General features: G+C 59.8%; 219 protein-coding genes, 1 tRNA gene and 8 pseudogenes (2 of these 228 running past the window's edge). 101 read left to right on the forward strand and 127 right to left on the reverse strand.

Going from position 1 to position 223551, the window contains the following annotated elements:
• A protein-coding gene (locus OSC50_RS11945) for a membrane dipeptidase (RefSeq protein WP_349679107.1) crosses the window boundary here: on the forward strand, nt 1-463 show its 3' portion. 443 nt of this gene lie to the left of the window's left edge; the window shows 463 of its 906 coding nt (coding positions 444-906); its start codon lies beyond the left edge, outside the window; its stop codon occupies nt 461-463.
• A gap of 154 nt (nt 464-617) precedes the next feature.
• Nucleotides 618-1487 (forward strand): isocitrate lyase/PEP mutase family protein, encoded by an 870-nt coding sequence (locus OSC50_RS11950; RefSeq protein WP_253507630.1) that lies wholly within the window; start codon nt 618-620, stop codon nt 1485-1487.
• Nucleotides 1488-1547: 60 nt separating this feature from the next.
• Here OSC50_RS11950 and OSC50_RS11955 read toward each other — a convergent pair whose 3' ends face one another.
• Nucleotides 1548-2903 carry a methyl-accepting chemotaxis protein gene (locus OSC50_RS11955; protein ID WP_181079457.1) on the reverse strand — a complete coding sequence of 452 codons (1356 nt, stop codon included), beginning with the start codon at nt 2901-2903 and terminating at the stop codon, nt 1548-1550.
• A gap of 119 nt (nt 2904-3022) precedes the next feature.
• Entirely contained in the window at nt 3023-3535 is a 513-nt protein-coding gene (locus tag OSC50_RS11960; protein ID WP_266249358.1) for a winged helix-turn-helix transcriptional regulator, read from the reverse strand.
• A gap of 109 nt (nt 3536-3644) precedes the next feature.
• Here OSC50_RS11960 and fabF point away from each other — a divergent pair, with 109 nt between their 5' ends.
• From fabF to trxA, 5 genes are all read left to right on the forward strand, one after another.
• On the forward strand, nt 3645-4913 hold the full coding sequence (fabF, locus tag OSC50_RS11965) for a beta-ketoacyl-ACP synthase II (protein WP_266249357.1): 1269 nt from the start codon (nt 3645-3647) through the stop codon (nt 4911-4913).
• Nucleotides 4914-4985: 72 nt separating this feature from the next.
• Entirely contained in the window at nt 4986-5366 is a 381-nt protein-coding gene (locus OSC50_RS11970) for a RidA family protein (protein ID WP_034097850.1), read from the forward strand.
• Between the two features lie 70 nt (nt 5367-5436).
• Nucleotides 5437-7416: a peptidase U32 family protein gene (locus OSC50_RS11975; protein WP_266249351.1), complete on the forward strand. Its 1980-nt coding sequence runs from the start codon at nt 5437-5439 to the stop codon at nt 7414-7416.
• Between the two features lie 277 nt (nt 7417-7693).
• A complete protein-coding gene (locus OSC50_RS11980; protein ID WP_253507619.1) occupies nt 7694-7954 on the forward strand; it encodes a thioredoxin family protein in 261 nt (86 codons plus the stop codon).
• Nucleotides 7951-8274 (forward strand): thioredoxin, encoded by a 324-nt coding sequence (gene trxA, locus OSC50_RS11985; RefSeq protein ID WP_253507616.1) that lies wholly within the window; start codon nt 7951-7953, stop codon nt 8272-8274. The genes OSC50_RS11980 and trxA overlap by 4 nt, the downstream gene beginning before the upstream one ends.
• A 4-nt stretch (nt 8275-8278) precedes the next feature.
• On the opposite strand, the gene xylB is transcribed toward trxA, so the two are convergent.
• The 6 genes and pseudogenes from xylB to OSC50_RS12015 all read right to left on the reverse strand — a co-directional run bounded on the left by xylB (nt 8279) and on the right by OSC50_RS12015 (nt 15292).
• A complete protein-coding gene (gene xylB / locus OSC50_RS11990; RefSeq protein ID WP_266249348.1) occupies nt 8279-9739 on the reverse strand; it encodes a xylulokinase in 1461 nt (486 codons plus the stop codon).
• A gap of 16 nt (nt 9740-9755) precedes the next feature.
• Nucleotides 9756-10751, reverse strand: a pseudogene (locus OSC50_RS11995) (LacI family DNA-binding transcriptional regulator); the annotation flags it as partial.
• 18 nt (nt 10752-10769) lie between these two features.
• The gene (locus tag OSC50_RS12000) at nt 10770-11702 is read right to left on the reverse strand and encodes an ABC transporter substrate-binding protein (RefSeq protein ID WP_266249346.1); all 933 of its coding nucleotides are present in this window, start codon (nt 11700-11702) and stop codon (nt 10770-10772) included.
• 34 nt (nt 11703-11736) lie between these two features.
• The gene (locus OSC50_RS12005; protein ID WP_253511844.1) at nt 11737-12705 is read right to left on the reverse strand and encodes an ABC transporter permease subunit; all 969 of its coding nucleotides are present in this window, start codon (nt 12703-12705) and stop codon (nt 11737-11739) included.
• Nucleotides 12706-12718: 13 nt separating this feature from the next.
• The gene (locus OSC50_RS12010) at nt 12719-14251 is read right to left on the reverse strand and encodes a sugar ABC transporter ATP-binding protein (RefSeq protein ID WP_181079466.1); all 1533 of its coding nucleotides are present in this window, start codon (nt 14249-14251) and stop codon (nt 12719-12721) included.
• 240 nt (nt 14252-14491) lie between these two features.
• Nucleotides 14492-15292, reverse strand: a complete 801-nt coding sequence (locus OSC50_RS12015) for an alpha/beta fold hydrolase (protein WP_266249342.1) — start codon at nt 15290-15292, stop codon at nt 14492-14494.
• 142 nt (nt 15293-15434) lie between these two features.
• Here OSC50_RS12015 and OSC50_RS12020 point away from each other — a divergent pair, with 142 nt between their 5' ends.
• Together OSC50_RS12020 and OSC50_RS12025 are read left to right on the forward strand one after the other, a co-directional pair.
• Nucleotides 15435-16286 carry an AraC family transcriptional regulator gene (locus OSC50_RS12020; RefSeq protein ID WP_181079468.1) on the forward strand — a complete coding sequence of 284 codons (852 nt, stop codon included), beginning with the start codon at nt 15435-15437 and terminating at the stop codon, nt 16284-16286.
• Between the two features lie 85 nt (nt 16287-16371).
• On the forward strand, nt 16372-17718 hold the full coding sequence (locus OSC50_RS12025; protein WP_181079469.1) for a cation:proton antiporter: 1347 nt from the start codon (nt 16372-16374) through the stop codon (nt 17716-17718).
• Here the strand turns inward: OSC50_RS12025 and OSC50_RS12030 are convergent.
• The 3 genes from OSC50_RS12030 to OSC50_RS12040 form a co-directional block, all read right to left on the reverse strand.
• Entirely contained in the window at nt 17715-17858 is a 144-nt protein-coding gene (locus OSC50_RS12030; protein ID WP_181079470.1) for a hypothetical protein, read from the reverse strand. The genes OSC50_RS12025 and OSC50_RS12030 overlap by 4 nt on opposite strands.
• 11 nt (nt 17859-17869) lie before the next feature.
• Nucleotides 17870-18082, reverse strand: a complete 213-nt coding sequence (locus OSC50_RS12035; protein WP_181079471.1) for a hypothetical protein — start codon at nt 18080-18082, stop codon at nt 17870-17872.
• A gap of 82 nt (nt 18083-18164) precedes the next feature.
• The gene (locus OSC50_RS12040; protein WP_181079472.1) at nt 18165-18710 is read right to left on the reverse strand and encodes a hypothetical protein; all 546 of its coding nucleotides are present in this window, start codon (nt 18708-18710) and stop codon (nt 18165-18167) included.
• Between the two features lie 394 nt (nt 18711-19104).
• On the opposite strand from OSC50_RS12040, the gene OSC50_RS12045 reads away from it, so the two are divergent.
• Both OSC50_RS12045 and OSC50_RS12050 read left to right on the forward strand, forming a co-directional pair.
• A complete protein-coding gene (locus tag OSC50_RS12045; RefSeq protein ID WP_253507601.1) occupies nt 19105-20514 on the forward strand; it encodes a circularly permuted type 2 ATP-grasp protein in 1410 nt (469 codons plus the stop codon).
• Between the two features lie 3 nt (nt 20515-20517).
• Nucleotides 20518-21468, forward strand: a complete 951-nt coding sequence (locus OSC50_RS12050) for an alpha-E domain-containing protein (RefSeq protein ID WP_253507598.1) — start codon at nt 20518-20520, stop codon at nt 21466-21468.
• 82 nt (nt 21469-21550) lie between these two features.
• Here OSC50_RS12050 and OSC50_RS12055 read toward each other — a convergent pair whose 3' ends face one another.
• Both OSC50_RS12055 and OSC50_RS12060 read right to left on the reverse strand, forming a co-directional pair.
• Nucleotides 21551-23809 (reverse strand): ATP-dependent DNA helicase, encoded by a 2259-nt coding sequence (locus OSC50_RS12055; protein WP_266249338.1) that lies wholly within the window; start codon nt 23807-23809, stop codon nt 21551-21553.
• Nucleotides 23806-25455, reverse strand: coding sequence for a VRR-NUC domain-containing protein (locus tag OSC50_RS12060; protein WP_266249337.1), 1650 nt, complete (start codon nt 25453-25455; stop codon nt 23806-23808). Before OSC50_RS12060 ends, OSC50_RS12055 begins: the two co-directional genes overlap by 4 nt.
• Before the next feature lie 187 nt (nt 25456-25642).
• Between OSC50_RS12060 and OSC50_RS12065 the strand changes: the two genes are divergently transcribed.
• Nucleotides 25643-25867 carry a YgdI/YgdR family lipoprotein gene (locus tag OSC50_RS12065; protein WP_181079477.1) on the forward strand — a complete coding sequence of 75 codons (225 nt, stop codon included), beginning with the start codon at nt 25643-25645 and terminating at the stop codon, nt 25865-25867.
• A gap of 91 nt (nt 25868-25958) precedes the next feature.
• On the opposite strand, the gene OSC50_RS12070 is transcribed toward OSC50_RS12065, so the two are convergent.
• The 12 genes from OSC50_RS12070 to OSC50_RS12125 form a co-directional block, all read right to left on the reverse strand.
• Nucleotides 25959-27383, reverse strand: coding sequence for a polyurethane esterase (locus OSC50_RS12070; protein ID WP_181079478.1), 1425 nt, complete (start codon nt 27381-27383; stop codon nt 25959-25961).
• 102 nt (nt 27384-27485) lie between these two features.
• On the reverse strand, nt 27486-30530 hold the full coding sequence (locus OSC50_RS12075) for an autotransporter serine protease (protein ID WP_266249333.1): 3045 nt from the start codon (nt 30528-30530) through the stop codon (nt 27486-27488).
• Nucleotides 30531-30573: 43 nt separating this feature from the next.
• Nucleotides 30574-33531 carry an autotransporter serine peptidase EprS gene (gene eprS / locus OSC50_RS12080; protein ID WP_266249330.1) on the reverse strand — a complete coding sequence of 986 codons (2958 nt, stop codon included), beginning with the start codon at nt 33529-33531 and terminating at the stop codon, nt 30574-30576.
• Between the two features lie 18 nt (nt 33532-33549).
• Complete coding sequence (locus OSC50_RS12085) at nt 33550-34893, reverse strand: TolC family outer membrane protein (protein WP_181079480.1); 1344 nt, start codon at nt 34891-34893, stop codon at nt 33550-33552.
• Nucleotides 34894-34895: 2 nt separating this feature from the next.
• Complete coding sequence (locus OSC50_RS12090; RefSeq protein WP_181079481.1) at nt 34896-36197, reverse strand: HlyD family type I secretion periplasmic adaptor subunit; 1302 nt, start codon at nt 36195-36197, stop codon at nt 34896-34898.
• Nucleotides 36194-37945, reverse strand: coding sequence for a type I secretion system permease/ATPase (locus OSC50_RS12095; RefSeq protein WP_181079482.1), 1752 nt, complete (start codon nt 37943-37945; stop codon nt 36194-36196). Before OSC50_RS12095 ends, OSC50_RS12090 begins: the two co-directional genes overlap by 4 nt.
• A 104-nt stretch (nt 37946-38049) precedes the next feature.
• Nucleotides 38050-38418 (reverse strand): protease inhibitor Inh/omp19 family protein, encoded by a 369-nt coding sequence (locus OSC50_RS12100; protein WP_266249327.1) that lies wholly within the window; start codon nt 38416-38418, stop codon nt 38050-38052.
• Nucleotides 38419-38466: 48 nt separating this feature from the next.
• A complete protein-coding gene (locus OSC50_RS12105) occupies nt 38467-39900 on the reverse strand; it encodes a serralysin family metalloprotease (RefSeq protein ID WP_181079484.1) in 1434 nt (477 codons plus the stop codon).
• Between the two features lie 442 nt (nt 39901-40342).
• Complete coding sequence (locus OSC50_RS12110; protein ID WP_253507575.1) at nt 40343-41422, reverse strand: polyamine ABC transporter substrate-binding protein; 1080 nt, start codon at nt 41420-41422, stop codon at nt 40343-40345.
• 60 nt (nt 41423-41482) lie between these two features.
• Nucleotides 41483-41824: a cupin domain-containing protein gene (locus tag OSC50_RS12115; RefSeq protein WP_253507572.1), complete on the reverse strand. Its 342-nt coding sequence runs from the start codon at nt 41822-41824 to the stop codon at nt 41483-41485.
• A 25-nt stretch (nt 41825-41849) separates the two neighbouring features.
• Nucleotides 41850-43256 (reverse strand): NAD(P)/FAD-dependent oxidoreductase, encoded by a 1407-nt coding sequence (locus OSC50_RS12120; RefSeq protein WP_253507569.1) that lies wholly within the window; start codon nt 43254-43256, stop codon nt 41850-41852.
• Nucleotides 43257-43307: 51 nt separating this feature from the next.
• Nucleotides 43308-44117 (reverse strand): helix-turn-helix transcriptional regulator, encoded by an 810-nt coding sequence (locus OSC50_RS12125; RefSeq protein ID WP_266249321.1) that lies wholly within the window; start codon nt 44115-44117, stop codon nt 43308-43310.
• Between the two features lie 256 nt (nt 44118-44373).
• On the opposite strand from OSC50_RS12125, the gene OSC50_RS12130 reads away from it, so the two are divergent.
• Nucleotides 44374-44646 (forward strand): DUF1652 domain-containing protein, encoded by a 273-nt coding sequence (locus OSC50_RS12130; protein WP_181079489.1) that lies wholly within the window; start codon nt 44374-44376, stop codon nt 44644-44646.
• A gap of 37 nt (nt 44647-44683) precedes the next feature.
• Here OSC50_RS12130 and OSC50_RS12135 read toward each other — a convergent pair whose 3' ends face one another.
• Nucleotides 44684-47134 (reverse strand): UvrD-helicase domain-containing protein, encoded by a 2451-nt coding sequence (locus tag OSC50_RS12135; RefSeq protein ID WP_266249319.1) that lies wholly within the window; start codon nt 47132-47134, stop codon nt 44684-44686.
• Nucleotides 47135-47353: 219 nt separating this feature from the next.
• Between OSC50_RS12135 and OSC50_RS12140 the strand changes: the two genes are divergently transcribed.
• Entirely contained in the window at nt 47354-48049 is a 696-nt protein-coding gene (locus OSC50_RS12140) for a pirin family protein (protein ID WP_266249317.1), read from the forward strand.
• A 66-nt stretch (nt 48050-48115) separates the two neighbouring features.
• Here OSC50_RS12140 and pgm read toward each other — a convergent pair whose 3' ends face one another.
• From pgm to OSC50_RS12160, 4 genes are all read right to left on the reverse strand, one after another.
• Nucleotides 48116-49759, reverse strand: coding sequence for a phosphoglucomutase (alpha-D-glucose-1,6-bisphosphate-dependent) (gene pgm / locus OSC50_RS12145; protein WP_253507557.1), 1644 nt, complete (start codon nt 49757-49759; stop codon nt 48116-48118).
• A gap of 97 nt (nt 49760-49856) precedes the next feature.
• Nucleotides 49857-51263, reverse strand: coding sequence for an aminotransferase-like domain-containing protein (locus OSC50_RS12150; RefSeq protein ID WP_266249315.1), 1407 nt, complete (start codon nt 51261-51263; stop codon nt 49857-49859).
• Nucleotides 51260-52684, reverse strand: a complete 1425-nt coding sequence (locus OSC50_RS12155) for a hypothetical protein (RefSeq protein WP_181079494.1) — start codon at nt 52682-52684, stop codon at nt 51260-51262. The genes OSC50_RS12150 and OSC50_RS12155 overlap by 4 nt, the downstream gene beginning before the upstream one ends.
• 708 nt (nt 52685-53392) lie before the next feature.
• On the reverse strand, nt 53393-54415 hold the full coding sequence (locus tag OSC50_RS12160) for a zinc-dependent alcohol dehydrogenase family protein (protein WP_181079495.1): 1023 nt from the start codon (nt 54413-54415) through the stop codon (nt 53393-53395).
• A gap of 267 nt (nt 54416-54682) precedes the next feature.
• Between OSC50_RS12160 and OSC50_RS12165 the strand changes: the two genes are divergently transcribed.
• Nucleotides 54683-55597, forward strand: coding sequence for a LysR family transcriptional regulator (locus OSC50_RS12165; protein WP_266249312.1), 915 nt, complete (start codon nt 54683-54685; stop codon nt 55595-55597).
• 110 nt (nt 55598-55707) lie between these two features.
• Here the strand turns inward: OSC50_RS12165 and OSC50_RS12170 are convergent, their stop codons facing one another.
• Nucleotides 55708-56262 carry a DcrB/PsbP domain-containing protein gene (locus tag OSC50_RS12170; protein WP_266249310.1) on the reverse strand — a complete coding sequence of 185 codons (555 nt, stop codon included), beginning with the start codon at nt 56260-56262 and terminating at the stop codon, nt 55708-55710.
• Between the two features lie 119 nt (nt 56263-56381).
• Here OSC50_RS12170 and OSC50_RS12175 point away from each other — a divergent pair.
• Together OSC50_RS12175 and OSC50_RS12180 are read left to right on the forward strand one after the other, a co-directional pair.
• A pseudogene (locus OSC50_RS12175) lies at nt 56382-56600 on the forward strand (DUF2188 domain-containing protein); the annotation flags it as partial.
• 366 nt (nt 56601-56966) lie between these two features.
• Entirely contained in the window at nt 56967-57596 is a 630-nt protein-coding gene (locus tag OSC50_RS12180; protein WP_266249308.1) for a DUF1349 domain-containing protein, read from the forward strand.
• A 236-nt stretch (nt 57597-57832) separates the two neighbouring features.
• Here OSC50_RS12180 and OSC50_RS26190 read toward each other — a convergent pair.
• From OSC50_RS26190 to OSC50_RS12220, 9 genes and pseudogenes are all read right to left on the reverse strand, one after another.
• Nucleotides 57833-58354 (reverse strand): annotated as a pseudogene (locus OSC50_RS26190) (methyl-accepting chemotaxis protein); the annotation flags it as partial.
• Between the two features lie 609 nt (nt 58355-58963).
• A pseudogene (locus tag OSC50_RS26195) lies at nt 58964-59473 on the reverse strand (MCP four helix bundle domain-containing protein); the annotation flags it as partial.
• Nucleotides 59474-59743: 270 nt separating this feature from the next.
• Nucleotides 59744-60526 (reverse strand): phosphate/phosphite/phosphonate ABC transporter substrate-binding protein, encoded by a 783-nt coding sequence (locus tag OSC50_RS12190; RefSeq protein WP_266249304.1) that lies wholly within the window; start codon nt 60524-60526, stop codon nt 59744-59746.
• Nucleotides 60527-60560: 34 nt separating this feature from the next.
• A complete protein-coding gene (locus OSC50_RS12195) occupies nt 60561-61889 on the reverse strand; it encodes an LLM class flavin-dependent oxidoreductase (protein ID WP_266249302.1) in 1329 nt (442 codons plus the stop codon).
• A gap of 36 nt (nt 61890-61925) precedes the next feature.
• Nucleotides 61926-62903 (reverse strand): ABC transporter substrate-binding protein, encoded by a 978-nt coding sequence (locus OSC50_RS12200; RefSeq protein ID WP_253507488.1) that lies wholly within the window; start codon nt 62901-62903, stop codon nt 61926-61928.
• On the reverse strand, nt 62881-63564 hold the full coding sequence (locus OSC50_RS12205; RefSeq protein ID WP_266249299.1) for an ABC transporter permease: 684 nt from the start codon (nt 63562-63564) through the stop codon (nt 62881-62883). Before OSC50_RS12205 ends, OSC50_RS12200 begins: the two co-directional genes overlap by 23 nt.
• Nucleotides 63564-64193 carry an ABC transporter permease gene (locus OSC50_RS12210; RefSeq protein ID WP_266249297.1) on the reverse strand — a complete coding sequence of 210 codons (630 nt, stop codon included), beginning with the start codon at nt 64191-64193 and terminating at the stop codon, nt 63564-63566. The genes OSC50_RS12205 and OSC50_RS12210 overlap by 1 nt, the downstream gene beginning before the upstream one ends.
• Nucleotides 64186-65220, reverse strand: coding sequence for an ABC transporter ATP-binding protein (locus tag OSC50_RS12215; protein ID WP_266249295.1), 1035 nt, complete (start codon nt 65218-65220; stop codon nt 64186-64188). Before OSC50_RS12215 ends, OSC50_RS12210 begins: the two co-directional genes overlap by 8 nt.
• Nucleotides 65221-65250: 30 nt before the next feature.
• Nucleotides 65251-66195, reverse strand: a complete 945-nt coding sequence (locus OSC50_RS12220) for a fatty acid desaturase (protein ID WP_266249293.1) — start codon at nt 66193-66195, stop codon at nt 65251-65253.
• A 108-nt stretch (nt 66196-66303) separates the two neighbouring features.
• Between OSC50_RS12220 and OSC50_RS12225 the strand changes: the two genes are divergently transcribed.
• Nucleotides 66304-66522, forward strand: a complete 219-nt coding sequence (locus tag OSC50_RS12225) for a hypothetical protein (RefSeq protein ID WP_266249292.1) — start codon at nt 66304-66306, stop codon at nt 66520-66522.
• Between the two features lie 160 nt (nt 66523-66682).
• Here the strand turns inward: OSC50_RS12225 and OSC50_RS12230 are convergent, their stop codons facing one another.
• From OSC50_RS12230 to gcvA, 4 genes are all read right to left on the reverse strand, one after another.
• Nucleotides 66683-67276: a DedA family protein gene (locus OSC50_RS12230; RefSeq protein ID WP_266249290.1), complete on the reverse strand. Its 594-nt coding sequence runs from the start codon at nt 67274-67276 to the stop codon at nt 66683-66685.
• A 145-nt stretch (nt 67277-67421) separates the two neighbouring features.
• Complete coding sequence (locus OSC50_RS12235; RefSeq protein ID WP_181079517.1) at nt 67422-68183, reverse strand: SDR family oxidoreductase; 762 nt, start codon at nt 68181-68183, stop codon at nt 67422-67424.
• A 29-nt stretch (nt 68184-68212) separates the two neighbouring features.
• The gene (locus OSC50_RS12240) at nt 68213-69040 is read right to left on the reverse strand and encodes a DMT family transporter (protein ID WP_181079518.1); all 828 of its coding nucleotides are present in this window, start codon (nt 69038-69040) and stop codon (nt 68213-68215) included.
• 29 nt (nt 69041-69069) lie between these two features.
• The gene (gcvA, locus tag OSC50_RS12245; RefSeq protein ID WP_181079519.1) at nt 69070-70020 is read right to left on the reverse strand and encodes a transcriptional regulator GcvA; all 951 of its coding nucleotides are present in this window, start codon (nt 70018-70020) and stop codon (nt 69070-69072) included.
• Between the two features lie 569 nt (nt 70021-70589).
• Between gcvA and OSC50_RS12250 the strand changes: the two genes are divergently transcribed.
• The 10 genes from OSC50_RS12250 to OSC50_RS12295 all read left to right on the forward strand — a co-directional run bounded on the left by OSC50_RS12250 (nt 70590) and on the right by OSC50_RS12295 (nt 79865).
• Nucleotides 70590-71501 (forward strand): methyl-accepting chemotaxis protein, encoded by a 912-nt coding sequence (locus tag OSC50_RS12250; protein ID WP_375139334.1) that lies wholly within the window; start codon nt 70590-70592, stop codon nt 71499-71501.
• Between the two features lie 9 nt (nt 71502-71510).
• Complete coding sequence (locus tag OSC50_RS12255) at nt 71511-71879, forward strand: response regulator (protein WP_034097651.1); 369 nt, start codon at nt 71511-71513, stop codon at nt 71877-71879.
• 15 nt (nt 71880-71894) lie between these two features.
• Nucleotides 71895-72182: an STAS domain-containing protein gene (locus OSC50_RS12260; RefSeq protein WP_266249285.1), complete on the forward strand. Its 288-nt coding sequence runs from the start codon at nt 71895-71897 to the stop codon at nt 72180-72182.
• A gap of 39 nt (nt 72183-72221) precedes the next feature.
• Nucleotides 72222-74261: a chemotaxis protein CheA gene (locus OSC50_RS12265; RefSeq protein ID WP_266249284.1), complete on the forward strand. Its 2040-nt coding sequence runs from the start codon at nt 72222-72224 to the stop codon at nt 74259-74261.
• A 29-nt stretch (nt 74262-74290) separates the two neighbouring features.
• Nucleotides 74291-75946 (forward strand): methyl-accepting chemotaxis protein, encoded by a 1656-nt coding sequence (locus OSC50_RS12270; protein WP_266249282.1) that lies wholly within the window; start codon nt 74291-74293, stop codon nt 75944-75946.
• A 38-nt stretch (nt 75947-75984) separates the two neighbouring features.
• Nucleotides 75985-76524: a chemotaxis protein CheW gene (locus OSC50_RS12275; RefSeq protein ID WP_181079524.1), complete on the forward strand. Its 540-nt coding sequence runs from the start codon at nt 75985-75987 to the stop codon at nt 76522-76524.
• A 9-nt stretch (nt 76525-76533) separates the two neighbouring features.
• Complete coding sequence (locus OSC50_RS12280) at nt 76534-77343, forward strand: CheR family methyltransferase (RefSeq protein WP_181079525.1); 810 nt, start codon at nt 76534-76536, stop codon at nt 77341-77343.
• On the forward strand, nt 77340-77873 hold the full coding sequence (gene cheD / locus OSC50_RS12285; protein ID WP_181079526.1) for a chemoreceptor glutamine deamidase CheD: 534 nt from the start codon (nt 77340-77342) through the stop codon (nt 77871-77873). The genes OSC50_RS12280 and cheD overlap by 4 nt, the downstream gene beginning before the upstream one ends.
• Nucleotides 77836-78918 (forward strand): protein-glutamate methylesterase/protein-glutamine glutaminase, encoded by a 1083-nt coding sequence (locus tag OSC50_RS12290; RefSeq protein WP_181079527.1) that lies wholly within the window; start codon nt 77836-77838, stop codon nt 78916-78918. Before cheD ends, OSC50_RS12290 begins: the two co-directional genes overlap by 38 nt.
• A gap of 428 nt (nt 78919-79346) precedes the next feature.
• Nucleotides 79347-79865, forward strand: a complete 519-nt coding sequence (locus OSC50_RS12295) for an isochorismatase family protein (protein WP_266249279.1) — start codon at nt 79347-79349, stop codon at nt 79863-79865.
• A gap of 53 nt (nt 79866-79918) precedes the next feature.
• Here OSC50_RS12295 and OSC50_RS12300 read toward each other — a convergent pair whose 3' ends face one another.
• From OSC50_RS12300 to gabP, 3 genes are all read right to left on the reverse strand, one after another.
• Nucleotides 79919-80116, reverse strand: a complete 198-nt coding sequence (locus OSC50_RS12300) for a hypothetical protein (RefSeq protein ID WP_181079529.1) — start codon at nt 80114-80116, stop codon at nt 79919-79921.
• A 140-nt stretch (nt 80117-80256) separates the two neighbouring features.
• Entirely contained in the window at nt 80257-81330 is a 1074-nt protein-coding gene (gene gbdR / locus OSC50_RS12305; protein WP_181079530.1) for a choline metabolism transcriptional regulator GbdR, read from the reverse strand.
• Entirely contained in the window at nt 81327-82736 is a 1410-nt protein-coding gene (gene gabP, locus OSC50_RS12310) for a GABA permease (RefSeq protein WP_266249277.1), read from the reverse strand. Before gabP ends, gbdR begins: the two co-directional genes overlap by 4 nt.
• 296 nt (nt 82737-83032) lie before the next feature.
• Between gabP and OSC50_RS12315 the strand changes: the two genes are divergently transcribed.
• From OSC50_RS12315 to OSC50_RS12325, 3 genes are all read left to right on the forward strand, one after another.
• Nucleotides 83033-83284: a hypothetical protein gene (locus tag OSC50_RS12315; protein WP_266249275.1), complete on the forward strand. Its 252-nt coding sequence runs from the start codon at nt 83033-83035 to the stop codon at nt 83282-83284.
• Nucleotides 83285-83396: 112 nt separating this feature from the next.
• Complete coding sequence (locus tag OSC50_RS12320) at nt 83397-84089, forward strand: DUF421 domain-containing protein (RefSeq protein ID WP_253507459.1); 693 nt, start codon at nt 83397-83399, stop codon at nt 84087-84089.
• A 592-nt stretch (nt 84090-84681) separates the two neighbouring features.
• Nucleotides 84682-87282: a GAF domain-containing hybrid sensor histidine kinase/response regulator gene (locus OSC50_RS12325; protein ID WP_266249274.1), complete on the forward strand. Its 2601-nt coding sequence runs from the start codon at nt 84682-84684 to the stop codon at nt 87280-87282.
• Between the two features lie 49 nt (nt 87283-87331).
• Here OSC50_RS12325 and OSC50_RS12330 read toward each other — a convergent pair whose 3' ends face one another.
• From OSC50_RS12330 to OSC50_RS12340, 3 genes are all read right to left on the reverse strand, one after another.
• Nucleotides 87332-87604, reverse strand: coding sequence for a hypothetical protein (locus OSC50_RS12330; RefSeq protein WP_266249272.1), 273 nt, complete (start codon nt 87602-87604; stop codon nt 87332-87334).
• A gap of 146 nt (nt 87605-87750) precedes the next feature.
• Nucleotides 87751-87972 carry a hypothetical protein gene (locus OSC50_RS12335; protein WP_266249270.1) on the reverse strand — a complete coding sequence of 74 codons (222 nt, stop codon included), beginning with the start codon at nt 87970-87972 and terminating at the stop codon, nt 87751-87753.
• Between the two features lie 584 nt (nt 87973-88556).
• Nucleotides 88557-89186, reverse strand: coding sequence for a TetR/AcrR family transcriptional regulator (locus tag OSC50_RS12340; RefSeq protein ID WP_266249269.1), 630 nt, complete (start codon nt 89184-89186; stop codon nt 88557-88559).
• A 106-nt stretch (nt 89187-89292) separates the two neighbouring features.
• Between OSC50_RS12340 and OSC50_RS12345 the strand changes: the two genes are divergently transcribed.
• The 3 genes from OSC50_RS12345 to OSC50_RS12355 all read left to right on the forward strand — a co-directional run bounded on the left by OSC50_RS12345 (nt 89293) and on the right by OSC50_RS12355 (nt 91780).
• Nucleotides 89293-90186 carry an NAD(P)/FAD-dependent oxidoreductase gene (locus tag OSC50_RS12345; RefSeq protein ID WP_253507451.1) on the forward strand — a complete coding sequence of 298 codons (894 nt, stop codon included), beginning with the start codon at nt 89293-89295 and terminating at the stop codon, nt 90184-90186.
• A gap of 572 nt (nt 90187-90758) precedes the next feature.
• Nucleotides 90759-90968 carry a hypothetical protein gene (locus tag OSC50_RS12350; RefSeq protein ID WP_266249267.1) on the forward strand — a complete coding sequence of 70 codons (210 nt, stop codon included), beginning with the start codon at nt 90759-90761 and terminating at the stop codon, nt 90966-90968.
• An 86-nt stretch (nt 90969-91054) separates the two neighbouring features.
• Nucleotides 91055-91780: a hypothetical protein gene (locus OSC50_RS12355; RefSeq protein ID WP_266249265.1), complete on the forward strand. Its 726-nt coding sequence runs from the start codon at nt 91055-91057 to the stop codon at nt 91778-91780.
• On the opposite strand, the gene OSC50_RS12360 is transcribed toward OSC50_RS12355, so the two are convergent.
• Nucleotides 91759-91968: a hypothetical protein gene (locus tag OSC50_RS12360; protein ID WP_253511327.1), complete on the reverse strand. Its 210-nt coding sequence runs from the start codon at nt 91966-91968 to the stop codon at nt 91759-91761. The genes OSC50_RS12355 and OSC50_RS12360 overlap by 22 nt on opposite strands.
• An 83-nt stretch (nt 91969-92051) precedes the next feature.
• Between OSC50_RS12360 and OSC50_RS12365 the strand changes: the two genes are divergently transcribed.
• Nucleotides 92052-92732, forward strand: coding sequence for an SOS response-associated peptidase (locus tag OSC50_RS12365; protein WP_266249262.1), 681 nt, complete (start codon nt 92052-92054; stop codon nt 92730-92732).
• Here OSC50_RS12365 and OSC50_RS12370 read toward each other — a convergent pair.
• The 16 genes from OSC50_RS12370 to OSC50_RS12445 form a co-directional block, all read right to left on the reverse strand.
• Nucleotides 92729-93523 (reverse strand): DNA adenine methylase, encoded by a 795-nt coding sequence (locus OSC50_RS12370; RefSeq protein WP_266249260.1) that lies wholly within the window; start codon nt 93521-93523, stop codon nt 92729-92731. The genes OSC50_RS12365 and OSC50_RS12370 overlap by 4 nt on opposite strands.
• Nucleotides 93524-93590: 67 nt before the next feature.
• Nucleotides 93591-94109 carry a lysis system spanin subunit gene (locus OSC50_RS12375; protein ID WP_266249258.1) on the reverse strand — a complete coding sequence of 173 codons (519 nt, stop codon included), beginning with the start codon at nt 94107-94109 and terminating at the stop codon, nt 93591-93593.
• Nucleotides 94106-94531: a structural protein gene (locus OSC50_RS12380; RefSeq protein ID WP_266249256.1), complete on the reverse strand. Its 426-nt coding sequence runs from the start codon at nt 94529-94531 to the stop codon at nt 94106-94108. The genes OSC50_RS12375 and OSC50_RS12380 overlap by 4 nt, the downstream gene beginning before the upstream one ends.
• A gap of 42 nt (nt 94532-94573) precedes the next feature.
• Nucleotides 94574-95470, reverse strand: coding sequence for a phage tail fiber protein (locus tag OSC50_RS12385; RefSeq protein ID WP_266249254.1), 897 nt, complete (start codon nt 95468-95470; stop codon nt 94574-94576).
• A 32-nt stretch (nt 95471-95502) separates the two neighbouring features.
• Entirely contained in the window at nt 95503-96165 is a 663-nt protein-coding gene (locus OSC50_RS12390; protein ID WP_266249252.1) for a hypothetical protein, read from the reverse strand.
• A 322-nt stretch (nt 96166-96487) separates the two neighbouring features.
• Nucleotides 96488-100216, reverse strand: a complete 3729-nt coding sequence (locus OSC50_RS12395) for a TipJ family phage tail tip protein (protein WP_266249250.1) — start codon at nt 100214-100216, stop codon at nt 96488-96490.
• Between the two features lie 59 nt (nt 100217-100275).
• Nucleotides 100276-100869 (reverse strand): tail assembly protein, encoded by a 594-nt coding sequence (locus OSC50_RS12400; RefSeq protein ID WP_266249248.1) that lies wholly within the window; start codon nt 100867-100869, stop codon nt 100276-100278.
• A 55-nt stretch (nt 100870-100924) separates the two neighbouring features.
• Nucleotides 100925-101347 (reverse strand): hypothetical protein, encoded by a 423-nt coding sequence (locus OSC50_RS12405; protein WP_266249246.1) that lies wholly within the window; start codon nt 101345-101347, stop codon nt 100925-100927.
• A gap of 154 nt (nt 101348-101501) precedes the next feature.
• Nucleotides 101502-101927, reverse strand: a complete 426-nt coding sequence (locus tag OSC50_RS12410; protein ID WP_181079773.1) for a hypothetical protein — start codon at nt 101925-101927, stop codon at nt 101502-101504.
• Between the two features lie 185 nt (nt 101928-102112).
• Entirely contained in the window at nt 102113-102877 is a 765-nt protein-coding gene (locus tag OSC50_RS12415; RefSeq protein ID WP_266249243.1) for a C40 family peptidase, read from the reverse strand.
• 2 nt (nt 102878-102879) lie between these two features.
• Nucleotides 102880-103632 (reverse strand): phage minor tail protein L, encoded by a 753-nt coding sequence (locus OSC50_RS12420; protein ID WP_266249241.1) that lies wholly within the window; start codon nt 103630-103632, stop codon nt 102880-102882.
• Between the two features lie 11 nt (nt 103633-103643).
• The gene (locus OSC50_RS12425) at nt 103644-103982 is read right to left on the reverse strand and encodes a phage tail protein (protein ID WP_266249239.1); all 339 of its coding nucleotides are present in this window, start codon (nt 103980-103982) and stop codon (nt 103644-103646) included.
• The gene (locus OSC50_RS12430; RefSeq protein WP_266249237.1) at nt 103982-107332 is read right to left on the reverse strand and encodes a phage tail tape measure protein; all 3351 of its coding nucleotides are present in this window, start codon (nt 107330-107332) and stop codon (nt 103982-103984) included. The genes OSC50_RS12425 and OSC50_RS12430 overlap by 1 nt, the downstream gene beginning before the upstream one ends.
• Nucleotides 107329-107607 carry a DUF1799 domain-containing protein gene (locus OSC50_RS12435; RefSeq protein WP_181079785.1) on the reverse strand — a complete coding sequence of 93 codons (279 nt, stop codon included), beginning with the start codon at nt 107605-107607 and terminating at the stop codon, nt 107329-107331. The genes OSC50_RS12430 and OSC50_RS12435 overlap by 4 nt, the downstream gene beginning before the upstream one ends.
• Nucleotides 107608-107636: 29 nt before the next feature.
• Nucleotides 107637-108017, reverse strand: a complete 381-nt coding sequence (locus OSC50_RS12440; protein ID WP_181079769.1) for a phage tail assembly chaperone — start codon at nt 108015-108017, stop codon at nt 107637-107639.
• Between the two features lie 11 nt (nt 108018-108028).
• Nucleotides 108029-108676, reverse strand: a complete 648-nt coding sequence (locus OSC50_RS12445) for a phage tail protein (protein ID WP_169903614.1) — start codon at nt 108674-108676, stop codon at nt 108029-108031.
• A gap of 156 nt (nt 108677-108832) precedes the next feature.
• Between OSC50_RS12445 and OSC50_RS26055 the strand changes: the two genes are divergently transcribed.
• Entirely contained in the window at nt 108833-109183 is a 351-nt protein-coding gene (locus OSC50_RS26055) for a nuclear transport factor 2 family protein (protein ID WP_350355779.1), read from the forward strand.
• Here OSC50_RS26055 and OSC50_RS12450 read toward each other — a convergent pair.
• The 14 genes from OSC50_RS12450 to OSC50_RS12515 form a co-directional block, all read right to left on the reverse strand.
• On the reverse strand, nt 109180-109596 hold the full coding sequence (locus OSC50_RS12450) for a phage tail terminator-like protein (RefSeq protein WP_266249232.1): 417 nt from the start codon (nt 109594-109596) through the stop codon (nt 109180-109182). The genes OSC50_RS26055 and OSC50_RS12450 overlap by 4 nt on opposite strands.
• Nucleotides 109593-110249: a hypothetical protein gene (locus tag OSC50_RS12455; RefSeq protein ID WP_266249230.1), complete on the reverse strand. Its 657-nt coding sequence runs from the start codon at nt 110247-110249 to the stop codon at nt 109593-109595. Before OSC50_RS12455 ends, OSC50_RS12450 begins: the two co-directional genes overlap by 4 nt.
• A gap of 1 nt (nt 110250) precedes the next feature.
• A complete protein-coding gene (locus tag OSC50_RS12460) occupies nt 110251-110643 on the reverse strand; it encodes a hypothetical protein (RefSeq protein WP_266249228.1) in 393 nt (130 codons plus the stop codon).
• Between the two features lie 2 nt (nt 110644-110645).
• Nucleotides 110646-111023: a hypothetical protein gene (locus tag OSC50_RS12465; RefSeq protein WP_034097528.1), complete on the reverse strand. Its 378-nt coding sequence runs from the start codon at nt 111021-111023 to the stop codon at nt 110646-110648.
• A gap of 10 nt (nt 111024-111033) precedes the next feature.
• A complete protein-coding gene (locus OSC50_RS12470; protein WP_266249225.1) occupies nt 111034-111339 on the reverse strand; it encodes a HeH/LEM domain-containing protein in 306 nt (101 codons plus the stop codon).
• Nucleotides 111340-111395: 56 nt separating this feature from the next.
• On the reverse strand, nt 111396-112373 hold the full coding sequence (locus OSC50_RS12475; protein WP_012724055.1) for a major capsid protein: 978 nt from the start codon (nt 112371-112373) through the stop codon (nt 111396-111398).
• Between the two features lie 3 nt (nt 112374-112376).
• The gene (locus OSC50_RS12480; RefSeq protein ID WP_266249222.1) at nt 112377-113114 is read right to left on the reverse strand and encodes a hypothetical protein; all 738 of its coding nucleotides are present in this window, start codon (nt 113112-113114) and stop codon (nt 112377-112379) included.
• An 87-nt stretch (nt 113115-113201) separates the two neighbouring features.
• Complete coding sequence (locus OSC50_RS12485; RefSeq protein ID WP_266249220.1) at nt 113202-113945, reverse strand: hypothetical protein; 744 nt, start codon at nt 113943-113945, stop codon at nt 113202-113204.
• Nucleotides 113946-113998: 53 nt separating this feature from the next.
• Nucleotides 113999-114484 (reverse strand): DnaT-like ssDNA-binding protein, encoded by a 486-nt coding sequence (locus OSC50_RS12490; protein WP_266249218.1) that lies wholly within the window; start codon nt 114482-114484, stop codon nt 113999-114001.
• A gap of 8 nt (nt 114485-114492) precedes the next feature.
• Nucleotides 114493-115605 (reverse strand): minor capsid protein, encoded by a 1113-nt coding sequence (locus OSC50_RS12495; protein WP_266249216.1) that lies wholly within the window; start codon nt 115603-115605, stop codon nt 114493-114495.
• Nucleotides 115523-116983: a DUF4055 domain-containing protein gene (locus tag OSC50_RS12500; RefSeq protein ID WP_266249214.1), complete on the reverse strand. Its 1461-nt coding sequence runs from the start codon at nt 116981-116983 to the stop codon at nt 115523-115525. Before OSC50_RS12500 ends, OSC50_RS12495 begins: the two co-directional genes overlap by 83 nt.
• Nucleotides 116983-118302, reverse strand: coding sequence for a phage terminase large subunit family protein (locus OSC50_RS12505; protein ID WP_266249212.1), 1320 nt, complete (start codon nt 118300-118302; stop codon nt 116983-116985). The genes OSC50_RS12500 and OSC50_RS12505 overlap by 1 nt, the downstream gene beginning before the upstream one ends.
• On the reverse strand, nt 118277-118753 hold the full coding sequence (locus OSC50_RS12510; RefSeq protein WP_181079759.1) for a DUF2280 domain-containing protein: 477 nt from the start codon (nt 118751-118753) through the stop codon (nt 118277-118279). Before OSC50_RS12510 ends, OSC50_RS12505 begins: the two co-directional genes overlap by 26 nt.
• A 32-nt stretch (nt 118754-118785) precedes the next feature.
• Nucleotides 118786-119400 carry a putative metallopeptidase gene (locus OSC50_RS12515; protein WP_266249209.1) on the reverse strand — a complete coding sequence of 205 codons (615 nt, stop codon included), beginning with the start codon at nt 119398-119400 and terminating at the stop codon, nt 118786-118788.
• A 75-nt stretch (nt 119401-119475) separates the two neighbouring features.
• On the opposite strand from OSC50_RS12515, the gene OSC50_RS12520 reads away from it, so the two are divergent.
• Together OSC50_RS12520 and OSC50_RS12525 are read left to right on the forward strand one after the other, a co-directional pair.
• Complete coding sequence (locus OSC50_RS12520; protein ID WP_034097511.1) at nt 119476-119808, forward strand: hypothetical protein; 333 nt, start codon at nt 119476-119478, stop codon at nt 119806-119808.
• A gap of 115 nt (nt 119809-119923) precedes the next feature.
• A complete protein-coding gene (locus OSC50_RS12525) occupies nt 119924-120289 on the forward strand; it encodes a hypothetical protein (protein ID WP_040267822.1) in 366 nt (121 codons plus the stop codon).
• Between the two features lie 9 nt (nt 120290-120298).
• Here OSC50_RS12525 and OSC50_RS12530 read toward each other — a convergent pair whose 3' ends face one another.
• The 14 genes from OSC50_RS12530 to OSC50_RS12595 all read right to left on the reverse strand — a co-directional run bounded on the left by OSC50_RS12530 (nt 120299) and on the right by OSC50_RS12595 (nt 128515).
• A complete protein-coding gene (locus tag OSC50_RS12530) occupies nt 120299-120643 on the reverse strand; it encodes a hypothetical protein (RefSeq protein WP_253507345.1) in 345 nt (114 codons plus the stop codon).
• Entirely contained in the window at nt 120640-120978 is a 339-nt protein-coding gene (locus OSC50_RS12535; protein WP_010211438.1) for a hypothetical protein, read from the reverse strand. Before OSC50_RS12535 ends, OSC50_RS12530 begins: the two co-directional genes overlap by 4 nt.
• 217 nt (nt 120979-121195) lie before the next feature.
• Nucleotides 121196-121708 carry an acyloxyacyl hydrolase gene (locus OSC50_RS12540; protein ID WP_266249198.1) on the reverse strand — a complete coding sequence of 171 codons (513 nt, stop codon included), beginning with the start codon at nt 121706-121708 and terminating at the stop codon, nt 121196-121198.
• Nucleotides 121709-122106: 398 nt separating this feature from the next.
• A complete protein-coding gene (gene gvpU, locus OSC50_RS12545) occupies nt 122107-122595 on the reverse strand; it encodes a gas vesicle accessory protein GvpU (RefSeq protein ID WP_266249196.1) in 489 nt (162 codons plus the stop codon).
• A gap of 166 nt (nt 122596-122761) precedes the next feature.
• Nucleotides 122762-123307, reverse strand: a complete 546-nt coding sequence (locus OSC50_RS12550; protein WP_266249194.1) for a hypothetical protein — start codon at nt 123305-123307, stop codon at nt 122762-122764.
• On the reverse strand, nt 123304-123570 hold the full coding sequence (locus OSC50_RS12555; protein WP_266249192.1) for a hypothetical protein: 267 nt from the start codon (nt 123568-123570) through the stop codon (nt 123304-123306). Before OSC50_RS12555 ends, OSC50_RS12550 begins: the two co-directional genes overlap by 4 nt.
• Nucleotides 123567-124169, reverse strand: coding sequence for a recombination protein NinG (locus OSC50_RS12560; RefSeq protein ID WP_266249190.1), 603 nt, complete (start codon nt 124167-124169; stop codon nt 123567-123569). The genes OSC50_RS12555 and OSC50_RS12560 overlap by 4 nt, the downstream gene beginning before the upstream one ends.
• Complete coding sequence (locus OSC50_RS12565; RefSeq protein WP_266249188.1) at nt 124166-124480, reverse strand: hypothetical protein; 315 nt, start codon at nt 124478-124480, stop codon at nt 124166-124168. Before OSC50_RS12565 ends, OSC50_RS12560 begins: the two co-directional genes overlap by 4 nt.
• Nucleotides 124477-124992 carry a hypothetical protein gene (locus OSC50_RS12570; RefSeq protein WP_266249186.1) on the reverse strand — a complete coding sequence of 172 codons (516 nt, stop codon included), beginning with the start codon at nt 124990-124992 and terminating at the stop codon, nt 124477-124479. Before OSC50_RS12570 ends, OSC50_RS12565 begins: the two co-directional genes overlap by 4 nt.
• Nucleotides 124989-125786 carry a hypothetical protein gene (locus OSC50_RS12575; protein WP_266249185.1) on the reverse strand — a complete coding sequence of 266 codons (798 nt, stop codon included), beginning with the start codon at nt 125784-125786 and terminating at the stop codon, nt 124989-124991. Before OSC50_RS12575 ends, OSC50_RS12570 begins: the two co-directional genes overlap by 4 nt.
• Nucleotides 125773-126687, reverse strand: a complete 915-nt coding sequence (locus OSC50_RS12580; protein WP_266249183.1) for a helix-turn-helix domain-containing protein — start codon at nt 126685-126687, stop codon at nt 125773-125775. Before OSC50_RS12580 ends, OSC50_RS12575 begins: the two co-directional genes overlap by 14 nt.
• Nucleotide 126688: 1 nt before the next feature.
• On the reverse strand, nt 126689-127537 hold the full coding sequence (locus OSC50_RS12585; protein ID WP_266249181.1) for a BRO-N domain-containing protein: 849 nt from the start codon (nt 127535-127537) through the stop codon (nt 126689-126691).
• Nucleotides 127538-127667: 130 nt separating this feature from the next.
• Nucleotides 127668-128285 carry a DUF8585 domain-containing protein gene (locus tag OSC50_RS12590; protein WP_266249179.1) on the reverse strand — a complete coding sequence of 206 codons (618 nt, stop codon included), beginning with the start codon at nt 128283-128285 and terminating at the stop codon, nt 127668-127670.
• Nucleotides 128286-128335: 50 nt separating this feature from the next.
• The gene (locus tag OSC50_RS12595; protein WP_058415369.1) at nt 128336-128515 is read right to left on the reverse strand and encodes a Cro/CI family transcriptional regulator; all 180 of its coding nucleotides are present in this window, start codon (nt 128513-128515) and stop codon (nt 128336-128338) included.
• Nucleotides 128516-128624: 109 nt separating this feature from the next.
• On the opposite strand from OSC50_RS12595, the gene OSC50_RS12600 reads away from it, so the two are divergent.
• The 8 genes from OSC50_RS12600 to OSC50_RS12635 all read left to right on the forward strand — a co-directional run bounded on the left by OSC50_RS12600 (nt 128625) and on the right by OSC50_RS12635 (nt 132890).
• Nucleotides 128625-129281 (forward strand): LexA family protein, encoded by a 657-nt coding sequence (locus OSC50_RS12600; protein WP_173603477.1) that lies wholly within the window; start codon nt 128625-128627, stop codon nt 129279-129281.
• Between the two features lie 90 nt (nt 129282-129371).
• On the forward strand, nt 129372-129680 hold the full coding sequence (locus tag OSC50_RS12605; RefSeq protein WP_266249175.1) for a hypothetical protein: 309 nt from the start codon (nt 129372-129374) through the stop codon (nt 129678-129680).
• Nucleotides 129681-129702: 22 nt separating this feature from the next.
• A complete protein-coding gene (locus OSC50_RS12610; RefSeq protein WP_266249174.1) occupies nt 129703-129921 on the forward strand; it encodes a hypothetical protein in 219 nt (72 codons plus the stop codon).
• A 148-nt stretch (nt 129922-130069) separates the two neighbouring features.
• The gene (locus OSC50_RS12615) at nt 130070-130396 is read left to right on the forward strand and encodes a DUF2388 domain-containing protein (protein WP_266249727.1); all 327 of its coding nucleotides are present in this window, start codon (nt 130070-130072) and stop codon (nt 130394-130396) included.
• Between the two features lie 345 nt (nt 130397-130741).
• Nucleotides 130742-131371 (forward strand): hypothetical protein, encoded by a 630-nt coding sequence (locus OSC50_RS12620; protein WP_266249172.1) that lies wholly within the window; start codon nt 130742-130744, stop codon nt 131369-131371.
• A gap of 168 nt (nt 131372-131539) precedes the next feature.
• The gene (locus OSC50_RS12625; protein ID WP_266249171.1) at nt 131540-131791 is read left to right on the forward strand and encodes a DUF1654 domain-containing protein; all 252 of its coding nucleotides are present in this window, start codon (nt 131540-131542) and stop codon (nt 131789-131791) included.
• A 702-nt stretch (nt 131792-132493) separates the two neighbouring features.
• Nucleotides 132494-132625 carry a hypothetical protein gene (locus tag OSC50_RS12630; protein WP_266249169.1) on the forward strand — a complete coding sequence of 44 codons (132 nt, stop codon included), beginning with the start codon at nt 132494-132496 and terminating at the stop codon, nt 132623-132625.
• A 67-nt stretch (nt 132626-132692) separates the two neighbouring features.
• The gene (locus OSC50_RS12635) at nt 132693-132890 is read left to right on the forward strand and encodes a hypothetical protein (RefSeq protein ID WP_181079741.1); all 198 of its coding nucleotides are present in this window, start codon (nt 132693-132695) and stop codon (nt 132888-132890) included.
• Here the strand turns inward: OSC50_RS12635 and OSC50_RS12640 are convergent.
• Nucleotides 132873-133148 (reverse strand): annotated as a pseudogene (locus OSC50_RS12640) (energy transducer TonB family protein); the annotation flags it as partial. The gene OSC50_RS12635 and the pseudogene OSC50_RS12640 overlap by 18 nt on opposite strands.
• A 329-nt stretch (nt 133149-133477) precedes the next feature.
• Between OSC50_RS12640 and OSC50_RS12645 the strand changes: the two are divergent.
• From OSC50_RS12645 to OSC50_RS12685, 9 genes are all read left to right on the forward strand, one after another.
• Complete coding sequence (locus OSC50_RS12645) at nt 133478-133915, forward strand: hypothetical protein (RefSeq protein ID WP_181079739.1); 438 nt, start codon at nt 133478-133480, stop codon at nt 133913-133915.
• The gene (locus OSC50_RS12650) at nt 133912-134103 is read left to right on the forward strand and encodes a hypothetical protein (RefSeq protein ID WP_181079738.1); all 192 of its coding nucleotides are present in this window, start codon (nt 133912-133914) and stop codon (nt 134101-134103) included. Before OSC50_RS12645 ends, OSC50_RS12650 begins: the two co-directional genes overlap by 4 nt.
• Nucleotides 134100-134294 (forward strand): hypothetical protein, encoded by a 195-nt coding sequence (locus OSC50_RS12655; RefSeq protein WP_012724020.1) that lies wholly within the window; start codon nt 134100-134102, stop codon nt 134292-134294. Before OSC50_RS12650 ends, OSC50_RS12655 begins: the two co-directional genes overlap by 4 nt.
• A 158-nt stretch (nt 134295-134452) precedes the next feature.
• Entirely contained in the window at nt 134453-135547 is a 1095-nt protein-coding gene (locus tag OSC50_RS12660) for a hypothetical protein (protein ID WP_266249166.1), read from the forward strand.
• Nucleotides 135547-136290 (forward strand): hypothetical protein, encoded by a 744-nt coding sequence (locus tag OSC50_RS12665; protein WP_266249165.1) that lies wholly within the window; start codon nt 135547-135549, stop codon nt 136288-136290. The genes OSC50_RS12660 and OSC50_RS12665 overlap by 1 nt, the downstream gene beginning before the upstream one ends.
• Entirely contained in the window at nt 136287-136850 is a 564-nt protein-coding gene (locus OSC50_RS12670; RefSeq protein WP_266249163.1) for a siphovirus Gp157 family protein, read from the forward strand. The genes OSC50_RS12665 and OSC50_RS12670 overlap by 4 nt, the downstream gene beginning before the upstream one ends.
• A 7-nt stretch (nt 136851-136857) precedes the next feature.
• Complete coding sequence (locus tag OSC50_RS12675) at nt 136858-137103, forward strand: hypothetical protein (RefSeq protein WP_266249162.1); 246 nt, start codon at nt 136858-136860, stop codon at nt 137101-137103.
• A complete protein-coding gene (locus OSC50_RS12680; protein ID WP_266249160.1) occupies nt 137100-137570 on the forward strand; it encodes a hypothetical protein in 471 nt (156 codons plus the stop codon). The genes OSC50_RS12675 and OSC50_RS12680 overlap by 4 nt, the downstream gene beginning before the upstream one ends.
• A gap of 69 nt (nt 137571-137639) precedes the next feature.
• Entirely contained in the window at nt 137640-137918 is a 279-nt protein-coding gene (locus OSC50_RS12685; RefSeq protein ID WP_266249158.1) for a hypothetical protein, read from the forward strand.
• A 215-nt stretch (nt 137919-138133) separates the two neighbouring features.
• On the opposite strand, the gene OSC50_RS12690 is transcribed toward OSC50_RS12685, so the two are convergent.
• Nucleotides 138134-138988 carry a hypothetical protein gene (locus OSC50_RS12690; protein WP_266249157.1) on the reverse strand — a complete coding sequence of 285 codons (855 nt, stop codon included), beginning with the start codon at nt 138986-138988 and terminating at the stop codon, nt 138134-138136.
• Between the two features lie 136 nt (nt 138989-139124).
• Here OSC50_RS12690 and OSC50_RS12695 point away from each other — a divergent pair, with 136 nt between their 5' ends.
• Both OSC50_RS12695 and OSC50_RS12700 read left to right on the forward strand, forming a co-directional pair.
• A complete protein-coding gene (locus tag OSC50_RS12695) occupies nt 139125-139472 on the forward strand; it encodes a YfdP family phage-associated protein (RefSeq protein WP_266249155.1) in 348 nt (115 codons plus the stop codon).
• 49 nt (nt 139473-139521) lie between these two features.
• Nucleotides 139522-140337 (forward strand): YfdQ family protein, encoded by an 816-nt coding sequence (locus OSC50_RS12700; protein WP_266249154.1) that lies wholly within the window; start codon nt 139522-139524, stop codon nt 140335-140337.
• Between the two features lie 110 nt (nt 140338-140447).
• On the opposite strand, the gene OSC50_RS12705 is transcribed toward OSC50_RS12700, so the two are convergent.
• Nucleotides 140448-141200 carry a DUF8608 domain-containing protein gene (locus OSC50_RS12705; protein ID WP_266249153.1) on the reverse strand — a complete coding sequence of 251 codons (753 nt, stop codon included), beginning with the start codon at nt 141198-141200 and terminating at the stop codon, nt 140448-140450.
• A gap of 340 nt (nt 141201-141540) precedes the next feature.
• Here OSC50_RS12705 and OSC50_RS12710 point away from each other — a divergent pair, with 340 nt between their 5' ends.
• Nucleotides 141541-142491: a phosphoadenosine phosphosulfate reductase family protein gene (locus tag OSC50_RS12710; RefSeq protein ID WP_266249151.1), complete on the forward strand. Its 951-nt coding sequence runs from the start codon at nt 141541-141543 to the stop codon at nt 142489-142491.
• On the opposite strand, the gene OSC50_RS12715 is transcribed toward OSC50_RS12710, so the two are convergent.
• On the reverse strand, nt 142473-143297 hold the full coding sequence (locus OSC50_RS12715) for a hypothetical protein (RefSeq protein WP_266249149.1): 825 nt from the start codon (nt 143295-143297) through the stop codon (nt 142473-142475). The genes OSC50_RS12710 and OSC50_RS12715 overlap by 19 nt on opposite strands.
• A 50-nt stretch (nt 143298-143347) precedes the next feature.
• Here OSC50_RS12715 and OSC50_RS12720 point away from each other — a divergent pair, with 50 nt between their 5' ends.
• The gene (locus tag OSC50_RS12720; protein ID WP_266249147.1) at nt 143348-145396 is read left to right on the forward strand and encodes a DNA cytosine methyltransferase; all 2049 of its coding nucleotides are present in this window, start codon (nt 143348-143350) and stop codon (nt 145394-145396) included.
• A 335-nt stretch (nt 145397-145731) separates the two neighbouring features.
• On the forward strand, nt 145732-146871 hold the full coding sequence (locus tag OSC50_RS12725; RefSeq protein WP_266249145.1) for a DNA-methyltransferase: 1140 nt from the start codon (nt 145732-145734) through the stop codon (nt 146869-146871).
• Between the two features lie 34 nt (nt 146872-146905).
• Here the strand turns inward: OSC50_RS12725 and OSC50_RS12730 are convergent, their stop codons facing one another.
• Complete coding sequence (locus OSC50_RS12730) at nt 146906-147097, reverse strand: hypothetical protein (protein ID WP_266249143.1); 192 nt, start codon at nt 147095-147097, stop codon at nt 146906-146908.
• Between the two features lie 175 nt (nt 147098-147272).
• Between OSC50_RS12730 and OSC50_RS12735 the strand changes: the two genes are divergently transcribed.
• The 3 genes from OSC50_RS12735 to OSC50_RS12745 are packed head-to-tail and all read left to right on the forward strand — an operon-like array spanning nt 147273 to nt 148739.
• Nucleotides 147273-147500 carry a hypothetical protein gene (locus OSC50_RS12735; protein ID WP_266249141.1) on the forward strand — a complete coding sequence of 76 codons (228 nt, stop codon included), beginning with the start codon at nt 147273-147275 and terminating at the stop codon, nt 147498-147500.
• Nucleotides 147497-147706, forward strand: coding sequence for a DUF4224 domain-containing protein (locus tag OSC50_RS12740; RefSeq protein ID WP_181079718.1), 210 nt, complete (start codon nt 147497-147499; stop codon nt 147704-147706). Before OSC50_RS12735 ends, OSC50_RS12740 begins: the two co-directional genes overlap by 4 nt.
• A gap of 1 nt (nt 147707) precedes the next feature.
• Nucleotides 147708-148739, forward strand: coding sequence for a site-specific integrase (locus tag OSC50_RS12745; protein WP_266249138.1), 1032 nt, complete (start codon nt 147708-147710; stop codon nt 148737-148739).
• Nucleotides 148740-148821: 82 nt separating this feature from the next.
• On the opposite strand, the gene OSC50_RS12750 is transcribed toward OSC50_RS12745, so the two are convergent.
• Nucleotides 148822-148908, reverse strand: a tRNA-Leu gene (locus tag OSC50_RS12750).
• Between the two features lie 356 nt (nt 148909-149264).
• On the opposite strand from OSC50_RS12750, the gene OSC50_RS12755 reads away from it, so the two are divergent.
• Nucleotides 149265-149786, forward strand: coding sequence for a sterol desaturase family protein (locus tag OSC50_RS12755; RefSeq protein WP_266249136.1), 522 nt, complete (start codon nt 149265-149267; stop codon nt 149784-149786).
• On the opposite strand, the gene OSC50_RS12760 is transcribed toward OSC50_RS12755, so the two are convergent.
• Complete coding sequence (locus tag OSC50_RS12760) at nt 149783-150319, reverse strand: ester cyclase (RefSeq protein ID WP_266249135.1); 537 nt, start codon at nt 150317-150319, stop codon at nt 149783-149785. The two genes, OSC50_RS12755 and OSC50_RS12760, sit on opposite strands and share 4 nt — an antisense overlap.
• Before the next feature lie 33 nt (nt 150320-150352).
• Complete coding sequence (locus OSC50_RS12765; protein ID WP_266249134.1) at nt 150353-151363, reverse strand: polysaccharide deacetylase family protein; 1011 nt, start codon at nt 151361-151363, stop codon at nt 150353-150355.
• A 101-nt stretch (nt 151364-151464) separates the two neighbouring features.
• On the opposite strand from OSC50_RS12765, the gene OSC50_RS12770 reads away from it, so the two are divergent.
• From OSC50_RS12770 to OSC50_RS12795, 6 genes are all read left to right on the forward strand, one after another.
• Entirely contained in the window at nt 151465-152361 is an 897-nt protein-coding gene (locus tag OSC50_RS12770; protein ID WP_266249133.1) for a LysR family transcriptional regulator, read from the forward strand.
• A 200-nt stretch (nt 152362-152561) separates the two neighbouring features.
• On the forward strand, nt 152562-153803 hold the full coding sequence (mexE, locus tag OSC50_RS12775) for a multidrug efflux RND transporter periplasmic adaptor subunit MexE (RefSeq protein ID WP_266249132.1): 1242 nt from the start codon (nt 152562-152564) through the stop codon (nt 153801-153803).
• A 15-nt stretch (nt 153804-153818) separates the two neighbouring features.
• The gene (locus OSC50_RS12780; RefSeq protein WP_253507232.1) at nt 153819-156998 is read left to right on the forward strand and encodes an efflux RND transporter permease subunit; all 3180 of its coding nucleotides are present in this window, start codon (nt 153819-153821) and stop codon (nt 156996-156998) included.
• Nucleotides 156995-158410 carry an efflux transporter outer membrane subunit gene (locus OSC50_RS12785; protein WP_253507228.1) on the forward strand — a complete coding sequence of 472 codons (1416 nt, stop codon included), beginning with the start codon at nt 156995-156997 and terminating at the stop codon, nt 158408-158410. The genes OSC50_RS12780 and OSC50_RS12785 overlap by 4 nt, the downstream gene beginning before the upstream one ends.
• 212 nt (nt 158411-158622) lie before the next feature.
• Entirely contained in the window at nt 158623-159147 is a 525-nt protein-coding gene (locus tag OSC50_RS12790; RefSeq protein WP_253507224.1) for a hypothetical protein, read from the forward strand.
• A gap of 940 nt (nt 159148-160087) precedes the next feature.
• On the forward strand, nt 160088-161350 hold the full coding sequence (locus OSC50_RS12795) for an MFS transporter (RefSeq protein WP_266249131.1): 1263 nt from the start codon (nt 160088-160090) through the stop codon (nt 161348-161350).
• Between the two features lie 53 nt (nt 161351-161403).
• On the opposite strand, the gene OSC50_RS12800 is transcribed toward OSC50_RS12795, so the two are convergent.
• Nucleotides 161404-161928 carry a hypothetical protein gene (locus tag OSC50_RS12800; protein WP_034138185.1) on the reverse strand — a complete coding sequence of 175 codons (525 nt, stop codon included), beginning with the start codon at nt 161926-161928 and terminating at the stop codon, nt 161404-161406.
• Nucleotides 161929-161954: 26 nt separating this feature from the next.
• Nucleotides 161955-162971, reverse strand: a complete 1017-nt coding sequence (locus OSC50_RS12805; RefSeq protein WP_266249129.1) for an AraC family transcriptional regulator — start codon at nt 162969-162971, stop codon at nt 161955-161957.
• Between the two features lie 167 nt (nt 162972-163138).
• Here OSC50_RS12805 and efeU point away from each other — a divergent pair, with 167 nt between their 5' ends.
• Genes efeU through efeO (OSC50_RS12825) form a run of 4 tightly spaced genes read left to right on the forward strand, consistent with a single transcriptional unit; the run spans nt 163139 to nt 167359 of the window.
• On the forward strand, nt 163139-163984 hold the full coding sequence (efeU, locus tag OSC50_RS12810) for an iron uptake transporter permease EfeU (protein ID WP_253507217.1): 846 nt from the start codon (nt 163139-163141) through the stop codon (nt 163982-163984).
• A 10-nt stretch (nt 163985-163994) separates the two neighbouring features.
• Nucleotides 163995-165197, forward strand: coding sequence for an iron uptake system protein EfeO (efeO, locus tag OSC50_RS12815; protein WP_181079706.1), 1203 nt, complete (start codon nt 163995-163997; stop codon nt 165195-165197).
• A 14-nt stretch (nt 165198-165211) separates the two neighbouring features.
• Nucleotides 165212-166516, forward strand: coding sequence for an iron uptake transporter deferrochelatase/peroxidase subunit (gene efeB, locus OSC50_RS12820; RefSeq protein WP_266249125.1), 1305 nt, complete (start codon nt 165212-165214; stop codon nt 166514-166516).
• A gap of 24 nt (nt 166517-166540) precedes the next feature.
• On the forward strand, nt 166541-167359 hold the full coding sequence (gene efeO, locus OSC50_RS12825; protein ID WP_266249123.1) for an iron uptake system protein EfeO: 819 nt from the start codon (nt 166541-166543) through the stop codon (nt 167357-167359).
• Between the two features lie 5 nt (nt 167360-167364).
• Here the strand turns inward: efeO (OSC50_RS12825) and OSC50_RS12830 are convergent, their stop codons facing one another.
• Together OSC50_RS12830 and pssA are read right to left on the reverse strand one after the other, a co-directional pair.
• Nucleotides 167365-170529: a hypothetical protein gene (locus OSC50_RS12830; RefSeq protein WP_266249121.1), complete on the reverse strand. Its 3165-nt coding sequence runs from the start codon at nt 170527-170529 to the stop codon at nt 167365-167367.
• A gap of 147 nt (nt 170530-170676) precedes the next feature.
• Complete coding sequence (gene pssA / locus OSC50_RS12835) at nt 170677-172020, reverse strand: CDP-diacylglycerol--serine O-phosphatidyltransferase (RefSeq protein WP_253507205.1); 1344 nt, start codon at nt 172018-172020, stop codon at nt 170677-170679.
• A 124-nt stretch (nt 172021-172144) separates the two neighbouring features.
• Between pssA and OSC50_RS12840 the strand changes: the two genes are divergently transcribed.
• Nucleotides 172145-172708 carry a TetR/AcrR family transcriptional regulator gene (locus tag OSC50_RS12840; RefSeq protein ID WP_181079778.1) on the forward strand — a complete coding sequence of 188 codons (564 nt, stop codon included), beginning with the start codon at nt 172145-172147 and terminating at the stop codon, nt 172706-172708.
• A gap of 51 nt (nt 172709-172759) precedes the next feature.
• Nucleotides 172760-173239: a nuclear transport factor 2 family protein gene (locus OSC50_RS12845; RefSeq protein ID WP_181079701.1), complete on the forward strand. Its 480-nt coding sequence runs from the start codon at nt 172760-172762 to the stop codon at nt 173237-173239.
• A gap of 66 nt (nt 173240-173305) precedes the next feature.
• Here OSC50_RS12845 and OSC50_RS12850 read toward each other — a convergent pair whose 3' ends face one another.
• Both OSC50_RS12850 and OSC50_RS12855 read right to left on the reverse strand, forming a co-directional pair.
• Nucleotides 173306-174463, reverse strand: a complete 1158-nt coding sequence (locus tag OSC50_RS12850) for a PQQ-dependent sugar dehydrogenase (protein WP_266249119.1) — start codon at nt 174461-174463, stop codon at nt 173306-173308.
• An 11-nt stretch (nt 174464-174474) separates the two neighbouring features.
• Nucleotides 174475-174789: a hypothetical protein gene (locus tag OSC50_RS12855; RefSeq protein ID WP_181079699.1), complete on the reverse strand. Its 315-nt coding sequence runs from the start codon at nt 174787-174789 to the stop codon at nt 174475-174477.
• Nucleotides 174790-174973: 184 nt separating this feature from the next.
• Between OSC50_RS12855 and ku the strand changes: the two genes are divergently transcribed.
• Together ku and ligD are read left to right on the forward strand one after the other, a co-directional pair.
• Complete coding sequence (gene ku / locus OSC50_RS12860; protein ID WP_181079698.1) at nt 174974-175813, forward strand: non-homologous end joining protein Ku; 840 nt, start codon at nt 174974-174976, stop codon at nt 175811-175813.
• Between the two features lie 24 nt (nt 175814-175837).
• Nucleotides 175838-178342: a DNA ligase D gene (gene ligD / locus OSC50_RS12865; protein ID WP_266249118.1), complete on the forward strand. Its 2505-nt coding sequence runs from the start codon at nt 175838-175840 to the stop codon at nt 178340-178342.
• 18 nt (nt 178343-178360) lie between these two features.
• On the opposite strand, the gene lpxO is transcribed toward ligD, so the two are convergent.
• Entirely contained in the window at nt 178361-179260 is a 900-nt protein-coding gene (lpxO, locus tag OSC50_RS12870) for a lipid A hydroxylase LpxO (protein ID WP_181079696.1), read from the reverse strand.
• A 253-nt stretch (nt 179261-179513) separates the two neighbouring features.
• Nucleotides 179514-180857, reverse strand: coding sequence for a Wzz/FepE/Etk N-terminal domain-containing protein (locus OSC50_RS12875; RefSeq protein WP_181079695.1), 1344 nt, complete (start codon nt 180855-180857; stop codon nt 179514-179516).
• Nucleotides 180858-181238: 381 nt separating this feature from the next.
• Between OSC50_RS12875 and OSC50_RS12880 the strand changes: the two genes are divergently transcribed.
• The 4 genes from OSC50_RS12880 to OSC50_RS12895 all read left to right on the forward strand — a co-directional run bounded on the left by OSC50_RS12880 (nt 181239) and on the right by OSC50_RS12895 (nt 186022).
• Nucleotides 181239-181625, forward strand: a complete 387-nt coding sequence (locus OSC50_RS12880; RefSeq protein WP_181079694.1) for a TIGR03067 domain-containing protein — start codon at nt 181239-181241, stop codon at nt 181623-181625.
• A 90-nt stretch (nt 181626-181715) separates the two neighbouring features.
• Complete coding sequence (locus OSC50_RS12885; RefSeq protein WP_181079693.1) at nt 181716-182954, forward strand: MFS transporter; 1239 nt, start codon at nt 181716-181718, stop codon at nt 182952-182954.
• 142 nt (nt 182955-183096) lie between these two features.
• The gene (locus tag OSC50_RS12890) at nt 183097-184683 is read left to right on the forward strand and encodes an ABC-F family ATPase (RefSeq protein ID WP_181079692.1); all 1587 of its coding nucleotides are present in this window, start codon (nt 183097-183099) and stop codon (nt 184681-184683) included.
• Between the two features lie 163 nt (nt 184684-184846).
• Nucleotides 184847-186022, forward strand: coding sequence for an MFS transporter (locus tag OSC50_RS12895; RefSeq protein WP_266249114.1), 1176 nt, complete (start codon nt 184847-184849; stop codon nt 186020-186022).
• Here OSC50_RS12895 and OSC50_RS12900 read toward each other — a convergent pair.
• Nucleotides 186016-187053, reverse strand: coding sequence for an alpha/beta hydrolase family protein (locus tag OSC50_RS12900; RefSeq protein ID WP_266249112.1), 1038 nt, complete (start codon nt 187051-187053; stop codon nt 186016-186018). The two genes, OSC50_RS12895 and OSC50_RS12900, sit on opposite strands and share 7 nt — an antisense overlap.
• A 208-nt stretch (nt 187054-187261) precedes the next feature.
• Nucleotides 187262-187873 carry an FMN-dependent NADH-azoreductase gene (locus OSC50_RS12905; RefSeq protein WP_266249110.1) on the reverse strand — a complete coding sequence of 204 codons (612 nt, stop codon included), beginning with the start codon at nt 187871-187873 and terminating at the stop codon, nt 187262-187264.
• 124 nt (nt 187874-187997) lie between these two features.
• Here OSC50_RS12905 and OSC50_RS12910 point away from each other — a divergent pair, with 124 nt between their 5' ends.
• Both OSC50_RS12910 and OSC50_RS12915 read left to right on the forward strand, forming a co-directional pair.
• The gene (locus tag OSC50_RS12910) at nt 187998-188906 is read left to right on the forward strand and encodes a LysR substrate-binding domain-containing protein (protein ID WP_181079688.1); all 909 of its coding nucleotides are present in this window, start codon (nt 187998-188000) and stop codon (nt 188904-188906) included.
• Nucleotides 188903-189259, forward strand: coding sequence for an MmcQ/YjbR family DNA-binding protein (locus tag OSC50_RS12915; protein ID WP_181079687.1), 357 nt, complete (start codon nt 188903-188905; stop codon nt 189257-189259). Before OSC50_RS12910 ends, OSC50_RS12915 begins: the two co-directional genes overlap by 4 nt.
• On the opposite strand, the gene OSC50_RS12920 is transcribed toward OSC50_RS12915, so the two are convergent.
• Both OSC50_RS12920 and OSC50_RS12925 read right to left on the reverse strand, forming a co-directional pair.
• Complete coding sequence (locus OSC50_RS12920) at nt 189248-189631, reverse strand: DUF1294 domain-containing protein (RefSeq protein WP_253507185.1); 384 nt, start codon at nt 189629-189631, stop codon at nt 189248-189250. The two genes, OSC50_RS12915 and OSC50_RS12920, sit on opposite strands and share 12 nt — an antisense overlap.
• Nucleotides 189628-190458 (reverse strand): undecaprenyl-diphosphate phosphatase, encoded by an 831-nt coding sequence (locus tag OSC50_RS12925; RefSeq protein WP_181079685.1) that lies wholly within the window; start codon nt 190456-190458, stop codon nt 189628-189630. The genes OSC50_RS12920 and OSC50_RS12925 overlap by 4 nt, the downstream gene beginning before the upstream one ends.
• A gap of 319 nt (nt 190459-190777) precedes the next feature.
• Here OSC50_RS12925 and OSC50_RS26200 point away from each other — a divergent pair.
• The 4 genes and pseudogenes from OSC50_RS26200 to OSC50_RS12940 all read left to right on the forward strand — a co-directional run.
• Nucleotides 190778-191467 (forward strand): annotated as a pseudogene (locus tag OSC50_RS26200) (cache domain-containing protein); the annotation flags it as partial.
• 267 nt (nt 191468-191734) lie between these two features.
• A pseudogene (locus tag OSC50_RS26205) lies at nt 191735-192322 on the forward strand (methyl-accepting chemotaxis protein); the annotation flags it as partial.
• Nucleotides 192323-192434: 112 nt separating this feature from the next.
• Nucleotides 192435-192998: a nicotinamide riboside transporter PnuC gene (gene pnuC / locus OSC50_RS12935; RefSeq protein WP_181079683.1), complete on the forward strand. Its 564-nt coding sequence runs from the start codon at nt 192435-192437 to the stop codon at nt 192996-192998.
• A complete protein-coding gene (locus OSC50_RS12940) occupies nt 192995-193525 on the forward strand; it encodes an AAA family ATPase (protein WP_181079682.1) in 531 nt (176 codons plus the stop codon). Before pnuC ends, OSC50_RS12940 begins: the two co-directional genes overlap by 4 nt.
• A 32-nt stretch (nt 193526-193557) precedes the next feature.
• Here the strand turns inward: OSC50_RS12940 and ggt are convergent, their stop codons facing one another.
• Nucleotides 193558-195282 (reverse strand): gamma-glutamyltransferase, encoded by a 1725-nt coding sequence (gene ggt / locus OSC50_RS12945; protein ID WP_266249105.1) that lies wholly within the window; start codon nt 195280-195282, stop codon nt 193558-193560.
• 205 nt (nt 195283-195487) lie between these two features.
• Between ggt and OSC50_RS12950 the strand changes: the two genes are divergently transcribed.
• Nucleotides 195488-196633 (forward strand): MalY/PatB family protein, encoded by a 1146-nt coding sequence (locus OSC50_RS12950; RefSeq protein WP_266249103.1) that lies wholly within the window; start codon nt 195488-195490, stop codon nt 196631-196633.
• A 40-nt stretch (nt 196634-196673) separates the two neighbouring features.
• On the opposite strand, the gene OSC50_RS12955 is transcribed toward OSC50_RS12950, so the two are convergent.
• From OSC50_RS12955 to OSC50_RS12980, 6 genes are all read right to left on the reverse strand, one after another.
• Complete coding sequence (locus tag OSC50_RS12955) at nt 196674-196889, reverse strand: TOBE domain-containing protein (RefSeq protein WP_003173733.1); 216 nt, start codon at nt 196887-196889, stop codon at nt 196674-196676.
• A 139-nt stretch (nt 196890-197028) separates the two neighbouring features.
• On the reverse strand, nt 197029-197955 hold the full coding sequence (locus OSC50_RS12960; protein WP_266249100.1) for a FecR domain-containing protein: 927 nt from the start codon (nt 197953-197955) through the stop codon (nt 197029-197031).
• Nucleotides 197952-198470 (reverse strand): sigma-70 family RNA polymerase sigma factor, encoded by a 519-nt coding sequence (locus OSC50_RS12965; protein ID WP_253507164.1) that lies wholly within the window; start codon nt 198468-198470, stop codon nt 197952-197954. Before OSC50_RS12965 ends, OSC50_RS12960 begins: the two co-directional genes overlap by 4 nt.
• A gap of 171 nt (nt 198471-198641) precedes the next feature.
• Nucleotides 198642-200087, reverse strand: coding sequence for a mechanosensitive ion channel family protein (locus tag OSC50_RS12970; RefSeq protein ID WP_181079677.1), 1446 nt, complete (start codon nt 200085-200087; stop codon nt 198642-198644).
• Between the two features lie 165 nt (nt 200088-200252).
• Nucleotides 200253-201113 (reverse strand): pirin family protein, encoded by an 861-nt coding sequence (locus OSC50_RS12975; RefSeq protein ID WP_266249097.1) that lies wholly within the window; start codon nt 201111-201113, stop codon nt 200253-200255.
• Nucleotides 201114-201189: 76 nt separating this feature from the next.
• On the reverse strand, nt 201190-202395 hold the full coding sequence (locus tag OSC50_RS12980) for a multidrug effflux MFS transporter (RefSeq protein WP_266249096.1): 1206 nt from the start codon (nt 202393-202395) through the stop codon (nt 201190-201192).
• Between the two features lie 99 nt (nt 202396-202494).
• Here OSC50_RS12980 and OSC50_RS12985 point away from each other — a divergent pair, with 99 nt between their 5' ends.
• The 6 genes and pseudogenes from OSC50_RS12985 (at nt 202495) to OSC50_RS13010 (ending at nt 213118) form a co-directional block, all read left to right on the forward strand.
• Nucleotides 202495-203598: an efflux RND transporter periplasmic adaptor subunit gene (locus tag OSC50_RS12985; RefSeq protein ID WP_266249095.1), complete on the forward strand. Its 1104-nt coding sequence runs from the start codon at nt 202495-202497 to the stop codon at nt 203596-203598.
• A gap of 2 nt (nt 203599-203600) precedes the next feature.
• A complete protein-coding gene (locus OSC50_RS12990; RefSeq protein ID WP_253507155.1) occupies nt 203601-206684 on the forward strand; it encodes an efflux RND transporter permease subunit in 3084 nt (1027 codons plus the stop codon).
• A 110-nt stretch (nt 206685-206794) separates the two neighbouring features.
• The gene (locus OSC50_RS12995) at nt 206795-211627 is read left to right on the forward strand and encodes an RHS repeat-associated core domain-containing protein (protein ID WP_266249094.1); all 4833 of its coding nucleotides are present in this window, start codon (nt 206795-206797) and stop codon (nt 211625-211627) included.
• Nucleotides 211624-211983, forward strand: a complete 360-nt coding sequence (locus OSC50_RS13000) for a hypothetical protein (protein ID WP_253507149.1) — start codon at nt 211624-211626, stop codon at nt 211981-211983. The genes OSC50_RS12995 and OSC50_RS13000 overlap by 4 nt, the downstream gene beginning before the upstream one ends.
• A 90-nt stretch (nt 211984-212073) precedes the next feature.
• Nucleotides 212074-212358: pseudogene (locus OSC50_RS26210) on the forward strand (RHS repeat-associated core domain-containing protein); the annotation flags it as partial.
• A 376-nt stretch (nt 212359-212734) separates the two neighbouring features.
• Nucleotides 212735-213118, forward strand: coding sequence for a hypothetical protein (locus tag OSC50_RS13010; RefSeq protein ID WP_181079670.1), 384 nt, complete (start codon nt 212735-212737; stop codon nt 213116-213118).
• A 152-nt stretch (nt 213119-213270) separates the two neighbouring features.
• Here OSC50_RS13010 and OSC50_RS13015 read toward each other — a convergent pair whose 3' ends face one another.
• From OSC50_RS13015 to OSC50_RS13035, 5 genes are all read right to left on the reverse strand, one after another.
• The gene (locus tag OSC50_RS13015; RefSeq protein WP_266249093.1) at nt 213271-214500 is read right to left on the reverse strand and encodes a M20/M25/M40 family metallo-hydrolase; all 1230 of its coding nucleotides are present in this window, start codon (nt 214498-214500) and stop codon (nt 213271-213273) included.
• Nucleotides 214501-214549: 49 nt separating this feature from the next.
• Nucleotides 214550-215608 carry a diguanylate cyclase gene (locus OSC50_RS13020; RefSeq protein ID WP_181079668.1) on the reverse strand — a complete coding sequence of 353 codons (1059 nt, stop codon included), beginning with the start codon at nt 215606-215608 and terminating at the stop codon, nt 214550-214552.
• A 79-nt stretch (nt 215609-215687) separates the two neighbouring features.
• Nucleotides 215688-216320 carry a LysE family translocator gene (locus tag OSC50_RS13025; protein ID WP_253507142.1) on the reverse strand — a complete coding sequence of 211 codons (633 nt, stop codon included), beginning with the start codon at nt 216318-216320 and terminating at the stop codon, nt 215688-215690.
• Between the two features lie 70 nt (nt 216321-216390).
• Nucleotides 216391-217260 (reverse strand): sugar phosphate isomerase/epimerase family protein, encoded by an 870-nt coding sequence (locus OSC50_RS13030; RefSeq protein WP_266249084.1) that lies wholly within the window; start codon nt 217258-217260, stop codon nt 216391-216393.
• A gap of 27 nt (nt 217261-217287) precedes the next feature.
• On the reverse strand, nt 217288-217464 hold the full coding sequence (locus OSC50_RS13035; protein WP_181079665.1) for a rubredoxin: 177 nt from the start codon (nt 217462-217464) through the stop codon (nt 217288-217290).
• Between the two features lie 159 nt (nt 217465-217623).
• Between OSC50_RS13035 and OSC50_RS13040 the strand changes: the two genes are divergently transcribed.
• The 6 genes from OSC50_RS13040 to OSC50_RS13065 form a co-directional block, all read left to right on the forward strand.
• Nucleotides 217624-219042 (forward strand): aminotransferase-like domain-containing protein, encoded by a 1419-nt coding sequence (locus tag OSC50_RS13040; protein WP_266249082.1) that lies wholly within the window; start codon nt 217624-217626, stop codon nt 219040-219042.
• 132 nt (nt 219043-219174) lie between these two features.
• Entirely contained in the window at nt 219175-219915 is a 741-nt protein-coding gene (locus OSC50_RS13045) for a response regulator (protein ID WP_266249080.1), read from the forward strand.
• Nucleotides 219912-221231, forward strand: a complete 1320-nt coding sequence (locus tag OSC50_RS13050) for an ATP-binding protein (RefSeq protein ID WP_266249078.1) — start codon at nt 219912-219914, stop codon at nt 221229-221231. Before OSC50_RS13045 ends, OSC50_RS13050 begins: the two co-directional genes overlap by 4 nt.
• Nucleotides 221232-221429: 198 nt before the next feature.
• The gene (locus OSC50_RS13055; protein WP_253507129.1) at nt 221430-222680 is read left to right on the forward strand and encodes a ribonucleotide-diphosphate reductase subunit beta; all 1251 of its coding nucleotides are present in this window, start codon (nt 221430-221432) and stop codon (nt 222678-222680) included.
• Nucleotides 222681-222729: 49 nt separating this feature from the next.
• Nucleotides 222730-223218: a DUF1289 domain-containing protein gene (locus OSC50_RS13060; RefSeq protein WP_266249076.1), complete on the forward strand. Its 489-nt coding sequence runs from the start codon at nt 222730-222732 to the stop codon at nt 223216-223218.
• A 93-nt stretch (nt 223219-223311) separates the two neighbouring features.
• Nucleotides 223312-223551: the beginning of a class I SAM-dependent methyltransferase gene (locus tag OSC50_RS13065; protein ID WP_253507126.1), read on the forward strand. It continues 687 nt past the right edge of the window; 240 of the gene's 927 nt are visible here — the first part of the coding sequence; its start codon is at nt 223312-223314; the stop codon falls past the right edge of the window.

Raw genomic sequence — 223551 nt, forward strand, 5'->3', positions numbered from 1 at the left:
CGAGTGTTCGAGTCGCCCCGTGGTCTTCTCCCACACCAACGTCAAGGCACTCTTCGACCATCCTCGCACCATTGACGACGAACAAATCCTCGCCTGCGCCGGCTCGGGTGGCGTCATCGGCCTGACGGGGCTGGGGCTGTTCCTGGGCGATCCACGGGCCTCGGCGCGCTCTTTCGTGCGTCAGATCGACTACCTGGCGGCGTTGGTGGGAACCGCGCATATCGGCCTGGGCCTGGATACCGAGCTTGTCCGAGGTGCCATTGACCTGCCAGTGGGCGTCAGCGAGGAGACGTGGTGGCCAGATGCTTTTTACGGCAGGATCAGTGGTCAGGATCAATTACAGCCCGAAGCGCTGCCGGATATCGCGCGTGAGCTTGAGCGCCTTGGCTACAAGAATGCGGAAATCAACGCCATATTCGGCGAGAACTTCGTGCGCGTCGCCGAGGCCACATGGCTGCCGTGACGCAACGCCACTCCGCTCGTGTCACCGCACTTATGTGCGGCGCGCATACCCCATTCTCAAACGTCATAATCCTCCGTTTTCCTACATGGTAATCTCACACATCTACCAATAGGCATTGATCGTATGTCGACAATGGCCCCAACCAGGAAAGATCATGCCAAAAAAGTCTCACTCAGCCCTGCGCCGTCATTTCCGTGAATTGCTGGCGACGCCCGCGTGCGTTGAAACCGCCTCCGTGTTTGATCCAATGTCGGCAAGGATCGCCGCCGACCTGGGCTTTGAGGTCGGCATTCTGGGGGGTTCGGTGGCCTCATTGCAGGTGTTGGCGGCTCCCGATTTTGCCTTGATTACGCTGAGTGAGTTCGTTGAGCAGGCCACCCGCATCGGCCGCGTCGCGCAGTTGCCTTTTATCGCCGATGCCGACCACGGCTACGGCAACGCGCTCAATGTGATGCGTACCGTCGAAGAGCTGGAACGCGCCGGCGTCGCTGCGCTGACCATCGAAGACACGTTGCTGCCGGCGCAATTCGGGCGCAAGTCCACGGACTTGATTTCGATTGACGAAGGCATCGGTAAAGTCCGCGCGGCGCTGGAAGCGCGGGTTGACCCGGAACTGTCGATCATTGCTCGCACCAACGCCGGCGTATTGCCAACCGATGCGGTGATCGAACGCACCCGCGCCTACCAGAAGGCCGGTGCCGATGGCATCTGCATGGTCGGCGTCAGCGATTTCGAGCACCTGGAAAAGATCGCGGAAAATCTCACCATACCGTTGATGCTGGTGACGTACGGCAACCCTAAGCTCAACGACGCGCAGCGTCTGGCGGACCTCGGCGTACGCGTGATAGTGGCTGGTCATGGGGCTTACTTCGCGGCGATCAAAGCCACGTACGACAGCCTGCGCGCCCAACGCCAGCTGACCCACAGCACCTCCAACCTGAGCGCCACCGAGTTGACCCACACCTACACGCTGCCTGAAAGCTACGTGGCCTGGGCCAAAGAATTCATGGACGTAAAAGAGTAATCATCGCGTGGATCGAGGGGGCAGCCGCCGCCCCCTCCTACAACATCAACCTGTCGCGGGTTATCCGACCCAGCCCACCGCTGTTTTCGGAATGACCTCGGACTCATCCAGCTTCGACGCAAACATACTCACCGCCTGCACCGCATCGCTGGTGCTGGTGCGTATCTGCAGGATCACCGAGCCTGCCTGATCCGCCAGGTTGACGCCACGCTGCGCGCCTTCCTGAGTGGCATTCATGCTGCTCACTGCGTCACGGGTTTCCGACAGGATCATGCCGATCATCTCGGCGATTTCCGCCGTGGAGCGGCTGGTGCGGCCGGCCAATTGGCGAACCTCGTCGGCCACGACCGCAAAGCCGCGGCCCTGGTCACCGGCGCGGGCCGCTTCGATGGCAGCGTTGAGTGCCAGCAGGTTGGTCTGGTCGGCTATGCCGCGGATGGTGTTGACGATGGCGGTAATCTGCTCCGACCGATCGCCCAGTTGCCCCACCAGCCGCGCGGACGCCCCGATGTTTTCAGCAATCCGGCGCATTTCCGTGGCGGTGTCGTGGATAACCTGGGTGCCGTGCTCGGCGAAACGTTCGGTTTCCGATGAGATATGGTAGGCACGCGAGGCACCACGGGAGTCCTCTTCGAATTTCTCCACGCGTTCGGTGATGTCACTCGCAAATTTGACGATTTTGAGCAGCGTGCCATCAACGTCATACACCGGGTTGTAGCTGGCTTCCAACCACACCGGACGACCATGTTTGCCGATGCGCTTGAATTGCCCGGTGAAGAATTCGCCGTTGTTCAAGCGACGCCAGAAGTCGGCGTACTCGCTACTGTTGACCAGGCTCGGTTCGCAGAACATGCGGTGATGCTTGCCCTTGAGTTCGGCCAGCGAGTAGCCCATGACATTCAGGAAATTGGGGTTGGCATCGAGTACGTGGCCGCCCAGATCGAATTCGATCACCGCCATGGCGCGGTCCAGTGCCGACAGTTTGCTCCGGGTCGCAGCCTCCTGCTCGACTTTGCTGGTGACGTCCAAGGCGTACTTGACCACTTTGACCGGCTGACCACGCTCGTCCAGCACCGGGTTGTAGCTGGCCTCCAGCCAGACAGTCTTGCCGCTGGCATTCACCCGTTTGAAGGTGCCGGAGACGAACTTGCCGGCGCGCAGGTCCGCCCAGAACTCGCTGTAGGCCGGGCTGCTGGTCAGTGAAGGTAAACAGAAGTCGCGATGAGATTTGCTGGCCAACTGATCGGCGCTGTAGCCCATGGTTTTCAGGAAGTTATCGTTGGCCCGCAGCACCTTGCCGTTCAGGTCGAATTCGACCACCGCCATGGAGCGCTCCAACGCTGCGTTCAGCCCTTTGTATGCGGTGACTTCGGCCTTCCTGGCCGCCAGTTCTGTTTTTAATGCGTTATTGAACATGACGAACCCTCTGCCGTGCGGAGAACCTGCTTGTAAAGTAGCTATCGGCGGCGCGATTTGCGACTTTACGCGGCTTTAATTTTTATTTTCTGGCGTCAAAAAAACGCGAAAAGTCGGGCTTAACTACCCTCGGCACCCGACGTGTCGGGATGCACCATCGCCCCCATGCGCTGGCGCATACCGGGGCTGGCCGCCGGGCCGGCCTGCAAGGTGCAGGCGTCCCAGGGCACCACCCGGCCGTCGACGGCATCGACCATCATCGGCACCAATGGCCGCGCCGTGTCGCGCTCCACAATCTCCACGCTGGCGCCCTCCTGGGCGTAATGCCGGTTGCCCCAAGCCACCAAGGACAGCAGCACCACGCGAAAGTCCTCGCCCTTGGCCGTGGGTACGTATTCATAACGCGGCGGGTGTTCGCTGTAAGGCCTGCGCTCAAGCATGCCCGCCTCCACCAGTGCATTGAGACGACGGGTCAACATGTTCGGCGCGATGCCCAGGCTGCGCGAAAATTCGTCGAAGCGCCGCAGACCGTGCAAGGCGTCGCGCATGATCAAGATGCTCCACCACTCCCCGACCTGGTCGAGGCTACGGGCTATCGGGCATTCATCGCTGGTAAGAGACGTGCGTTGCATGGGTTTTCCTGTAAGAGCGGTGCAAAGTTGCAGGATGCCATGTTACTTTCATGATGATAGTAACGTCCACAGGGTCTGCATTCCCCAACACACCTGGAGTCGATTAAGCATGAATAAACGTATCGTTGTGACCGGCATGGGCGCGCTGACGCCGCTGGCCTGTGGCGTCGAGCCGACCTGGCGGCGCCTGCTGGCCGGACAATCCGGCATCCGTCATCTACCGCAGGCATTGATCGGTGACCTGGCGATCAGTATCGGCGGCCAGGTACAAACCCTGGCGCAGGATCCGCAGGCCGGTTTCGACCCTGATCGTCTGCTGGCGGCCAAGGAACAGCGCAAAATGGACCGTTTCATCCTGTTCGCCCTCGCCGCCGCCGATGAAGCGTTGCAGCAGGCCGGCTGGGCCCCCGCCAACGCCGAACAACAGGAACGCACCGCCACCATCATCGCCTCGGGCGTCGGCGGTTTTCCGGCGATCGCCGACGCGGTACGCACCACCGACAGCAAGGGGCCGCGGCGATTGTCACCGTTTACCATCCCGTCATTCCTGAGCAACATGGCCGCCGGGCACGTCTCGATCAACTATGGCTTGAAAGGCCCACTGGGGGCGCCGGTGACTGCCTGCGCGGCGGGCGTGCAAGCGATTGGCGACGCCGCGCGGATGATCCGCGCCGGTGAAGTCGACGTGGCCGTGTGTGGTGGGGCCGAAGCCGCCATCCATCGCGTCAGCCTGGCCGGGTTCGCGGCGGCGCGGGCCTTGTCCAGCGCTTTCAACGACAACCCGGCGCTCGCCTCGCGGCCCTTCGATCAGGCCCGCGATGGCTTCGTGATGGGCGAAGGCGCGGGCATCCTGGTGATCGAAGAGCTGCAGCATGCTCTGGCGCGAGGTGCGCAACCGATTGCCGAATTGGTCGGTTATGGCACCAGTGCCGACGCCTATCACATGACCGCAGGCCCGGAAGACGGCGACGGCGCGCGCCGTGCCATGACCCAGGCACTGCGTCAGGCCGGGGTCGATGCCTCCCAGGTGCAGTACCTGAACGCCCACGCCACCTCGACGCCGGTGGGCGACAAAGGCGAATTGGCCGCGATCAGACGTGTGTTCGGCGCCGATAGCAATCTGGCCATCAGCTCGACCAAATCCGCCACCGGCCACTTGCTCGGCGCTGCCGGAGGCATCGAAGCGATTTTCACAGTGCTCGCCCTGCGCGACCAGATCGCTCCGGTCACCCTTAACCTGGACACCCCGGACGAACTGGCCGAGGGCATGCACTTGCTGCGCGGCGAGGCCCGGCCCATGCCGATCGAGTACGCGTTGTCCAATGGCTTCGGTTTTGGCGGCGTGAATGCCAGCGTGCTGTTCCACCGCTGGCACTGAGCCTGGGTTTGCCCCAGGGGTGGATTTCGAGGACCATGGCGCCTTTGTGTTTTTTGCCAACGAGAGGCGCCCATGGCCAACCACGATCTGTCCTACACCCCCGACCCGGACGCCGAGTCCATTTCTTCCGATGTTGTCGGCTTCAACGGCATCCTGGTATCGACCCAGATCCCGACCCGCGCCGACGGCAGCCTGGAACTGGGGGATATCACCCTGCAAAGCGAGTGCACGCTGCAAGCGCTGAAAGTCGCTCTGGAAAAGGCCGGCAGTTCCATGGATCGCGTGATGCACCTGACCATTTATCTGACGGACATGGCCGATCGCGCAGCCTTCAACGAAGTGTACAAACGCTTCTTCGCCAAGCCATGGCCCGTGCGCGCGGCGGTTGGCGTGGCCGCGCTGGCGGTGGAAGGCATGCGCGTGGAAGTCACCGCAATGGCAGCCAAGGCGTGAAGTGATGCCGGGCAGGCATTTCACGGCTACAATGCGCGCCTCAACCGTGACAAGCCTGACTAAAAAAACTATGTCCTTGCCCAAGCACCACCTGGAATTGCTCAGCCCTGCCCGCGATGTCGCCATTGCGCGCGAGGCTATCCTGCACGGCGCCGACGCCATTTATATTGGCGGCCCAAGCTTCGGCGCCCGCCATAACGCGTGCAACGACGTCAGCGATATCGCTCAACTGGTCGAGTTCGCCCGTCGTTACCACGCCCGCGTGTTCACCACCATCAACACAATCCTGCATGACAACGAGCTGGAACCGGCGCGCAAGCTGATCCACCAGCTCTACGATGCCGGCGTCGATGCGTTGATCGTGCAGGACCTGGGCGTGATGGAGCTGGATATCCCGCCCATCGAGCTGCACGCCAGCACCCAGACCGATATCCGCACGCTGGCCCGCGCCAAGTTCCTCGACCAGGCCGGATTCTCCCAGTTGGTATTGGCGCGCGAACTGAACCTGCAGGAAATCCGCACCATCGCCGACGAGACCGAGGCCGCCGTCGAGTTCTTTATCCATGGCGCGTTGTGCGTGGCATTTTCCGGGCAGTGCAATATTTCCCATGCGCAGAACGGCCGCAGCGCCAACCGTGGTGATTGCTCCCAGGCCTGCCGTCTGCCGTATACCTTGAAAGACGACCAGGGCCGGGTGGTTGCCTTTGAAAAGCACCTGCTGTCGATGAAAGACAACAACCAGAGCGCCAACCTGCGCGCGCTGGTCGAAGCCGGTGTGCGTTCGTTCAAGATCGAGGGCCGCTACAAAGACATGGGCTATGTGAAGAACATCACCGCCTATTACCGCCAGCGCCTGGACGAGATTCTCGAAGATCGCCCGGACCTGGCTCGCGCCTCCAGCGGTCGCACCGCGCATTTCTTCGTGCCGGACCCGGAAAAAACCTTCCACCGTGGCAGCACCGACTATTTCGTCAGCGACCGCAAGATCGATATCGGCGCCTTCGACACCCCGACCTTCACCGGCCTGCCGGTGGGTGTGGTGGAAAAGGCCGGTAAGCGCGACCTGCAAGTGGTCACCCATGAGCCGCTGTCCAACGGCGATGGCCTGAACGTGCTGGTCAAGCGAGAGGTCGTGGGGTTTCGCGCCAACATCGCCGAGCCCAAGGGCGAATTCGAGGAAGACGGCCAGAAGCGCTACCGCTATCGCGTCGAGCCGAATGAAATGCCGGCCGGCCTGCACCAGCTGCGCCCGAACCATCCACTGAACCGCAACCTCGACCATAACTGGCAACAGGCTTTGCTCAAGACCTCGGCCGAGCGCCGTATCGGCCTGTCGTGGGTCGCGCGCCTGCGTGAAGAGCAGTTGGTAGTCACCGCAATCAGCGAAGAAGGCATCAGTGCCAGCGTTACCCTGCCCGGCCCGTTCGGCGTGGCCAACAAGCCGGAACAGGCGCTGGATACCTTGCGCGATCTGCTCGGCCAATTGGGCACCACCGAATATCACGCTACCGCCATCGAGCTGGATGCGCCGCAGGCATTCTTCATCCCCAACTCACAGCTCAAGGCCCTGCGCCGCGAAGTGATCGAAGCGCTGACCGCTGCCCGTGTCGCGGCTCATCCGCGTGGCGGGCGCAAGGCTGAAACCACGCCGCCGCCGGTCTATCCGGAAGCGCACCTGTCGTTCCTGGCCAACGTCTACAACCAGAAAGCCCGCGACTTTTACCATCGTCACGGGGTGAAGTTGATCGATGCGGCCTTTGAGGCCCACGAAGAAACCGGCGAAGTGCCGGTGATGATCACCAAGCACTGCCTGCGTTTCTCGTTCAACCTGTGCCCGAAACAGGCCAAGGGTGTCACGGGCGTGAAGACCAAGGTGGCGCCGATGCAGTTGATCCACGGCGACGAAGTACTGACCCTGAAATTCGACTGCAAGCCTTGTGAAATGCATGTGGTGGGCAAGATCAAGGGCCACATCCTGGGCTTGCCGCAACCGGGCAGCGTGGTCGAACACTTCAACCCGGACAAACTTATCTATCAGGGCACGCACTGATGCTGTTGCACTTCGTCAACGGCTAATACTGTTTTGTGGTGAGCGGGCTTGCCCCGCGCCGGGCTGCACAAGCAGCCCTGGAACCGGCTGTCCCCATTCGGTCTGACACTGCGCCGCAGTTTGATCGCGGGCCGCCTCGCGGCCCAGTGCGGCGCAAGCCCGCTCATACAGGCACCGCCTTGGGCTATCGCCAATCGATCTAACACCCTGTCATTTTTCACAGGTGTCTTCAGCGCCTCGTTGCGTTAGCGTCGGTGCTGTGGTCGGAGGGTTGCCCATGACGCGCTCACTTATCAAAGAAGTCAGCGATGCCAATTTTGATCGGCAGGTGTTGCAGGCCCTAGGCCCGGTGTTGGTGTATTACTGGAACAATAGCTGTGGCCATCTGTCCTACCTCGAACAAATGGCTGAGGATTACCTGGGCCGCTTGACCATTGTGACGCTGAATGTCGACGACCATTGCGTCACACCGGCCCGGTACGGGGTGCACGAGGTGCCCACGCTGATGCTGTTCAAAGACCACAGGAGGCATTTATGAGTCAGATCAAAGCCATCACTGACGATTCGTTCGAGGACGACGTTATCCACAGCACCAAACCTGTACTGGTCGACTTCTGGGCCGAATGGTGCGGCCCGTGCAAAATGCTTGCGGTGTCTATCGAACAGATCGCCGAGGAATACGCAGATCGGTTGCAGGTTGCCACACTCAATGTCGACGAGAATCCAGCCACGCCGCAAACATATGGCATAGATAGCATGCCTACGCTGATGCTGTTCAGTGGCGGTCATGTAGTAGGCACGAAAATCGGCGCTATCACAAAGTCGGGACTGATCAGCTTTCTGGACGGCAAGCTCTGATTGCTCAGGCCCGCAAGCCTTTCGCCGCCTCCAAGAGTCCCTGAAACTGCCGATAGCGCGCCTGCAGCACAGCGCGCTGCGTCGCATCCGGCAAGTAATGCGCCTTGATCGGCATGCCTGCCGCCAGCAAGTCCGCGCCCTCGCCCACCGCCATAAACCCCAGTTTCGCTGCGCCGATGCAGGCGCTCAGTTCGCTGCCGTGCAACGTGTAGATCTCCCGTTGCAGGATATTGGCCAGCAACTGCGCCCAATACTCGCTGCGCGCGCCGCCGCCTACCAACGCGCAAGCGCCGACCTGGGCGCCGGCCGATTGCACGGCATGCAACGCATCCAGCAGGCCGAAGCCGACGCCTTCCATCACCGCATAACCGAGCATCGCCGGCGTGCAGTCATGGCCCAGGCCCATAAAGCCGCCGCGTAACAGGGGGTCGTTGTGGGGCGTGCGTTCACCGGCCAGGTACGGCAGGAATAACGGCGTGCACAGCGGCACCACCTGGCCCATCGGCAAGTGTGCCTGCACCTGATCCAGCAAGGCCTGCTCGTCGGGCATGCCCAGCAGCCGCGTAACCCAGCGCAGGCAACTGGCGCCGGCGAGCATGGCGCCCATGGTGTACCAGCGATCCGGCAGCGCATGGCAGAAGCTATGCACCGCACTGGCCGGGTTGCCGGCGGCGTGATCGGTGATCGCGACGATGGCCGCGCTGGTGCCCAGGGTAATGAACCCGTCACCGGCGTGAATGGCACCGATGCCCACCGCCGCCACCGGGTTATCGCCGCCACCGCCGGCAATCACCACGTCGGGCGACAGCCCCAGGTCCATCGCAGTCAACCGTGCACTCGCCGCCCCGCCCTCTACCAGGCGGGGCATCTGCCACGGCGCCAGGCCTGTAGCGCGCAGCATTGGCGTGAACCACTCGCGCCGGGCGACATCCAGCCACAGTGTGCCGGCGGCATCGGACATCTCGCTGATGCGTTCGCCGGTCAGGCGCAAGCGCAGGTAGTCCTTGGGCGACAACACACAATCAATGGCCTTGAACACCTCGGGCTCGTGCTCTTGCAGCCACACTAACTTCGGCGCGGTAAGCCCGGCCATCGGCAGGCTGCCGGTGACATCGGCAAACTCGGCGCCCAGGCGTTCTGCCTCGGCCACGGCACGGGAGTCATCCCACAGGATTGCCGGATACAGCACCTGGTCGTCCGCACCCAACAGCACCGCGCCATGCATCTGCCCGGACAGGCCGATACAGGTCACCTGGGCATACGCCGGATGGCCGCGCAGTTGGGTCAGCGCCTGCACGCAGGCCTGCCACCAATCCTGCGGGGCCTGCTCGGACCAGCCGCTCTGCCGGCGCGACACGCTCAAACGCACACCGGCATGGGCCAGTACGTTGCCGTCGAGGTCCATCAGGATGGCCTTGAGTTCAGAAGTGCCCAGATCGATGCCGAGGGAAACCGGACTGTTCATATGTATGTGATTCCAATCAGTGACAGCCACAGGAATTGCGCAGTCGCAGGGTCGGTGCCAGACGCGCGCACTGAGTGGGCGCGGCGGGCGACGCCATGCGTTGCAGCAGCAGGTTGACCGCCTGGGCGCCCAATGCCTGCACGGGCTGGGCGATCAGGGTTAATCGCGGCACGAAAAAGTCCGCCCAGTCAAAATCATCAAACCCCACCAATGCCATCTGCGCCGGGACCTCCAGGTGCGCATCACGCAGAGCGTGCATGGCGCCCAGGGTCATCAAGTTATTACCGGCCATGATCGCCGTCGGTGGCGACGCCAGGCCCAACAGTTGCACCGTGGCCTGACGAGCAGGTTCCGTACTGGAGCCGCCGTTGACCAACAACTGCGGATCAAAGGCCAACCCCGCCGCCTGCAACGCCGCCATGTACCCGGCCACCCGCTCATCCGTGGTACTGAACCCCGCGCGCCCGGCGATAAAGCCGATACGGCGGTGACCGTGGCTTATCAGGTGTTCGATCAGGGTTTGCGTGGACCGCGCGTTTTCCACCCCGATCTGGTCGAACTGCGCGCTCATCATCCGATCCACCAGCACCGCCGGAATCTCGTTGGCACGCAGGTATTCCAGGGCCAGGGACCCATTCGACGGCGCCAGCACAATACCGTCGACCCGCCGATGATGCAGCGCGGTCACGACCCGCAACTCTTGTTCCGGGTCATCGTGGGTGTCGACAAACAGCATCATGTAGCCGTGCTTGGCGCACTCGGCTTCAATCGCGTGCACGGTTTCGCTGAAGTAGTGATTGGACAGCGCCGAAATCGCCACGCCAATGGTGCTGGTGCTGGAGCGGGCCAGCGAGCGCGCCAGGGTGTTGGGGATATAACCCAGATCCTGGATCGCGCGCTGCACCGCCAGCACCGTCGCCTCGCTGACTTTACGGGTGCCGTTCACCACATGGGACACGGTTGAAGTCGACACCCCGGCGCGGCTTGCCACATCGTCCATGGTGACCATGGCACGCTTCCTCCGGCGAACTCAGTGTTTGCTCGACCAGCCGCTGTAGGTGCCGACATTGTCACGGGTGATCAGTTTCGGCGTGAGCAACGTCACCGCGTCGGCCGGTGCGTTGTCATTGAGAATGGCGTTACCTACGTCCACGGCGGTCTGGGCCATGGCCCACGGGTCCTGGCTGGCGGAGGCCTGGATCTGGGTGTCGGTCTTCAACGCGTTTTCGATATCCGGCGCGCCGTCGACGGAGGTGATGATGATGCCGCTGCGCTTGAGCTGCCTGGTCGCCAGGTCGCTGCCGATGGCTTGCGGATCGTTGATCGCAAACAGGCCGTCGATTTTCGGGAAGCGGGTGAGGTAACCCTGCATCACATTCAGGCCGCCTTCGCGCGAACCTTTGCCGTCCTGATCGTCGGACAGCACCTTGATGTCCGGCGCTGCCGCCAGCGCAGTCTTGCAGCCCTTGACGCGGTCGGTCACGGCGGTGACCTGCGGGCCGTTCTGGATAATCACATTGCCTTTGCCCGAGAGCTTGTCCACCAGGTATTGGCAGGCCAGCTTGCCGGCTTCGACGTTGTCGGTCTGCACGGTGGCGTTCACGCCTTTGGCGTCCACATCCACGGCGACTACGACGATACCGGCGTCACGGGCTTTCTTGATGGCCGAGGCCATGGCCGATGGGTCGACGGCGTTGAGCAGGATGAGGTCGACCTTGGACGAAATGAAGTTGTCGATCTGGGAAAACTGTTTGCTCAAGTCGTAGTCGGCGGACACCGAGGTGACCTTGACGTTGGGATTCAACGCCTTGGCCCTCGCGGTGGCACCGTCGGCCAGGGTCACGAAATACGGATTGCCCAGCGAGCCCATGCTGATGCCCACCGCTTTGAGTTCACGGGCCTGTACGGCCTGGGACATCAGGGCAGCCAGGGCGATGACGGGAACGATACGTTTAAAGTTCATGCGCTTCTCTCTTGTGATTGTTGTAGAAGGTCATTCAGGTCCGTGCGCCGGACTGGCGATAACGGTCCAGCGCCACCGCGCCAATGATCACGATGCCTTTGATGATGTATTGCCAGATATCCGACACCCCCAGCAGCACCAGGCCGTTGGTGAGCACGGCGATGATCAGCGCGCCGATCAACGTGCCACCGATGGTGCCGACGCCGCCGGTAAAGCTGGTGCCGCCGAGGATCACCGCGGCAATCGCATCCAGCTCGTAGGACTGCCCGAGTTGCAGGCCATTGGCGGCAAACAGGCGTGAAGCGCTCATCACCGCGCCCAGCCCGGCCAACGCGCCGGACATGGCATAGACGAACAGCAACACCTTCCACACCTTGATCCCCGACAGCCGCGCCGCTTCCGGGTTACCGCCCACCGAATAGATCTGCACGCCCATCACCGTGCGCCGCAGGATGAACCACGACAGGGCCACCACGGCCACCGCAATCACCACCAGCCACGGCACACCGAGTATCGAGTCGTTGCCGATAAACGCAAACGGCAGGTCAGGATTGAACACGGTCTTGTCGTCCGCCAATAGCCGCGCCAGGCCGCGCATGGCAGTGAGCGCACCGAGGGTGACGATAAACGGCGGCAGGCGCATGAAGGCGATCAGGCCGCCATTGACCAGACCGAGCAACAGGCCGAAGCCGATACCGGCGGCGATCCCGAACATACCGAACTGCGGCGACATCGATGCCTGCAGCGCCACCACCGCCGACGCCGCCAGGATCGCGCCCACCGACAGGTCGATACCGGCGGTGAGAATCACAAAGGTCATGCCCGCCGCCAGCACCACGTTTACCGAGGCCTGCTGCGTGATGATCGACAGGTTCTGCATCGTCAGGAAGTTTTCACTGGCCAGGGCGAAGCCCACCAGCAGCAGGACCAGCACGGGCAACATGCCGACCGTGCGCATCAGCTCGCGGGCCCGTTCGGCCCTGCCCGGCGTGGGGAGTGTCATTGTGTTGTTTGAGTCAGCCATGGGCAGCCACCTGATCGCCACCGGTGGCGAGGTCGATAATACGTTCCTGGGAAATAGCGTGGCCGGAAGCCCCGCCGACTTCGGCCACCAATTGGCCTTCGCGCATGATCAGCACGCGGTCGCAGGTGCCGATGATTTCCGGCAGCTCGCTGGAAATCACCACAATGCCCACTCCGGCCAGCGCCAACTGATTGATGATGCGGTAGATCTCGGACTTGGAACCGATATCCACGCCGCGCGTGGGTTCGTCGAGGATCAGCACATGAGGCTTGACCTCCAGCAGGCGCGCCAGCAATACCTTCTGCTGATTGCCTCCGGACAACGCGCCGACATTGACCTTGCCCGACGCCACGCGGATCGACAGCGACTTGATCGCGTCATTCGAGCGTTGCGCGGCGTGCGCCCGGTCAAGAACGCCCCCGGCACGGGCATCCGGTACACACGCGCAGACGTTAATGTTGTCGGCCACGCTCATGTCCAGGAACAGGCCCTGGGCCTTGCGGTCTTCGGTGAGGTACACCACGCCGGCGCGGATCGCATCGGCCGGGGTGCGCAATGCTGTGACGGTCTTGCCCACCACTTCCAGGGTGCCACTGGTGCGCGGATCAGCGGCGAAGATCAGCCGCGCCAGCTCAGTGCGCCCTGCCCCCACCAGCCCGGCGATGCCCAGCACTTCACCGGCGTGCAGGTCGAAACTGCACCTTCGCACGCGTTTGCCGTCGGCCATGTCGCGCACGCGCATGACCACGGCGCCGGGGTCGTACGCGGCGTGGTCCTTTTTGTAGAAGCCCGACAGGTCGCGCCCCACCATCATTTTCACCAGCACCTCGGCCGACAGCCCCTCGCGAGTCAATTCGCCGATGTACTGGCCGTCGCGCAGCACCGATACGCGGTCCGACAGCTCGTAGATCTCGGCCATGCGGTGGCTGATGTAGATAATCGCCAGGCCCTGGCCGCGCAAGTGTTTGATCAGCGCGAACAGGCGATCAGTCTCGCGGGACGACAGCGGCGTGGTGGGTTCGTCCATCACCAGGATCTTGGCGTGGGCATGCAAGGCGCGGGCGATTTCCACTAGTTGGCGCTCGGCGATCGACAGGCTGCTGACCCGTGTGGCCGGAGTGAACTCGGCGCCCAGGCGTTGCAGCACCTCGACGCAGCCGTCCTGCATGCCTTTGCGATCGATGGTCCAGCCACGCCGCAGTTCGCGGCCCAGGTAAATATTCTCGGCCACGCTCAGGTTCGGGCACAGGCTCAGTTCCTGGTAGATCACGGCGATGCCGAGGGCTTTGGCGGTAGCGGGTGTAAAGGTCGCGACGGGCTGGCCGCCAATGCGGATTTCTCCGCCGGGGTCGGCCTGGTAAGCGCCGGAGAGGATTTTCATCAGGGTGGATTTGCCGGCGCCGTTTTCCCCCATCAACGCGTGGATTTCGCCGGGGTAAACCTTCAGGCCGACATTCTTGAGCACGCGCAGACCATTGAAGGTCTTGCTGATGCCCTGCATCTCAAGCAAGGGTTCGAGGCTCATGGCTGAGCTCCTGGTTTTATTATTTTTGTCGTTCAGCCCTTTTGAATCGGAGCCGATTGCCACCGACTCTAATCAGATACATTTGCTTACGCAAGCGCTTGCGTCGTCCATTTATCGCTGGGTGAAACGTTTCTTCACCGCAACAATCACTTAGATCTCGAATTTATTCAACGCCGAGCGCGGTGAGCGTGGCCAGGTAACTCGCTCGCTGGCCACTTGCAGATTGCTCACCTTGCGCGGTTACTGAGCGTTCGCCTTCGCCGCATCGTTGATGATCGCCACCACTCGCGCCGGGTTGGAGACCATCACCACGTGGGAGGCGCCCTTGATCTCGACGGTTTCCTTCGAGCCCGCGCGGTTGGCCATGAAAGTGAGCGCAGCCTCGGGAATGTTTTTGTCCGCCGAGCCGTAGATGAAATAGGACGGCACGGTCTTCCAGGCCGGGTCACCCGACGGTTCTTTCAGCGCAGCCTCGGTGATCGGACGTTGCCCGGTCGCCATCAGCTGAGCTTCGCGCGGCGACACATCGGCGGCGAACTGGCTGTTGAATTTGTCTTGCTGAATATACAGGTCGGTCACGCCGTCCTTGGATACCACCGGCTTGTCCAGGGTCGGGCCGAGGGTGCCGCCTGGGTAACGGCCGGACAGTTCAAAGGCTGTCTCGCCCTTCTCCGGGGCGAAGGCGGCGACGTATACCAGGGCCTTGACCTTGTTGCTGCCGTGCACGGCATTGGAGATTACCGAACCGCCATAGGAGTGCCCCACCAGGATGACCGGCCCTTGAGTATGTTCAACGATATCGGCGACATAGTCCGAATCGGTCTTCACACTGCGCAGTGGGTTGGCCACGGCGATGACCGGATAGCCTTCGGCCTTGAGCCCGGCGATCACGCCATTCCAGCTGGAGGCGTCGGCGAAAGCGCCGTGCACCAGGACCACGGTGGCTTTCTGCGGGGCGGCGAAGCCTGCAGTGGCTACACCCAATGTCAGTGCGCCAGAGAACAGGGCGGCGGCAACGCGGGAGAACGTGAAGAGTTTCATGGCTATTTGCTCCTTTAGGGATGGCGCTCAAGGCGTTGAACGTGAGGCCATGATGCCCGAAGGAATTTTACAAACGGAGGCTAATAGTCGACGATATCGTGCAGATCGTCTAAAGGCATTCTTCCACTTCGTCAGGTGACCCATGGATCGTTTATCCACCTTGCTCGTTCACTTCGGCATCGGCGCCGATACCTTTCATAGCGGGCCACTGCTTGATGCCTTGGAAGGCACGCAGGCACACCAACGCGGACGGGTTTACCTGCTCAAGGAAGGCCGGGCCTGCCTGGAAATGCCCGCCGGTGTACAGCGTGTGGACGAGCCAAGCCTGATCCTGATACCACGGGCCCTGCCCCATCGGCTGGTGGCTACCAAAGCGGACCGCGCCGAGGTGGTGGCCGCTTCGCTGCGTTTCGATGGTGGGCTGGACAACCCGTTGTCGGTTGCGCTGACCGATTCGATCAGCATGCCCCTCAAGGACATCCCGATGATTGCCGGCACACTCGACTGGCTGTTCAGCGAAGCCTTCGCCGAACACTGCGGACGCGAGGCCGTAATGAACCGCCTGTTCGAGCTGATGGTGATCCAGTTCCTGCGCCACATGATGGCCTATCACAGCATGACCACCGGAATGATGTCGGGGCTGGCCGACCTGCGCCTGGCACGGGCGATGACGCTGCTGCACAACCACCCGGAACGTGCATGGACCGTGCAGGAAATGGCGGTGCAATCGAATATGTCACGCGCCAGTTTCGCTGCGCATTTTCATAAAGTGGTGGGCCAGACGCCTGCCGATTATGTGCTGAGCTGGCGTGTGAGCCTGGCCCAGAAGCGCCTGCGCGAGGGGCGCCCCATTGCGCTGATCGCCGATGAAGTCGGCTATGAAAGCCCCTCGGCGTTGGCCCGTGCGTTCCGGCGCAAGATCGGCACCAGCCCGCGCGAATGGCAACAGCAGCACCTGCAGGGTCCGGAGCAGCCCGCCGTAACGCCCGGATAACGTATCGGGGCCTGGGCCAACCAGTTTGAACCAGTACCGAGCCAGGGTCCTCCAACCTGGATAGACCACGGCCCGGTACACACTGATGACGTTTATTTTATGGATGGCCGTATTGGGTGCAGTGTTACTGACCCTTGCCCTCACCTCTTCCTACCTGCGCTGGATGCCGGTCACGACTTCGGCGGTATGCCTGTTGCTGGGGATCGCCATCGGCCCATTGGGCATCGACCTGCTGGACCTGGATATCAAAGGCTCTGCGCGCTGGATGGAGCACCTGACCGAAGTCGCGGTGCTGTTCTCTCTGTTCGTCAGCGGCCTGAAGCTGCGCCTGCCGCTCAAGCATCGCACCTGGCGCGTTGCCTTTGGCATGGCGGGTCCGGTGATGCTGCTGACTATCCTCGGCGTGTGCCTGGGGCTGCATTATCTGTTCGATCTGTCCTGGGGCGTGTCGCTGCTGGTGGGCGCTATTCTTGCGCCGACCGATCCGGTATTGGCGGGGCTGGTCCAGGTGAACGATGCACAGGACTATGACGCGCTGCGCTTTGGCCTGTCCGGCGAGGCGGGTTTGAACGATGGCACGGCGTTTCCGTTTGTGATCTTCGCGCTGCTGTTCATGCAGCACGGCGGGTTTGAAGGCGACTGGCTCGGCGGCTGGCTGATGAAGAATTTGCTGTGGGCCGTGCCGAGCGGGTTGCTGATCGGCTATTGGATGGGCCGGGGCATCGGCCGCGTGACCCTGTGGCTGCGTATCACCCATTCAGACAGCACACTTTCACCCAACGACTACCTGACGCTGGCGCTGATTGCCTTGGCGTACGTGGCGGCCGAGGCCGTCGGTGGCTACGGTTTCCTGTCGGTATTCGCGGCGGGGCTGGGCCTGCGCCAGGCTGAATTCAGGTCCACGGGCAATTCATCGACGCCCTCGGAACACCTGGCTCTGCCGGTGGTGGGCCATCTGGAAGTGGAGCCTGAGCGGGCCCTGCAGGGCGACGTCACGGAGCTTGAGGAAACGCAGATCGCCGCCGGGGTGATGATGGGCGACATGCTGTCCTTCGGAAGCCTGGTGGAACGTTCGATGGAAGTCTTTCTGGTGACCTTGCTCGGGATCGTGCTGATCAGTCACTGGGATTGGCGCGCACTGCCGGTGGCGGCGCTGCTGTTCTGTGTGGTGCGGCCACTGAGCGTACTGGCGATGCCGTGGGGCCGGCTGATCGATGTGCGCCAGCGAGGCCTGATGGGCTGGTTCGGGATCCGCGGGATCGGCAGTATTTACTACCTGTTCTATGCGCTCAACCATGGGTTGGTGGGTACGAGCAGCGCGGTGGCGGTAAACCTGACAGTCTCGGTCATTGCATTGAGCATCGTGGTTCATGGGCTGAGTACCCAGCCCATGCTGGCCTGGTATGAACGAAAAAACCCTGCGCGGGCTTAAGGCGCAGGGTCCGTCAGTTCGGTGTTGCCGACGTCGGCGGCATCGTCCAGATCGTTCAAAGGCACCTCGGCATCGTCCATCAGTGAGCCGGGATCTTCATTGCCTGGATCGTTGAGTTCTTCTTCCAGTTCTTTTGACATGACTGTCTCCTTTAGCCGCCCTGAGTATCGATATCGGCGTCGGTGTCGGGCTTGTGCTCAGGTTCCGGCTTGAAGTCGGGGCTGAAGTCGTTGTCCCTGGCCTTCGGATCGGTGGGAGCATCGGTGTCTTTGGGCGCGTCGGCACCCGTGGCCGGGGCGGGTTCGCCACCGTCGATGGCGGGATCGTTACGGCCGCTGACTTGGGGATCGTTGCTGTCACTCATGGCTCACCTCTTCGCAGTTATCAGGAAAATCACGTGCTGTGTAAAGCTAAGGTTCCGTGAGCGGCGTTGAAGTTCAAATTGCTTACGAGCCAGGGTTATCCACTTGGATGTAGAACGCATAGGCCCCCAGCAGAATCCAGAACACCATGAAAATCCACGGTGTCCGCACGGAAAACAGCAGGGATTTGCGATAGCCCTTATGGGAAGACTCGCGCTCGGAAAACAGCGGCGACTCGTCATAGGCCAGGCCCATTACCGGCTCGCTGTGCAGCAATTGGCTCTGCTTGAAGTGCCAGTGATCGATGATGTCGTACGCGGCGCGAATGCCTGGCCAGGCATTGAGCGAGCTGAGGATGCCCAGCAGTGCCAGGAACAGCGGCACGATCAGGGTGAACAGCTTGCCCCACTCGGGGTTGAGATTGCCCATGCCGGACACGAAGGCGATGACCAGGAACGATTGGGCGGTGAGGTAGGCGTCGGTACGGTTGGCCAGGATGGACGTTTCGTACTGGATCTCGCGACGGTAGAAGTCCAGGCGGTCTTTGGGCGAGCCGAAGATCTTGGCGTTGTGTTCGCTGTGGTCGGTCAACGCCGTTTCCGGGGTATCGGGGGAGATAATTCTGGGCACGGGGGTGGTCCACGGGGTGTATAGGCCTAGTTAGACGAAAGGGGTGGGTAGGGAGTTCAAGTTTGTTGTGCACTGGAGTGGTGCGCGTTTTTTTCGGGTGAGTCGGCTTGCACCGAGTTGGGGTGTGGGTGGGTGGATGGGGGGCTTCGACGCGATCAAGCTCGCTCACTACGGGGCGGGCGGCAGGCGGACAGAGAGGTTTCGGCACAGGCATTGCTTTATGGATTCATCTGTTTGCAAACAGGAGCATTGGTAACTACCCCACCCAGAGCCTACATCCTCGGAAAGTAAGGTCCAGGCCCGCTGCCGCTGTACGCCACGGGCTCATAAAAACATGCGTTTTTTAAAACGGCAGTGCCGCTTGCTTAGCCACGGGCACTGACAAGGTACTGGAATGGCTCGATCTTTCTTTGATGAAATGAATGATGCAAACGGCGTGTGCCGTGCGCACTATCAGGATTTCTCCCGCTGGCTGGCCAATACGCCGCCGGAACTGCTGGCCCAGCGTCGTCGCGAAGCCGATCTGCTGTTTCACCGCGCCGGGATCACGTTCACTCTGTACGGCGATGAGCAGGACACCGAGCGCCTGATCCCCTTCGACATCATCCCCCGCAGCATTCCCGCGGTTGAGTGGAGCATGATCGAACGCGGGTGTATCCAGCGCGTCAACGCGCTGAACCTGTTTCTCGCCGATATCTACCACGATCAGCGCATCATCAAGGCCGGTATTATTCCGGCGGATCAGGTACTGGGCAACGAGGGTTACCAGAAGGCGATGGTCGGCCTGGACCTGCACCGCGATATCTACTCGCACATCTCCGGTGTCGACCTGGTTCGCGATGGCGATGGCACTTATTACGTGCTGGAAGACAACCTGCGCACGCCCAGCGGCGTGAGCTACATGCTCGAAGACCGCAAGATGATGATGCGGTTGTTCCCGGAAGTGTTCGCCAGGCAACGTATCGCCCCGGTGGATCATTACCCCAACCTTTTGCTCAAGACCCTCAAGAGTTCCAGCCGCCTGGACAACCCCAACGTGGTGGTGCTCACCCCTGGCCGCTTCAACAGCGCGTTTTTCGAACATGCCTTTCTCGCGCGGGAAATGGGGGTTGAGCTGGTAGAAGGCGCCGACTTGTTCGTGCATGGCCTCAAGGTGTTCATGCGCACCACCGACGGGCCCAAGGCTGTCGACGTGATCTACCGACGCATCGACGATGCGTTCCTCGACCCGCAGGCGTTCAACCCCGAATCAATGCTCGGCGTACCTGGCCTGGTTGCGGCCTATTGCGCCGGTAATGTGGTGCTCGCCAATGCTATCGGTACCGGCGTTGCCGATGACAAGTCTATCTACCCGTATGTGCCCGACATGATCCGTTTTTACCTGGAAGAAGAACCGGTGCTGCAGAACGTGCCGACCTTTCAGTGCCGCAAACCGGCGGAGCTGTCCCACGTGCTGGCCAACCTTGAGCAACTGGTGGTCAAGGAGACCCAGGGCTCCGGCGGCTACGGCATGCTGGTCGGCCCGGCGTCCACCGCTGCTGAGATCGAGGATTTCCGCCAGCGCATCAAGGCTCGCCCGCATGCTTACATCGCCCAACCGACCCTGAGCCTGTCGACCTGCCCGACCTTTGTCGAAAATGGCATCGCTCCCAGGCATATCGACCTGCGGCCGTTCGTGCTGTCCGGCAAGGAGACTCGCCTGGTGCCGGGCGGGCTTACCCGCGTCGCCCTCAAGGAAGGTTCGTTGATCGTCAACTCGTCGCAAGGCGGCGGAACCAAGGACACCTGGGTGGTGGAGGGCTGAATCATGTTAAGTAGAACCGCCGCAGACCTGTACTGGATGTCGCGCTACCTGGAGCGCGCCGAGAACCTGGCGCGCATGCTCGAAGTCAGTTATTCGCTGTCATTGATGCCCCAGGCCGGGCGCAGCGACGGCCTGGACGAACTGGCCATGTCGTTGCTCAGCAGCGGCACGCTGGACAGCTATCTGGAACGCCACACTCAACTGGATGCCGAACGCATGCTGCACTTCTTCGCGCTCGACGAGGAAAACCCGGCCAGCATCTACAACTGCCTGCGGGCCGCGCGCGGCAATGCCCATGCGGTACGCGGGCGTATCACTGCCGACATGTGGGAAAACCTCAACGCCACCTGGCTGGAAATGCGCAGCATCGCCGCCGGCGGCCTGGCCCGACACGGCATCAGCCATTTCTGTGACTGGGTCAAGCAGCGTTCGCACCTGTTTCGCGGCGCAACCTCAGGCACCATCATGCGCAACGACGCCTATCGTTTCATTCGCCTGGGCACCTTTGTCGAGCGCGCAGACAACACGTTGCGCCTGCTGGATGCGCGCTATGAGATGTTTGGCGAAGAGTCCGAAGAGGTCAGCGATCTGTCGGCGCGCGGGTACTACCAGTGGAGCGCCCTGCTCCGTGCGTTGTCGTCTTTTGAGGCGTACACGCAGCTGTACCCCAATGCGCTGAATGCCCGCTCGGTCTCGGAGTTGCTGTTGTTACGCAGCGACGTACCGCGTTCGTTGCACGCCTGCATCGAGGAACTGAGCCAGATCCTGGCGGACCTGCCAGGCAGCTACGGGCGCACGGCGCAACGGCTGGCGGCGGAGTTTGAGGCGCGGCTGCGCTACACCGGGATCGACGAAATTCTTGAGGACGGCCTGCACAGCAGGTTGACGGATTTCATCGAAACCGTGCGCGAATTGGCGCGGGCAATCCACCGTTCGTACCTTGAAGTGGTGTGATCACGCAGGGGTTCGCTCGCGATAATGGCGAGGTGATCAGTGCATCAGGTGCTTGAACGCGGCGCTGTCGTTGGAGGTGTTCTTATGACGATATCGCCCACCAGCTCGGCAGCAATGACCGCACACGCGCCTCGCCGAAACGGTCGTCGATCAACATCACCACACCTTCGTCCTGCTGGCTGCGGATAACCCTGCCGGCCGCCTGCACGACCTTCTGCAGGCCTGGATACAAGTAGGTGTAGTCGTAACCCGCGCCGAAAATCGCACTCATGCGCCGCTTCATCTCTTCGTTGATCGGGTTCAATTGCGGCAAGCCCAGGGTGGCGATAAACGCGCCGATCAACCGCGCGCCAGGCAAGTCAATGCCCTCGCCAAAGGCGCCGCCGAGCACGGCGAAGCCAACCCCTTGGCTGTGTTCGGTGAACTGGTCGAGAAAGCCCTGGCGCTCGGCCTCGGACATGCCGCGTGACTGCTGCCACAGCGTGATGTACGGGTGCCGCTCGAGCAGACACTGCGCCACTTGTTGCAGGTAATCGAAGCTGGAAAAAAACGCCAGGTAATTGCCGGGTGCGCGCGCGAATTGCCGGGCGATCAACTCGACGATGGGTTCAAGTGAAGCCTCGCGGTGCGCAAATCGGGTCGAGATTTCATCGACAATGCGAACCTGCAGTTGCTCTGCCTTGAACGGTGACGCCACGTCGATCCACGCCGTATCCGCAGGCAAGCCCAACAAGTCGGCGTAGTAATGACGTGGGCTCAAGGTCGCGGAAAACAGCACGCTGCTGCGGGCAGCGGTCAACCGTGGGCGGATGAACTCGGCCGGTACTACATTGCGCAGGCACAGGGTCGAGCTGCTGCGTTTGCCGCCCAAGGACCGTTTAGTGATGTCGAAAATAAAGTGCTCGTTGAACAGCTCGGCCACTTTGGCAAATTGCAGCACGTCAAAGTAAAAGGCTTGCAGATCGCCCGCCAGGGCCTCGGGATGCTCATTGAAATGATCGCCCATGGCGCTGACGCACAGGCTCAGGGCGTTCAACAGCTTGTCGGGCCTGGCGTCATACGCCTGATACGGCGCCACTTGCGCCTTATGCAGCGCGTTCCACTCGCGGTTCAGGCGCTGCAAGGGTTTTTTCAGGGCCTCGGGTGCGCAGTCGCGCAAAGTCTTGAGGCGGTACTGATCAAGGCTGGCGCTGTACATTCCACGCGCGCGCTCCACCAGGTTATGGGCTTCATCCACCAGCACCGCGGCGCGCCATTGGTTGAGCTGGGCCAGCCCGAACAACATGGCGCCGACGTCAAAATAATAGTTGTAGTCCGCTACCACCACGTCAGCCCAACGCGCCATTTCCTGGCTCAGGTAATACGGGCAGACGTCGTGAGCCAGGGCCACCTCGCGCACACCGCGCTGGTCGAGCAGGCGTCGGCGGGACGCAGCCAGACGGGCGGCGGGCAAGCGGTCGTAAAACCCTCTGGCCAAGGGGCAGGACTCGCCGTGGCAGGCTTTATCCAGGTGTTCACAGGCCTTGTCCCGCGCCACCAGTTCCAGCACGCGTAATTGCAGGTCGGGGCTATGGGTAAACAGCACCTGGGTCGCATCCAGGGCCAGTTTGCGGCCAGGGGTCTTGGCGGTCAGAAAGAACACCTTGTCCAGTTGCTGCGGAGCCAGAGCCTTGAGCAGCGGAAAAATCGTGCCGATGGTCTTGCCGATGCCCGTCGGTGCCTGGGCCATCAGGCAACGGCCGGTACTGACCGCCTTGTAGACCGATTCGGCCAATGCGCGCTGGCCCGGGCGAAAGTCGACGTGGGGGAACGCCAGGGTCTGCGCGGTGCGGTTACGCGCTTCGCGGTGCTGCATTTCCTGCTGTGCCCAATGGAGGAAGCGTGCACATTGCGCGTTGAAGAACAGGTGCAGCGCTTCGGCCTCGAAGCGCTGACTGAGCAGCGTCTCGCCCTCGCCGACGATATCGAAGTAGACCAGCGCCAGATCAATCTGCGTCAGGCCCAGCTTCTGGCACATCAGCCAGCCATACACTTTGACCTGAGCCCAGTGCAGCTGGCGGTGGTTGGCCGGTTGGGCCTCAAGGTCGCCTCGGTAGGTTTTGACTTCTTCCAGGCGATTGCGGTCCGGGTCGTAGCCGTCCGCCCTGCCCCGCACCTTGAGTTGCTGGTACTCGCCTTCCAGGGCCACTTCGTTCTGGTAGTGCGGACTACGGCGCGACGCAACGGTGCGGTGGCCGGCGATGCCTTCCTGAGCGCTGGGCGATGGCGTAAAACGCAGGTCCAGGTCGCCGACCTTGGCGGTGAACTCACACAGGGCGCGTACCGCCACGCTGTAACTCAAGCGGTTTGCTCCGCCCAGCGCACGTAGCAGACCGTGACGGGCATCTGGTATTGAGCACAGAATTCCAGCCAGCGCAGTTGGTTGTCTTGGAGGCGATCGCCGGGGCCCTTGACCTCGATCATGCGGTAGGTCTTTTGCGCGGGCCAGAACTGGATCAGGTCGGGCATGCCCGTGCGATTGGCTCGGATGTCCAGCAACAGCCGTTCGAACCAGCGGCACAGGTGGGTGGCAGGCAGGCATTCGAGGGCCTGTTCCAACAGCTCTTCGTTGAGCAGGTTCCAGAACACGAACGGTGACTGGATACCCCATTTATCGCGGTAACGCTGGCGGATGGTGGTCTTGTAGCGCTCATCCTGCAGCTGCTCGAAACACGCGGCGAACAGCGGCGCGCGGCGTTGGTGGAAATCTTCGCTGTGCAGGTCCACCGGCCCGCGCTGGAACGGATGGAAAAACGCCCCCGGTAACGGCGCGAAAATGACTTCCCAGCACAGCAGGCCGAACAGCGAATTGATCAGGCCGTTTTCCACGTAATGCACCGGCGCGTCCGGCGCGCTGAGATGGGCCTGCACGCAATATTCCACCGACATCAGCGCGTCGGGCAATGCCAGGTCCAGATCCAGGCGTGTAACGGGGCGAGCCCTGGGTTTGGGCAGCGCCGGCTCACCGAGTTTGCGTCGCAGGCGCGGCACTACGCGCAGCAGGTGCTGCTGCTCGGCAGCGCTTTCGGGCGCCTGTTGCGCGACGCTGGCCAGGGCCAACGCCTGGGCGTAATCCTCCTGACGCTCCAGCACGCGGATCAAACGCGCGCGCGCGCCGGGGTAGGTACACGCGCGATAGATCTGCTGCGCCAGCTCCAATTCGGCGCTGCGCTCGCAATATTGGCCTATCTGAAACAACAGCTTGGCCCGACGTTTTTCCAGCCATGGGTTGTCGGTGCCCAGGCTGGCGACACGGGCCAATATCGCATCCAGTGCCTCGCCGCTTTCAAACGCTTGCTGGCACTGGTGCAGGAACAGAAAGCCATGCACGTCGTCACGGCTGCGCAGGCCACGGGATTCGGCGCAGAACTCAACTTTTTCATAGGTGTAGATGCCCAGATCCGCCAGCACGAATTCGGACCAGTCCTGGTGCAGGTTGCCAAAAAACATCAAGCGCAGGCGGTCACATAGCTCCATCACGGTGAGGCTGTACAGCGCATCGCCAAGCTCAGGGCACCAGTGCGCGAAGCTGCGCGGCTGGGTAAACCGAGCGGCCAACCCCTCCAGCCAGTCGGCTTTTTTGCCTTTGGGTTGCTCGATCCAGGGTTTGAACGTCGCCAGCAACTCACTCTTTTGCAGCAAAGCGAACAGCGCTTCGAAGGCCAATAGACTGTGCGCGTCAACCCAACCCAACGCCAACAACGGCCTGGCGGCCGCGTGCGGGCAGCCAATCTCTACGTAGTTGAGCTTGCCCGCGCGAAAGTGCACGCCTTTGCGCATGACCATGCGCACCAGCAAGGCCTGGGACGCCTGGGGCAACCTGTCGAATTGCTGAATGAAATGCTGTTCGTCCGCATCGAGCAGGTCGGCATAGCGCTGCCCCAGCCAGTGCAGGACCTGACGGAAGTTATGCAGGTAATAAAGGGGGTCGTCGAGAGGGCTGGGCATGGCGCGCAAGGATCAAATACTGGTTATGCATACAGAGTGACGCCGTCAAAGCCGTGTTGCAATCAGTAATAGATAAATGGCGCACGCAACTTTTTGTATAAAAGTGATCAGATGGGAAAGCCAATGGCGTAACATTTATGCCCCGCTGCCTGTGACGCGGGGTTTTTCAAGGTGAAAGGTAAGGGTTATGAACATGAAGAATTTGGGTCTACCGCTGGTTGCACTCACTTTTCTGGTATTGGCCGGCTGCTCCACACAAACCGTTGTGACGCTGCAAAACGGCACGCAGTATTTGACCAAGGATTCGCCGAAAACCAAGACCGCCGACGGGTTCTACGAATTCACCGACATCGCCGGCAAGCGCATCCGCGTCAAGGCCGATGAAGTCGCCACCGTCCGCAAAGAAGACTGAACCACCGCCAAAAAACCTGCGGGAGGGGCGGTGCGACGGTTCGGCTTGCCTGCGATAGCGGCCAACCGACAACATCCCCCTCCCTGCCCCTTTACCCGATCACAACCCCCTCCCCCAACATCCCGCTAACCCCCACCAACGTCACCGAGTCCCCACCAAAGCTGATCACCGTATCGGCACCTACCACCTTGGCGTGATCACGGTAATCCCCACTGCTCGCCACGTTCTGGAACACCAGCTTGTCCGTGGCCTGATAACCGATAATCCGATCCTGGCCAAACTGCCCGCTGAACAAAAAGGTGTTATGCCCGCTGCTGTCGCGGATCGTGTCATTGCCCTTGCCGCCTTCGATAAAGTCCGCGCCTTTGCCACCCTGGATCAGGTCATCGCCATGGCTGCCGATGATGAAGGTATCGCCCTTATGCGGTTCGGCGTTGCGGTTCAGGTCCTGCACCCATGTGGTCGCCCGTGCCGGGTCGGACAGGTTGGCGACGATAATCGTCGAGTCCCGATTCATCTGCGCATAGAACCCGGACTCAAGAATGCGCCCCATGCCATCGCCGTAGCCGGTGGGTAAGTGGGAGACCCAGGTCGGCAGATTGGCGATTGAAAACGGCAGCACATTCCATAAGGTCGAGGCGTAGTGGTCGTTGAAGCTGACGATGTTATCGGTGGTCGACTCGTGGGGCTTATCGTGCACGCCGAGTGTCGACAGGGTGGCGGACGAGCCGTCCAGAGCGCGGAACACCGGGTCGTTTTCGTAGCCGACATTGAGTACTTTATCGCCGGCGCTCTGGGTGGGTGAGGCGTAGGCCAGGTAGTTGGCATCCTTGTAGAACCCGGACCACTTCGCATCGCTCAAATCGGCCATGCTGTTGACTGCCAGGCCACCGAGGCTATGGCCGCTGACCACCACGTCCTTGCCGCTCAGGCCGTGGGCCGCCGCGTACTCGGCGACGTTCTTGAGCAGGCCACCGAATGCCTCTCCCGCGTAGTTCTTCGCGTAGTCCCTGGGGCCCAGCGCCGCGAGCAGGTCGTGGACCAAGTCGCCGATAGAGTCGGTGACCAGCTTCTCCCTTGGGCCGGACGTGCCGCGAAAGCCGATGCCGATTTCCTGCAACTGCCCCGCGCCATCGTACTTACCCAGGACCTCGACCTGCGCCGTGGTGTAGCCGGCCTTTTCGCCGAAGAACGTTCCCCGCGCGTCGACTTTGCCGGCATACCCAAGGGTGCTGGCGCTGATGGGCGTCCAGCCGGCTTTCTGTACCGCTTCGAGCGCGGCCTTCTCTGAATCCGGGTTCCAGGGAATGCCTGGAATCACGCCCTGGGAATCGGTACTGCCGAGCACTGCGCCGACCAGCGTTGCCGGCAAGCCGACGCCCAGGCCGTTGTGCTGGTAGCCGACGGCAAAGCCGTTATCCAGGTTGTGGTAGGTGTACAACGTGATCGCCATGGCATCGGCAAACAACGCTTTGGAGCCCTCGGCTCCAAGGTTCTTATAATCAAACACACCCATGATATTGCCTCTCTTGTTGTTAAATTTATCGAGAACGTCCATCACCCTCTAAACGCTTGCCCCGGTAGTGAGCGGGCTTGCCACAGCAAACCCGCTCTCGGCTCAGAACGCCCAGTCGAGGCTCAAGCCCACGCCATGCACTTTGTCCTTGCTCGCCAGCAGACCGTTGTAGTCAAAATTCACCCGCGCCTCCTTGCTCAACGCCAGGCTCACGCGAGCGCCCACCAACGCCGCATCACGCGCCATCGGCGCACTTTCCACGGCGAACGACGGGCCGCCCGAGGCAAAGGCCAGGTGCTGTTCGGCATCCACGCTGCTCAGGTTGTGCTGCCAGCCCAAGGTGCCGGATACCTCAAGTGTCTGGTGGTCATTGACGTTGAAGGTTTTCAGGGCGCGCATGCCCAGGGTGCTGAGCACCACGTCACGGCGGTCGTCGCGGGTTTTCAGCGCGGCGGCGTCGCCTTTTTCGGTGACGCCATCGGTGTCCAGGTGCACATAGGCCAGGTTGGCGAAGGGCTCCAGCGCCAGGGGTTGCAGGTTGACGCGGTAAGCCGCTTCGCCGAACACCTGGGTGCTGCGCGCATCGACTTTGGCTTTCTGCTTGCCGGCCACTTCACCGTATTGCAGGTCGCGTTTCACATCGGCGCGATGCCAGCTGTAGGTGGCCCCGCCGCTCAGGCGCCAGGCACCTATTTCATGCCCGGCGTACGCACCGAAGTGGTAGCTGTCGACCGCAGCCCGCGAGTGGGTGCCGCTGCCCATATTGAGCGAGGTGTCGCTGTAGCCGGCGACCAAACCCACGCGAGTGTCGTCATCCAGCGCGCCGTCGACGCCGGCGAGCATGCCGCCGATGGAGGTGGTGTAGCCCGCGGTGTCGCTGCGGCTGTCGGTCTTGCCCCACGCCCCCAATGCCTTGACCCACACATTGCCCCGGCTGTCGACAGTCTGGCTGGCGGTGCCCATCTCACCGTTCTGCAGGCGCTCGCCCACGGCTTCGCGCAGGTAGCGGCTGTCATTGAGCAATGCCGTCTGCAACGCCGGGTAGATTTCACCGGACAACTGTTGGAACGCGTCCTGCGCCGAAGCGGCATTCGGCGCGGTCAGCAGGCTTTCATACACCGCATTGCCCGCTCCCAGTCGCTCGGCGGCGGAAGCCACGGCGCGCTGGTTATCGGTGGCGGCGGCACTGGCGAAGCTGTTGGCGTTGCGCACCACGTCCAGTTGCACGCCCGAGGCCGCATAGTCCAGGGTGCCGCCGATAAACAGGTAGTCGGGCAGTACCGCAGCAAAACTGCCATTGATACCGCCGGCGGCCTGCAGGATGTTGTATTGGCGACCGATCAGGCTTTGCGCCTGCGCCGCGCTGAGCAAGGTCGGGCTGTTTTCCAGGGCCAGGGTCACAGTGCCGCCGTTGAGGGTGGCGGTACCGCCGGCCACGATGCGGTCGCTGCTGGTAGGTGACAGTTCCACCGCATAGGTCGAGCCGGGCTCAAAGGTCACGTCCCCGGCCACATTCAGCGTACCGATGGAATTGCCAGGCGCCACCGTGCCGCCGCGAGTCGCCAGCAGCGAACCGACGCGACCGGAGCCGCCGAGCACACCGCTCTGGCCAACGGTCACAGCCGATGTCACTGAACCGTTGATCGCCAGCAGCCCCTGATTCACCAGGGTCGGGCCGCTGTACGTGTTGGTGCCGGTCAGCACCAGGGCACCGATACCCTGCTTGGTCAGGCCACCATGCCCGGCAATGTCGTTGCTCCACACATCCAGCCCGCAGTGCACGTCGGTGCATACGCGCTGGGTCGGTTTGCCGGGGTCCACCACCGCGCCGATCCCCGGCAGGTCCGCAACAAATTGACCGCTGCCATACGCCCCGTCGATACGGAATTCGGCAGGAATATCCTCGGCGGTAACGAACATCCCCGGCCCGTTCACCGCCTTGCCCAGGTTGATCATGCCCCAGCCATACAGCGAGTCGATGCCCGGCGCGCCCAGATCAGTGGCGGTGGTTTTCAACAGCGTGGAGATCTGGTCGCCGCTCATGTACGGGAAGCGTTCCATCAACACCGCCGCGCTGCCGGCCACGTGGGGCGCGGCCATGGAGGTGCCGTTGAAATTGGCGTAGTCGGTGGTGAGGTTCTCCAAGCTGGTGCCATTGATCACCGAACTGTAGATTTTGGTACCCGGTGCCGACACGCAGAAACTCGCCGCATAACCGCAGCGCGACGAAAACGTGCTGATCACATACGGGTTGGCGCTGCTGGTATCCGGGTTCTGCTGCAGCGCGGCCACGGACAACCAGTTGGGCGCGATGTCCGGCACAAAGTACGCCAGCCCCGAGATCGCGTCCGGATTGTTGCGGTTGTAATCGTTGCCGGCAGCGAAGATGGTCAGCACCCCGCTGCGCGCGGCATTGATCGCACCGTCATAGGCACCGCCGCCCAGGGTGCCGAGGATCGGCCGGATGGTGTCGAACTGCGCCCGCGCTTCGTTGACGGTGAAGTTGGGGAACGCCGGATCGCGACCGCCCTTGGCGTATTGGTCGCCGATGCCGATACCCCAACTGTTGTTGATAATGCGCGCGCCGCTGGCCACCAGGGCGTCCCAGCCGGCCTTGTAGACCGCGCCGTCGTTGCCCAGGATGATCCCGTCCTCCGGCCCCGGGTCGCCGTTTTCGGCACTGATGATCTGCGCATTGAACGCCACGCCGTGCATCGGCCCGCCGTCACGGTTGCCGGCGGCAATTCCGCCGACGTGGGTGCCGTGGTTGCCCAGTTTGCCGTTGGAGCCCAGGGATGGGGTGCCGTCATAGCGAAACGCATCGCCGGCTTTAACCGGGATATAAGGGTCGGTGTATTGGCGAATGCCCTCGGTGACAATCGTCACGACTTTGCCGGGGCTGGCGAACTCCGGGTGCTGGGCGTACACCGGCTGGTCGAAGATGCCCAGTTTGACGCCTTTGCCCGTGTAACCGGCGGCATAGGCGGTGTCGGCATGTACCGCGCCCAAGCCCCAGTCGGCCTTGAACTCGTTGCTGCGCCAACTGGCGGCGTCGCCCAGCTTGCCGGTCTCCACGTAGGGCGCGGCCTGGGCCGTTCCCAGGCTGGCCAGTACGGCGGTGATGACCCCTGATTTGCGTATGTTCACGGTGACCTTCCTTAGTTTTTTTATTTCACGTGTGTAAATCGCTTCAGAACTGCCAGTTCAAACTCAGGCCCACGCCCTGGGTGTTCTCACGCCCGGCCAACTGGCCGTGGTAATCCAGGTTGACCCGCGTCGATGCACTCAGCGCGAGGCTGGCCTGCACGGCCACCAGCGCGGCATCGCGTAACAGCGGCGAACTGCGCACGGCGAACGAAGGTCCGCCCGCATCAAACGCCAGGTGCTCTTCGGATTCGACGGCGGTAAGGCTGTGTTGCCAGCCCAGCGAACCGGAGAGTTCCAGCTGCTGATGGTCATTGAGCGCAACGGTTTTCAACACGCGCGCGCCCAGGGTGCCGAGCACGGCGTCACGTTGGTCGCTGCCGCGTTGCAGGGCGGCGGCATCGCCTTTTTCGTGCACGCCATCGCTGTCCAGGTGCACATAGGCCAGATTGGCGAACGGTTCCAGCGCCAGCGGTTGCAACTCAATGCGATACGCCGCTTCGGTGAACAGCTGGGCCGTGCGCGCTTGCAGCTTGGCCTTCTGCCTGCCGCTGACGTCGCCGTATTGCAGGTCACGCTTCACATCGCCGCGATGCCAGCTGTAGGCGCCGCCGCCCGTTACTCGCCAGTTGCCCCACTCTCGCCCGATATAGGCGCCGAAGTGGTAGCTGTCGATGGCGGCCGATGAATGCGTGCCGCTGCCCAGGCTCAGGGAACTGTCGCTGTAGCCGGCGACCAGGCCGACACGGGTCTGCTCGTCCAGCGCGCCGTCCACACCGGCCAGCAACCCGCCAAGGGAGGTAGTCGCGCCCGCCGTTTCGCTGCGCGCGTCGCTTTTGCCCCAGGCGCCCAGCGCCTTGAACCACAAGTTGCGCTCGCCGTTGGTCGGTACATGGCGCAGGCGTTCGCCCACGGCATCGCGCAACTGCAGCGTGTCGTTGATCAGCATCGCGCCGATTGCCGGGTAGACCTCGCCCGACAGCTGCTGCAGCCCCTGTTGCGCAGCCGTCAGGGACTCGGCACGCACAAGGCTTTCGTACACCGCGTTACCCGCGCCCAATTGCTCGGCGGCGCTGGCCGCACTGCGCTGGTTGCGCGTTGCGCCGACGCTGGCAAACGTGGCGTCGTTACGCACCACCGCCAGTTGCACACCGCCGGTGGCGTAATCGAGGCTGCCGCCCAAAAACAGATAATTGGGCAGCACCTGGCCGAACTGGCCTTCGACACCGCCGGCGGCCTGCAGGATGGTGTACTGGCGACCGATCAAGCTCTGCGCCTGCGCACCGCTGAGCAGCGTCGGGCTGTTCTCCAGCGCCAGCGTCACCGTGCCGCCGTCGAGCCGTGCCTTGCCGCCGGCCACGATGCGGTCGCTGCCGCCGGGCGTCAGCTCCACGGCATAGGTGGAGCCGGCACCCAGCGTGACGTCGCCGGCCACCTGCAGGGTGCCTACGGAATTACCCGGCGCTACACGGCCACCGCGATTGACCGTCAGCGCGCCAATACGCCCCGAGCCGCCGAGAGTGCCGCTGTCGTTCACGCTGACGGCCGAGGCCAGTGCGCCGTTTACCGCCAGCAGGCCACCGTTGACGGTGGTCGCGCCGCGATAGGTGCTGTCGCCGCTGAGCACCAGGCTGCCGGCGCCGGATTTGATCAGGCTGCCCTGATAGATACGCGTCGCGGCGGCCTGATCACGGGCGTTGCCGACCGCGTAGTCGGTCTGGTCCTGCTGGCTGGCGCCGGCACTCACGCCGTTCTGCCAGCCTTTATCGATCAGTGTCTGCTGCCAGGCGGCGTGTTCGGCGCGGTCTTCGGCCTGGCGCTGGATCAGCGCCTGGTCGCTGATACCTTTACTCCACACATCGGCCTGCCCGGCCGCCAGGTTGACGTCCATCACCCCGAGCAATTGCCCCGGTCCGTGCATCGCCCGGCCGAGATCCGGCACGCCCCAACCGACCGTGGTGTTGGGCGCCTGGGTGATCGAACCGTCGAGCTGGGTGGCGGTGGTCAACAGCACCTGCAACGCCTGTTCATTGGTCATATAGGGGTAGCGTTGCATCACCAGCGCCAGGGCGCCGGTGGCATGGGGCGCCGACATCGATGTGCCGGATTTGACCCCGTAGCCACCGTCGGGAATGGTGCTGTTGATCAGCGCGCCCGGCGTGGAAATACACCAGTACTTGGCGATTCCGCACTTGTTGTATTTCTGGTTATTGGCTTTATCCAGCCCCGAGACGGCCAACCAGTGCCCTTCCAGCTCCGGCTGAAAATACGGCAGCGCCGAGCGCACGCTGGCGTTCGCGTAACCGCTGTTGCCGGCGCTGAACACATTGATCACGCCGGCCTTGGCGACGTCCGCGGCTGCATCCAGCCAAGTGCTGCGGTTGTAGTGCTGGGCGTAGGCGGCGTGCAGGTCGCCGAGGGTCTGGTAGCTGACATCCTTGGGTTGGCTGCCCCAGCTGTTATTGATCGCGCGCACGCCGGAATCCACCAAGGCGCTGTACACCGCCTTGAAGTACTTGGGGTCGGGCGTCGGGCCGAACAGGAAGCTGTCATTGGCGTTGGTGTTGCCCACATAGACCTGGGCGTTGTACGCCACGCCGTGCATGCCCACGCCATCGCGCGCCGCGCCCAAGGTGCCGGTGACATGGGTGCCGTGGGAATCGTTGTTGGGATTCAGCGCGCCGGTGGTGCTGAACGGGCTGCCATCGACGTAATTGCCCGTGGCGGTGACCGGATGGAATCGCGCTTTGTCGGCTTCCGGGTGGCTGGCATCGAAGCCCGAGTCCAGCGCGCCGATCCGCACCCCAGTGCCATCGATGCCGGCGGCGTAGGCTTCGTTGGCGCGCATGCGGTCCAGGCCCCAGTCGCTCAGGTACTCGGCCGAGCGCCAACTGGCCGGGTTGCCGGGCTGGCCGGCCTCCAGGTACTGCGCCTGGGCAGTCATGGACAGCAGTAGCAGCGAACCGGCGGTGAAGGGTTTGAAACGCAAGGAATCGGTGCTCATCAAACGGTGTCCTTATTGTTATGGGCGTGGGTTCACAGGGCCGAAGGCCTCGTCGACTTTGGCCAGGTCGGTGTCACGCAAGTTGCCCGCGTAGTAGTGCAATTTGGTCCAGGCCATCAGGTAGTCGTAGCGCGCCTGGGCCAGGTCGCGGCGCGTGCTGTAGAGCTGCTGCTCGGCGTTCAGCGCGTCGAGGTTGACCCGTTCGCCACCGAGGATGCTTTGCTTGGTCGACACCACCAGGGCCTCGGCCGACGCCAAGGCCTTCTGGTAGGCGCGCAGCTTGCTCACGCCCGACAGGCACGCGCTGAACTGACGACGCAGTTCGATCAGGGTTTCGCGGGTCTTGCCTTCCAGCTCGTATTCAGCCTGTTCCATTGCGCGACTGGCCTGGCGCGTCGACGCCGAAACGGCGCCACCGGCATACAACGGCACGCTGACCTCCACACCGATGGTGTTGGTGTCGTAGCGTTGGTTGTAGGTGTTGCCGCTGTCGGACTCCTGCTGGCGCGAACTGGCATAGGCCGTGATCTTGGGCAGGTGCCCGGCGCGGTTGCGTTCCACCTCGTAACGCGCCACTTCCAGCGCCTGGCGCTGGGACGCCAGCAACGGGTTATTGCTGATCGCCAGTTCATGCCAGGTGTCGTAATTGGCCGGCGTCAGGGTGAAGGCCGCGAACCCTTGGTTCAGCGGCGCCAGATCGTGAATGTTGACGCTCTGTACACCGATCAGCGCGCCCAGCTCGCGCAGTGAGGCGTCCTGCTCGTCCAGTGCCTGGATCTCCTCGGCTGTGGCCAGCTCATAGCGCGATTCGGCTTCCAGGATGTCGGTACGGGTGCCTTCGCCTTGCTGGAACAGGTGCTGGTTCTGCTGGAACTGCTGTTCGAAGGCCTTCTTCTTGGCTCGCGCGATGTCGATCTGGTCCTGAGCGAACAGCGCCTGGGTGTAGTAGGTCAGCACTCGCACCAGCAAAGCCTGGCTTTTGTCGCGGAAATTTTCATCGGCGAACAGCGCTTGGGCCACGCCCTTGCGGTAGTTGGCGTAGGCCTCGTAGTCGAACAGCGGCTGTTGCAGGCTGAAGGTCGAGCCGTAGCTGTTGTAGTTGCGGTCGTCGTGATAATTGCCGCCGCGCCCGTCGGGCAACGTGGCCTGGGAGTTGTTGCGCCCCTTGTTGTAGTTATAAGACAGGCGCGGCAGCAGCCCGGCGCGGCCGATGGTGCGGTTCTCCAGGCCGGCGTCACGCTCCTTGATTGCACCCAGGAAGACCGGGTCGTTGCGCAGAGCCTGCTCGTAGACATCGAATGGACCCATGGCCGCCTGGGCGTTGGCGCAGGTCAAGAGCAGAGCGATCAACACCGTTCGCATGCTCATTCCTCGGTCAACGCCGAGCCCGCACGATCGAGCAATGGCTTGAACAGGTAGTTGAGCAGCGAGCGCTCGCCGGTGCGCACGAACATCTCGGCGGGCATGCCGGGCTTGATCACCAGGCCGTTGAGTTTTTCCAGGGCCGCATCGCTTACGCTGGTGCGCAGCACGTAATAGGGGGCGCCGGTTTTTTCATCGAGCATCTGGTCGGCCGAGATCAGGCTGACCTCCCCCGGCACCCGCGGGGTGCGGCTCTGGTTGAAAGCGGTGAACAGGATGTCCACCGGCAAGTGCGCGCCGACTTTGTCCACCAGGTGCACGGGCAAGTGCCCTTCCACCTCCAGGCGCGTGCCCTGGGGCACGATTTCCAGCAGCGTTTCGCCGGCACGCACCACGGCGCCTTCGGTGTGTACGCCAAGATTCACCGCGATGCCATCGGCCGGCGCGATGATTTCACTGTGTTGCAGGTCAAAACCGGCGGACGTCAGTTGCTGCTCCAGGGTGAGGCTGCGCAATTGCGCGTCGGCCAGCTGGCTGCGCACTTCCTTCTGATATTCCTCGCGGTGCTGTTGCAGCTTGAGGCGCGACTCAACAATGCCCTGCTCCACCCGGCCGCTTTCGCCGCTGTTCTGCGCCAGGTCCTGTTGCACCTGGGACAACTGTCGTTGGTACTCCATCAAGCGGTTACGCGGGATGTAGCCGTTATCGGCCAGGGGTTGCAGGTTGCTCAATTGATCGCGCAGGGACTGTGCCTGGGCGGTCAGGTCGCTGCGCGCGCGGCGCATGCCGCCCAGTTGCGCCACGGCTCCGTCGATATTGGCGCGAATGCCGGCCTGCTCGCGGGCAAACGCTTCGCGGCGGCTGCTGAACAGTTGACGCTGACCTTCCAGCACCAGCGCCAGGGCCGGGTCGGGGTTGGCGCTCAGCTCGGGCGGGAATGTTATACCAGGCAGGTTATCGCGCTCGCTCTGCCAGCGCGCCACACTGGCCCAGGCCATTCGGTACTGGGCCTGCAACGACTGCACGTCAGCCTGGCTCTGGGTCTGGTCAAGGCGAAACAGCGGCTGGCCTTGTTTGACGGTCTCGCCCTCGCGCACCAGGATCCGGCTGACCACACCGGGGCTGAGGGTTTGCACGGCCTTGCGTTTACCGGATACCACCACCGTTCCCTGCACCGGAATGCCCTGGTCCAGTGGCGCCAGGCTGGCCCACAGGAAAAAACCACCGGCGCCGACAACCGTCAGCAACCAGCCCATGCGCACAAAGAAACGTGCGTCGCGTTGTTCTAGAGTGATGCCGCTCATGCGCCTGGATTCCTTCCGGCCTGGTATTGACGACTGAAACTGACGCCGGGTTTTTCCTTCGGCGCTTCCTGTTGCCCGGACAACGCGCGCAGCACGTCCTGGCTCGGGCCGAACGCCTGCAGGCGCCCTTCGTTGAGCACCAGCAACTTGTCGGCCTGGGCCAACGCCGACGAGCGATGGGTGACCAGCACCACGCTGCTGCCCTGTGCCTTCATTTGCATGATGGCGCTGGCCAGCGCCGCTTCGCCGACGGTGTCGAGGTTGGAATTGGGTTCGTCCAGCACGATCAGCCGGGGTCCGCCGTACAAGGCACGCGCCAGGGCCACGCGCTGTTTTTGCCCGCCGGACAGGCCTCCGCCGTTGTCGCCCAGCACGGTGTCGTAGCCCTGGGGCAAGCGCAGGATCAGCTCGTGCACACCGGCCTGTTGTGCGGCACGCACCACCTGCTCGGGGTCGGCCTCGCGAAAGCGCGCGATGTTGTCGGCGATGCTGCCGCTGAACAACTCGATATCCTGGGGCAAGTAGCCGATATACGGGCCAAGGTCGTCACGGTCCCAGCGATGGATATCCGCACCGTCCAGGCGCACCGTACCGGCCAGGGTCGGCCACACGCCCACCAGCACGCGGGCCAGGGTCGATTTGCCGGAACCCGACGCACCGAGCACGCCCAGCACCTCCCCGGCACCGAGGGTGAAACTGACGTGATGCAGGATCGGATTGCGTTTGCCCGGCGGGCCGGCGCTGACCTGCTCGAAACTCACCTGCCCCTTGGGCGCCGGCAAGGCCATCTGCTCGACCTCAGGCGGAAATTCGCGCAGCAACTCGTCCAGGCGCTGATACGCCAGCTTGGCCGAACTCCATTGCTTCCATACCGCAATCAACTGGTCGATGGGGCTGAGCACCCGGCCCATCAGAATGGAACCGGCGATCATCATGCCGGCGGTCATGTCGCCTCGAATCACCAACAGCGCGCCCAGGCCCAGCACCAGCGATTGCAGGCACAGGCGCAGGGATTTGCTCAGGGAAGTGATCACCGAACCGGTATCGCTGGCACTGTTCTGCAGGCCCAGGAATTGCGCGTGCACGGCGAACCAACGGTGACGCAGCGCGCCCAGCATGCCCATGGCCTGGATAGTTTCGGCGTTGTGCAAATGGCTGGTAGCCAGTTGGGTCGATTGCTGAGAGAAGCCGCTGGCCTCGCCCAAGGGTTTTTTGGTCAAGTATTCGTTCAGGCAGGCCAGGCCGATCAACAGCAGCGCACCGGCGCTGGCCAGCACCCCCAGCCACACGTTGAACAGGAAAATCACGAACAGGTAAATGGGAAACCATGGCGCATCGAAAAACGCGAACAGCGCGGGTCCGGTGATGAATTGGCGGATATGGGTCAAATCCGCCAGGGATTGCCCGGCATGTCCCTGGCCGCGTTGCAGGTTGCGTTCGAACGCTGCTTTATATACGCGCAAGTTGAACCGTCGCTCTAATTGGCTGCCGATACGGATCACGATAAAACTGCGGATCACTTCCAGGGTGCCGATAAACGCGAAGAAGCCGACGACCATCAGCGTCAACATCACCAGAGTGGTTTCATTCTGGGAGGACAGTACGCGGTCATACACTTGCAGCATATAAATCGACGGCACCAGCATCAGCAGGTTAATCAACGCGGTAAAACAGCCGATGCTGATCAGGATGCTCTTATATTCACCCAGCGCTTTGAATAACGGCGCCACGGCATGGGGCTTTGCCATATCTTCTGATCTTCCTTGAATCAAACTGCATGCACGAGTTGACCCGCTCCCTGCGCAGGCGTACGGCCAACTAATAAGTTCCGGTTATAGCGTTATAACTGCAACTAAGGTTTACGTTGCAATATCACCACTGAGCCGTTTGGCGTTTTACCTTCGTAACGGTCTTTTGCCTGGCGGTTCAAATGGGTAATTCCGGTGCCTTCGGCATTCATCAGCCAGATGCCGTCCGGTGTCGGCGACCAACTCAGGGGCTTGTCCCCCAGCCACTGCGTCACACAGGCCACATCGCCGCCAAGGGCGCCGGCCTGTTCCAACAGGTCCAAGGCGCATATCCGGTCCTGCTGGCGCAATTGCCAATGGCCGGCCAACTGGGCATGCGTGGGTAAAACAAGACTGCTCGCCATTGCGTGGGCTCCTGCCGACACGAACATCACCTGCACAGCGCAGGCGATCAAAGTAACAAAACGCTGCATCGTTACGCTTCCTCCGGAGGCGCGGCGCCGAAACGCCGCGCTCGTGCATCACGCCACGATGTCGCTGGCCGCTGCCTGGCCGACGGTGGTGACGAGGAAATCCGCCACGCCGTGCCCGGAGAAGTCGACCGCCAGGGTACCCAGGTTGGTGCCCGCCGCGTAGCTCAGCACCGCGTCGCCGGCATGCCCGGTGAACGCATTGACAAAGGTCAGGCCCGCGCCTTTGGTGATGCCGCTGAGGTCGATCTTGTCCGAGCCGGAGGCGAAGTCAAAGATCTTGTCCGCAGCGCCAGGCCTGGAATCGGAACTGGCACCGAACACAAAGGTGTCGCTGCCTGCGCCGCCCCACAGCTGGTCCGCGCCGCCACCACCGTAGATCAGGTCGTTGCCGGCCCCACCTTTGATGAGATTGGCCGCGTTGTTGCCGATGATCAGGTCGTTGCCCGAGCCACCGAACGCATTCTCGACAGTCACGCCCTTGGCGATGGACACGTTGCCCACCAGGCCGCCAACGTCGGAGAACGAGGTCTCATTGAGGTTGATCTTCTGGTTTTGGGTAAAACCGGAGAAGTCCAGGGTGTCGTTACCGCCACCGTCCCATACCGAGAACACCAGTTTGTCGGCGTTGGAACTGGCGCTGAGGAAATCACGCCCGGTGTTGGAGTTGAAGCCGTAGGTGGTATCGCCGGCACGGGTGCTGTAGTTGGCGCCATAGAGCTTCTGGATCGCGGCAATGTCGTCGATCAGCGGGCCGGAGGCATAGGCTTCTACCCCGCCTTTGCTGAAGTTCTGGTTGGTGTTGCTTTCGCTCCAGTAACTCATGACGCTGTAGCCGCGCGTGTCCTGTCCGTAGGACGCGTCGTTGTAGCTCGGGTTGCCGTTCCCGGCGTTGTAGTCGCCAGGGTGGGCCAGGCCCAGGGTGTGGCCGATTTCGTGGGTCAGGGTCTGCCGGCCATAGTTGTTCAGGTCCGGGGTTTTGTTCGGCGTGTAGCTGCTGTTGGTCAAGTACCACGAGGTGCCGTCGTAGCCTGCGCCGGTGCCGGGCAGGTAGGCGAAGGCCGCCGCGCCGTCTTGGCCACCGCTGTAGTTGCCGAAGGTCATGTGGGCGTCACCACCGCTGGCTTTCTCGGTGAAATTGACGTTGGCCACGTCTGCCCACGATTGCATGGCCAGTACGGCCTGTGCTTTCTGCTGGGTGTTGAACTGGCTGAACCCCGAGATGCCATGTTTGTTCATGGTGCTGGAGGAGGCCGAGGTGAGGAAGGTGTAGGTCAGATCGATCTTGCCGTTACCATCGAAGTCGCGGTACGCGGCACCGTCGCGCAGCAGCTGGTTGGCTGCCTGGTCAACGGAGTAGGACGGTTTGCCGTTGACCGTGAGGTTGCCGCCACGGTCATACAGATGGCTGAAGCTATCGATTTGCGAGTAAGCGGTGCTGGCTTGCGCCGCTGACACGATAGCCTTGTCTTTTACTTTTGACATAAACGTACTTCCTTGTTTGCAAGTGCATCAGTCTTTGATCGATAGGAACCCCGCTGGCGAGATCGTCCTATCACTCGCCTCTTTTGAAGGCGTAAGAAAACTGACACAACTTGAAATCTTCCGTCTACATCTATTTGCCGGGTGAATAAGTGCCTGTCAAACAATCGGCGCAAGTCGAAGGCCGTGTTTGCTGGCCGCATTGGATTTTGTCGGACAAAAAGCAGCACAGCGTTATTTAAATATTAAATAGTGTTAACTCCACCCAAGTAGCGTCATGCACTCAGAGGGCGAGGGAATATATTGTCATGGTGTCATTGGCGACATTAAACAGCCACTACTTAGATAAATAATTTCATATGTCCCCCTTTACCGGGACAGGGATCTAACTGGTTTAACCAGCAGGCCTGCTCACCACAACAAGCCCGCTCGCCACAGCACGTCCTTAACGTCCCGTACGAACCGTATTCCAGACCCGTGTGCGCACGCGGTCGATGTTCAGGGGCATCGCTTCAAGCGCAAACAGCTTGCCCATCATTTCCGCGCTCGGATAAACCTTGGTGTCGGCCTTGATCGCCGGGTCGACCAGGCTGTCAGCCGCCTGGTTGCCGTTGGCGTAGTGAACGTAGTTGGTGATGCTGGCCATCACGTCAGGGCGCAACAGGTAGTTCATGAACGCGTAGCCGGCTTTTTCGTTGGGGGCGTCGGCGGGCATGGCGACCATGTCGAACCAGATCGCGGCGCCTTCCTTGGGGATGTTGTAGCCGATGTTCACGCCGTTCCTGGCTTCCTTGGCGCGGCTTTCGGCCTGCAGGATGTCGCCGGAGAAGCCGACGGCCACGCAGATATCGCCATTGGCCAGGTCGGCGGTGTACTTCGAGGAATGGAAGTAAGCCACATACGGTCGCACTTTCATCAACAGGGCCTCTGCCTGTTTGTAGTCCTCGGGCTTTTTGCTGTGGTGCGGCAAGCCCAGGTAATTCAACGCCGCCGGCAGCAGTTCCGGGCCGTTGTCGAGGATCGCCACCCCGCACTTCTGCAGCTTGGCCATATTTTCGGGCTTGAAGATCAGGTCCCAGGAATCCACGGGAGCGCCCTCTCCGAGCACGGCCTTGACCTTATCGATGTTGTAACCGATACCGGTACTGCCCCATAGGTAGGGAAACCCGTGGGCATTGCCCGGATCGTTGTTTTCCAGGGCCTTGAGCAGCACCGGGTTGAGGTTTTTCCAGTTGGGCAACTGGCTCTTGTCGAGTTTTTTCAGCGCCCCACCCTGGATCTGCCGGGCCATGAAGTGGTTGGACGGGAACACCACGTCATAGCCGGATTTACCGGTCATCAGCTTACCGTCCAGGGTTTCGTTGCTGTCGTAGACGTCGTAGGTAAAACCGATGCCGGTCTCTTTCTGGAAGTCTTTGGTGGTGTTCGGTGCGATGTAGTCCGACCAGTTGTAGATTTTCACCGTTTCGGCGGCGTGGCTGGCGCAGGCCACCCACAGCAATGGCAACAGGGCGATGGCTTTCATGGTTCGATTTCCTGGCGGTTTTAGGGCTGTTGTTATGGCAGGCGATCAAGGATCAAAGCGTTACAGCATCAAGACGTAGGTCTTGCGCACCGTCTCCTGGATATCCCAGATACCGGTGCTGTTGGCCGGCAACATCAGTGCATCGCCGGCTTGGATGTGCAAGGTTTCACCGTCGTCGGGGGTGAAGGTGCAGCGCCCCTGGATGAAGTGGCAAAACTCCTGTGCGGTGATCTGGCGCCGCCAGCGGCCCGGGGTGCATTGCCAGATGCCCGTCTCGACGCCGTCGTTACGCTCGACGCTCAAGGTGGACGCCACCGCGATCGGCTCGCCCAGGGGCGCAGCGACCGGGGACGAGTCCGGCAAGTGCGCATTCAGCGTGTCTTTGAACTGAGTGATGCTCATGGGAGCTCCCGTATGTGTGAACGACTTAGTGCATGAAACCTTCCATGAACCCCGCCAACCCCGTGGCGAGCTTGCGACGCCAGGGTGCGGTATTGGGGTTAGCCAATACTTGGTCTTCATGGACAAAACTACGAATGATCGCGTTGTAACCCAGCCAACGGCACGGCTCGGGCTCCCAGGCCTTGAGCGCGTCCAAGCCCCCCTCGCGGATCACCCAGGGTTGGTGGATCAGCGGGGTATCACGATCCAGGATCAGGTCGGCCAAGGTGCGCCCGCCCAGGTTGGTCGCACCGACGCCCTCCCCGCCGTAACCGCCGGACACCGCGATGCCGGCGCGCCGATCGCACAGCATGTGCGGTCGGAACTGGCGCGACATCCCCAGGTTGCCGCCCCAGGAATGGGTGATCCGTACGTCCTTGAGCTGTGGGAAGAGTTCGCCGAACAAGTAGCGACGCAGTTGCACTTCGCTGTCGGTCAAATCGAAGTCATGGCGCAGCCTACCGGCGAACTGGTAACCACCCCGTGCACCGAATACCAGCCGGTTGTCGGCGGAGCGCTGGCCGTAGGTGACTTGGCGGCTGCTTTCGCCGAACGCCTGACCCTCGCTGAGACCGATCTGCTCCCAGGTGCTGGCCGGCAGTGGTTCGGTCGCGACGATCAAACTTTGCACCGGCAGTTGGTAGCGCCCCAGCGGGGGCAAGGTAGTAGCGTAGCCTTCCACCGCCGGCACCACCCACGTCGCCCGTACGCAGGCTTTATCGGTGCGCACGCTGCCGGACTGCCAATGTGTGACTGGGCTGTTTTCATAGAGCGTTACCCCCATGCCTTCAACCACGCGCGCCAGGCCGCGCACCAGTTTGGCGGGTTGGATGGTTGCCACATGGGGGGCGTAGATCGCGCCGTAGGGTTTGGCGATACGCAGTTGCTCGGCCAGTCGTTCCGGGCTCAGCCAACGATAATCGGCTTCGCTAAGGCCCTGGGCGTAGAGTTTGTTCAGATAGCGGCGCAGGCTGATTTCCTGCTCGGGGTAGCGCGCGGCGCAATACAGCGCGCCGCCCTTGCGATAGTCGCAATCGATGCCCTCTCGGGCCAGTACCTGAGCCACTTCGTCCGGAATGCCATGCAGTAAATCAAATGAAGCACGGCGCTGTTCGGCAGACAGCCCGGCGAGCAGGCGGTCTTCGCCCAACAGGTTGCCCATCAACCAGCCGCCGTTGCGGCCCGAAGCACCGAAGCCGGCGGTTTGCGCTTCGATAAGGGCGATGTTCAGTTGCGGCGCCTGACGTTTAAGGTAATAAGCGGTCCACAACCCGGTATAGCCGGCGCCAATGATGGCCACATCCACGTCCAGGTCGTGCTCCAGGCAGGGCCGCGCGATCAGCGGGTCGTCCAACTGATCCATCCACAAGCTGATGTTGCGCCATGCCGCCATGCCAGGTTTCCCTCTACCGCGTTTCGATAGACGGGATCCTAGAGCGCCGTATCAGGGGTTGTCTTGCGCGCGTGCACGCAGAGAAATTTGTTTGACGTAGGCCTTGGGCGACTGCCCCGTGTGCTGGCGAAATGCACTATAGAACGCCGACAACGAATTGAAACCGGCGGCGAATGCCAGTTCGTCGACCTTGATCGGCGCTGCCGCGGTATTCAGTGCGGCCAGCAGGTGCCGGAGCCGGGCCTGGTTGACGTAGCGGTAGAAGCTTTGCCCCAGCACCTGGTTGAGCAGGTAGGAAATCTGATTGCGGCTGTAGCCGCACTCCTTGGCAACGCGCTGCAGGTCCAGTTCCGGGTCCAGGTACGGTTGCCGGCTTTCGAAATACTGCTGCAGATCGTTGGCCATATGCCCCAATTGCTGAGGCGAAAGCCCCAGGCGGCTCACCGTGGGGCGCAGGGTTTGCGCGGGTTGTTCGTGCACCAGTGAGGCGTACTCATTGACGCGCCAGATCAACCCGTCACGCACGGTGATGGCCTCGCTGGTGCGGAACGACACCAACCCATGACCACCGCGCAAAGTAATACGGTATTGGATAAACGCAGTGTCGCCGTCAGCACGAATGCGATCGGTGTGTTCAATCGCCTCATCCGCCGCGCGTGGCATGCTCGCGCGCAGATACTCACGCAGCTCGGCATGCCGGATGACACGGTTCTGAAAGAAATCGTGGTACTGGATGTCCGGATGGTAGTAGGCCATAACCCCGTCCAGGTCGCGATGGCGCCAACATAGGTGGTGGCGCAGCACCAGCTCGCCAGTGGCGTGCGTGAGCTGGCTGGCGGGGTCGGGAGCAATGTCGGGCATGGGCGGCTCTGGCGGATAAAGCCTGGAGATTGACGAAATTCGCCACGCTGTTCAATGCGCGCAATCACTTCGGTCGCGCAATGGCACTATGCCAACTCCCCGACAGGAGATGACCCAGGTCAATCGAATCGAAAACAACCGCCGAACGGGCGGAAAAAAGTCACGTTGCGGTTGCGAACGAATGCTATTTTTAAGCTCTACACGCCTCGACCAGTGACGGTCCCGGCACCCTGCCGCGAGCTAAAGGAAGCGCTCAATGAACCAGGTGGGCAACATGAACAAAGTGACATTCCCCAACGCGTGCCAATTGATGCGCTGGCACTTTCACCCGATGGGTTTTGAAGGCAGCATGGATGCTCCCGGCAGTATGGTCGCCCGCCTGTTCGACCGTGCCAGCGGCGAGACTCTGATTGCCATTGCCGGCATTCCCTGCGCCACCGTGATGAACGCCGCCGATGTGGAGCGCATGATCGAGGCGGTGGAAATCGAACTGGCATCCTTTGTGCCGCCCTTATCGTTGCGGGCTTGACGTTGCTCGACATCGCTGAAGGCCGATCGGTCGGCCATCAGTGACGTTGATCGTCGAAAAACGCCTTCCTGCCATCCACCCGCCCCGACGCCCTGGGCATATTTACCGCCTGGCCCTCGGGCTTTTCCACGTACCAGTAGCAATGACTGACCGCGCGGGTGATCCCTACGTAGGCCAGGCGCAATACTTCCTCCTTCTGCGCGGTGTCATAGGGCTCGCTGTCGCCGTCCTGGCCCAGGCCGGCCATGCGGTACACCTGGTTCTTGTAGGGCGAGCTGGTGACGTGCTGGCAATCGCCCAGCAGGAACACCGCGTCGGCTTGCAAGCCCTTGGCACTGTGATAGGTCAGTTGCTTGAGCCTGCGCGTAGCGGGAGGCAAGCTCGAATCCGCATTAACTGCAGATTGAATATGCTCTTGAATCAATAACTTATCGCTACCTTTTCGATACAGCATTAACACCGAATCGCCTTTCTGGTAATGCTCGACCAACTGCCGCCCCAGCGCGGCGTCGTCACGCTCCATCACCTTGACTGGCACCAATGCCTTTGGCGCACCGCTGGCCTTGGCCTTTTTGCCGGCGATTGCCGGCGCGGCGCGCACGATGTGTTCGGCGGCGTCGATGATGTGTTGATGGCTGCGGTAGTTTTCCCCGAGCATCACCCGCGTGGTTGCCGGTGATGGGAACTCTTTGTCGAAGGCCATGAAGTATTTCGGTGAACTGCCGCGCCAGCCATAAATCGACTGCCAGTCATCGCCCACGCACAGCAGCGAAGAATGCTGCGCGCCGCGCCCCACATGCATGGCCGGGCCACGGCTGCGGATCTCGCGCAGGCTGGCGCGGAGCCACGAGACGATCTGCGGCGAAACATCCTGGAACTCATCGATCATCAGGTGCGACATCGGCCGCAGCAACGGGTCGCTGAGCAGCTTGAGGTTTTCCGGGGTATTTTCGCCGAACAGCGAGAACATGCGGTTATAGGTCATGATCGGCGGCTTCTGGTCGAGCAAATGGTCTTCCAGGGCTTTCCAGAAAATGCTCAGGGCTTCGAAGAACAGGCGATCCGGATCATCCTTGGCGAAACTCATGCGGCCCACGGCGTCGGGAACGTCCAGCCCCAGGTTTTCGATGAAGCCGGCAGCCGTGACAAAACAATCGAGCAGCGGTGCCGATCCCAGCTCTCCTTTGACCTTGTACTCAAACCCAGGGCCGGCGCTGGCGTCGCCGGCCAGGCTACTGAGCAGGCGCTTTGAATCCTGGTAATTATCAAGCCAAATCAGCGGCTTACGGCAGAAAGCTTGAAACAGGGTTCGCTTAACCGCGCATTCGGCGCGCACCGACAGCTTCGCATTCGGCCGGCTGAGCCGCGGGTTTTCGCTTGAATCAAAACCCAATACCACCCACGCATCCAGCTCGGGAATATAGCCGTGGCAATGAAAGTGCGCGCCGTTGATCTGCACCGTGCGGCGATCGGGCTCGACGCCCTTGATCGGCCAGGCGCCGGCGCGAAACCACAAATCCTCGATCAGGTCACACAGCTCTTCGTCGCGCTGGGCCGCCAGCTCCGTCACCGCCACGCGCTTTTGCACGTCAGGGTGATCGCGCTCCAGCTCCTTGAGCTGCAACCCATGGCGCATCAACGGGGCGATCAGCTCGCGAAAACGTGGATGCTGGCCATACAGCCGGTGATAGCAGGCGTTGAGTTGCCGACGCTGGGCCTCGTTGATGCGCAGGTCGAAGGGGTTAGTGTCGGCCTCATCGTCCAAGCCCGTATGCAGGTTCTCGAACGCTTGCAGGCGCTCGAAGCCCGGCAGGCTGCGGACCATCGGCAGGATGCGCGAGTGGAAGGTGCGCACCACCGCCTGGGCCGCTTTGATATCAAGCGGTTGGCCCCACAGACTCATGATTTCCACGAGCTTGTGGATGAAGTCCTTGCGCGATTCACGGGTAAACGTCACCACGGTGATGGAGCTGAGTTCAAAGCCCAGGTAATGGGTGAGCAGCAGAATGCGCAGCACCAGCGACGTGGATTTGCCCGCACCGGCACCGGCGATCACTGAGGTGGAAGGCGTATCGCTGAAGATCATCTTCCACTGTGCCGCGCTGGGCTGGGCATGCGCCGGCAGCAGGCGGGCCACTTCGGCCTTGATGCGTTTTTTCAGGTCAGCGGTCAACGGCAGGCGCCAGTCATCGAAGAGGTTGTCGTCAATGCCCGGAGCGCGGTGAGCATCGGTGCGAAAGTCGCGAATCAACAGGACCTGGCGCCCTTCCTCAAGTCCATCGGCCTTGCCTTCGCGATAACCGTACTCGACGCCCGCTTCATGCCCGCTGCGAAACCCGTCGGCTTGCCCATGCAACCACGAGAACCGGTGCTGGGCGCGCAGACGGGTCAGGCCATGGCCAAACAGACGCGCCGCCAGGCGTTTCAGCCAGGGCATTTGGGCCAGGGGCAGCAGTTCAGGGGGCAGATCAGGCTGTTGTTGCGACACGCGGACTCCTGCGGTGGGCTGGGTTTTGAGCAGTGCACCATGGTCGCCGGAATCGCCGCACAGTTCCAGCCAATTGCTGTGCCGTCAGGCAGTTAGGCGATGAAATGAACGTTGCGTCGCAGCAGTTCAATCGACTAAACCGATAGGAATAAGGCACTTTTTACGCTTTTTATCGATCATCCATATTGGGATCATGGGCCGCATCCACAGGAGACGATCATGCTTGAACTCAGACCTTTCAATGCCCTGGGTGGCGCCCACCACGGCTGGCTCGACGCTCATCACCATTTCTCATTTGCCGAATACCACGACCCCAAGCGCATGCATTGGGGCAACCTGCGGGTGTGGAACGACGACATCATCGCGCCCGGTACCGGATTCCCGCAGCACGCGCACCGCGACATGGAAATCATCACCTACGTGCGCGAGGGTGCCATCAGCCATGCCGACAACCTGGGCAATAAAGGCCGCACCGAGGCCGGCGATGTGCAGGTAATGAGCGCGGGCACCGGGATCGCCCACAGCGAATACAACCTGGAAGCTACCCCGACCAAGATTTTCCAGATCTGGATCATCCCGAATGAAGCCGGGCTGCCGCCTTCCTGGGGCGCCAAGCCGTTTCCCAAAGGGGAGCGTGAGGGTTTCGTGACCTTGGCCAGCGGTAAGGCTGGCGATAACCAAAGCCTGCGCATTCGTGCCGACGCCCGCCTGGTAGCGGCGAACCTGAAAGCCGGAGAAACCGCCGAGTACCGCCTGGAGCACGGGCGCCGTGCCTACCTGGTGCCGGCCACCGGGGTGATTGAGGTCAATGGTGTGCGTGCACACGCCCGTGACGGGGTGGCGATCGAGGATGAACAGGTGCTGCGGGTTACGGCGGTCGAGGACAGCGAAATCGTACTGGTCGATCTGGCTTGAGAACCGAGCCTCCGGTAACCATAGGGGCTTGCCACAGCAAGCCCCCTCCACAAGGGACGCGCACTGTTATTCGGCGATGGCGCCGTCTACCAGCACCTGGGCTTCTTCGACCAGTTGCTTGAGATGGTCTTCACCCACAAAGCTTTCGGCGTAGATCTTGTAGATATCCTCCGTGCCCGATGGCCGTGCGGCAAACCAGCCGTTTTCGGTCATCACCTTCAAACCGCCGATCGCCTGGTTGTTGCCCGGCGCGTGGCTGAGGATTTGCTGGATGCGCTCCCCGGCCAGTTCGGTGGAGGTCACCTGTTCCGGCGACAGCTTACCCAGCAGCGCTTTCTGCGCTGGAGTGGCCCTGGCATCGACACGAATCGCGAACGGTTCGCCCAAGGCGTCGGTCAGGCCACGGTAGATCTGGCTCGGGTCCTGGCCTTTGCGCGAGGTCATTTCCGCCGCGAGCAATGCCGGGATCAAGCCGTCTTTGTCGGTGCTCCAGACCGTGCCGTCCTTGCGCAGGAACGACGCCCCGGCGCTTTCTTCCCCGCCAAAGCCCAGGGAGCCTTCGAACAGGCCGTCGGCAAACCATTTGAAGCCCACCGGCACTTCGTACAGGCGGCGACCGATACGCGCGGCCACGCGGTCGATCAGGCCACTGCTGACCACGGTCTTGCCTACGGCCGCATCGGCGCGCCAGCCGGGTCGGTTCTGGAACAGATAATCGATGGACACGGCCAGGTAGTTATTCGGCGCCAACAGGCCGCCGGACGGGGTGACGATGCCGTGGCGATCGTGGTCCGGGTCGCAGGCGAAGGCCACGTCGAAGCGTTCCTTGAGGCCGATCAAGCCTTGCATGGCGTAGCTGGAGGACGGGTCCATGCGAATCTGGCCGTCCCAGTCGACGCTCATGAAACGGAAGGTGGCGTCGACTTCGGTGTTCACCACCTCCAGATTCAAGCGGTAATGCTCGGCGATCGCCGACCAATAGCGCACCCCTGCTCCGCCCAGCGGATCGACGCCCAGACGCAGATCGGCGCTGCGAATGGCATCCATATCGATCACATTGACCAGGTCGGCCACGTAGCTGTTGAGGTAGTCATGGCGATGGGTGGTGTCAGCCTTGAGCGCCTGGGCGTGGCTGATGCGCTTGACGCCGGCGAGCCCGTTGGCCAACAGCTCGTTGGCCTTGGCCTCGATCCACTTGGTGACGTGGGTGTCCGCCGGGCCACCGTTGGGCGGGTTGTATTTGTAGCCGCCACTCTGCGGCGGGTTGTGGGACGGCGTGATCACGATGCCGTCAGCCAGGCCGCTGGTGCGACCGCGGTTGTAGCAGATGATGGCGTGGGAAATCGCCGGGGTCGGCGTGTATTCATCGCCTTCGGCCAGCATGACGTGCACGCCGTTGGCGGCCAGGACTTCCAGGGCACTCGCGCCGGCGGGAGTGGACAGCGCGTGGGTATCCAGGCCGACGAACAGCGGGCCATTGATACCCTGGGCTTCGCGGTACAGGCAGATGGCCTGGCTGATCGCAAGCACGTGCCACTCGTTGAAGCTCAGTTCAAACGAGTTACCACGGTGCCCGGAGGTGCCGAACGCGACGCGCTGGGTGGAGATTGCTGCATCAGGCTGGCCGGTGTAATAGGCCGTGACCAGTCGCGGGATATCCACCAGCAACTGCGCCGGCGCCGGTTTGCCCGCAAAAGGACTGATTGTCATGCATAAACCTCGGATAGAAGAATTCGGAAAAAATGCCAGTTTACTGAGAGTTGGACTACTGCGCGACGGGATCGATCCTACAGCAGCAATAGAAATTTCAACCAGTCTTCGCTTGGCGCAGGGCTTCGCTCAGCGCTATCAACGCGATGTCCAGGTTGGGCTGACCGGGGAAGGTATGGCTTAAGCGCAGATGCTGGTGATGCAACCCGCTGACGCTGAACAGTTCGCCGGGGGCAATGACGACCTGTCGCACCAGCATTTGCTGGAATACTTTGCGCATGTCCACCGCTCGCGTGGACGCCAGCCAGAACGTGGCGCCGGCCCTGGGCATTTGATATGTCACCTGCCCGCCCAAGTGCTGCGTCAGGCGTTGGCTCATCTGCAGGGCTTGTGCGCGCAGGTGTTCGCGCAGGGCCACCAGGTGCTGGTCGATACGGCCGCTGTGGTACAGCCGCGCAATGGCGCGCTGGCGGATCGACGATAAGCGGAACGAACGCAGCAGGAACTGGCGCTGCAATTCGCGACCCATGCGCCGGCTCAACAGATAGCCATAGGGGGCTTCCGAGCCGAGGGTTTTCTCGAACGAGGAAAATACGATCAGCCGCTCCGGGTTGACCAGATCGCGCAACGGAGCAGGCGCTGCATCGAGACTTAGCTCGCCCAGGCTGTCGTTCTCCAGCAGCCAGCAGCCGTATTGGTTCAGTCGCTGCGCAACATCCAGGCGATCTTCCACCTGCATCGCCACGCCCGAAGGCAGGCTGACCGTGGACGACAGCATTACCAGGTGCACCGGCTCTTCGCGCAACAGTCGCTCAAGCGCCGCGCTGTCAAGGCGCCCTTGCGCGGTCCAGGGCAGCTCGATGACACGCACCCCCGCGCCTTGCAGCAGGCGCAGGATCAGCCAATCACACGGCGATTCGACCACCACGGCGGTGCCTCTGAGGCCCAGCACTTCGATCAGGATATCCAGCACCCCGCGCACATCGGCGCCGATATAGACATCATCGGCGTGCCAGCAATGGGTGGGCGATGAGGTGTAGCGTGCCGCCAGCGCCGCGCGCAGTTCCCAGACACCGCAAGGCTGCGACCAGGGCTGCAGATGACCAGGGTACTGGCGCACCAGTTCGCGCTCCAGACGCAGCAAGGTGGCATCCAGAGCACCCAGCAAAGCCGGCTCATCGCCGCTCAGCACCAGCATGTCCGGACGCCGGGCGGCGGCGTACAGCCGGTCGAGCAGGTCGCCACCCATCCAGGCCATGGGATTGGCCGACATCGGCCAGGCGTAATAGCCGGATTTGGCTACGGAGTAGACGCGTCCTTCCTTCTCCAGCAACGAGTAGGCGTACTGGATGGTCGAGATCGATACGTTCAGGCGCGCCGCCAGCTGCCGCAGCGACGGCAGTTTGACCCGCGTGTCGGTGCTGACTTCGTTAATCAGGTTGATCATGTAGCGATAGACCGCCTGGTACGCGAAGTCGGCCTGGCGCTCGCTGCGCAGGGTCATCGCCCGGACAGTTGAAAGGCCGGTATCGCGCCTTGCGCCATGGCTCGCGCGTTGCGCTGTCGGCCGTGGGCGTCGGTCAACGGCCGCTTACGGTACAGGTGCTGCAGCAAGGGCAGCGGTAAACCACTGGTGTCGCTGACCCATTGTTGCAGCATCTCGGCGCAGGGCTTGCCCTGCAGCGCCTTGTGCAGCTCGGGCAGTGCGACCAGCATGCCTGGATGGCATTGGCGCAGATACCCTTCCAACCGTTGTCCGTGATGGATAAACGGCGAAAATAACAGGCAGATCAGCTGGGTTTCATCCAGCCCGAAGAATTGCTGGGCAAAGGTGCTCGACAGCACGCGCCCTTCGCTGGAGCCGGCCTCGGCGAGCAATTGCTCGGGCATGTGCAGACGCTGCATGTACTGTGTGGCCTGCTGGATAAACCCGTCGACGCCGTCTTCATAACGCAGGTCGCGCAGGCACTCGGCCTGCAGGCCGCGCAAATGTGCCATCAGCAGCGGGTTGGAATAGCTGGGATGACTGAAATGAAAACCCAGCGGATCGGGGGTGTAGGCCATGAATTCAGTCAGCAGCGTGGTCGACTCCAGGTCGACATCCTTGAGCAGGTCGGCGATACCGATATAGGCCAGGTGCCTGTGCCCCGGCGGGTTGGGGTTCTCGTGCGCCACATAGTGATCGCCGTACACGTCGCGATAATAGCCGGCGCTCCACTCGTCCATGCGCGCGAACAACTCGTTGAGCGAGCGCGCGCGGGCTTTGGGCATGGCCACCCCTGCCCCTTCTGCGGTTTTTTTCAGCCAGGCGAGAAACTGGCTTTGCTTGCGCGGAGAGTCGCCGCTGACCACCGCGTGCACGCCGCCGCCCCACGTGGTAGCGCGCAGGTAAAAATCACCCAGGGCCAGATAGGTGTCATTGCACAAGGTTGCGCGGCAATCGCCGGAGCTCAAGTGCCCCACCATCAACATGTTGCGCTGGCTGACCGCACGGCCCAGGGCTGACGCCGGGCGCAGGTGATTAAAGGGCTGGACTTCCTGGCTTTCCACCATCAGCAATTCGACACGCGGGTCGTCGTGGAGAAACAGACGGCTGTAGCCCTGATTGAGGGTTTCCAGCTGGCCCTCGGTCATTCCAGCATGGCGCAACGTCGCGACCCGCAACTGAAAGGTGCGCGGCGCGCGGCCGGCAATGGTCAGCTGGGCGGCACGTAACAGTGCCAGGGTGTAACTGCTGACTTCACCCCCTCCATGGGCCACCAGCACTTTGTAGTCACCGACCTGCTCCATGCCTCCGGCGGCCACGACAATGCGCTGGACCAATAACTGAAGTGCCGTCCTGCCCGAGCGCGTAAAGTGCCCGATCAATCGTTGCAGAACTTGCTGATAAACATGATTCATAGCCTGTTCGTGAATAGTGCTCATAGTTCTACTACCTGAGTTGAAATATCAGTTTCAAGCAACTGCCGACAGTGTGTGCTTGACCCTCTGCGCGTGTAGGAAATTCGCACTTCGCGCCGTACGCCGATGAATAGACACTAGCACCGCGCGACAAAATGACAGGACTCACCCAGCGCAATTAACGCTGTTCCACACGCTTGCAAGCTTATGAAATCAGTGGAAAAACCACCTGGCCGCGCTCGTCTTAGGAAGACTCTGACAATGTCCTACGCATGTTTAACCGAACATTTAAAGAAGCGTCCGACAAACAAGTCAAAGCAACTTGATCCCGCAGCGGCCTGAGACTTTTGATCAAAACTCGCGTATGCAAAAGTCACGTCCAATAACACGCACCTAGTTTCTGCCACCCTCGTTTGTCGCTTCATGAATTCAATCATTGCTCAATCCTTGAGATGCATTTGAAGTCGCAATTATCAGTGCTTGAACAATGATTAATAGATACAGAAGCTGGGCGAAAACCAGTGCAGATAGCCTACAAACAGCGAGTCGACCGCGCAGATACGACAACGCCGCGCTGGAAATCAGCGCGGCGTCGGGGGGCAAGGGCAGGAATCAGGGGCTGAAGCGCTATTGCGGTCACTTCAGGAGAGGCACGGGTTAAGCCCTCACAAATGGCACATTTGCCCCATGCGCCGTTGGCCAGTGCCAGCCGTTTACGAATCTTCCTACGCGCTAAACAGCTTCAACCTGCAGCGCCACACGTTCACGGCACGGGCATTCGTCCATATAGCGGTGCGCTTCCACAAATTGATCGAACGCGAACACCGTGGTTTTCAGCGGTACCAGCACGCGGTCGGCGGTCAACTGATTGATATCACGCAGGGCACGCTGCAGGGCAATGTGGTCCTGGGTAATCCCGAGTTCCGGCTTACCGGTGAAATTACCGATGCAGTGCACAAAGAACTGAATGTTCTTCTGAAACGCCGCACAGGCCGGGAACGGCGTCTGATTGCCGCCCTGCAGGCCATACAGAACCAGGCTGCCGCGCGGTGCCAGCACATCGCCGAGCAACGACATCTGCGGACCACCCAGGCCATCGAACACTACGTCTACGCCGCGATTGTCGGTGAACTTGTTGATCTGCATGAGCAAATCCTGCTCTTCGGTGACGATCACCTTCTCCGCGCCAAGGGACAGCAGGTACTCGCGTTCCGCGCTGTCCTTGGTCGCGGCGATTACCCGCACACCCAGCGCCTTGCCCAGTTGTACGAAGGACGGTCCGGCACAGTGGCTGGCATCGGTCACCAAGGCGAATTGGCCAGGCTTGACCCGTGCCAGATCCACGTAGGCAAAGTAGGCAATCAACAGCGGCGTGTAGTGCACGCTGGCCTGGACCGGGTTCAAGACGTCCGGATAGCGGGTCAAGGCCGAACGGGGCAGGACGATCATTTCGCCATACACCGGATAATCGTTGGGGCTCTCGGCCGGAAAACTGGCAACCTTGTCGCCCACCGCCAAGTCATCCACGCCTTCGCCGACGGCGACAACCACCCCCGCCATCTCGTGACCAAGGCCGGAGGGCAAGCGTGCGTGGGAAGACGCCAGGTTCTGGCGCCACAAAATGTCATACCAACTGATCCCGATCGCTTCGACACGCACCTGCACTTCGCCCGGTGCGGGCAGCGCGGCCGCATGCTCTTCGCATTTGAGCACCTCGGCCGGACCAAACTTGTGAAAACGAATCGTGCGGGACATCGCAAACCTCGCCAAATTAACCTCTAATGCCATGAACTCTATCTGGGCTTTCCAGGCAAGGCCATTGGTCACCATTAATAGTCGACATGCCTGTCATTGATTCCGCGTCTGATGAATAGACCTTAAGTATCGTAGGAAAACTCAATTAGCCGGTGCAGAGTACCAGCCTTTCCCCGTAAGATTCATGCCGGTCATGCTTCCAGACGCAACCCAAGGGCTTGCCTATGACTGATCTCGTCAAGTTTGCTGACTCTGCCAGGACACAAGATGAACCGTAACGACCTGCGTCGTGTCGACCTGAACCTCTTGATCGTATTCGAAACCTTGATGCATGAGCGCAGTGTGACCCGCGCCGCCGAGAAATTGTTCCTCGGCCAGCCGGCCATCAGCGCGGCATTGTCGCGCCTGCGCAGTTTGTTCGACGACCCGCTGTTCGTGCGCACCGGGCGCAGCATGGAACCGTCCGCCCGCGCGGTGGAAATCTTCGCCCTGCTTTCCCCGGCCCTGGACTCTATTTCCACCGCGGTCAGCCGCGCCGCCGAGTTCGACCCGGCCACCAGCACTGCGGTGTTCCGTATCGGCCTGTCCGACGACGTCGAATTCGCCCTGCTGCCGCAACTGCTCAAACGCCTGCGCGCCGAAGCTCCCGGGATCGTACTGGTGGTGCGCCGCGTCAACTACATCCTGATGCCCGGCCTGCTGGCCTCCGGCGAAATCTCCATCGGCGTGAGCTACACCGCTGACCTGCCGGCCAACGCCAAGCGCAAAGTGCTGCGCCGCAGCCTGCCCAAACTGTTGCGCGCCGACAGTGTGCCCGGCTCCCTGAGCCTCGACGACTTCTGCGCCCGCCCCCACGCGCTAGTATCCTTCGCCGGCGACCTGAGCGGCTTTATCGATGAAGAGCTGGAAAAACTCGGTCGCAAGCGTCACGTCGTACTCGCCGTGCCGCAATTCAACGGCCTGGGCACCTTGCTCGCCGGCACCGACATCCTCGCCACCGTGCCGGACTACGCGGCCGAGGCGCTGACCTCTGCCGGTGGGCTGCGCGCGGAAGACCCGCCGTTGCCGGTGCGCAGTTTTGAACTGCACATGGCGTGGCGCGGTTCGCAGGATAACGATCCGGGTGAACGGTGGTTGCGGTCGCGGATACAGATGTTTTTCGGGGACCCCGATAGCTTGTAATAGAGCTCCTCGTAAATTCCGTAACCTGTTTTATAACAAGAATTTATGGTTAATTTCGGCCCACTGCAGCTGTTTAGATCCAGTGGATTCCACGACCCATGGCGGCATGATTACTTACCCAGAATGTTCTTCAACGCAGCGGCATGGCCAGCCGGGTCGTTTACGCTGGACATCACTTCGATGACGGTGATCTTTTGATCGTTTATTGTCATCAACGAGGCCATCAGTAATTTCAGGCCGTTGAAATCGTCGGTGCCGTCCAGGCGGTACATCTTCAAGGCGTTCACCTGAATGGTCTCCTCGCTGGTCATGCGAAAGTTGGGTGACGCGGCCTGCTGCTTTTCTTTCAGGGTATCCACGGCGAGGCGAAACGCAGTGTCCGAAGTGGTGCCCGCAATCGGCACCGGGCCTTCGGTAACGATGATGGCCCGCTCGCTTTTCGGTTCGAAGTACATCGTGCCGCCGTTCTCGCTGTTCAAGGAACGGGCCTCGACGCCTTCCAGCACGAACTTCAGCTTGCCGCCTGCCAGGGATACCGATTGCGTGTCCGGTGCCGCCGTAGCGGTTTTTTCAGGCGGGGCAGCCACTGCCATGGTGGCCGCGCAGCTCAAGGCAGCAAGCATGCACAAGGAACGGGTCCAGCCCAACAGCAAATGCTTCGACATTGATAACGCCTTTGTTTTCAGGCCATCGAATACCGACGGCTTGTCGTGCGAACAGCGTATCTTACTTGCCTGCTCACCTGCCCAGGATGTTGTTCACGCGCCGCGACGTGTCGCTCGTATTGGATAACTACCACATCACCCCAACAGACAGCGGTTGGGCCTTAAAGAAGGAAGGTGCAGAACGAGCGACGAAAACGGCAACCACGAAGGCCGAAATCATAAAGCTAGCCGGTGAGTTTCTCGAAGGAAAAACAGCATCGCTGAAAATCCATAAGGAAGACGGCTCGATACAGGAGGACCGCACTTATCCTCGAAGTGCCGACCCCAAAAAACAAAAGGTTAAACGCAGAGTATGTTCGCCCCTCGCGCTACGATATCAACAGTGCCGAAGTACAGCGCCGGCCCCGCAAAATCACGAATGAAAACGACCATGGATCAGCTTATGTCACTTTTAAAACAAGCGAATTCAATGCCAGCTCGAAAGGGGGCATCAACTTAGGTTCTTTACTTGTTGAAGGCCAAAGATTGGAAATCCCGCAACTCAAACTATGCTATCACCCTGTCAGGAAATGGATCGGTATTGAGCCGCTGATGCGCCCATGAAACCATAGGCCTCTACCGGTTAGATTTGTCTCGATAGCCATAGATCATCAGCAGAAGGAACTGAATGCAATCTAGACTCAGCTGATGGCGTAGGAGGTAACATGACGGATAAAAACCTCATAGCTGAGGTCGGTCAGGACTTTGAAGCATCGATTTGGCGAACTGCTGAATGGTTGAATAAGCCAGGTAATTGCCAAACATTTACTGACGGTTCCTTGGACGTGATTACCGACTTAAAAACTGATTTTTGGCGTGAAACCCATTACGGATTCATACGCGATAGCGGACACTTCTTGGGGTTCGCAGCCTCAGGAGACTTTACTGCTCAGATCAGAATCAAAGCCGACTTCCGCGACTTGTACGATCAGGCAGGAATCATGCTCAGGCTTGATCAGGAGACTTGGCTAAAGGCAGGCATAGAAATTAATGACGGCAGGCCAATGATCAGTAGCGTGTTAACCCTAGGCCTTTCGGACTGGGCGCCTAGCTGCTTCCTCGGCAACCCGAACGATTTTTGGCTTCGTCTAACCGTTTCCAAGGGGTCGCTGCGTTTACAGTATTCAACGGATGGCGCGATTTGGCCATTGCTCAGGCTTGCACCATTTCCTACGGCGGAACGTTATAGAGTTGGCCCTATGTGCTGCACACCGCAGCGACAGGGGTTGAAGGTGAATTTCTCCGGATGGTCTTTGAGCGAGCCCCTCGGGCGAGGCCTGCACGATTTGAGCTAGGCGATGAAGAAGAGTTCTCGGACTTAATCAGTGTGCATGCAGCCGCTGGTTGGGTGCTGCGGCCTGTGATGAGCCAAAGACCCACGACGAATGTGGATCAGTTCTGGCCGGATAAGGCTGGATAGCAGTCATATGAATCCAGCACTTCTATAAATGCCAAGCGGCGCCGCCGAAACGCCGCCTGACTTTCAACGGGTGCTGGTTACCCTTTACTGTGTTCGACCGGACAACCCCCTCTAAGCAGCAGAGAAGAACGCCACTTTAGCGGTAAGACGCTCCGCCAAATCTGATAACTCAATACTAGCGGTCGACACTTGGTGCGCCGCCGTGGCCGACGCAACAGTCGAGCCATGAATTCGATTGATATTTTCAGCGACTTCATCAGTGACGCTACTCTGCTGCAACGAGGCGCTCGCGATCTGGGTGTTCATATGACTGATTGCGGCAACCTGCTCGCTGATCCTTGCCAAGGCATTCTGCGCACTGCGGGTTTGCGTAACCGTTCGGCTCGCCAGCTCACAACTATCGCGCATCGTTTGAGAGGCTGTTTCGGTACCCAATTGCAGCGTACTGATCATCGCTCGAATTTCTTCGGTCGATTGCTGTGTCCGGTTGGCCAAAGAGCGTACTTCGTCAGCGACCACCGCAAATCCACGCCCGTGCTCTCCAGCTCTGGCAGCCTCGATAGCAGCGTTCAAAGCTAGCAAATTGGTTTGCGAGGCGATGGCGTTGATCACGTCGATCACCGACGCAATATTTTCACTATGCTCGGACACTTGGTTCACGGTAGCAGTGGTTTGCTCGAGGGTTAATGCCAGTTGTTCGATAGCAACCGTGGTGCTTGCAACCAATATGTTCCCGCTTCCTACTTCAGTATCAGCCAACCGTGAGGCATCAGCTGCCTGCGCGGCATATCCAGATACTTCATTAACCGTCGCCGCCATTTGCATCATGGATGCGGCTACCTGCTCGGCTTCGCGAGTTTGCAAGCGGGTCTGCTCATTATTAGCCGATGATGCGCCGGACAACTGGGTGGCCGACTCATTGACTTCCTGGGCTGCCTTTCGCACCTGGCGAATAGTTTCTGCGAGATGCCCCTGCGTGTCTTTAAGGACGCCCATAACACTGCCGGGATAATCTGTTGAAATCGTTTGATTCAGATCACCAGCCGCCAGCCGCTCGATGGCCAATGCAACGTCTGTGGGCTCCGCACCCAGCGTGGACTTAACGAAGCGAATAATGACAGCCGACAATGTGATGCTCAGCAGCAACGCAATACCTGTCGCGATAATCATCAGCGTACTGAAATGGCTGGCGGTTGCCTGAACTTCACCAAGCTTCGCCCTGATCGACGCTTCTTCGTAGTCGATCAGCGCATTCACGCGTTTCAACCACTCACTGTAGTCCTGGGAAGTTTGACGCATCAGCAGTGCCTGAGCGCCCGGTATATCACCCGCTTTACGCAAGGAGATTACCGCTTGGGTGGAGCTAAGGGTTTGTTGCTCGATCTCCTTGATCGCTTTCAGTAGTCGAACTTCCTCGCTCGTTACGCTTGCGCTCTTGAACAGCTGATCCATTGGGGCGGCAGAATCGGAGTAGGCCTTTTCCAAGGCTGTAACCTCCGATAAATGTGTTGCCAAATCCGTATCAGTCTTGACCAGCACAGCATCCCGAATGGCAATGGCTCGGTTATGCACGCTGCCTCGGAAATTGATCGCGTAGCGCTGCACCTTAGCGGCATTTTCGCTAACGTCGCCCAAGGTGGAGTCAATGAACGCAACGCGGTGAATGCCAATGGCAGTTATCAATACAAGCAGCGCCAGGATGGCTGCAAAACTAAGCCCTATGCGCGTGGCCAACGAAAGCGTTTTCTGCATGGCGAACTCGGAAATATGACCTTTACAGGTCTCTGTTGATTTGGAAGACGCGAACGCTATTACCAGCCCATCACGTGTGATGTCTTGACGATACGTCGACCCAGAACAGTCATCCAGTTAGCAATACACACCGCGTTGATAGCGCATCGCTATCACGCATCCTTACACGCTCGCTATGGTCGTTCAGCCCCGCCGTTTTTAATGCATGAAGAATGTTGGGGCGATTCAGTCCTACTCGTTTAAGGAAACTATCCACGAACGGCCCGCCGCTCAGCATGCTAAAAACGAAAAGCCGCGGCTGGCCGCACTGCGTTCGTATTCCAGCAGACACTCATAGTCGGCTTCACTGGCCGGCAGGACCTCCTTGATCGCGAGGTCGCGGGAAACTTCAGGAAGCTGGTTCAAGGCTTCGTTCATTGCGTTCCTGATTGAAGCGGCATCCGCCGCCGTTTGCCCTATCGAGGTTATGTAAGGCAGGCAGGGGCTGCGCGCACTGCGCAGCAGGATTCTGAGGCCTTCGATCTCGGCGCTGTTATCTCTCGCAAGATAGTCGTAGGTAACGCTGTCGATGGAAGCCAAATCGCCCGCGCCTTCTTTAAGCCGTCGCATGCTCTCCCGGTGGGATCCGGTGAAGGTGAGTGTCGAAAAAAAACCACGTGCGCTGACCCCGGCCAGCGTGTGGCGCAATAAATTCATTCCTGAGTTGGAATCCGGGGCGTTGATCAGGCCATGGCTGCCCTGGTAACCTGCCAGCTCAGTCACGTCCGAATCGGCCCTGCAGAGCAGCAAACTGCAATGGCTGCCTGCCGAGCTATGGGTAAGCTCATAGCTCGGGCGCCCTATCAGCCGGACTTTTCCCCGCAGTGACGTGACAAATGGATAGCCGCAGGTCTGAGATAACAACAGATCGGCGGAAAGCCAGTGCGACGCGAGATCAACGACGGGTTTTTGCTCTCGGCGCTCGCCGAGAATCGCCAGGATGCGCTCAAGCCAGGCGTCCTGTGCCTGTGAAACCCTGGCGGGGGCCAGGTACATGGAGAGATCGCTGGTCATATCAGATCCATTCAGAAGGTGCGATCAGCGCCGATCACAGCAGGAAACGGTTGGCAGGCGTCTTCAACCCCATGCGATCCCTTAGTGTCCCCGGTTCATATTCCCGGCGAAACACCCCTCGGGCTTGCAGCAGAGGCACCACGCCACGGGTGAATGTTTCAAAGTCAGTGGGTAGAAACGGAAACATGAGGTTGTAGCCATCGACGGCATTCGACTCGTATAACGCCGACAGCTTGTCCGCAATATGCTCCGCTGTTCCGATCAGCAGCCAGGTACTGGAGCTTTTGACCAACCGGCGCCCTATTTCGCGAATGGACAAGGAAGCGTCGTACTGTTTGAGCAGGGCCAGCTCGGTTCGAATACCATCAAACTCAGCCTCATCCGGCAACGCGGGCAATGGGCCGTCCGGCGACAGGCCCGTCAAGTCCAGGCGGGTGTAGCTGGAGACCAGGTCAATCGCCACCGCATCGATAATCAGGCTGTCCTCCAGTTGCCGACGCCGCGCCTCCTCGGTCTCATCCTCGAGCACCACCGGAAGCACGCCGGTGATGATTTTCAGATCACTGGCGTGCCTGCCCTTCAACGCGAGTCGACGATTCAAATCGGCCCTGTACGCCAGTCCCTCTTCGACCGAATTGATAAAGCAGAAATGTACGTCCGCATGGGTGGCGGCCAGGTTCTTGCCGGCTTCGGAAGACCCCGCCTGGGCGAGGACCGGGTGGCCCTGGGGTGGACGCGGCACGTTAAGCGGCCCACGCACGCTGAAATGTGCGCCCTTGTGATGGATCGGGTGAATTTTGGATGGGTCGGCAAAGTCGCCGGTGCCCTTGTCAAATTCAAGCGCGCCCTCTTCCCAGGAGTCCCAAAGCTGCTTGACGACCTGAATGAATTCTTCGGCCCGCAGATAACGATCGCCGTGTTTCGTCACGCCTGACAATCCGAAATTCGAAGCCTCCTCTTCCAGCCAGGACGTCACGATATTCCAGCTGGCGCGCCCTGCGCTGAGGTAGTCCAGCGAAGCAAAATAGCGTGCGAGGTTGAAAGGCTCGTTATAGGAAGTCGAAGCCGTGCCCATCAGGCCGATGTGCTCGGTAACCGCAGCCAGCGCGGACAACAGCGTAATCGGTTCAAGGCGGGCGTTGGCATAGTGCCGCAAGCCACTTGCCACTGAATCCCAGACCGCGACGTGATCCGCGACGAAAACCGCATCGAACTTCGCCGCTTCGGCCGCCTGTACCAGTTTTACGTAGTAACCCAGCGTCAATATTTCCCTGGTCGGTGACAGCGGGTGGCGCCAGGAAAAACGATGATCGCCCTGGGGGTTAAAAAAGAACAAATTCAAAATCATGCTGTTATTCGACATAACGCCTCCGCGACCTGACCCGCGTCGCTTTCATTTTCACTGGGCCGTCTTGACCGTATGTTCGGCGACCCACTGCGCCGCGACTTTTGCTGGGTCCTTGTGATCAATATCAACCAGGCGATTGAGTTGCTTAAGGTCGTCATCGGTCAGTTTTGCCGAGACCTGGTTGAGCGCCTTGGCGACCTCCGGGGTCAGCAAGGCCTTGCGCCCCAGTGGCGTGATGTTTTGCGGGGGTTGCTGGTGCTTGTCGTCCTCGAGGACCACCCAAGGTTCTTTCGCCAGGATGCCCTGCGTGGAGACCACCGTCGCCACGTCGATAGCGCCGGAGTTCAACGCCAGCCGTGACAAGGGCCCGCCCATGTCCAGCGACTTGATGCTCTTGAAGTTGATGCCGTACACCGCCTTCAACCCCGGCAGGCCTAACGCAGCGGTGGCGACTTCCGGAGGCCCGCCCAGGGTGAAATCACCCGAGACGGGCGCCAGGTCGGACAGGGTGCGCAAGTTGTACTTTTCTGCGGTCTTTTGGGTGACGGCCCAGGCGGTAATGGAGCCTGCGGACGAGGGCTCCAGCAGTTGGAGGTCTGTCGGCAACTTCTGTTGCAACGCGCTGAGGATGTCCTGTTGGGTGGTCAGAGCGCTCTTGTCGTCATAGAAACTCAACAGTGACCCCAGGTATTCGGGGACGACGTCTATATCGCCATTTTCCAGGGCCTGGGCGATGACCTGGCGGTTGCCCAGGTTGAGTCGGGTCTTGACGTCTATCCCCTCATTTTTCAAAGCTGACGCATAAATGTTGGCGAGAATCGTCTGCTCAGAAAAGTTGGCTCCTCCAATGGTGATGGACTGAGCACTGACAAACGTGCTGCCAACCAGCAAGCCTAACCCGAGCAATAATGAAACCACCTGCGCTGAGCGCACCTTCGAACGTTGTTGGTTTTTCATGTAGGTTTGCACCTCTGCAAAGTTAATACGCACTTTAAAAAGCTCAGGGTCATGCAGCGCTTGGTTCAGCATTGCCTGCCTGCCACTTTCGAACCATGAGTGTTTCCATCATTGAACAAAGCCACTCACTGACAATCGCCAGTGCCGATACCAACAGGGCGCCACCAACGATCTGCGGCGTATCATTTCGGCCCAATCCATCTATCAGAAACCTGCCCAGACCGCCGAAGCCGGCATAAGCAGCGATGGTGGCCGTGGCGATGAGTTGCACCAGCGCGGACCGGAATCCAGAGAAGATCAGCGGAAAAGCCAGCGGCAACTCAAGCTGGAAAAACATCTGCAATCTGCGCATGCCCATTGATCTGGCCGCTTGTTTCAGAGATGAATCCACCTGATCGATGCCAACATAAGTATTGGTTAATATTGGCGGAATGCTCATGGTTACCAACGCAATAATTACCGTGCTGGTTTCATAGCCAATAAGCATAATTGCAAGTATTACGACACCCAGAGAAGGCAGTGCTCGCCCGATATTGAACAAGCCTATCGCCACCTGTGCGCCTTTGCGGTAATTAGCCAGAAGTACGCCAAGCGGCAACGCTATTGCACAGGCAATAATCAGGCTCAGAGACACATAATAAATATGTTCCGTGAGCCGAGTCAGTATTCCGTTATCACCCAACCAATTATCAGGAAGAGAAAACCAAAGGCAAACACCTGCGATCATGTTCATCAGCGCACCCAGGGGACCAGCCATTGATTGATTGAATAAAACAGCAAATCAAAACATAACGCCAATATCACCGTCAGAACCAGGCTGACCGCCACTGGCGTAGTGAAACTTTGCGCCAGCCCGGTGATAAACAACTGGCCTAATCCGCCCTGGCCAATCAAGGCGGTTACCGTCACCAGCCCCACCAACGTAACCGAGGTTGTTCGCAGGCCCGCCAATAACGCAGGCAGCGCCAGTGGAAGTTCAACCCCGAGGAATCGCTGCATGCGCGTATACCCGAGCGCCCGCGCTTCCTCCAAAACGTCCACAGGGTTGCTCGCCAGCCCCGCCAGGGTGTTCTGCAGCACAATAAGCAAGGAATACAGACTTAAACCAATGACCGCCGTGGTTTTGGATAAGCCGGTAAAAGGCATAATTAAAATAAACAGTGCCAGGGACGGAATGGTAAAGAGTATGCCGCAGACGTAAATCATCGGCCGCGCCAATCCTGGCTGCCATAACGTCAAGAGCACCATTGCGCCTGCTAACAGCATCCCTGTACATAGGCCCAGGGTCACCAGTTGAATATGATCAACTAACAATTGACCGATCTGCTGCCAGTTTTCAACGATCCAGGACCAGTCAATCATGGTGCACTTCCAAAACGGGCTTATTAAGTGCGCTGTGAAGGCTGGCAATCGAGAGGCAACCGTCGTAAGCGCCCGCCTCGTCCACGCGCACAACCACACCGATAGGAACCGTTAGAATTTTAACCAGCGCGTGATGCAACGAGTCGTTACTCGACACCGTCGTCAGTTGCGGAACAGGCACGTCCGACTCACTGACCCACTTCAACGGATTGGACTTATCATCCAGTAGAAGTTTGAATTCACAACTGACTTCATCCACCGGAAGATCAGCAACCTTCATCAGCGAAAGCCTTTTTAACAGCGGATCTTTGCCGATAAAGTCCCTCACAAACGCGCTGGCGGGATGGGCAAGAACATTGTGAGGTGTATCGAACTGAACAAGTTTGCCTTCGCCCTCGAAGATAGCAATCCGATCACCGATCTTGATCGCCTCCTCCATATCATGGGTCACTAGGATAATGGTTTTATGCAAACGTCTCTGAAGCGCAACCAGTTCGTCCTGCAGTCGCTCGCGTATCACCGGATCAAGCGCGGCAAAGGGTTCGTCCATCAATACAACCGGTGGATCCGAGGCCAATGCCCGCGCCAGGGCGACGCGACTTTGCTGCCCGCCCGAGAGCTGATTAGGGTAGCGCTGAAGAAATTCCGGCTGGAGCCCAACCAGGGAAATGAGCTCGCTCACGCGCTGGCGGATTTTCTGTTTGCTCCAGCCCAGCAGCCGCGGGACTGCGCCAATATTTTCTGCAACCGTCTGGTGGGGAAATAAGGCAGCGCTCTGCATCATGAAGCCAATGCCGCGGCGCAGCGTCACCACGTCGAGCTGATCGGTCGCCACGCCGTTGACAAAGATGCCGCCACTGTCCTGGATATCCAGCCTGTTGATCATGCGCAAAATGGTGGTCTTGCCGCACCCGCTGGGCCCGACAAATACACAGATCTCACCCTCACGGACGTGAAGCGTCAGATCGCTCACGGCCGTACGCGGGCTGCCTTTATGGGTTTTGTTGACCGCTTCAAAACGTATCATTTTCCGACGCCCAGATTAGCTTGCATAGTGTTAGTGCTCGGCAGGATGGCGGGGACAATCCACGGGACTGATCAGATACTTCTGCAATAACCGGAAGTACCCGTGAATGACATAACCATTGTTTCGTGCAATCCATTGTTCACGCCTGGCTCTATACACCCGGGGTAAGTAAAACCAGGGCAAACCGGGGAGATCGTGATGAACCAAGTGAAGATTGAGATTAAGGAACAGCCAACTCAACAACCCTGTCGATTCGTTGATCGCCGTGCGGTGTTCCGCAAGCGTTGACGGACGATGTTCGTAAAAGGACCTGATCATCGCGATCGATAAGGCCGGCAGCGACACCAGGAATAGGTACTGGATGGCACTGATCGCGCTGTACTCTTCGACCACGGCCAGTATTAGGCCAACACTCAATATATGCGCGGCCCACATCCGCCAAGCCATTCGCCCGGAGTGAAACAATTGTGCTGTCTGACTGCCCACCAAACTTACTACCGCCAACGGCGCGCCCATCAGCAAACGACCGCCCAGGGTCTTGTTTGCCCATAACAACATTCTGATATACCGAGGCGAGCGCAACCAAACAGCAGCGGTGACATAACGACTTTCCGGATCCAGGCCTGGCAATGTAAGAACGTCGTCGTTGTGATGCGCCAAGTGTGTGTCCCTATAAATGTCGTAGGGGTACCACACGGCAAACGGTAGAAATCCCAAGGCCTTATTAATGGCAGGCCAGCGCGTGGGATGACCGTGAATAAGCTCATGTTGAATCGACATCCAAAGCACAACCAATGGAACCAGCAAGACTAGGGTGAAACCCTCGCCAAGGACTTCGCCAGAAAAAATAATCGCCGCCCAGGCTATATAGAACCCAGCTAACAAAAGCCAGGTAGGCCATTCAGTTTTACTGGTTACAGTCGTGCTGAGTTTAACGATTTCAGCTCGATGAGCTTCATCCAGATAGTTAGGCATAGTGGTTAGTCGTGAAAGATCTTGTTCGGAACAGGCGACCAACCATTAAGCCTTCAAGGCTCACCCCAAAGCGGGTGTTATCTGAAGAGAATGGGTTGGACTATCGGTATGCAAGTGCCTGATAACGACAATTCACATGGCGTGGAGAAGAAATGCCAAGCCTTCGCCGATTGCACTGCACGCTTCGCTGTTGGCCTGACAAGGGAGAGGTTTGCCGGTTACAAGTGGAACGGCAAAGCAAGAGATATGATTGAAGCGGATAGTGCCGGCGTGAAAAATCGCTGCTCGGGCTGCGTCATGCGACAAAGCCTCAAGGCTATTTTGTAAGGTTCGCGCGCCGGACATAGTCGTACCATAAGAATAGGATTGAACTCATCCGGCGGTCCGGTGAAAGCAAGGTAGCATGATCACTAATACGAACAAGGAATAAATTTTTTTATGCTTAGTCATAAAAAGAATAAGCAACAGCCAGTCCCAGGGCAGCGAGTCAACCCTGACTGGAATGTCTGCCCTTGGATCGGTAACGGCGTATAAGAGCCACAGCCACCACCACGCCGACCACGCCCAGTGCAATCGGCAGGCGATAAGGTTTCAGATCGCCCAAGGCACGTTGCAAAAACTCGCCTGCCCAATAGCCTGCGCCGGCAAACAGCGTGGCCCAAACCAGTGCGCCCACCGCATTGATGCAGGCGAATTTGAGCGGTGCAATCTTGCTCGCGCCAATGACCATGGGCCCCAGCAAACGCATGCCGTAGAGAAAGCGCACAGAAAAGATCGACGCCGTGGGGTGCCGATGGATCAAGGCGGTGACCTTGTCGATGGCGGCCTGTTTTTTATGCAGGCGCGGCAGTAAGCGGTCGCCGAAATAGCGTCCGGCCCAGAACAGCAATTGATCCCCCAGCATGCCGGCCAGACTGGCGTAGCCGATCACGGGCAGCAGCTTGAGCACCTGCTGATGCGCGGCCACGCCGCCCAGGATGAGGATCGTTTCGCCTTCTAGCAGACAACCGATAAAAATCGCCCAGTAACCATAGGTGGCCAGCAGGTGGTTGAGGTCGAGGTGTTCAAAATATGCGCTCATTTGCTCCATGACGGCCAGGTAGCTCGGGGCATCAGTACTGATCCGTGGCTACAGCAAATGGACACAGACGTCAGCAAGACGGTTCCTTTGAAAGGTGTTGGGCAACCGACTACTGGCCAGGTCCGCCAGCGCGGTGGCTGGCGACTTATTTCCCGCCCGTCACATCGAGAAAGGTGCCGGTAACGAATGAAGCCTCCGCGCCTGCCAGCCATAGAATGGCCTGCGCCACCTCTTCCGGCTGACCGCCCCGCCCCATGGGGATCGAATCCTTGACGCGGTCCACGCGCCCGGGCTCACCGCCGCTGGCGTGCATGTCGGTATAGATATGCCCGGGGCGAATGCAGTTAACACGGATGCCTTCACGGGCCACCTCCTTTGCAAACCCGATGGTAAAGGTTTCCAGGGCGCCCTTTGACGCCGCGTAGTCCACGTATTCATTAGGACTGCCAAGGCGGGCCGATGCCGAGGAAACGTTGATCACTACACCGCCCGGGCCGTTATGACGGTAGGCCATGCGTTTCACCGCTTGCTGGGCACACAGTATCGGCCCGATGGCATTGACTGCGAAGATGCGCTGCATGCGTGCGAAGTCGAGGTCTTCCAGGCGTGACTGAAGCGCCAGTACCCCGGCGTTGTTGACCAGTACGTCGATGCGCCCGAACCGGCGATCAATGGCCGTGAACAGATCGGCAACCTGTTGCGGGTCTGCACTGTCGGCGCGTATAGCCAGCGCTTTGCGTCCCGCTGCTTCGACATCCGCGACCACCGCCAGCGCCGCAGCCTCGTTGCTGACGTAGCTGATCGCGACGTCATACCCTCTTTTGGCCGCCAGCCGAGCGGTGGCGGCGCCCACTCCACGACTGCCGCCGGTGATCAGAATCAGCGGTGCCTGCGAATCAGTGATCATGGTGTATCTCCCTGTGAGTGTTGGCCTTGTCAGCCGATGATGATGGCGCCGCTGGCGATCACGACGCACGCCAGAATCCGGCGCGCGGTGAGCGGCTCGCCGAGGAACCCATAGCCGATCAGCGCCGCGAACAGCACGCTGGTTTCGCGCAATGCGGACACCGCGCCCAAAGGCGCTTCGTTCATGGCGTAGATAACCATTGCGTAGGCAAGCAAAGAGACCAGGCCGCCGACCAACGCGGTGACTGTTCCGGGCCGCACGCAGAATAAGCTGCGAGCGTCGCGCAGACCGATGTAGACCAGCGGCATCAGTACGCCCCACAAAGCGCTCATCCACACTGTATAGGCAAGCGGCGCGCCCGAGAGCCTGGCGCCGATGCCATCGACAACGCTGTAGGCCGCAATAAAGCAGCCCGTGCCCAGCGCATAGGGCAGGCTGGGCACCGAGAGACTGCGCCCTCTGAAGGCCAGCGAAATAATCCCACCCGACACCAGCGCGATACCGAGCAGTTGGCCAGGCGCGATACTTTCTCCGGCAAAGAAGGCGGCCCCCAGGGTGATCAATACCGGCGACGAACCACGCGAAATCGGATAGACCTGCCCCAGGTCACCGACCCGATAACTGCGCACCAGAAACAGGTTGTAACCCACATGCAGCAACCCCGACAGCAGCGCGTAGCCCCAACTTTCAACCGCAGGCGGCAGCATGAACGCCGCGGCGACGGTGCAGGTGATGGCAATGGCCATGCACATCACCGTCATCGACCACAGCCGATCGGCACCGCTGCGCAGGAGTGCGTTCCAACTGGCATGCAGGAGCGCGGCGAAAAGGACGAGGCAGACCAGATGAATAGGCATGCCCCATTCTAGGTACGTCGGCGGCGGGACTACAGAGAAGTCTCCTCATCGCGGTATGAATGAACACTCATCATTGGCTCCTCTACCTCTCGCACTTTCAGCGCCTCACTGAGCAACCAGCGGCGAAAGCTGACGATATGCGGCAGCGTTTCGACGCCCTTGGGGCAAACAAAGTAATAAGCCAGCGGCGATGGAAAATGCACATCGAACAGCCGCACCAGACGGCCATCGCTGATTTCCTTCTCGACATGCCCGCTACGCACCAAGGCCACACCCTGGCCGAGCAATGCCGCCTCGACCGTCATGTTGGTATCGCCGAACCTGACGCTTTCCCTGAGCGGCAGATACACCAGCCCCAGGGCCTCGAACCACACCTCCCATTTGGGCGCCAACTCTGCACCATCCCGCGCCAGCAGCGGGAAATGCAACAACTCGGCGGGGCTTTGCGGTGTTCCGATGCGCCTCAGCAAGTCGGGACTGGCCACGGGAAATACCTGCTCCCCGAACAGGAACTCCGAATGCAGGCCGGGGTAACTGCCCTTGCCCAGTCTGATCGCGACATCGGCCTGGGCGTTGGAGAAGTGAATGATGGTGTCCGTGGTGTCCAACGACACCAGCAGCTCGGGGTGCTGGCGAGCGAGGTTCGGCAAGCGTGGCAGCAGCCACTTCAGGGCAAACGAATAGGTGGTGCTCACGCTGAGTCGGACCCGGCCCTTCTGCTCGCGCAGGTCGCACAACGTCGCCTCCAGGCTGATGAAAAACTCGCGCACGATAGGCGCCAGCGTAGCCCCTGCGGCCGTGAGGCGTAATGCCTTGCCCCGCTCGAACAACTGCAACCCCCACAGCGCCTCAAGGTGCCTGAGCTGGTGACTGACCGCGCTCTGGGTCACATGGAGTTCCTGCGCGGCGGCCGTAAAGGTCGGGTGGCGGGTGGCGACTTCAAAAGCGCGGAGTGTTGCGGTGGGTGGCAGGTCTTTCATCGGGGCAGTATCCATCCAGCCATTAAAAGGGCATTGCATGAACGTAAGCTCATCATAAAGCCAAGCCGATTGAAAACCTCGCCATTCAATTGGCGCAAGCGTGTTTGCTTCGACTAGAGTGCGATAGTGGCCTTTTGACACGTCGCTTCGTCACCTGCTGGTAATAAACCAGACGGAAGGCATGCTGCAGCGTCTAAAGTTGCGGCACATAGGGCAGATAACCCCTATGTTGATTACATCCGCAGTACTGTTCAAGGATCGAACTCATGACCCCGCGCCAATCCAGTCGTACCTCTCTTCCCGGTCATCCGCGTTTTCGTTGGTTCGCTTTCATTCCGGTGGTCCCCGCCGTGATCTGGATACTTTTCCAGTCAACCTCCCCCGCCAACCTGGCTGCTTGTGCGGCGCTGTTGCTGATCGGCCTCGGCGCGTGCGCCTGGAGCGCGAAAGCCCAGCGCGATGCGCTGTTGCGGTTGACTGCCGACGCACTGGCCGAGCAGGCCGAGGCCGAGGCGGCACACGCCGGCAAGGCGTCGCGGGCGCAGCTCGACGAGGTGTTGCTGGGCGCCATGCCGATCTGGGCCAAGCAGGTAGAAAGTTCACGCCAGCAAACCGAAGAAGCCATTGTGAGCCTGGCCAATCGTTTCACCGGGATCGCCGCACGCTTGCAGGAAACCGTCCAGGCTTCGCAGCACGCCGCCGGTGAACTGGATGGGCAGGCCGCCGACGGCGCCCTTAAGGTACTGGCGCGCAGCGACAGCGAACTGAGCCAGGTGATCGACTCGCTCAAGGCCACTCAATCAAGCCGCGACCAGACCCTGGCGCAAGTGCGCAGCCTCACCGCCTACACCGGCGAATTGCGCACCATGGCCGCCGACGTTGCCGCCATTGCCGCGCAGACCAATCTATTGGCCTTGAACGCCGCAATCGAAGCGGCACGTGCCGGTGAAGCCGGGCGCGGCTTTGCGGTGGTGGCCGATGCGGTGCGTAGCCTGTCGAGCAAATCCAGCGAGACAGGCCAGCAGATGTCCGCCAAGGTCGACATCATCAACAACGCCATTACCCAACTCGTGCAGGCCGCCTCCACCAGCGCTGACCAGGACAGCCATTCGGTGGGCGCGTCCGAGCAAAGCATCCAGCTGGTGCTTGAACGGTTCCAGAACATCACCGGGCGCCTGGCCCAATCCGCCGACCTGCTCAAACAGGAAAGCTACGGCATCCGCGACGAGATGACCGACGTGCTGGTCAACCTGCAGTTCCAGGACCGGGTCAGCCAGATCCTCAGCCACGTGCGCGACAACATGAACGCGTTGCACGACCACTTGCACCAGGCCAAACAGGCACCGGACCAGGCGGTGAGCATCGACGCCCGACAGTGGCTGGCAAGCATGGAGGCCACCTACGCCACCGACGAGCAGCGGCGCACGCACCACGGCAACGCCGCCGCGCAGCAGAATTCCCAAGACATCACTTTCTTTTAGGAGCCCATCATGGCGAAAAGTGTATTAGTGGTCGACGACTCCAGCAGCGTGCGGCAAGTGGTCGGTATCGCCCTGAAAAGCGCGGGTTACGACGTGATCGAGGCCAGCGACGGCAAGGACGCCCTGGGCAAACTCAACGGGCAGAAGGTGCACCTGATCATCAGCGACGTGAACATGCCCAATATGGACGGCATCACCTTCGTCAAAGAAGTGAAGAAGCTGGCCAACTACAAGTTCACGCCGATCATCATGCTGACCACCGAGTCCCAGGAATCGAAAAAGGCCGAGGGCCAGGCCGCAGGCGCCAAAGCGTGGGTGGTCAAGCCGTTCCAGCCCGCGCAGATGCTGGCGGCGGTGTCAAAGCTGATTCTGCCGTGATCCGGGGAGGCTGGCATGTCCATCACCCACGAAACCACTGACGACACGGCTCGCGTGGGCATTGAAGGCGAGCTGACGATCTATACCGTCGCCGAGCTGGCCGCCGCCCTGCTGCCGCAGGTTGGCACCGCCGCCCGCCTTGAGCTAGACCTTTCGCAGGTCACCGAGATGGATGGCGCCGGCCTGCAACTGCTCGCGGTGATCGAGCGTGAAGCCGGCCTCAACGGCATCGCGCTGAGCCTGACCGGTCAGAGCCAGGCCGTCACGCACACACTGCAACTCTGTCGCGGCGCCGCGTCGTAGGCGGCCCCACCGTTTTATTGATCGACAAGGAAAGTCCAGGTGAGCATCAATCTCGATCAGGCACAGCAGACCTTCATCGTGGAGGCCCGTGAACTGTTGCAGGCCATGGAGCAATCCCTGCTGCAACTGGAGAACGAGCCCGACGATCAGGACGCCATCGGCGCAATATTCCGCGCCGCGCACACTATCAAAGGCTCCGCCGGGCTGTTCGGCCTGGCGCCGATCGTGGGGTTCACGCATATCGTCGAAGACGTACTCGACCGCCTGCGCGACGGCGATATTGCGGTGGACGCCGCCTTGATCGCCCTGCTGCTCAAGTGCGGCGACCACATGCTCGAACTGATCGACGTGGTTGCCAGTCGCGGTGAGGCACTGACACCCGACGCATTGGAGCGCGGCGAGGCATTGCGCGAGGCGCTTGGGGTCTACCACCCGCTGCACGCCGCCACGGCCGACGACGCATCCGCTGAAGTGGACGACGCCACGACGGCCGACGTGCTCTGGCATATTTCTCTGCGCTTCGGCGTGGACGTGTTCCGCAACGGCATGGACCCGCTGTCGTTCCTGCGCTACCTCGAAACGCTGGGGCAAATCGTGCAGGTCACCACCCTCACCGACCGCATCCCCGCGCTGGAAAACTGGGACCCGGAAAGCTGCTACCTGGACTTTGAGATCGACCTGCGCTCGACTGCCGGCCACGCTACCCTCAACGAAGTGTTCGACTTTGTACGGGACGAGTGTGAAGTCGTCATCACAGCCGTCGATGAAGGCCTTGACGCCACAGCGAGCAGCAGCACTGAACTGGTCACCCAGCCCGAACAAGGCACCATGAGCGCGCCGCCCCAGCGCGTGGCGACGACCAGCGACGCCAAACCCCGGGATGGCAACTATGTGCGGGTCAACGCCGACAAACTTGATGAGTTGATCAATCTGGTGGGCGAACTGGTGATCGCCAGCGCCGGCGCGAGTCTGTTGGCGCGCTCCTGCAACAACGACCCCCTGCACGAGGCCACATCGACGGTGTCGGGGCTGGTGGAAGAAATCCTCGATGGCGCCCTGCACCTGCGCATGATCCCCATCGGCGACACCTTCAACCGCTTCCGCCGCGTGGTGCGCGACGTCAGCCAGGAACTGGGCAAGGACATCGACCTGCTGATCAGCGGCGCGGACACCGAGCTGGACAAGACAGTGGTGGAGAAGATCGGTGACCCGTTGATGCACCTGCTGCGCAACGCCATGGATCACGGTATCGAAAGCGCCGAAGCACGGCGGGCGGCGGGCAAGTCGAGCAAGGGCCACCTGAGCCTCAATGCCTATCACGATTCCGGCAGCATCGTCATCGAAATCGCCGACGACGGTGCCGGGCTCAACCGCGAACGCATCCTGGAAAAAGCCCAGGAGCGCGGGCTGGTGGCCAGCGGCGCGGTGCTTTCCGATCAGGAGATCTACAACCTGATCTTCGAAGCGGGCTTCTCCACCGCCGAAGCCGTGACCAATCTGTCCGGGCGTGGCGTCGGCATGGACGTGGTCAAGCGCAACATCACCCTGCTGCGAGGCACCGTCGACCTGGACAGCCGCCCAGGTCAGGGCACGGTAGTGCGGATTCGCCTGCCGCTGACCCTGGCGATCATCAATGGCTTCCTGGTGGGCATCGACCACGCCACCTATGTGATTCCCCTGGACATGGTCCAGGAATGCATCGAACTGGATGAGCACCAGCGCCAGTCCAGCCGCGACCAGGGTTATCTGGACCTGCGTGGCGAGGTGCTGCCGCTGGTGCATCTGCGTGATCACTTCAACCACGAAGGCCCGGTCGCCCGGCGCCAGAACGTGGTGGTGGTGCGCTATGCCGAGCACAAGGCCGGGCTGGTGGTAGATGACCTGCTCGGCGAGTTCCAGACCGTGATCAAACCTTTGGGCAAGCTGTTCGGCGCACTGCGCGGCATCAGCGGCTCGACCATCCTGGGCAGCGGGGCCGTGGCCCTGATCCTGGATGTACCGGCTCTGCTCAACCAACTCGTACAAATGGAAGCCCGCACAGCCCAGGCACCACAGTCGCCACTGGTCGTCGCTCGCTGACGTATTTGCAATTCCATGGAGGTTCCGCAATGAAATGGTTTTACGATCTTAAGATTTCCACCAAGCTGATCAGCTCATTCCTGGTGGTCCTGGCGCTCACTGCGGCCATGGGCGCCTTCGCCATCATCCAGCTTGGAGCGGTCAACCAGGCTGCCCAGGACATCCGCGGCAACTGGATGCCGTCGATGCGCGCGGCGGCGGGTATGCGCTTTTTTGCAGCCAACTACCGGTTGAAGGAAAACCGCCACCTCGGCACCGAGGTTCCGGAGGAAAAAGCCCTGGCCGAGCGCGAAGCCGCCGAGGCGCGCCAGCAGTTCGAAACCCGCATGGGTACCTACGAGCAACTGCTGTCCAACGATGAAGACCGCCGGTTGCTGGACAGCGTGAAAACCGGCTGGGCCGCCTACCTGGCCACCAGCAAGCAGGTGCTTGAATTGTCCCGGGCCAATCAGGAAACCCAGGCGCGCGGGTTGCTGCGGGGCGAGTCCAAAGCGCACTTCGATGAAGTGACAACACGCCTGCAGACGATGGTCGAGCTCAACGATGCCGGCGCCACCGCTGCCGGTGACAAGGGCTCTGCGCTGTACGAGAGCTCGCGTCTGTCGATCATCGTGGCGCTGATCGTTGCGCTGTTGATCGGCCTGGGCCTGGCACTGTTTATCGCGCGGATTATTTCCCGCCCGTTACGGCAGGCCGCCAGCGCCGCCGAACAATTGGCCGAAGGCAACCTCAATGCCCAGATCGAACCGGGCGCCAAGGACGAGACCGGCATGGTGCTCAACGCCATGCGCAATATGGTCGGCAAGCTGGCGCATATCATCGGCGAAGTGCGTAACGCCGCCGACAACCTGGCCAGCGCCTCCGAGCAAGTCAGCGCCACCGCGCAATCGATGAGCCAGGCCACCAGCGAACAGGCTGCCAGCGTCGAGGAAACCAGCGCGTCGATCGAACAGATGAGCGCCAGCATCAACCAGAACACCGAGAACGCCAAAGTCACCGACGGCATGGCCAGCAAGGCCGCCAAGGAAGCCACGGACGGCGGCGAATCGGTGCAGCAGACCGTAGTGGCGATGAAGAAAATCGCCCAGCGCATCAGCATCATCGATGACATTGCCTACCAGACCAATCTGCTCGCGCTCAACGCCGCGATCGAGGCCGCGCGGGCCGGCGAGCACGGCAAAGGCTTCGCCGTGGTCGCCGCTGAAGTGCGCAAGCTGGCCGAACGCAGTCAGGTGGCGGCCCAGGAAATCGGCGAACTGTCCTCCAGCAGCGTGGACATGGCCGAGAAAGCCGGCAAGTTGCTCGACGAGATGGTGCCGTCCATCAACAAAACCTCCGACCTGGTACAGGAAATCAGTGCGGCGTCAGAGGAACAGGCCGCCGGTGTGGCGCAGATCAACACGGCCATGACCCAGCTCAACCAGGTGACCCAGCAGAACGCTTCCAGCAGCGAGGAGCTGGCCGCCACCGCCGAGGAAATGAGCAGCCAGGCCGAGCAATTGCAACAGGCCATGAGTTTCTTCGTGCTCGACGCCGCGACCAAAGCCACCCCACACAGCAGCACCGACACCACCGGCGGCAAGCCGACTCGCCAGCCGCCACGCCCGGCGCAACCGGCGGCACGCAAGGCCTTCGCCTACAACATGGCCAGCGCCCCGGACGAATCGGAATTCACCCGTTTCTGATTGCAGATCATGGATCCGGGCTCACAGGGAGTAATGAGATGGGCGCAGTGATGACTACCCGCCAGGCCGCCGTCGCGGTCGACGAGGATGCGCAATACCTGACTTTTATGCTCGGTGGCGAGATGTTCGCCATCGGCATTCTGGGGATCAAGGAAATAATCGAGTACGGCAGCCTGACCGTGGTGCCAATGATGCCGACCTTCGTGCGCGGCGTGATCAACCTGCGCGGCGCGGTGGTGCCGGTGGTGGACCTGTCGGCACGCTTTGGCCGCCCCAACTCTGAGATCACCCGCCGCTCGTGCGTAATCATCATCGAAGCCAGCACCGATGACGGCCTGCCCCAGGATATCGGGTTGCTGGTGGACACCGTGTCCGCCGTGCAGGAAATCCCGGCCACCCAGATCGAGCCACCGCCCAGCTTCGGCGCGCGGATTCGTGCGGACTTCATCAGCGGCATGGCCAAGGTCGAGGGCAAGTTTGTGATTGTGCTGGAGGTGGACAAGGTGCTGTCCATCGATGAGATGTCCAACCTCGCCGAGGCCGGCCAGGTGCCAGCCCTCGACTTCGACCCAAGGTGAGGCGCGATCATGCCGGATACCACCCCGCTCGATGACCGCGAGTTCGGCCAGTTTCAATCCTGGCTGTACCGCGCGGCCGGTATCAACCTGTCACCGGCCAAGAAGGCTCTGGTGGCCGGCCGCCTGTTCAAACGGCTCAAGCACTATGAACTCAAGAGCTATGGCGAGTACTTCAAGCTGATCATGAGCGATCAGCGCAAGAGCGAGCTGCAAGTAGCGCTGGACCTGCTGACCACCAACGAAACCTATTTTTTTCGCGAACCCAAGCACTTCGATTTTCTGCGCCAGCAGGTGCTGCCCAAGGCCGCGCCCGGCAAAGTGTTCAGGGTGTGGAGCGCGGCCAGTTCCTCGGGTGAAGAACCCTACAGCCTGGCGATGACTCTGGCCGAAAGCCTGGGTACCACACCGTGGGAAGTCGTCGGTTCGGACATCAGTACCCAGGTGCTGGCCAAGGCACGAAACGGGCACTACTCCATGGAACGCGCCGCCAACCTGCCCCAGCCACTGCTGGTCAAGTACTGCCTCAAGGGCATCGGTCGCCAGGACGGTACGTTCCTGATCGACAAACCGTTGCGCAGCCGGGTCAATTTCGTCCAGGTCAACCTCAACGAACCCCTGCCCGGCCTGGGCGAGTTCGATGTGATCTTTCTGCGCAACGTGATGATCTATTTCGACCAGCCAACCAAGACCCAGGTGGTGGCGCGCCTGTTGCCGCAGCTCAAACCCGGCGGCTATTTCATCATCAGCCACTCCGAAAGCCTCAACGGCGTCAATGACACGTTGAAGCTGGTGGCGCCGTCGATCTATCGCAAGCCATGAAAAAGCCCGCCAATGCCGCCGAGGTGGTACTCGCCCCTGGCCAAGTCAGCTTTGCCACCTGCCCGACGCGGTTGCGCACCTTGCTCGGCTCCTGCGTGGCGTTCACGTTCTGGCACCCCCAGCGGCGCATCGGCGGCATGTGTCATTTCATGCTGCCGGCGCGCAACCGCACGGACCAGCCACTGGATGGCAAGTACGCTGACGAAGCGCTCGAACTGTTGCTGCGCCACGCCCGCGCCAACGGTACACGGCCGCAGGATTACCAGGTCAAAGTGTTCGGCGGCGGCGAGATGTTCCCCGAGCAGCCGCGCCAACGGCCAGCCCACAACGTGGCCAACCTGAATATCCGCGCCGCATTGGCCCTGGCCGAACGTCACCACCTGCACCTGACGGCCCAGGACATGGGCAGTACCGGTTATCGCACGATCATGTTCGACCTGTGGAACGGCAACGTCTGGGTCCGGCACCAACCAATGGGAACACTCGAAAAACATGCCTACCAAAAAAATCAGCGTGCTGCTGGTCGATGACTCGGCCGTGGTACGCCAGGTGCTGCTGGCGATTTTCAATGACACGCCGGACATCCACGTCATGGGCGCCGCCTCCGATCCGATTTTCGCCATGGACAAGCTTGCCCGCGAATGGCCGGACGTGATCGTGCTGGACGTGGAGATGCCGCGCATGGACGGCATCACCTTTCTGCGCAAAATCATGAGCGAGCGCCCCACGCCGGTGGTGATCTGTTCATCGCTGACCCAGAAAGGCGCGGAAACCTCTCTGCAGGCGTTGTCGGCCGGCGCGGTGGATATCATCACCAAGCCCACCACGGGCCTGAAAAACTTCCTGATTGAATCCGGCCCCGAGTTGGTAGCGGCGATTCGTGCGGCGGCCAATTCCAACGTCAAGAACCTGGGCAAGCGCATCGCCAGGCCGACACCGGCACCCGCCCCCGCCGGCAAGCTCACAGCCGATGCGATCCTGCCCGCCGCCAACGGCCAGGCCATGGCGCAGACCACCGAGCGCATCGTCGCCATCGGTACGTCCACGGGCGGCACCCAGGCCCTGGAAGCGGTGCTCACGGCGCTGCCGAGGGTGTGCCCGGGCATGGTGATCGTGCAGCACATGCCTGAGAAGTTCACCGCTTCCTTCGCCGAACGCCTCAACGGCGTGTGCCAGATCGAAGTGCGTGAAGCGCGCAACAACGACCGTATTCTCCCGGGCCTGGCCTTGATTGCCCCCGGCGGCAAACACCTGATGGTCACACGCAGCGGCGCCTACTATCACGCTCAGGTGATTGACGGGCCGCTGGTCAACCGCCATCGGCCGTCGGTGGATGTGCTGTTTCGCTCGGTGGCCAAATTCGCCGGCAAGAACGCCACGGGCATCATCATGACCGGCATGGGCGACGACGGCGCCCGCGGCCTCAAGGAAATGCTTGATGCCGGCGCCGCCACGGTAGCCCAGGACGAGGCCAGCTGCGTGGTGTTCGGCATGCCCAAGGAAGCCATCAAGCTCAACGCCGCCCAGCGCATCATGGCGTTGCAGGATATTCACCAGGCGATTTTGCACAAGTAAGGCCGGCCGGCTGCGACGGCGCGCAATCGCAGCGCAAAACGTGATGCCGAGGCATAGCCGCAGGCGCCGGCTACTTCACCGACCGGGTATGGCCGCGAGCAACTGATCCCAAGCCTGCGAGGTGTGCGTGTCCAGCGGTACGCGCGGATCGATGGTTGATACGCTGCGAGCTGAGGATCAGTTGGTTGAACTGCTCTGTCGCGTCGGTGCAATCAGCCGAATCATGGCTTGTCAGCGTGTGCCTGTGTTGCTAGTGTCGTTTTATGACAAATTATTACCTCACCTCGACCACCCCTACCACGACCGCTGAAAGCGGCGCGTACGAGGTGTCGTGAGCGTATAGCCAACGAACTTCAAAGGCCCGCCAGCAATGGACAGGGCCTTTTTTGTGCCTTGTGTTGCTGGTGTTAATGCAAGGAGCTGCACCCATGTATGCACTGTTGGTACTCGATATCCAAGTCGGCCTGGTTCACGGCCCGGAAAAACCCTGGCGTTGCGGCATATTGCTGGACACCCTGAACAGCCTGATGGAGCAAGCTCGACGCGCGGGCGCTCCGATTTTTCTCGCTCGCCACGTCGGACCTGCGGAGTCGCCGATGGCGCCGGACAACCCGCTCACGATGCTGGCATCGGAGCTGATACTTTCAGGTGCAGAGGTGGTTTTTGAAAAACAGCGGCCCAACGCCTTTGTCCAGACCGACCTGGCGGACAATTTGCGCGCTCACGGCGCTACGGGCGTAGTGATTACAGGCATGAAAACTCAGTATTGCGTCGACAGCACGTGCCGCGCCGCGCGTGATCTTGGATTCGATGCGATGCTCATCGCTGATGGGCACACCTGCTCGGACACAGCAGCGATGCAGGCCAGGGACATCGTAGCCCACCACAATGCAACGTTGCATGGGCCGTTCTGCCAGGTGATCAATGCTGAGGATTGGCGCTTCTAGACAGCGATAGCCATTGCGGGGAGCAAGCGGGCGCCCTCCCCGCACATGACACATCAGTTGTCCGGGTGCTCACTGGCAACCGAATCAGCCGCGTCGACATCCGACATGTCCTCCTCCAGCGGAGCCTCGTCATCCGGTGGCAATGGCACTGCGTCGTCGCCCTTACGCGGGTCGTGCCCGGTCTCGTTGTCGGTGCCCCGCGTCACGGCCTGCTGTGAAAGATTGCCCGGTGCGTTCTCATCGATTTCCATGCTGGTTCTCCGTTGATGACTGAGCCACGGAATATCCGCGCCTACCCATCAGAGGCGGCATGCAACGGCGAGTGCCGGGCTCTGGACGAACGGTGCAAAGCCTCGTGAACGCCAAGGTTGGTGAGGCAAAAAGCGCTGATTCAGCCTTTGAGGTTTCTCACGCTGCCAAAGGTCGCCTCGGTGCGCGCGTGCTCCAACACACTCATGGGCATCGGCGTGCGCGTGACGCTGATGACCGGCTTTTGCACGATCGCTCGTTCAGGGTTCGCCAGACGTTCATCGCTGGGCGGTACGCCGAAATATTCTCGATAACATTTGGAAAAGTGCGGTGTGGACACAAAGCCACAGAGCAACGCCAGCTCGACGATTGAGATCGGCGTCTGCTTGAGCAATTGGCGAGCCCGAATCAACCGCAGCCGCAGGTAATAGCGTGAGGGTGAGCAGTGCAAATACTTCTGGAACATGCGCTCAAGCTGTCGACGGGAAAGGTCTACATACTGCGCCAGATGGTCCAGCTCGAGCGGCTCCTCCAGATTCGCCTCCATCAGCGTCACGATTTCCTGCAACTTGGGTTGCTGGGTGCCCAGCATGTGCTTGAGGGGGATGCGCTGATGGTCTTGCTCATTGCGCATGCGCTCGTAGACGAACATGTCCGAAATCGCCGCTGAGAGTTCGTACCCGTGATCGAGGCCGATCAGTTGCAGCATCATGTCCATCGGCGCGGTTCCGCCGGAACTGGTGAGCCGATCCCGGTCGAGGGTAAACAGGCTCGGGCTGACGGTCACGCGCGGAAAAGCCTCTTGCATGGCCGCCAACCATTCCCAGTGGACGCTGCATTCGAAACCGTCCAACAGTCCCGCTCGAGCCAATACCCAACTGCCGGTACAAATGCCGCCCAGGCGTTTGGCGTAGCGCGCTTGTGTGCGCAGCCACTTGACCAGCTCGGGGGTCACCGTGTTTTGAATGCCCGTGCCGCCGCACACAAGAACGCTGTCGGCCGACGGCGCGGTGCCGACGGCACTGTCGGGCGTGATAGGCACGCCATCGCTGGCCCAAATGGGCGCTCCATCAATACTGGCGGTGTACCAACGATAGAGCTCCTGCCCCGACAGTTGGTTGGCCATGCGCAGCGGCTCTACCGCAGACGCCAATGAGATCAGCGTGAACTGATCCAGCAGCACAAACAGGACGCAGGTAACAGGCCGCGCGCTCATGGTGGCGACACCACGGGCAGCGCCCCGCCTACTGGCGCAGCTTGGCGTGCAGTGACCACACCCACCAGCGCAATCAGCAACGCCAGCCCGATCGTGGATGACACCTCAAGGCGATGCTCGGGCGTCAACAGCATCACGCCCAGCGCAGCGCAAATGAATGCGATGACCAGCCAGGTGAGCCACGGAAACAGCCACATTTTGAACGTCAGTGTGACCTTGCGACGCTGCATGACCTTGCGCATACGCAGTTGCGAAACGGCGATGACCAGGTACACCAACAACGCGATAGCTCCGGAACTGGCCAACAGAAACTGGAACAGCCCGGCCGGCATGAAATAGCTGAGCAACGTCACGCCAGCCCCCAGCACGGTGCTGGCGATCACTGCGGCCCTGGGAACACTGGCTGCGGACGTGCGTTTCATCAGCGTCGGCGCATCCCCGCGCTTGCCCAAGGAATACAACATGCGCGAAGCGATGTAGATGGAAGAGTTCATGCAACTGGCCACGGCGATCAGCACCACCCCATCCACCAGCAATTTGGCGTGGGGAATATTCATCAATTCCAGCGCCCGTTGATAGGAACCTACCGAAGCCAGCAGCGGGTCATTCCACGGCACGACGGAAATCACCACGAAGATCGACAGCACATAGAACACGCCGATTCGCCACATCACCGAACGGGTGGCGCGGGCAATGTTCTGCGCGGGATTATCGGACTCCGCCGCCGCGATGGTGACGGCTTCCGTCCCGATAAAGCTGAACATGATGGTAATGAACGCGCCGACCACTGCTGAAAGGCCATTGGGCGCGAAACCGCCATGTTCTTGCATCAATCGACTCAAACCGCTGGCTTCGTGCTCTGGAATCCAGCCCATCAATACCGCGCATCCGAGACCGATAAAGCCGATGATTGCGACGACCTTGGCCATGGCAAACCAGAACTCGAATTCGCCGTACTTGGAGACACTGAACAAATTGGTGACCACCAACAAAAAGATCGACAACAAGGCGAACAGCCAAGCGTCGATCTGCGGGAACCACTGGTTCAAAATATGCCCGGCGGCCAGGGCTTCGATGGGGATTACCAACACCCAGAACCACCAGTACAGCCAACCGATCGTAAACCCGGCCCAGCGGCCGATGGCCTGGTCGGCATAGGTGGAGAAAGAGCCGGTGTCCGGGTTGGCCACCGCCATTTCCCCCAGCATGCGCATGACCAGCACTACCAACAGGCCGGAAAAGAAATACGCCAGCATCACCGCCGGGCCCGCAGCCGCGATTGCATGCCCGGACCCTACGAACAACCCAGCGCCGATAATGCCTGCAATGGAGAGCATGGTGACATGCCGCGGCTTGAAGCCTTGCGCCAGCTGGCCGTTCGAATCCTTGGAACTCAGGCTATTCATCGTTTTTTTTATTCTCTGTGATCGACATTCAGACGTGCTGACCAGAAGGTCAGGCGATCATCATTTCTCAATGACGGGTCACAGTACGCGGCCGGTCGCCACCTAAAACAGCCTCATTGCGTCATCCGATCGCCTGATAGCGACACCGAAATCCTACCGGCACCTTTCCTGACCGGGTCGAGTTGGATCCAAATTATTGGAACGCCGGCGTCTTTCAGGAATCTTCTAGAGCAGAGAGCGCAAAGCTCCATGAGAAGGCTTAAAGCCAGCAAGACCTTGTGTGTGGAGTATGAAGAATGGTCGATTTCAACAAACAACTGCCCGCCGCGGTGAGCCGCCAGGTGGACAAAATCATGGCTGAAATTCAAAAGGCAGGATCAATGATCATGGCGGTGAAGGCCGGAGCGCGGGCCAATGGTTTAGTTATCGGCTTGCTGTGTTCGGGCAGCATTACCGATGAGACGGCGCAAGCGTTGCAGTCGGCGTTCGATGCGGCGACCGAAAAGAAGCTCAAGGAACTGTCCGTATGGTCTGCGCCTCAGCATTGAGCATTGATCGGAGTATCAGCCTACCCCCATTGCCTTGGCTCGACATAGCTGAGGCGATCAGCCCCGCCTCGTGCACAACGGCTCGCGGTCTATCTATAACCCTGAGGTAAACATGTCGCCCTTCGATATTCAGCGAATGTTATTGGATGAGTTCCCGCTGTCGTTTTTGCTGGAGGTTGTACTTCGAGCAGCGTTTGCCTTCCTGGCTGTTTTTCTATTTTTGAAGTCCAGCGGCCGTCGAGGAATCCGGCAGTTATCGCTTTTTGAACTCGTGGTTATCTTGACGCTGGGCTCGGCCGCCGGCGATGTATCTTTTTATCACGACGTGCCGCTGTTACCCGTTGCAGTGGTATTTCTCACCCTCCTGGTTCTATATCGCATGACCGTCCTGATCATGACAAAGAGCAAGCGATTCGAGTCATGGATTGACGGCGTGCCCGTAACGGTCATTAAAAACGGCCTTTATGAATTAAAGTCCCTGGAGCAGGTGAACATATCATCGAGTGAGTTATTGATGGAGTTACGGCAGCAGGGTGTAGAGCACTTGGGGCAAGTCAGGCTGGGGCTCGTCGAAACGGATGGGGACATCAGTCTGTATTTTTATGAACCGCAGGATATACAACCAGGATTATCTGTACTGCCCCTTGAACACCGCACCGAATACCACATCGCTCCCGCGTCAGCGCTGTATTGCTGCGTAAATTGTGGTCTGCCGCGCGATCTCCAGCAGGGGCAACACGCTCGTTGCGTGCGATGCGATAAAGAAGTGTGGTCAACGGCCTTGACCACGCGACGTTGTCGATAAGTGACTCTGGTCGCCAACTGACAGCCACACCCGCGAAAAAAAGCCCGCACAATGTGCGGGCGAAACAGGAGTTGGACTTAGAGTCTGCCCGTACCAACAGGCATACAGTCTTAGAAAATAAAGAGTGTTCATCAGATCCATTTTTCTCCAAGAGTGCCGACGAGCGGCACCGTTAAAGCGAAGCGACAAAGTTGTACAAATCATCCATATAAGTATAAGAAAATATTCTGAACCTTCGATTTTGAATCAAGAACAAAGGTGTTTTAGAAGGAGCTAAAATGCCGAACTTGTTATACATCATCGAATAAGCAAACCACTGGCTGAGCGCTATGGCATCGAAAACGTAAAGTGGCGTATCTCAGGCGATGTGCCCTTTATACCGAAGCCATACGTGCCGTCTTAGGTGTGCAGCAGAAGCAGACCGATGACTACCGGTCGCCTGCTCGCACCACGGTGGTGCTTGAAACATGCTTTTCTGAGAAACTGAAACCCGACCGAGCCGAAAGAAACACCTGCGCTGCCATACTGCTTTCTTCACCTTCAATTTTAATCAGACCGTGGATGACGACTCCATGGCCGTTGGGAGATCCATTTGCTGAATATTCCGGTGGATCTTATCGATGATGACCGCTTGTCCCATGTGCTCAATGCCAGCGAGCGGCTGGCCAGGGCAGCCTCGGTAGACGAAGTCGTCAGCGTGCTGCGGGACACCGCCCGTGCCACGGTTGGCGCCGAAGGCGTGGCGGTAATCATCGAGAACGAAGGCCGCTGCGCTTACGTGGCTGAAGATGCGGTGTCTCCGCTTTGGCAGGGCCAGAGCTTTCCAGCCGATCACTGCATCTCAGGGTGGTCAATGCGTCACCGCGAGACGGTTGCGATCCGTGACGTTCGGCTCGATCCACGCATTCCGCAGGACGCTTATGCGCCCACCTTTGTGCGCAGCTTGGTGATGGTGCCCATCGGCAGGCCGGTTCCGATTGCGGCGTTGGGCGCTTACTGGTCAGACGTCAGCGACCACGACCCCGATACGATCAAACGGCTGGAAAGCCTGGCGCGACTGGCAACGATCGCCATCGAGAATGCGCGTTTGACCCAGGCGCGTAATCGCGGCGAGGCCCTTGGGGCCACACAAAATCGAATTCTCGAACTGGCGGTAGCGCAAACGCCCTTGGACCTCACGCTGGATGCGATCGTCCACGAGGTACAAATGCTGTCCCCCTCGGGTTTGCGCGGAAGCATCCTGCTCCTGGATGAAACCAGCGAGCACCTGGAATACTGCGCAGGCCCGACCCTGCCGGACGCGTTCAAAGCCGCCGTTACAGGCCTTGGCGTCGCCGCGCAAGTGCGCCACCAGGACGCTGAGACCGCCATGGCCGACATCACGAACGATGCGCACTGGGCTGCGTTTCGCGATTTGGCCCTCCAGCAGCGCCTTCACGTTTGCTGGTCAACCCCGATCTGCTCGGCGCAAGGCGTCCTGCTGGGCGCTTTTGTGTTGTATCACCACGAGCTGCGCAAGCCGTTAGCCGCCGATATCGAGATCATCGACTTCGTGGTTCAGACGGTAGGGCTGGTGGTTCATCGCGCCCGCGCGGATTCGGCGATCCGTATCAGCGAGGCGAGATTGCGCCTGGCGGTCGATCACGCCGATGTGGGTTTCTGGGATGTGGATTTCGTTCAGAACACGCTGGTGTGGCCGTCACAGACCAAGGCCATGTTCGGCATCTCGCCCGACGTGCCGGTCACGCTGCAGGACTTCTATGACGGGCTGCACCCCGAGGATCGTGAAGCAACGATTGAAGCCTTCACGGCCGCCGTTGACCCTGAGCGTCGGGCGCTCTACGAGGTCGATTACCGTACCATTGGCCGGGAGGACGGCATCGTTCGCTGGGTCGCGGCCAAGGGTCGGGGCGTGTTCGATGCGGCTGGCCTGTGTTTGCGCGTAACCGGCACGGTGGTTGAAATCACCGCCCGCAAGGCGGCCGAGGAAAAGCTACGCGAGCTTAACGCCTCCCTTGAAGAACGCATCGCACAAGCCATCGCCGAACGGGAAGAAGCCCAAAAGGCGCTGCGCCAAAGCCAGAAGATGGAAGCCATGGGGCAGCTTACCGGCGGTGTCGCCCATGACTTCAATAACCTGCTTACGCCGATTGTCGGCACACTCGACATGCTCCAGCGACGAGGCGTGGGCGGCGAGCGAGAGCAGCGGCTTATAGGCGGTGCAATGCAGTCGGCGGAACGCGCCAGGACGCTCGTGCAGCGCCTGCTTGCCTTTGCTCGCCGGCAACCGCTTCAGACGGCTCCGGTCGACGTGGCGAAGTTGATAAGCGACATGGCTGATCTGGTGGCCAGCACGACCGGGCCGCAGATCAAGGTGGTCGTCGATGCTCCGGCAAACCTGCCTGCGGCCATCGCCGATCAGAACCAACTCGAGATGGCCCTGCTCAACCTGTCCGTGAACGCGCGCGATGCGATGCTCGCCGGCGGGACGATGCGCATATCCGCCAGCACCGCCTCAGTCGGCGAGGGGCACCGGTCGAAGCTGGCGCCAGGCGAATACCTGTGTTTGTCCGTCGCGGACACCGGCACGGGCATGGACGCCGCGACACTCGCCCGGGCGGTGGAGCCGTTCTTCTCCACCAAGGGCGTGGGCAAAGGAACGGGCCTTGGTCTTTCAATGGTGCATGGCCTGGCATCACAGTTGAACGGCGCACTCACGATTCAGAGCTCGCCGGGCCTGGGAACGAATGTGGAGCTGTGGTTGCCGCGCAGCATGAGCGAGCCGGCAGCGACTCTGCGCATTGCCGAAGCGCCGGAGCCGCAATTGACGCACGCAATCGCGCTGCTGGTCGATGATGAAGAATTGGTACGCGCCAGCACCGCGTACATGCTGGCAGAGCTGGGCTATCGCGTGATCGAGGCCGCGTCGGGCGAGGAAGCCATGCAACTGATGGCCACCGGGGAGCCCTTTGACCTGCTCGTCACAGATCATCTCATGCCGGGCATCAATGGCACCGATCTGGCCAGGGTGGTCCGCACCTCCAGGCCTGGAACCGCGATCCTGCTCGTCTCCGGCTACGCCGAGCGCGAGGGGCTTGACCCGGATCTGCCACGGCTTACCAAACCCTTTCGCAAGAATGAACTCGCGGCAAGCCTCTCGCGACTGCGTGGTGAGTCGCGGGATGAGCACTGACAGCCCATTCTGGAAGATGATTTGTTTCACGCAGAGCGATTTGAATCGCTCAGCAAATGGCGGTGCCTTCCGTCGCGCCATGAATAGAGCGCCCCTGAGCACCGAAGCATTCGCCAGCGCGCATTTCGGTGATGTCCATAACGTACGCGCGAAACTCCCAAAGGAGCTGGAAGTAGCTCAAGCCGCGTTCGGCGTCCGGCAAGCTGTCAAACTGCTCTGCAAACTGCGGATGACGGCATAGGCGCCTGTTGCCTTGAATGTCTGCAGCTTCGCTGTAGAACATCTCGCCTTGCGAATTAATGAGTCGAAGCATCCATTTCATACACACCTCCCCGTCGTAGTGACATCCTGCCTGCGGCATATTTCTAGCGCAGATGATGATGAATTGCCACTACGCGGCCGACCACCGGATTGATATCCGATAAGCGGTGCTCGAAGTACGGCAGGCCCTTGCAATCCGCCTGATGCCTACGTTGCCTGGTGCATTTTCGTAGACATAGGAACCGCCCCCATGGGTCTCAAAAACCTGGCCCATTCCGTGTGGGCGTTGTCATAGCGTGCATTCGCCTTATCCCACTGCGCCCCGCAGGTTTTTCCCGACACCACGAGCATCATGAGCTCAGTGACGGCTGCATCCATTTCTAGCAGGTATTTGTGCGCTTCGAATCGAAAGTCTTCAGTGTTGTCCATGGCTCCGGGCACCCGTGCGAAACATGAGCCGTTGACATTTATTTGTACAAAAAATTCAGTTTTGTACAAGATAAGCCATGCGCCTTATCAAAGAAGCCAGCCCCGAGTTTGAGCGAACTTACGCCAAAGGCTTAGCGGCAAAATCTCAGGTGGCGCAAACCAGCAACCCGCGAAAATCAGCAGTTGGAGTGCGACCAAGGTCAGTACGCCCTGCGTGTGACGGTGAGACTTGCCCGGTAGTGGTTTCCAAGGGGCTGGTAAGCAGCGTCTGGACGCAGGCGATCGAGTTGACCAGCGGGCAGCCGCTTTGATGACTGGTTCCGAGTGATCAGTCAGGGCAGATGGCCTTGGCGACAGGACCAAACGATAAAGCCATTCGCCGGACAGAGTGCGCAGACTTAAGCTTAAGATCCCGCGAATTGGCCCAGTAATTAAATGCTGGGCCAGAAGGGTGAGTTAAAGCAATGCAGTGGAAAGCATGCCAAAGGCTCTTAGGATGAAGCCGATAAGTGCCCCCGGCGCTTCATGGAACAGAGACCAGTAATGTCCAGTTAACGACCGACATCAAGCGTTCAAATCAACCACTAAACACCGTGCGCTGCGATGAACATGGCGACGGCCGACCGGCAATAGGATTCGACTTCATTGTCGTCCTTTGCCTTCGCCTCATCGAAGCGGGCGATCATCAGAAGATCGGACCCTTTGATGAGCGCGGCAAACAAACGGGCAGACTCCAACGGGTCGGGAACATTTAGCATCGCCTCCGCGTGCAACTGGCGCAACAGGGCCTCGATCTGGGCAACGACATAGGCGGGACCGGCTTCGTAATGAAGCTTGCTCAACGACTTTTGCTTCGTCTTGTCGACCATGATCATGGCCTCAACACTGCGCACTTGCGGACTCAACAATGTGCGCAGCAGGAATGTCCCCACCGCCATGAGCTGATCTGCAGCCGAGCCGTCGACGCCTTCGGCAATGGCCTGCGGTGCAAACTGATGGCAGTGGGCCGCGATGGCCGCGCTGAACAGCGCCTCCTTGTTCTCGAAGTGCCGGTAGATGCTTAGCTTGGATATTTTTGCCCGCTGGGCGACCTTGTCCATCGTTGTCGCTTGAAATCCCAACTCCATAAAAAGTTCGCCGGCGGCGTCGACAATCGTTTGGCTGAGCGCCTCGTTGGCTGGCCGGCCGCGCCGGGTCTGGGAAATTTCGGTCATAAGAATTCCAGTACTTGACAGTATCTTAACTATGGAATTATGGTACTCGCAAGTACCATAAAAGTAAAATTCAAGTCCCTTCAGCCACAACGTGGAGCCTATCACCATGAATGACGTCATCATTATCGGCGGCAGTTTTGCGGGTCTTGCCGCCGCTCTACAGCTTGGTCGTGCCCGCCGAAAAGTCACCGTGTTCGATACGGGCCTTCCGCGTAATCGCTTCGCCAAGCACTCGCATGGTTTGCTTGGCCACGATCACAAGCCACCGCAAGAGATTCTGGCCGAAGCGCGGCAACAGCTTGCGCGCTACCCTACGGTCAGTCTTGTCACTGCCCGGGCCGAGAATATCTCTGGAACCATTGACGATTTCTCCATCCTCACTGGCGATGGCGAAAGCCACAGGGCACGCCGGCTGATCCTGAGTTATGGCGTCGTCGACCAGATGCCTGAACTTCACGGCTTTGCCAAAGGCTGGGGAACCTCCATCGTACCCTGCCCCTATTGCGACGGCTTTGAAGTTGCGGGCCGGCATTGGGGCCTCGTCTGGTCAGGTCCGCCGTCGCACAACTACGTCAAGCTATACCACGACTGGACCGACACATTGACGGTCTTTGCCAATGGTCACGACATTCCACCCGACATCCGCGCCGATCTGGCGCGCCGCGGCAACCCTGTCGTTGATGGCCGAATCACTGAAATCGAGCATAACGAGAGCCACAACACCACCGTCAGGCTCGACGCCGGCCCCTCTGTTGCGGTCGACATCCTATTCGCGCATCCGCGCAACAAGCCCTCCGCACGTCTGCATGAATCACTGGGCCTCGCCACGGTCGATACGCCCCTGGGTATCGCGCTCAAGGTCGACGAGCGCCGCGAAACCACTGTGCCCGGCGTCTACGCTGCCGGCGACCTTGCCAACCCTCTCATGGCATCTGTCAGCACGGCTTCATGGCAAGGCGTGATGGCGGGCATCTTCGCCCAGCAGTCGATGCTGGTTTGAGGGCACAGATTAAAGATGAGCCAGGCAGAATCAGTAAGCGGAGCAGTTGTGCGCGACATATGGGTACTGTCCTTAATCGAACCAATTACTACCCCTGAAATCACCCCTAAAACGACTTGATTTCAGCAAACCGGACCAGCAACCGACAGAATGCAAAAACTAAAAAACCCGCCAGAAGGCAGGTTTTTCAAGGCTTCCACGGAACTCGAAAACGTTCAGTGGAATGTAAGATGGTGCCCGAAGCCGGAATCGAACCGGCACGCCCTTACGAGCGGGGGATTTTAAGTCCCGGGCCGAAATCAAGCGGGCTGCGGCTTGCGCTCTATTTTCCGGTCCGCAATCCATTAACTGTACGCCTAATTTACCTCAATGTATTCAGATAGTTATAGTTCGTTGCGGCCCATATAATTGGCATAAAATTGCTTTTTCGTTCTCGCGAACAGGACAATCAAGTCTGGCGCTTCTTGCACCGATATGCCGATGGTGCATACCCTCCCCGGCGTCCTGCCGGCCGAACATAAACCAATCCCAAACCCCACTGCTAAGCTGTTCACACCACCGGAGGAACGCCGATGCCCAACTCAGACCTGCTCCCATCCCTACTCTCCAAGCTTTACGAAAACCAGTTGGCCCTCGAAGCCTCCATCATGGAACTATCGAACTGGATCGAGCAGCGCGGCTCCGCCGATGTAGCTGAAAACGTGCGAGGCGCACTGGACACCCTCAGTCACAATGAGGAATTCATCAAGCTCACGTTGGCGGCGTTAATGTCGCCAGAGTGATGCCTTACAGCTCGTCGCCTCGAATCGCATCAGTGACAAAGCTCGATTACTGTATACACATACAGTACTAATAAGCAGTCACTCACATGCCCCCTACAGAACTCAAAAAGGAATGGCTCGCCAAATGGCGGAGAATCCTCGACGACAACGCGTCCCGAATCAATAACCCCGAAGCTCATCGAATGATGTGCCGTTGGGAGACTCGTGACATGTTGGAGGCAGGGGTCATTGACGAGATGGAACAATTTGAGATGGATGAGCTGGCCGACGCGGCTTACTGGCATGCCGTTGAAGAGCTGGTCACGACGCCCGCTGGGTACACGTATGGCGGCTACTATGACGTCATTCAACGAGGGACGGCGGAGTGCGTCGGTTACATCCGAAGCAACACTTATTACTCAGCCATCTGCCCAGGTGCTGATGGGTTTGATGGAAAGGTATTTCGCGATAAGAATGACCTGCGTTTGGTTTTCCGCAACGACAACCAGACTTGGCCGATAAATGGGTTGGTGCTTACCGCGCCATCTGGTGAGCTATACGATCTGGTGCAGACGGCGCAATTTATCTATGGCCAGGTCTACCCAGTCATCTGCGATGCTGATACCTACCGTGCGCTGGTAGATTGCGCACAGGTCGCCTTGGAAAGCCGCGATTTTGAGAGCTATCGAAAGGCCCGCCCCCTACTCCTCTCTGCCCAGTTCACCACGTGCGATGCCTGCCTGGACCGATTCGGACAGCGCGAGGATTGCAGCAACTGCGCAGGTAACGGCTTTGTCAGTACAGCTGGCACTCAGCCGACGTCGCCCGCATAACCAGCAACGGCCTCCTCGACCAGCTCTCGCCATTCAGCGCAATCAATCACCCTGCGCTCAAGCATATTGTCAGCAAGGGCCAGGCGCGTTTCATAACGATATTCTGGTGAGCCGGCTTCAAACTCCGAATCGTTCAGCAGCGCGTGCCACGCTTCCATCTCGTTGACCTGCTGTATATCGGTTGTCATGACGAATCTCCGACTCCGGTGTCTACGCTTTAGAGATCGGCCGGCGCGCGGCTGTTCATCAAGCCCGACGAGCGGAGACAGTCATGTGCGGACGCCTTTCACAGTACAGCGGCATTCATGACTTCGTCGCGGCCCTGGGCATACCGAACGCCATGGTCAACTCAGTTGGCGAGCTGCCCCTGGAGCGATACAACGTCGCCCCCACCACCCAGGTCGCCCTGCTCCATGTACAGGGCGAATTGCTACTTGCTGATCCAGTGCGCTGGGGATGGCGACCGCACTGGGCCAAGGACCGCGCCACGCCCATCAACGCCCGTGTCGAGAAGGTGGCGCACGGCCCTTTCTTCCGTGCAATCTGGCCGCACCGAGCAATCACACCGATCAATAACTGGTTTGAATGGGTCGATGAAGGAGGCTCGAAGAAGCAGCCCTACCTGATCCGCCGTCGCGACGGGGCGCCGATCTACTGCGCGGCTATCGGTCAGTTGCCCAGCACCGAGGAAGGCCCAGGTGAGCATGACGGCTTCGTGATCATTACCGCGGACAGTGCCGGCGGCATGGTGGACATCCACGACCGGCGGCCCGTGGTACTGAATCCTGAACTGGCCCGCGAATGGCTGGACCCGGCCACGCCCAAGGAGCGCGCCGAACAGATGGTACTGCACCAGGGCGAGCCAGCCGAGGCCTTCGAATGGTTCAAGGTCGATACGGCCGTGGGAAACGTCCGGAACAAGGGGCCCAACCTGATACAGCCTGCACCCTAGAACAGCCCGCCGAGGTCGGAGGGTTTCCAATTCATGATCACAAGCTCGCCGCTGACCTCGGCTTTTCCCTGGCGCTGATTGGCGGTGCTGTAGCGGATTTCCAGCGTTTCAAAGTGGAACCCTTCAAACACCCGCCGAATATCAGGATGATCGTTAATACTCACCATGACCTTGCCTTTGCAACGACGCATGAAGTCGGCCATTCGCTCATAGTTTTCGAACGGAAAGTCCACCCCGTAGCCCGCGGTCTGCCAGTAAGGTGGGTCCATGTAGTGGAAGGTGTGGGGCCGGTCGTAGCGTTCGGCGCATTCGAGCCATCCTAAGTTTTCGACATAGGTTCCGGAGAGGCGCTGCCAGGCTGCGGAAAGGTTCTCTTCGATCCGCAACAGATTAATAGCCGGGCCCGTAGTGGCAGTGCCGAAGGTCTGGCCGCTGACCTTCCCGGCGAAGGCATGGTGCTGCAAGTAGAAAAAACGGGCAGCTCGCTGGATATCGGTGAGGGTTTCCGGTCGGGTCATTTTCTGCCACTCAAACACTTGGCGCGAGCTCAGGGCCCATTTGAATTGGCGTACGAACTCCTCCATGTGGTTCTGCACAACCCGGTACAACGTCACCAGGTCGCCATTGATATCGTTGAGAACTTCGACCGGGGCGGCCTGAGGGCGCATGAAGTAAAGCGCAGCACCACCAGCGAACACTTCAACGTAGCATTCGTGCGGTGGGAACAGAGGAATAAGGCGATCAGCCAAGCGACGCTTGCCGCCCGTCCATGGAACAATTGGGTTTGTCATTTTTGCAATCCTTTGCAAAGTGGGTGTTTGTTGGGGCCATGCTAATTTTTGCGACCGGGAATCTATGTCAGGGCGCAATGGCCCTGACATACGCCTGGCACGCCCGCAGCGCGATCAATCCTTGGTCGCCGGCATCGGTGATGGCGATAATTCGTTGAGCATGCGCTGGGTCAAGTTGGGCTCGACGCGTTGCATGAACCACGCCGACGGCGCCGGCGGCGGTAGGCATGTTGCAGCCACTGGCTGTATCCGCTGCGTCGACAAGGACTGACAGCCGCACATCAGCAGTGGCAAGGCGATCGCGCAGAGCAGCCTGGGTACGTTGGGCATCGGACAATTCTCGTGTGTGTTGTTGGTCTTGGGTCGCGAGCTGCTGCTCGGTGGCCAGGCGCTTGTCCTGCTCGGCGCGGGCCTGGGCGGCGGCGGCATTGCTGATCCTGATGAGGTCGTCCTGATGCAGCCCGGCCTGATGGGCCAGCCTCTCGCCCATGCGCCAGTCCTGCACCTGCCAGGCGGTGCCCGCGGCACCGGCCATCATCACCAGGATCAGCACCGCCAGGCCGGCCAGCTTCTGCACTGGCGTCATGCCAGCGCCCGCCGCACGCCTTCCACCACCACCACGTCAGGGTACGCGTACCCTGCGTTCTCGTGATGGATGATCGCTTTGACGAAGCCAGTCATCACCGGCGGCTGGCCCAGGTCGACCTCGGCGCCAGGCCGGGTGCCGGTGTTGGCTTCAACGGCGCGCACGTACGCGGCGGTGTCGTTCTCTGCCGAGGGTGCCCACCGGTTGATGATCGCCTTCACGGTCTTCAGCCCATGTTTTCGCTGATACGTCAGCAGCAGCTTGCCCAGGGCGCGGATACCGTTCTCCGGGCTGTCGAACCTGGCAAACCGCTTCTCGATCGCAGGGTCTGGCTTGAGCTGGCCCTGCCACTGGTTGGCCGGGTTGTAGTCGATGTTGCCGGGGTTTTTGTTACGTACCCCGCGGGTTTCGGTGGTCGGCATTGGCTTTCTCCAGGCGAAAAAAACCCGCTCAGTGGCGGGCTACTATTCTTCGGTTGCGGTCATGGGCGGGGGCGATTCAGCCTTGGGCATCTCCAATCGCACATCGATCCAGCTGTTGAGAGGCACGTCCATAGGTGCGCCGCGGCCCGGCACCATCTCGCCGTCTTCGGTGAGCGTCCAGCGCTGCTTGAAGAGCCGGACCACAATGGAACCGTCGTCCGCTTGCTGACTATCCGTGATGCCCAGCATGCGGCCGCCATCTGGCGAGCTTGGGTCGTGCGTTCGCCAGCCTTCCAGGGCAAGCCCCAGGCTTCCGGTTACGCGGTACTCACCGACGCTCAATCGTTCAACCGAAACGCCGTAAGCCTGATCATTCGCCACTCCCCAGCTGCCAGCGGGTTCAAAGGTGCTTTCCTGCAAATCAAGGCGAGCGCTGTCAGCAACGTTTGCAATGCGCACGATTGGCGATGCTGCTGAAAGCGCGCCACCCGAGCCTCTGGTAGTGTTGCCGTCGTGGTAGATCTTGCGCCATGGATCGCCACCACCGTTCGGAGCAATCGTGCGAAACATCAGGTTCATGCTGTTTCCTGTGACCACTTGAGCCACCAGGTCCATCGCACAATTCTGGAATGGGTATTGCGCTCGAATGCCCGACCAATAGGCGCCGCCTGGCGGCACCACGGTAGTATTGTCGCCGTAGTTAATAAAATGGCTGCCCTGCTCGGCAAACGCAGAATTACCAGCCATCGGCGCGGGCGAGCCCACATCCTGAATATTGCCTACCAGAAGACCCACGTTGCGATTTGAAGCTGTACCCAACAAAGCATTGCGCGCATACAGCTCTGTTGTCATCGCATTGATCTTCACGCCAGTGCTGCGCGTGGTATCTCCACCGGCACCGGTTGGTGTCGTGCCGAGGTTGATTTCTTGTCTTGCCATTAATGCACCTCTGGAATCAGTAAATTAAACTATCAATTGATTGGTTTGGCGAAAACTACCGGATTATATAGCGTGGTCGATATATCAACCCCGACGACCTGCATTACTAATCGGTCATTGTTGTATTCCCACACCGCATACATATTTCCCTGCCTTGAAATCAAACCAGCGACATCCATCGCAATGTTATTCAACAGCATATAATCGCCACTAGCCAAGCTAGACGGTGCCGTCCAGCTAAGCATTGTTTGCCCTTGTGCATCCTGCCCCGCACCTAAATAGGTCCAGCTTGTTATGGTTCTGGTGAACTGAGCGCACGGGGTGCCATTATCAAAAATTAGTTTAGCGTTCTGATCCCATAGTCTGAACCCGAACTTAGCGGTGGGCGCTGAAGTAAATGCCGCAGCAAACCATTTACCGGACGTAGTGTTTGATCTTCCTCCTAAGAATGAAAAACCAGTCCATGCGCCTGCAGAGCCCCTAACCAAGCAAAAGCAAAATACGTTTGTTTGATCAGGCCTTACAAAAACCAGCGGCGGCTCTGCAGTAGTGATAGTCGCAGAAAACGGCACATACACCCCGGACGCCACACCACTCCAAGTTCCTTTATCAAGCGTTGTGAGTCTGGAAAACTCAGAATCCAGGGTGACAACGTTAGAGCCATTGGTAAATCTCATTCCGTATGACGACATCATCGATACCTCATTACGAGTAATCTTTGTGTAGTAGTACCAAGAGGACCGTTTGAGCTTTGTCTATTGCCGAACCAAACCCTAACTACCCCATTCAATACCTCAGGAATAAAACCGATAGCGCTGTTGAACTGCGCGCCCGTATCGTAAGCACCAACTGGCACGCAAACTGCCGAATACTTGGTAGGCTCAACGCCAGGCACGGCGATGTCTACGTATCTTCCGGCTGTTTTAGCAACAAGTGCGGAGTAAGTAACACCAACCGTGAATGACGTTTCGTCAAGTTCAAGCGCGCCAGTAGCTCCCCAGATCCTGATTCCATAACTCATGCGTCAAGATCCCCCCACTGATAGCGCTTCACGCCAGATGCATCGAAGACCTTGCCGCCCGAGTTATTTATCACCTGCCGAGCCTGGCCAACTCCCAATGAACTGTTGATCTCAAACGTTCCGTCGAAGAACAACTTCCATCCCGTCTGCCCTGCGACATAGTTGTTAGACTGGATGTAGTTACCGATCTTGGCATTCGTGATCGTTCCGTCCTCAATGAATGCCGACTTGAGAAACGCCTGCCCCCCCTTCACCGCGAAAGGAACTGAGCCGGCCTGCTCAATAGCGAACAAGTCGGCGCTAATGACGAACTGGCTCTGAAGACCTCCTGGGCCGTTCTCAAGCCCGAGACCGATGCCGGCATACTTGTAGATACCAGTGGCGGTTTCGTACTGCATGCGCACCGACCAGTTCAGCGTCACCTTTCCGTTTACGGCTTGGATAGCCGTGGCGTTGGTTTGGATCGCTGCGGTATTACCGTTGAGCGTTGTCTTAACGGTTTCGATGCTGGACGACAGGGCGCCGTCGGCATTGATGCGTGCAGTTTGCTCGCTGACGATGGCGGCGGCGTTTGCTGCGACGCTGGCCTCTACCACATCCGTGCGCTGGCCCTGAGCCAGGTCGCCCTCAATGAGCGCGGACTGAGTGGACCACACACCGACGTAGCTGGCCTCAGAGCCCATCAGCGCGCTGTCGTCACCCTGAAGCGGCGGATTGACCTGCAGGTAAATGCCGTCCACCCGTTGCGCCGTGGTGGTGACCTTGTTGTCGAGCGTGGTCACCGAGGTCTTGAGCGTGCTAAGCCCGCTGGCCGTGGCGGTGACGCCGGTGACAGGATCGTTCACCGTGGTTTTCACCGCGTTCAGCTGCGAGGCCTGGGCGGTGATGTCCTGGCCCTGCTGGTTAATCGTCGCCGAGTTCTGCTGAACCTGGGTCACCAGGGCGTTGACCGTCTGCGTGACGGTGCCAATGTCGGTCCAATAGGTGGCGTTCGGCGGCGGGTTGTTCGCCGGCACCGCGCCGTTGGCCTGGTACAAGTGCTGGCCCACGCGAACGATGTCGTTCAGCGCGTACGCCTTGGATGGAACGTACTCCAGCGCATCGACCACCTCCCCGATCAGCTGCTCCAGCTCATCCTTGGCCGCGTCAATGCGACCGTTCACCGAGCCTGGTCCGTTTCCGTCGATCAGGTCGATTCGGTCCTTCAGGTGCTGGCCCAGGGCGGTTTCGTAAATCTGCCCTTTGATCTGCTCAAGGATGGGCCCAGCATCCGAACTGGCCTGGCCCATAACGCCATTCACAACCGGATAGAACGGCCCAATGTTGCCGGTACGGTCCACCAGGCGCGCCCAGAAGAACAGCGTTGCGCCCGCCAGCAGCGACTGCATGCGGTAATCGGCCTGCGGATACGCCAGATCGGCCAGCTTGGTCGCCGCCGCCAGGTTGTTCGCCGGGCCATACCAAAGCTCGGTACGCTGGGTGTCCTCGGCACCGGCGGGGAAGCCCCACTTGATGCTGATACCGAAGAGTTCGCTTTTGGTGGTCAGGGATGACACCGCCGGCGGCAGGCCAACCTTCCCTTGAAGGTCGGTGAGGACGGAGTTTTTCCACACCGACGAGATGTCGAACGCGCTCACCGCGCGCACACGGGCCAGATAGGCGCCCGAGTAGATGCCGGTAACGTCGACGCTCGTCGAGCCCGTGCGCTGCACCTTGATCCAGTTCCCGTTGTCCTTGCGCCACTCCACGTCGTACGCCACGGCGCCAGTAACGGCTGGCCATGAGATGTTCATGGTGCTGATGGCGATACCCTGGTTCACGGCATAGCTCGACGTCAGCGTGACGCTTGCCGGCGCCGGAACCACGGTGATCGGGATCACGCTGATGGGTCGCTCTTCCAAGCGCGCGCCAGTGTCGATGTGAGCGAACTTGCTCGGATCGTACTGAACTGCCGAGATCTCGAACACGCCAGGCTCTGGCCGCGCCACGCTGACCACGCGATAAAGCGGGATGGCAAGGTCGTCAGCATCCAGCGCCCAAACCAGTTCGCGCTCGGGCGGCACGGAATAAGCAACGGTCACGGTGACCTGCCGACCGCTGACAAATTGCACGGTCCGGCCCTCACACTTGCCGTCTGGCAGGTTGAGGATCAGGCGATCACCGGGCTTGGCCTGGGTATCCCGATCCAACGTGATGACCTTGCCATTCACTGCGGAGATACGCCCACCCACGGGGCGCCCCGCCAGCAATTCGTCCGCGATAGGGATCACGTATCCAGGCAGCGGGATACGGCCGTCCAGGCCGACCTTGAAGGTAACGGCCCGGTCCTTGGAGTTGGTGAGCAGCGCCCACTTACCTCGGCGCTGGGCCTCGGATTCGCGGGTACAGCCGATGGCACTGATCTCCAGCGGATTGTCGCCGTAGCGGCGCTGCAGCTTCTGATCGGTCACCGCCGTGACGTCTGTGTCGTAATTGTTCAGTGGGTTGTCGTAGCTGATCAGCGCTCTGGTGTACCGGGTGCGCTCCGATGCGCTGGAGTAGGTGAACTTGCCATCGATGACGTTCGCCTTGGTGTAGGCGAAGTCGAAGTCGGTGGCGCGCGGCATATCCGCCAAGGTGAAAACCTGGCCTTGGGCCCAATAGGTCATACCCCGGTAAATGGTCGAGATATCGCGTAGTAGCGACCAGGCGTCAGCCTTGCTCTGCAGGTTCAGGTTGCAGATGAAGCGCGGCTCCTGGCCACCCTTCCCGTCCGGCACCAGTTGGTCGCAGTACTGCGAGATGCGATACAGCTCCCACTTGTCCACCATCCACGGCTTGATGCGACGGCCGAGGCCGAAGCGGTCTGCGGTTGTAATGTCGTAGGTCATCCAGACCGCGTTATCGGTCCAAGCCTGCTTGAATGTGCCGTCCCAAACGCCCGAGTAGGTGCGTGACACCGGGTCATAGTTGCTCGGTACCTGCATCTTTTTCAGCTTTGTCTCGACGGTCACCGCTGGGATGCTGCGAAACTGTTCGGCTGAAAATTCGATGTAGAGCAGCGCAGTATTTGGGTAGCGGATCTTCGCGTCGATCACCTCCGTGAAGCCGGCGATCTGCATAGTGTCGGAGATTTTGTTGTTGTTCTTGTTGATGGTCAGCCGCGTGATACGCATCAACCAACCGGTTGTTGCTTTGGGAAGATCAATGCGGCGGGTGCGCTCGTAAAGGCTGGTGGTCTTGCCGTCGACCGCTTCACTAAGCACCTGTTGGTAGGCGCCGCCGTCGGTGGCCAACTCAACTTTGTACTCAATCCGGTAACCGTTAATGTTGCCGCTGGCGTCCACAGACTGAAGTGCCGACCAGGCGAAGCGCACGCGAACAGCAGAGAGCTGCGTGTTGTTGATAGCGCGAACCCATGGCGTCCCGCTGCGCAGCTCGGTACTGATCGTGGTCTCATTCTCGATCGAGGGGATGCCCTGGATATAGCTCTGATCCACCGCTCCGGTGCGCCACTCCCACTTCACGTTCGGGAAGTTCATGTTTCCCTGGGCATCTTGCAGCGGGGTGTTGTCGAGAAAGATATCGCGCGCGGTAGGCGTGCCTTCGAATTCTCCTTCACCGATAGCGATTAGCATTTTGGCAATGGCGATAGAGCGCAGGCTGTCAGGGGCCTCGGTGGGCGTTTTTGGCTTCTCGGAGCCACCCTTGGCGCCGTAAATATCGAGCTTCTGTGCTGCGCCCATGCTTTTCTCCAGGCAATAAAAGACCGGCTCATGGCCGGCTCGGGTGGTGCAGTTGTGATTTACATCTGGTCTTCGGCGTAGATCGCAGCACTGATGATCGCCCCGCCCACTCGCCGCTTTCCATAGCAGAGCGGAACCGGGTTACCGGATGCGGTGGTGTTCTTGGCGCTGCCGAAGGCATAGCCGGGCGTGTTCTCGGGGGCAGCACTAGTCTTCAGGCCGCTGGCTTGAGGGCTAAGCATCTGGATAACACCGCCAGCAACGAGCCCGATGCCGGCGCCAATAAGAGGAGTACCGAATGGCGTGGCCGCAAAGACCACCCCAACCACAATCAGAATCGCGCCGACAATTGTCTGAAGAATGCCGCCACGCTTGCTACCTACCACTACGGGGGCAATGCGAATATCCCCGGCGCCGTGGTAGGCCAGTTCTTTCTCGCTAATGTTGCGCTTGTCGCGAAATACCGCGAATTCAAGCCCGCGTGACTTAGCATTCGATAGAAACCGCTCAAAGCCGGGGATCTGGACGCACAGCGCCTTGATGGCCTCGGCTGGCGACTTCACCGCAAGCCTGAACGACTTCCCGAACTGCCGGAGCTGTCCATGCAAGCGAATGGTCGTCATTGTTTGGTAGTTGATCGCTGAGGTCTGCATCAATTTCTCCAGGCGTAAAAAAACCGCCCGAAGGCGGCTTTATGGTTTTCGTTTGTCAGTTGTAATCGACGTAGGGACCAATGTAGAACCCGGCCATATCGCCGCTGATGCGGTATAGGCTTTCCTTACCAGACTGGACAGTTGCAGAGATGGTTCTAATTGCAGCGCCCGCACAAAGCCCTGATCCGGCGAGACCGGCGCCGATATTCGGCGAGCCTGGGGGGAGATAAAAGGTAGCTCGTTGCCCAGTACCGATTTTCGCAGCCTTGCGCCCGTCGATATAGACCACGATATCGCACCCCGAGCCAACAGCGCCGGAGTCGCGTACAACAGTGATCTTCCCGCGTTCACCGGCCGGCTTTGCCTGGAAGGCATAAATCTCATCCGAAGGCACCGGCTTAGCATCCTGCACCGAGATCGCCGATGAGGCACACCCTGCCAGCATCGCCACCGCTACAGCCGCTATCAAAATCCGCATGTCGTTCCCTCTTTGATTTGGCGGGACTGTAGCATTTCCGACGTCGAAATCTCTCAAAGTGACTTTTCCAATGCATCGTCGCTGCTGAAAACTGATGTATTAGAGGTCGTATTTTATATTGTTCGTGCACCAAGACCGCTCTCGTGATCTTCAATCAATGTTTCAATGCTTCACATTGCGCACGCAAGTCCCTATCGTTGATTGGACCGCAAGTACCGTTATTGGTTTTGGCATTACATAAATAGCGCTGATCGTGATCATCAATGCTATTACAACTGCCTCCGTTCGTTTCCGCATTGCAGGCACGACGCAAGTCCCGATCGTTGATCGAACTGCAGCTACCATGGTTGGTTCTTGCATTACATAAATAGCGCTGATCGTGATCATCAATGCTATTGCAGCTACCTCCGTTCGTTTCCGCATTGCAGGCATGACGCAGGTCCCGATTACTGATCGAACCGCAAGTACCACTGCCCTCCTTAGCTCTGCAATAAGCGCGCTGGTCCGAATCACCAATGGTGGCGCAGCCTGCAAAGGCGTAGCCGCTAATCATCAGCAGTACTACAAAAATCAATTTCATCGTTTTCTTCCTTGGTTTGCCGGAAATCCGACCGGCATCGTCGGCATCCCTGGCGAGCTGCACAGACACATGTCAAATTGACATTATCGCAAGAAAAAGTTCCCTCGCATCTTCAAGTAGTCTACCCGCTGTCCTAGCGGTCAGCGTGGATGGAATGCCAGTGGCAACCGGGTGGCGCTGCCGCGTCATGTTGATTGTTTCGCGTCTTTGTGCCTGAGGATCAGGCGCGTCCTGTCATGCCAGGGTCCGCCGTAGACGATAATTTCTGACGGCCTGCCGTATAGGTGGTGCAGCAGGAACGGACCTGGGCCGACAACGCAAGATTCCTCGCCAGGCAACGATGGATCGGCGCCAAGGTATATGCCAGCGTGGTTCGGATGGGCTGTCCGGCCAACCTGCATAACGATCATGTCGCCGCGTTGTGGCATGTCGACACGCATGAAGCCGGCGGCCTCGTAGTTCTGCTCGTAGAGGCTTGCGTTACCCGCGCTTTCCCACCAGCCATCGGTGCGCTGGAAGGCTTCGAATTCCAGACCCCACTCTCGGGCATACCAATCAGCGCAAACCTGCCAGCAGTCCCAGGCGCCGTGCACGAACGGGCGCTTGAGTAGCGGCGGGCTGCCGGTTGGCGTGATCGTGCGCACGTCGCCTTCGGGCCACGACAAAATGTGCCAGGGCAACGCCGTGGCCTCGCACATGGCCAAGTCATGCGATGACGGCCTGCTGGTGGCGTCCGGGTGTGAGTGAACGATGCCGATCACCTCTCCCAAGTCCTCCGCCGCGGCGTAATCCTCTGGGTCAAGCCGGAACTCTTCGTTCGGCTCCGTAGCGATATTCCAGCACGGGAAGTACTTTTGTGCTCGCCCGGCGGCTACCAGCAGGCCGCAGCACTCACGCGGATATTCCGCCGCCGCGTGCGCCTGGATGGCCGCGATGATGTGCTTACGCATGGTCAGCTCCTACTCACGAGCGAAACTGCAGGAAATCCACCGAAACTGAGCTCGTTGTTCTCGCCGAAGCGCAACTTGCAGGACGACAAGCATCCCTTGCACTGGTCCAGGGCCGGGTCATCCGTGGGGTTATCCTCATCGTCGAACATGGCCGCACCGGTATAGCCGCAATCCGGGCCACGGTAACCGTTGGTCATGGCCCAGTGGCAGAACGTCGTCATTTGGCGCCCTGGCAGGCCGTGATTATCGATCTCACCCGGGGAAGACAGCTCCCAGACCACCGCCTCACCGTCCTCGCTGGTTTTCTGGTCGATGTACCAGATTTCCAACGCCTCCTGGGTTGGGTCGGCAGTTGGATTGCCTTCCGGATAATTCGCCGCATCCAGGTACTGGGCTAGCGTCTCACGGACCGTCAGCTTGAACTTGAGCATGTCCTCGAAAGCCAGGCACAGCGCCGTGACGCGCCCGTTGACGTTGCCGGCGGCAAAAGTCGGCCGAGAGGCGGTGCCGTCGCTGCTCGAGGAAATACCCTCAATCTGCACCGGCCAGGCCGCGTACTCCTGGCCCTGCCAGATAATCGACTTGGCGGGCAGATCCTCTTCCGAACCCTCATAGGCCAGTAATTCTTCTGGCGTGTGCGGGATAGCGTGACCGTGAAAGCGCAAGTAATCGGCGCCGTACTCGGTACCGTCAATTTCGAACAGGCGAATCTCGCCGCCCGGCTCCAGTTTCTGGATGTCCGTGATCAGTGCCATGTGCAGTTATCTCAGGGATGAAAGGTTTGCTGGAAAGTCGCAGTCACGGCGTATACCTGGCCGCCACGGTGCACTAGCTTGTAGCCGTTGCACTTGTAGAGACCAAGCTCACCCAGGGGCGGCTCCCATAGGAAGCCTTTCGCCCCTTTGTGACGATCGAGGAACGCCATGATCTCCTTGATTCGCCCCTTCAAACCGTTGAAGGTCACCGGCCAGGATTGCGATCGGTTGTTGAGGCCATCCTCGACCGACTGCTCGTAGCCATCTCCGAACTTCTTGGAGCGGACGCGCTGGACAATATCTCCCTCCGCGCCTTTCTCCGTTGCCCAGGTGAATCGTTCGATAGCCATCATCGCCCCTTGATTGCGTTGTTTATGACGCCGCCCTGGCGCATGTCCCTGCTCCGAAGCTCCTGATACTTCTGCTCCACGAACGTCGCCAGCTCCTTGCCGAACAGGTCATAGCCAGGCGCGTCAGCGGTTGACGATGCGTTTCCGTCGCTGTCGATATGCACCTCGACATTGATCTGCGTTCCGCCAGCCCCGCCGCCGCCCATTGCCATAACGCCAAGCTTGCCGCTAGACGTCCGGGTCAGAGGCATGATCGCCTCTTCACCAGCTTCGCCCATGACGCCGGTCTTGCCGTTGGCCATGCCGAACGCCGTGGGCTTGCTGACGATGGAGTTAGTGAACGCGCCGCCATTGGCGAACATCTGCACACCGCCCGACCATGCGCCGCCCTTGGCTTGCGGAAAGTAGGTGCTGGAGTATCCGGCAGATGATGCCCCGAGGTTTGACGACGTGGCACCGGCAGACCCGGCAGCCAAACCATTCCCGCCGCCGGCCGCGCTGCCACCGAAGTAACTCGCCGCCGCGCCAACCAGACTGCCCAGCAGTGCCGAACTTGCCTGCCGTGTCGCAATGCGCGCCATGTCCGCCAGGATCGATTTGGCGAAGTCCGAGAACGACGCCTTACCGGTCATGGCAAAGTTGACGATGGAATCCTCCATGGAACTGAAGGCGTTGCCGAACAGGCTTTTGGTTTGCCCGGCGATGTTGCGCGCCGAATCCAGGTAGTTATCCCAGGCTGCCGTTGCGCCCTTCGTCCAATCGCCCTCGGCGTTCTCCACATCCGCATAGTTCTGCCGGATCTGGTCCGTCGCGGCCTTGTTCGCGTCTGCGAGCGCCTGCGACTTCCGTTTAAACTCTTCCTCCGACATGTTGCGCGACGGATCAGACTTCTGATTGGCGAGCTCCAGCGACTGCTGAGCAAACCGGTCCTGCTGGCTGTTCAGTTCGCCGCTGAGTGCGTTCTGTCGATCGCCCTGCCCAACGCCGAGCACTGCGCGCTGGCCTGCCAGTTCCAAAGCCCGCTGTTGCTGCCCCAGCGCCTGCACGTACGTGCTGATCGCCCGCTCCTGCTTTGCCAGGCGCCCGGTTTCGTTGGTGGCGAGCACTTCAAGCTGGCTGTTGGCATCCTTCTGCGCTTTAACCAATCCGGCGCGCGCGTCGGCGATCTTCTGGTCCAGCTGGATGCTTTGCGCAGCCGACGTGGACTTCTTGCCCTTGGCGGCCTCAAGCGCCGCAATCTCTGCTTCGTAGGCTGCCGTTGTCTGGTCGAGCTGATTCCCGATCAACGCCTGGCGCCGCAGCAGATAGTCTTCCTCAGACAGTAGGCCAGCCTTCTGGGCCGCCTCCAGTTCCTTCTGGTAGTTTTTGTAGGTGTCGGTGATCGCCGCCAAGTCGTTCTTGGCGTTGTTGAAGCTGGTCAGATCAACTTGGGTGGCGGCGGTTTTCGGGTCCTTGTTTTTATCCTCAATGCCTTTCAAAAGAATGTCGTACGCACCACCGGAAAACTTTTTGCCGTCGTAGCTCACACCGTCAAGCAGTGGCGACTTTTGCCCTGCCTTTTCTGCATTCTCGTAAAGCGCTTTGAACTGGTTGTTCAGCTTCTCCAGTCCCGCTTTGCGCTTATTCAGAGGGTTGACGTTGTCTAGTTGCGCATCCAGCGCTTTCTGAGCCTCGATTGCCTTCTGGTTAGCGTCGGCGTTCTCACCGGTGACAATTGCCAGGTTAGAGCTGGCAGTCTGTCTGGCCTTCAGCTCGGCAAGTTTTTTCTCAAGCGCCTCAGTTGAGTCGTCATGCTCACCGGTGCCCAGACCAAGAGCCGAGTTCAAGGAACTGAGACCGTTAGAGATGGCGCCAGCAATTCCGCCGCTCTTGCGGGTATCAAGAACACGCTGGGTGATCTCGATCTGCTTGGCCAGGTCAGGGAATATCTCCGACCGGACTTCTGCGTACGCGCCCTTGATGGCGTTCTTGATCCTGTCCCAGTCGCGCTCCACGTCGGATAACGATTCGCGATAAGTCTTCAGGCGCGTCAACGCGGCCTGGTTCAAATCTTCGCTGAGCACATCCAAGGCACGCTGGCTGTCGCCCTGGTCATCCAGCCCCTTGATCACCTGGTACTGCTCGAGGGTGATCAATCCGTACTGACTGCTGATTTTGCTGGCGGCTTCAGTTGCTGTATCGCCAGCGGTGGCAAAGGACTTGGCGAGTTCGCCCGCCCCCTGACCGGTAACTTCGCTGACTGCCGCTGCAGCTTCAGCCAAATTGCGCATCTGGGTGCCGCTGGTGGCCGCGCCAGACGCAAGCGAAACAACGGCCTCTCGCGCACCGAACAGGTTACCGGTAACACGCCCAACGCCGTCGGCCATATCCTTCAGGCTGGCAATAGCTTGCCCCGCGCCATTCGTGCCGCCGTTGATCGCAGCATTGAACTCTCGCGCCTGCTTCATCGCATCGAAGTAGGCATAGCCAACCGAGCCGAGTACAGCGACCAGCAGGCCGGCCGGAATCAGCATCCCTGCCAGGCTTTTCGCCGATTCACCGGCGCCAGCCCCCAGCTGAGCGATCGCACGCGCCCCACTGCCCAGATCGCCTGCCTGGATGGCGTTAGCCAACTGCATGACGTTTTCTTGAGCTTGACGGGTACCGAGCTTCAGCTTGTCGAAAGCGCTAGCGGCTTCAGTAAGCCCCGACCGGTCCTTCCCGATCTTAGCCAGAGCCTCGTTGTAGCGCTCTGCATCGATCTGACCAGCTTTATGCAGGTTATTGAGCGCGTTCTCCTGAGCCTCAAGCTTCGCCAACTTGGCGGTTACCGGGTCAATCCCGTTGACGGTACGCTTCAGCGCCTCAATCTGACGATTTTCCGCTTCGATTAGCTTCTGCTTCTGCGCCAGCTCTTTGGCTTCTGCCTTTTCAATCTTGTCGTAGGCCTTTCCCAGCTGATCCTGATATTTCGCCTGCTCTTCGATGGTGACCAAGCCGCCCTTGCGGGCGCGCTCCAGCAAACCCTCGGCTTGAACCAGCGACTCCATGCTCGAAATATTGCCCGTCATAGCCTTGTCTAGCTGGCTGATGACGGAGATTTCCGCGACTGCGCTGTCAGCTGCCTTGCGACTGGCTCCAGCTTGCCGTCCCCTCGCTGCCGTTGATTTATCGATGCTTTGCGCAACATCCGCTTCGGCCTGGGAAACCTTTTTACCGGTGTCGGCCAGGCCTTCGCCCGTTGTGCCCAGGTCATCAATGGCCTTCTGGGCGCCTTCAGCGGAATCGACTAGCTTATCAAGATCATCAGCAGCCTTTGCGGCCTGTGACGACTCGACAGCAATACCCAGGGAAGCGAAGTTGGTGCTCATTTGTTTTCTCTCTGTTCCGCCATCACCTGCAGGGCTTCAGCCTCCATACGGCGAAAGTCGCTGAAAATGGTTTGTCGCTGGCTGATCGGTACGCCACACATCCGAATAACCCCGGAGAGAACGCTGTAGTCCATGCCTGTCACGCCGCACGCGCCTGTGCGCCACTGTGTGCTCATTGCCTCAAAGACCTTGAAGGCGTCCCAGTTGTCGGGCCAGATGCCGATCTCTGTGGAGTAGTCGGCCGCAGTGAAGCCGAAGGCATCCGTGCCCTCCAGCGTCGGCTCATAGAGCGCGCGTGCAGCGCTTAGGAGTTTCCCAGGCGGGCTTCGTTGAAGGCTTCGGCGTAGGCATTCAGCACGGCCTTGGGGGCCGAGTTAATGGAGTTGACGAGGATGCGTACGTTTTCAGGCGTGAACTTTTCCTCGATATCCCAGCCGACGACGACATCAAGCAATTGGTCGGCCTGCAGATCGATCTGAGCAGCCGTGAATGCCTTGAGGTCCATGTCTCCTAACTGCTTGCTCAGCTCGTCGTGCCGCTCGTTCCAGCCGGTGTACAGCTCGGCGAGCGCGGTGCGATCCAGGTACTTGAACTCGAACTCCACCTTCTCGGCGCTATAACCGGCACGCTGGATCATCACCGCCGCCTTGAAGGTCGGCTTCTGGATCAACTTGAACTTAGCCATGAGCCCTTCCCTTACGACGCGTAGCGAATGAATTTGGCGACGACTGCAAACACTGCGGTGACGGTCATGATGTTGTTCTTGTTGAGGGACGGCACGTTGTCGAACGAGGCGTAGGCGTTGTAAACGATGCAGCCGCCAGCGGCGAGGTTCACCTTCACGGCGCGAGGCTTCTTGTCGTCATCTGCCTCAATCAGCACGTCGTTGTGAGGCAAATCGGGATCGTCAGCCAGAGTGAGCGTGAACGCGATCGCCGACTTGGTCGTCGGGATCTGATGCTCGTCATCCTCTTCAAGAAAGGAGTAGGTTGCGTTCTGCTGATCACCGCCGGACTTCGCGGATTCCGTCACCTGGCTGACGGGCACCCAGTCCGTGATCTTGCGCACAGACCCAGCGCCGCCGCCCGCAACATAGCGCGCTACGTTGAGAGTGTTTGCCTTTTCAAGGACAAACGCGTCGGCGGTAGCAGTTTTCACGCGCAGCACGCGATTGTTCAGTCGGGCCCAGCCAGACGTCACCTCGACAAAATCGCCAGCCTTGAGGCCGTGAGCCGCCGCCGATACCGAGGCTTCAAGAGCATTGGAGATCGCAGTGACGACGATCGGATTGCCGTAGCCGGATGCGACGACAACGGTAGAGCCATTCGGCAGAAAGACGGCCATGGGTATTTCCTCTTTTCAGAAATGACAAAACCCGCACAGAGGCGGGTTATTGGGTTTGCCCTATGGGCGGTGGAAGTGCTAATCAGGTAAATCTGGAATGGAGCAAAGGGGAAAAACAAGGTGACAGAGGTCTCGCTACTCAACCTGCTTCAAGACATGGAGATCAGCTTGCATCAAGCAAGTGTCCGAAATGACCCTGAGCAACTCAATCGTCTATTGCACAAAGACTTCCATGAAATTGGTAGTTCAGGGGCCTTCTATTCAAAAGCTGATACCGTTGAAAGCTTGCCGCTTCAAAGGTCTCGCGTTGATATCTTGGCGCGAAATTTCAAACTGACCGTGATATCTAAGGACGCTTGTCTACTGGTATACGAAGCCTCCCAATCCAGCCGCGACGGAGCACCAAGGCAATACGCACGGAGATCTTCAATCTGGAAGCTTGAGGCTGGAGTCTGGCAAATGCTATTCCATCAAGGGACGCCTACTCGCCCGTTTGATCCTGGCTAAACGGTGTCTGCTCGGTATTCGAACGACACAGGTACGGTGAACGTGGGTGGATCGGTTATACCAGGGCCAGGGTCTGCCGATGACATCGTGACGACGGTGACGCCCGCCTTCGTGTCTCTCGCATACAGTGGAAACAGTGCGCTCAGCTCACCCACAAGCGGGTTCGTTTTTGTCTTCCCGGTATTAGCCGGAGCCACAATGCTGACCTGGTAGACGCCGATGAAAGCGCGGTGATCTCCGGCAAGCGTGCTACTTGCGGTATCGCCTGGGAGCGCAAATGCCCGTAGGTAGGTCTCGCCGTCCGCAGGGTCATACTGGATATTCTCATACACGACCTTGATCGGCTCTGCCCGCGCCTTGCTCCAGGCAAGTAACTTGGCCTCGTAGATCGACGCGATAATGGCGTGGCTCATACCTGGTTGTTCCTTGTGGCTTCGTCGACGATCTGCTGGAAGCGGGCCAGAGTGATCCGGACCATGCCGCCGGGTGCCTGGGTTGAATGCCCATACTCCAGCGGGATGCCATACGGCAGGTTGTTGACGATGTAGGCCGTTTCGCCAGCCGTCAGTGCCTGGACCTGCAGTCGCAGCTTAGCCAGCGTCACGCCACCAGCCGGATCGACCTGATCAAGCGTGCCCTCCGCCGGCGTGCCGATGGAAAACTGCCAGTTCCCCCGAAACCGGCCGCCAACGTAGTCCTTGCCTGCCACCAAACCGTTCACGTTGAAGTTCTGGTCGCGCTCGGTCTTGGTCAGGGGCTTGGCGTATTTGACCCCGCGCCGCAGCTTGCCGGCCTTCGTGAAGTTTGATTCGTTGAGGTTGATGATCGTGTTGCGCACCGCGACATTGAAGTCGTAGTCATCGGCCGCCCGGGTGTTGCTCTGTCGATGAGCGACGTTCGCCGACCAGATCTCTGGATTGCCCACCGGCGACATTCGGATAACGCTGCTGCCGATCTCGATAACGATCTCTCGGATGGTTGCATCGATACCAGCCTGGGCTCGCTCAGCGAAGTCTCGAATGTTCTCGGCAAAGCTGCCGTTCATGCTCGCGTACTTGTTCGCCATGTCACTTCCTCAGCTGGGCCGTCCACGTTGCATCAGCCGGATCGGCGGACACGTTCATCACCCGCAGGTCGTTGATGATGTCGCCAATGGCTGGGGTAGCCGGTACCGTCGTTGGCACACCGGCCTCCGACACGAACAGTTCGTTTTGCAGCACCAGCAGCTTCTTGTCGGTAGTCTGGATGAGGGAACCGTCGATTTCCTTGGACAGGTAGCTGCCCAGAACACCGCGCCCCCTGTAAGTGACGGTGCTATCTGGCGTTTCGCCGCCCAGGTCAGGGTCATACTCGCCCGCGATCTTGCGCACGCCCGTCACGGGTTTAACCGCGTCGGCCAATCCATCAGGATCGTCGAACGACTCGGCCAATTCGGCCTGGATCTCTTCACGCATGCCCATGATCAGATCCTTTTCAGCATCATCACGCTGGAGCGCTTGATCCACGGTTCCAGCAGCACCATGGCGAAGTTGACGCCGGCTGACTGATCGGTGGAGCCTGCCACGTAGGTCTTGCTCACAGACGTGCCGGACTGCGCGGATACGGTCTTGCTCTGCACTTCCTTTTGCGTGGCCGTGAACAGCTTGCCCGCCGCTGCCTCTTTGGCAACCTGGGCGCCGGCTGTTTTGATCTCGGCCGGAACCGGATCAGGAACAGCCCGCTTAATCTTGGCTGTGAGCCAGGCGTTTGCCATAGTCACAGCAAGGACCGGATCACCGGTGCCGGACCAGTCAGGACCGAGCTGGGCGTCAACATCGGCAACGGTGATGAAGTCGGTCATGTGCTTGTCCTTATTCCGCTGGCACCAGGGCCTGCAGGTCTTCTTTCTTGGCGGACGGGTCGAAGGCAATGCCCTTCTCGGTCAGCCATTCTTTCAGCTCGGGGACCTTCATTTTCAGAGGATCGGTTTCTTTGATCTCTGAATCTTTGCCGTCGGACACCTTGATGCCGGCCGCTTGGTAGGCGTCGAAGATGTCCGGGGCATCGCCATCAACCACCACCTCGGTAGCGGAACCGATGACACCGAAGAATTCGCTCAGCAGGCGGTAGCACACGCCGCGCTCTTTGCCCGGCGTGTCCGTGTAGATCACTTTCATGAGTCACCTCAAAAGCACCCCAGCGCCCATAAAGACGCCAGGTTGTGTGGGTCGAATTACGGCGTGGTGGTACCGCTGATGACAGCGGCGAATGGGACCTGCTTGCGGCTGAACACACGCTGCCAGTTCGCAGCTGCTGCGTATTGGGTGGCGGTCGGGCTGAGGTTCTGAGCCTCGGAGCCCTTCCAGCTGAAGCCAGCAGGCTGGAGGATGTAGGTCTTCCGCTCCCACAGCACTTCGGCACCGCCGCCGTTACCTCCGCCGGGCTTACGCTCGAGCTCTACCGGCACTTTCGGCGTGCCTTCGCCGTAGCCGAAAGCGCCCTGGCCGAAGAACACGGACAAGTACTTGCCCGCGCCGTACACCAGGGCGTCGTCCATGAACACTGGCTTGCCGAGGTAGGTGGCCAGGATGATCTTGCCGTCGGAGTCACGCAGATACTCGATGAGGTCCTGCTTGACCATCTGGTTCATCACCACGGAGTGCACGCCGATAGCGCCGAACTGGTCAGCCGCATCGCCGGCGGTAAACGCGGCATCCTGGAAGGCATTCGCACTGATGGTCGCGCCCGCGTCGATGACCATGTCACCGCCGTTGTTCGCAATGTTCGAGGCGATGATGCCGCGAGCCGCGCCCAGGGTGTAACGCTGCCACTGGCGGGTCCAATAGGTGCCGAAGCGGTTGCGGATCTGCTGCTGAGGCTCGCTGTTCGCAAGTTCAGCGGTCAGGTCAGTAACACCGTAGCCTTTGTTGAGGTACAGAACCCGGGCACGCATGCTGTCCTGGGTGACCTTTCCGACTTCGCCCTGGTCATTCGGGTCGTCATTGCTGATGTTCGGGGCTTCATCAGCGTTCAGATCCTGCCAGTAGCTGATCTCGGCGGTGCCCTGGCTGCCGGAGGCGATCGCGTCCAGCACAGGCGAGCGAGTCACGATGCCCGATTCGTAAACAGCGGTCTTTTCCGGGCTGTTAACCGGCGCCAGCGAGGCGTAGTAATCGCCGACAAAGATGTCGGTCAGTTGGGTGGTTGCCATGAATTAGGTTCCTTTGGTGGCCTGGATTTTCTTGAACAGATCGGGATTGTCACGGGCGATCGCAGCGCGTTCGGTTTCCGTGTACTCACCCCACTTTTTCGTGGCCTTGCCACCGTTGTCGCCGGTCTGTCCGGCACCCTGAGCCCTTGGCCACAGGTGTGTTGCTGTTTCACGCAGCGATTCCGCCCATTCGAGCGGAGACAGCGGGGTTTTCCCGTCCTTCCCGTAAACGACCTCGCCGTCACGGTCGGTGGCAATGGCCTCACCGTCTTCACTGAGTTTGAAAGTGCCCCGGGCGCGCAGGATGATGTCCTCGGCGGCCTCTGGGAGCGCGCCGGCCTTGATGGCTGCAGCGCGGATGGAGTCGGCCAGCACCTTGTCGCTGTACTTGGCAGCGAAGGCTTCGGCCTTGTCGGCACGGGTCTTCTCGGCGGCCAGCTTGGTGTCGTAGTCGGTGCGCAGGCGCTCTGTGCGGCGAGTGATGACCTCGTCCAACTTGCCCTCGGCAATCAGCTTGGTCTCTTCATCCTGGCCAACCTTGGTCAGCAAACCTTTCACTGCGGCGATGTCCAGGCCTTCGAACTGGGACTTGAAACCGTCCAGCTCGGTCTTGGTGGTACGGAGCGAGCCAAGTAGCTCGGTGTTTTTGTTCTTGAGGCCCAGGGTTGCAGCCTCGACAGCTGCAGCAATGGCGCCCTGAACTGCCGGGTCGTCAAGATCAATCTGGTTTTCGTCTGCCACTTGGTGCACCCCTTGGGTTTGTTCGGCCCGCTTTGCAGGCATAAAAAAACCCAGCGTTCGCTGGGTTTTGAAAATCTCTTGTCATGACTACTTCGGAATAAAATCCGGCTGAAGCATTCTACCAACTTCGTCGTATCCCACTTGTCGCTCTCGCAGCTTTTCCAGCTGATCCGCTTTATGTCGCTCGCTCAAATCCATAACAAGCCTATTCAGAAGATTACTACTTACAACATGAGAGATACTTTCATGAGCAAAGTGAATTGCAATCTTTAACTTGGACTTAGACAGCGAATTTAAAGCATCAAAGTAAGCATCATTAAGTTGAGCACCAACTCGCCCTTGATGGATACCTTTCGAGCTAAGTTCGCTTACAAAGGGTGCTAGGAGCCAATCAGCAAAATCTGACAGGCTTTGCTTCTCCATAGAGATGAGCTGAAGCACCTCGCCGCGCTCAAGCTTATGCGGAAAACTCAATTGTAGGTTCTTCTTCTTTTCAAGCTTCGACTTATAGGATCCTTTACCAACAATTAAATCCACATCAACAACAGTAACAGGAATCAACCCCTCAGAAACAACGCTAAGGGACCAGTCCTCAATTGCATTGTTATCAAGAACCCGAGCTTTCATTCGCTCTTTATGTCTGTTCTCGTGGGATTGCCATAGAGCAAATACCACTGCAGAAAAGGTAGCCAGGCCGGCAAACCATTGCCCAATCGTTCCAGTAACGGATACATGATTAACTAGCCCGTCAACGTTGACCACTCCAACAACCATACCCAACGTGAAGGAAATCAAGACCATTGCAAAACTACTAATCAAGCGCTCACTCATAAATCCTCCTTGTGATCTCTTGAATGATAGCCTACTGCCTGCACCTGTTGAAGTCATCGAACGACGTAAAAACCTCGCATCACCAGGTAATCGGCGAATTGCGTCCTGCTAGGCGCGTATGGCGGCGGCCGCATGCGAAAGCCTGGCGTATCTCGGTTGAACCGCGTGCGCCGGCCATTCGGCTCAGTGCAATGCGTCGGCTCCTCGATCTGGAAGCCCTGCTCGACAGCATATAACTCGACGGCCAGCCGCACCTGGCCCCATTCAAGCTCAAAGGGGACGAATGTCTCCGACAGCGTCTGGTATTCGATCTTGCAGTCACGCCGGGGCCAGGCCATTGCCTGCTCAGGATTGGCTTTGCGACCCTTCCACTGGCGACCGTTGATGTCAGCGGCAGCACGCAGCAGGAGTTCGACCTGGTCAGCCTCTTCTTCAGGTATCCGGAATCCGTAGTAGTCGCGGTAGAAGGTCAGCTTCTCCAGCGGTACGAAGCTATTCGCGTCTGGCCTGCCCTTCCCATCCTCAACAATGATCTGCATGTGGTATCTCAATCCGGTGGAGCGCCGAGTGTAACGCCTGCTCGGGTGAACATGTCGGGCTCTGCGTTCTTCAGCTGCGCCAGGGTCAGCGGTTTGAACGACTTGTCGAGCTGCAGCTTGGCAAACTTCTCCGGAGTCAGCCCGCCATCGCGGAACAACTTGCCCCGGACCGGCCCAAGAGCATGGTCTTGGAACCTCGCCGGTTGCGTTGCCAGCCACTCGTAGTAGTTCAGACCTGCATTGACCTGCGCGCCCCCATTGTCGCCCACCGAAGCCCGCGTGGCGTCCTTGGCGAACATCTCCGAGAGCCTGGTGGTCGGCACCGTGGTTGACCGGCAGTTGATGTGCGCTGGCGGCAGCGGGCCTTTGCCAAGGTCGAAGCGCATCCCATCCAGGCCCTTGCACTGTTGCGAGGTCTTGCGGTCAAGCGTCGACACCCAACGATAGCCCAGCACCACGTCACTGTTGGCCTTAAGCGTCTCCATTCGTGCCGTGGTGGCCACATGCTGGATTGCCGTCTGCACCACGGCGGCAGCGTTGCGGTTGCTCACCGCCAGGACGCCGTCCGTGAAGTTTTGCGCCGCGGTGCCGCGAATCGCCTGGATGATCTGGGCATTGGTCTGGCCCTGGCCGAAGCCGAGCCGGATGGTGTTCGTGACACGCATCGTCTCGGTCCGCGTCCAGCCGCTGACGAAACTCTTCAGCAGCTTGCCGCCGTCGATGCCCTTTACCTGAAGCGGATAGGAGAACACCGCCGCACGGATCAGCGTGTTGGTCGGCACCACTGCGTCGATGGAGAGTGCATTGCTCAGGCTTTTAGCCTCGAAGGTTGACTCGTACAGCGCAATATCGACCAGATCGGCCTGCACCAGGTCGCCGTAGGCCTTGTAGATCTCCAACAGTTTGCCGTCCACCCGGGCCAGGAACTGCTCAAGGCGGTCCCGGCTGTAGGTGGTCAGCTCCTTGCGGGTGAGTTGATCCCGCACGAGCTTGTCGATCTGGCGCAGGTACTTCTCGAACTTCTTGACCTCGCCGGCCTTAAGCCGCTCCAGCATTACCGTGTGGCGGGTCGTCTGCTCCAGCAGTTGGCTGTCCGCCTGCGCCAGGTTTGTCGATGGCATCGTCTTTGTCCAAGTTGATGCCGGCCGACTCGCGCTCATCGCTGATCAGTTCGGCTTCGTCTTCGTATGGGCGCTCCGGCAGCTTGCCGGTGGTGAGGTACTGCCAGTAGGTGTCGGCGCTGATCGTTCCGGCCATCACTCCTTTCAGCAGTTCGGCGAGAACCTGGGCGTCGACCACTGGGGTCACGAACTCAGGGTTCACCTTGAACTTGACCTGCTTGGGGTCGTAGCCCTTCCACTCGGCGGCGTATCGCAACCCCTGCTCCACCGCCTCGGCCACGGTAATGACGATGCTGTGCAGCGTGGCGTGCTGATCGTTCTGGCGCGTCTTCCGCGCCTCGCCCGACTCTGTACCGCCGACGTCCATGACCTTGGCGCCCGCCTCAAGCGCGGCGTTCTTCTGGTCATCCATGGCCTTGCGCACGGCTTCGATGCCGGCGCCCTGGAACTCCAGGTAGCCGCAGGAACCGGAAGGCCCAAGATCCCATGCCGCCGATGGGCCGGTAACGCTCAACTCCACCGCCTCATCCAGACCAGAGACCCACGGCTGCGGGTGGCTGGTCTGATGCAGCGACGTGAAGTAGTCAGCGCTCAATTGGTAGGACTTAAGCGCGGCCCGCGCCATGGTCAGCAGCGGCACCTCGTCGACGTCCGGGGAATTGTCGGTGGAACCGCAGTAAATCACGGGCAGGTATGGCAGGCCTTTGACGAGCCGGTTGTCGGTACCAGTGGTACCCAGCGGCCTCTCGTCCTCGACCAGCTCACCGCCTTCATTCCGCACGGCGGTGTAGCAGACGTCGTTCAGCATGAAGAACTCACGGAAAACGGTGTCGCAATCATGGCTGTATCGATCGCCGCCCTTCTTGCGGAACTCGCGGAACACCGAAAGGACCAGATCCTGCCGTCCGCCCTGATCAGCAGTGTCCCAATTGATGGCGTTGCGGGTGGCGTACGTCGAGAAGTATGGCTCGCCGCTCTCGTCGATGTTCACCACCAGCGGTACCCGGCCGTGGGAAATGGCCTGGCGCACCATCCGGAAGAACAACTGCTTCAGGCCGAAGCCGTCGGCTGTGGCGTTGTCCTCCAGCCCTTTCAGGCCAGACGGTAGTTCGATCTCAGGAATCAGCCGAGACACCAGCCCCATCATCGAGCGCAACGAGTCGCGCACCCAATGCTCGTACTGAGCCCGGCTGGTGTAGTTCTCGTAGAGGTACTTGTTGCCGGCGCCGTCGAGCTTTTCCGCCTCAACCATACCGCTCGGCTTGGGCAGGTTGCGCTCGTTGCGCTTCACGGCGCACTCACCCTCGAGCGCGTCGTCCATCATCTCCCACTCCGCGATGTGCGCGTCGTAGTCGGGGTTTGTCGATTGCACTGGCATCAGGCCAAGCCTCCAATTCGGCGTGTTCCGCCTGTGCGTGTTTTGATCGGATAGCGCTTGGCAATGAAGTAGCCAGGGGCGTCCACGAGGTGGTCGTATCCGGCCTTCTTGTCGGGCTCACCCTTGTCCGTGTAGATCTGCCGCTCCAGGCACTGCGTATATTTCGGGCATTGGTCAACGTTGACCAGGTAGCGGTGCTCGCCATACGTGTTGGCGAACATTGCGCACATGGCGTTGACCCTGTCTTTAACCGCGGGGTTGGTCGAATGCACCACTACGGTGAAACCAGCCTTCCTGAGCAGTGATAGATCAGACTCGCTCGCGCTCTTGCTGCTTGTGTTCTGGCCGCTGGCGTCTGGGTAGATCGCAATGCTGTGATCAGGGAAGCGAAGCTTGATCTTCTCAATCATCTCCGGTGTGTCACGCACCTCGGAGAACTCGCTGAGGGCCAATGGCAGATCGTCACGGATGACATGAACCACGGCGGCCATCTTCATGACGTTGAAGTCCATGCCGATGTGAAGCGCCTCGCCGCGCTTGATCGTCTCGCTGGTTCGGTTCACCTCACGATTGAACGTGTAGTAGACAACGCCCTGGTAGTTCTCGAAGCTGGCCTCGTATTCTTGCCGGAAGGTCCGAGGGTCCATCTTGCGGCGGGCAGCTTCCAGTTCTTCAGCCGGAACGTTGCCGCCGTCGAGTGAGGTGTAGAGCCAACTCTTGTGATCGGGCTCATGGCCTGGCCGACCATCAAGGAACGTGTCGTAGCAATGGTTGAAGCCCTTCGGCGTGCCGATGCGCAGCGCGTGACCACCTTTTCGCATGCCGATGCCCGGTATCGAGTATTGGCAGGTCGAGAGCATCGGCCGAAGGACTTCTTCCCATGCTTCCCACGGGCAGTCCGCCCATTCATCCACCAGGACGAAGAACAAACCGGAGCCGCGCAGGTTGTCGTAGTTGTCGAGCCCGACCACGCGCATAACGTGTCCGGATTTGAGCGTGATCGAGCACTCAGTCTCGTTTGGGCGGTGCGCGCGCCATGCTTCAGGGATCGCCTGCTTCAGGCGGCGCCAGAACACACGTTTGGCCTGTTTGAACGTCGGTGCGCCGTACCAGATCTCGTCCTCAACGCTTACTCCCCACTCAGCAGCGAGCCGAGCAGCGCGGCGCATTTCAGCTTTGCCCAGAAACGTTTTGCCGAACCGTCGACCACAAACCGCATCGCGGAAGCGGGCCTCAGGCTGGAAGCCCCAGCAGTAAATGTTCGCCTGCTTGGGCGTCAGTTTTACCGGTGGGTCAAAGGTACGGGGCAGCGGGGACATTCTCATCAGGCTCCAAGGTGTACTCAGCAACGGCGTGCTGCTGGTCAGCGTGGGAGCCCAAAGGCTTTTCAGGTTCAAGGCGGCGATTCACGTAGGCATCGCCCACTTCTTTGGCGGCCTGCTCATACAACTGAGCAGTCAGCGCCAGATTGCGCATGCTCTCAGCCTTCTCGGCCAGCCGCCCAAGACCGCGAAGTCGGTACGCGCGATTGGCAATGGGGATATCGGTTGTCTCTTCACGGAATCGCTTGCGAGCAGCGTGGAACAGGTCCACCCAGGTCTTGCCGAGCTTCTGCCCGGCAAACTTTGTCGGGTCGTGCGTTTCGCATTGCTGTCGGGTGATCTCAATCCCGAATTCTGTCTTGACCGCTGCTACCACCTGGGACGGCGTATCGAAGCAGGCCAGAGCCTGAACGATGAAGGCTTTGACCTCGCTTCGTAGTACTGCCATATGGTTGTCATCCGTCAATACCTGTCATGGAATCAGGCCGACTTGAGCAGACAGGTTCCGCAGGCCCTCGCAATGTTCAATTTCCCCACCTCAGCAGGTCTGTTTGCAGCATCCACCAACGCTTGAACGTCAGGGCTCGCACCATAGCGGCGGACAACCCCGACGAACTCTCCGACGTCGTGGCCCTGCAGCTTGATCTTAGGTGCACCGTCTTGGGTGAATGCTGGTTGACCGTACTTGTCGGTCGCGTGAGCCAGGTGATACAGCTCGTGTTCGATCAAGGCGCAGAACTCAAGGTCGCTGCACTGGGCGCAGTAGTCAGCGGCCAGCGTGATGATGAAAGCCGGCACATCGCCGAACCAGTCACGCATCTGCTGCTCCATCCGGGCTTTCTGCCAACCGCCGGCGCGGAACGCTACCTGCTCGGCGTGGCCCAGGACAGTGCGGCCCTGCTTCTCGAAGCTCGACGACGCCCACATGATCCGGATGTCTGCATCCAGTAGGTGAGCATGGTCTTCGTTGTGAATGATGCCGGTGTCGGCAAGGATCTCGGCTTGGAGCCATTCCCATACCTCGGGAGCTGGGGTAATGCAAACACCAAAGTCGGACAATTCAAGCAGCGATAGTGGCGGCATTGGTCGAATCATATCGTGACCTTCTCTTGCCGCCTTTCAAGCTTGCGGGTATTCATGAACAGTTTTCTTGTTTAACAAAGAGAGATCATGGATACGTTATTTACGGTCTTCGCGGCCGGCGTAATGCCAATAATGGCAATCGTGCTTGCAGTCCTAGCATATCGACACAACATGAAAAAATGGCGATCACGGATTGACGCAGAGCTGCAGACAGCTTTGGAGAAGCTGGGAGTTAGCGCTTACACATTGATTGTGGACAAGCTGACTTCGCCAAGCACTGACAGAACAGCTGACGTCTACCGTATCCTGCACGATGATCAGGACCATTATTTCCTGTTCATGAAAATCGGAGAGCAACCCGCGGTGCTCAAACCTCTAAGCAAGGAGCGAGCCTTACTGGCGGCACGTATGAATGGATAAGTAGGTTGACTGAGCAGGTAACTCTAATCCGCGCCACGATTTGGCGCATTCGAAAACGTGGCGCGGATGAGCCAGGTATACTCCGCCAAATTTGATTTTTTCGAGACTCAAACCCATGCACGGACGCCTGTATCTCATCGCTTTACTTATCGCTGGCCCAGCAATGGCTGTGGAGCCCTCTCGCTACAGCTACGACGAAGCCCCAACTGACGGCTACATGTATGCCGTTAGGTATCAGCAAGCCAAACTGGCTTGTGAATCGCTGCCTGATGACCTTGAGGCGGACTATGCGAAAGCCATGCGCCTTACAAAAGAAGCGAATACCGAATTTGAGCGATCTTACGCCAAAGGTTTAACGGCAAATCTCAGGTGGCGCAAACCCGCAACGCCCGAAGATCAGCAGTTGGAGTGTGATCAAAGTCAGCATGCTTTGCGTGTGACGGTAAGCCTCGCCCGTCAGTGGTTTCCAGGGGGATGGTAGGCCCTCGCATTACTTGGCTCTGCGCTCGACACCGCCAGGTGCCTTGTTACAGTTCAGGCAGTGCTCGCAGTTCAGCGTCCGGCACAGCCAGACCTTCACCCGCTGCCAGTACGTGACCATGAAGATATGCCGTGCACCGGCCAGGGCCAGAGCGACATGCAGCGTCAGTCCGGCGGTAGTGGGGCCGAAGAAGATGTTCTGGCTGCGCACCATCACGACAAAACCGGTGATGGCGATCGTCGAGTAGATCAGCTTCCCAAGGATGCCGTCCCTCACCTTCCCGCTCAGTACGCACCAGGCTGCCCACAGCGCGATAAGGCCGCAGGCGATGGAGTTGATCAGTTCAAGATTCATGGTGGATTGCCTCCCCCGAACCGCTGGCGAATTAGCGCCCAGAGGTCAGCGGCTTTGATGGCTCGGTTGATTGCTGCCAGGAGCGAGCCGCCGAACGTACCCAGGAGAAAACCAATCCCGGCGACTATTTTGGGCTCCGTGACATTCAGGTAGGCGCTGACCATGCTCGTCAGGTACAGCGAGCAGGCAACCCCGGTGATCAAGAACACCATCCAGGCGCGCCAGTCAGACAAGTCGTCCTTGTGCCACCAGCTCGCAACGACAGCCCCAATCAGGCCCGCAATCAGCAATTCGAACCTGTCGATCTTGTCGAGCAGGCGCTGTAGATACTCCATGCGCTCGACTCCGTGGGGCATGTTTGGGAATTGAATCGGCTCCAGCAGCACTCCCTGCTCAGAGCGAAGGGTGTGGTGGGGCCGAAAACGAAAAGGCCTCGCACGATGGCGAGGCCCTGAATAGGTCCCTCATCAGCGTGACAAGTCAGAGGCTCTGAGGGCTTTGGGAAATTTAGGCATCAAAAAACCCGGCGCGGTGGCCGGGTTCCTGTGCACATCAAATCGAATGACTGTAGAAAAGTGCGTAAGACTCAATGCCATCGTTCGGTTCTTTGATGCCGGCGTTTGAATAGTGAGTAACCCGGACACCTACCTTCTGCGTATCACCGAACTTCAAGCCTGCGCCAATTCGGTCTTCGAAGTTGAAGGAAGATCCGAATTTCTGGTCGCCAGCGTTGGTGCCCGAAAATATTGCAACACCGACGCCGGCCTCGATGAACGGCTTGATGTCGCCTTGACCAAACTCGTAAACGAACACAGGGGAGAAGGAAACAGAGTGGCGAGCACCAGCCTCTTTTCCCGACTCCCAATATGTATAACCCAGGTCCCAGTATCCGGTCAGCTTACCTGTAGAGCTTTCCAGCCATGCCTTGTCCCAGTTGAATCCCAGTGCTGTACGGGCAGTCAAGCCGCCTTGGCTAGTCGCGCCGAGGGCACCTGATAGTTCTACAGCTTGAGCGCCGTTACAGACCGCGCAAAATAGCAACGCCGATAGGATAATTTTCTTCATTTTGTGACCAACAAGTTCTAAGGAAAGATCGCTTAAGTGACAGCGGCACTATGAGTCAATGTGCCATCAATTCGTTCTCAAAATTCCTTAAATAGCGTTTTTGCCACCTTCGTTGGCAGAAACAGCGCAGGTACATTTCGCTTTTTCCGAGCTTGGCGCTTGGTACAGATGCGGGCGAAAGGGGTCTAGGACCGGTGCACGCTTTATCGGGGTAAGGGCGCTTAAATTAAGAAATACAGATGTCGCCTATGCAAATTCAACTTCCCTCCCTTCGCTAGCCCAACGGAGCTGAATGCAAAAAGCCCCGCGCAATCGCGGGGCCTTCAATACTGCAGAGCTCAACTGCGCCGAGATAAACGTAAAGAGGTGAGTTGCACGGTCGATTATATCGATATGGCTTAATCGTTATTACTAATTAATCCAAGCGTAAAGCCATCTATGGATGAAATTTTCCCGCGCCAAAGCGCGCCTGTCTCGCCAGGAATTGACGACGATGTACCTAAGTAGGTTCTAGCATCTTCGAGGTGTAGGAACTGGAAGGGGGCGTCCTCTTCGGGAGACTCAGCTCCGGGAGTCACATTGAAACCAAGAATTATGTCTTGGATCGCATCTGCATTGTGATCACCTTTCTCCCTGAAGGGGGCGGAAAAGCTTTCGGCAAGCCTCTCAAAATACACTGCGTGGGGGATCAATTTGCCCGATATTACTGACCCACCGACAGATAAGGTGATACCAATGCTTAGCGATGCTCGATTGGAGCTTTTAACAAGCCACTGCAATAGCCAATCAGTCTGGCGCCCTTCCCACTGTGTTTTTGTGAAGGCTTTGTCGTTGAGTAAATCCAATTCCTCTACGACAGTTTTGGTCTGACCTTGAGATTCGTGCATTAGAGACTCCATCCGGCTGGAAACTGAGTCTCATCTATACATCAACTTGGCACCCACAAAAAAGCCCAGCGTGTTTGCTGGGCTTTCAATGTGAATCCCTAACGCGCAGGATCGACAGATTGAATAAATAATCTCTCACTTTCTCATTCGTTGCAATGGCTATTAGCTAAGCGGCACAACTTTCGATTAGGCCTTCCGCATCAAGTAGTTCCTGAGCGGCGGTTAGCGCCTCGTTCACCTGGTCATCCAGCACCTTGCGAATCGTCGAACGCCACCGGTACCGAGTCGACTCTGGTTTGCCGTCGTTGTCCCAATTGGTGATGTCGTACCATGCGGCGGGCAATACTGCAGATGAACGCTTGCCCTCGGCACCGGCGACTTGCGGGATAGCCCAAGTGAGCACGGCGCATTCACGGAAGCGCTTCGGGGCCGGCGTCTTCACCGAGTGCAGAAGCTCCAGAATGGCGCCGTGCTTACGCTCCTCATGGGTGGAATACTTCGCCACGAGTACTCGCCAGTGCGCCGGGGTGAGAGCCTTGTGCAGCCGGCCGAACACCCAGCAGTCCTGGAGAAAAGCGGCCTCCTTACCAACGATCTCCCCCTTCTGCTTGGCGCACTGCACCTTGGGCTCGAAGTCACAGCCGCCGGCGGAACTGATGGTTTCGGCCGCGAGGGCTCGAACTACTGCTGAAACAACGTTGCGATAGGTCATGCTGCGGCCCTCCGAGGCAATTTCTGTTCACATTTTTTGCAGCGGTCCCAGTTGCCAGGCTCGAACATCGGCATTTTGTCCGTGCTCACCGTGTCGACCCCGCAGATCGATCGCCAGAAATATACCCTCCCCTGCGTGGTGATCGCAGCGAACCCCTTTTCCTGAATGAAGTAGTGGGCTTTACCCGTTATGGGAAACACCGGCTTGAGCCAGCCCATCGAGGGCCTGCTTGCTCCGCCAGTTATTTGCGAAACCTGCGTCATGCTGCAGCCCTCTTCAGTTCTCTGGTCTTTGCCCGGTATTTGGCCTTGATGGCCTTAATCTCATCCACGGTGTACTTGCACGGCGCGTGCAGACCTTCCAGCCAGGCCACCTTCTCGGCGCCGATGCGCAGTACCAGGCGAATGCGGTACTCCACGGCATTGCCGGATAGGTTGCGATTGCACTTCACGCACTGGCGATGAATGTTCAGCGGCTCGAAGCGCAGCTCCGGGCAGGCGCCGACGGATCGGTAGTGTCCGGCGTCCCACCGACTGCCGGTCATGAGGTCGTTGTCATTGGGCGTCGAATCGCAGCTGATGCAAGGCAGATGCGCATCACGCAGCCGCACGTACTCGTTCACCGCTGCCTGGGCTTCGCGCAGATGGTCCGCCCGGGTTTTCAGTTTCTCCTTGCGGACCTTGATGTTCTTGCGCTCAATGTCGCCCAGGGCCTTGCGCGCCTTCGGCTCATGCCTGGGCGCGTCGATCATCGCGCAGGCCGGACTGCACACCGCCTGGCCCATGCGCGAAGGCACGAATGAGGCCCTGCAGGTAGCAACGCGGCATTTCTTCGGCTTGGCCGGCTTCCGTTCAATGGTCATACAGCCTCCTTGGCTTTCTGCTGCTCATGGGTGAAGTCGCCGCGCAGGGGCATGAGGTGGCGCTCCTGAACCAGGCATATTCCGCCAAGGTCTACACGGCCCTCTTGGAGAGTTGTTGCAAAAAGACCAGAAGCCTCAACCATCCAGCATTCAGGGCCTTTATTCACGGCCCGCCTACCATCCGGAAGGTTGAAACAATCATTCGTGCGCAGCTTGATGACCAATTCGACAGCCATCACGATATTTGGGGATGTGCCCTTGCTTGAGCTTGCGATCAGCGCCAAGTCGCCCGGCTTGAAGTTAATGCTCATGCGGCCTCCTTGAATGCTTCGAACTCGGCCATTTCGGTCAGGCGCTCTTCGGTGAGCGTCGGCCAGTCATGCAGAACCAGGTACGCGCAGCATTGGCGCCAGAAGTCTTGGAATGTCTCCTCCCCCATCGAGTCGTATGAAAGGCTGCGCGGCGTCTTGCGGGTGAGCTGGCCCAGGCCAGGTATGTCGAATGCTTCCTCGTCGCAGTAGACGCCAGACTCCAGTTGCAGGGCCTTGATCGCGTCGTGGGACTGCTTGCCGGAAAACCGGTCTATGTTCTGGCTCAGCACCCGGCCCAAGCCATGAACCAAACCGTTGAACCGTGGGTTGCGCGGCTGCTTGAGGTCGGCGCGGATCTTGGTGTTGATGCGGAAATCCCGCTCGCGAAGGATCGACCGATCAGCGTCGGAGGACGGCACAAAAGCGGCCACCTCCTTGCCGGTGGCTGGATCTACCAATCGGCGCAGCACCAGGTACACGGGCATTGGTCGGGGTTTGGTTGGCTTGGTCATTGCGCTGCCCTCTTCGCTTCCAGATCCCGGGCCTGCTTAATCAGCAGCGCGCGGCGATCAGCTAACTCATTTGCCGCATCAATCCGCATTTCGGTTTTCCGCTCAGCACTGGCCTTCCGCATTTCCATCATCGAGTTCCTCACCAGCTCCAGCTTCTGGCGAATCGCCGGCTCTGGCCGGGTGACGTTGCCTGTGAGCAGACCTGCGATAGCGCGTCCGTCTTCGGTGACAGGCTCGACACTAAGGTCTGCCAGGTACTTCTGGCCGTGTTCGCGCGGAATGCGCTTCAGCTCCATCGCCTTGGTCACAGCTTGGATTCGGCGGTTGGCGTCGAAGCCTACGGAAACGTGCCAGTTGACCGGCGTCGCATCCTCACGGGACTGGCCCACGAACCGCTGGTAGGCATCAATAAACGCCATGCGTGCGCCGATTTTGTCACCGCCATCCAAGATGGGTTTCGCAGCGACCAGCGCAAGCTGGATCTCGTCGGTCAGCACCACGGTTTCGAATTCGTCGTTGGTACTCATGGCGATGGCCCAGGCCTCGTCCTTGCCCGGGCGTCCGTCGGAGGTCTGAACACGCTGCAGGATGTCAGCCATAGCCAGCTTGCCCTTCACCTCAAAGCGACATGCTTTCAACGCGGCTTTGACGACGGGCACCGGGTAGGCGCAGAGGTCTTCAGCCATCATCGCGGCGGTGCCTGGGTTCATTTCCTGCCCCATGGCCTCGGCGGTTGCGCAGATGGCAGCGGCCAGCCCGGCAACCTGCTGATCATTCATTTCAGAGGTATTCATTGCGGTCACCTGCTTGGCGTTTGGCCAGAACCATCTGAGCGGCCTGCTCCGCTGCGGACAGGTTGGCCTCGGTTCGTTCCATCTGGCGGGCAGTTGTGCCGTTGACGCGCTGCCCGGTCACCCACTGGGTGTGATAGCTCTCGGCGTTGACCAGCAGCTCGTTGACGCTGTGGCACTTACGCAGAACGGCGGCATCGCTGGCTTTCAGGAAGTGGGCGGCGACGTGGTGGGCGACGTCAGCACCAAGGCGGTCAACCAGCAGCGCCATCTGCTTGCCAATCTTTGCGTTCCACACTGGCCAGGCGCCGTAACGCTTGCGGTAGGCCATGGCGTAGTTCGCCCAGACCTTAAAGGTTTTGCAGGTCTGGTCTTTCGGCCCCGGCATGTCGGCCGGAATCTCAACTCGTGGTTGCTGGGGAACGAATGGCACGACCTGTCCCGTCACGACCTTGGCGGTAGCCTGGGGCGTAATTGGTTCAATGACCGGTTCTATGACTGGTTCAAGAGAGTTACTGATTCTGGGTGCAGCTGCTGCACTACCCTCTGGTGCAGGAGATTCACTAGGGAGTGAACCTGCTGCACTACCCTGGTGAATCTGCTGCACTACCCCTGGTGCAGGAGGTGCACCACCCCCATCGAGAGTGAGGAAGTAAACGTTCGACGAGTTTCCCTTCGGACCACCCTTACGGATTTCCTTACGCAGCAATCCCGCGTCACACAGAGCTGTGATGTGGTTCATGACAGAGCGCTTGCTGATCTCGCACTGATCGGCGATGTGCTGATAAGACGGCCAGCACTCGCCTACATCGCTGGCGTTGTCGGCCAGCTTGATCAACACAAGCTTGCGCAATGGATTGCCGACGCGAAGTTTCATTGCGGCGACCATAAGGCCCATGCTCATATCAAGCCTTCCCGACCTTTGCGGCCAATTCAAGAAAGCGATCCACGTACCAATGAGGCTGCGTCTCGCGGGGGCATTGAGGACTGGTGAGGTTCTTGCCGTAGGCCATGCCCTTCTCGGTAACGGACCAGAAGTCGACGGTTTCCTGTTTGGAGTTTTTGCGCTGGAGCAGAGTTAGAAAGCCGTGGGTTTGGAGCGCGAGGTTGAAGGCACGTGCGGTGCTGGCAATTGCGTGATCTTTGATCAGGCCAGTCATGGCCTTGGTCGGCATTGAAGACCCGCCAGCGGCGTCTGGGGCAGCATCGACGGCATAGCCTGGGAGGAACTTGGCATCCAGCCCGTTGTTGGCGGCGATCTTGGCCAGCATCAGCATTTTGCTGGAGTTGGCGGGCTTCAACAGGCGGTCTAAGCATTCCAGGATGGCGAGCTCGCCGACGATCTTGGAATTGTTCGGGCCTTTGGTAGAAAAGGTGCCGGTCTTGCGGATGCTCGGCAGCACCTGGCCCACCACCCACTCTTCAAACTTCTCGGCGGCCGGCAGCTTGGACTTCATCACCAGCCGGTACAGGTCCCGCTCCGGGATGATGGTCATGAAACCACCACCCTGTTTCGGGGTAGTGGTCGCGGCCTTGCAGTGACGGGCCACGGCGTTCTCAGGCTTGGAGTAGCCTAGGGCGTCGGCGACATCGCGAGCAACAAACCATGGGTCGCCGAGCTTGTCGGTGATAACCCGGATCGCGGCGCCGTCGAAGTCGAACGGGATAACTGAGGAGTTGCGCGCCACGTTTTCAGATTGCGAAAAACGTGGCGCGAGATTGGTAGTGCTATTGATATGTGGCGGGGTTTGCATATAATCGGCCTCACAAAGTGTTATCGAATTAGCCGACCTCGACCGTCGGCTTTTTTGTGCCTGGGTTTCAGATCCGCTTAATTCATAGTGCGAACCCGATGGGCACCGATTTCCGCGCATGCGCGGGAAATCAGTAAACAGATTTCAAATTTCGCTGGACCGAAGCGAGCAACTGCTCGGCACGGCGCCCCAACTCACCCGCCTTCGCTTCAACCTGGCGGCACTGCTTGGCGAATGCCGGTAGGTGCGGCAGATCCAGTTCGCACATCACCTGGTCGTCAAACACTTCGCTGCCGGTGTCGATCACGTCGCCCAAGGCGCGGATCAGTGCACCGAAGCTCTTGTTTGCGCATTGGTCGCTGGTCATCTGGCGGGCACCGGTCAAGCCGTGGCGGCTCGCCAGCTCGTTTAGGCAGTGATCACGGTATTCGGGCTCAAGGGCGTTGACCCACGACTCTTCCAGCCACGACGGCATTTCTTGATCACCGGACAGCCAGCGCTGAACACGCTTGAGCCAGCGGCCGGTTGCTTTCACGAACTCATTCACGTCGCCGGTCAGCTCCGCAGAATTGAAGTCCGGGACGTCTTTCTTCTTGGCTCGATCAGGAATCGACAGGTGCAGTTCGCGGCTCAGCGCCTGGGCGAAGTCGTCTTGGCTCAGACTGGTACGGGCGATCTGGTTTTGAGCATGAGCGACCAGCACCTGATCACGGGTTTGTACGGTGTGTCTGGAACTGGACGTTTGCATGGGGACTGCTCTCTTCTAATCTGGCTTCAATGGAACGGCGGACAGGGATGTCAGGCGGCCTGAGCCTTCTTTGCTGCCTTGAACTTTCCTTTGGAAAGGACCTGAATCTGGTACTGCCGGGATTCGGGGATAGTTTCCCCCCACATGGTCACGGCACTTGGGCGAATACCCAGAGCCAATGCCAGCTTTGTCTTGCTGCCGAAGAATTCGGCGACTTCATGCGTATTCATTTCGCATCCTCGTTCGACCCTGGCCCAATTTCAGCATGCTTAAGTTATCGAGTCAACGGCGTTTTCTGGCTACTGCATGCTTAAATTCAGTTAACTTAATATTGAGTCCATGGAAAGACACGAACGTATTGCCCGAGCCATACAGCTCAGCGGGAAAAAGAAAGGGGAAATTGCAGCGCTCTGCGGTGTTGCGAATTCGGCCGTCACTCAGTGGATTACCGGTGAGAGTAAAAGCCTTAGGCCGGAGAACCTTTACGCCCTAGCGAAAGCGACCGGTTTCCGGGCTGAGTGGCTTGCTATTGGTGAGGGTGAAGAGCGCGAGGCTTCAGAATCGAACGTCTCCCCCGCCGCGCAACCCACCAAATCATTCCGCTACCCGGTAGTGAGCTGGGTTGCAGCTGGCGCCTGGGCGGAAGCAGTGGAGCCCTACCCGGCCGGAATTTCGGACACCTACGAGTTCTCAGAGTACGACTCCAAAGGCCCGGCGTTCTGGCTGACAGTTAAAGGTGACTCGATGACCGCACCCGCCGGCCAGAGCATCACTGAAGGCACTCTGATCCTGGTGGACACTGAGGCCGAAGTCGCCCCAGGCAAGCTGGTGGTAGCCAAGCTGCCAGACAGCAACGAAGCGACGTTCAAGAAGCTGGTCAGCGATGGCGGTCGACTGTTCCTGAAGCCGCTGAACCCCAGCTACCCAATCGAGGCCGTCGACGAGAACTGCCGGATCGTGGGCGTGGTGGTCCAGGCGCTGCAGAAGTTTTACTGATCCGCAAGTATGCCGTGGCGGATATGCCCGGGCGATTAAATCGAGATATCGCGAGCTGAGTAGCGCTCGTATACACAAGGGAATGTGGTAATGAATGTCTTTCGGATCGCGACTCTAATAGTCGCCCCGCTTTTTATCTCCGGCTGCTTCAGCACGCCAAAAGAAAAAACAGAATACGAAAAACAGATCGACGCAGTACCGATGCCTGTTACGGAAGCTGAGCGTCTAGAGCAATGCCGTACCTTCAAGCTAGCCTCAGATCGCCAGCAGGCTGAGGATTTCGTGCAATACGCACTGCGGTCCAAGATGGGCGCCTCGGATTCGGAATATATCGAGACTCAAGCTCTTAGAAATCGCCTTAGAGCCATGAAGTGTCCTGGGTATGGCCGGTTTTCCTGATGTTACTGCCCGGAGTGAGCCCATGACTGCATGGCGAGAGCAGAGCTTCTGGAGCAAAGTTGGGGTAATTGCTTGCCTGGCTTTCCTCATAATGATTCCCGGCTATTCCGACGCAGCTGATCTTAGCTGGGGATCATCGGGCCGCAAACGAGTCTTCAGCCCAGGATTCGTTGTTCTCTGTGTTTTCGTGGCTGCGACTGAGCTGATAGCGCTGAACCACTTCTACGGTGTGCATGGATAAGGTGAAGGTGGGAAGGATGTGCGGGGTAAAAGTTAACTGAGACGTGGAGTCATCCAAGGCTCCATTACCAGCGCCGGGCTTTTTGTTTCTGGCAAGCGGCCCACTTTGCTATGGTGGCGTTCTCTGATCGCAATGGAAGCTTCGAATGATGCACGCATGGAAGAAGCTGGCAATCGCTGCAATGATGCTGATCGGCAGCCAGGTAACGGCGAATGAAAAGGCCACTCCGTTCGATAAGGTGATGACCTATACATCTATCCTACCAACCGCTTTGACGACGTTGCCCAGCTATACAACGGACGATTCGCAGAAACCACTCAAAACAGCAAAAACCGATGCACTTGCATTCATAGGATCAGACGGCGAAATTCGCGGCGCTCAGTTTGAGCAGGCTTCCAGGTACTACAGGGCGACCTACAGCTCGCCTTTGATGAGCGACATGCAACTGGCTCAGGCGATTGCATCGTCCTTCTGAATTCACCGAATTTCTTCACTCAAGCAATATCTCGACACGCCGATGCCCTGATACTGCATTCCGCAGTGCATGGAGGCTCTATGAAAAAATTCGCTGTAATTGGCTTGGTAGCCCTGCTTTCGATAGCTTCCTTCTCTGCCTCGGCGTGTCCAAAAGGCACTCACCCAACAGGTGGAACAGGATCGCACCATAAGGGCGGGACCTGCTCCTGATCAAAAGCCCGGCCCAGCGCCGGGCTTCTTGTATAGGCCCCTCCCTGCTTGATTACGCAGCGTTCCATTGAGCGGCCTTGATAATCGCCGACGACCTGCAGGATAGAATTAGAGATAGATTTAGGAGGGAACCATGAAAAATATGATTCAAGGATTTATCGCTGCAGCCATCGTGGTAGCGCTAGGTGCTTATGGCTGGATGCATTATCAAACACAACAAGAAGTCGAAGCTGGAGCAGCTTACGCCAGACAAAGCTCAGCATTGGTTATGCAGCAATTGGCAATGCTTTCCGACGGGGATAATGTCACTGTAGCGGATTTTTTTTCATCCACACGGAAAGCTACCGAGGAGCTTTCGAGCTGCACATTAGCGATTGACTCTCGCGAGTGGCGCCGCAGTCATAGTGCGCGGGATGCGGCCAAAGAAATATGTTCCTCAGCCAAAAGCCTGATATCCATGCTATCTATGGATGCCAAGGCGAGACTGGAGCGACAGTCGGCCAAGGTCAGAGCAGAAAAGGCCTCGGCAGCTATTTCCAAGAGCAAAAATAGCTACGAGATAGAGCTGCTGACATCGCAGATGAACGAAGCCTATGACGAGCAAATCAAAAGCCTTGAGCAAGAAATATCCAGCATCAAACCCAATGCAAGCCGCGTTCAGGCATTTCTGGCAGCAGACGACAGAGCAGTCAAAACGCTTGGCGTGCCAGGCTTGAGCCAAGACGCCAGATCAAGACTCCAGCAGATGTACCCCGAAAAATAGCAACGCCACCTACTACTCAGAGCCCGCCAAGTGCGGGCTTTCTCATGCCTGCCGAAAAGACTCCGCCCTCCGAAATATGCATTTATGCATGAAACATGCTGCCCCCCTCTTGCCAAGATATGTCAGCGCAAATACTGTGCATAATTACAGTATTCGAAGGAGCGAAGCATGAACCAAGCACCCTACCCCACTTCCAAACTGAGAGATTCCTACGAGCTTGTGGGCCACCGCCTGCAACGCTTGATCGCCTCTCCCCGGGTACAGCGGATTCAGTTGGTTGAGGTCTCCAGGCGCGACTACGAAAGCCCTGAAGCCTGGCGCCAGGTGATCCAGGATATCGGCGACACTGCCGGCATAAAGATCGAGCATCTGGATGATGGTGCCGTCAGGATCGGCTGGCGCGAGTACTGCGATTCCTAAATGAGCCCGCCAATGAGCGGGCTTTTTATCACCCACGAATTTCAGCAATCTGAATTTATTTATTCAGCATACTTGACGTACTAATTTCAGCTTGCTTAAATTCGTTTCACGCCAGCAACGAACACTGCCGGCCAACAGCGAAAGCAGCACCGCTCTTTAGCGACAACCCTTGCCGGATCACCACCGGCCCAGATTCAAAGGCAGCGATGAACCGGCCTAAACGGTTCAGAGGGTTGGCAACTGACCCGGGCGTGCAGCGTAAAGCGCCAAGAACAGTTATCCAGCGGGAGAACAAGCCGAAAGGTCCGCGGCTGGAAGAACATTTGATTCAAGCCGGTGACCGACGCCAGTAGCGGGTCACGGCAAGCTCCAAAGGATATGAATTAGCGGGCCCGATAGCTTCGGCTGGGCGCGCCGGACCTCATGCACCCTGCCCCATTCAGCCAGGGCATTCAGAGCTGTAGCGTGCATGTTGTAAGGACCTGTTATCCACGGCAAACAGATGCTGTTTGACGCTGTGAGTAGGAAGCTCGAAGCCCACACCGAAGACGACCGGCCAGCCCTGCAATCAGCAGCGGGTAATTGGACAACACCGCTGACGCAACAACCCCAGGCCGTCGCCAGTAGCGGGCCTGGGCCCCACAGATTTCCTCGATGACCTTGGCGACAGGGTCATCCGGAAAATCAAACGAGGAAAAGAAAATGCAAATCATGATCAAAAGCCGTTTCGCTGGCACCATTTACGTTCAAGACTGGACGGTGTCTACCGGGCAGGCCCAGGCATTTGTATGCGAAGAAGGCTACGACGGACCTTGCTGCATCGTTTTCTTTTGAGTGCGGACCTTTTCACTGATGCCCATCCAGAGCGGTGGGCATTGCGAAAACAACCCGGAGCATGACCATGAACAAAGTCATCCACATCACCCTGCGCGGCGAACTTCGGGTATTTTCCGACAAGAGCCTGGCCGCCTGTATCAGCGAGACAAACAGGCTCAACGCTGAACGTGGCTACACCAGCAGCGTTTCCGTCGTTGAATGCGAAGACGGTCATCGAGTGACGGCGGCGGATTGCAAGTCCTGCTCAGATATTCCCGTCTAGGGAGTAGATAAAAGGGGCAATGATCGTAATTGGGCCGTCTTTCATTAAATCGGCTGGTGGTTTCGGCAGTGGTTGGGCGCGACGGATTAATTCTAGAGTGGCCGCGTCCAAGTCCACATTGCCTGAACTTTGTACCAGCTCATAAGAAACGACATTTCCGTCGCCATCTATCGTAAAGCGCAGTTGGGTTGTCCCTTCAACCCCGGCCAGTTGCGAGGCCATCGGGTACGTCTTGAATTTATTCAAATGCGCAACGAGCCCGGCGCTCAGTGTTTTTTCTTGTTCGGCAGTGGAAGAGCAACCAGAAATTACGCCGAGAAAAACAAATGAAAAAATAGTGGCTAGAAAAAATCTGAACATTCAAAAATCTCGCTATTTGGCGGTGCGATCTCGCACATCGCTGTTTTGAGCCTATCAGTACACTCAACTGCCCCGCAATAAAAGCGCAGCTTCAACGAAGTTGGATGACCTGTCCTCCCTTTCCCACCTCTATTACGTCAGCACTCCTCCCCCGCGCCCATCGGCAATCAGCGGGAGGCATGAGTGTTGACGAATACAGGTGAACAACAGCCACCTTGGAGGCGACCATGAACGCAGCATTGAAGATTTGCCAGGAGCGTTACGACGCTCAGTTGCCTCCAGAGGTCAGCGAGAGCGACGAGGTGACGGACTGGCTTGAGCATTCGGCAGAGCGCCTGGTGTGCGGCGTCGACATCAAGTGGAAGCGCCGCTTCGGCCAGCCGCAGGTGGTGACGTTCGACCGGTTCTGCACGGCCCTGCAGGGCTACCTGAACCAGCGCCAGATCGACGGCCTGGACGAGCGTGATTCGTTTGCCCGCCTACTGCTGTCGGCGATGCTCGGCAGCCAGAGCGATGCCCGGGCTCACGCAGCCGACCTGCTGGGCCATCAACGCCCGATTGAAGCGGTCGAGAAGATCGCTGTAGCGCTGCTGAGACCGTATGCCGAAGACGCTGTAGCAGCAGGACGGGAAGAGCGCGAAGACGATGTGGATGCCGACCTATGAGTCCGCACATCCTGATCGATGAGGCACTTGAAGCACTTGAGCATCCCAGCAGCGAGCCCGGCGCCCAAGCCGTCGTGGTGCGGATGATCACCAACATGCTCACCGGCGATGCGATCACCGTCGAAGAATTCAACCACTACTGCCAGCGCCTGCTGAAAATCACCAGGCAGCGCAAGGAGGCTGCATGACCACCGCACCGGTTAAATCGTTGATCGACGAGCAGCTCGACGACATCGAGCGCCGCATTGCCATCCTGGGCTTCGGCCTTCCCTTCAACGAGCTCATCGGCCGCAAGCGTGAAGACCTGGTGCGGGATCTGCCGCAGCGCCTGGCGCCAACCATGAAGGGTGGTCGCATCGCGGTGAGGGTTCGGCCTTGACTCCCCACCAGCACACCAGGCGCATGCTGATCTGGCGCGGTTCCTTCTCTGCCCTCTCCGTCTGCACCTTTCTGATGTTGCTCAGCCCCCTCGCTGATCGAATCACTCAATAACCAACACATCACAGCGCCCCGCAAGGACGGCGCGGGGGTATTGCCATGCTCGCAGCTATTGCAGATCGCATCCGGTCCAAGTCCTACGAACTTCCCCTGTCCCGCGACTACGTCCGCCATTGGGGCCTGAAAGAGGCCATCCGGGAGCTGGTGCAGAACGCGCTGGATAGCGAGTCGCCTTTCGAATACGCCTTCGCCAACGGCCAGCTGTTCATCACCAGCCGCTTTGCAAGGCTGGAGGCCAGCACCCTGGTTCTGGGCAGCACGTCTAAGTCCGACCGCGCCGATGCCATCGGCAGCTTCGGCGAGGGCTACAAAATTGCCCTGTTGGTACTGACCCGGAACGGGTACGAAGTGAAGGTCTGGAATGGCAATAAGCAGTGGGTGCCTGAGTTCCGGCATAGCGACCAGTTCGACGCGGAGGTGCTGTGCATCAACGAGACGCCGGCACATAGGCAGAATCAGGGTGTTGAGTTCGTTGTCTCCGGCCTCACCGAGGAAGACGAAACGGAAATCCGGAACATGTGCCTGCGTATGCAGCCGCCGATGAGCGACGTCATCGGTACCAAATACGGCCATATCCTGCCCTCCCGGCCCGGCAAGCTGTACGTCGGCACCCTCTTCGTATGCGGCACCGATCTGACCTACGGCTATGACATTCTCCCCGAGCATCTGCAGCTTGAGCGAGACCGCCAAACGGTTAGCGGATGGGATTTGAAACAGGTGTCGAAAAACGCCTGGATTGACACCGGGCGCTTGGATGAGGTGGCGGAGAAGATCGAGGCTGGTATTCCTGACGTTGAATATGTCGAGTACGGCAGTACCGAGCTTGTACGGGAGGCCTGCTACCGGTTGTTCCAGCAGAAGCACCCCGGTGCCATTGCCGTTCAATCCCAGGAAGAACTGAACAACCTGGTCAAGCAGGGAATGACCAACACTGTAGTGGTGAGCCGGACCTTCCACTCTCAGGTTTCAAATTCGACTTCGTACAAGCAACAGGTCTCCCACGTCGTTGCCATCCAGACGCCCAAAGCCGCCCTGGAAGAATGGTATCGCGACCACAAAAAATACATGAGCAGGCTGCCGTCGGCTGCCTTCAAGGAGCTGGCCAAGCGTGCTGACGGCTGGAGGAACAAGTGATGTCCGAGAACACCAGGATATGGGATCAGGTCGAAACTACCGACCCCGAGGTCACCAAAAAATTTACCGGCGCAGGCGGTTTCAAGGGTACCGCCATCAGGCCCACTTACCTGATGTATCGGGCCACAGAGCTGTTTGGCCCGTGCGGTGAAGGCTGGGGCTGGACAGTTCTTGAGGATCGCTTTGACGAAGGCGCGCCCCTTCAGGCGCCAACGAAAGAGTGGCCTGGAGCGCCAATGATCTGCGCGAAGGTGCATACCGTAAAGGTAGAGCTTTGGTACACGGGCAAGGCCGGACAGAAATGCACAATCCAGCAGTACGGCCACACACCATTCGTGTACCTGCAGCAGGGGAAAATCCTTACTGACTGGGATACGGCGAAAAAGTCCCTCACCGATGGCATCGGTAAGTGCCTGCAAGCCTTGGGCTTCGCAGCTGACATTTACCTGGGCATGTTCGACGACCCCACCTACGTCGACACCATCACCGAAGAATTCAAGATCGAGAAGGCTGAAGACAAAGACGCCGAAATTCTGCGCCAAAAACAGGAGCGCATTGACTGGCTCGCCTCGGCTGTCGAGACCATCGGCAAGGCGGTAACCGCCTACGAGCTGAAAACATTGAACGTGAAATACATTCGTGAGGCAACCCGCCGTAACGAGCCGGCTTTCATCGCGCGGATCACCCGGGCGTTCGAAGAGCGCAAAGCCACCATGGAAAAATTGACTGAGGACGCAGCATGACTCAACTCTACGCACTGACCGGCAAGCTGGCTGAGCTCCAGGCCATGGCCGACATCGATGATGAGGGTCTGAAAGAGGCTCTTCAACATGCCATGGACGAAGTGCAAGGTGACTTCAACGATAAGGCCGACAACATCGTCATGTTGCGCCGGAACATTGAAAGCGACGTGACGGCCATCGACAACGAAATCGAGCGCCTTGCTGAACTCAGGAGAATCAAGTCCAACAGCGTTTCGCAGATCAGCGACTACCTGCGCCGCAACATGGAAGCCGCCAACATCAAGTCGATCAAGCGTCCGCTCTTCACCATCACGCTGGCCATGGGCAGCGAACGGGTGATCGTGGACAACGAAGATGCAGTGCCGGACGAACTGACCACTGTGAAGTCGAGCATTGCTCCGGACAAAAAGGCCATTGCCGCCAAGCTCAAGGAGATCCGCGAGCATAACGAAGCGGTTCGCAAGCGCATGGCAGTCGGTGAAGACGCTGAACACGAACTTCTACCCGAACCTACCTGGGCTCACTTGGAGCGCGGCGATAGTTCGATCCGAATCAAGTGAGGTCGCCATGTACGTCAGCAACCACCTAAGCCTGGTCGAGGAACAGCGGCAGCACGTTGATTCAATCGCGGAACGTACCGCACAGTTCCTGGCCGCCGGCGGGACGATCTACCAAGGCAAGAGCCCATCAATCAACCCGCCGCCACCGCACCGCTCCACCAAGATCGATCCCGAAACCATACTCAAGCGCCGCAAGCCGCCTATCACAGCGGCAGAACGTAAGGTGCTGCGCAAACTCGCGGAGGCATTATGAGCAAGCGCAAGGCGCATAACCTGCAGGCGCGTATCGCGCGGTCGTGCCGCTCGCTACTGGCATCCAATCACGTCGCCGTGGTCAACATCGACCCCAGTGGCCGCCAGGGCATGATCAACTACAAGTCGCTGAAGAACATCGCGCCAGGGAAGATTGGCCAGGCCGTCTGCGGCATCCCCCACCGGTGGACGATCTACCTCAGCGCTCTTTGCATCGACGCCCGCGGCGACCGGTACAGCAAATCGGTGGAGGTCGCGCCCGATGGCGTCTACCTCTCCGACCATCTGGAAGACGTGATCGAGCATTGCTACAAGAAGCTGCGCGATGAGGCCAATCAAAGCCAGATGGTGGCTTCGGGTTGGATTGCCATTCCCGAATCGATGTCGCTGGACGAGGCGCACGCCGCGCGGATCTTCGAAGCGGTCGGCGCCTGGCATCAGGTGAAGGTCGACTCATGCGCCGCATAGCCCGCACCCAGCAACGCAAACGACAAACCTGGCTCGCAATGCCGGCCAGCGGAATAGAAGAGGTAGGCCATGGCAGCCGAACAGAAGGAACGCACGGCCAAGCTTGCCGAGAAGCGGCTGGAGCTGGGCGAGCAGGAATTGCGGCACACGGTCCCGTACGGTACCCGGCAGATGCTCGATGAGCTGATGCGCTGGCATGAAATTGAGGAGGTCAGCGAGGCGGTGCAACTGCTGGTGCTGAATGGCCGGGCCGAGGATATGCCGCCTGCGCCGCCGAAGGCAAAAATTCCGTCCGACATCATTCGCCATTACTTCCGACACGGAATGCTTGATCGGCTGCGGCGCTGACCGTCGAACTAGGCGAGACGAAAGACCGAGCGCTCATCTAGCACTTGATCGCTCACGCCCACGCGCCTGGATCGAAAAAGTCTGCGCCGCTTTTTTAAAAGCGTGCTCCACGAAATCGACATAATGTAATACGTGGGGCAACGATAGAAGGTCGGCCTTACTCAACTCCTTCAGATATATTTTGATTAAAATTAAAAAAATGGATTTGACCATATTCAGTCTTTTTCAGAATCATAATAATCATAAACCACTTTCGCTACATATCCGTGCTCGCGCAGATGATTAACCCCCCACTTACGCAAAAGTAAACGCATATGCCTATAGTTGAAAAAAATATAGTTAGAAAACAATATACGCTCGGGCGGCAGTAAAGTTTCCCTAAACACACCCAAATATGATGCTTTATCGTCATCAGGGATAGTTGAATTATTGACAAAGTTAACCACTCGAGCAGCCCTGAAAAAGAAATTCATAAAGACATCATGCTCTAATGCTGCATTAACATGAGCCTTCGCTAGCTTCAATTGACCCTTAACACTCTTACCGGCAAACTCTTCTCGACGTGCTAAAATATCTTCACAGGCTTTATCAGCTTTCGATTTAGCCTTGCCGTTTTCATCCGACTTTGTTCGAAGATAAATTTCACAATATTTTTCCGCTCTATCTAGCAATTGAAAAAATGTAGCCTCGAACTTCTCAGACTCTAATATTGTTTGTTGCTGCCTCATAAAATCCGTTGTTTTTCTGGCCTCGCCAGTTTGGATAAGGGTGGTTCTTAAAAGCACCAACAATGCTAGAAAGCTAAGCACTGGATTTATGAGTCCGCCGACAAAGTCACCAATCTGACCAATATTATTATCGAGGTTCAGGCGCCTGCCGTATAGCGCCACAAAAGATAGTAAAACTAAACCTGCAATGACCAGTGCCAGCCATACCATCAAGGCATTACTTATTGGAGGTATATTCTCATCACTGCTGCGCCCTCCCTTTTCAATGAAAAAGCGATACATGCTAAAAAGACTTACCCCCAAAATAAAAGTTACTAATACGATCGCAATTGCCTCCCTCAAAACCTTCTCCTTGACTAGCTTCGCACATTGGATTTGATGCATCCATTCTCACACTAAAGCCGCAATTTTTCCATTAGTCGCATCCGCCAACGCAATCTCAACCCAACCGCCTTTCAGCCATCCCGGAGAAACAGTCATGTCCACAGCAACAGATACAGCAGAGTTTCTTGAAGAACTCAACGGCGGCGCCTTCGCCAGCCAAATTGGCCACGCCATCTCCGAGGTAGCCGCGGGGGTTGTTGACCATGGCAAGTCCGGGAAGCTGGTTATCACCCTGGATTTCAGCCAGATCGGCGAATCCCACCAGGTGAAGATCAAACACAAGCTCGACTACAAGGTTCCGACCAAGCGCGGCACCCGTAGCGAAAACACAAGCCTCGACACGCCCATGCACGTGGGCACCGGCGGCCGCGTGACTCTCTTCGCGGAAAAGCATGACCAGCTTTTCAGTCGCGACGACGCGCCGATTCCTAAGCGCACCTGATCCGCCCGACTCACCCTCCCCCCCCCCCCGCAATCCAAGGAAATAAGCGATGTCACTTACCAAAGATGCAATTCAGCTCATCACCGATACGGCGCTGGAAGCCAACGGCAAGAAGCTGGAAACACTGGTCCCTACCGTGGTGCTGCCGGAAAGCTCGAAAGTAATCGACTTGGAGAGGTTCCAGGGCGGTCGCAGCCGCTTCCGTGGAACCTATACCACTCACTCGCTGGAAGACTTCAGTGCCTACGTGGTGGAACGCACGGCGCTTGGCGCCCGCGGCTTCATTGATCAGGACGAGATGAGCTGTGTGCTGCTGTTCAATTTGGGCACCGCAGAAGTACCTGGTCACGCTGATGATCGCGCCGTCCTCAAGTTGAAACCCACCGCCGGCTACACCGCCGCCCAGCAAATCGGCGGCCGCGGCATCAGCCAGAAAGACCTGAGCGACTGGATCGAAGACTGGCACCAGTATCTCACGCCGGTTGATGAGGTTGGAGCCGCCATACCGGTGGCCAAAGCTATCGCCGCCGTGCGCACTATCACCATAAAGGCGTCCAGCGAATCGGAAACCACCGTGGGCGAGACCAGCGCCAGCCGTAGCGCCATGGACCAGATCGAAGCGCGCAGTAAAGAAACCCTGCCAGTGTCGTTGCAATTCCGCACGGTGCCGTTCGAAGGCCTGACCGAGCAGCAGATAATCCTGCGCCTGTCGGTTATTACCAGCGGCTCGCAGCCAGTGCTTAAACTGCGATGGATAGGTGAAGAGGTGCAGCGCGAAGATATCGCGCAGGAGTTTAAGACGGTGCTGCAAAAGCATATTGGCGTTAGTGCCAGACTGGCGCTTGGCTCGTTTGATCCGAAATAAGCCGGGCAACGTGATCCTGCTGAGGACTCAGCAGGATCTTAAGGAAAAGTACTGAGCTAGTGTCCAAAATTAAGGTTCATTGCAATGAAGTTTTTTCTGCGGTCGGTTACTCACTCTCGAAAACCATGCAACCTTACCGGCCCCTTTCGTAAATTAATGGCATCGGCTAGCTCTTGAATTTTCCGCTTGCGATCGCTGTAAACTTCTTCAATAAGAAGATTTATAATATTGAAAGAGTCTTCTGTATCCGCATGAGTAATGATTGAGTTCGAGTGGCTTCCGTTATTACCTTGCCACCTAATCGCGTCAAGCAAATTTCGCTCTGTAGAACTCTCGGGGAGTTGTTTAATTCTTTTTTCTAAAGAAACGAACTTCCCTCTCGCACTCTCTGGCACGCCAAGCGATGTTACTATCCCCTCAGCTGCCATACGTAAAGAGTTGCATGAAGCTGCTGGGTGCGCATAAAACAGTGCTGCCGCGGCGTCTACGCTTTCCTTCACGTCCTTAGGGGTTGCGTTGGGGTAATCAATGAACCTTAGAGCTGGGAAAAAGTATTTTGGACGATATTTTACTACTAAATGTCGCGACCAGTTTTCGTGATCATCAACATCGATTTCCTCGTCAACATAACCGTCACCACTGACGAAAATTGTCTCAAAACACCCAGTGCATTCTAAGGTCAGACTGAACACGTACTCATCATATTCTGGCTCCCAACCCTCTGAGCCACCATTCCTTTTGGTAGAAGCATCAGCTTCTGAAACAAAAGCTTTCTCGGATAACTTCAGTTTTCCGCAGGAAGGGCAGGGATATTCAGGAATTTCACCTTTAACAAACTCTCTTACGAAAACTTCCAATTTCACTTCGATCTCCTTGATCCGGCTCCATGCCGGTCACCCGTAATACCCCATATCAACGAATCAGGCCAGCCGCCAGCGCCCTATCGCCTTCCTGGGAATAAAGCTACCCAAGAAAAATACAGCCGCCGGCCCTATGAGCCAAGCGGCGGTCGTTCCCGGACTGACAATAGGTACAGCGATAGCAATTGCAAACAGTCCTATTCCTGCCCACAGCCGCCTACGCGGCGTGAACCACTCACGGAACGCTTCAAGCTTTTTACCGGCCATTTCCACCTCCTTGTTCGATAAGCAGCAAAGCATATCACCCACTTTAACGAATCACGCCAGCCGGCGAGGATCCCCTATGCCTACTCACAACATCGTCAGCATGAGCGGCGGTAAAGACAGCACGGCTACGCTGCTGGTCGCCCGCGAGCTGGAGGTGCCTAACCTGAGCGCTGTAGTGGCTGATACCGGGCATGAGCATCCAGAGACGTACGACTACATCCACTACCTGGCTGAAGCCACTGGTGTTCCCATCCGGTGGGTAAAGGCAGATTTCTCCAGGCAGATCGCCGGCAAACGCAAATTCGTCGAAACGAAATGGCGCGAAAAGGGTGTTGCCGAATCCGTGGTGCTGGGCGCTCTAGAAGTCCTGCACCCAACCGGCAACCCGTTCCTGGACTTGTGCCTTTGGAAAGGTCGATTCCCCAGCACCAAAGCCCGCTTCTGCACCGACGAGCTCAAGCGCAACCCAATCATTGAGCAGGTCTACCTGCCACTCATGGACGGCGAAAACATGCTGCTGTCCTGGCAAGGCGTGCGGGCCGATGAATCACTGAACCGCCGATACCTGCCGGAGTGCGATGAGGTTGGCGGCGGCCTGTTCAACTACCGGCCCATCTTGAAGTGGACGGTTGATTCAGTCTTCGAGGCTCACCGCGCGGCCGGGATCAAGCCGAACCCGCTTTACTTGCAAGGCTGCAATCGAGTCGGGTGCATGCCCTGCATCATGTGCGCGAAAGACGAGCTCCGGCAGATCGCGGCCAGGTGGCCAGAGGAAGTTGATCGTGTGCGCGAGTGGGAGCGACTGGTGAGCATTGCCAGCAAGCGAGGCGCGGCTACGTTCTTCGCCACCGTCACCGACCCCACCGTCCGGTCAGATGAAAAGGTTAGCGCGGCCACGCACGGAATTGACAGGATCGTCGACTGGAGCAACACCGCGCGCGGCGGCCGCCAGTTCGACATGGTCGACCTCATCGCACGCACCGACAGCCAGAACAGTTGTTCATCTGCTTATGGTCTTTGTGAATGATTGAATTTATTCGCAGGATTGGCTTTCAACTTCCCTTTCGCCTCTACTTCTGTTCGAACTCTGCCTGCCAATTTCTTAAATGCAGCGGACTTTTTCAGATCAGAAGAAACAAACATAATTTGCGTATTATAAAATTCAAAAGGAGTTCGAGTCACAGAGCTAATTTTTCGGCCGACATACATATCGAAATTCAAGCCCAGCAGACTAAAAGAATGGAGCCGATCTGAGCCGACTCTCCCTGACCTAGGAAACGTCATAATAGCTGAGGTATCTAAGTCAGAGTTCACATTGACGAACAACAACACGTTATTCAATTCTGTTTTTCCTAATAAAAAACTCCTGAACTTGGATTCATAATGCTGCCCAAGCGCACGATTATAGGCATCCCCATCATACCCCCAATCCCAGACCTGTGCCCTCCAAAATATACTCATTGCAAAGTAGAAGATTGAGTTCACAACACCTGCTTCCAACAAACGACTGTCGTAAATATCGAATCTTTCACCTTTAGAAATTGCTGCCTCAGAATTTAGCATGTCTAGTAAAGGAAACCCGGAGGCAGTAGCCCAAAGGTGCCCCATCCTCCGTTCCCCATTTTTTGAAAAAAGGTCTTCACACTCAGAACAAAGCAGCGGACGCTTAACTTGTCTATCTGTTTGGATCGCGCTTTTTCTTCGTAAGTTAATTAATACAGGTGGTCCACTACCAGTTTCTTCGGTTCCTCGAACATGAGGATAGGCAGCCGCTGGCATAAAGTGGCTATCGATAAGCTTGCCTTTTTCTTCCCTGCAAAGTGCGCAAATCATAACGCCCCCCTGAAAATCAATTCGGTCAAATATACCGATAAGGATCCCCTATGTCCGCACAACGGAAGAAACACGCCTTGGATTTCAAAACTCAATACGGACTCGGCTTCAACCCTCAGGACGATGAGATCGTTGTCGACTTCTTCTGCGGTGGCGGCGGGGCCGGTACCGGCTTGGAGATGGGCCTGGGCCGCGCGGTGAATGTTGCGAAGAACCACAGCCCGCAAGCGATCAGCATGCACACCGTGAACCACCCGGGCGCGAAGCACTTCACGACCGACGTTTTCGATGGCGACCCGGACACCGAGTGCGGCGGCAAGGCCGTGGGCTGGTTCCACATGTCGCCGGACTGCACCCATCACAGCCAGGCAGCTGGCGGCCAACCGCGCAAGCGCGAGATCCGCAACCTGTCGTGGATCGGCCTCAAGTGGGGAGGCAAGAAGCGGCCCCGCGTGATCAGCCTGGAGAACGTGAAGCAGATCCTGCAATGGGGCCGACTGATCGCCAAGCGCGACAAGGCCACCGGGCGAGTGGTGAAGCTGGACGGCAATGTGGCGGCACCTGGCGAGGTCGTGCCGGTGGGCCAGCAGTTCCTTATTCCAGATCCAAAGCAGCGCGGCCGGACCTGGCGCCGCTTCGTGGCTCTGCTCGAGGGCATGGGCTACGTCGTCGAGTGGAAGGTGATCAAGGCCTGCGACTTCGGCGCGCCGACCAGCCGGGAGCGGCTGTTCATGATTGCCCGATGCGACGGCCAGCCAATCGTGTGGCCCGAGCCGACCCACGCGAAAAACCCTGCCAAGGGTCAGCAGAAGTGGAAAACAGCCGCTGACTGCATCGACTTCACCGACCTGGGCAAAAGCATATTCGGACGCAAGAAGGACCTGGCACCGGCCACCCTGCGCCGCGTTGCCAAGGGCATGAAGAAGTTCGTCATCGACAGCGCGTCGCCATTTATTGTGCCGATTGCGAACTGGTCCGGCGAGGCAGTGCAGTCGGCCGACGAGCCGCTGCGCACCATCACCTCCTACCCAAAGGGCGGCGCCTTCTCAGTGGTCAGCCCGATCATTGCCCCGGCTACCCACCAGGGCAGCGACCGAATCAATGACCCGCTTGAGCCGCTGCCCACAGTGACCTGTGCGAACCGTGGCGAGCTGACGCTGATCAGCCCACTGATGGTTGGGGCCGGTGGCCCGGAGTACTCAGGCAAGCCGGTGGGCATGGACCAGCCGGTGGGCACGCTGATGACCCAGAACCACCGTGCGCTGGCTTCCGCCTGCATCGTCCAGGCCGGGCACGGCGAGGGCTCTGGGGCAAATAAGCGCCGCTCCCACGGGGTGAACGACATTTGCGGCCCTATCGGCACGGTTACCGCAAGCGGCGGCGGACAGTCCGTCAGCTCCGCGGTGATGATCCAGGCCAACGGCGGATTCAACACCACGCACGCCAAGGGCATGCACGAACCCATGACCACGGTGACCAACACCGGCAGTCAGCAGCAACTGGCGGTGGCGAACCTGGTTCACTTGCGTGGCAACTGCGATGCACGGGACGTGAACGACCCGCTGCACACCGTCAGCGCCGGCGGCCAGCACCACGGGTTGGTTAGCGCATTCATGGAGCGGGCATTCGGCGGCAGCGTTGGCCAGGGCCTGGAGGAACCAGCACCCACCATCACAGCCGGCGGCGGTGGCAAGAGTTCGCTGGTGTCGCTCACGCTGTCACCGGAACACGAAGCCGGTGCCCTCCGCGTAGCCGCTTTCCTGATCAGCTACTACGGTACCGAGAACATCAGCGCTTGCGATGCGCCCGCTCCGACAATCACCACCAAGGACCGCCTGGCCATGGTCACCGTCATGGTGAAGGGCACGCCCTATGTGATCGTCGACATCTGCCTGCGGATGCTGAAACCGGCCGAGCTGTACAAGGCCCAGGGCTTCCCGGCCGACTACATCATCAGCCACGGCGCCGACGGCAAGCCGTTCACCAAAACTCAGCAGGTGCACATGTGCGGCAACAGCGTCAGCCCGCCGCCCATGGCTGCACTCGCAAGGGCAAATGACCCATGGAGAATCTCGGAGTACCAAACAGAAGCAGCTTGAAGCCACCCCAGCTCCCTCAGTGACAAAATGATGGCGAGGACATAGTAAATAGCCTCAAGGATTTCATTCAGTTTTAGCATGTTGGTATCACCAGTTGATTTAGGCGATACCGATTTTGTTATCACGACTGATTAAATTCCTCTTGGGGTTTTTCCAACTCATGTCACGCGACATCACCCGTCGTCACGACGAATCATCAAACAACTACCGCTTGTCGGATATCGACTCGTAGCACTGCCAAATCTCTATAGGAGTACATCCGTACCCCTCCCGTAAAACCTGTAACCCCTCCCCCTTCAAAGTCAGCCGCTATAGCGGCAAGGACGAACTCGCCCATGAAACAGCATCGCGTTTTGATCGGCGACTGCATTGAGTCGATGCGGACGCTGCCAGACAAGTCGGTTCAGATGTGCGTAACCAGCCCGCCCTACTATGGACTTCGGGATTACGGTGTAGACGGCCAGATTGGTCTAGAGGAAACGCCAGCCGAGTTCATAGCTCGACTGGTCGAAGTGTTCCGCGAGGTGCGCCGAGTACTCCGCGACGATGGAACGGCCTGGGTAAATATGGGTGACAGCTATGCCGGCAGTTGGGGCGCGCACGGTCGTGATGATATGGGCGTCGGAGTATCGACGCTCAGCCAGAGGCAGGTGATGGCAAGTCAGCGTAAAGCAAAATCGACAACCCACGCGGAGTACAAGCCGAAAGACCTGATGGGCATGCCGTGGCGCCTGGCGTTCGCCCTCCAGGATGACGGATGGTACCTGCGGCAAGACATCATCTGGCACAAGCCAAACCCCATGCCGGAATCAACGCGCGACCGCTGCACAAAGGCCCACGAATATATCTTCTTGCTCAGTAAGTCGCGCCGGTACCACTGCGATATGACCGCGATCCGCGAGCCTGCGATATACGGCGCAACACCCAGCGGGGTCGGCTTCGGCCATGGCTTCGATGTGATAACCAAGCCGAGGGCAACGGTACCGACCGGCTGGGACACATCAACCGGCGACGGTGGGCACGGTGCTTTCCACAAAGACGGCGCAGAGCGAGCACGGCGGGACAGCTTCAAGCGTGAAGGTTCGAAGCGAGAGCAGGCCATACCGGGCCAAGCAGTCGGCACGCATCGACCAGACCGCGAGGAAAGTTCGTGGGATGTAGCCACCCGCAATAAGCGCAGCGTCTGGACCGTTGCAACGCACGCCTTCAAGGAAGCCCACTTCGCCACGTTCCCGCCCGATCTGATCCGCCCGTGCATCCTTGCCGGCGCGCCACTAGGCGGCACCGTGCTTGACCCTTTCGGCGGCGCCGGTACCACGGCGGTGGTTGCCATGCAGGAAGGCCGAAAATCAATCCTGTGCGAACTGAACCCGGAATATGCCGCAATGGCTGAACGCCGGATCGCGGCCGCCTGGCTCGACGGCGCCGCACAGATGGATGTCTTCCGCGACACAGTGCAACACCCAGCAGCCTAACCCCAATCCCCTACATGACTGCCGGTGAACAGAGTCACGGCAACTGACTATCGATCCATCGTTCCGCCGCCGCCATCGCGTCATCAAGCGCTGCTGGATAGTCTGGCCAAGGGCCTTCCAACTTCGCTGCAACCTCACCCAAGCCATTGATGGCTGCTGGTTCAATGATATTTGCGGCAACAGGGGTCTCATCGTTCGGGCGGCGCCAGTCGAACTTGAGAAACATCACGTGGCCCCGGTAAGCGTGCGCTATCGGAGCATCGAAGTTGTGTGACACGTCCATGCCTCATCACGAACTTAATTGAACCTTCTTGTACACGGCTTTCGGCCTATTTGACATCTAGGCAGAAAGCTATCACTCCAATCCCCTATATGCCGCCCAGCGCGGCAAGGACACCGCCATGTTCGCAATAAAACTCACCCTCATCCTGCTGGGCGCTTTGCTGTACCTGGTAGGCAGCGGTTGCTGGTTCTTTTGGATCGCCCCGCGCCTTCTGGTCGGCGGCGAAACAACCGATATCCTCTACGCCTTCGTCGGCACCTGCGGCTGGCTGCTGATCACCTTCGGTTTCATCATTCACATCATCAAGACAGCGCGGCCCACTACGGGCGCACGGAGCGATCCATGAGCGGAGTTCAATTCCTATCGCATGAAGAGGTTTGCGAGCTGACCGGCGCTCGGACAAAGGCTGGCCAGATCCTGAACCTCAAAAGAAACGGCATCCGGCACACCATCAAAATGAACGGTTGGCCGAGCGTGACAGCCATGGCAGTTACTGCCGTCGGCATATCCGAGCCAGAGAAACTCGTATGGAAACCACGCAAGGCAAGCTGAAATGGGAAGAAGACCAAGTAAGCCGGGCTCCATCGCCCGGCTAAGAGAGCGCAAGAAAGCCAGCGGCCGGGTTTTTTACTATTACGACACCGGCGGAAAGGACCGCAAGGAAATACCCCTGGGCAGTGACTACGGCTTGGCCATCATGGCGTACGCAAAACTGGAGCGTGATCGCAGTTCAACCGAACTGGTCACCAGGGTGATCACCTTTCGGTACGTGGCAGAAAAGTACCTGGTTGAAGTTGTGCCCACCAAGGGCGCAGCGACTCAGCTCGACAACCAGCGCGAACTGAAAAACTTAATGGCGTTCTTCGATGATCCGCCCGCACCACTTGAGACGATCGAGCCCCTTCATGTTCGCCAGTATCTGACCTGGCGAAAGTCAGCGCCCGTAAGAGCCAATCGAGAAAAAGCCCTGCTCAGCGCGATATGGAACTACGCCAGGGACAAGGGCTATACATCACTTGCGAACCCTTGCGCCGGAATCAAAGGCAACAAGGAGACTGGGCGGGACACCTACGTTGAGGACGACCTGTTCAAGCGAGTTCACGACAAGGCTGACGCGGGGTTGCGTGATGCAATGGACCTCGCCTACTTGACTGGTCAACGAGTCACGGACACACGGATGATGGACGAAAGAGACGTAAGGGATGGGCAGATCTGGGTCCTTCAGGGGAAAACAAAGGCAAAACGTCGAATCGAGGTCACCGGCGAACTGAAGGTTTTGATTGATCGAATAATGTCCCGAAAGTCAGGGCATAAAGTCCGCTCGACGCGGCTGATCGTTGCAGAGGATGGCACACCGATGACGGTGGCAATGTTGCGTAGGAAATTTGATATAGCGAGGGAAGCTGCTGGGGTGGCTAAGCCTGAGTTTCAAATGCGGGATCTGCGCGCCAAAGCCGGTACGGACAAGGCCGAATCCAGTGGCGATATCATGCAGGCCAAGGATCAACTTGGGCATACCACCGTAGTCATGACTGAGCAGTACATCCGCAACCGGAAAGGCAAGAAAGTCTCACCAACGAAGTGAATTGCGGACCAGTTATATTATTGCGGACCGGAAACAAACAAGGGCTTGCATCAGCTTTCGCCCGCAAACCCTTGATTCTAGATGGTGCCCGAAGCCGGAATCGAACCGGCACGCCCTTACGAGCGGGGGATTTTAAGTCCCATGCGTCTACCAGTTTCGCCATTCGGGCGGTAGCGCGGTGTAACAGGGTTCGGAATATATAGACCCAAGCGCGTCGACGCAAGGTCAGGCGCCCGCTTTGAAGCATAAAAGCAGGATAAAAAAGCTTGGCAGATCAGTGATCTACACTTCGCCACAGGCCTTTGTGCGTGGCGTTTCTGGACGTCCAGCGTTACGAGGTGCTATTGGCCGGCGCAACGCCAGCTGGTCGCCGTCGCCGGTGGATGTGTCACAGGCCACAAATGGCGCCGATATCCACCGCGACCAGAGTGACTTCGCGCCGAGGTGCCTGCATGATGGCGCGCGTGGCGGCCCCACGCGCCTATCGCTTGCCTCTCCATCGCGTACTACAGGGATATTCCGCACATGGCCGTTTCGAATAAATGGTTGATGTCTTCGCTTGCGTATTACCTCGATTTTTTCACCGTCCCGGCTTTCTTGATCCTCGCGCTCTGCCTGGCGCCGTTCGTGCCTGGGCTGGCTCTCGTGGGCCTGCTGGCCTGGACGCTGGTGGAATACTCGGCGCACCGCTTCCTGTTCCACTCGCTGTACCGCCGTGAGCACTGGACCCACCACGTGGATGTGCTGGCCTATATCGGTGTGTCGAGCTGGAAAACCAGCTCGACCTTCGCCACGCTGTTGTTGTTGGCCTGGTACACCGGCCTGGTCTCGGTGTTTATCGGTGCGGTGACCGGCTACTTCTTCTACATCTCGGTGCATTACGTGATGCATCGCCCGCAGCATTGGGCCTACGGTTTAGTGCCAGCGCTGGTGGCCAATCACGACCTGCACCACCGCCAGGGCATCGAGAAAAACTTCGGGGTGTCCTCGCCGTTGTGGGATCACGTGTTCCGCACTTATATCCGCGTCGATCCCGCCCAGCGCTAGAGCACGCCCAACTGCTTCATCAGGGTCAGGTTATCTTCGATATGCCAGTTGGCGGCGATCCTGCCGTTGTCGATCCGGTAGATATCGGTGGCAATAAAATCCACGACCTGGCCACTGCCCTTGCGCTGACCAAAGGTGCCGGTGAAGTGCCCGCGAAAATGCAGGTGCGCCACTGCGCGGTCGCCGGCGATGATCAACTGTTCGATCTCGCAACTCAAATCCGGCACCGCCGCACGGAAGGCGCGCGAGGCCAGCAACGGGCCTTGCGGGCCCTGTTTGCGGCCTTCGGGAGGTGTCTTGTCGACAAAATCATCCGCCAGCGCGTCTCGGGCCAAGCGCTCTTCGCCGGTGTGCCAGAAGGTGTCATAACGGCGCGCGACGGTTTCCATCAGCGCTTGTTGATTCGCCGTAAGGCTCTTATCCATCACCACCACAGTGGGTTTGATCAACTCGGTCGTGGCAGCCGAAGCCGCTCCCGACAGTAGCAAGGCGGCAACCGCAATGGCGCAGTGCGAACGGGCAAAAGGTTTCATTGGTAATGTCCTTGAATGCAGGGGGTCAGCGCCTCAGATCGTCTCGGTTTCCCGAAGACTCAGCGGGCTGTTGAGGGTGTATTGAGCAATCGCGTCCTTGCGCATGAAAGCGACGCCGGGATGGCTGTTGGCGTAGCGCAGGAATTCATCCCACACCTTGACCATTTGCGGCGTGCCGCTGATGCGGTCATGGGCGCTGATCGACATCATGCGGCGCCGGGTGCCGGCCTCTTCGTAGAGTTGATCGAACTCCAGCTTCACCTGCTCCAGGAACTGGGACGGTGAATAGTTGCGGCCCTCGATCAACACGATGTCGTTGTTGCGCAAGGTGTAGGGCACCACCACGAAATCCTTGCCGTTGACCTGCTCGATAAAGGGTTCATCGCGGCTCACGTCATCGATGTGATAGACGTAGCCCAGCTCTTGCAGCAGCGACAGGGTGTTCGGCCCGCGCCTTAGCCAGTTGCAGTTGTAACCGACGACCGGCTGCCCGGTGACCGCCTGCACCATGCTCGCGGCCTGGCGCAGAAAGGTGCGCTCCTCATCGCGGTTCATGGCGAACTGCGAACTCCAGCGCGGGCCGTGCCCCGCCGCCTCGTGGCCACGGGCGACGATCTCGCGGGCCAACTCGGGGTGCCGCTGCACCGCGTCGCCGATCATGTGGCTGGTGACTTTCACGCCGTGCCGGTCCCACAGGTCGAGCATGCGCGGGATGCCCTCGCGATAGCCGTAGGCGAACCAGGTATTGGTGGCCACGTCGGCCGGCACGCTGTCGGGAAAATCCACCTTGGGGAACGGGCTGTCAGTGCCTTTGGGGGGCTGCCCGCCTGCTTCGAACTGCATGGAAATCGACACCACCAGCCGCGTGTCGCCGGGCCAGAACCGTCCGTTGCGCTGGCTGGACATCGCCGCAGCGCTATTGGCCTGGCCCTTCGGCACCGTGGCAGCGCCCGCCGGATTGAGTAGCGACCCCGCCGCCAGCACCGCTGCGCCTGCGCCGGCCTGGGCGAGAAAGGTACGCCGTTGCGTGTTGATCAATGTCATCGCGTTGACTCCGTTGGATAAGCACGGATGCAACCGTAAGATGTATGGATTATTTTGATAATTGAGCCGCTTTCAAAAACCTTTTTCGGAAACCCCGAACAATGCCGTTGAAAAATCTTGAGCTGTTTTTGCTGATTATCGAGAAAGGTGGGCTGTCGGCGGCCGGGCGCGAACTGGGGTTGTCACCGGCCTCGGTGTCCGAGCGGCTGGTGCAATTGGAGCGTTTCTACGGCGCCAGCCTGCTCAACCGCACTACCCGCGCCATTCACCTGACCGACGAAGGCCGCGTGCTGGCCGAAGGCGCACGGCGCCTGCTGGATCAGGCCGAGGCGTTGCACAGCAGTATTCGCCTGGGCACTCGGACCGTTTCCGGGTTGATCCGCCTCAGTGCGCCGCAGGACCTGGGGCGCCAGCACCTTGAACCGGTCCTCACAGACTTCATGCAGGCGCATCCGCAGGTCAGCATCGACCTGCACCTCAGTGACGGCTACGTCGACCCCGTCGGCCAGGGCATCGACTTTGCCGTGCGCTACGGCGCCCTGGCCGACAGCAGCCTGCATGCCAAACCCCTGGGCGAGAACCGCCGCGTTGTGTGCGCCGCACCCGCTTACCTGGAGCGCCATGGCACGCCGTTGGAGCCGGCAGATCTGGCTGGGCACGAATGCCTGGTGATGCGCTTTGGCATCAACCTGGCGCACGAGTGGACCTTTACCCGGCAAGGGCACACCCAGCGCATCCTGGTGCGCGGCCGGCGCGTCGCGAATGACGGTGCGCTGGTGCGCCAGTGGTGCCTGGACGGCCACGGCCTGTGCCTTAAATCCGTGTGGGACGTGCGTGCCGACCTGGACGCCGGACGGCTGGTGGAAGTGTTCCCGGACTACGACCTCGGGCGCACGGCCCTGAACATCATCTACCCCACCAATCGTGCCCTGCCGCGCCGGGTCAGCCTCTTGATGGAATGCATCGCGGCGCGGCTATCCGCCGACCGCGCCAGGTGAGGGACTGTTCCTTGCACGCCACGCAAAACACTCTTGCCATCAAGGCCATTGATAGCTCCCTAACGAAAGCCCCATGCTAGAGGGCTGAATCCGCGCTTATATCATTCCGAATGATAGTTACCTTCGCTTCATTCGATTCGTGACATACCGCGTCCCCGCGCATGATCCGCCCATCTCAAATACATTGGCGGATGCACCCTATGGAACAGTCACTCAACCCTTTGCGCTTGCCCCTGGCGATTCTGGCCATGGTGGTGATGAGCGCGTGCGGTAAAACCCCGGAACAAGCGGCCGCCATGCCGGCGGCGAAAGTCAGCGTAGCCAAGGTGCTGGAGCAACCGGTCAACGAGTGGGACGAGTTCACCGGACGCCTCGAAGCGCCGGAAACCGTACAGATTCGTCCACGGGTTTCCGGCCAGATTGACCAAGTCGCTTTCACCGAAGGCGCTTTGGTCAAGAAAGGCGACCTGCTGTTCCAGATCGACCCACGCCCATTCCAGGCCGAAGTACGCCGCCTTGAAGCGCAACTGCAACAAACCAAGGCCGCGGCCACCCGCAGCGAAAACGAAGCCCAGCGCGGCGAGCGTCTGCGCCAGAGCAATGCGATCTCCGCCGAACTGGCCGACTCGCGTACCACCGCCGCCCAGGAAGCCCGCGCCGCCGTCGCCGGGATCCAGGCGCAGTTGGACCTGGCCAAACTGAACCTGAGTTTTACCCGTGTGACCTCGCCGATCAGCGGCCGCGTCAGCCGTGCCGAAATCACCGCCGGCAACCTGGTCACCGCCGACGTCACCGCGCTGACCAGCGTGGTTTCCACCGACAAGGTCTACGCCTACTTCGACGCCGACGAACGCGTGTACCTCAAGTACACCGAACTGGCACGCCAGGGCCGTCGCGGTGCCACGACCCCGGTGTACCTGGGCCTGTCGAATGAAACCGGCAACCCGCACCTGGGCCAGATGAATTTCATCGACAACCAGGTCAACCCCGCCACCGGCACCATCCGTGGGCGCGCCGTGTTCGACAACAGCAAGGGCGAATACACCCCCGGCCTGTATGCACGCCTGAAGCTGGTGGGCAGCGGTACCTACTCCGCCGTGCTGATCAACGACGAAGCGGTCGGCACCGACCTGGGCAAAAAATTCGTGCTGGTGATGGAAGGCGACAAGCCGGCTTATCGCGCGGTTGAGCTGGGGCCGAAGATCGAAGGTTTGCGCATCGTGCGCAACGGCCTGAGTAAGGACGACACCATTATCGTCAAGGGCCTGCAACGCGTGCGCCCAGGTGCACCGGTCACCCCGGAAACCATTCCGATGGCCAGCAAGGAAACCCTCGCCGCCTTGGCCCAACAACGACAAGCGCTGGAAGCCAGCAACCTTGAGCAAGTGGCGCCGGAAAAAACCGCGCCCAAGCTCGCCAGTGTTGCGACTCCACGCGGTTAAGGGATACGACTCAAGATGAATTTTTCCAAGTTCTTCATTTCGCGGCCGATCTTCGCAGCGGTGCTGTCGCTGCTGATCCTGATCGCCGGTGCGATCTCGCTGTTCCAATTGCCGATCAGCGAATACCCGGAAGTGGTGCCGCCTACCGTAGTGGTACGCGCCAACTTCCCCGGCGCCAACCCCAAGGTCATCGGTGAAACCGTGGCCGCACCGCTGGAGCAGGCGATCACCGGCGTCGAGAACATGCTGTACATGTCCTCGCAGTCGACCGCCGACGGCAAGCTGACCCTGACCATCACCTTCGCCCTGGGCACCGACCTGGACAACGCGCAGGTGCAGGTGCAGAACCGAGTGACGCGGACCCAGCCCAAGCTGCCGGAAGAAGTGACACGCATCGGTATCACCGTGGACAAGGCCTCCCCTGACCTGACCATGGTGGTGCACTTGACCTCCCCGGATCAGCGCTACGACATGCTGTACCTGTCCAACTACGCGATCCTCAATATCAAGGACGAGTTGGCGCGCCTGGGGGGTGTAGGCGACGTGCAGTTGTTCGGCATGGGCGACTACTCCCTGCGCGTGTGGCTCGATCCGAACAAGACCGCCTCACGCAACCTGACCGCTACCGATGTGGTCACCGCGATCCGCGAGCAGAACCGCCAGGTAGCCGCCGGTGCCCTGGGCGCCCAGCCCGCGCCGTCTGACACCAGCTTCCAGTTGTCGGTCAATACCCAAGGGCGTCTGGTCAGCGAAGAGGAGTTCGAGAACATCGTGATTCGCGCCGGCGCCAACGGTGAGATCACACGTCTCAAGGACATCGCCCGGGTCGAACTGGGGTCCAGCCAATACGCGCTGCGCTCGCTGATCGATAACCAGCCGGCGGTGGCGATTCCGATCTTCCAGCGTCCCGGCTCCAACGCCATCGACATCTCCAACGATGTGCGCAGCAAGATGGCCGAGCTGAAAAAGAGCTTCCCGGCGGGCATGGATTACCGCATCGCGTATGACCCGACGATCTTCGTTCGCGGCTCCATCGAAGCGGTGGTGCACACGCTGTTCGAAGCCCTGATTCTCGTGGTGCTGGTGGTGATTCTGTTCCTGCAGACCTGGCGCGCCTCGATCATTCCGTTGGTAGCGGTACCGGTATCGTTGATCGGTACGTTTGCGGTGATGCACCTGTTCGGCTTCTCGCTCAATGCGCTGTCGCTGTTCGGGCTGGTCTTGGCCATCGGCATCGTGGTGGACGACGCCATCGTGGTGGTGGAGAACGTAGAACGTAATATCGAGCTGGGCCTGGAGCCGTTCCCGGCCACTGAGAAAGCCATGAGCGAGGTGACCGGGCCGATCATCGCCACGGCGCTGGTGCTGTGTGCGGTGTTCATTCCGGCCGCCTTTATCAGCGGCTTGACCGGGCAGTTCTACAAGCAGTTCGCCTTGACCATTGCGATCTCGACGGTGATCTCGGCCTTCAACTCGCTGACCCTGTCCCCTGCCCTCGCCGCCGTGTTGCTGCGCGCTCACGATGCACCCAAGGACCGCTTCTCGAAGTTCCTCGACAAGCTGTTCGGCGGTTGGTTGTTCCGCCCGTTCAACCGCTTTTTTGAAAGAGCCAGCCATGGCTACGTCGGCACTGTGCGCCGAGTGATTCGCGGCAGTGGCATTGCCCTGTTCGTGTACGCCGGCCTGATGGTGCTGACCTTCTTCGGCTTCGCCCACACCCCGACCGGTTTCGTCCCGGCCCAGGACAAGCAATACCTGGTAGCCTTCGCGCAACTGCCGGACGCCGCGAGCCTGGACCGTACCGAAAGCGTGATGAAGCGCATGTCGGAGATCGCCCTGAAACAGCCCGGCGTGGAAGCCGCGATCGCCTTCCCGGGCCTGTCTATCAACGGCTTCACCAACAGCCCGAACAGCGGCATCGTGTTCGTGACCTTGAAGCCCTTCGATGAGCGAAAAGACCCGAGCATGTCCGCCGGCGCGATTGCCGGGGCACTGAATGGCCAGTACAGCAACATTGAAGAAGCCTACATGGCCATCTTCCCGCCGCCGCCGGTACAGGGGCTGGGCACTATCGGCGGGTTCCGCCTGCAGATCGAAGACCGTGGCAACCTGGGCTATGACGAGCTGTACAAAGAAGTGCAGAACGTTATCGCCAAGAGCCGCGGCGTGCCGGAGTTGTTCGGCCTGTTCACCAGCTACACGGTCAATGTGCCCCAGGTCGATGCGGCCATCGACCGCGAAAAGGCCAAGACCCACGGCGTGGCGATCAGCGACATCTTCGACACTCTGCAGGTCTACCTGGGTTCGTTGTACGCCAACGACTTCAACCGCTTCGGGCGCACCTACCAGGTCAACGTGCAGGCCGAACAACAGTTCCGCCAGGACGCCGACCAGATCGGCCAGCTGAAAGTGCGCAACAACAAAGGCGAGATGATCCCGCTGGCGACCTTTATCAAGGTCAGCGACACCTCGGGCCCGGACCGCGTGATGCACTACAACGGCTTTATCACCGCAGAAATCAACGGCAACGCCGCACCGGGCTACAGCTCGGGCCAGGCCCAGGCCGCGATTGAAAAACTGTTGAAGGATGAACTGCCCAACGGCATGACCTACGAGTGGACCGACCTGACCTACCAGCAGATCCTCTCTGGCAATACCGCGCTGTTCGTGTTCCCGCTCTGCGTGCTGCTGGCGTTCCTGGTACTGGCCGCCCAATACGAGAGCTGGAGCCTGCCGCTGGCGGTGATCCTGATCGTACCGATGACGCTGCTGTCGGCTATCACCGGGGTGATCATCTCGGGCAGCGACAACAACATCTTTACCCAGATCGGCCTGATCGTACTGGTGGGCCTGGCGTGCAAGAACGCGATTCTGATCGTGGAGTTCGCCAAGGACAAACAGCAGGAAGGCCTCGACCCATTGGCCGCGGTATTGGAAGCCTGCCGCCTGCGTCTGCGGCCGATCCTGATGACCTCGTTCGCGTTCATCATGGGTGTGGTGCCTTTGGTACTGTCCAGCGGTGCCGGTGCCGAGATGCGTCATGCCATGGGCGTGGCGGTGTTCTCGGGGATGATCGGTGTGACCTTCTTCGGGCTGTTGCTGACCCCGGTGTTCTACGTCCTGATCCGTCGCTATGTGGAGCGCAGCGAAGCGCGCAAAGCAGCCAAGGCCTTGAAGCTGGAGACACAGCAATGAGTGTGAAAGTATTCCTGCCGAGCCTGCTGGTACTGGCGCTCGCCGCCTGCGCCGTAGGCCCGGACTATAAAACCCAGACCCCGGAGGCGGCGAACATCGCCGCCGCCGCGGACGCCAAGCAATATGACCACGCCAGGTTCGAAGGCATCTGGTGGCAACAGTTCGACGACCCGACCCTCAACCAGTTGGTGACTCAATCGTTGCAGGGCAACCGTGACCTGCGTGTCGCCTTCGCCCGTCTGCGGGCAGCCCGGGCGATTCGCGACGATGCCAGCAATGACGCGATGCCGACCATTACCAGCCGCGCCAGCAGTGACTTGGGCAAGGGGCAGATTCCCGGCCAGACCACCCGGCGCGTCAACAGCGAACGTTACGATCTGGGCCTGGACATGGCCTGGGAACTGGACCTGTTCGGGCGTATCCAGCGCAACCTGGAAGCCAGCGAGGCCGACCAACAGGCGGCCGAGGCGGACCTGTACCAACTGCAAGTCAGCATGATTGCCGAGCTGGTGGACGCCTACGGCCAACTGCGTGGCGCGCAACTGCGTGAGCGCATCGCCCTGGACAACCTGAAGAACCAGCAGGAATCGCGCACCATCACCGTCAGCCTGCGGGATGCCGGTGTGGGGGATCAGCTCGACGTGGAACGAGCCGACGCACGCCTGGCTTCGGTGGAAGCCAGCGTGCCGCAACTGCAGGCCGAACAGGTGCGCGAGCGTAATCGCATCGCCACCCTCCTCGGCCAGCGCCCGGACAAGCTGACCGTGGATCTGAGCCCGAAAGACCTGCCGGCGATTGCCAAAGCCTTGCCGATCGGCGACCCAGGACAACTGCTGCAGCGGCGCCCGGACATCCTCAGCGCCGAACGCAAACTGGCCGCCGCCACCGCGCGCATAGGCGTGGCCAAGGCCGACCTGTTCCCAAGAGTGAGCCTCAGTGGCTTCCTCGGCTTTACCGCCGGGCGTGGCTCGCAGATCGGTTCGTCCGCCGCCAACGCCTGGGCCCTGGGCCCGAGCATCACCTGGGCCGCGCTCGACCTGGGCAGCGTGCGCGCGCGCCTGCGCGGCGCCGACGCCGAAGCCGACGGCGCCCTGGCCACTTATGAACAGCAAGTATTGCTGGCATTGGAAGAGTCCGAAAACGCCTTCAGCGACTACGGCAAGCGTCAGCAACGCCTGGTCTCGCTGATCCGCCAAAGCGAATCCAGCCGCGCCGCCGCCGACCTCGCCGCCATCCGCTACCGCGAAGGCACGGTGGACTTCCTGGTGCTGCTCGATGCCCAGCGTGAGCGTTTGGCGGCCGAAGACGCCCAGGCCCAGGCCGAAGTGGATCTGTATCGCGGGATAGTGGCGATCTACAAAGCGCTGGGGGGTGGCTGGCAGCCGGATACGGTGGTCGCTACCGCCAAGTGATGTAAAGAGCTCCTTTGGTTGGTCGCATCCAGCCAATTTTTAGCCCCATGGTCCATTCGGTCATGGGGTTTTTTTTGCGCTGATAGTCATGAATAACACTTTCCTATTGGTAATCGCATCTGTCAGACACTTCCCAAATTTTCCAACAGCCTAAATATCGTTTATGCGAAGTCGATAACGGGACGTAACCTTTATCCAATAAGGAGACGGATATGGACATGAGAGTGACGATACCTAATGTACGTTCCATGCAGACGAATGCGATCGTAATCAAGAACCCGGACAAGGTGACGAACGCGTTCACTATCACTGATGAATCGAAAGCCGTTGATGAACTGAGAATGTGGCGGCAAGACGAGTTAGCGGATTTAAAGGAATTTTTGAAGAAGTATGATATGACGTCTATCAGTACGGATGAGCTTAAGAAGGTTGGCAGACGATTGTTCGAGAGCAACATAATCGATGAGCAGGCTTTCTTTATCTTCATATCAGGAGATGGTGCGTCAGATGCCAACGGCAGACAAACGAATACACATGTAAAGTTCAATGCAATTGCCCTGTTTGACGAAAAATTGGAGGATTACCTCGCTTTTGTGAAAAGCAACCCAGACGTAGGGCGCTCTCAGGGAATCCCGGAGTATATACAAGGTATGATCGACGCGAATCGCGCGATTAATGCTCTCGCGTATTTCGCAAACTCGCCGAAAAATGATTTATCCGTGGAAGAACACGCCTGACTAAGGCCAAGCAGCAATATTGCGGTGTGCCAGGGCCCTGACACACCGCAATAATTGTTGCCTAACGCCCGTACCTTGCAGTTCCTGAAAAGACCTTCGTGACGGCATCAGAATTGTGCACCCTGATCCTATAAGTACCGAAAGGGCCCAGCCAAGATACACGGGATGAAAGAGGGTTCGCCGCAACTTTCGTCCAAGTTGAACCCACTTCCCGCTCAATAGAAATCTGGGGGGGTCGACCCACACCGCCAGCTGAAATCATTGCTTCAATATTCGCAGCGGAGCACCCATTACTGCCCGTTATAGTGAACGGCCCGTGTACGGTCGCCTCAACATCCGGCCCTACTATGCCGCTAAAACTCTCAGAAATATTCAGACACAGTGCAGACGCCTGAACCGACACCAGCATCAACGCCGCAAAAGGTAACGCAATGAAATTTTTCATAAGTTCACCGTCAGAGTATTGATTGGAGACTTAACGTATGAAGGCAATCACGCCACGCTTTCAATCCTCCGCAGCAAACCTTCGCAGTTAAGTGAGCGATCCTTTACAGATCCAGCGTGTGGCTTGCTTAACCCGACGCCCAAGTAGGATCACGGTTAAAACCATGCACGATTTTTTACTGCGCGTATGCCAGCCGCGTCCTAAAAACATTAAGGAAGGTTCTGTAATACTCAGGAGAAAGATGTTGTGAGTTAATTCCTAGTCCCTGGCCATTACTACATTCCATGCACTATTTCATACAAAATCGTGACTCGCTTTCCTCAAGATTTTGATGCTGACTACTTACTAAACTGCTGCTGGGAAGAGATCGCATCGGTAAACTCCTGCCGCAGGAAGACCTCGTCAACGCTCATCATTCGATCCGGACAGCCAAAGCCGCCTGTTTTTTTAAATTACGAAACATCAGCATTAAAATAAAAAAGAGCATGGAACGCCTTGAAAAACAACAACCCATATTACACCCTGTCAATATTTATGAATCTGGATGTCCAGAGAAGCTTATTTGTACTCTATCTTTTGCAACTCGGTATAACCCAAGGAGAAATAGGCATTCTTCAGTCTTTTTTATTCTTTTCTTGTGTAGCCTTGGAAATACCATCCGGTCTACTTGCAGATCGCTACGGACGTAAACACTCTCTAATACTTGGTTTTTTGGGGTTATTTATAAGCGGCATTGGATTTTTATTGTTCTCCGACTTTATTCCTTTCGCGTTTATCTTTTGCCTCTTCGGCGCCAGTATTGCTATGGGCTCCAGTGCGGACAGAGCGTTGTTATATGACAATCTACTGGCCGAAAATAGAACAGAGGAATACCCGAGGATAATATCCCGCGCTCGTGCTATCGGTGCGGTTTCATTAGGCTTATCCATGCTTCTTGGCGGCGCCTTGCAAGAGGCTATGTCGTGGAACAGCGTTTATATATTTTTTGCGATATCCAAATTTATTGGAGCCATCGTGGTTTCATTCATGACCGAAAGAAAATCTCTTTCCACCTCACTCAATTCCAGTGCAAAAAGTAGCGTGCACAATAGAGAAGCAGAAGGCGTTTTCAATTCACTGGTATGCTTTTTCCGCTCAAAAAACGGGGCTTTCCTTATACCCTTGTTCATTGGATTCGCGTTATTTGATCTTTCAACCGTACCTTTATTTATCTACGGCCAACCTTTTTTCAAGCTGCAAGGCTTAGATGTCACTTTGATTGCTGGAATATATGCTGCAGTAGAAGCCATATCGGCTGTAGTGTTTATGGTTGCGGGTTATGTTTGCTCAAAATTTTCTCTCGGCATTGTTGCATTCACCACGACATTTATTATCACCCTACTCCTTTTAATCTTATCAATGGACCTCGGCATCAATGCCTCAGCAGCAAGTTTCCTCCTGATAATGTCGCTCCCCGCCATCTATGAGACGTCATATGAAACATATATTCACGATAATGTCGATTCCCGCATCCGAGCCTCATGCCTGTCCGCTGCAAACCTAGTCAATTCGGTTGTTATCGGCGCCTCCTACACTGCCTTCGGAGGATTAGTTGATAGATATGGCTTTTCGTCGACTTTGGTTGTTGTTGCAGTCTTCTGGCTTATTGGGTGTTATCACGACGCTACTGTTAGCGCGCACAAAGAAGCCGCCAACAAAGCAAGAAGCTTGAGCTTTATATTCCATAAACTTACCAGACAATATTTAACAGTAATGTAGGCCAGCGGGGACATGTAGTTTTAAACGTTTCTCTACCCCCGCCCCCATCTTTGCTACTTGAATGCCCTGATCTGTTGGTCTACGTGCGCACGCATCGGAATGTTAACCTTCGACGCGGCTCTGTCGGCGATCTCCACGACTGTCCACCCATAGGGTTGCGACACGTAATAGGTCAACTCGCCATCACTGTTGAAGAGTTCATGACGTCCTTGGGTGTCGGGCGCCAGCCGTGCCTCGTGCATAAGCGGTATCAACGGCTTGATTCGTTCGGGGTCGGTGATATCGAAATTGATGCTCAGTTGCTTGAGCCGGTCAGCCTCGTCGAAATAGGCCGCTACGGTATGGATAGGTACATCCTTTAAAAGATACGGACGGGACGGTTCGCGCGCGCGGTAGTAAGGCATAGGCACGGGATAGGAGAGGTTGTGTTCCAACTCCACCGAAGGGAAGTGGCGATGCAGGATGTCCATGACCTGCTGGCGCGGCATGCCCAGCGTGAAATCACCGATCCCCAACTGCGCCCAACTGCTCAGCGGGAAAAGCGCGCAGCAAATCAACCATAACCATGACGTGCGCATTACCTATCTCCTTGTACGGCTGAACTTCAGCCAATATCGTTAAGTATCAAACTCCGATAATGCCCCGGATTCGACCCCGACCATTTACGGAACGCCTTATAGAATGAACTTACATCCGCAAAGCCCAGCCGCACGGCAATTTCGGCAAAGCTGATCTGCGGTTCGGCCAGCCAGACAATCGCTAACTCCTTGCGCACGCTGTCTTTGAGCCCCTGGTACGTCTGCCCCTCCTCGGCCAGGCGACGACGCAAGGTGGACGCGGAGATGCACAGACTCGCGGCCAGGCCTTCGGTTTCCGGCCAGGTGTCGGGGGGCAGTTGGCGCAGGTCGTGTTTGATGCGGGTGGCCAGGCTGTCGGGGTCGCGGTATTTGACCAGGATGTTCGCGGGAGCGTGGGCGAGGAAGCGCTGAAGCTCCTGAGGGCTGCGTTTGATCGGCAGGTCCAGGCAGTCGGCGGAGAAGATCATGCGCGTGCGTGGCCGGTTGAAGCGCAGGTTGTCGGAGAACATCACGCGGTAGTCGTCGCAGAAATCCGGCGATGGGCAACGCAGTTCGATGGCCAGGATCGGAATGCGGCGCCCGGCGAGCCAACAGGCCACACCGTGCACGATCATCCAATAGGTGAAATAGGTGAACGCCCGGCGAGGCGCCGTCTCCGGTTCCAGCAGGACGATTTCCGCCAGGCTTTGCTGGCGCACCAGTTGGGCGGGCAAGTGGTCCAGCATCAGCGACAGAAACCCCAACCCGGTCTGCAGGCCATCAGCCAGAGTCGGTTGCGCCATGCAGGCGTGGCACAGGAACGCCAGGCTGCCCGATTTGAGCTTGCGCGGGTCCATGCCGAAAAACTCGTCGTCCGTACGCCTGGCCAGCAGCCGCCATAGCCGTGCGTAGCTCGTGGCCGACACCCGGGCGTCGGGCTGCGCGAGCAGCGCCGGATCGATACCGGCCTTGGCCAGCACCTGCGCGCTGGCCGCGCCGGGCGCGCAACTCTGCAACAAGGCCTCGCGCACGAGGTGCAGGGAGATGGTGTCTTTTTCCAACATGAACTTCAGGCGATCCGACAGCTATTCAGGTGGCCTGCATCATAAGGGCCATGGCGATTCGTCACCACCGTTCAGCGAGTGTTCAGCAAACGTCAATATTTGCTGTTTAGCAATGAGTATCATTATGTTACAACTTAGCTTCCTATCTAGTGACGTTGTGGTGCCCGATGCTCGTTCCCTTTCTCATCATGCTGCGCGAAGGCATCGAAGCGGCCTTGATCGTCGGCATCATCGCCAGTTACCTGCAGCAGACAGGTCGCGGCCAATGGATGCCGGCGGTGTGGATCGGGGTGTTCCTCGCGGCCGCCCTGGCACTGCTGGTGGGCGGTGGCCTGGAGCTGATGAGCGCTGAGTTTCCGCAGAAGCAACAGGAGCTGTTTGAAGGGATTGTCGGCCTGGTTGCCGTGGGCATCCTCAGTTCCATGGTGTTCTGGATGCGCAAGGTCGCGCGCTCGATCAAGCATTCACTGCACGCCTCCCTCGACCAGGCATTGACCGGTTCGAAGCACCAGGTCACCGCGTTGATCCTCATGGTGTTTTTCGCGGTGGCCCGCGAAGGCCTGGAGACGGTGTTCTTCCTGCTGGCGGTGTTCCAGCAGAGCGAAGGCCCGGGCGCACCGATCGGTGCGCTGCTCGGGCTGGTGCTGGCAATTATCGTCGGCTTCCTGATTTACACCGGCAGTATGCGCCTGAACCTGGCGGCGTTTTTCCGTTGGACCGGGCTGTTTATCCTGGTGGTCGCCGCCGGCATCCTCGCCAACTCGGTGCAGGCCCTGCACGAGGCCGGAGTGTGGAATCACCTGCAAACCGTATTGTTCGATTTCAGCACTGCCTTGCCGATGGACAGCCCGCTGGGTTCGGTACTCGCCGGCATGTTCGGCTACCAGGAAGCGCCGACGGTCAGCACCTTGGGAGCCTATGTGATTTATCTGGTGGTCGCGCTGGTGATGTTCTTCCTGCCCTCACCTTCCACTCAGCCCGTCACTACACCCTCTTCCGTTTCCAGCCAGTAAGGACTGCCCTTTGTCCAACCCAACGCCTCAACCCGCCTCGCCCCCCCGCGCCCTGCGCTGGGCGGTGGCCGGCTCGGTGGTCGTGATGATCGCCGCCGGCGGCCTGTTTTACTACGCCTCCCAACTGGCCGCCGCCAAGCGCCAGACCCACAGCAATGAAATCGCGGTGACCATTCACGCCCACGCCTGCGAACCCAACGCGCTGACCGTGCCCGCCGGGCCGGCGAGTTTTCGCATCATCAACCGCTCCGACCGTGCGGTGGAGTGGGAAATCCTTGACGGCGTGCTGGTGGTGGAAGAGCGCGAAAACATTGCCCCCGGTCTAAGCCAGGTGATCAATGCCAACCTGCAGCCCGGCGACTATGCGATTACCTGCGGACTGCTGAGCAACCCGCGCGGCACCCTGCATGTGACGCCGACCGCTGAATCCGAGGCCCAGGCCAAAGCCAAGCCGTCGATGGTGGCTTTCATCGGCCCATTGTCGGAGTTCCGGGTGTACCTGAGCAGCCAGGGCAGCGCCCTGATCAAGGCTGTGACCGCACTGCAACAGGCCATCGATGCCGGCGACCTGGCACAGGCCCAGGCGTTGTATGCCCCCGCGCGCGAGGCCTACCAGCGTTTGGCGCCGGCGGCGCAGCGTCTGGCGGAGTTGGACAACGCGATCAACGCGCGGGCCGATTACTTCGAAAAACGCGAGCAGGACCCGGCTTTCAGCGGTTTCCACCGCATCGAGTACAGCCTGTTCCAGCAGCACAGCATCGAGGGCCTGGCTCCGGTAGCTCAACGCCTGGTCAGCGACGTCAACACCCTCAAACAGCAACTGCTGGCTCAATCGCTGCCGCCCGAGCAACTGGTCAGCATCGTGGTGCGCAACCTCAACAGCCTGGCCGACGTACGCGCCCTCAGCGGTGAGGAGGAGCGCTACAGCCACCTCGACCTGAACGGGTTTGCCGCCAACCTGGCCGCCGCCCACAAAGTGGTCGAACTGATACGCCCGCTGCTGGAAAAGTCCGCCGCCGAACTGCTGCCCAAGGTCGACAGCGCCCTCGCCGCATTTGGCAGCGAACTCGACGCATTGAAAGTCGACGGCCAGTACCGTCGCTACGACAGCGTCACCGACGGTCAGCGCAAACAGCTCGCTGACAAGGCCAAGGCTCTGGCCGCCGTACTCGATGGAATCGATCCCGCCCTTGGCCTTTCCGGCCTGCAGTGAAGACGACCGCACACATGAGTGATTCAGAACAGTTTGACCTCCAGCGCCGCCGCGTCCTGCTGGGCATGGCCGCCACCGGCGCAGCGATTGCCGGCAGCAGCCTGGCCTGCCCGGCCATGGCAGCCGCCGCGGAACAAGTCACCACCGCGCCGCGCAGCGACAAGACTCAGGACCACCACGACTTCTATGGCCAGCACCAGACCGGCATCGTCACCCCTCGTCCGGCCTGCGGCATGCTGGTGGCCTTCGACGTATTGGCCAGCGACCGCCAGGACCTGGAGCGCCTGTTCCGCACCCTGAACGAACGCATCCATTTCCTGATGACCGGCGGGCCGGTGCCCCAGGTCGATCCGAAGTTGCCGCCCACCGATTCCGGGATTCTGGGCCCGGTGGTCACCCCGGATAACCTGACCATCACGGTGTCAGTGGGCGAGTCGCTGTTCGACGAACGCTTCGGCCTCGCCGCCGCCAAGCCCAAGCGCCTGATGCGTATGGTCGGGTTCCCCAACGATGCGCTGGAGCCGGCGCAGTGCCATGGCGATCTGAGCCTGCAGTTCAGCTCGAACACCCCGGACACCAACATCCACGCGCTGCGCGACATCGTGAAAAACCTGCCTGACCTGCTGCTGGTGCGCTGGAAACAGGAAGGCAGCGTGCCGCCCCAGGCCCCTGCCCGCCCCGGCGCACCGGCACAGAGCGCACGTAACTTCCTGGGGTTCCGCGACGGCTCGGCCAACCCGAACTCCAACGACGACAAAGCAATGAACCAGGTGGTGTGGGTACAACCAGGCGGCGACGAACCCAGCTGGGCGGCTCATGGCAGTTATCAGGCGGTGCGTATCATCCGCAACTTCGTCGAGCGCTGGGACCGCACGCCCCTGCAGGAACAGGAAAGCATCATCGGCCGCGTCAAAACCACCGGCGCGCCTATGGACGGCGAAAAAGAAAGCCAGGTGCCCGACTACAGCAAGGACCCCGAAGGCAAGTTGACCAAGCTCGATGCCCACATCCGCCTGGCCAACCCACGCACCCCGCAGACCCAGGCCAACCTGATCCTGCGTCGGCCGTTCAACTACTCCAACGGCGTCAACAAAAACGGTCAGTTGGACATGGGGCTGTTGTTCATCTGCTACCAGGCTGACCTGGAGAAAGGCTTCATCACCGTGCAGACCCGGCTCAACGGCGAGCCCCTGGAGGAATACCTCAAGCCGGTCGGCGGCGGGTACTTCTTTACCTTGCCGGGAGTCACGGGCCCCCAGGATTTCATCGGGCGCACGCTGCTCGCTGCCACGCACCCTCAAACCACTGCCAACACCTAAAATAAACCCGAGCGGAAACGTCCCATGAAAAAGTCGACTATCGCGTTGTCGTTGTTAATGACCCTTTCACCGCTGGCAGCCTTTGCCGCTACCGCGCCGCTGGACCTGGTGGGCCCGGTGTCGGACTACAAGATCTACGTCACCGAAGAAATCGGTGAGCTGGTGACCCAGACCCAAGCCTTCACGGCGGCAATCAACAAGGGCGACCTGGCCACCGCCAGGAAACTTTACGCGCCGACCCGCGTGCACTACGAGTCCATCGAGCCGATCGCCGAGCTGTTCAGCGACCTCGACGCCTCCATCGACTCGCGCGTCGACGACCACGAAAAAGGCGTGACCGCCGAAGATTTCACCGGTTTCCACCGCATCGAATACGCGCTTTTTTCGCAGAACTCGACCCAAGGCCTGGAGGCACTGACCGCCAAGCTCAACACCGACGTCAACGACCTCAAGACCCGCGTCGACGGCCTGACCTTCCCGCCGGAAAAAGTCGTAGGCGGTGCTGCAGCGCTGCTCGAAGAAGTTGCTGCCACCAAGATCTCCGGCGAAGAAGATCGCTACAGCCACACCGACCTGTATGACTTCCAGGGCAACATTGACGGTGCGAAGAAAATCGTCGACCTGTTCCGCAGCCAGATCGAAAAACAGGACAAGGCGTTCCTGGCCAAGGTCGACAAAAACTTTGCCAGCGTCGATAAGATCCTGGCCAAGTACAAGACCCCCAATGGCGGTTTCCAGACCTACGACAAGGTCAAGGAAAACGACCGAAAAGCGCTGGTGGGGCCGGTCAACACCCTGGCCGAAGACCTGTCCATGCTGCGGGGCAAGCTGGGCTTGAACTGACAGCCTCACTCGGCAGCGTTCGGTCCAGGAACCTGGCTAGGAACAGCGCCAGTGGCCACCAACAGATAGCAGCACATTTTCTGCTCCACTGCTATCAGGTGGGGCATCGCCTTCCCCAAGGCGGTACTGGTTGTAGCCAGCGCGGTCGGCAGTTTCGCCAGCCCTCTGGATGCGGCAGTGAGCAGGCGCGGATAGCCATCCAGCGGATTGAACACCGCGTTGAAAAACCCCGTCGATTGCTTGGAAAAATCAAACGCGGCATCGCTGAATCGCACCTTCGGCTCGGTCCAGGACCAGGCCACCTTCGGCGTCATCGGTGCAACGCGCGCGCCCAGCCTGCCCAGGGTGGGGCGCGCCGTATTTTTCGCCAGCACCCGCGCCGAGCGTATCAGCGCGCGTGCCTGGCCACCGGCGCCAATCGCCACGCCTGCCACGTCCAATGCCAGGCTCTGCATGCCTTTGGCAAAATTACCGTCGCTGAACTCTTGGTACGCGCCCACGAACGGTACCAGGGATACCAGCAGGTTGACGTCCCGCGCGTGGGCCTGGCGATTTTTTTCCAGGCTTAGTTGGCCTTTGGCGCGCGTGAGCATATCGTCGGCGGTTTCATAGAAGTTGTGCTCAGCGATCTCACAGGCAATGAACTCAACCCGCTCGGACTGGTAACTGTCGGGGACGAAGGTGGGCGGCGTCACATCGTCCGGCAGCGCAGCTGCGGGCAGCCGCCTTCCGAGTCGATCAATAATGATGTCGGCGGAGGTGGTCTGCGGGTCCGGCGCGGCGCCACTGGCATACGCGTTGAAATCCAGCGGCACCTCATGCCCGCGACGGATGTAGTTCTGGGCCTGCAATTTATATTGCGCGATATGGCTTTTATCCAGAATCACGCGGTCCAGGGCCAAGGTTACTTGCGGGTCGTCATGCTTGACGATGCTGCCGCTGTACAACACCTCGTAGTACGTCACCGCTGCGTCATGCAGCACACGCATCAGTGCGCCCTGATGTCCAGTGACGGCCGCCCGGTCTTCGCGCTCTTCATTTACCTGCGGTTTTCCGGTTTTTTTGCGCAACGTGAACAGGTCCACTTCGCCCAGCTCCAGCCGCTGGCGGTCGGCCAGCGGCAGCCCGGCGAACATCAGTTTGAGCTTGGTGACAAAGCCACGCTGCTGAAAGTTGTGATAGGTGTCGATGTCTTTTTTCAGCATGTCATCCATTACCGGCAAGCGCCGGATCAGGCTGTCAAGCCTCTCGCGCGCCGCAACGGGAAGCGTAGCCTCGTTCTGGAATTGAAAGGGTGTAGTGGAAGGCTTGCGCATCTCTTGCGTGGGGATATCGCGCGTCAGGATCCACTTGCCAGGCACCAGGTCACCGGTCATATAGGCCTCGATCAGCGAGCGTGTGCGCGGTTCGGACAGACGCATGTTTCTGCGCTCGCCGGCATCGGCAATAAAGACCGTCATCGCCTCCAACTGACTGGTGCTGGTGTCGGGGAAGACCTTCAGCAGTTCCCGCACGGCGAGCGCCCGACGCGTCGGCAACGGTGTACTGGCGATCCTGAACGAGCGTGCCGCGTGCCGACGTTGCCGACCGAACAGCTCCGACGCCTTTTTAATCTCCTGCTCCGAGTGTTCGCCCTGGGGCCTTTCGGGGATCACCCCATTGAGTACCGCCCAGTCCAGCAGCACGCTGAGGCCCCGCCCCTGCATCAGCGTGCGTTGCTCATCGGACAACGGTGTGAGCGTTGTCAGCGCGCTGACCTGCTGTTCATCCATCGCCCTGGATGTGCCCGGCGCCACCGCTTCGGCCATGGCGCAACCCAAGCGCAATTCCATCCAGGCAGGTGTGCCGATTCTGATCGCGTCAGGCACCTCACGCACCAGGAATTCGGGGGCGCTACGCGCCAGCCCCACGTGAGCCACCAGCACCGCAACCTTGGGATCAAGATGTTTGATGTCGCGCAGGTACGCTTCCAGATCGCTGCGCACTTCATTCAGGGTGCGCCCGGCGTTGGCGGGCTGGTAGAGCGCGTAACCGGCGACTGTGCCAGCAGGCCCCTGCAGCGCGGCCGCCAGTTGCGCGCCGAACGCCATGGCGTCAGGACTTTTAGCGAGGTTGTCCAGATGGAGCTCGGTGTTGTGACGCAGCGTCTCGGGCGTGTGCGTGGCCAGCGTCGTGAGAGGTTGGCCTGCGAGCTCGCCGGGCGCGCCTGGGATCAGGGCCGCGTAGTCTCCCAGGGCCGGCGCCGGCGGCAATGCCGTGCGCAACCATTGAATGGCATGGCGCGTCTGCGCGACTGTGCCTGGAGTGCCGAGCCCCTTGAGTTGCAACAATTGGGCGACGTTGTGTCTCGGATGCTCCCCTATGCCTTGGGCTGACGCCGGCGATACCTGGATCGCCAGCGTTGACCAGTCGCAGCGGCTGTTCTCCGACAAGCCCTGCACCTGTTGCTCCAGCAGGGTTGCCAGGTAGGCGCGTTCATCCAGGTCACTGACCAGCTGTTTGACCGCCAGGACCGCTGCGGGCACGTGCGGCGATAACGTCAGGCCGTCCTTGAGCACGCGTGCCGTGAGCGCCTGCGCATTCTCGGCGGGATTGAGCCCGTAGGCCTGTAAAACCACGTGCAGCGGTACGCGCAGTTCACCGGACGCGAGATGGGGCAGGCCCTGGTCTGCCGGGTCGAGAAGATCACGCATCGCCCGCAGATGGCGGGAGGCCTGCCACCAACCGCTGTCGTCGGTGGTGCTGAACGTTGCCCGCGTGCGTGCGCCCTCATGGGTGGTAAAGCCCTCAACGCCATGCCTGCGCAACGTCAGCGTCTCGGTTGGCAGCCCTTTGTTCAAGAACCATTGCTGAGTCTGCGGCTGGTCGAGCAACCGGCGATAGATCGTCAATAGGCCCGCCACGCTGCTGCTTTCGGGAATGCTCAGGCTGGTCTGGCCGCTGCTCAGGGCCGTCGCCAGCCGCGCCGCCAGGTCGGCATCACCGGCGCGGGTATCGGTGTGTTCGCCTGACGATACCGGCAGGGTCCAGGCAGGCCCGGGAATCGCCGGCGGTTCGGCGGCGGTCGAGCGCCGCGAACGAAAATGTACGGGTGCCGTCGGCACCGGCACAGGTGAAGCGGGAATAAAAAGAATGTCTGTCAGGCGTGAGTGGTTGGATATCGGTAGCACGCAGTCGTCCTCTTTCTGGCTGATTCCATGAAGGGAAAAGCCGTGCCTCCTTGAACGGTCGGGAGGCACTGTAGAGAGACGACAGACAGAGCGACTGTAAGGCGGGTCTTAAACACCCGCTGATTTCGACAGCGAAGCAGCCGGGATTTAGAGAATCCGGTACAGCAACCGCTCGATCCGCACCCGGCTGACTCGGCGCAGAAATTTGCCGACCGCCTCGGGGTAGTCCGGCAGTGTCTGCAACTGCTGGTAACCCTCGATCCGCGTGGTGTGCTCGAAGATCTGCGCCAGCTCGGACGCACGCGGCGCCAGCCACTGGCCTTGAGGATCGTCGATCAGCAACGCGTTCTCCAGGTCGAGGCGGAATGCGCGGGGGTTGAGGTTGTTGCCGGTGAGCAAGGTGTAGCGCTCATCGACCCACATGCCCTTGAGGTGGTAAGTGTTGTCGCCATCGCGCCACAAGTGCAGGTTCAGTTGGCCGCTGTCGATCATCGGCTGATGACGCTTGGCGAAGCGGCGCAGGCTGATTTCGTACAGATAAGGCAACGCAGCGATCACCTTGAACGGCTCGCTGGTCGGGATGTAGAAGTCGTTGGCGGTCTTGTCGCCGACAATGATGTCGATCTTCACGCCACGGGCCAGGGCGCGGTTGATTTCGCGGGTCACCGGCAGCGGCAGATTGAAATAGGGCGTGCAGATGGTCAGTTGCCGTTGGGCGCCGGCGATCAGTTCCAGGATCACCCGGCTCAACGGGTTGTTCTTGCCCACGCCCAGCAGCGGGCTGACCGACAACTGCCCATTGGATAGCTGCCCCGCCGTGGTGTCATAGGCTGCGTGTTTGAGGCGACTGCGCAGGTCGCCGATGTCGTTGCGCAGGCTGCGGGTCGTCGGCGGGTTCGGCAGGTCGAGGCGATGCACCGCCTTGGACGCCACCAGCCCGTGTTCCACCAGGTGCTGCATGGAGTCGGCCAGCGGCTTGCTGTGGATCAGGTGGTAACGGTCAAACCGGTACTTATCGAATTTGTGCAGGTAGACGTTGTTCAGGCTGGCACCGCTGTACAGCACCGTGTCATCGATCACAAAGCCCTTGAGGTGCAGCACGCCGAATAGCTCACGGGTTTGCACCGGCACGCCATATACCGGCACTTCACTGTCGTGGGCCTGCGTCATGGCCTGGTACCAGGCGCTGTTGCCCGGCTGCTTGCCGGCGCCGATCAGCCCGCGCTGGGCGCGCAGCCAATCGACCACCACCACGACCTCCAGCTCCGGCCGTGCGGCTTTGGCGGCATGCAAGGCGTCGTAGATCTCCTGCCCCGCTTCGTCGTGCTGCAAGTACAGCGCAACGATGTAAATACGCCGTGTGGCCTGGGCAATGTTCTCCAGCAGGCATCGGCGAAATTCGGCAGCGCCGGACAGCACGTCAATCGCGTCGGGCGTGAGTGGGAAACCGCGCAGTTTGGGCAACAGGGAGCGTTTGAAGAACGACGGCATAAGGCTCGCAAAGGGTCGAATCCGAAGAGGCCCCGAGCTTACACCATGACGATGCTCAGGTCTCGCTGTCCCAGATGGAAAAAAACAATTGACCAAGAAGAACGATCGTTCTACTGTTCGCGGCATGAATGAAATCAATAGCAGTGAAACCCGCGACATTATTCTCGACGTCACCGAGAAGTTGATCTATCGCCACGGCATCGCCGCCACCGGTATGGATTTCCTGGTGAAAACCGCCGGTGTCTCGCGAAAAAGTATCTATCGCTACTTTGCCAACAAGGACGAACTGGTGATGGCCGCGCTGCAACGCCGCGACGCGCGGTGGCTGCAGTGGCTGCGCACGGAAGTGGAACGCCGGCCCGACAGTGGCGAGCGCCTGCTCGCCGTGTTCAGCGCGCTCAAGGCCTGGTTCGGCTCGGCCGACTTTCGCGGCTGCGCCTTTATTAATACCAGCGGCGAAACCGGCGACCCGCAAAACCCGGTCCGCCTGCTGGCCAAGGCCCACAAACAGAAACTGTTCGAGTACTTGCTTGAACTGTGTAAAGCACATGGCACCCCCGACCCCGAGCGGCAGGCCGCGCACCTGCTGATCCTGATCGATGGCGCCATTACCGTTGCCCTGGTGATGGGCGATTCAACAGCGGCCGATAATGCGCAATGCATGGCGCGAACGTTATTGGGACTGTGAACCCGCAGGCTGAGCAACTTTCGTTAAAACTAATGTAGAAGGAGTCGCAGCATGTCATCCATTGAACAACCGCGTCCGCCCCTGCCGCCGTTTACCCGCGAGTCGGCGATCGAAAAAGTGCGCCTGGCCGAAGACGGCTGGAACTCACGGGATCCGCAGCGCGTATCCCTGGCCTACACCCTCGATACCCAGTGGCGCAACCGCGCCGAATTTGCCCACAACCGCGAAGAAGCCAAGGGCTTTCTGACGCGCAAATGGGCCAAGGAACTGGAGTATCGCCTGATCAAGGAATTGTGGGCGTTTACCGATAATCGCATCGCCGTGCGTTATGCCTATGAATGGCATGACGACTCCGGCAACTGGTTCCGCTCCTACGGCAACGAGAACTGGGAGTTCGACGAGCACGGCCTGATGGCCAATCGATTTGCGTGCATCAACGACATGCCGATCAAGGAAAGTGACCGCAAGTTCCACTGGCCGCTGGGCCGTCGGCCGGACGATCATCCGGGCTTGTCGGCGCTGGGCCTGTAAGCCCGCCCCGCGCAAACAGGTGGGAGTGGGCCTGGCCCGCTCCCACGTGTGGGTGGCTCATCCTTGTCAGTCCTGATTCAAACCCACCCGGTACAACACGCCGTCATCCTCATCGGTCAGTACATACAGGTAGCCATCCGGCCCTTGTCGCACATCACGGATTCGCGCCTTCAGGCCGCCGAGCAGGCGCTCCTCGTGTACCACCTTATCGCCCTCGAACTGCAAGCGAATCAACGCCTGGCTCGCCAGGGCGCCGATAAATACGTTGTGTTGCCAAGGCTTGAAGCGATCAGCGTCATAAAACGCCATGCCGCTGATACCCGGTGATTGTTCCCACACATGGTGCGGCGCCACTGTGCCCTCCACGGTCTTGCCCTTGGCCTCAGGAATCGGCGTCAGCGAATAGTTGATACCGTGGGTCGCCAGCGGCCAGCCATAGTTCTTGCCGCGCTCGATGATATTGATTTCATCGCCGCCCCGTGGACCATGTTCGTTTTCCCACAGCGTACCGCTCCATGGGTTCAATGCCAGACCTTGCGGGTTGCGCTGACCATAGGACCAGATCTCGGGGCGTACGCCTTCCTGACCCACGAAGGGGTTGTCATCCGGCACGCGTCCGTCGGGGTAGATACGCACGATCTTGCCCTGCAGTTTGTCCAGGTCCTGGGCGGTAGGCCTGTCATTATTCTCGCCGAGGGTCACGAACAGGTAACCGTCACGATCGAACGCCAGGCGCGAGCCGAAATGATTGCCGGTGGAAAGCTTGGGCTCCTGGCGCAGGATCACAGTGAAATCGGTCAGGCCACTGAGATCGGCCGCCAGGCGCCCGCGCCCCACTGCGGTGCCCGCCTTGCCGCCCTTGCCGCCGCCCTCGGCGTAAGACAGATACACCAGGCGGTCGTGTTTGAAGTCCGGTGACAACACCACATCCAACAACCCGCCCTGCCCTTTGGCCCACACTTGCGGCACGCCGCTCAAGGGCGCCGACAGCTTGCCATTGGCACTGACGACGCGCAGGTGGCCTGGGCGCTCGGTGACCAGAAAGCCTTGGCTGTCGGGCAGGAACGCCACTGCCCACGGATGATCCAGGCCTCTGGCGATCGGCGTGGCGGTGATGCTGCCTTGCTCGCTGGGGAACTGTTGCGAATCGGCGGCCTGCACCGCCGCCAACGGCATCAGGGATGTGGCGCACAACGCGGCCAGCAGGGTTTTGCGTAGCAACATAAGACGAGTCCTTACCGGCGATTGCCGTTGGCATCATAAGTGGGGGCTTTGGGTTCGGTGGCCGGGCGAGTGGGCGCGGCCTGGCGCTGGGGGTAGCGATTGCCGATGCCGCCGTTTTCCAGGGTCGGTGTGCGTTGCGTCGGCACGGTCTGGATACCGCGGGTAACCGGCGCATTGGGCTGGGTGCCCTGCATGCTGTTGGGGTTGGCACGGTGAATCGGCCCGGTGTTGGCATCGCTGCGGCCAGGCAGGTTTTGGGCGTGGGCCAATGGCATCAGCGCCAGGCCCAAAACCAGCGTTGCAACGTGACGCATGCACCTGTTCATGAGCAAACCTCTTTGAGACGAGTCGTTCGTGCTTTCGATAGCACGCTACGCCTTGGGTTCGCCTTTGGTAATTAAATTGTTTCCGCAGAGGTGTAACACGATCTGTCCGCATATCCGCCCGGCGAAACTTTTCGCGCCGCCATCGAGTCACCCGAACACAGTTTCTTCTCAAGGAATCGCACACATGCCAAGGGCAATCTGGAAAGGCGCCATCAGTTTCGGCCTGGTTCATATCCCCGTCTCACTGGTCTCGGCTACCTCCCACCAAGGCGTCGACTTCGACTGGCTGGACAAGCGCAGCATGGACCCGGTGGGTTACAAGCGCATCAACAAGACCACCGGCAAAGAAGTGACCAAGGAGAACATCGTCAAGGGCGTGGCTTACGAAAAGGGTCGTTACGTGGTGCTCAGCGAGGATGAAATCCGCTCGGCCCACCCCAAGTCGACGCAGACCATCGAGATCATCGCATTTGTCGCCAGTGACCAGATCCCCTTGCAGAACATCGACACACCGTACTTTCTGGCCCCCGACAAACGCGGCGGCAAGGTGTACGCACTGTTGCGCGAAACCCTGAAAAAAACCGGCAAGGTGGCCCTGGCCAATGTGGTGCTGCACACCAAGCAGCACTTGGCGGCGCTGATGCCGCTGGAGTCGGCGCTGGTGCTGGTACTGCTGCGCTGGCCCGCCGAAGTGCGCGGGTTGGATGAGCTGGAGTTGGGCAGCGACGTCACCAAGCCCAGCCTGGCCAAAGGTGAACTGGACATGGCCAAACGCTTGGTGGAAGACATGACGGCCGAGTGGCAACCCGAGGAGTACCGCGACAGCTTCCAGGAAAAAATCATGGCGCTGGTGGAGAAGAAAGCCAAGGCCGGCAAGATCGAAGACGTGGAGTCCCAGGAAGGCGAAGAGGAGCGCAAGTCGGCCGATGTGATCGATCTGACCGAACTGCTCAAGCGCAGCCTGGCCGGCAAGCCGTCGGCGAAGAAACCGGCGGCGAAGAAATCCTCGAAAAAAGCCTCTTGAACCTGCCATCGCCAGGAGATCCATATGGCAAAGCCGTTGAGTGAGTACAACCGCAAACGCGACTTCCAGATCACTGCCGAACCGTCGGGCACCGAGTCAGCCGCCAAGAAACGCAAGGCGTCAGCGCTGTCGTTTGTGATCCAGAAACATGACGCCCGCCACCTCCACTATGATTTTCGCCTGGAGCTGGACGGCGTTCTCAAGAGCTGGGCCGTCCCCAAGGGCCCCAGCCTGGATCCGAGCCAGAAGCGCCTGGCGGTGCACGTCGAAGATCATCCTCTGAGCTATGGCGACTTCGAAGGCAGCATCCCCGCCGGCCAGTACGGCGCCGGGGACGTCATCGTGTGGGACCGCGGTGTCTGGCAACCCCACGACGACCCGCAACAGGCGTACGCGGGCGGCAAGCTCAAATTCACCCTGGTCGGGGAAAAACTCAGCGGCGATTGGACGCTGGTGCGTACTCGCCTCAAGGGCAGCGGCGACAAGGAACAATGGTTGCTGATCAAGGAAAAAGACCCGCAGGCGCGCCCGGCCACGGAGTACGACATTGTGCAGGCCGAACCTGACAGCGTACTCAGCACCGCCTCGATCAAACCGCCGGCGAGCGCGAAACCCAAATCCAAATCGCCCGCCAAACCCAAGGCTGGGGCGAAAAAAACGACCGCCACCCATGCCATCCCCGATCAATTCACACCTCAGTTGGCCACCCTGGTTGAGCGCGCGCCCGAAGGCGATTGGCAGTACGAAATCAAGTTCGATGGCTATCGTATCCTGGCGCGTATCCGCGATGGCGAGGTACGCCTGTTTACACGCAACGGGCATGACTGGACCGAACGGTTACCACGCCAGGCCAAGGCGCTTCAGGCGCTCAAGCTCAAGGACAGCTGGCTCGACGGTGAAGTCGTCAGCCTCAACAGCGACGGGCTGCCGGATTTCCAGGCCCTGCAGAACGCCTTTGATATCGGCCGAAGCCTGGACATCATCTATTACCTGTTCGATGCGCCATTCCTGGACGGCCAGGATCAACGCGAGGCCCCGGTAGAACAAAGGCGCGCCGCGCTCAAGGCTGCGCTGGCCGGTAGCCGAAGCAAATTGCTGCGTTTTTCCGACGCCTTCGCCGCCAACCACCGGGATATTTTCGAAAGCGCCTGCGACCTGTCGCTGGAGGGGGTCATCGGCAAACGCCTGGGCAGCCCCTACGTGTCGCGACGCAGCAACGACTGGGTCAAGCTCAAATGCCGTTTGCGCCAGGAGTTTGTGATTGTCGGTTATACCCGGCCCCAAGGTTCGCGCAGCGGCTTCGGTGCGCTGTTGCTGGCGGTCAATGACGATACCGGGCTGGTGTATGCCGGGCGTGTCGGCACCGGCTTCGACCAGGCCGCATTGAAAAACATCTACGCGCAGTTAAAAACACTGGAGCGCGACAGTTCACCGCTGCGCAAGCCTTTGACCAGTGCCCAGGCCCGTGGGGTGCACTGGGTGGAACCGAGCCTCGTCGGTGAAGTGCAGTTTGCCGAATGGACCCGTGAGGGTGTGGTACGCCAGGCAGCGTTTGTTGGAATGCGCACCGACAAACCGGCCGCTCAGATCGTGCACGAAGTGCCGCGCAAGGCCCAGTCTTCGACTGCGCCAAGCGCCGACCACGGGGTGAAGATCAGTCACCCCGACCGCGTGATAGACCCGCAAAGCGGCACGCAGAAACAGCAACTGGCGCAGTTCTACAGCAGCATCAGCCAGTGGCTGATGCCGTTCCTGCATCAGCGCCCGGTGTCACTGCTGCGCGCCCCGGAAGGTATCGAAGGCGAGCAGTTCTTTCAAAAGCATTCCGAGCGCCTGGCGATTCCACATATCAAACAGCTGGACCCGGCGCTGGACCCCGGTCACGCGCGGCTGATGGAAATCGACACGGTTCAGGCCCTGATCGGTGCCGTACAGATGGGCACCATCGAACTGCATACGTGGGGCGCGACGTGGGACAAAATCGAAACCCCGGACCTGTTCGTGCTTGACCTCGACCCGGACCCGGCGTTGCCATGGAAAGCCATGCTGGAAGCGGCTCAACTGACGTTATCGGTGCTGGATGAGCTGGGGCTCGAGGCCTTCGTCAAGACCAGCGGCGGCAAGGGCCTGCACCTGGTGGTGCCGCTGGCGCGACGCGACGGTTGGGATACGGTCAAGGCGTTCGCCAAGGCCGTGGCGCAGTTCATGACCCAGCAATTGCCCGAGCGATTCACTGCCACTTCCGGGCCGAAGAACCGTGTGGGCAAGATATTTATCGATTATCTGCGCAACGCCCGCGGGGCCAGCACCGTGGCGGCCTACTCCGTGCGTGCACGGCCAGGGCTGCCGGTGTCGGTGCCCGTCAGTCGCCAGGAGCTGAAAAATCTGCGCGGGGCACAGCAATGGACCGTCGCCAATCTGTTGCAACGCCTGCAGGGAGTGAAGGCCGATCCATGGCAAGGCTATGCCAACCGACAAAAGATCACCCGCAAGATGTGGGACAAGCTAGGCGCCCGCCCACCGCAGTGAGGGGCGCCGCCGGGCGGGTCAGATCCATATGAAAATCAGCGCGAGCGCGGCGAAGATTGCCCATTTTTCCAGGTAATAACGCGTGCGGTTGCGCTTCTTCAGTTCTTTGCCGCGCAGTCGAATCTTGTACAGCCGCGCAAAGGCGCGGTTCAACCCGCCGGTCTTGTCGCCCGCGTCATTGGGCGAGCCGGCGGCGGACATGACGGTGCGGCTGAACCAGCGGTTGAACGCGGCCGCCCAGCGATACTTCATCGGCCGCTCGATATCGCAGAACAGGATGATGCGATTGTGCGCCGTGGTGTTTTCGGCGTAGTGGATGTAAGTCTCGTCGAACATGACCGGCTCGCCATCGCGCCAATAGTAGGTTTCGCCGTCCACATTGATGTAGCAACCTGGGTCGTTGGGGGTGTCCAGACCCAGGTGATAGCGGTAGGAACCGGCATACGGATCACGATGACGCACCAGCTTGGCGCCCGGCGGCAGCTCGGCGAACATCGCCGCCTTGATCGAGCCGATGCCTTGCACCAGCTCGGTGGTGCGCGGGCACAACTTCATGGCCGAAGGGTGGCTGTCGCCGTACCACTTGAGGTAGAAACGCTTCCAGCCGGACTTGAAGAACGAGTTGAAACCCACGTCATCGTGCTGCTCGGAGCGCTTGATCTCACCGGCGCGCAGCAGGTTCTGGGCCTCCTCGCGGATTTCCCGCCAGTGTTCCTGCAAGGGGCTCAGGTCGGGAAAATCGCCGGGCGCGAGATAAGGCCGACTGGGTAATTTGGAGAACAGATAAAGAAAACAGTTGATTGGCGCCAGGAAGGTCGAGTGATCGCTGAGCTGGCGACCCAGCTTGTGTCGCACACGGCCACGCAGGTGTACATACGCGATGGAGGCAACGTAAAGAGCAACAATGATGAGTTTCAAGGGATTTCGTCACACGTCAGAAGAGAACAGGCTGCTCCTGCGTGCCCACGACGGCCGAGGATTAAATAGCAGCACCTGAAATCACAATTCACATAGTCGGCACGAGCGGATGGCTGAGCAACCGGTTCGTGACCATTGGCCGTTATTTAGCCACATTTTGTAACCAAAGGTTAACTAAGAATTGTGAAAAGCTGTCAACTGGCGGTGTTGCAAGTGCGGGCTTGCCATAGGACAAGCCCTTGCGGGAGGGGCGTTACAGCGGCAGCTCGTCGTCCTTGCGCTCACGGCGGGCGAACCGGCCGTCATCAACTTGCGCATACGGCACGGCTGACCGATGAGACTGCATGAAGTGGCGAATCAGTGCGATCAGCAAGCCCAGTACCAAGCCGCCGACCAAACTCAACGCGATGACCAGGCCCTTCTTAGGCTTGATCGGAGACAGAGGCTCCTGGGCACGGCGGTCGACGGTCACCAGCTTGAGATTGCTCATGTCGATGTTCAGGTTACGCAAGCGGGCAACCTCGGCGCGCAGCGGTTCGACGTCCTGCAGAAAGATGTCCTCATTCCCACGCTTGCGCAGCACCTCGACCTCACGGTTTGTCTCCAGCATCTGAAGTTCTTTGCCGATCTCGGCGATGCGGGGGTTGGTGAAGTCATCGCTGGTGCGTTGCTGCAAGGCCACACGCTCTGCCTCAAGGGCTTCGGTGCCAAGGAAATACAGCGGAATCTTCTGGTTGTTGACTTCGGTGCGCATGACCTGGCCGGAACCACTTCGACCGGCATCAGCCATGGAAGAAGGCGTGGTCGGCGTCCGGATACCCATGGACTTGGCGATCGCGATCGCTTCCGCCAGTTCGGCCAGGCGGTTGGTGCGCTCCATTTTCATCTGCAGACGCAAGGCGCTGAGCTCATCCTGCAACTGCGCGCGCTTGAGTCGATCGGCCTCCAGCAGCTTGGCGATCTTGGACTCTTTATCGGTTTCGTAATTGGCGCGCGCGGCGTCGATCTTACCCTTGAGCTCATTGAGACGGTTGTTGACGATCACCTTGAGGTCAGCGCCCACCTGCTCGCGCTCGGCGGCGATGGCATAGTCGACGAAACCATTGAGGATCGCCACGCCGTCGATATCCGCCGGGTACTGAAGCTCCAGACGGATATAGGTGCTCAGCGAATCGGACTTTTTCGGGTCCGGCAGGATCAGGTTGACTGAGTTACGGTTGAAGTCTTCGAAACTCTGCTCAAGGCTCTGGCCCGGTTTCTGGAACGCGGCAAACAATTGTTCATGGGATTTGAAAAACCCCAGCCGTGCGTCATAGGAATCCAGCTGAGCGCCAACCTTCGACAGCGCATCGGCTGGGGGCAGCTTGTAGACTTCGGAACGGTTCAGTGCGTCCAGTTCGTTGATCGCCGCCGGGCGCAACACACTGCTGACTTCATAGGTCTTCGGCGCCAGGAACGCATAGCCCGCTCCCAGTACGCCCGCAAGAATCGTACAACCTACTACCAGCTTTTTTTGCCGCCAAATCGAGTGAAACAGTTCAAACAGGTCAATTTCGTCTGACGAGGAAGACGTGTTAAGCGGGGAAGTTCGATTCAAAATGCAAGCCACCTTAAAATTGACACTAAAAAGCCATCTCGAAGACTCGGCCAACTCGCCGAAACACAGGGACAACGCCCTGAATCCCGCCGAACGGGCCCACCAATGGCGATCTGACCACTCAGTCCGAGGAAAAATCCCACGCAGTTTGATTTCATTTCTGTTTCAGTTAAGCGAGCCATCTTTCAGAATAAACAGACGACTGCCTTATTGTTGTCACAAGAATAGTCAAAAGATCGTTAAATAGCTGCTACTGCAAGGAAATTTCTTTCGGCGTGGCTTGCGTCGAGAATCATCCTACAGACTCTCACCACTACACTTGCCAGGCATTTATTAAAAAACCCCTGTTGATGACACTCACTGCACCAAAAAGGACTTGATATGCATCCTGATCCAGACCCGGACTTTCTTGCGCTGCAAGGCGCGTGGGAGCAAACCTCCCTTGAGGACAATGGCGTACTCAACCCTGCGGATGCCCACACTGCGCCCGGTGCGATCACGACCATCAGCGGGGATTGCTTCGAAGTGAAAACCCTCGCCGGCGATGTTTTGCTGGCCGGCCGGTTCAGCCTGAACAGCCTCACCCAGCCCAAGAGCATTACCTGGGTTGACGCCATCGGCGACGACGCCGGTAAGGCGTTACCGGCCAGCTACCGCTTGGAGGGCGATGAATTCGTATTTATAGCCGCCGACGAAAACATGCCCCGCCCGACCGTGTTCAAGACCGGCCCAGGCCAGACCATGCGCACCTTCGTACGGCGACGCTGACGCGGCAGCCACGAAACTAAAGGCAGGGGCCGCGGGTCATTAACGCAATGCGCGCTCAACCGTTGAACGCCTCCTCCCGCAGACCTTGCCGTGGCCAACCCTTCCGACTTGCGCAATACCCTGAGCCTGGACAGCCTGAATTTCTTTCTGGCGGACGTACGCGACGGCCTGGGCCCGTACCTGGCGATCTACCTGCTGGCGGTGCACAAGTGGGACCCGGCCAGCATTGGCGTAGTCATGACCCTCGCCGGGATCGCCGCCCTGCTCACCCAGGGCCCGGCAGGCGCGCTGATCGATCGCACCCGCAGCAAGCGGGCGGTGATCGCGGTGGCAGCGCTGCTGGTGACCGGCAGTTGCCTGATGCTGCCCTTCGTCAGTTCGTTCAGCCTGGTGGCCCTGACCCAGGCCGCCAGCGCAGTCGCGGCCTCGGTGTTTGCGCCGGCGATCTCGGCGATTTCCTTGGGGATCACGGGGCCGCGCGCATTTACCCGGCGCACGGGGCGCAATGAAACCTTCAATCACGCCGGCAATGCCGTGGCCGCGCTGCTGGCCGGTGGCCTGGCCTACCTGTTCGGGCCCGTGGTGGTGTTCTACCTGATGGCGTTCATGGCGGTGGCCAGCATCGTCGCGGTCAGCTGCGTCTCGGCTACCGCCATCGATCACGAAGTCGCCCGTGGCTTTGATCCGGCCCATCACAGTGACCACGAACAGCCGTCCGGCATCAGCGTGTTGCTGGCGAACCGGCCGCTGCTGCTGTTCGCCGTGTGCTGCGCCCTCTTCCATCTGGCCAATGCGGCGATGCTGCCTCTGGTCAGCCAGAAGCTGTCGCAGATCAACCTGCACATGGCTACACCGTTGACGTCGGCATGCATCGTGGCCGCGCAGTTGGTCATGGTGCCGATGGCCTGGCTGGTGGGCAGCAAAGCCGATGTATGGGGGCGTAAACCGTTACTGCTGATGGGTTTCCTGATCCTGCCGCTGCGCGGTGTGTTGTACACGTTGTCCAACGACCCTTATTGGCTGGTGGCGGTGCAGATGCTCGACGGCGTCGGCGCGGGAATCTTCGGCGCGTTGTTCCCGGTGATCGTCAAGGACCTCACCCAGGGGACCGGGCGCTTTAACGTGAGCCTTGGCGCATTGTCCACGGTATTCGGCCTGGGCGCGGCATTGAGCAACAGCCTGGCGGGCTTCGTCGTACAGCAAGCCGGCTATAACGCCGCGTTCCTGACCCTGGCCGGGGTAGCGGCCGCGGCGTTGGCGCTGCTATGGCTGGCAATGCCCGAGACGCTGGAGAAACCATCTGTAGCGCGCCATACAACTGTCGCCTGACATATGCGACAATGCGCGCCAAATTCCAACACACATCCCCCATTTTCTGCTCAGCGACCGGGTTTCGCGCCTTGATGTCGCTGTTGACGCATGCCTGGCGGCACCCGCTGCCACGCGCGCAACCCATTGATAGGTAAAGTAATTGATCTCCACAGCTAACATCACCATGCAGTTCGGCGCCAAGCCGCTTTTCGAGAACGTCTCGGTCAAGTTCGGCGCCGGCAACCGTTATGGTCTGATCGGTGCCAACGGTTGCGGCAAGTCGACCTTCATGAAAATCCTCGGTGGCGATCTCGATCCGTCCGGTGGCCAGGTCATGCTCGAGCCGAACGTGCGCCTGGGTAAATTGCGCCAGGACCAGTTCGCCTACGAAGAATTCACCGTGCTGGACACCGTGATCATGGGCCACGAGGAGCTGTGGAAGGTCAAGGCCGAACGCGACCGCATCTACTCGCTGCCGGAAATGAGCGAAGAAGACGGCATGGCCGTGGCCGAGCTGGAAACCGAATTCGCCGAGATGGACGGCTACACCGCCGAATCCCGCGCCGGTGAACTGCTGCTGGGCCTGGGTATTCCCTTGGAGCAGCACTTCGGCCCGATGAGCGAAGTGTCCCCTGGCTGGAAGCTGCGCGTGCTGCTGGCCCAGGCATTGTTCTCCGATCCTGAAGTGCTGTTGCTCGACGAACCGACCAACCACCTGGACATCAACACCATCCGCTGGCTGGAAAACATCCTGACCCAGCGCTCCAGCCTGATGATCATCATCTCTCACGACCGTCACTTCCTGAACAGCGTATGCACCCACATGGCTGACCTGGACTACGGCGAGCTGCGCCTGTTCCCGGGCAACTACGACGAATACATGACCGTGGCGACCCAGTCCCGCGAGCAACTGCTGTCGGACAACGCCAAGAAGAAAGCGCAGATCTCCGAACTGCAATCGTTCGTCAGCCGCTTTTCGGCCAACGCCTCGAAAGCCAAGCAGGCCACCTCCCGTGCCAAGGCGATCGACAAGATCCAGCTGGCCGAGGTCAAGCCGTCGAGCCGTGTGAGCCCGTTCATTCGTTTCGAACAGAACAAGAAGCTGCATCGCCAGGCGGTCATCGTCGAGCGCATGGCCAAGGGCTTCGACGGCAAGCCGCTGTTCAAGGACTTCAGCTTCCAGATCGAAGCCGGCGAGCGTGTGGCGATCATCGGCCCGAACGGTATCGGCAAGACGACCCTGCTACGCACCCTGGTCAATGAACTGACGCCGGATGCAGGCAGCATCAAGTGGACCGACGCCGCAGAGCTGGGCTACTACGCCCAGGACCACGCTCACGACTTCGAAGACGATGTCACGCTGTTCGATTGGATGGGCCAGTGGACCCAAGGCGAGCAGATGATCCGTGGCACTCTGGGTCGCATGCTGTTCTCCAACGATGAAATCCAAAAGTCCGTGAAGGTGATCTCCGGTGGCGAGCAAGGCCGCATGCTGTTCGGCAAGCTGATCCTGCAAAAGCCGAACGTGCTGATCATGGACGAACCGACCAACCACTTGGACATGGAATCCATCGAAGCGCTGAACCTGGCGCTGGAGAACTACCCGGGCACGCTGATTTTCGTCAGCCACGACCGTGAGTTCGTATCGTCCCTGGCCACTCGCATCATCGAGTTGAGCGCCAACGGTGTGATCGACTTCAGCGGCACCTATGACGACTACCTGCGCAGCCAGGGTGTGGTGTTTTAAGGGCAGCGATCAGCGGTTAGCGACAAGCGGCAAGATAGAGCCCTGTCCACTGTGACGGGGCTTTTTGCATCTGATTGAGCACTATCATTAATCGTTAGGCTGCTTCCTTTTCCCCCAGGCCCTTGCCATGATGCCCTCACCGCCCGCCAGCGAACGAGTGCCCATGCCCAACGCCGCCCCCTGCTCCCTGTCGATCACGTTGCAGATCGTCTCCATCGTGTTCTACACCTTTATCGCCTTTATCTGCATCGGCCTGCCGATCGCAGTCATCCCGGGCTATGTGCACGAGCAACTGGGTTTCAGCGCAGTGGTCGCCGGGTTGACCATCGGCTCGCAGTACTTGGCGACCTTGCTCAGCCGTCCCATGGCCGGGCGCATGTCGGACAACGTCGGCACCAAGCGCGCGATTGTGATGGGGCTGTCCGGCATTCTGGTCAGTGGCGTGCTGACATTTTTCGCGACGCTGCTGGAAAGCCTGCCCAGCTTGAGCCTGGGCATTCTGATCATCGCACGGCTGTTGCTGGGCGTGGCCCAGGGGCTGATCGGCGTGGGCACCATCAGTTGGTGCATGGGCCAGGTTGGCGTCGAGCATACGGCGCGTTCGATCTCCTGGAACGGCATCGCCTCATATGGCGCCATCGCCATTGGCGCACCGCTGGGCGTGGTAATGGTCGCCGAGTACAGCTACAACAGCTTGGGGTTGGCACTCACGGTGCTGGCGGCGTTGGGCCTGGTGCTGATCCGCAACAAGCCATCGGTGCCGGTGGTACGCGGCGAACGTCTGCCGTTCTGGGCGGTGTTCGGGCGTATCGCCCCGTTCGGCACCAGCTTGTGCCTGGCGTCCATCGGCTACGGCACCCTCACCACCTTTATCACCTTGTACTACCTCAATCGCGGCTGGGTCGGCGCGGCGTATTGCCTGACGGTGTTCGGGGTGTGCTTTATTCTCGCGCGGCTGCTGTTTATCTCAGCCATCAGCCGTTTCGGCGGCTTTCGCGCGGCGATTGCATGCATGAGCATCGAGACCCTCGGGCTGACCCTGCTGTGGCTGGCGCCCAGCACCGGCGTGGCGCTGATCGGCGCCGGGCTGACCGGGCTGGGCTTGTCGCTGGTGTACCCGGCGCTGGGTGTGGAGGCGATCAAACAAGTGCCCAACAGCAGTCGCGGCGCCGGCTTGAGTGCCTATGCGGTGTTCTTCGACCTGGCCCTGGCGATTGCCGGGCCACTGATGGGCTTTGTCGCGCTGAACCTGGGCTACGGCTGGATCTTCTTCTGCGCGGCGCTGCTGTCGGTGGCGGCGCTGGGCCTGAGCGTGCTGCTCAAGCGACGCGCTTACTGATCCGCGGTCTGCAAGCCCGCACGGCTGGGCTCGCTGAGGGTATGACTGAAAAACCGCCCGGCCTCGGAAATCAGGTCGCGATGAATGCCTTCACGGTCAACCCCGTCGGCATCGGTGCACACCGCAGGCATGGCCGCCAACTGATCGCTGTCGCACGGGGCCATGAAGACGAAGTGCCCGGCCCCGGCCAGCAATTTGAAATCCGGCGGTTCCGGCAGCTTGCGTGCCAGCGCCGCGGCATTCTTGTCCACCGCCACCAGTTTGTCGCCGTCGCCACTGTAGAGCAGCACCGGCACATGCACGTCCGCCAGGGTATGACGACCGAACATCAGGCTCAGGGGCGCCATCAGCATTAATGCGTGGATGCGAGAGTCGGCCTGGGGTTGCAGATCGTCGCGGTCCACCACCAGCTCGCCCTTGGTGGTGCAGGCGTCGCGGTCTTCGGGGCGCTCCTGGCAATAGCGGCGCAGGCGGTCGAAATCCGGCTTGGCCCCGGCCAGGATCAATGCGGTCTCGCCGCCGGCCGAGTAACCGATCACACCGACCTGGTCGACATCCACGAACGGTGACAGCATCGGGTCGCTCAATGTGGCGGTGATCGCTTCGGAAATCTGAATCGGACGCCCATACAGGTTGCTCACGGTGCCCAGGCGGCTGTGATCCTTATAGTTGTCGCCGGGGTGCAGAACCGCCACCACCACAAAGCCTTTGCGTGCCAGGGACGTCGCCAGGTCATGCAGGGCCAGCGGCGTACCGGTATTGCCGTGGGACAGCATCAGCATCGGGAAACGTCCGATGGCGATTTTGGAGTCTTCGGTAGCGGCGACATGGTACGCACCGACCTGGGTACTGTGCTCCAGACCGGTGGAGGGGTAGAACGCGATGGCCTTCATCGGCTGCAGGTCGAGCGGGTCGAGAAAACTCATGCGATGAAAACCCACACTCCAATGGGGGTGCGGTGCGGGCGCGGCCTGCACTGAAACCAGGCCGCCGAGCAGGGAAAGAACCATAACAGCACAAAGACGCATCATGGGGATGTCCACCTTTGCTGCGTGAGAACCGACATGTCGAATAAAAGTCCAGGCATTGAACCCACGCTTGCACAAGCCGGGCCACATTTTAATGACAGCGGGCAAACGAAAAAACTCCGTACTCCGATCGCGTTCAGGCGAGCAGAATACAGAGTTTAGGCGCCCGGTTTCGGATTGAAACCGAGGCGAGGGGAAATTTACACAAGCCTTACGCGGCGGCGAACAAATGTTCGTTGATGAGTACGTTGGCGTCGCTCAGGGCTTTGCTGCGCACTTCGTCACCGTAGGCCAGGCCTTCGGCGCGTACGAACTCAATGTCGGTGATGCCAAGGAAGCCCAGTACCAGCCGCAGGTAGCCTTCATGGGCCGCGCCAGAGGTTTGTCCGGCGTGCAAACCACCGGCCGTGGAGACGATGATGACTTTCTTGTCGCCGCACAGGCCTTCAGGGCCGGCTTCGGTGTAGCGGAAGGTCTGACCGGCCACCGCGATGCGGTCGATCCAGGCCTTGAGCTGGCTCGGGATGGTGAAGTTGTACATCGGCGCGCCGATCACCAGCGCGTCGGCGGCGAGGAATTCAGCCAGCGACGAAGCGCTCAGCTCGGCCTCGTGCTTTTGCGCGGCGTCGCGCAGTTCCTCGGCGGTGCCCAAGGCACCCAGGGTGGCGCCGGAGAAATGGTTGATGCCCTCGCTGGCCAGGTCGCGGTAAGTCACCTGCACGCCTGGCTCGGCGGCTTGCCACGCACGCACCACGGCGGCGCTGAGCGCACGGGAAGCCGAGTTGTCACCCAGAATGCTGGAATCGATATGCAACAGTTTCATGGCCATGCTCCAAATGAGATCAGGAATGTCGATCAGATGGTGCTAAGGCTACGCATCAAACCAATAGCCGATAAGACGCCTGAAATGCGATAGTTTGTCCCACTGACAGGACAATAGGCCACGCATGCAAGACCTGAACGATCTTTACTACTTTGCCAAAGTCGTCGAAGCCGGCGGCTTTGCCGCAGCCGGGCGGTTGCTGGGCATTCCCAAGTCGCGCCTGTCGCGGCGCATCGCCGAGCTGGAAGAGCGCCTCGGCGCACGCCTGCTGCAACGCACCACGCGGCAACTGACCCTCACCGCCGTCGGCGAACGTTACCTGCGCCACTGCCAGGCGATGCTGCTGGAAGCGGAGGCGGCCGACGAGGCCGTGGCCAGCATGTCCAGCCAGCCTCGGGGGCGCCTGCGCGTCAGTTGCCCGGTGGGGTTGGCGCAGCACATCCTGCCGGACCTGGTGGCGGGCTTTCTCGCCGCTCACCCCCAGGTGCAACTGGAGATGACCCTGGTCAACCGCCGCGTCGACCTGGTCGCCGAAGGCATCGATGTGGCCCTGCGTGTGCGCGAACTGGGCGATGAAGACCCACTGCTGGTGACCAAGCGCCTGCGCGCCGCACAGACAGCGCTGGTGGCCAGCCCGAGCTTCCTGCACGGTCGGTCGATCACCACCCTTGACGACCTCAAGCAACTGCCGATCCTCGGCGCGCTGGAGGCCGACCGCATGGTGCATCAACGCCTGCTTGACCCGCAGGGCAACGCTCACGACCTGGTGATGGAGGCGCGCCTGGGCATTGATGATTTTGTCGTGCGCAAGGCCAGCGCGATCATGGGCGTGGGCTTTACTGTGTTGCCCATGATGTACTGCGAAGAGGAGCTTGCCAGTGGCCGGCTGGTGCAATTGCTGCCGGAGTGGTCACTGCCGGGGGGCTGGCTGCAGGCGGTGTACCCGCACCGACGTGGCGTGCTGCCGGCGATTCGCGCGTGGATCGACTACCTGGAAGAAGGTTTCAAAAGCTGTGGAGATCGCCTGTTATGAGCCTGACTGAAACACAAGTCGCACATTTCTGCCTGGGCCTGCCCGGCGCGCGGGAAGATTACAAATGGGGTGGCGTGCGGGTGTTTTCGATTGCCGGCAACAAGATGTTCGCCCTGCAGAACCTGCGCGGCGACTCGCTGGCATTCAAGGTGGACCAGGACCTGTTTCTCGGCCATGTCGACCGTCCGGGTATTCACCCCGCGCCGTACCTGGCGCGCGCCCACTGGATCATCATGAATACGCCCTACCCGCTGGGCGACGATGAACTGCGCGGCCTGTTGCAACGCTCTCACCAACTGGTGGTCAGCAGGTTGCCCAAGCGCACGCAGATCGGGTTGAAGCTAGAGGATTGAGCCCAGGGTACCGCCCAGGAACAGCTGATCGAGCCAGAACACCTGGTGCAGCAGCACAATCACCCAGAACAGCACCTGGTAAGACACCTTACGCGTCTTGTGCCGGAACACTTGCTGAGCGATTAACGCGCCAGGCCAGCCGCCCGCCAGCTCGACGGCGTGCAGGACGTTTTCGGGGGTGCGCCAGCTGTCGGTGCGGGCTTTGCGTTTATCGCTCCAGTACAAGAAAAACGCCACCACGCTGACCACGCCATACGCCACCAGCGGCAACACGGTCTCGCCGCGATACCACAGCAGGCCCGCGCCCAGCAGCGGCGCCGCGCACAGCAGTACAAAGACCAGCGCCTTGAGGCGGGGATGCTGGATCGTCATGCCTTGGCGGCCGCCCAGTCGATCCAGCCGAACTGCCAGGTCGCCAGGATCAGCAGGCCGAACGCGATCCGGTACCAGGCGAACACCGCGTAGCTATGGCTGGCAATGAACTTGAGCAGGCCCTTGACCGCGATCATCGCGAAAATGAATGAGGTGACGAAGCCGATGGCGAATACCGGCAGGTCAGCCGGCTGGAACAGGTCGCGGTACTTGTAGCCCGAGTACACCGCCGCGCCCACCATGGTCGGCATGGCCAGGAAGAACGAAAACTCGGTGGCGGTCTTGCGCGACAGGCCGAACAACAGGCCGCCGATAATGGTTGCGCCGGAGCGCGAGGTGCCGGGAATCATCGCCAGGCACTGGGCAAACCCCACCTTCAGTGCATCCTTCCAGGTGATGTCATCCACTGTTTCGGCGTGCACTTCATGCTGGCGGCGCTCGGCCCACAGCATGATCAAACCACCCACTACCAACGCGGCGGCGACAGTGATCGGGTTGAACAGGTAATGGTGAATGGCATCGGCGAAAATCACCCCCAGCACCACCGCCGGCAAAAACGCGATCAGCAGGTTGGCGGTGAAACGCCGGGCCTTGGGTTGGGTTGGAAGGCCGGTGACCACATCGAAAATCTTGCCGCGAAACTCCCACACCACCGCGAGAATGGCGCCCAGCTGGATGATGATATTGAAAGCGTTGAAACGGTCGCCGGTGAAATCCAGCAAATCGGCCACGATGATCTGGTGGCCGGTGCTGGAGATCGGCAGGAACTCGGTGAGCCCCTCGACGACGCCCAGAATAAGTGCCTGTATGGCGGTCCAAAAATCCATGCTTCCCCCAAAGGTCATGCTTGGCGCATGCCCGGTTAGTCTTTTAATGGTTCACTGACGACGAGCGCGCTGAAGGCCCGGCGTTGACCATGGTCAATGCCGGTCTGCAAAAATTCTGTGAAAAATCAGGCAGTACTCAGGTTTTTCGATTTCAGGCCGAAAGCCTATCAGACAAGGCGTAAAAGTCGATGAAACGCCACAATTATAAAAAAGCCGGAGTGACAGGACGATGAACAGTTTGCGCAATATGTCGATCAGCCGGCGGCTTTGGCTGATCCTGATAGTCGCCGTGCTGATGCTGTTGGCTTTGGGTTTGCTGATGCTCAAGCAGATTCATGACGACCTTTACCAGGCCAAGCGCCTGCAGACCCAGCACGTGGTACAGACCGCCAGTGGGATCCTGGCGTTTTATCACGGCCTGGAAACCACCGGCGCGATGACCCGCGAAGCCGCGCAGAAACAGGCCCTCAGCGCCGTACGGGGGCTGCGCTACGACCACGACGACTATTTCTGGATCAACGACCTCACGCCCGTGATGGTGATGCACCCGGCCAACCCCAAGCTCGACGGCCAGAACCTCTCGGCCATCCGCGACCCCGACGGTTTTGCCGTGTTCAACGAATTCGTGGCCCTGGCCAAGGCCAAGGGCGCCGGTATCGTCAACTATCGTTGGCCCAAGCCTGGGGCCGAAGCGCCGGTGGCCAAGACTTCGTATATCCAATTGTTCGAACCCTGGGGCTGGATTATCGGCTCCGGTGTGTATGTGGACGACGTGCAGGCCGAGTTCAACGGGCAGGTGTGGAAAGCCTCGATGATCGGCCTGGTGATCGCGCTGGTGATGGCCCTGCTGGTGACACTGATCGCCCGCAGCATCGTGCAGCCGTTGCAGGCTGCGGTGAACGCCATGGGCAATATCGCCAGCGGCGAAAGCGACCTGACCCGCAGCCTCGACACCCACGGGCGCGACGAAGTCACTCAACTGTCCCAGCACTTCAACAGCTTTACCGCCAAGCTGCGCCAGGTGGTCAGCCAGTTGCAGGCGTGCGCCAATGCCTTGGGCCAGTCGTCCCAGGAGTTGGGCAATAACGCCAGCCAGGCCCATGACCGCAGCCAGCAGCAGTCCCAGCAGATGGAACTGGTGGCCACCGCCATCAATGAAGTCACCTATGGCGTGCAGGACGTGGCCAAGAATGCCGAACACGCCGCCAGCGAAATGCGCGACGCCCAGGCCCAGGCGCAGCAGGGCCAGGTCAATATCGATGGCAGCCTGCAACGCATCGATCAGCTCTCCACCACCATCAGCCAGGCCGTGGACGTGATCCGCACCTTGTCCAGTGAAAGCACGCAGATCGGCGGCGTATTGGAAGTGATCCGCTCCATTGCCGACCAGACCAACCTGCTGGCGCTCAACGCCGCGATTGAAGCCGCGCGCGCCGGCGAGCAAGGCCGTGGCTTCGCCGTGGTGGCCGATGAAGTGCGCCTGCTGGCCCAGCGCACACAAAAATCCACCGCCGAGATCCAGGTGATGATTGAACGCCTGCAAGGTCATTCCGAAGCGGCGGTGAAGGTCATCAGCGACAGCCACAGCGCCTCGCAACTGACCATCGAACAGGCCGGTCTGGCGGGTGAAAGCCTGAACGCGATCGGCCAGGCGCTGCGCAACCTCAACGGTCTTAATGCATCTATCGCCAGTGCGACCTTGCAACAATCCCATGTCGTGGAGGACATCAACCAGAACGTCACCCAGGCGGCCAGTCTGTCCCATAGCACCGCCCTGGCGGCGGAACAGTCGAGTGTGGCCAGTGCCCAATTGCGCGGTCTGAGTGAACAACTCGACGGGCTGCTGCGTCAGTTCAAGGTCTAGCGCTACCCGCTGCGGGAGGGACGCGCGCCCTCCCCGGCGGCCTCTGAGTGTTTTGTAGATTCCCTCCCTCTGGTTACAATCCCCGCCTCTTTTACTCTCCCAAGGAACCGCCATGTCCGGGCTTGAACTATTCGCCTTTGCGCTGGGGGTGATCGCCGTCTGGCTGACGGTCAAGCAGAACCCCTGGTGCTGGCCCATCGGGCTGGTGATGGTGCTGCTCTCCACCTGGCTGTTCTACGAGGTGAAGCTGTATTCCGACATGCTGCTGCAGGTGGTCTACGCCGCGCTGCAAGTGTATGGCTGGTGGCAATGGACCCGCGCCGGCGAAGTCAAGCAAGGCCGCCTGGTGACTCGCCTGGGCGTGCCGGCCGTCCTGGCCAGCCTGGCGCTGGGCGCGGTTGGCAGCCTGTTGCTCGGCGCGGCAATGGCGCACTGGACCGACGCCGCGCAACCCTGGCTCGACGCCGCGCTCACCGGTTTTAGCCTGGTGGCGCAGGTATGGATGGCGCAGAAACGCGTGCAATGCTGGCCGTTGTGGATTTGCGTGGATGTGATCTTTGTCGGGCTGTTCCTCTACAAAGGCATGCACCTCATTGCCGCGCTGTATGCGCTGTTCACCGTGATCGCCGTGCAAGGCTGGCGCGAGTGGCGCGCCGATCCGGCGTTGCGCACATGAAGGTGGTGGTATTGGCCGGCCCGGAATCCAGCGGCAAAAGCTGGCTGGCGGCGCAATTGCAGGCGCAGTTCGGCGGGTTGATGGTCGGCGAGTACGTGCGGTATTTCATCGACCATCACCAACGCGATACCTGCCTGGCAGACATCCCGGCCATTGCCCGCGGCCAATTGGCCTGGGAAGACGCCGCCCGCGCCGAGCGCCCGGATCTGCTGATCCTCGACACCCACCTGCTGACCAACCGGCTATGGAGCCAGACCTTGTTCGGCGACTGTCCCGCCTGGCTTGAAGATGAGCTGCTGGCCCGTCACTACGACCTGCATCTGTTGCTGTCGCCCGACGATGTGGAATGGACCGCCGACGGCCAGCGCTGCCAGCCTTGCCTGGCGGACCGCCAGGCGTTTTTCCAGGCGGGCCTGGACTGGCTGCACCAGCATCAACAGCCCACCGTGGTGATCGGCGGCGATTGGGAGGAACGCCGGCAAGCGGCGTTCGCGGCGGTGGGAAAACTGCTCAACCAGCCTCTGTAACAGCGAACACGCCGACAGAGGCTGGGCGTGGATCAGTAGCCCAAGGACAACCCGGTATTACGACGCGGGTCATTGGCCCCATAGAACCGGTTGTTGCCCACCGGCTTGCCGCCCAGCGAAGGCGCGCCCACCAGGATCGCCGCCAAGTGGTTGGCGTCCTGCGGACCTGCGAACTTATGGCCCCAGCTCTCGAGGATTTTCTGGGTATCCGGGCTCACCGCAAACGTCTCCAGGTTGGTCGTCTCGGGCATCCACTGTTGGTGGAAGCGCGGCGCGTCCACCGCTTCCTGGATATTCATTTTGTAGTCGATCACGTTGAGGATCGTCAGCAACGTCGCGGTGATGATGCGGCTGCCGCCCGGCGTGCCCACCACCATCACGGCCTTGCCATCCTTGGTCACGATGGTCGGGCTCATGGATGACAGCGGCGCCTTGCCCGGTGCGATCGCATTGGCTTCGCCCTGCACCAGACCGTACATGTTCGGCACGCCGACCTTGACGGTGAAATCGTCCATTTCGTCATTGAGAATGACACCGGTCTTGCTTGCCATCACGCCGGCACCGAACCAGTCGTTAAGGGTGTAAGTGACCGAGACCGCATTGCCCCACTTGTCGACGATGGAATAGTGGGTGGTGTTATTGCCTTCATGGGGCGCCACACCGGGCTTGATCGCCTGGGAGTCGCCAGCCTTTTGCGGCTCGATGGCGGCGCGCAGCTTGGCGGCGTAGTCCTTGTCCAGCAGATGGTCGATGGGGTTTTGTACGAAATCCGGATCGCCCAGGTAGCTGTTGCGGTCCACGTAGGCGTGACGCATCGCTTCGATCTGGTAGTGCAGGCCCTGGGCCGAGTGGTAGCCCAGGTCGGCCATCGGGTAGCCTTCGAGGATGTTCATGATCTGGCAGATCACCACCCCACCGGAGCTGGGTGGCGGCGCCGAGACCACGTGGTAGCCGCGATAGTCGCATTCGATGGGCGCCAGTTCGCGGGTCTTGTACTTGTCCAGGTCGGCCTGGGTGATGATGCCCTTGCCGGCCTGGCTGGAATCCACCAATGCCTTGGCGACCCAGCCTTTATAGAAACCGTCGCTGCCTCTGGCGGAGATTTCCTTGAGGGTCCTGGCCAGGTCTTTCTGCACCAGTTTCTGACCGACCTGCAGCGGCTGGCCGTTATGCAGGAAGATCCCGCGCAGGTCTTTGTCTTTTGCGAACTCGCCGGTGGCGGTGTGCAGCAGGTCAATATCGCCTTGCTCCAGGGCGAAGCCGTTTTCCGCCAGTTTGATCGCCGGGGCAATGACCTGGGCACGCTTGAGGGTGCCATATTTGCTCAAGGCCAACTCCATGCCGGAGACCGTACCAGGTACGCCGACCGCCAAATGGCCTTTGGCGCTCAGGCCCTCCACGACATTGCCGTCCTTGTCCAGGTACATATCGGCGGTGGCCGCCAGCGGCGCTTTTTCGCGGAAATCGAGGAAGGTCTTGCGGCCGTCGGCCAGTTGCACGGTCATGAAACCGCCGCCGCCCAGGTTGCCGGCGGCCGGGTACACCACCGCCAGCGCATAGCCCACGGCCACCGCCGCATCCACTGCGTTACCGCCGGCTTTAAGCACATCCACGCCCACGTGGGTGGCCAGATGCTGGGCCGTGACCACCATGCCGTTTTCACCGGCCACCGGGGCCTGGGACGCGGCGTGCACGCCGCTGACCGTCAACACCAGGGCAGTGGCAATCAATGTGCGGCTGAAGGGTTGGTATTTCATCCATGGCTACTCGGGTGATTGAGATGCACCAAAATAGCCCGACTCAGATCCCAGCCCCAGCGCAATGGCGTTTTTATTACAGAACTTGTCGGTCACGGGACGAAGCCATCAATATGCCTGCATCTTGCAAAGCGCGGCCCCGCTGCTGGCATCTGGCAGTTATCCCGTTAGAATCAGCTCCCCTGCCCTTTGAGACGAGCCGCCCATGAGCTTTGATTTCGACACGATCCACTCCCGCCTCGGCACCGGCAGCACCAAGTGGAGCCGTTACCCGGAAGACGTGTTGCCGATGTGGATCGCCGACATGGACATCGCCGCGCCGCCGGCGGTGCTGCAAGCCCTGCGCGAGCGTCTCGACCAGCAGATCCTCGGCTACAGCGTGGCCGGCCCGCAGGTGCGCCAGGCCATCGTCGACGAATTGTGGGCCAAGTACGCCTGGCGCGTGCTGCCCGAAGAACTGCTGTTCCTGCCCGGCGTCGAACCTGGCTTCAATATGGCGCTGCACGCCTTTGTGCAGCCCGGCCAAGCGGTGGTGTTGCAAACCCCCAACTACCGGCCGATTCGTCTGGCGCCGGGCCACTGGAACCTGCCACGCATCGAAGTGCCGTTTGCATTCGAAAACGGTGAATACCTGACCCCGTTGCCCGCGATGCGTCAGGCACTGAATGGCGCGGGAGCGCTGCTGCTGAGCAACCCGCACAACCCCATCGGCAAAGTATTCCCACGCGAAGAACTGCTGGCCGTGGCGAACGCCTGCCTGGACAACGGTGCATTGATCATCAGCGACGAAATCCACGCCGAACTGTGCTTCGATGGCCGCCGCCACATCCCTACCGCCAGCTTGAGCCCGGCCATCGCACAGCGCACGATTACGCTGATGTCGGCGAGCAAGGCCTATAACGTCGCGGGCCTGAAAACCTGCTTTGCGGTGATCCAGAACGCCGAGATCCGCGAGCGTTTCAACAACGCGCGCTGCGGCATGGTCGACAGCGTCAGCCCCTTGGGCCTGGAAGCGACCCGCGCCGCTTACAGCCAATGCGGCGAGTGGCTCGACGCGCTGCTCGCGTACCTGCAGGCCAACCGCGACTATCTGATGACGGCGGTGCGCAGCCGCTTACCCGGCGTGGTGATGCATGCGCCGCAAGGTACCTTCCTGGCCTGGCTGGATTGCAGCGCTCTGGGCCTGGAAGATCCGCAGCAATTCTTCCTGGAACAGGCTAAGGTCGGTTTGAGCGCAGGCATTGAGTTTGGTGATGACAGCCAACAATTCGTGCGCCTGAATTTCGGCTGCCCACGGGCGATGCTGGAAGAAGGCCTGCAACGCATGGAGCGGGCGCTGCGCGAACGCTGAGAAACGAACCGTGGGAGCGCCGCTCCCACGGTCGGGCCGTCTAGAGTTTGGCGATGGACACTTCGGTGGACTTCACAAAGGCAATCACTTCACTGCCCACTTTCAATTCCAGGTCGCGCACCGAGCGGGTGGTGATGACCGAGGTGACAATACCGGACGCGGTCTGCACGTCGATTTCCGACACCACCTCCCCTAACAGGATTTCCTTGATCACACCCTTGAACTGGTTGCGCACGTTGATCGCTTTGATGGTCATGTCGGCTTTCCTGATGGCTGTTGGGTAATCCGCACGAATGCGCAGGGTCCCAACATGCGCCACGCCTTGATATATGAAAAGGAATAAATAACTATTTATTTATTCCTTTAGGAAATATACGCCTTCCAGGTATCAAGGCTTACGCGTTTGCCCCGGCAGCTGTCAGCGTTACCCAATAGCGCGTGCGCGCGTGCACCTCAAAACCCAAGGTCGAGGCCAGCAAACCCAGGACGCTGTCAGTGTCGTCCAACCGAAAACTCCCGGTAACGCGCAGCGTTTCAAGGCTGGGGTCCCAGCGCAGCACGCCGGGACGGTAGCGTTCAAGCTCGCGCAAAAAATCTCCCAGGGCTTGGTTCTGCGCGGTCAGCACGCCGTCGCGCCAGCCCAGTTGCAATACGTCGAACGGCAGCGATGCGCCCAGACCGGTGGCATTCAATAGCGCTTGCTGGCCACCCCGCAGCGTGGACACCTGCCCGTTCGCATCACGCACCTGCACCGCGCCTTTGAGCACCGAGACGCGGCAGCCGGCGGCCAGTTGCCGCACGCAGACGTCGGCCTGGCTGACCCGCAGTTGCCCGTAACGGGTGTAAACCGTCATTGCAGCCGCACCAGGCACGTTCAGCGCCAGCTCGCCGTCAACCAGGGTGATGTGTCGCTGTGCCAGGTCCACATCCACTGCCGTGGCGGTATTGAGTTGCAGGCTGGCGCCATCAGCCAATGGCAGGCGTTGGCGTTCGCCGGTGGCGGTGCGCACATCGGCGCGCCAGGCTTCGAGAGGTAACTGACGGCTGATCAGCCACGCCGTGGGCACCAGGGCGGCCACTCCCAACGCACGCTTGAGCACCGCGCGCCGCCCTGGCTGCGGGCGGTCAAGGCTGGCCATCGCCAGGGCCGGGGGCAAGTTACTGAAGCGCTGGCGCAAGGTCTGGGCTTTTTGCCAGGTCTGCTCGTGCTGGGGATGGCTGTCGCGCCAATGTTGCAGCGCGGCATGATCGCGCTCGGTGGCCGCGCCGGACTCCAGCAGCGCCAGCCACTGCGCCGCTGCGCGCGCTACGTCTCGGCTCACAGCGCCACCAGCAGACAATGTTCGTAGGCCTGAGCCATGTAGCGTTTGACGGTGCGCTCGGACACATCAAGGCGTTCGGCGATCTCGCGATAACCCAGGCCTTCCAATTGACTCCACAGAAAGGCACGGCGCACGAGCACCGGCAAACCGTCGAGCAGTTCATCCAGCGCCTGCAGGGTTTCCAGCAGCAGCCAGCGCTGTTCGGGCGACGGCACGTTGGCTTCGGGCAAGGTGGACAGGGCATTCAGGTAGGCCTGTTCGAGGCTGCGCCGCTGATGGAAATTGACCAGCAAACGCTTGCCTACCGTCACCAGGTACGCGCGTGGTTCGTGCACCTGCGCAATCGGCTGGGCACTGGCCAACACCCGCAGAAATGTATCCTGGCTCAGGTCCGCCGCATCCCAGGCGTTGCCCAGCCGCCGGCGCAGCCAGTTTTCCAGCCAACTGCGGTGGTCACGGTACAAGCTCGACAGCGTCGGTTCGGGGGCGTGCGTAGGGACAACGGCATCATTCATGGCAAGCAACCTGCGCGGCGCGAGTGAGTCTCAAATGAGATTCATTCTATTTAATATCGCGCAGCTATACCACGAACTTTTCCTACATGCTTCTGTAAAAGCTTGCCACGGGTTTTACGTGCGAGATAACCGGTCCGGTTTTGCGCATTCAGGCAACTCGCTGCGGTTTCATTAGAAGCCGCGCTTGCGCAACCACTGCAAAAAGCCTTTTTTTACCGGCACCACCGGCGCTTCCTGGGTCAGGGCCTGGGCGGCGTGTACGCGGAAATCCAGCAGGGTTTTCATCGCGTCGCCGATATCGTGTCGGGCATCCAGACACGGGGTCAGGTATTCCTTCTCGATGCGGTACAGGGTGCAGAAGGTTTTGGCGGTGAAATCCGCCAGGGTTGCCTCGTCGGACAGGATGCCCGCCTCGCCGATCACCTCGCCCGGGCCCATGCGCCCGGCCTCGAACTTGTGCCCGCCCTTGGTGAGCATCACCGACACCACGCCGGACTCGACGATAAACAAATGGTCGCTGACCTCGCCCGCCGGCAGGATCATCTCGCCGGCGCGGTAGGTGCTCAGGGTCATGTTCTGGCTGAAGGTTTCCTTTTCTTCCTGGCGCAGGGTGGAAAAAATCGTCGAGCTGTCCAACAGCGCCCGTGCGCGGGAAGTCACCACCGGGGCCGCGCTTTCGGAGGCCGACAACAGACTCACGCCCGCCGCCTGCAGGTGGCGGAAAGCCAGGTCATACAGCTGATTGCGCACCTCACGTTTGAGCGGCATCGCCGGCACGAACCCGCTGATCTCGTATTCCACCCCGCCACTGGCGGACGTTTTGAACGCCACGCTGGGCGCCGGCTTGGCCAGCAGCGGACGACAGCCCTGCATGGCGCGCTCCAACGCTTCGATCACCGTTTGCGGGCGCGCATGGGGGCTGACCTGCAGGCTGACCGCCAGCCCGAACATATCCGCCGGGCGCGAGAAATTGATGATCTTGGCCTTGGCCGCCAGGGAATTGGGGATCACCGCCATGCTGCCCTGGGAAGTTTGCAGCCGAGTGGCGCGCCAGTCGATATCGGTGACGCGGCCTTCGGTGCCGTCGATGGAGATCCAGTCATCCAGTTGGTAGGGCTTGGTGGTATTGAGCACGATCCCGGAAAACACGTCGCTCAAAGTGCTTTGCAGCGCCAGGCCGACAATGATCGCCACCGCGCCGGACGTGGCGAGCACGCCTTTGACCGGCAGATCGAGCACATAGGCCATGGCGGCGATAATTGCGATGAGGAAAATCACCGCGCCCATCAAATCCTGCAACAACCGCCCGGTATGACCGACCCGCTGCATCATCAACGCGCCCAGCAGCACGGTGAGCGTGCGCGCCGCGAACAGCCACCAGCCGATCTGCAACGCCGTGGCAGCCAGATGCAGCGCCGTGTCATCGGCATAGGGGGCCAACTGCATAGGGTTCATGCCGTCGTTGAACAGCACGGCGCTGAACACCGCAAAAATGACCAAGCGCGCCGCCAACTTCCAGTTGGCCAGGTTGGGAGAAATAAGGCGCCACACGGCGATGTCAATCAGGATCAGCGCCAAAGCGCACAGCATCGGGTGGTCAGCGATAAACGAGGGCATCCAGGCGACTCCAGGGCGAATGACGGGAAGATCGCATGAAATGAGCCTATCGGAAACAAATTGTGTCGTGACGCCCCCTCGGGGTTATGCACCAAAAAACCCCATCGGTGGTGAACGAGCTTGCCTCGCACAAGGCCGGTTCATTCACCACAAAAAAGGGGCCGCTCACATCCGCCCGAACTTGCCGGATTGAAAATCCGCAAAGGCCTGATGAATCTCCTGCTCGGTGTTCATCACAAACGGTCCATGCCCCACGATGGGCTCATCGATCGGCTCGCCGCTGAGCAGCAATACCTTGGCGTCGTCATTGGACTCCAAGGTTAATTGGTGCCCATCACGCTCGAACAACGCCAATTGCCCTTGGCGCGCGACTTCCTCGCCATTGATCAACAGCGTTCCGCGCAGGATCACCAGGGCAGTGTTACGCCCGGCATGCAGGTCCAGGGTCACCGGTTTGCCGGGATTGAGCCGCAGATCCCACACATCAATGGCTATAAACGTGCGCGCAGGCCCCTTGGCACCGGCGAACTCACCGGCGATCAAACGCAGTTGCCCGGCGTCGTCGGCCAGAGGCAGCACCGGGATATCGGCGTCGACGATGGTTTGGTAACCCGCCTCGGCCATCTTGTCCTTGGCCGGCAGGTTGACCCACAGCTGCACCATCTCCAGCGCACCGCCGCGGCGAGCAAACGCTGGGGAATGAAACTCCTCATGCAGGATGCCCTTGGCCGCCGTCATCCATTGCACATCACCTGGGCCGATAGTGCCGCCGGCTCCGGTGGAGTCGCGGTGCTCGACTTCACCGTCGTAAACGATGGTCACGGTTTCAAACCCGCGATGGGGGTGCTGGCCCACACCACGACGCTGTTCGGTCGGGGTGAATTGCGCCGGGCCGGCGTGGTCCAGCAGCAGGAATGGGCTGATGTGCTTGCCCATCGAGTCGTAGGAAAACAGCGTACGCACCGGAAAGCCATCGCCCACCCAGTGGCCGCGAGGGCTGGTGTAGATGCCGATTAATTTTTTCATGATGTACCTCCAAAGTGGGTACACCATACGGCCGACGGCACATTAGCACTAGACGGCAAACCTGGCCTGGATTGTCCTATGTATAGGACAGTTCCGCCGGCAGACGCGCGCGCAGCAGGTAAAACCCCAACCCCGCCAGGATCGCAGAACCGGCCTGGATCATGATCATCGGCGTCGCGCTGCCGTCGTGCAGGTGGCTCAACAACAGGCCGCTGCAGGTCGCTCCGAACATCTGCGCAAACCCCATCAGCCCTGCTGCCAGGCCGGCGCGGTGAGCATTGGGCATCACCGCGCCGGTGACCGCGCCCGGCAGCACCAGACCGCCGCCGAGGGTGGCGAGGGCTATCGGAATATCCAGCCCCAGCACCGACAAGCCGAACACTTGATAGATCACCAGCGCCGACACCCCACCCAGCGCCACCAGCGTCACGCCCCTGGTCACAATGCGCTGGGCCCCCAGGCGCATGATATTGCGTCGGGTATAGGTGGAGCCGACGATCAACATCGACACGATCAGGCCGAAATTGATGCCGTACGCCAGACTGCTGAAACCCAGCAGATTGATAAACACCGCCGACGAACCGGCGATTACCGCAAACATCGCGCCGTAGGTGCACGCCAGTGCCACCGCGTAGGCCCGGTAGGGTCGGTCTTTGAGCAGATTCAGGTATTGCCCGCCAAGGGTGCGCCAGTGGCCGGCCCTGGGGTCCAGGGCGTGATTGCTCTCGCGGAAAAACAGCAGCGCCAGCAGCCACACGACGCTGCCCATCACCGCCGCGAACAGGATCGGTGCGCGCCAGCCCGCATAGTTGATCAGCAGCCCACCGACCATCGGCGCCACCACGATCGCGTAGAGCATGCCGATCATGGTCAACGCCAGTGCCGGCCCCGCCTCGGCCCTCCACACGTCCCGCACCACCGTGCGCGCCAGCACCAATGCCGCGCAGGCACCCAGGCCTTGCATGACGCGGGCGGCAATGAACTGCTGGATGTCGTTGACCAGCAACATCGACAGGGTCGCCAACCCATACAGCGCCAGGCCGCCAAGCAAAACCGGACGCCGGCCGACACGGTCCGACAACGGCCCGAATATCAACTGCCCCAGGCCAAACGCCGCGACAAACGCCGACAGTGCCATCAACGCCGAGCCCGTCGGCGCCACCAGCGCATGCTCGATCGCGCCCAATCCGGGAATGATCAATTGGGTCGAGACTTCCCCCAGCGCCGTGAGGGCCACCAGTAAAAACAGCAGGCTGCGCGATGGGACCGGGGCGTTTGTCATAGGGGATATCCGGGGCTGGATTAATTTATATTTCGACCATAATATGGGCAAAAAATTATGTCCATCATTTTTTGCCCGTTGGTTACTCCGGAGCCCGCCATGCCCCTTCTCCCCATGCGTCTGCTGACACCCCTGGCGCTGCTGACCGTTCTCAGCGGCTGCAACAGCCAGGCCGACACCCCCACCGCCGCGCCTGTGCGCCCGGTGCTCGCCGCCAAGGTCGAAGCCGCCGGCACCCAGCAAAGCGCCTACACCGGCGTGGTCGCCGCTCGCACCGAGAGCGACCTGGGCTTTCGCGTTGGCGGCAAGGTGATCGAGCGCAAGGTCGATCCAGGCCAGCACGTGTCCCGTGGCGATACCTTGCTGGTACTGGATGTGGGCGACTTCGAACTGGCCCTGCGTTCGGCAAAAAACCGTGTCAACGCCGCCCAGGCCCAATTGCGCCAGCGCCGTGACGATGCCAACCGCTACCAGCGCCTGGCCAGCACCGGGGCCGTGTCGCGGCAGATCTTCGATCAGTCGGCGACCAACCTGCACGTTGCCGAAGCCGAACTGGCAGCGGCGCAATCCGACGCCAGCCAGATCGAAAACCGTCGCGCCTACTCGGTGCTCAAGGCCGACGGCGACGGCATCATCACCGACGTGCGTGCAGACCGCGGCCAGGTCGTCGCCGAAGGCCAGATCGTGGTGCGGCTGGCCCATGACGGCGCGCGTGAAGCCGTCGTCAACCTGCCGGAAAACAACCGCGAGCTGGCCGCGCAGAAAGCCCTGGCCTTCCCGTTCGGCGCACCGGACCAGACCGTGACCGCTACCCTGCGTGAGCTGTCCGCCAGTGCCGACCCCACCACCCGCACCTACCGCGCCCGCTATGTGCTGCAGGGCGCCGTCGAGCGCTTCGCCCTCGGCTCGACCATCACCGTGCGCCTGCAAGGTAACGGTCAGACCCAGCAGACCCGCGTCCCCATCGGCGCGCTGTACGACGCCGGGCATGGCACCGGCGTGTGGGTGATCGGTGCCGAAAACCGCCTCAGCTTCGCCCCGGTCACCGTGGCCAGCCTCGGCCAGGAAGACGCTTTGCTCGCCGGCGGCGTCAGTCCGGGCCAGGTGGTCGTTGCGTTAGGCGCGCACTTATTGCACAGCGGCGACACCGTGCGCCTGCTGCCCGCCCAGGCGCTGGCTCTCAACCGTAAACAGGACAACTGAACATGCGCGGCATCAACCTCTCCGAACTGGCGGTCAAGCACCGCGCCGTCACGCTGTTTCTTATCCTGGCGATCCTCGCGGCAGGCGTCTTCTCCTTCGGCAAACTGGGGCGCGCCGAAGACCCGTCATTCACCGTGAAGGTGATGACCATCACCGCCGCCTGGCCCGGCGCCACCGCCCGGGAAATGCAGGAACAAGTCGCTGATCGTCTGGAAAAACGCCTGCAGGAACTGGACTACTACGACCGCGTCGAGACCATCGCTCAGCCGGGTTTCGTGTCGATGCGCATGACATTCCTGGAATCCACACGGCCCGGTGAAATCCAGGATTTGTTTTACCAGACGCGCAAAAAGCTCAGCGACGAAGCCACTCGCCTGCCCAATGGCGTGATCGGGCCGTTCTTCAATGACGAATATTCAGACGTGTACTTTGCGCTGTACGCCCTGGAAGCCGAGCACCTGCCCCACCGCCAGCAGGTACAGATGGCCGAGGATCTGCGCCAGAATCTGCTTACCGTGCCGGGGGTGAAGAAGGTCAATATCCTCGGTGAACAGGCGCAGCGGATCTTTGTGGAGTTTTCCTACGAGCGCTTGGCAACCCTGGGTATCACGCCGGCGCAGATCTTTGCCGCCCTCGCCGCGCAGAACGCGGTGGCGCCGTCGGGTTTTGTCGAGACCGCCGGCGCCCGTGCGTATATCCGCATCGACGGCGCCTTCGACAGCCTTTCGCTGATCGAAAACGTGCCGTTGGTCGCCAATGGTCGCGTGCTGCGCATCGCCGACGTGGCCAGCGTCAGCCGTGGCTACGAAGACCCACCCAGCTACCGCATCCGTCATCAGGGCGACCCGGCGCTGATGCTGGGCGTAATCATGCAGAAAAAATGGAACGGCCTGGAGTTGGATAAAAGCCTGCAGGCCGAGGAAGCGCGGATCCAGGCCGACCTGCCCCAGGGCGTGAATTTTGCCAAGGTGTCCGACCAGGCAAAAAACATCAGCCTGGCGGTGAACGAGTTCATGCTCAAATTCTTCGTCGCGCTGGCGGTGGTGATGGTCATCAGCCTGCTGGCCCTGGGTTTTCGCGTCGGGCTGGTGGTGGCGGCGGCGGTACCGCTGACACTGTCGATTGTTTTCGTGATCATGCTGGTCACCGGGCGCGAATTCGACCGCATTACCCTCGGCGCACTGATTATCTCCCTGGGTCTGCTGGTGGACGACGCAATCATTGCCATCGAGATGATGGTGGTCAAACTTGAAGAAGGCTTTGACCGCATCCACGCCGCCACCTTCGCCTGGAGCTCCACGGCGGCGCCGATGCTGACCGGCACGCTGGTGACCATCATCGGTTTCCTGCCGGTGGGGTTTGCGCGTTCCGGCGCCGGGGAATATGCCGGCAATATCTTCTGGATCGTCGGCTTCGCCCTGATCGCTTCATGGCTGGTGGCAGTGGTGTTCACGCCCTACCTGGGGGTGAAACTGCTGCCGGCGATCAAACCGGTGCCCGGCGGCCATGACGCCATCTACGCCGGCCGCTATTACCAGAGGCTGCGCAATCTGGTCGAGACCTGCGTGCGCCGGCGCTGGCTGGTCACCGGGCTGGTGGTCGCGGCCTTTGTACTGTGCGTGCTGGGCATGGCCGTGGTGAAAAAACAATTTTTCCCCAACTCCGACCGTTCCGAGTTGATCCTGGAGGTGTACATGCCGCCGGGCAGCGCCTTTAAAAGCACCGAGGCGGTCGCCGCGCAATTGGAAAAAGCGCTGTTGCAGGAGCCGCAGACCCGCATGGTCGACACTTATGTGGGCGGCGGCGCGCCTCGGTTCTTTCTGTCATTGAACCCGGAAATGCCCGACCCGGCGTTCGCCAAACTGATCGTGCAAACCCCCGACTCCCACGCACGCGACGCGTTGAAACTGCGCATGCGCGAGCGTATTGCGGCCGGCGAATTCCCGGCGGCGCGGGTGCGCGTCACCCAATTGCTGTTCGGCCCTCCCGTACCGTTCCCGGTGGTGTTTCGCGTGTCCGGCCCGGATGCGGATGTGCTGCGCGGCGTAGCCGAAGATGTGCGCAACGTCGTCGCCGCCAACCGGCTGACCCACGACGCGTTCCTTGATTGGGGCGAGCGCACCAGCGGTTATCGCCTGGTCCTGGACCAGGATCGCCTGCGCCTGCTGGGCTTTACGCCTGACGAGGTCAAGTCCCAGCTCAACGCGCTGCTCAGCGGTAACCCGATCACCGAAGTGCGCGAGGGCAACCGCACCGTGTCGGTGGTGGCCCGTGCCCAGGGCAGCCAGCGAGAAAACCTCGGCAACCTCAACAATATGACCCTGACCAACAGCGCCGGCACGGCGGTGCCGCTGGCCCAGGTGGGGCACTTGCAGGCAGTGATGGAGGACCCGATCCTCAAGCGCCGCAACCGCGCCAATACCGTGGAAGTGCGCGCCGACATCGTCGACGGCGTCCAACCGCCGGACGTGGAAATGGCCGTGTACAAAGACCTGCAACCGCTGATCGCGCAGTTGCCCACGGGCTATCGCATCGAAATCGGCGGCCCGGTGGAAGAAAGTGCCAAGGCCAACGTGGCCCTGGCCGCGCTCTTCCCGATCATGATCCTGCTGACGCTCACGGTGATCATGTTTCAGGTCCGCTCGTTCGGCGTGATGCTCATGGTTTTCGCCACCGCGCCGCTGGGCTTGATTGGCGCGGTGCCGACTTTGCTGCTGTTCAACCAGCCGTTTGGGTTCAACGCCATCCTCGGGCTGATCGGCATCGGCGGGATACTGATGCGCAACACCCTGATCTTCACCGACCAGATCCGCCAGAACCAGGACCACGGCATGGCCATCCGCGAGGCGATCATCGAAGCCACCGTACGCCGCGCCCGGCCGGTGGTGCTGACCGCGCTTGCAGCGGCGCTGGCGTTTATCCCGCTGACGCTCTCGGTGTTCTGGTCTTCCCTGGCCTACGTGCTGATCGGCGGGGTGCTGGTGGGCACCGTGTTGACGCTGCTGTTTCTGCCGGCGCTGTGCAGCCTGGTGCTGGGGCGGGAGAAGACCAAGGTTGTCGAAACGTCCCACATAACCGCCGGATAAGCTCTACTCCTCTGCACTAAGAACCGCTGCAAAGTCCCTCGCCTGATCACACAGTGCGAGGGATTGCAGATGGTTTGTTTCGTGATGGCCCTGGTTGTTGGGGCCGTGTCTTGATTCCGGTCATTGCCAGCGTTGTCCTGGCACCCATGGATGCCAAAGCACCGGACATCGAACGCGTTTTGCGTGATTTTCGCGATTGCCTGAACACCTTTGATAAATGGGCCGACAGCTTCTGGAGCGTTTCGGCGCTTGAGGTCGAGCAGATCTTTAAAGTGGGGGAAGACGTTGCGCTGATCGCACCGGCTTCGTCCAGAAAACCCAACGCGGTTGTTGCCCGGTGTGATGCCCAGGGCTCGTTGACCCTGGTGCACCTGTTTGAAAGCACCCGCTTCGTGCCAATCGGCAACACCCCGGTGATGCTGCAAGCCTTGGCCGCGGATGGCAGCGCGATGGGCACGCCCATTCATCACACCATCGGCCCCAGCGGCATTCTGGAACTCAAGGACTGCACCCGCGACCAGACTTACCAGATCACTTTTTATCCCAACGTTTCCACAGATCATCTCAAGGCGCTGTACGCGTCTTATCAATCGGTGATCTCAGGGCTGGAAACGGACCTGCGCGATGAGTGGGCGAAGACCTTCAAACCCCAATGGGACGATTTTGCCAACGCCACTTCGCTCGAACGCAGCGCCATGCAAGGCGGGGCGTTTTCAAGTGGCTTGGCCAAGGCGCTATACAACCTGTGGGACAACGTTACGCAGCTGTATGACCTGCTATCGGATCTCAAGGCCAACAGCGAAAAGCTGTTGGCGTACATCTCCCAAGCCGAACTCGATGAGCTGCTGGCGCTGGGCAGCGACGCGATTGCCAACGGGTTGCTGCTGCTCAGTGATGAACCGCTGCTGTTTATCTACTTGTCGGCGATGGTCAGTTGGATGCGCCTGCTGCCGCCGCCCGAGATGTACGAACTGGCAGGCGAGATTACCGGTGAGGTGCTGATCAATCTGCTGTTGATCTGGGCGACGGCAGGCACAGGCGTGGTACTGCGCCTGGGGGCTCAGACGCTGAGCACCATCAAGTCCGCACGGGCAAGGGGCTTGTTGGAATTGCTTGCCAGTCACCTTAAGGGGCCGGGGCTAGAACCCCATGTCACAGCGGCCCGGCCATTGCTGCTGGGCAGCGCGGCGACGCCGATCAAGGAGGTGCCGGTGGGGCCGCTGAAGGTTTGGGACCAATGGGTTTCCAACCCGGTGATAGCGGCGCGCGACAAGACGCAGAGGACGGTGTTGGTGCGGCAGGAGCCTGTAGACGACACGCCGCTCGTGGCGACCAATCCTAAGGGCGATGCGGCGGTTTCTTCGGATAAGACCGTTACTAACGGCTGCCCGGTGTCGATGGTTACCGGGGAGGAACTGCTGACCCTGACCGATGGCACGTTGGACGGGATTTTGCCGTTTGAATGGACGCGACTGTATCGCACCAGTGCGGTGGAAGTGGATGTCGGGTTGGGGTTTGGCTGGAGCCATGCGTTGGCGCAGCGGCTTTGTGTGTCGGGCGATTCGGTGGTGTGGACGGATCATGAGAACCGGTCGATCACCCTGCCCTTGCCCACGGTTGCTCGACCTGCAATCACCAATAGCTTGGCCGAAGCGGCGATCTATTTAGGCTCATCACCGGATGAATTGGTGCTGGCGCAGGCGTCACGGTTTTATCACTTTCGCGATGGCGCATTGGTCTCGATCAGCGATGCGTATGACAACCGCCTGCGTATTGCTCGGGATTTTTCCGGGCGCATCGAGCGGGTGGATAACGGGGTGGGTCGCTCGTTGTTTCTGCGCTACTCGTCCGGTCGCATCGCCGCGGTGGACTACCAGGTCCAGCGCGCCAAGGAGCATGAACCTTACGAATGGATCACCGAGCAGAACGTTGTTTCCTACGCCTATGACGACCTGGGCCGACTGGTTTCGGCGACCAATGCCGTCGGTGAAAGCGAGGTGTACCGCTACGACGAGCAGCACGTCATTGTGGAGCGCGGCCTGGCCGGTGGGGCGAGTTTCTTCTGGGCGTGGGAACGCTCCGGCAAGGCCGCCCGCTGCGTGCGGCACTGGGCCAGTTTCTCGCAGATGGACACGCGGTATGTGTGGGGCGATGACGGCCAGGTCACGGTGCACAACGCCGATGGCAGCCAGGAAGTGTATGTCCACGATGACCGCGCACGCCTGGTGCAACGTATCGATCCCGATGGCGCGCAGCACTTCAAATCCTACGACGAAAAAGGCCGGCTGACAGTCGAGCAGGACCCGCTGGGGGCGGTGACGGCGTATCAGTACGACGAAGCCGGACGCTTGGTGGCGTTGTTTCCTGGGGATGATGAGCCAACAACCTACGAGCATGACAACGGTTTCGTACGGGTGGTGCGCCGGGGTGAGGCGGTTTGGAAGTACGAGCGCAATGACCAGGGCGATGTCACCCGTAGGATTGATCCCGATGGGCATGTCACGGATTACAGCTACAACAAATACGGACAACTGACCGGGGTTTGGTACCCCGACCACAGCTGCCATCGCTTGGTGTGGAATGAACGCGGGCAACTGGTTGAAGAGCAGTTGCCGAACGGTGGCAGTAAGCGCTATCGCTATGACGACCTGGGCCGCGAAGTGGCCCGCGAGGATGAATTCGGCGCGCTGACCCAGTATCAGTGGGACAGCGTGGGTCGATTGGTTCGCGTGGTGCTGCCCGGTGGGGCGTGTCGGGAATACAGCTACAACCCCTACGGAAAAATCACCGCCGAACGCGATGAACTCGGCCACGTCACCCGCTACGACTACGCCGACGGCCTGCACCTGATCAGCCGCCGCCTCAACGCCGATGGCACTCAGGTCAACTACCGCTACGACAACGTGCGGTTGTTGCTGACCGAAATCGAAAACGAAGTCGGCGAAACCTACCAACTCGACTACCACCCCAACGGCCTGATCCGGCAGGAAACCGGCTTCGACGGCCAACGCACCGCGTACACCTACGACCTCAACGGCCACCTGCAGGAAAAGACCGAACACGGCGACGACGGCAGTCAGCGCATTACCCGTTATGCGCGCGACCACGCCGGTCGCCTCGTACGAAAAACCCTGCCCGATGGCAACAAGGTCGATTACACCTACGACCGCCAAGGCAATCTCCTCAGCGTCAACGACGGTCACTGGGCGTTGGCCTACGAATACGACCGCCAAAACCGCCTCATCGCCGAACACCAGGGCTGGGGCACCCTGCGCTACGGCTACGACGCCTGCGGCCAGCTCAAACATTTGCGCCTGCCGGACAACAACCGCGTGGTGTTCAACCACGACAAGGGCGGGCATCTCGCCACCGTCGAACTCAACGGCAAACCGCTGACCTCACACCTGTTCAGCAAAGGCCGCGAATATCAGCGCCAACAAGGCCAACTGCTCAGCCACTACCACTACGACGACCAGCAGCGCCTGCACGCCCACGCCGTCACCCACCAGACCCACCCGCTCTACCAGCGCCAATACGACTACGACCAAGCCGGCAACCTCACCCGCCTGCTCGACACCCGCAAAGGCGAACACCACTACCGCTACGACCCGCTCCAACGCCTGACCCGCGCCGATCATTCCCACGACGTACAGGAGCGTTTCGCCCACAACCCGGCCGGCAACCTGCTGATGCAAAACCGCCCCGGCCCCGACATCGTCGCCGGCAACCGCCTGATGATCCAGGGCGACCGCCACTACACCTACGACGCCTTCGGCAACCTGATCCAGGAACGGCGTGGCAAGGCCCATCAACTCGTCACCGAATACCGTTATGACAGCCAGCACCGGCTGATCGAAATCGCCCAGCCTAACGGCCAAACCGCCAGCTACCGATACGACCCGTTTGGGCGACGCATCAGTAAGACAGTCGATGGCATAACGACAGAGTTTTTCTGGCAAGGCGACAAGCTGATTGCCGAACACCAGGCCGACCGCCATCGCAGTTACCTCTACGAACCCGACAGCTTTCGGCCGTTGGCGCTTTTAGAAGGCTTCGGCCCCAAAGAGACAAAACCCTACCACTACCAACTCGACCACCTCGGTACACCCCAGGAACTCACCACCCCCGAGGGCGATATCGTCTGGTCCGCCCACTACCGCGCCTACGGCGAAATCGCCCGCCTCGACGTAGGCAAACTCGACAACCCGCTGCGCTTCCAGGGCCAATACTTCGACAAAGAAAGCGGTCTGCATTACAACCGCCATCGCTACTACAATCCGGATATCGGCCGCTACCTGACGCCGGACCCGGTGAAGTTGGCGGGTGGGATTAATGGGTATCGGTATGTGCCTAATCCGACGGGATGGGTGGATCCGCTGGGGTTGAACTCTTGTCCCGGTGCGCAAGGTTGCAATCCAACCTCTGCAGCTCAAAACTCTGCGGAAAGAGTCAATCACAGAGAACCAGACTTACCGAAACTGACACGCCTGGAGCGACAGGCGAGGATTGATGAGCTTGCAGAGTCAAACATGCACCGACAGTTATCGAAACTGGAGACTTCAATTCCCGGAGCACACTTCTTAGAAAAACACGGAGCTCAGACATCATTAGAATCCCAGCTTGATCGTGTAGAAACAGCTAGGAACCCCAGCACCGGCGAAATCGAGATCTTCGAAAGAGGTAGAAGAGCGGGACAGCCTAGACTTCCAAGCGCAGCTACGCACTTCCTTAGCCATAGAGATCAATTCAATGCAATAGAACGAGCAATTTTAATATTCAACCTAAATGGCAGAGCGACATCCCCAAGACCGATGGACATGGGAAAAATTGTCGGCGAGGGCTATAAGAGAGAGGGTCTTGAATATGGAGAGCAGTCAAAAGCCATTGTACATTTAAACAGAGAAGGAAAACCAATCACTGCTTATACGGAGTTTGAACAATGAAAAACAAACCAGATCTACAGATACTACAAGGACTGTTATTTACTTACTGCATAGAAAACACAACAAATTTAGAGCGAGAAAAAATCATTGTATCAAAAAACGTAAACGACGAAACGGAACTTTCAGAACTTTTTAATACTTTAACCAAGCCAGAATTCTTATCATACAAAGAAGATGAGCAGCTTTGGTTCATAGAAACTATCAAGCATTATTTATCAACAGATCAAGACTTTGAATCTGTTTTCCACTTGTTCGACACTTACTTCAACGACGACATAATCGACAAGAGGAGCTTCATGAAAACATTACTTAACTGCCTTATTAGTTACCAAAAAGAAGCTGCGCTAAAAGTTTGAAAACGGCGTTGAAGTTGATCTTATAAACCAACACCGCCCTTGCTGATAAGCCGCATTCACCGGTAGCGAGCTTGCTCGCTACGCAGGGCAAGCCTGTTCCACAGCGCCTACGGCGAAATCGTCCGCCTCGACGTAGGCAACCTCGACAACCCCCTGCGCTTCCAGGGCCAATACTTCGACAAAGAAAGCGGTCTGCATTACAACCGCCATCGCTACTACAATCCGGATATTGGTCGCTACCTCCCGCCGGACAGGGTGAAGTTGGCGGGTGGGATTAACGCCTACCAATACGTGCCTAACCCTACCGGGTGGGTGGATCCGCTGGGGCTAAGCCCATGCCCTGGTGAAGATAAATGCAAGCCGAACAGCAATGCTGACAACTATTTTATAAAAACTACTGTCGACAAAAGAACACCGCTAAGCCAAATCAGCACAAACAATGCGCCTGTAATGGGCTACCACAAGGAAATTTATGCTAACAAACCTATTAAGCCGGAAGAAACCACTCAAAAATGGGAAAAGTTTCTAGGGCCTGGGCCACATTCAAACATCCACCCAAGAACGGGCACCCCTGATAGTGACAGAATAGTTTCTAGCGACGCGGAAAGAAGTATTCGCTACGGCGCTCATGAGATGAACAGTAAGCCGAGCAAACATCACTATCATGAGGAAGCGTGGACGCTAGAGCTTAAAAGCAACACAATGAACGTGGATAACACAGTTGTCAGAGTCCCACTATCGAAGAAGTGAAATGAAAATACATATTACCGAAGCATTTTCTGTGAAAGGCACTTTATATGTGAAATTCCAATCGCCATCTGGAAATGCCACTGCGCTATGGAGCGGAAACGCTCCAGAGAACAATGAAATTCTGGATGTGGAATTCGATCTGGATGATGTTTTTTCCTGGGGGAAGAACATCAAGCTTTCGAACAAGAAAACACCACATATCACCACTCTAAATGGCGTCACCCAAATAACGGCTGAGATGATTAAAAATCAGGGTGAAGAATGTGCAGCATTAAAAATCAACGACTCAATCATCCTTATTGACCTTGAGAAACCGATAGCTGAAAAAACAGGTTGGGTTCAAGTGAGCACAGCAAGAATCCGGCTCTACCCCACGAGTATCTGAACGATACTTGAGTTCACACCACCACTATCTATCTCCAAACATAGGCGACAGCGCTTAAAACCACGTTTAGGGCTGCTACGCAGCCCAACGCAGGGCAAGCCTGCTCACCACAAAAAAGCTCAACTGTAGGTGTCAGCGGGCCTAACGTCCGGTCACCGCTTCGCCAGCTCCATAATCATTCGACTCAACAAATAAACGCGCGGCACCACGCTCTCCACCTCCGCATATTCCTCCGGGGTATGGATATTGCCGCCGACAATACCAAACCCATCCAGCGTCGGCGTTCCCACCCCGGCGGACAGGCTGGCGTCCGCCGCGCCGCCACTGCCTTCAATGGTCAACTTTTTACCCAACTCCCCATAAATCCCCTGGGCTATCGCCACTAATTTGTCCGACTCCGGCGTCTGCGGCATGGGCGGCAGGCCGCGTTTGAGAGTGGTGGTGACTTCGGTTTCCGGGATCAGTTTGTCGGCCGATACTCGCGCGAGGTCTTTTTCAATACGGTCGAATTCCTCCGGCAGCGCCGCGCGTACATCCGCCTTGGCCATGGCGTGATCGGGGATGACGTTGGTGCGGTCGCCGGCCTGGAGCACGGTAAAGTTGATGGTGGTTTTCTTTTCGGCATCCCCAAGTTTGCCCAGTTGCAGGACCTGGTGCGCGGCTTCCATGGCGGCGTTGCGGCCCAATTCCGGGGCGACGCCGGCATGGGCGGCCTTGCCCTTGACGTCGACCAGCGCCGTGGCGCTGCCTTTGCGCCATACCACCAGGCCATCGGCCGGGCGGCCGGGTTCGAGGTTCAAGGTGACGTCGTGGGTCTTGGCGGTGGTGCGGATCAGTTCCGACGCTATGTCCGAGCCGGTCTCTTCGCTGGCGTCGAGCAGGAAAGTGATCTGCGCATAGTCCTTGAAGCCCTGGTTTTTCAGGACTTTGAGCGCATAGATACCGGCGACAATACCGCCCTTATCATCCATCACCCCAGGGCCATAGGCGCGACCGTCCTTGATATGGAACGGGCGCTCGGCCGCCGAGCCCTCCTTGAACACCGTGTCCATGTGCGCCATCAGCAGGATTTTGGCCTTGCCAGTCCCCTTGAGAGTCGCAATCACATGGCTGCTGTCGGCGGCGGCATCCGGCACCCGCTCAATGTTGAAGCCCAGTTGCTTGAGCTCTTCGACCGCAATGTCGCTGACGTGGGTCAGGCCCGGGCCATAGCCTGAACCGGAATCGATATTGACCAGGCGCTCCAGCAGTCGCAGGGCCTCGGCCTTGTATTGTGCGGCGTCCGCGTGGATCGGCTTATAAAGTTCGGCGCTGTAGGCAGGTACGGCGAAGGACATAGCCAGGGTGGCCGCCAGGAGGGTGCGCGGGAAGTTGAAATGCATGAACCGATCCTTGTTTGTTGTTGAAGGGTGCAAGCCACACCCTACCCCACTAGACCGACCGCAACCAACTCCCCTGCGCCGCGCTGACTCGGTTACGCCCGGTGTTCTTGGCCTGGTACAACGCCAGGTCAGCGTCGTTGAGCCAACTGATGGAGTCGGCATGCCCTGGCTGATACGGCGCCAGGCCGATACTCAGGCTCGCGCGCAATGTAGGGTCCTGGGCGTAGGCCAATGCGTTGAAGCGGTCGCGCAAGGCATCCATGACCTCGGTGGCGCGGTTGAGCGGCATGTCCGGCAGGATCACGCAGAACTCGTCGCCGCCATAGCGCCCGGCCTGGTCGGTGATGCGCAGGTTCTGGCGCAGCACTTTGCTGAGCTGGCGCAACACGATGTCACCGGTGACGTGGCCGTAGGTGTCATTGATAAGCTTGAAGTGATCGATGTCGATCAGGGCAATCGCCGCCCCTCGCTGCTCGGCACGGCAGCGCTGGAACTCGATCTCCAACTGATCTTTCCACGCCCCGTGGTTGAGCAGCCCGGAGAGGCTGTCGGTGCGGCTCAAGGCCAGCAACTCGCGCTTGTGTCGGGACAGGCTCTGGGCCTGGCGATAGCAGATCCAGCCAAGTACCAGCGGGTACACCATCAGAATCGGCAGGCAGGCATACAACTGCGCCTGGGTGGTAACAGCAATGAACGCCGGCGCAATCAACCACCACGCCGCAGCGACGCCCAAGGCCTGTGCGCACCAGCCGGCAAATACGAAACGCGGCCCGCCGATGGACACGTTATTCATCGACATCATCGACAGCACGGTGACACTGGGCAGCGGATTGAAGTGCATGGCGCCGACCCAGAAACCGCCGCAGAACGAATCGAACAGCAGGTGACGACGCTCACTGCGCAGGGTCTGGCTGGCGCGAAGGGTCAATTGGAAGGACAGATGGGGCCAGACAAATGCATTGATCAGCATCCAGGCCCACACCCACGCAGGCGGGTTAAGGGGGTACATGGCGAACACCACGCACACAACGCCCAAGGCCATTCCGAAGGCGCGAGTCTTGTGAAGGCGAATGGCGAGCGGAAGTCCTTTTCCTCCGATGGCGGGCATGATGAGGACAATCCTGGAGGAATGCCTGGAGTCTATCAGGGCACCGGCAAATTGCCACTACTGCTGACAGGGACGTTGCTCAGTGGGAAAAACCCCGCGCCAACATCAGCGCCACCCCCAGCAGCAGCACGGCCGTGGCACGCTGCAACAGCACGCGGCGCTTGGGGTTTTCCAGCACGTGTTTGATGCGCTGGCCAAAGTAGCAATACAAGCAGCCGCTGGCGAACTGCAACAGCAGGAACGTCAGCCCCAGTATGGCGATATCCGTCGCCGAACTGTGCTCCCCTGCCCCGGCGAACTGCGGGAACACCGCGCTGAACATGATGATGGTCTTGGGGTTGGAAAACCCGGTGAGCAACCCTTTGCCGAACAGGCTGCGCGAGCCTTCCACGGCGCCGGCCTTGTCGATGGACACGCCGCTGCTGGTCCACTGTTTATAAGCCAGGTACAGAATGTAGGCCACGCCGACGAACTGGATGGTCTGGGTGATGGCGAGGTTGCCCTTGATCAGTTCCGAGAAGCCCACGGCAAAGATCAATATCGAAATCAGGTAAGACACACTGGCGCCGATCTGCGCCGGGATCGAGCTGCGCAGGCCGTCCTTCAAGCCCAGGCTCAACAGCAGCAGGGTCATGGGGCCGGGGCTGAACGTCATGGTGGCGCAAAACAACAGAAAGTAGAGAAACGAAGAGAGCGTTAATGCGCTTGTCATGGTCCTGGACCTTGGCTAGGGAGAAGCAACAGCAAAGGGGCGGACCGTTCAGCGCCCGCCCCGGGACTTATCAAGCCACCGCGATTTCGGTGGTCAGGGACTCGCGGTACATCACCGCCAGCTCAGCCAGGGCCGCCTTGGCGCTCTGGTTGCGGGTTTCGAAGGCCACCAGGCCCTTCCAGTTGGTTTCGACGACGGCTTGCATCACGTCGGCGTAGTCACAGTTGCCGTCATGAATACCGAAATGCTGGTCTTGCACGCCGTTGTTGTTGCTGAAGGAAATCCCCTTGATCAAGTGGTGATATTTGCGCACCACCTCGGCCGGCAGACCGTTCTCGATGTTGGCGTGGCCGGCATCGAGAAAGAAGAACACGTTGGGATGAGCCTGCAGACGTTCGAACACGAACGCGTATTCCGCTTCATGGGTAAAGATGTAGTGGAATGGCCGGTAGTTGACATAGTTGGACAGGTTTTCCAGGTAGATATCCACGCCCTTGGCCTCGGCATATCGCGCCAACTCCTGCACCGACTGCAGGTAGTGCTCCAGCGCAACCTTTTTGGCCTTGAGCACCATCTTCGGCTCGACGATACAGCCACCGTGGATAATCAGCGGCGCGCCGAGGCGGCTGGCGATGTCGATCTCCTGCTTGACGTACGCCACCGCCGCCACGCGGAACGCCTGCACATCGCTGCCCAGCGGAGCCTTGAAGTTACCGTGGAACACCGGTTTTACCCCGCTGGCCTGGATCTGTTCCTGCATGCTGACAATGCGCGCCTCGGTCCAGTCGTCGACCATTTCGCCGAACAGGCTGCCGTCGATGTACCAGTGGGTGCAGCCGCCTTCAACGGCGGTCTGCAGGCCTTGCTCGGCGCTCAGGTATTTCTGGTGGGCGACGCCGGTGCAGAACGGTACGGCACCCGTGATCAGTTTACTTTCCATGGAGCGATTCCTTTCGTTGATGGAGGGTCAGGCGTGAGCGGGGAGTTCGATGGCCATGAAATCGGCCTTGGTCACGCCGCAGTCCGGGCATGTCCAGTCTTCGGGCACCTCTTCCCAAGGGGTGCCCGCCGGGATTCCGTCCTCCGGAATGCCCAATGCTTCTACGTACATGAAGCCACAGGGTGCGCACATATAAGTCGTCATAAGAAATGCAGAATCCATTGCTCACTTGTAGGGAAAATCGCCATATCCGGGCGAGATGGCGCGCAGTCTAGGGGAGTGGCATTGCGCAAGGCAGGTAAAGTGATGCCTAATCCGACCTAACTTCACCGGTAAAACCACCGGCAAAGACAAGGAAGGTTTATGTTCGTATCCGCCATCGCCTTTGTGGAAGGCACGCCGAAGGTGCAGCAGATTGTCGAGGCGTTCAGCCAGGCCATCGAAAACGGCGAGTGGGCACCGGGCAGCAAACTGCCCTCTGTGCGCGAGTTGACCCATATCCTGGGCGTGAGCAAATTCACCCTCAACGAAGCCCTCGACCGCCTGCGCGGCCGCAACCTGCTGACCTCCAGCCAGGGCCGCGGCTACTTCGTGGCGATGGACAGTGCGCGACCGGCGTCGGCCACCTGGGTCGACCTGCTGCCTCAGGACCTGCTCAGCGTACTGCGCCGCCCCTTGGTCACCGCCAGCGGCGAACTGCGCCCCGGCGGCGGCCACCTGCCCGAAGCCTGGCTGAACGGCGAGGCCATTCGCCAGGCCATGCGCAGCGTAGTGCGCGCGCCGTCGCTGCGGATTGCCGGGCTGGGCACGCCGGCAGGCCTGCTGCCGCTGCGCCAGGCCCTGCAACACAAGTTGCACGGTGAAGGCCTGTCGGTGCCGGTCGAGCAGATCATCACCACGCCCAACACCGTGCAGGGCCTGGACATGCTCATGCGCCTGCTGGCGCGCCCCGGCGACACGGTATTGCTGGACGCGCCGTGCTACTTCAACTTTCACGCCAACCTGGCGCTGCATGGGGTCAAGGTGGTAACCATCCAGCGTCGCCCGGACGGTTTCGACTTTACCGCCCTCGAACAGTTGCTGGCCGAACACCGCCCCAGCCTGTACCTGACCACCAGCGTGCTGCATAACCCCACCGGTCATTCGTTCAGCCCGAGCCAAGCGTTCCGTCTGCTGCAACTGACCCAGCATTACCACTGCCATATCGTCGAAGACGACCTCTACGGCGACCTGCACCCCAACCCACCGCCCCGCCTGGCGACCCTCGCCGGCCTCGGACAGGTGACTTACCTGTCGGGGTTCTCCAAGATCCTCAGCGCCAACACCCGCGTCAGCTACGTGGTGGCCGCGCCGCAATTGGCGGCCAACCTGACCAATATGAAGCTGATGAGCGGCGGCGTGACCTCGGAGCTGTTAGAGCAGATCGTCTATCGCATGCTCAGTGAAGGCAGCTACGCCAAGCATCGCAAACGCATGGTCCAGCGGCTGATGGAGGCCGGCGGCCGTGTGGAGCAATGGCTCAGGCGCTGCGGCTGCGAACTGCCGATGCCCTACGAGGGCGGCATGTTCATCTGGGCACGCCTGCCGGCGGGCGTAAACGGCGAACTGCTGGCCCAGGAAGCCTTGAAACGCAGCATGGTGCTGGCGCCGGGCGCGCTGTTCGGCTACGACCCCGCCCACCGCGATTCGATGCGTTTCAACGTGGCCCACAGCGACGAACCGCGCGTGCAACGGGTCTTCGAGGCCTTGCTGCGCAGCGGAGCCGGCAAGGCCGGGGATTGATCGCGCCGAGACGGTTTTTGCTTCACCGTGTATCCATCCGGCGACAGATACACTGCAATACAAAGCGTACAAGGCAACGCGGATGACAGTCGCTAGACTGCGCCCCAACGAGCATTCAACGAGGAAGGCAGCATGGATCATGTCGATCACATCCTGATTGTCGATGACGACCGGGAGATCCGTGAACTGGTGGGCAATTACCTGAAAAAGAACGGCATGCGCACCACCGTGGTCGCCGATGGCCGGCAGATGCGCAGCTTTCTGGAGACCACTCCCGTGGACCTGATCGTGCTGGACATCATGATGCCCGGCGACGATGGCCTGCAGCTGTGCCGCGAATTGCGGGTGGGCAAGCACAAAACTACGCCGGTGCTGATGCTGACCGCGCGCAACGACGAGACCGACCGCATCATCGGCCTGGAAATGGGCGCCGACGACTACCTGGTCAAGCCCTTTGCCGCCCGAGAGCTGCTGGCACGCATTAATGCGGTGCTGCGCCGCACGCGGATGCTGCCGCCCAACCTGGTGGTCAGCGAGACCGGGCGGCTGATCCGCTTCGGCCGCTGGCGCCTGGACACCACCGCGCGCCACCTGCTCGACGATGACGATACGCTGGTGGCCTTGAGTGGCGCCGAGTACCGCCTGCTGCGCGTGTTCCTCGACCATCCCCAACGCGTGCTCAATCGCGACCAGTTGCTCAACCTGACCCAGGGCCGTGACGCCGACCTGTTCGATCGCTCCATCGACCTGCTGGTCAGTCGCCTGCGCCAACGCCTGCTGGATGACGCCCGTGAGTCGGCGTATATCAAGACCGTGCGCAGCGAAGGCTACGTGTTCTCGCTGCCGGTCAAAATCCTCGAGGCCGACCAATGAGCTGGCGGCTGGGCTGGCCCCGCACCCTGGCGTCGCAACTGTCACTGATCTTCCTGATCAGCCTGGTGTGCGCCCATGGATTATCGTTCAGTGCGCAGTTCTACGAGCGCTACATCAGCGCGCGCACGGCGATGCTGGGCAACCTGGAAAACGATGTGGCCACCTCGGTGGCGATTCTCGACCGTTTGCCCGCCGATGAGCGCGCCAGCTGGCTGCCCCGCTTGAACCGGCAGAATTACCGCTACCTGCTCAACGCCGGCGAACCAGGCCAGCCCTTCTCAAGCGATAACATGCCCATGGCCGCCACCTCGATTGCCGAGACGCTGGGTTCGCATTACACGCTGACGTTTCGAAATATCCCCGGGGCGCGGCCGCACTTCCAGGCGCACCTGACCCTGGCGGACGGCAGCCCGGTCACTGTTGATGTGCGTCCCGCCGCCGTCCCCGTGGCCTATTGGCTGCCCGTGGTGCTGGTACTGCAGCTGGCGCTGTTGTTGGGTTGTACGGGGTTCGCGGTGCGCCTGGCGATCCGCCCGCTCGCGCGCCTGGCCCGCGCAGTGGAAACCCTGGACCCCAACGCCCACCCCACGCCCCTGGACGAAAAAGGCCCCACCGAAGTGGCCCATGCCGCAGCGGCGTTCAACCACATGCAACAACGCATCGCCGACTACCTCAAGGAACGCATGCAGATCCTCGCGGCGATTTCCCACGACCTGCAAACGCCGATTACCCGCATGAAGCTGCGCGCCGAGTTCATGGAAGACTCCACCGACCGCGACAAACTGTGGAACGACCTGGGGGAAATGGAGCACCTGGTGCGCGAAGGCGTGGCCTACGCGCGCAGCGTCCACGGCGCCAGCGAGACCAGCCAGCGCATCGACCTGGACGCCTTTCTCGACAGCCTGGTGTTCGACTACCAGGACATGCACAAACAGGTCGCCCTCAGCGGCAAGAGCGCGGCGGTGCTCGACACCCGCCCCCACGCGCTGCGCCGGATACTGGTGAACCTGGTGGACAACGCCCTCAAATTCGCCGGTTCCGCCCACGTGCAAGTCGCGGCCATGGCTGACGGCGAACTGTCGATCAAGGTGCTGGATGATGGACCGGGCATCGCCGAAGACGAACTGCCGCGGGTGCTGCAGCCCTTCTACCGGGTCGAAAGCTCGCGCAATCGCGGCACCGGCGGCACAGGTCTGGGCCTGGCGATCGCGCAGCAGTTGGCCGTGGCAATCGGTGGCTCGCTGACCTTGAGCAACCGCTCGCAGGGCGGGCTCTGTGCCGAGGTCAGGCTGCACGCGCAGGGTGCGACGACGTAACCGGCCTGCTGCGTTGACCAACCTTGTTACACACCATATAGTGTGCCCACTAACAATGCAGACCACTACATAGTGTGAGACGTCGGTGTTTACTGACCACACTCTGCGCACTATTTCAATGCCTTGATGCCTGCAAATCACCTATTTTTTTGGACGGGGTTCACACCCCGTCAGAACAGACCTTGAAGGAATATTTCGATGCTGAGTTGGGATGAAGTCGACAACGAAGACACCGGCACAGCGGTGATCAAAGGCGCCAACGCCGGCCACGCCACCGAAGCCAACATGGACCGCCTCGACGGTGCCGGCGCCGCCGCCGCCATCGAAGCCCGCGCCGTCACCGCCAGTGACTCCGCCGCCATCGTGCGCGCCAAGGCCGCCCTGGACAAACTCGACGTCGCCGAAGGCCTCGCCGAACTCGAAGGCGCCTCCGCCCGCGTCGCCGTCGACGAAAAGCGCATGATCAACTGCCGCGCCGACCTCAACCAACTCGTGCCCTTCAAGTACGACTGGGCCTGGCAAAAGTACCTCGACGGCTGCGCCAACCACTGGATGCCGCAAGAGGTCAACATGACCGCCGACATCGCCCTGTGGAAAAACCCCGAAGGCCTCACCGACGACGAACGCCGCATCGTCATGCGCAACCTCGGCTTCTTCTCTACCGCCGACTCCCTGGTCGCCAACAACCTGGTGCTGGCCGTGTACCGTCTGATCACCAACCCGGAGTGCCGCCAGTACATCCTGCGCCAGGCCTTCGAAGAAGCGATCCACACCCACGCCTACCAGTACTGCATCGAATCGTTGGCCATGGATGAAGGCGAGATCTTCAACATGTACCACGAGATTCCATCCGTCGCGAAGAAAGCGGCCTGGGGCCTGAAGTACACCCGCTCGATCTCCGATCCGAAGTTCGAAACCGGCACCGTCGACACCGACAAGGAGCTGCTGCGTAACCTGGTCGCCTACTACTGCGTACTGGAAGGCATCTTCTTCTACTGCGGCTTCACCCAGATTTTGTCCATGGGCCGCCGCAACAAAATGACCGGCGTGGCGGAGCAGTTCCAGTACATCCTGCGTGATGAGTCGATGCATCTGAACTTCGGTATCGACGTGATCAACCAGATCAAAATCGAAAACCCGCATTTGTGGGATGCCGAGATGAAGGAAGAAGCGACCCAGATGATCCTGCAGGGGACGCAGCTGGAGATCGAATACGCGCGCGACACGATGCCTCGCGGTGTTCTCGGCATGAACGCGGCGATGATGGAGGATTACCTCAAGTTCATCGCGAATCGTCGCCTGTCGCAGATTGGTCTTAAAGAAGAGTATCCAGGCACGACCAACCCGTTCCCGTGGATGAGCGAGATCATGGACTTGAAGAAAGAGAAAAACTTCTTCGAAACCCGCGTGATCGAGTACCAGACCGGCGGCGCGCTGAGCTGGGATTGATTGAGACGGCCCCTTCGGGGGCCGTGTTGTTTACTTGCCGATATCTTTTATGCCCAATCACACCATCAAGACCCCCTGCGTCGGCCTGTGCTCCACCGTATACGGCGACCTGGTCTGCAGGGGCTGCAAGCGGTATCACCATGAAGTGATCCAGTGGAACGGCTACACCGCCGGAGAAAAGCAGGCGGTGTGGCAACGCCTGGAGCAGTTGCTGGTGCAGGTGATGGCCAGCAAGCTCGAAGTGTTCGACGTCGAGCGCTTGCGCCAGCAGTTGCAGGACCGCCAGATCCGTTTCATGCCGCACCAGTCGCCGTATTGCTGGGCGTATCAATTGATCGCGCGTGGCGCACGAGTAATCTCCAGGCTGGACGCCTACGGCCTGGCGCTGCTGCCGGAGTTTCGCGAGCGCCATCTGGCGGACTTGCGCGATGCCATCGACCGAGAGTTTTTCCTGCTGTCCGAGGCCCATTACCAGCGGTATATCGCACCGAGCTTCCTGAAAGACGCATTTGGGCCCGCCCTGATTGCCGCGTTGTAACCCCTGGGTTCAAACAGGTGCCCGTCGGTTCATACCGCTCAATCCCCTGCTTGTGGTTAAAATGCCGCCCGCTCAATGACCTGATGCTCAACGATGACCCCTGACGCACTTGCCACTCTGCACACCCATCTGCTCACCGCACTGGCTGATCCGCCCAGTGAAACCCGGCGTCTGTTCCACGGCCGAGGCCGTTGCTGGCCGGGCCTGGAGCAATTGACCGTGGACTGGTTGCAAGGCGTGGTGCTGGTGGCGCTGTTCAAAGCGCCGGAACCGGCAGATCTGGAGGCATTGAAAAGCATGCTGCTGGACATCGACTGGGCACACGCGGGTGCG

The sequence above is a fragment of the Pseudomonas quebecensis genome, from assembly GCF_026410085.1.
GTDB lineage: Bacteria > Pseudomonadota > Gammaproteobacteria > Pseudomonadales > Pseudomonadaceae > Aquipseudomonas > Aquipseudomonas quebecensis.

What these genes read in the sequence shown, in the direction of transcription:
- OSC50_RS11950 (WP_253507630.1), top strand. Translation starts at nt 618, where the DNA reads ATGCCAAAAAAGTCTCACTCAGCCCTGCGCCGTCATTTCCGTGAATTG.
- OSC50_RS11955 (WP_181079457.1), bottom strand. Translation starts at nt 2,903, where the DNA reads ATGTTCAATAACGCATTAAAAACAGAACTGGCGGCCAGGAAGGCCGAA.
- OSC50_RS11960 (WP_266249358.1), bottom strand. Translation starts at nt 3,535, where the DNA reads ATGCAACGCACGTCTCTTACCAGCGATGAATGCCCGATAGCCCGTAGC.
- fabF (WP_266249357.1), top strand. Translation starts at nt 3,645, where the DNA reads ATGAATAAACGTATCGTTGTGACCGGCATGGGCGCGCTGACGCCGCTG.
- OSC50_RS11970 (WP_034097850.1), top strand. Translation starts at nt 4,986, where the DNA reads ATGGCCAACCACGATCTGTCCTACACCCCCGACCCGGACGCCGAGTCC.
- OSC50_RS11975 (WP_266249351.1), top strand. Translation starts at nt 5,437, where the DNA reads ATGTCCTTGCCCAAGCACCACCTGGAATTGCTCAGCCCTGCCCGCGAT.
- OSC50_RS11980 (WP_253507619.1), top strand. Translation starts at nt 7,694, where the DNA reads ATGACGCGCTCACTTATCAAAGAAGTCAGCGATGCCAATTTTGATCGG.
- trxA (WP_253507616.1), top strand. Translation starts at nt 7,951, where the DNA reads ATGAGTCAGATCAAAGCCATCACTGACGATTCGTTCGAGGACGACGTT.
- xylB (WP_266249348.1), bottom strand. Translation starts at nt 9,739, where the DNA reads ATGAACAGTCCGGTTTCCCTCGGCATCGATCTGGGCACTTCTGAACTC.
- OSC50_RS12000 (WP_266249346.1), bottom strand. Translation starts at nt 11,702, where the DNA reads ATGAACTTTAAACGTATCGTTCCCGTCATCGCCCTGGCTGCCCTGATG.
- OSC50_RS12005 (WP_253511844.1), bottom strand. Translation starts at nt 12,705, where the DNA reads ATGACACTCCCCACGCCGGGCAGGGCCGAACGGGCCCGCGAGCTGATG.
- OSC50_RS12010 (WP_181079466.1), bottom strand. Translation starts at nt 14,251, where the DNA reads ATGAGCCTCGAACCCTTGCTTGAGATGCAGGGCATCAGCAAGACCTTC.
- OSC50_RS12015 (WP_266249342.1), bottom strand. Translation starts at nt 15,292, where the DNA reads ATGAAACTCTTCACGTTCTCCCGCGTTGCCGCCGCCCTGTTCTCTGGC.
- OSC50_RS12020 (WP_181079468.1), top strand. Translation starts at nt 15,435, where the DNA reads ATGGATCGTTTATCCACCTTGCTCGTTCACTTCGGCATCGGCGCCGAT.
- OSC50_RS12025 (WP_181079469.1), top strand. Translation starts at nt 16,372, where the DNA reads ATGACGTTTATTTTATGGATGGCCGTATTGGGTGCAGTGTTACTGACC.
- OSC50_RS12030 (WP_181079470.1), bottom strand. Translation starts at nt 17,858, where the DNA reads ATGTCAAAAGAACTGGAAGAAGAACTCAACGATCCAGGCAATGAAGAT.
- OSC50_RS12035 (WP_181079471.1), bottom strand. Translation starts at nt 18,082, where the DNA reads ATGAGTGACAGCAACGATCCCCAAGTCAGCGGCCGTAACGATCCCGCC.
- OSC50_RS12045 (WP_253507601.1), top strand. Translation starts at nt 19,105, where the DNA reads ATGGCTCGATCTTTCTTTGATGAAATGAATGATGCAAACGGCGTGTGC.
- OSC50_RS12050 (WP_253507598.1), top strand. Translation starts at nt 20,518, where the DNA reads ATGTTAAGTAGAACCGCCGCAGACCTGTACTGGATGTCGCGCTACCTG.
- OSC50_RS12060 (WP_266249337.1), bottom strand. Translation starts at nt 25,455, where the DNA reads ATGCCCAGCCCTCTCGACGACCCCCTTTATTACCTGCATAACTTCCGT.
- OSC50_RS12065 (WP_181079477.1), top strand. Translation starts at nt 25,643, where the DNA reads ATGAACATGAAGAATTTGGGTCTACCGCTGGTTGCACTCACTTTTCTG.
- OSC50_RS12070 (WP_181079478.1), bottom strand. Translation starts at nt 27,383, where the DNA reads ATGGGTGTGTTTGATTATAAGAACCTTGGAGCCGAGGGCTCCAAAGCG.
- eprS (WP_266249330.1), bottom strand. Translation starts at nt 33,531, where the DNA reads ATGAGCACCGATTCCTTGCGTTTCAAACCCTTCACCGCCGGTTCGCTG.
- OSC50_RS12085 (WP_181079480.1), bottom strand. Translation starts at nt 34,893, where the DNA reads ATGCGAACGGTGTTGATCGCTCTGCTCTTGACCTGCGCCAACGCCCAG.
- OSC50_RS12090 (WP_181079481.1), bottom strand. Translation starts at nt 36,197, where the DNA reads ATGAGCGGCATCACTCTAGAACAACGCGACGCACGTTTCTTTGTGCGC.
- OSC50_RS12095 (WP_181079482.1), bottom strand. Translation starts at nt 37,945, where the DNA reads ATGGCAAAGCCCCATGCCGTGGCGCCGTTATTCAAAGCGCTGGGTGAA.
- OSC50_RS12100 (WP_266249327.1), bottom strand. Translation starts at nt 38,418, where the DNA reads ATGCAGCGTTTTGTTACTTTGATCGCCTGCGCTGTGCAGGTGATGTTC.
- OSC50_RS12105 (WP_181079484.1), bottom strand. Translation starts at nt 39,900, where the DNA reads ATGTCAAAAGTAAAAGACAAGGCTATCGTGTCAGCGGCGCAAGCCAGC.
- OSC50_RS12110 (WP_253507575.1), bottom strand. Translation starts at nt 41,422, where the DNA reads ATGAAAGCCATCGCCCTGTTGCCATTGCTGTGGGTGGCCTGCGCCAGC.
- OSC50_RS12115 (WP_253507572.1), bottom strand. Translation starts at nt 41,824, where the DNA reads ATGAGCATCACTCAGTTCAAAGACACGCTGAATGCGCACTTGCCGGAC.
- OSC50_RS12120 (WP_253507569.1), bottom strand. Translation starts at nt 43,256, where the DNA reads ATGGCGGCATGGCGCAACATCAGCTTGTGGATGGATCAGTTGGACGAC.
- OSC50_RS12125 (WP_266249321.1), bottom strand. Translation starts at nt 44,117, where the DNA reads ATGCCCGACATTGCTCCCGACCCCGCCAGCCAGCTCACGCACGCCACT.
- OSC50_RS12130 (WP_181079489.1), top strand. Translation starts at nt 44,374, where the DNA reads ATGAACCAGGTGGGCAACATGAACAAAGTGACATTCCCCAACGCGTGC.
- OSC50_RS12140 (WP_266249317.1), top strand. Translation starts at nt 47,354, where the DNA reads ATGCTTGAACTCAGACCTTTCAATGCCCTGGGTGGCGCCCACCACGGC.
- pgm (WP_253507557.1), bottom strand. Translation starts at nt 49,759, where the DNA reads ATGACAATCAGTCCTTTTGCGGGCAAACCGGCGCCGGCGCAGTTGCTG.
- OSC50_RS12150 (WP_266249315.1), bottom strand. Translation starts at nt 51,263, where the DNA reads ATGACCCTGCGCAGCGAGCGCCAGGCCGACTTCGCGTACCAGGCGGTC.
- OSC50_RS12155 (WP_181079494.1), bottom strand. Translation starts at nt 52,684, where the DNA reads ATGAGCACTATTCACGAACAGGCTATGAATCATGTTTATCAGCAAGTT.
- OSC50_RS12160 (WP_181079495.1), bottom strand. Translation starts at nt 54,415, where the DNA reads ATGTCCCGCACGATTCGTTTTCACAAGTTTGGTCCGGCCGAGGTGCTC.
- OSC50_RS12165 (WP_266249312.1), top strand. Translation starts at nt 54,683, where the DNA reads ATGAACCGTAACGACCTGCGTCGTGTCGACCTGAACCTCTTGATCGTA.
- OSC50_RS12170 (WP_266249310.1), bottom strand. Translation starts at nt 56,262, where the DNA reads ATGTCGAAGCATTTGCTGTTGGGCTGGACCCGTTCCTTGTGCATGCTT.
- OSC50_RS12180 (WP_266249308.1), top strand. Translation starts at nt 56,967, where the DNA reads ATGACGGATAAAAACCTCATAGCTGAGGTCGGTCAGGACTTTGAAGCA.
- OSC50_RS12190 (WP_266249304.1), bottom strand. Translation starts at nt 60,526, where the DNA reads ATGACCAGCGATCTCTCCATGTACCTGGCCCCCGCCAGGGTTTCACAG.
- OSC50_RS12195 (WP_266249302.1), bottom strand. Translation starts at nt 61,889, where the DNA reads ATGTCGAATAACAGCATGATTTTGAATTTGTTCTTTTTTAACCCCCAG.
- OSC50_RS12200 (WP_253507488.1), bottom strand. Translation starts at nt 62,903, where the DNA reads ATGCTGAACCAAGCGCTGCATGACCCTGAGCTTTTTAAAGTGCGTATT.
- OSC50_RS12205 (WP_266249299.1), bottom strand. Translation starts at nt 63,564, where the DNA reads ATGAACATGATCGCAGGTGTTTGCCTTTGGTTTTCTCTTCCTGATAAT.
- OSC50_RS12210 (WP_266249297.1), bottom strand. Translation starts at nt 64,193, where the DNA reads ATGATTGACTGGTCCTGGATCGTTGAAAACTGGCAGCAGATCGGTCAA.
- OSC50_RS12215 (WP_266249295.1), bottom strand. Translation starts at nt 65,220, where the DNA reads ATGATACGTTTTGAAGCGGTCAACAAAACCCATAAAGGCAGCCCGCGT.
- OSC50_RS12220 (WP_266249293.1), bottom strand. Translation starts at nt 66,195, where the DNA reads ATGCCTAACTATCTGGATGAAGCTCATCGAGCTGAAATCGTTAAACTC.
- OSC50_RS12225 (WP_266249292.1), top strand. Translation starts at nt 66,304, where the DNA reads ATGCAAGTGCCTGATAACGACAATTCACATGGCGTGGAGAAGAAATGC.
- OSC50_RS12230 (WP_266249290.1), bottom strand. Translation starts at nt 67,276, where the DNA reads ATGAGCGCATATTTTGAACACCTCGACCTCAACCACCTGCTGGCCACC.
- OSC50_RS12235 (WP_181079517.1), bottom strand. Translation starts at nt 68,183, where the DNA reads ATGATCACTGATTCGCAGGCACCGCTGATTCTGATCACCGGCGGCAGT.
- OSC50_RS12240 (WP_181079518.1), bottom strand. Translation starts at nt 69,040, where the DNA reads ATGCCTATTCATCTGGTCTGCCTCGTCCTTTTCGCCGCGCTCCTGCAT.
- gcvA (WP_181079519.1), bottom strand. Translation starts at nt 70,020, where the DNA reads ATGAAAGACCTGCCACCCACCGCAACACTCCGCGCTTTTGAAGTCGCC.
- OSC50_RS12250 (WP_375139334.1), top strand. Translation starts at nt 70,590, where the DNA reads ATGCCGATCTGGGCCAAGCAGGTAGAAAGTTCACGCCAGCAAACCGAA.
- OSC50_RS12255 (WP_034097651.1), top strand. Translation starts at nt 71,511, where the DNA reads ATGGCGAAAAGTGTATTAGTGGTCGACGACTCCAGCAGCGTGCGGCAA.
- OSC50_RS12260 (WP_266249285.1), top strand. Translation starts at nt 71,895, where the DNA reads ATGTCCATCACCCACGAAACCACTGACGACACGGCTCGCGTGGGCATT.
- OSC50_RS12270 (WP_266249282.1), top strand. Translation starts at nt 74,291, where the DNA reads ATGAAATGGTTTTACGATCTTAAGATTTCCACCAAGCTGATCAGCTCA.
- OSC50_RS12275 (WP_181079524.1), top strand. Translation starts at nt 75,985, where the DNA reads ATGGGCGCAGTGATGACTACCCGCCAGGCCGCCGTCGCGGTCGACGAG.
- OSC50_RS12280 (WP_181079525.1), top strand. Translation starts at nt 76,534, where the DNA reads ATGCCGGATACCACCCCGCTCGATGACCGCGAGTTCGGCCAGTTTCAA.
- cheD (WP_181079526.1), top strand. Translation starts at nt 77,340, where the DNA reads ATGAAAAAGCCCGCCAATGCCGCCGAGGTGGTACTCGCCCCTGGCCAA.
- OSC50_RS12290 (WP_181079527.1), top strand. Translation starts at nt 77,836, where the DNA reads ATGCCTACCAAAAAAATCAGCGTGCTGCTGGTCGATGACTCGGCCGTG.
- OSC50_RS12295 (WP_266249279.1), top strand. Translation starts at nt 79,347, where the DNA reads ATGTATGCACTGTTGGTACTCGATATCCAAGTCGGCCTGGTTCACGGC.
- OSC50_RS12300 (WP_181079529.1), bottom strand. Translation starts at nt 80,116, where the DNA reads ATGGAAATCGATGAGAACGCACCGGGCAATCTTTCACAGCAGGCCGTG.
- gbdR (WP_181079530.1), bottom strand. Translation starts at nt 81,330, where the DNA reads ATGAGCGCGCGGCCTGTTACCTGCGTCCTGTTTGTGCTGCTGGATCAG.
- gabP (WP_266249277.1), bottom strand. Translation starts at nt 82,736, where the DNA reads ATGAATAGCCTGAGTTCCAAGGATTCGAACGGCCAGCTGGCGCAAGGC.
- OSC50_RS12315 (WP_266249275.1), top strand. Translation starts at nt 83,033, where the DNA reads ATGGTCGATTTCAACAAACAACTGCCCGCCGCGGTGAGCCGCCAGGTG.
- OSC50_RS12320 (WP_253507459.1), top strand. Translation starts at nt 83,397, where the DNA reads ATGTCGCCCTTCGATATTCAGCGAATGTTATTGGATGAGTTCCCGCTG.
- OSC50_RS12330 (WP_266249272.1), bottom strand. Translation starts at nt 87,604, where the DNA reads ATGAAATGGATGCTTCGACTCATTAATTCGCAAGGCGAGATGTTCTAC.
- OSC50_RS12335 (WP_266249270.1), bottom strand. Translation starts at nt 87,972, where the DNA reads ATGGACAACACTGAAGACTTTCGATTCGAAGCGCACAAATACCTGCTA.
- OSC50_RS12340 (WP_266249269.1), bottom strand. Translation starts at nt 89,186, where the DNA reads ATGACCGAAATTTCCCAGACCCGGCGCGGCCGGCCAGCCAACGAGGCG.
- OSC50_RS12345 (WP_253507451.1), top strand. Translation starts at nt 89,293, where the DNA reads ATGAATGACGTCATCATTATCGGCGGCAGTTTTGCGGGTCTTGCCGCC.
- OSC50_RS12350 (WP_266249267.1), top strand. Translation starts at nt 90,759, where the DNA reads ATGCCCAACTCAGACCTGCTCCCATCCCTACTCTCCAAGCTTTACGAA.
- OSC50_RS12355 (WP_266249265.1), top strand. Translation starts at nt 91,055, where the DNA reads ATGCCCCCTACAGAACTCAAAAAGGAATGGCTCGCCAAATGGCGGAGA.
- OSC50_RS12360 (WP_253511327.1), bottom strand. Translation starts at nt 91,968, where the DNA reads ATGACAACCGATATACAGCAGGTCAACGAGATGGAAGCGTGGCACGCG.
- OSC50_RS12365 (WP_266249262.1), top strand. Translation starts at nt 92,052, where the DNA reads ATGTGCGGACGCCTTTCACAGTACAGCGGCATTCATGACTTCGTCGCG.
- OSC50_RS12370 (WP_266249260.1), bottom strand. Translation starts at nt 93,523, where the DNA reads ATGACAAACCCAATTGTTCCATGGACGGGCGGCAAGCGTCGCTTGGCT.
- OSC50_RS12375 (WP_266249258.1), bottom strand. Translation starts at nt 94,109, where the DNA reads ATGACGCCAGTGCAGAAGCTGGCCGGCCTGGCGGTGCTGATCCTGGTG.
- OSC50_RS12380 (WP_266249256.1), bottom strand. Translation starts at nt 94,531, where the DNA reads ATGCCGACCACCGAAACCCGCGGGGTACGTAACAAAAACCCCGGCAAC.
- OSC50_RS12385 (WP_266249254.1), bottom strand. Translation starts at nt 95,470, where the DNA reads ATGGCAAGACAAGAAATCAACCTCGGCACGACACCAACCGGTGCCGGT.
- OSC50_RS12390 (WP_266249252.1), bottom strand. Translation starts at nt 96,165, where the DNA reads ATGATGTCGTCATACGGAATGAGATTTACCAATGGCTCTAACGTTGTC.
- OSC50_RS12395 (WP_266249250.1), bottom strand. Translation starts at nt 100,216, where the DNA reads ATGGGCGCAGCACAGAAGCTCGATATTTACGGCGCCAAGGGTGGCTCC.
- OSC50_RS12400 (WP_266249248.1), bottom strand. Translation starts at nt 100,869, where the DNA reads ATGCAGACCTCAGCGATCAACTACCAAACAATGACGACCATTCGCTTG.
- OSC50_RS12405 (WP_266249246.1), bottom strand. Translation starts at nt 101,347, where the DNA reads ATGCGGATTTTGATAGCGGCTGTAGCGGTGGCGATGCTGGCAGGGTGT.
- OSC50_RS12410 (WP_181079773.1), bottom strand. Translation starts at nt 101,927, where the DNA reads ATGAAATTGATTTTTGTAGTACTGCTGATGATTAGCGGCTACGCCTTT.
- OSC50_RS12415 (WP_266249243.1), bottom strand. Translation starts at nt 102,877, where the DNA reads ATGCGTAAGCACATCATCGCGGCCATCCAGGCGCACGCGGCGGCGGAA.
- OSC50_RS12420 (WP_266249241.1), bottom strand. Translation starts at nt 103,632, where the DNA reads ATGGCACTGATCACGGACATCCAGAAACTGGAGCCGGGCGGCGAGATT.
- OSC50_RS12425 (WP_266249239.1), bottom strand. Translation starts at nt 103,982, where the DNA reads ATGGCTATCGAACGATTCACCTGGGCAACGGAGAAAGGCGCGGAGGGA.
- OSC50_RS12430 (WP_266249237.1), bottom strand. Translation starts at nt 107,332, where the DNA reads ATGAGCACCAACTTCGCTTCCCTGGGTATTGCTGTCGAGTCGTCACAG.
- OSC50_RS12440 (WP_181079769.1), bottom strand. Translation starts at nt 108,017, where the DNA reads ATGGCTAAGTTCAAGTTGATCCAGAAGCCGACCTTCAAGGCGGCGGTG.
- OSC50_RS12445 (WP_169903614.1), bottom strand. Translation starts at nt 108,676, where the DNA reads ATGGCCGTCTTTCTGCCGAATGGCTCTACCGTTGTCGTCGCATCCGGC.
- OSC50_RS26055 (WP_350355779.1), top strand. Translation starts at nt 108,833, where the DNA reads ATGGAGATCAGCTTGCATCAAGCAAGTGTCCGAAATGACCCTGAGCAA.
- OSC50_RS12450 (WP_266249232.1), bottom strand. Translation starts at nt 109,596, where the DNA reads ATGAGCCACGCCATTATCGCGTCGATCTACGAGGCCAAGTTACTTGCC.
- OSC50_RS12455 (WP_266249230.1), bottom strand. Translation starts at nt 110,249, where the DNA reads ATGGCGAACAAGTACGCGAGCATGAACGGCAGCTTTGCCGAGAACATT.
- OSC50_RS12460 (WP_266249228.1), bottom strand. Translation starts at nt 110,643, where the DNA reads ATGGGCATGCGTGAAGAGATCCAGGCCGAATTGGCCGAGTCGTTCGAC.
- OSC50_RS12465 (WP_034097528.1), bottom strand. Translation starts at nt 111,023, where the DNA reads ATGACCGACTTCATCACCGTTGCCGATGTTGACGCCCAGCTCGGTCCT.
- OSC50_RS12470 (WP_266249225.1), bottom strand. Translation starts at nt 111,339, where the DNA reads ATGAAAGTGATCTACACGGACACGCCGGGCAAAGAGCGCGGCGTGTGC.
- OSC50_RS12475 (WP_012724055.1), bottom strand. Translation starts at nt 112,373, where the DNA reads ATGGCAACCACCCAACTGACCGACATCTTTGTCGGCGATTACTACGCC.
- OSC50_RS12485 (WP_266249220.1), bottom strand. Translation starts at nt 113,945, where the DNA reads ATGAGTGAGCGCTTGATTAGTAGTTTTGCAATGGTCTTGATTTCCTTC.
- OSC50_RS12490 (WP_266249218.1), bottom strand. Translation starts at nt 114,484, where the DNA reads ATGCAGATCATTGTTGAGGATGGGAAGGGCAGGCCAGACGCGAATAGC.
- OSC50_RS12495 (WP_266249216.1), bottom strand. Translation starts at nt 115,605, where the DNA reads ATGCCATCGACAAACCTGGCGCAGGCGGACAGCCAACTGCTGGAGCAG.
- OSC50_RS12500 (WP_266249214.1), bottom strand. Translation starts at nt 116,983, where the DNA reads ATGCCAGTGCAATCGACAAACCCCGACTACGACGCGCACATCGCGGAG.
- OSC50_RS12505 (WP_266249212.1), bottom strand. Translation starts at nt 118,302, where the DNA reads ATGTCCCCGCTGCCCCGTACCTTTGACCCACCGGTAAAACTGACGCCC.
- OSC50_RS12510 (WP_181079759.1), bottom strand. Translation starts at nt 118,753, where the DNA reads ATGGCAGTACTACGAAGCGAGGTCAAAGCCTTCATCGTTCAGGCTCTG.
- OSC50_RS12515 (WP_266249209.1), bottom strand. Translation starts at nt 119,400, where the DNA reads ATGATTCGACCAATGCCGCCACTATCGCTGCTTGAATTGTCCGACTTT.
- OSC50_RS12520 (WP_034097511.1), top strand. Translation starts at nt 119,476, where the DNA reads ATGGATACGTTATTTACGGTCTTCGCGGCCGGCGTAATGCCAATAATG.
- OSC50_RS12525 (WP_040267822.1), top strand. Translation starts at nt 119,924, where the DNA reads ATGCACGGACGCCTGTATCTCATCGCTTTACTTATCGCTGGCCCAGCA.
- OSC50_RS12530 (WP_253507345.1), bottom strand. Translation starts at nt 120,643, where the DNA reads ATGAATCTTGAACTGATCAACTCCATCGCCTGCGGCCTTATCGCGCTG.
- OSC50_RS12535 (WP_010211438.1), bottom strand. Translation starts at nt 120,978, where the DNA reads ATGGAGTATCTACAGCGCCTGCTCGACAAGATCGACAGGTTCGAATTG.
- OSC50_RS12540 (WP_266249198.1), bottom strand. Translation starts at nt 121,708, where the DNA reads ATGAAGAAAATTATCCTATCGGCGTTGCTATTTTGCGCGGTCTGTAAC.
- gvpU (WP_266249196.1), bottom strand. Translation starts at nt 122,595, where the DNA reads ATGCACGAATCTCAAGGTCAGACCAAAACTGTCGTAGAGGAATTGGAT.
- OSC50_RS12550 (WP_266249194.1), bottom strand. Translation starts at nt 123,307, where the DNA reads ATGACCTATCGCAACGTTGTTTCAGCAGTAGTTCGAGCCCTCGCGGCC.
- OSC50_RS12555 (WP_266249192.1), bottom strand. Translation starts at nt 123,570, where the DNA reads ATGACGCAGGTTTCGCAAATAACTGGCGGAGCAAGCAGGCCCTCGATG.
- OSC50_RS12560 (WP_266249190.1), bottom strand. Translation starts at nt 124,169, where the DNA reads ATGACCATTGAACGGAAGCCGGCCAAGCCGAAGAAATGCCGCGTTGCT.
- OSC50_RS12565 (WP_266249188.1), bottom strand. Translation starts at nt 124,480, where the DNA reads ATGAGCATTAACTTCAAGCCGGGCGACTTGGCGCTGATCGCAAGCTCA.
- OSC50_RS12570 (WP_266249186.1), bottom strand. Translation starts at nt 124,992, where the DNA reads ATGACCAAGCCAACCAAACCCCGACCAATGCCCGTGTACCTGGTGCTG.
- OSC50_RS12575 (WP_266249185.1), bottom strand. Translation starts at nt 125,786, where the DNA reads ATGAATACCTCTGAAATGAATGATCAGCAGGTTGCCGGGCTGGCCGCT.
- OSC50_RS12580 (WP_266249183.1), bottom strand. Translation starts at nt 126,687, where the DNA reads ATGAGCATGGGCCTTATGGTCGCCGCAATGAAACTTCGCGTCGGCAAT.
- OSC50_RS12585 (WP_266249181.1), bottom strand. Translation starts at nt 127,537, where the DNA reads ATGCAAACCCCGCCACATATCAATAGCACTACCAATCTCGCGCCACGT.
- OSC50_RS12590 (WP_266249179.1), bottom strand. Translation starts at nt 128,285, where the DNA reads ATGCAAACGTCCAGTTCCAGACACACCGTACAAACCCGTGATCAGGTG.
- OSC50_RS12595 (WP_058415369.1), bottom strand. Translation starts at nt 128,515, where the DNA reads ATGAATACGCATGAAGTCGCCGAATTCTTCGGCAGCAAGACAAAGCTG.
- OSC50_RS12600 (WP_173603477.1), top strand. Translation starts at nt 128,625, where the DNA reads ATGGAAAGACACGAACGTATTGCCCGAGCCATACAGCTCAGCGGGAAA.
- OSC50_RS12605 (WP_266249175.1), top strand. Translation starts at nt 129,372, where the DNA reads ATGAATGTCTTTCGGATCGCGACTCTAATAGTCGCCCCGCTTTTTATC.
- OSC50_RS12610 (WP_266249174.1), top strand. Translation starts at nt 129,703, where the DNA reads ATGACTGCATGGCGAGAGCAGAGCTTCTGGAGCAAAGTTGGGGTAATT.
- OSC50_RS12615 (WP_266249727.1), top strand. Translation starts at nt 130,070, where the DNA reads ATGCACGCATGGAAGAAGCTGGCAATCGCTGCAATGATGCTGATCGGC.
- OSC50_RS12620 (WP_266249172.1), top strand. Translation starts at nt 130,742, where the DNA reads ATGAAAAATATGATTCAAGGATTTATCGCTGCAGCCATCGTGGTAGCG.
- OSC50_RS12625 (WP_266249171.1), top strand. Translation starts at nt 131,540, where the DNA reads ATGAACCAAGCACCCTACCCCACTTCCAAACTGAGAGATTCCTACGAG.
- OSC50_RS12630 (WP_266249169.1), top strand. Translation starts at nt 132,494, where the DNA reads ATGCAAATCATGATCAAAAGCCGTTTCGCTGGCACCATTTACGTTCAA.
- OSC50_RS12635 (WP_181079741.1), top strand. Translation starts at nt 132,693, where the DNA reads ATGAACAAAGTCATCCACATCACCCTGCGCGGCGAACTTCGGGTATTT.
- OSC50_RS12645 (WP_181079739.1), top strand. Translation starts at nt 133,478, where the DNA reads ATGAACGCAGCATTGAAGATTTGCCAGGAGCGTTACGACGCTCAGTTG.
- OSC50_RS12650 (WP_181079738.1), top strand. Translation starts at nt 133,912, where the DNA reads ATGAGTCCGCACATCCTGATCGATGAGGCACTTGAAGCACTTGAGCAT.
- OSC50_RS12655 (WP_012724020.1), top strand. Translation starts at nt 134,100, where the DNA reads ATGACCACCGCACCGGTTAAATCGTTGATCGACGAGCAGCTCGACGAC.
- OSC50_RS12660 (WP_266249166.1), top strand. Translation starts at nt 134,453, where the DNA reads ATGCTCGCAGCTATTGCAGATCGCATCCGGTCCAAGTCCTACGAACTT.
- OSC50_RS12665 (WP_266249165.1), top strand. Translation starts at nt 135,547, where the DNA reads ATGTCCGAGAACACCAGGATATGGGATCAGGTCGAAACTACCGACCCC.
- OSC50_RS12670 (WP_266249163.1), top strand. Translation starts at nt 136,287, where the DNA reads ATGACTCAACTCTACGCACTGACCGGCAAGCTGGCTGAGCTCCAGGCC.
- OSC50_RS12675 (WP_266249162.1), top strand. Translation starts at nt 136,858, where the DNA reads ATGTACGTCAGCAACCACCTAAGCCTGGTCGAGGAACAGCGGCAGCAC.
- OSC50_RS12680 (WP_266249160.1), top strand. Translation starts at nt 137,100, where the DNA reads ATGAGCAAGCGCAAGGCGCATAACCTGCAGGCGCGTATCGCGCGGTCG.
- OSC50_RS12685 (WP_266249158.1), top strand. Translation starts at nt 137,640, where the DNA reads ATGGCAGCCGAACAGAAGGAACGCACGGCCAAGCTTGCCGAGAAGCGG.
- OSC50_RS12695 (WP_266249155.1), top strand. Translation starts at nt 139,125, where the DNA reads ATGTCCACAGCAACAGATACAGCAGAGTTTCTTGAAGAACTCAACGGC.
- OSC50_RS12700 (WP_266249154.1), top strand. Translation starts at nt 139,522, where the DNA reads ATGTCACTTACCAAAGATGCAATTCAGCTCATCACCGATACGGCGCTG.
- OSC50_RS12710 (WP_266249151.1), top strand. Translation starts at nt 141,541, where the DNA reads ATGCCTACTCACAACATCGTCAGCATGAGCGGCGGTAAAGACAGCACG.
- OSC50_RS12715 (WP_266249149.1), bottom strand. Translation starts at nt 143,297, where the DNA reads ATGATTTGCGCACTTTGCAGGGAAGAAAAAGGCAAGCTTATCGATAGC.
- OSC50_RS12720 (WP_266249147.1), top strand. Translation starts at nt 143,348, where the DNA reads ATGTCCGCACAACGGAAGAAACACGCCTTGGATTTCAAAACTCAATAC.
- OSC50_RS12725 (WP_266249145.1), top strand. Translation starts at nt 145,732, where the DNA reads ATGAAACAGCATCGCGTTTTGATCGGCGACTGCATTGAGTCGATGCGG.
- OSC50_RS12730 (WP_266249143.1), bottom strand. Translation starts at nt 147,097, where the DNA reads ATGTTTCTCAAGTTCGACTGGCGCCGCCCGAACGATGAGACCCCTGTT.
- OSC50_RS12735 (WP_266249141.1), top strand. Translation starts at nt 147,273, where the DNA reads ATGTTCGCAATAAAACTCACCCTCATCCTGCTGGGCGCTTTGCTGTAC.
- OSC50_RS12740 (WP_181079718.1), top strand. Translation starts at nt 147,497, where the DNA reads ATGAGCGGAGTTCAATTCCTATCGCATGAAGAGGTTTGCGAGCTGACC.
- OSC50_RS12745 (WP_266249138.1), top strand. Translation starts at nt 147,708, where the DNA reads ATGGGAAGAAGACCAAGTAAGCCGGGCTCCATCGCCCGGCTAAGAGAG.
- OSC50_RS12755 (WP_266249136.1), top strand. Translation starts at nt 149,265, where the DNA reads ATGGCCGTTTCGAATAAATGGTTGATGTCTTCGCTTGCGTATTACCTC.
- OSC50_RS12760 (WP_266249135.1), bottom strand. Translation starts at nt 150,319, where the DNA reads ATGAAACCTTTTGCCCGTTCGCACTGCGCCATTGCGGTTGCCGCCTTG.
- OSC50_RS12765 (WP_266249134.1), bottom strand. Translation starts at nt 151,363, where the DNA reads ATGACATTGATCAACACGCAACGGCGTACCTTTCTCGCCCAGGCCGGC.
- OSC50_RS12770 (WP_266249133.1), top strand. Translation starts at nt 151,465, where the DNA reads ATGCCGTTGAAAAATCTTGAGCTGTTTTTGCTGATTATCGAGAAAGGT.
- mexE (WP_266249132.1), top strand. Translation starts at nt 152,562, where the DNA reads ATGGAACAGTCACTCAACCCTTTGCGCTTGCCCCTGGCGATTCTGGCC.
- OSC50_RS12780 (WP_253507232.1), top strand. Translation starts at nt 153,819, where the DNA reads ATGAATTTTTCCAAGTTCTTCATTTCGCGGCCGATCTTCGCAGCGGTG.
- OSC50_RS12785 (WP_253507228.1), top strand. Translation starts at nt 156,995, where the DNA reads ATGAGTGTGAAAGTATTCCTGCCGAGCCTGCTGGTACTGGCGCTCGCC.
- OSC50_RS12790 (WP_253507224.1), top strand. Translation starts at nt 158,623, where the DNA reads ATGGACATGAGAGTGACGATACCTAATGTACGTTCCATGCAGACGAAT.
- OSC50_RS12800 (WP_034138185.1), bottom strand. Translation starts at nt 161,928, where the DNA reads ATGCGCACGTCATGGTTATGGTTGATTTGCTGCGCGCTTTTCCCGCTG.
- OSC50_RS12805 (WP_266249129.1), bottom strand. Translation starts at nt 162,971, where the DNA reads ATGTTGGAAAAAGACACCATCTCCCTGCACCTCGTGCGCGAGGCCTTG.
- efeU (WP_253507217.1), top strand. Translation starts at nt 163,139, where the DNA reads ATGCTCGTTCCCTTTCTCATCATGCTGCGCGAAGGCATCGAAGCGGCC.
- efeB (WP_266249125.1), top strand. Translation starts at nt 165,212, where the DNA reads ATGAGTGATTCAGAACAGTTTGACCTCCAGCGCCGCCGCGTCCTGCTG.
- efeO (WP_266249123.1), top strand. Translation starts at nt 166,541, where the DNA reads ATGAAAAAGTCGACTATCGCGTTGTCGTTGTTAATGACCCTTTCACCG.
- pssA (WP_253507205.1), bottom strand. Translation starts at nt 172,020, where the DNA reads ATGCCGTCGTTCTTCAAACGCTCCCTGTTGCCCAAACTGCGCGGTTTC.
- OSC50_RS12840 (WP_181079778.1), top strand. Translation starts at nt 172,145, where the DNA reads ATGAATGAAATCAATAGCAGTGAAACCCGCGACATTATTCTCGACGTC.
- OSC50_RS12845 (WP_181079701.1), top strand. Translation starts at nt 172,760, where the DNA reads ATGTCATCCATTGAACAACCGCGTCCGCCCCTGCCGCCGTTTACCCGC.
- OSC50_RS12850 (WP_266249119.1), bottom strand. Translation starts at nt 174,463, where the DNA reads ATGTTGCTACGCAAAACCCTGCTGGCCGCGTTGTGCGCCACATCCCTG.
- OSC50_RS12855 (WP_181079699.1), bottom strand. Translation starts at nt 174,789, where the DNA reads ATGAACAGGTGCATGCGTCACGTTGCAACGCTGGTTTTGGGCCTGGCG.
- ku (WP_181079698.1), top strand. Translation starts at nt 174,974, where the DNA reads ATGCCAAGGGCAATCTGGAAAGGCGCCATCAGTTTCGGCCTGGTTCAT.
- ligD (WP_266249118.1), top strand. Translation starts at nt 175,838, where the DNA reads ATGGCAAAGCCGTTGAGTGAGTACAACCGCAAACGCGACTTCCAGATC.
- OSC50_RS12880 (WP_181079694.1), top strand. Translation starts at nt 181,239, where the DNA reads ATGCATCCTGATCCAGACCCGGACTTTCTTGCGCTGCAAGGCGCGTGG.
- OSC50_RS12895 (WP_266249114.1), top strand. Translation starts at nt 184,847, where the DNA reads ATGCCCAACGCCGCCCCCTGCTCCCTGTCGATCACGTTGCAGATCGTC.
- OSC50_RS12900 (WP_266249112.1), bottom strand. Translation starts at nt 187,053, where the DNA reads ATGATGCGTCTTTGTGCTGTTATGGTTCTTTCCCTGCTCGGCGGCCTG.
- OSC50_RS12905 (WP_266249110.1), bottom strand. Translation starts at nt 187,873, where the DNA reads ATGAAACTGTTGCATATCGATTCCAGCATTCTGGGTGACAACTCGGCT.
- OSC50_RS12910 (WP_181079688.1), top strand. Translation starts at nt 187,998, where the DNA reads ATGCAAGACCTGAACGATCTTTACTACTTTGCCAAAGTCGTCGAAGCC.
- OSC50_RS12915 (WP_181079687.1), top strand. Translation starts at nt 188,903, where the DNA reads ATGAGCCTGACTGAAACACAAGTCGCACATTTCTGCCTGGGCCTGCCC.
- OSC50_RS12920 (WP_253507185.1), bottom strand. Translation starts at nt 189,631, where the DNA reads ATGACGATCCAGCATCCCCGCCTCAAGGCGCTGGTCTTTGTACTGCTG.
- OSC50_RS12925 (WP_181079685.1), bottom strand. Translation starts at nt 190,458, where the DNA reads ATGGATTTTTGGACCGCCATACAGGCACTTATTCTGGGCGTCGTCGAG.
- pnuC (WP_181079683.1), top strand. Translation starts at nt 192,435, where the DNA reads ATGTCCGGGCTTGAACTATTCGCCTTTGCGCTGGGGGTGATCGCCGTC.
- OSC50_RS12940 (WP_181079682.1), top strand. Translation starts at nt 192,995, where the DNA reads ATGAAGGTGGTGGTATTGGCCGGCCCGGAATCCAGCGGCAAAAGCTGG.
- ggt (WP_266249105.1), bottom strand. Translation starts at nt 195,282, where the DNA reads ATGAAATACCAACCCTTCAGCCGCACATTGATTGCCACTGCCCTGGTG.
- OSC50_RS12950 (WP_266249103.1), top strand. Translation starts at nt 195,488, where the DNA reads ATGAGCTTTGATTTCGACACGATCCACTCCCGCCTCGGCACCGGCAGC.
- OSC50_RS12955 (WP_003173733.1), bottom strand. Translation starts at nt 196,889, where the DNA reads ATGACCATCAAAGCGATCAACGTGCGCAACCAGTTCAAGGGTGTGATC.
- OSC50_RS12965 (WP_253507164.1), bottom strand. Translation starts at nt 198,470, where the DNA reads ATGAATGATGCCGTTGTCCCTACGCACGCCCCCGAACCGACGCTGTCG.
- OSC50_RS12970 (WP_181079677.1), bottom strand. Translation starts at nt 200,087, where the DNA reads ATGCCCTCGTTTATCGCTGACCACCCGATGCTGTGCGCTTTGGCGCTG.
- OSC50_RS12975 (WP_266249097.1), bottom strand. Translation starts at nt 201,113, where the DNA reads ATGAAAAAATTAATCGGCATCTACACCAGCCCTCGCGGCCACTGGGTG.
- OSC50_RS12980 (WP_266249096.1), bottom strand. Translation starts at nt 202,395, where the DNA reads ATGACAAACGCCCCGGTCCCATCGCGCAGCCTGCTGTTTTTACTGGTG.
- OSC50_RS12985 (WP_266249095.1), top strand. Translation starts at nt 202,495, where the DNA reads ATGCCCCTTCTCCCCATGCGTCTGCTGACACCCCTGGCGCTGCTGACC.
- OSC50_RS12990 (WP_253507155.1), top strand. Translation starts at nt 203,601, where the DNA reads ATGCGCGGCATCAACCTCTCCGAACTGGCGGTCAAGCACCGCGCCGTC.
- OSC50_RS13000 (WP_253507149.1), top strand. Translation starts at nt 211,624, where the DNA reads ATGAAAAACAAACCAGATCTACAGATACTACAAGGACTGTTATTTACT.
- OSC50_RS13010 (WP_181079670.1), top strand. Translation starts at nt 212,735, where the DNA reads ATGAAAATACATATTACCGAAGCATTTTCTGTGAAAGGCACTTTATAT.
- OSC50_RS13015 (WP_266249093.1), bottom strand. Translation starts at nt 214,500, where the DNA reads ATGCATTTCAACTTCCCGCGCACCCTCCTGGCGGCCACCCTGGCTATG.
- OSC50_RS13020 (WP_181079668.1), bottom strand. Translation starts at nt 215,608, where the DNA reads ATGCCCGCCATCGGAGGAAAAGGACTTCCGCTCGCCATTCGCCTTCAC.
- OSC50_RS13025 (WP_253507142.1), bottom strand. Translation starts at nt 216,320, where the DNA reads ATGACAAGCGCATTAACGCTCTCTTCGTTTCTCTACTTTCTGTTGTTT.
- OSC50_RS13030 (WP_266249084.1), bottom strand. Translation starts at nt 217,260, where the DNA reads ATGGAAAGTAAACTGATCACGGGTGCCGTACCGTTCTGCACCGGCGTC.
- OSC50_RS13035 (WP_181079665.1), bottom strand. Translation starts at nt 217,464, where the DNA reads ATGACGACTTATATGTGCGCACCCTGTGGCTTCATGTACGTAGAAGCA.
- OSC50_RS13040 (WP_266249082.1), top strand. Translation starts at nt 217,624, where the DNA reads ATGTTCGTATCCGCCATCGCCTTTGTGGAAGGCACGCCGAAGGTGCAG.
- OSC50_RS13045 (WP_266249080.1), top strand. Translation starts at nt 219,175, where the DNA reads ATGGATCATGTCGATCACATCCTGATTGTCGATGACGACCGGGAGATC.
- OSC50_RS13050 (WP_266249078.1), top strand. Translation starts at nt 219,912, where the DNA reads ATGAGCTGGCGGCTGGGCTGGCCCCGCACCCTGGCGTCGCAACTGTCA.
- OSC50_RS13055 (WP_253507129.1), top strand. Translation starts at nt 221,430, where the DNA reads ATGCTGAGTTGGGATGAAGTCGACAACGAAGACACCGGCACAGCGGTG.
- OSC50_RS13060 (WP_266249076.1), top strand. Translation starts at nt 222,730, where the DNA reads ATGCCCAATCACACCATCAAGACCCCCTGCGTCGGCCTGTGCTCCACC.